This is a genomic window from Nocardioides sp. Soil777, from assembly GCF_001428425.1.
Lineage (GTDB): Bacteria > Actinomycetota > Actinomycetes > Propionibacteriales > Nocardioidaceae > Nocardioides > Nocardioides terrigena.
Genome location: NZ_LMSN01000012.1, coordinates 1 through 224,139, shown reverse-complemented (window position 1 = coordinate 224,139; position 224,139 = coordinate 1). Strand labels below are relative to the sequence as shown.

The 224,139-nt window shown below is 71.7% G+C and carries 220 protein-coding genes, 4 tRNA genes and 1 pseudogene (1 of these 225 only partly in view); 104 read left to right on the top strand and 121 right to left on the bottom strand.

The genetic code is table 11. From position 1 onward, the window contains the following. Nucleotides 1–187, bottom strand: the start of a protein-coding gene (locus ASG88_RS08545; protein WP_235534777.1) for a dihydrofolate reductase family protein. 506 nt of this gene lie to the left of the window's left edge; the window shows 187 of its 693 coding nt (coding positions 1–187); its start codon is at nt 185–187; its stop codon lies beyond the left edge, outside the window. A 31-nt stretch (nt 188–218) separates the two neighbouring features. Between ASG88_RS08545 and ASG88_RS08540 the strand changes: the two genes are divergently transcribed. Continuing rightward, on the top strand, nt 219–1,121 hold the full coding sequence (locus tag ASG88_RS08540; RefSeq protein ID WP_056886995.1) for a dihydropteroate synthase: 903 nt from the start codon (nt 219–221) through the stop codon (nt 1,119–1,121). A 6-nt stretch (nt 1,122–1,127) separates the two neighbouring features. Here ASG88_RS08540 and ASG88_RS08535 read toward each other — a convergent pair whose 3' ends face one another. From ASG88_RS08535 to galE, 4 genes are all read right to left on the bottom strand, one after another. Then, nucleotides 1,128–2,057, bottom strand: a complete 930-nt coding sequence (locus ASG88_RS08535; RefSeq protein WP_056886994.1) for an alpha/beta hydrolase — start codon at nt 2,055–2,057, stop codon at nt 1,128–1,130. A gap of 67 nt (nt 2,058–2,124) precedes the next feature. Continuing rightward, on the bottom strand, nt 2,125–2,985 hold the full coding sequence (locus ASG88_RS08530) for a hypothetical protein (RefSeq protein WP_056886993.1): 861 nt from the start codon (nt 2,983–2,985) through the stop codon (nt 2,125–2,127). A 170-nt stretch (nt 2,986–3,155) separates the two neighbouring features. Continuing rightward, nucleotides 3,156–3,872, bottom strand: a complete 717-nt coding sequence (locus ASG88_RS08525) for an N-acetylmuramoyl-L-alanine amidase family protein (RefSeq protein WP_082600143.1) — start codon at nt 3,870–3,872, stop codon at nt 3,156–3,158. After that, nucleotides 3,872–4,885: a UDP-glucose 4-epimerase GalE gene (gene galE, locus ASG88_RS08520; protein WP_056886992.1), complete on the bottom strand. Its 1,014-nt coding sequence runs from the start codon at nt 4,883–4,885 to the stop codon at nt 3,872–3,874. Before galE ends, ASG88_RS08525 begins: the two co-directional genes overlap by 1 nt. 62 nt (nt 4,886–4,947) lie before the next feature. Between galE and gmd the strand changes: the two genes are divergently transcribed. From gmd to ASG88_RS08505, 3 genes are all read left to right on the top strand, one after another. Further along, entirely contained in the window at nt 4,948–5,928 is a 981-nt protein-coding gene (gene gmd, locus ASG88_RS08515) for a GDP-mannose 4,6-dehydratase (RefSeq protein ID WP_056886991.1), read from the top strand. Further along, the gene (locus ASG88_RS08510; RefSeq protein WP_056886990.1) at nt 5,925–6,875 is read left to right on the top strand and encodes a GDP-mannose 4,6-dehydratase; all 951 of its coding nucleotides are present in this window, start codon (nt 5,925–5,927) and stop codon (nt 6,873–6,875) included. Before gmd ends, ASG88_RS08510 begins: the two co-directional genes overlap by 4 nt. A 232-nt stretch (nt 6,876–7,107) precedes the next feature. Next, the gene (locus tag ASG88_RS08505) at nt 7,108–8,631 is read left to right on the top strand and encodes a sugar transferase (RefSeq protein WP_162259832.1); all 1,524 of its coding nucleotides are present in this window, start codon (nt 7,108–7,110) and stop codon (nt 8,629–8,631) included. Here the strand turns inward: ASG88_RS08505 and rfbA are convergent. After that, complete coding sequence (gene rfbA, locus ASG88_RS08500) at nt 8,625–9,503, bottom strand: glucose-1-phosphate thymidylyltransferase RfbA (protein ID WP_056886988.1); 879 nt, start codon at nt 9,501–9,503, stop codon at nt 8,625–8,627. The genes ASG88_RS08505 and rfbA overlap by 7 nt on opposite strands. A 77-nt stretch (nt 9,504–9,580) precedes the next feature. Between rfbA and ASG88_RS08495 the strand changes: the two genes are divergently transcribed. From ASG88_RS08495 to ASG88_RS08485, 3 genes are read left to right on the top strand one after another with little or no spacing between them, the layout of a single operon-like run. Continuing rightward, entirely contained in the window at nt 9,581–11,446 is a 1,866-nt protein-coding gene (locus ASG88_RS08495) for a DUF4012 domain-containing protein (protein WP_056886987.1), read from the top strand. 16 nt (nt 11,447–11,462) lie between these two features. Then, nucleotides 11,463–12,461: a dTDP-glucose 4,6-dehydratase gene (rfbB, locus tag ASG88_RS08490; RefSeq protein WP_056886986.1), complete on the top strand. Its 999-nt coding sequence runs from the start codon at nt 11,463–11,465 to the stop codon at nt 12,459–12,461. Continuing rightward, on the top strand, nt 12,458–13,864 hold the full coding sequence (locus ASG88_RS08485; protein ID WP_082600140.1) for a sugar nucleotide-binding protein: 1,407 nt from the start codon (nt 12,458–12,460) through the stop codon (nt 13,862–13,864). Before rfbB ends, ASG88_RS08485 begins: the two co-directional genes overlap by 4 nt. On the opposite strand, the gene ASG88_RS08480 is transcribed toward ASG88_RS08485, so the two are convergent. Further along, the gene (locus ASG88_RS08480) at nt 13,837–14,196 is read right to left on the bottom strand and encodes a phosphomannose isomerase type II C-terminal cupin domain (RefSeq protein ID WP_056886984.1); all 360 of its coding nucleotides are present in this window, start codon (nt 14,194–14,196) and stop codon (nt 13,837–13,839) included. The genes ASG88_RS08485 and ASG88_RS08480 overlap by 28 nt on opposite strands. 137 nt (nt 14,197–14,333) lie before the next feature. Between ASG88_RS08480 and ASG88_RS08475 the strand changes: the two genes are divergently transcribed. Together ASG88_RS08475 and ASG88_RS08470 are read left to right on the top strand one after the other, a co-directional pair. After that, entirely contained in the window at nt 14,334–15,794 is a 1,461-nt protein-coding gene (locus tag ASG88_RS08475) for a polysaccharide biosynthesis tyrosine autokinase (RefSeq protein ID WP_082600138.1), read from the top strand. Nucleotides 15,795–15,808: 14 nt separating this feature from the next. After that, a complete protein-coding gene (locus tag ASG88_RS08470; protein WP_056886982.1) occupies nt 15,809–16,102 on the top strand; it encodes a DUF2516 family protein in 294 nt (97 codons plus the stop codon). Nucleotides 16,103–16,221: 119 nt separating this feature from the next. Here ASG88_RS08470 and ASG88_RS08465 read toward each other — a convergent pair whose 3' ends face one another. The 3 genes from ASG88_RS08465 to ASG88_RS08455 all read right to left on the bottom strand — a co-directional run bounded on the left by ASG88_RS08465 (nt 16,222) and on the right by ASG88_RS08455 (nt 18,463). Continuing rightward, nucleotides 16,222–16,962: a hypothetical protein gene (locus ASG88_RS08465; RefSeq protein ID WP_056886981.1), complete on the bottom strand. Its 741-nt coding sequence runs from the start codon at nt 16,960–16,962 to the stop codon at nt 16,222–16,224. 64 nt (nt 16,963–17,026) lie between these two features. Continuing rightward, nucleotides 17,027–17,410 carry a helix-turn-helix domain-containing protein gene (locus ASG88_RS08460; RefSeq protein WP_056886980.1) on the bottom strand — a complete coding sequence of 128 codons (384 nt, stop codon included), beginning with the start codon at nt 17,408–17,410 and terminating at the stop codon, nt 17,027–17,029. Nucleotides 17,411–17,503: 93 nt separating this feature from the next. Next, complete coding sequence (locus tag ASG88_RS08455) at nt 17,504–18,463, bottom strand: asparaginase (RefSeq protein WP_056886979.1); 960 nt, start codon at nt 18,461–18,463, stop codon at nt 17,504–17,506. 39 nt (nt 18,464–18,502) lie between these two features. Between ASG88_RS08455 and cysC the strand changes: the two genes are divergently transcribed. The 3 genes from cysC (at nt 18,503) to ASG88_RS08440 (ending at nt 22,429) form a co-directional block, all read left to right on the top strand. Further along, on the top strand, nt 18,503–20,329 hold the full coding sequence (gene cysC / locus ASG88_RS08450) for an adenylyl-sulfate kinase (protein WP_056886978.1): 1,827 nt from the start codon (nt 18,503–18,505) through the stop codon (nt 20,327–20,329). Next, complete coding sequence (locus ASG88_RS08445) at nt 20,329–21,339, top strand: sulfite exporter TauE/SafE family protein (protein ID WP_056886977.1); 1,011 nt, start codon at nt 20,329–20,331, stop codon at nt 21,337–21,339. The genes cysC and ASG88_RS08445 overlap by 1 nt, the downstream gene beginning before the upstream one ends. Before the next feature lie 67 nt (nt 21,340–21,406). Then, complete coding sequence (locus ASG88_RS08440) at nt 21,407–22,429, top strand: hypothetical protein (protein WP_157559642.1); 1,023 nt, start codon at nt 21,407–21,409, stop codon at nt 22,427–22,429. Nucleotides 22,430–22,444: 15 nt separating this feature from the next. Here ASG88_RS08440 and ASG88_RS08435 read toward each other — a convergent pair whose 3' ends face one another. After that, nucleotides 22,445–23,266: a 3-keto-5-aminohexanoate cleavage protein gene (locus ASG88_RS08435; RefSeq protein ID WP_056886975.1), complete on the bottom strand. Its 822-nt coding sequence runs from the start codon at nt 23,264–23,266 to the stop codon at nt 22,445–22,447. Nucleotides 23,267–23,288: 22 nt separating this feature from the next. Between ASG88_RS08435 and dtd the strand changes: the two genes are divergently transcribed. From dtd to ASG88_RS23015, 4 genes are all read left to right on the top strand, one after another. Then, on the top strand, nt 23,289–23,720 hold the full coding sequence (dtd, locus tag ASG88_RS08430) for a D-aminoacyl-tRNA deacylase (protein WP_056886974.1): 432 nt from the start codon (nt 23,289–23,291) through the stop codon (nt 23,718–23,720). Nucleotides 23,721–23,887: 167 nt separating this feature from the next. Next, nucleotides 23,888–24,802, top strand: a complete 915-nt coding sequence (gene cysD / locus ASG88_RS08425; RefSeq protein ID WP_056886973.1) for a sulfate adenylyltransferase subunit CysD — start codon at nt 23,888–23,890, stop codon at nt 24,800–24,802. Further along, nucleotides 24,802–26,103, top strand: a complete 1,302-nt coding sequence (locus tag ASG88_RS08420) for a sulfate adenylyltransferase subunit 1 (RefSeq protein ID WP_056886972.1) — start codon at nt 24,802–24,804, stop codon at nt 26,101–26,103. Before cysD ends, ASG88_RS08420 begins: the two co-directional genes overlap by 1 nt. Nucleotides 26,104–26,506: 403 nt before the next feature. Next, a complete protein-coding gene (locus tag ASG88_RS23015; protein WP_157559641.1) occupies nt 26,507–27,391 on the top strand; it encodes a hypothetical protein in 885 nt (294 codons plus the stop codon). Nucleotides 27,392–28,762: 1,371 nt separating this feature from the next. Here ASG88_RS23015 and ASG88_RS23745 read toward each other — a convergent pair. The 7 genes and pseudogenes from ASG88_RS23745 to ASG88_RS22555 all read right to left on the bottom strand — a co-directional run. Next, nucleotides 28,763–29,074 (bottom strand): annotated as a pseudogene (locus ASG88_RS23745) (IS3 family transposase); the annotation flags it as partial. A gap of 192 nt (nt 29,075–29,266) precedes the next feature. Beyond that, nucleotides 29,267–29,398, bottom strand: coding sequence for a hypothetical protein (locus tag ASG88_RS24025; RefSeq protein WP_268790766.1), 132 nt, complete (start codon nt 29,396–29,398; stop codon nt 29,267–29,269). A 223-nt stretch (nt 29,399–29,621) separates the two neighbouring features. Then, nucleotides 29,622–30,167: a glycosyltransferase gene (locus ASG88_RS24200; RefSeq protein ID WP_414858633.1), complete on the bottom strand. Its 546-nt coding sequence runs from the start codon at nt 30,165–30,167 to the stop codon at nt 29,622–29,624. A 667-nt stretch (nt 30,168–30,834) separates the two neighbouring features. Next, entirely contained in the window at nt 30,835–32,076 is a 1,242-nt protein-coding gene (locus tag ASG88_RS22570; protein ID WP_082600135.1) for an O-antigen ligase family protein, read from the bottom strand. Then, nucleotides 32,073–33,005, bottom strand: coding sequence for a glycosyltransferase (locus ASG88_RS22565; RefSeq protein WP_235534799.1), 933 nt, complete (start codon nt 33,003–33,005; stop codon nt 32,073–32,075). The genes ASG88_RS22570 and ASG88_RS22565 overlap by 4 nt, the downstream gene beginning before the upstream one ends. A 17-nt stretch (nt 33,006–33,022) precedes the next feature. Further along, nucleotides 33,023–33,613, bottom strand: coding sequence for an acyltransferase (locus ASG88_RS24195; protein ID WP_414858632.1), 591 nt, complete (start codon nt 33,611–33,613; stop codon nt 33,023–33,025). A 104-nt stretch (nt 33,614–33,717) separates the two neighbouring features. Continuing rightward, entirely contained in the window at nt 33,718–34,689 is a 972-nt protein-coding gene (locus ASG88_RS22555; RefSeq protein ID WP_162259829.1) for a glycosyltransferase family 4 protein, read from the bottom strand. A 280-nt stretch (nt 34,690–34,969) separates the two neighbouring features. Between ASG88_RS22555 and ASG88_RS08410 the strand changes: the two genes are divergently transcribed. The 3 genes from ASG88_RS08410 to ASG88_RS08400 all read left to right on the top strand — a co-directional run bounded on the left by ASG88_RS08410 (nt 34,970) and on the right by ASG88_RS08400 (nt 38,640). Next, entirely contained in the window at nt 34,970–36,079 is a 1,110-nt protein-coding gene (locus ASG88_RS08410) for a DUF1972 domain-containing protein (protein ID WP_056886970.1), read from the top strand. Between the two features lie 354 nt (nt 36,080–36,433). After that, nucleotides 36,434–37,213 carry a hypothetical protein gene (locus tag ASG88_RS08405; protein ID WP_157559639.1) on the top strand — a complete coding sequence of 260 codons (780 nt, stop codon included), beginning with the start codon at nt 36,434–36,436 and terminating at the stop codon, nt 37,211–37,213. Between the two features lie 71 nt (nt 37,214–37,284). Continuing rightward, nucleotides 37,285–38,640: a nucleotidyltransferase family protein gene (locus tag ASG88_RS08400; protein WP_162259828.1), complete on the top strand. Its 1,356-nt coding sequence runs from the start codon at nt 37,285–37,287 to the stop codon at nt 38,638–38,640. An 84-nt stretch (nt 38,641–38,724) separates the two neighbouring features. Here the strand turns inward: ASG88_RS08400 and ASG88_RS08395 are convergent, their stop codons facing one another. Continuing rightward, on the bottom strand, nt 38,725–39,069 hold the full coding sequence (locus tag ASG88_RS08395; RefSeq protein WP_056886967.1) for a hypothetical protein: 345 nt from the start codon (nt 39,067–39,069) through the stop codon (nt 38,725–38,727). A 245-nt stretch (nt 39,070–39,314) separates the two neighbouring features. Between ASG88_RS08395 and ASG88_RS08390 the strand changes: the two genes are divergently transcribed. Next, entirely contained in the window at nt 39,315–40,721 is a 1,407-nt protein-coding gene (locus tag ASG88_RS08390; protein WP_056886966.1) for a polysaccharide biosynthesis tyrosine autokinase, read from the top strand. Here the strand turns inward: ASG88_RS08390 and ASG88_RS08385 are convergent, their stop codons facing one another. From ASG88_RS08385 to ASG88_RS08335, 11 genes are all read right to left on the bottom strand, one after another. After that, nucleotides 40,722–41,159, bottom strand: a complete 438-nt coding sequence (locus tag ASG88_RS08385; RefSeq protein WP_056886965.1) for a VanZ family protein — start codon at nt 41,157–41,159, stop codon at nt 40,722–40,724. After that, nucleotides 41,156–42,640 (bottom strand): sensor histidine kinase, encoded by a 1,485-nt coding sequence (locus tag ASG88_RS08380; protein ID WP_157559638.1) that lies wholly within the window; start codon nt 42,638–42,640, stop codon nt 41,156–41,158. The genes ASG88_RS08385 and ASG88_RS08380 overlap by 4 nt, the downstream gene beginning before the upstream one ends. 71 nt (nt 42,641–42,711) lie before the next feature. Further along, nucleotides 42,712–43,944, bottom strand: coding sequence for an iron-containing redox enzyme family protein (locus tag ASG88_RS08375; protein ID WP_056886963.1), 1,233 nt, complete (start codon nt 43,942–43,944; stop codon nt 42,712–42,714). Beyond that, nucleotides 43,941–45,122: a zinc-dependent alcohol dehydrogenase gene (locus ASG88_RS08370; RefSeq protein WP_056886962.1), complete on the bottom strand. Its 1,182-nt coding sequence runs from the start codon at nt 45,120–45,122 to the stop codon at nt 43,941–43,943. Before ASG88_RS08370 ends, ASG88_RS08375 begins: the two co-directional genes overlap by 4 nt. 87 nt (nt 45,123–45,209) lie before the next feature. Further along, a complete protein-coding gene (locus ASG88_RS08365; protein WP_056886961.1) occupies nt 45,210–45,443 on the bottom strand; it encodes a hypothetical protein in 234 nt (77 codons plus the stop codon). 234 nt (nt 45,444–45,677) lie between these two features. After that, on the bottom strand, nt 45,678–46,343 hold the full coding sequence (locus tag ASG88_RS08360; protein WP_157559637.1) for a hypothetical protein: 666 nt from the start codon (nt 46,341–46,343) through the stop codon (nt 45,678–45,680). A 75-nt stretch (nt 46,344–46,418) separates the two neighbouring features. Beyond that, nucleotides 46,419–46,715, bottom strand: a complete 297-nt coding sequence (locus tag ASG88_RS08355; protein ID WP_056886959.1) for a DUF1416 domain-containing protein — start codon at nt 46,713–46,715, stop codon at nt 46,419–46,421. Then, nucleotides 46,715–47,569, bottom strand: a complete 855-nt coding sequence (locus tag ASG88_RS08350; protein ID WP_056886958.1) for a sulfurtransferase — start codon at nt 47,567–47,569, stop codon at nt 46,715–46,717. The genes ASG88_RS08355 and ASG88_RS08350 overlap by 1 nt, the downstream gene beginning before the upstream one ends. Before the next feature lie 65 nt (nt 47,570–47,634). Next, nucleotides 47,635–48,165 carry a DUF4395 domain-containing protein gene (locus ASG88_RS08345; protein WP_082600121.1) on the bottom strand — a complete coding sequence of 177 codons (531 nt, stop codon included), beginning with the start codon at nt 48,163–48,165 and terminating at the stop codon, nt 47,635–47,637. A gap of 263 nt (nt 48,166–48,428) precedes the next feature. Next, nucleotides 48,429–48,902 (bottom strand): thioredoxin family protein, encoded by a 474-nt coding sequence (locus tag ASG88_RS08340; RefSeq protein WP_056886957.1) that lies wholly within the window; start codon nt 48,900–48,902, stop codon nt 48,429–48,431. Nucleotides 48,903–48,957: 55 nt separating this feature from the next. Beyond that, nucleotides 48,958–49,248 carry a MerR family transcriptional regulator gene (locus ASG88_RS08335; RefSeq protein WP_056886956.1) on the bottom strand — a complete coding sequence of 97 codons (291 nt, stop codon included), beginning with the start codon at nt 49,246–49,248 and terminating at the stop codon, nt 48,958–48,960. A gap of 109 nt (nt 49,249–49,357) precedes the next feature. On the opposite strand from ASG88_RS08335, the gene ASG88_RS08330 reads away from it, so the two are divergent. Next, complete coding sequence (locus ASG88_RS08330) at nt 49,358–49,786, top strand: Hsp20/alpha crystallin family protein (RefSeq protein WP_056886955.1); 429 nt, start codon at nt 49,358–49,360, stop codon at nt 49,784–49,786. A 129-nt stretch (nt 49,787–49,915) separates the two neighbouring features. On the opposite strand, the gene ASG88_RS08325 is transcribed toward ASG88_RS08330, so the two are convergent. Further along, a complete protein-coding gene (locus tag ASG88_RS08325; RefSeq protein ID WP_056886954.1) occupies nt 49,916–52,063 on the bottom strand; it encodes a carboxypeptidase-like regulatory domain-containing protein in 2,148 nt (715 codons plus the stop codon). A gap of 126 nt (nt 52,064–52,189) precedes the next feature. Further along, on the bottom strand, nt 52,190–52,489 hold the full coding sequence (locus ASG88_RS08320) for a MoaD/ThiS family protein (RefSeq protein ID WP_056886953.1): 300 nt from the start codon (nt 52,487–52,489) through the stop codon (nt 52,190–52,192). Between the two features lie 44 nt (nt 52,490–52,533). Here ASG88_RS08320 and ASG88_RS08315 point away from each other — a divergent pair, with 44 nt between their 5' ends. Next, on the top strand, nt 52,534–53,262 hold the full coding sequence (locus ASG88_RS08315) for a winged-helix domain-containing protein (RefSeq protein ID WP_056886952.1): 729 nt from the start codon (nt 52,534–52,536) through the stop codon (nt 53,260–53,262). Between the two features lie 68 nt (nt 53,263–53,330). After that, nucleotides 53,331–54,341 carry a hypothetical protein gene (locus ASG88_RS23005; RefSeq protein WP_157559636.1) on the top strand — a complete coding sequence of 337 codons (1,011 nt, stop codon included), beginning with the start codon at nt 53,331–53,333 and terminating at the stop codon, nt 54,339–54,341. Nucleotides 54,342–54,401: 60 nt separating this feature from the next. Here ASG88_RS23005 and mshD read toward each other — a convergent pair whose 3' ends face one another. From mshD to ASG88_RS08290, 4 genes are read right to left on the bottom strand one after another with little or no spacing between them, the layout of a single operon-like run. Beyond that, nucleotides 54,402–55,214 (bottom strand): mycothiol synthase, encoded by an 813-nt coding sequence (mshD, locus tag ASG88_RS08305; protein ID WP_082600116.1) that lies wholly within the window; start codon nt 55,212–55,214, stop codon nt 54,402–54,404. Continuing rightward, complete coding sequence (locus ASG88_RS08300; protein WP_056886950.1) at nt 55,211–56,155, bottom strand: YgfZ/GcvT domain-containing protein; 945 nt, start codon at nt 56,153–56,155, stop codon at nt 55,211–55,213. The genes mshD and ASG88_RS08300 overlap by 4 nt, the downstream gene beginning before the upstream one ends. Further along, entirely contained in the window at nt 56,152–56,583 is a 432-nt protein-coding gene (locus tag ASG88_RS08295; protein ID WP_157559635.1) for a Fur family transcriptional regulator, read from the bottom strand. Before ASG88_RS08295 ends, ASG88_RS08300 begins: the two co-directional genes overlap by 4 nt. A gap of 6 nt (nt 56,584–56,589) precedes the next feature. Next, complete coding sequence (locus ASG88_RS08290; RefSeq protein WP_056886948.1) at nt 56,590–57,084, bottom strand: FABP family protein; 495 nt, start codon at nt 57,082–57,084, stop codon at nt 56,590–56,592. A 22-nt stretch (nt 57,085–57,106) separates the two neighbouring features. Between ASG88_RS08290 and ASG88_RS08285 the strand changes: the two genes are divergently transcribed. The 4 genes from ASG88_RS08285 (at nt 57,107) to ASG88_RS08270 (ending at nt 61,387) form a co-directional block, all read left to right on the top strand. Next, nucleotides 57,107–57,469, top strand: coding sequence for a DsrE family protein (locus tag ASG88_RS08285; protein WP_056886947.1), 363 nt, complete (start codon nt 57,107–57,109; stop codon nt 57,467–57,469). 47 nt (nt 57,470–57,516) lie between these two features. After that, the gene (locus ASG88_RS08280; RefSeq protein WP_082600114.1) at nt 57,517–59,694 is read left to right on the top strand and encodes an RNA degradosome polyphosphate kinase; all 2,178 of its coding nucleotides are present in this window, start codon (nt 57,517–57,519) and stop codon (nt 59,692–59,694) included. A 73-nt stretch (nt 59,695–59,767) separates the two neighbouring features. Continuing rightward, complete coding sequence (locus ASG88_RS08275) at nt 59,768–60,385, top strand: DUF47 domain-containing protein (RefSeq protein ID WP_056886946.1); 618 nt, start codon at nt 59,768–59,770, stop codon at nt 60,383–60,385. A gap of 6 nt (nt 60,386–60,391) precedes the next feature. Then, nucleotides 60,392–61,387, top strand: coding sequence for an inorganic phosphate transporter (locus ASG88_RS08270; RefSeq protein ID WP_056886945.1), 996 nt, complete (start codon nt 60,392–60,394; stop codon nt 61,385–61,387). A 153-nt stretch (nt 61,388–61,540) separates the two neighbouring features. On the opposite strand, the gene ASG88_RS08265 is transcribed toward ASG88_RS08270, so the two are convergent. The 6 genes from ASG88_RS08265 to ASG88_RS08240 form a co-directional block, all read right to left on the bottom strand. Beyond that, a complete protein-coding gene (locus ASG88_RS08265) occupies nt 61,541–62,641 on the bottom strand; it encodes a hypothetical protein (protein WP_157559634.1) in 1,101 nt (366 codons plus the stop codon). 198 nt (nt 62,642–62,839) lie between these two features. After that, nucleotides 62,840–63,610: a phosphate ABC transporter ATP-binding protein PstB gene (pstB, locus tag ASG88_RS08260; RefSeq protein ID WP_199907581.1), complete on the bottom strand. Its 771-nt coding sequence runs from the start codon at nt 63,608–63,610 to the stop codon at nt 62,840–62,842. 134 nt (nt 63,611–63,744) lie between these two features. Next, complete coding sequence (gene pstA / locus ASG88_RS08255) at nt 63,745–64,656, bottom strand: phosphate ABC transporter permease PstA (RefSeq protein ID WP_056886942.1); 912 nt, start codon at nt 64,654–64,656, stop codon at nt 63,745–63,747. After that, on the bottom strand, nt 64,656–65,588 hold the full coding sequence (gene pstC, locus ASG88_RS08250; protein ID WP_082600112.1) for a phosphate ABC transporter permease subunit PstC: 933 nt from the start codon (nt 65,586–65,588) through the stop codon (nt 64,656–64,658). Before pstC ends, pstA begins: the two co-directional genes overlap by 1 nt. A 30-nt stretch (nt 65,589–65,618) precedes the next feature. Then, entirely contained in the window at nt 65,619–66,584 is a 966-nt protein-coding gene (locus ASG88_RS08245; RefSeq protein ID WP_056886941.1) for a PstS family phosphate ABC transporter substrate-binding protein, read from the bottom strand. A 213-nt stretch (nt 66,585–66,797) separates the two neighbouring features. Further along, nucleotides 66,798–67,658 (bottom strand): NUDIX hydrolase, encoded by an 861-nt coding sequence (locus ASG88_RS08240; protein WP_056886940.1) that lies wholly within the window; start codon nt 67,656–67,658, stop codon nt 66,798–66,800. 46 nt (nt 67,659–67,704) lie between these two features. On the opposite strand from ASG88_RS08240, the gene ASG88_RS08235 reads away from it, so the two are divergent. Beyond that, nucleotides 67,705–68,754 carry a hypothetical protein gene (locus tag ASG88_RS08235; RefSeq protein ID WP_056886939.1) on the top strand — a complete coding sequence of 350 codons (1,050 nt, stop codon included), beginning with the start codon at nt 67,705–67,707 and terminating at the stop codon, nt 68,752–68,754. Between the two features lie 15 nt (nt 68,755–68,769). Here ASG88_RS08235 and ASG88_RS08230 read toward each other — a convergent pair whose 3' ends face one another. From ASG88_RS08230 to ASG88_RS08215, 4 genes are all read right to left on the bottom strand, one after another. Continuing rightward, a complete protein-coding gene (locus ASG88_RS08230) occupies nt 68,770–68,979 on the bottom strand; it encodes a hypothetical protein (RefSeq protein ID WP_157559633.1) in 210 nt (69 codons plus the stop codon). A 168-nt stretch (nt 68,980–69,147) separates the two neighbouring features. Beyond that, complete coding sequence (locus ASG88_RS08225; protein ID WP_056886937.1) at nt 69,148–69,351, bottom strand: cold-shock protein; 204 nt, start codon at nt 69,349–69,351, stop codon at nt 69,148–69,150. A 297-nt stretch (nt 69,352–69,648) separates the two neighbouring features. Next, a tRNA-Lys gene (locus ASG88_RS08220) sits at nt 69,649–69,721 on the bottom strand. A 79-nt stretch (nt 69,722–69,800) separates the two neighbouring features. Continuing rightward, nucleotides 69,801–71,282 (bottom strand): NAD(P)/FAD-dependent oxidoreductase, encoded by a 1,482-nt coding sequence (locus ASG88_RS08215; RefSeq protein ID WP_056886936.1) that lies wholly within the window; start codon nt 71,280–71,282, stop codon nt 69,801–69,803. Nucleotides 71,283–71,536: 254 nt separating this feature from the next. Between ASG88_RS08215 and ASG88_RS08210 the strand changes: the two genes are divergently transcribed. From ASG88_RS08210 to ASG88_RS08200, 3 genes are read left to right on the top strand one after another with little or no spacing between them, the layout of a single operon-like run. Continuing rightward, nucleotides 71,537–72,472, top strand: coding sequence for an ATP-binding protein (locus ASG88_RS08210; RefSeq protein ID WP_056886935.1), 936 nt, complete (start codon nt 71,537–71,539; stop codon nt 72,470–72,472). Beyond that, on the top strand, nt 72,469–72,864 hold the full coding sequence (locus tag ASG88_RS08205) for a fluoride efflux transporter FluC (protein WP_056886934.1): 396 nt from the start codon (nt 72,469–72,471) through the stop codon (nt 72,862–72,864). The genes ASG88_RS08210 and ASG88_RS08205 overlap by 4 nt, the downstream gene beginning before the upstream one ends. Beyond that, nucleotides 72,861–73,184 carry a fluoride efflux transporter FluC gene (locus ASG88_RS08200; RefSeq protein ID WP_056886933.1) on the top strand — a complete coding sequence of 108 codons (324 nt, stop codon included), beginning with the start codon at nt 72,861–72,863 and terminating at the stop codon, nt 73,182–73,184. The genes ASG88_RS08205 and ASG88_RS08200 overlap by 4 nt, the downstream gene beginning before the upstream one ends. Nucleotides 73,185–73,195: 11 nt before the next feature. On the opposite strand, the gene ASG88_RS08195 is transcribed toward ASG88_RS08200, so the two are convergent. The 3 genes from ASG88_RS08195 to ASG88_RS08185 all read right to left on the bottom strand — a co-directional run bounded on the left by ASG88_RS08195 (nt 73,196) and on the right by ASG88_RS08185 (nt 73,897). Beyond that, a complete protein-coding gene (locus ASG88_RS08195; RefSeq protein WP_056886932.1) occupies nt 73,196–73,549 on the bottom strand; it encodes a metallopeptidase family protein in 354 nt (117 codons plus the stop codon). A gap of 77 nt (nt 73,550–73,626) precedes the next feature. Then, nucleotides 73,627–73,703: transfer RNA gene (locus ASG88_RS08190), tRNA-Asp, on the bottom strand. A gap of 121 nt (nt 73,704–73,824) precedes the next feature. Then, nucleotides 73,825–73,897, bottom strand: a tRNA-Glu gene (locus tag ASG88_RS08185). A gap of 170 nt (nt 73,898–74,067) precedes the next feature. Here ASG88_RS08185 and ASG88_RS08180 point away from each other — a divergent pair. The 4 genes from ASG88_RS08180 (at nt 74,068) to ASG88_RS08165 (ending at nt 77,296) form a co-directional block, all read left to right on the top strand. Then, nucleotides 74,068–74,460 (top strand): response regulator, encoded by a 393-nt coding sequence (locus tag ASG88_RS08180; protein ID WP_056886931.1) that lies wholly within the window; start codon nt 74,068–74,070, stop codon nt 74,458–74,460. Nucleotides 74,461–74,839: 379 nt separating this feature from the next. Further along, entirely contained in the window at nt 74,840–75,838 is a 999-nt protein-coding gene (locus tag ASG88_RS08175; protein ID WP_056886930.1) for a cytochrome P450, read from the top strand. 155 nt (nt 75,839–75,993) lie between these two features. After that, on the top strand, nt 75,994–77,163 hold the full coding sequence (locus ASG88_RS08170; RefSeq protein ID WP_157559632.1) for a sensor histidine kinase: 1,170 nt from the start codon (nt 75,994–75,996) through the stop codon (nt 77,161–77,163). Between the two features lie 59 nt (nt 77,164–77,222). Further along, nucleotides 77,223–77,296: transfer RNA gene (locus ASG88_RS08165), tRNA-Phe, on the top strand. A 224-nt stretch (nt 77,297–77,520) separates the two neighbouring features. On the opposite strand, the gene ASG88_RS08160 is transcribed toward ASG88_RS08165, so the two are convergent. Beyond that, on the bottom strand, nt 77,521–78,375 hold the full coding sequence (locus ASG88_RS08160; protein ID WP_056886928.1) for a helix-turn-helix domain-containing GNAT family N-acetyltransferase: 855 nt from the start codon (nt 78,373–78,375) through the stop codon (nt 77,521–77,523). Nucleotides 78,376–78,465: 90 nt separating this feature from the next. Here ASG88_RS08160 and ASG88_RS08155 point away from each other — a divergent pair, with 90 nt between their 5' ends. Next, nucleotides 78,466–79,827, top strand: coding sequence for an FAD-dependent oxidoreductase (locus ASG88_RS08155; protein ID WP_056886927.1), 1,362 nt, complete (start codon nt 78,466–78,468; stop codon nt 79,825–79,827). A gap of 10 nt (nt 79,828–79,837) precedes the next feature. Then, the gene (locus ASG88_RS08150; RefSeq protein WP_056886926.1) at nt 79,838–81,082 is read left to right on the top strand and encodes an MFS transporter; all 1,245 of its coding nucleotides are present in this window, start codon (nt 79,838–79,840) and stop codon (nt 81,080–81,082) included. A gap of 9 nt (nt 81,083–81,091) precedes the next feature. Here the strand turns inward: ASG88_RS08150 and ASG88_RS08145 are convergent, their stop codons facing one another. Beyond that, on the bottom strand, nt 81,092–82,180 hold the full coding sequence (locus ASG88_RS08145) for an ArsO family NAD(P)H-dependent flavin-containing monooxygenase (protein ID WP_056886925.1): 1,089 nt from the start codon (nt 82,178–82,180) through the stop codon (nt 81,092–81,094). A 67-nt stretch (nt 82,181–82,247) separates the two neighbouring features. On the opposite strand from ASG88_RS08145, the gene ASG88_RS08140 reads away from it, so the two are divergent. The 6 genes from ASG88_RS08140 (at nt 82,248) to ASG88_RS08115 (ending at nt 88,101) form a co-directional block, all read left to right on the top strand. Further along, entirely contained in the window at nt 82,248–82,631 is a 384-nt protein-coding gene (locus tag ASG88_RS08140; RefSeq protein WP_056886924.1) for an ArsR/SmtB family transcription factor, read from the top strand. Next, a complete protein-coding gene (gene arsB / locus ASG88_RS08135; RefSeq protein WP_056886923.1) occupies nt 82,628–83,743 on the top strand; it encodes an ACR3 family arsenite efflux transporter in 1,116 nt (371 codons plus the stop codon). The genes ASG88_RS08140 and arsB overlap by 4 nt, the downstream gene beginning before the upstream one ends. After that, on the top strand, nt 83,740–84,180 hold the full coding sequence (locus tag ASG88_RS08130) for a low molecular weight phosphatase family protein (RefSeq protein ID WP_056886922.1): 441 nt from the start codon (nt 83,740–83,742) through the stop codon (nt 84,178–84,180). Before arsB ends, ASG88_RS08130 begins: the two co-directional genes overlap by 4 nt. 112 nt (nt 84,181–84,292) lie before the next feature. Then, nucleotides 84,293–85,519, top strand: coding sequence for a hypothetical protein (locus ASG88_RS08125; protein ID WP_056886921.1), 1,227 nt, complete (start codon nt 84,293–84,295; stop codon nt 85,517–85,519). A gap of 59 nt (nt 85,520–85,578) precedes the next feature. After that, nucleotides 85,579–86,922 carry a hypothetical protein gene (locus ASG88_RS08120; protein ID WP_056886920.1) on the top strand — a complete coding sequence of 448 codons (1,344 nt, stop codon included), beginning with the start codon at nt 85,579–85,581 and terminating at the stop codon, nt 86,920–86,922. 93 nt (nt 86,923–87,015) lie between these two features. After that, a complete protein-coding gene (locus ASG88_RS08115; RefSeq protein WP_056886919.1) occupies nt 87,016–88,101 on the top strand; it encodes a Glu/Leu/Phe/Val family dehydrogenase in 1,086 nt (361 codons plus the stop codon). A gap of 218 nt (nt 88,102–88,319) precedes the next feature. Here ASG88_RS08115 and ASG88_RS23000 read toward each other — a convergent pair whose 3' ends face one another. Beyond that, nucleotides 88,320–88,505 (bottom strand): DUF3073 domain-containing protein, encoded by a 186-nt coding sequence (locus tag ASG88_RS23000; RefSeq protein WP_056886918.1) that lies wholly within the window; start codon nt 88,503–88,505, stop codon nt 88,320–88,322. A 186-nt stretch (nt 88,506–88,691) separates the two neighbouring features. On the opposite strand from ASG88_RS23000, the gene ASG88_RS08105 reads away from it, so the two are divergent. Continuing rightward, entirely contained in the window at nt 88,692–89,702 is a 1,011-nt protein-coding gene (locus ASG88_RS08105; RefSeq protein WP_162259827.1) for an alginate O-acetyltransferase AlgX-related protein, read from the top strand. 36 nt (nt 89,703–89,738) lie between these two features. Here the strand turns inward: ASG88_RS08105 and purM are convergent, their stop codons facing one another. The 11 genes from purM to ASG88_RS08050 all read right to left on the bottom strand — a co-directional run bounded on the left by purM (nt 89,739) and on the right by ASG88_RS08050 (nt 102,752). Next, entirely contained in the window at nt 89,739–90,818 is a 1,080-nt protein-coding gene (gene purM / locus ASG88_RS08100; RefSeq protein WP_056886916.1) for a phosphoribosylformylglycinamidine cyclo-ligase, read from the bottom strand. Nucleotides 90,819–90,850: 32 nt separating this feature from the next. Continuing rightward, nucleotides 90,851–92,380 carry an amidophosphoribosyltransferase gene (gene purF, locus ASG88_RS08095; RefSeq protein WP_056886915.1) on the bottom strand — a complete coding sequence of 510 codons (1,530 nt, stop codon included), beginning with the start codon at nt 92,378–92,380 and terminating at the stop codon, nt 90,851–90,853. Between the two features lie 24 nt (nt 92,381–92,404). Further along, nucleotides 92,405–92,899, bottom strand: coding sequence for a (2Fe-2S)-binding protein (locus tag ASG88_RS08090; RefSeq protein WP_056886914.1), 495 nt, complete (start codon nt 92,897–92,899; stop codon nt 92,405–92,407). 11 nt (nt 92,900–92,910) lie between these two features. Further along, nucleotides 92,911–95,271: a molybdopterin cofactor-binding domain-containing protein gene (locus ASG88_RS08085; protein ID WP_082600106.1), complete on the bottom strand. Its 2,361-nt coding sequence runs from the start codon at nt 95,269–95,271 to the stop codon at nt 92,911–92,913. Nucleotides 95,272–95,383: 112 nt separating this feature from the next. Further along, complete coding sequence (locus tag ASG88_RS08080; protein ID WP_056886913.1) at nt 95,384–96,721, bottom strand: dipeptidase; 1,338 nt, start codon at nt 96,719–96,721, stop codon at nt 95,384–95,386. Between the two features lie 37 nt (nt 96,722–96,758). Then, nucleotides 96,759–97,559 carry a GNAT family N-acetyltransferase gene (locus ASG88_RS08075; protein ID WP_056886912.1) on the bottom strand — a complete coding sequence of 267 codons (801 nt, stop codon included), beginning with the start codon at nt 97,557–97,559 and terminating at the stop codon, nt 96,759–96,761. Next, on the bottom strand, nt 97,560–97,964 hold the full coding sequence (locus ASG88_RS08070; protein ID WP_056886911.1) for a sterol carrier family protein: 405 nt from the start codon (nt 97,962–97,964) through the stop codon (nt 97,560–97,562). Between the two features lie 103 nt (nt 97,965–98,067). After that, a complete protein-coding gene (locus tag ASG88_RS08065) occupies nt 98,068–98,913 on the bottom strand; it encodes an alpha/beta hydrolase (protein ID WP_056886910.1) in 846 nt (281 codons plus the stop codon). A gap of 41 nt (nt 98,914–98,954) precedes the next feature. Further along, nucleotides 98,955–101,246: a phosphoribosylformylglycinamidine synthase subunit PurL gene (gene purL, locus ASG88_RS08060; protein ID WP_056886909.1), complete on the bottom strand. Its 2,292-nt coding sequence runs from the start codon at nt 101,244–101,246 to the stop codon at nt 98,955–98,957. Nucleotides 101,247–101,289: 43 nt separating this feature from the next. After that, on the bottom strand, nt 101,290–102,402 hold the full coding sequence (locus tag ASG88_RS08055; RefSeq protein WP_056886908.1) for a hypothetical protein: 1,113 nt from the start codon (nt 102,400–102,402) through the stop codon (nt 101,290–101,292). Continuing rightward, nucleotides 102,402–102,752, bottom strand: a complete 351-nt coding sequence (locus ASG88_RS08050; RefSeq protein ID WP_056886907.1) for a hypothetical protein — start codon at nt 102,750–102,752, stop codon at nt 102,402–102,404. Before ASG88_RS08050 ends, ASG88_RS08055 begins: the two co-directional genes overlap by 1 nt. A gap of 220 nt (nt 102,753–102,972) precedes the next feature. Between ASG88_RS08050 and ASG88_RS08045 the strand changes: the two genes are divergently transcribed. Next, entirely contained in the window at nt 102,973–104,373 is a 1,401-nt protein-coding gene (locus ASG88_RS08045) for a glycoside hydrolase domain-containing protein (protein WP_157559630.1), read from the top strand. 130 nt (nt 104,374–104,503) lie between these two features. Here ASG88_RS08045 and ASG88_RS08040 read toward each other — a convergent pair whose 3' ends face one another. From ASG88_RS08040 to ASG88_RS08020, 5 genes are all read right to left on the bottom strand, one after another. Beyond that, complete coding sequence (locus tag ASG88_RS08040; RefSeq protein WP_056886905.1) at nt 104,504–104,953, bottom strand: DUF3817 domain-containing protein; 450 nt, start codon at nt 104,951–104,953, stop codon at nt 104,504–104,506. After that, on the bottom strand, nt 104,950–105,618 hold the full coding sequence (gene purQ / locus ASG88_RS08035; protein ID WP_056886904.1) for a phosphoribosylformylglycinamidine synthase subunit PurQ: 669 nt from the start codon (nt 105,616–105,618) through the stop codon (nt 104,950–104,952). Before purQ ends, ASG88_RS08040 begins: the two co-directional genes overlap by 4 nt. Before the next feature lie 49 nt (nt 105,619–105,667). Continuing rightward, nucleotides 105,668–105,943 (bottom strand): phosphoribosylformylglycinamidine synthase subunit PurS, encoded by a 276-nt coding sequence (gene purS / locus ASG88_RS08030; protein ID WP_056886903.1) that lies wholly within the window; start codon nt 105,941–105,943, stop codon nt 105,668–105,670. An 81-nt stretch (nt 105,944–106,024) separates the two neighbouring features. Continuing rightward, a complete protein-coding gene (locus ASG88_RS08025; protein ID WP_056886902.1) occupies nt 106,025–106,210 on the bottom strand; it encodes a hypothetical protein in 186 nt (61 codons plus the stop codon). Next, nucleotides 106,207–107,763 carry a long-chain-fatty-acid--CoA ligase gene (locus ASG88_RS08020; protein WP_056886901.1) on the bottom strand — a complete coding sequence of 519 codons (1,557 nt, stop codon included), beginning with the start codon at nt 107,761–107,763 and terminating at the stop codon, nt 106,207–106,209. Before ASG88_RS08020 ends, ASG88_RS08025 begins: the two co-directional genes overlap by 4 nt. Nucleotides 107,764–107,832: 69 nt before the next feature. Here ASG88_RS08020 and ASG88_RS08015 point away from each other — a divergent pair, with 69 nt between their 5' ends. After that, complete coding sequence (locus ASG88_RS08015) at nt 107,833–108,183, top strand: hypothetical protein (RefSeq protein ID WP_056886900.1); 351 nt, start codon at nt 107,833–107,835, stop codon at nt 108,181–108,183. Nucleotides 108,184–108,187: 4 nt separating this feature from the next. Here the strand turns inward: ASG88_RS08015 and ASG88_RS23305 are convergent, their stop codons facing one another. The 3 genes from ASG88_RS23305 to ASG88_RS08000 are packed head-to-tail and all read right to left on the bottom strand — an operon-like array spanning nt 108,188 to nt 110,118. Continuing rightward, a complete protein-coding gene (locus tag ASG88_RS23305; RefSeq protein ID WP_268790857.1) occupies nt 108,188–108,619 on the bottom strand; it encodes an SRPBCC family protein in 432 nt (143 codons plus the stop codon). Then, a complete protein-coding gene (locus ASG88_RS08005; protein ID WP_056886898.1) occupies nt 108,616–109,512 on the bottom strand; it encodes a phosphoribosylaminoimidazolesuccinocarboxamide synthase in 897 nt (298 codons plus the stop codon). The genes ASG88_RS23305 and ASG88_RS08005 overlap by 4 nt, the downstream gene beginning before the upstream one ends. Nucleotides 109,513–109,545: 33 nt before the next feature. Continuing rightward, on the bottom strand, nt 109,546–110,118 hold the full coding sequence (locus ASG88_RS08000; RefSeq protein ID WP_082600102.1) for an antibiotic biosynthesis monooxygenase: 573 nt from the start codon (nt 110,116–110,118) through the stop codon (nt 109,546–109,548). A 145-nt stretch (nt 110,119–110,263) separates the two neighbouring features. On the opposite strand from ASG88_RS08000, the gene ASG88_RS07995 reads away from it, so the two are divergent. After that, nucleotides 110,264–111,706, top strand: coding sequence for an MFS transporter (locus ASG88_RS07995; protein WP_056886896.1), 1,443 nt, complete (start codon nt 110,264–110,266; stop codon nt 111,704–111,706). A gap of 96 nt (nt 111,707–111,802) precedes the next feature. On the opposite strand, the gene ASG88_RS07990 is transcribed toward ASG88_RS07995, so the two are convergent. Continuing rightward, on the bottom strand, nt 111,803–112,075 hold the full coding sequence (locus ASG88_RS07990) for an acylphosphatase (RefSeq protein WP_056886895.1): 273 nt from the start codon (nt 112,073–112,075) through the stop codon (nt 111,803–111,805). Nucleotides 112,076–112,103: 28 nt separating this feature from the next. Here ASG88_RS07990 and ASG88_RS07985 point away from each other — a divergent pair, with 28 nt between their 5' ends. Beyond that, a complete protein-coding gene (locus ASG88_RS07985; RefSeq protein WP_056886894.1) occupies nt 112,104–112,475 on the top strand; it encodes a DUF5655 domain-containing protein in 372 nt (123 codons plus the stop codon). Between the two features lie 6 nt (nt 112,476–112,481). Here ASG88_RS07985 and purB read toward each other — a convergent pair whose 3' ends face one another. Genes purB through purD form a run of 3 tightly spaced genes read right to left on the bottom strand, consistent with a single transcriptional unit; the run spans nt 112,482 to nt 115,969 of the window. After that, a complete protein-coding gene (gene purB / locus ASG88_RS07980; RefSeq protein WP_056886893.1) occupies nt 112,482–113,900 on the bottom strand; it encodes an adenylosuccinate lyase in 1,419 nt (472 codons plus the stop codon). Between the two features lies 1 nt (nt 113,901). After that, nucleotides 113,902–114,693 (bottom strand): DUF402 domain-containing protein, encoded by a 792-nt coding sequence (locus ASG88_RS07975; RefSeq protein WP_056886892.1) that lies wholly within the window; start codon nt 114,691–114,693, stop codon nt 113,902–113,904. 1 nt (nt 114,694) lies between these two features. Further along, nucleotides 114,695–115,969 carry a phosphoribosylamine--glycine ligase gene (gene purD / locus ASG88_RS07970; RefSeq protein ID WP_056886891.1) on the bottom strand — a complete coding sequence of 425 codons (1,275 nt, stop codon included), beginning with the start codon at nt 115,967–115,969 and terminating at the stop codon, nt 114,695–114,697. Between the two features lie 213 nt (nt 115,970–116,182). Between purD and ASG88_RS07965 the strand changes: the two genes are divergently transcribed. Further along, entirely contained in the window at nt 116,183–117,214 is a 1,032-nt protein-coding gene (locus ASG88_RS07965) for a hypothetical protein (protein WP_056886890.1), read from the top strand. A gap of 135 nt (nt 117,215–117,349) precedes the next feature. Here the strand turns inward: ASG88_RS07965 and ASG88_RS07960 are convergent, their stop codons facing one another. Further along, nucleotides 117,350–118,633: an adenylosuccinate synthase gene (locus tag ASG88_RS07960; protein WP_056886889.1), complete on the bottom strand. Its 1,284-nt coding sequence runs from the start codon at nt 118,631–118,633 to the stop codon at nt 117,350–117,352. Nucleotides 118,634–118,852: 219 nt separating this feature from the next. Here ASG88_RS07960 and ASG88_RS07955 point away from each other — a divergent pair, with 219 nt between their 5' ends. Continuing rightward, entirely contained in the window at nt 118,853–119,758 is a 906-nt protein-coding gene (locus ASG88_RS07955; RefSeq protein ID WP_056886888.1) for a diacylglycerol/lipid kinase family protein, read from the top strand. On the opposite strand, the gene ASG88_RS07950 is transcribed toward ASG88_RS07955, so the two are convergent. Continuing rightward, entirely contained in the window at nt 119,755–120,729 is a 975-nt protein-coding gene (locus tag ASG88_RS07950) for a helix-turn-helix domain-containing protein (RefSeq protein WP_056886887.1), read from the bottom strand. The two genes, ASG88_RS07955 and ASG88_RS07950, sit on opposite strands and share 4 nt — an antisense overlap. Nucleotides 120,730–121,026: 297 nt before the next feature. On the opposite strand from ASG88_RS07950, the gene lysS reads away from it, so the two are divergent. Then, complete coding sequence (gene lysS, locus ASG88_RS07945; protein WP_056886886.1) at nt 121,027–122,736, top strand: lysine--tRNA ligase; 1,710 nt, start codon at nt 121,027–121,029, stop codon at nt 122,734–122,736. Between the two features lie 19 nt (nt 122,737–122,755). Here lysS and ASG88_RS07940 read toward each other — a convergent pair whose 3' ends face one another. After that, nucleotides 122,756–123,553, bottom strand: a complete 798-nt coding sequence (locus ASG88_RS07940; RefSeq protein WP_056886885.1) for a nitrilase-related carbon-nitrogen hydrolase — start codon at nt 123,551–123,553, stop codon at nt 122,756–122,758. 31 nt (nt 123,554–123,584) lie between these two features. On the opposite strand from ASG88_RS07940, the gene ASG88_RS07935 reads away from it, so the two are divergent. The 6 genes from ASG88_RS07935 (at nt 123,585) to ASG88_RS07910 (ending at nt 127,754) form a co-directional block, all read left to right on the top strand. Continuing rightward, nucleotides 123,585–124,268 (top strand): GntR family transcriptional regulator, encoded by a 684-nt coding sequence (locus ASG88_RS07935; RefSeq protein WP_200956397.1) that lies wholly within the window; start codon nt 123,585–123,587, stop codon nt 124,266–124,268. Between the two features lie 4 nt (nt 124,269–124,272). Continuing rightward, nucleotides 124,273–124,698: a DUF3151 domain-containing protein gene (locus tag ASG88_RS07930; RefSeq protein WP_056886884.1), complete on the top strand. Its 426-nt coding sequence runs from the start codon at nt 124,273–124,275 to the stop codon at nt 124,696–124,698. A 42-nt stretch (nt 124,699–124,740) separates the two neighbouring features. Beyond that, nucleotides 124,741–125,073, top strand: a complete 333-nt coding sequence (locus tag ASG88_RS07925) for a hypothetical protein (protein WP_056886883.1) — start codon at nt 124,741–124,743, stop codon at nt 125,071–125,073. A 53-nt stretch (nt 125,074–125,126) separates the two neighbouring features. Then, a complete protein-coding gene (locus ASG88_RS07920) occupies nt 125,127–125,498 on the top strand; it encodes a DUF3311 domain-containing protein (protein WP_235534775.1) in 372 nt (123 codons plus the stop codon). Next, nucleotides 125,495–127,210: a monocarboxylate uptake permease MctP gene (gene mctP, locus ASG88_RS07915; RefSeq protein ID WP_056886881.1), complete on the top strand. Its 1,716-nt coding sequence runs from the start codon at nt 125,495–125,497 to the stop codon at nt 127,208–127,210. Before ASG88_RS07920 ends, mctP begins: the two co-directional genes overlap by 4 nt. An 85-nt stretch (nt 127,211–127,295) precedes the next feature. After that, a complete protein-coding gene (locus tag ASG88_RS07910) occupies nt 127,296–127,754 on the top strand; it encodes a GNAT family N-acetyltransferase (RefSeq protein WP_056886880.1) in 459 nt (152 codons plus the stop codon). Nucleotides 127,755–127,809: 55 nt separating this feature from the next. Here the strand turns inward: ASG88_RS07910 and fbaA are convergent, their stop codons facing one another. After that, the gene (gene fbaA / locus ASG88_RS07905) at nt 127,810–128,844 is read right to left on the bottom strand and encodes a class II fructose-bisphosphate aldolase (RefSeq protein WP_056886879.1); all 1,035 of its coding nucleotides are present in this window, start codon (nt 128,842–128,844) and stop codon (nt 127,810–127,812) included. 149 nt (nt 128,845–128,993) lie between these two features. Here fbaA and ASG88_RS07900 point away from each other — a divergent pair, with 149 nt between their 5' ends. The 5 genes from ASG88_RS07900 (at nt 128,994) to ASG88_RS07880 (ending at nt 132,283) form a co-directional block, all read left to right on the top strand. After that, entirely contained in the window at nt 128,994–129,341 is a 348-nt protein-coding gene (locus ASG88_RS07900; protein ID WP_056886878.1) for a hypothetical protein, read from the top strand. A 114-nt stretch (nt 129,342–129,455) separates the two neighbouring features. Further along, nucleotides 129,456–130,028: a sigma factor-like helix-turn-helix DNA-binding protein gene (locus tag ASG88_RS07895; protein ID WP_056886877.1), complete on the top strand. Its 573-nt coding sequence runs from the start codon at nt 129,456–129,458 to the stop codon at nt 130,026–130,028. A 65-nt stretch (nt 130,029–130,093) separates the two neighbouring features. Then, complete coding sequence (locus tag ASG88_RS07890) at nt 130,094–130,969, top strand: hypothetical protein (protein ID WP_056886876.1); 876 nt, start codon at nt 130,094–130,096, stop codon at nt 130,967–130,969. Next, nucleotides 130,966–131,463 (top strand): SigE family RNA polymerase sigma factor, encoded by a 498-nt coding sequence (locus ASG88_RS07885; protein ID WP_056886875.1) that lies wholly within the window; start codon nt 130,966–130,968, stop codon nt 131,461–131,463. The genes ASG88_RS07890 and ASG88_RS07885 overlap by 4 nt, the downstream gene beginning before the upstream one ends. A 73-nt stretch (nt 131,464–131,536) precedes the next feature. Further along, nucleotides 131,537–132,283, top strand: a complete 747-nt coding sequence (locus tag ASG88_RS07880) for a septum formation family protein (protein ID WP_056886874.1) — start codon at nt 131,537–131,539, stop codon at nt 132,281–132,283. 18 nt (nt 132,284–132,301) lie between these two features. Here the strand turns inward: ASG88_RS07880 and ASG88_RS07875 are convergent, their stop codons facing one another. Continuing rightward, nucleotides 132,302–132,988 carry a TrmH family RNA methyltransferase gene (locus ASG88_RS07875; RefSeq protein WP_235534774.1) on the bottom strand — a complete coding sequence of 229 codons (687 nt, stop codon included), beginning with the start codon at nt 132,986–132,988 and terminating at the stop codon, nt 132,302–132,304. Between the two features lie 36 nt (nt 132,989–133,024). Here ASG88_RS07875 and ASG88_RS07870 point away from each other — a divergent pair, with 36 nt between their 5' ends. Continuing rightward, entirely contained in the window at nt 133,025–133,777 is a 753-nt protein-coding gene (locus tag ASG88_RS07870; protein WP_235534773.1) for a DedA family protein, read from the top strand. Here ASG88_RS07870 and ASG88_RS07865 read toward each other — a convergent pair. The 3 genes from ASG88_RS07865 to ASG88_RS07855 are packed head-to-tail and all read right to left on the bottom strand — an operon-like array spanning nt 133,774 to nt 136,183. After that, complete coding sequence (locus ASG88_RS07865) at nt 133,774–134,907, bottom strand: alanine racemase (protein ID WP_200956396.1); 1,134 nt, start codon at nt 134,905–134,907, stop codon at nt 133,774–133,776. The genes ASG88_RS07870 and ASG88_RS07865 overlap by 4 nt on opposite strands. Before the next feature lie 17 nt (nt 134,908–134,924). After that, nucleotides 134,925–135,464, bottom strand: coding sequence for an orotate phosphoribosyltransferase (gene pyrE, locus ASG88_RS07860; RefSeq protein WP_056886873.1), 540 nt, complete (start codon nt 135,462–135,464; stop codon nt 134,925–134,927). 14 nt (nt 135,465–135,478) lie between these two features. Further along, a complete protein-coding gene (locus ASG88_RS07855; RefSeq protein WP_162259826.1) occupies nt 135,479–136,183 on the bottom strand; it encodes a class E sortase in 705 nt (234 codons plus the stop codon). 31 nt (nt 136,184–136,214) lie between these two features. Here ASG88_RS07855 and ASG88_RS07850 point away from each other — a divergent pair, with 31 nt between their 5' ends. The 3 genes from ASG88_RS07850 to ASG88_RS07840 are packed head-to-tail and all read left to right on the top strand — an operon-like array spanning nt 136,215 to nt 138,284. Beyond that, nucleotides 136,215–137,381 (top strand): pyridoxal phosphate-dependent aminotransferase, encoded by a 1,167-nt coding sequence (locus ASG88_RS07850; protein ID WP_056886872.1) that lies wholly within the window; start codon nt 136,215–136,217, stop codon nt 137,379–137,381. 1 nt (nt 137,382) lies between these two features. Continuing rightward, nucleotides 137,383–137,862, top strand: coding sequence for an NUDIX hydrolase (locus ASG88_RS07845; protein ID WP_056886871.1), 480 nt, complete (start codon nt 137,383–137,385; stop codon nt 137,860–137,862). A gap of 44 nt (nt 137,863–137,906) precedes the next feature. After that, the gene (locus tag ASG88_RS07840; protein WP_056886870.1) at nt 137,907–138,284 is read left to right on the top strand and encodes a VOC family protein; all 378 of its coding nucleotides are present in this window, start codon (nt 137,907–137,909) and stop codon (nt 138,282–138,284) included. 161 nt (nt 138,285–138,445) lie between these two features. On the opposite strand, the gene ASG88_RS07835 is transcribed toward ASG88_RS07840, so the two are convergent. The 4 genes from ASG88_RS07835 to kdgD are packed head-to-tail and all read right to left on the bottom strand — an operon-like array spanning nt 138,446 to nt 143,474. Further along, on the bottom strand, nt 138,446–139,600 hold the full coding sequence (locus tag ASG88_RS07835; protein WP_056886869.1) for a hypothetical protein: 1,155 nt from the start codon (nt 139,598–139,600) through the stop codon (nt 138,446–138,448). Nucleotides 139,601–139,658: 58 nt separating this feature from the next. Continuing rightward, the gene (locus ASG88_RS07830; RefSeq protein WP_056886868.1) at nt 139,659–140,984 is read right to left on the bottom strand and encodes an enolase C-terminal domain-like protein; all 1,326 of its coding nucleotides are present in this window, start codon (nt 140,982–140,984) and stop codon (nt 139,659–139,661) included. Next, nucleotides 140,981–142,507 carry an aldehyde dehydrogenase (NADP(+)) gene (locus tag ASG88_RS07825; RefSeq protein WP_056886867.1) on the bottom strand — a complete coding sequence of 509 codons (1,527 nt, stop codon included), beginning with the start codon at nt 142,505–142,507 and terminating at the stop codon, nt 140,981–140,983. The genes ASG88_RS07830 and ASG88_RS07825 overlap by 4 nt, the downstream gene beginning before the upstream one ends. Nucleotides 142,508–142,559: 52 nt before the next feature. Next, nucleotides 142,560–143,474 (bottom strand): 5-dehydro-4-deoxyglucarate dehydratase, encoded by a 915-nt coding sequence (kdgD, locus tag ASG88_RS07820; protein ID WP_056886866.1) that lies wholly within the window; start codon nt 143,472–143,474, stop codon nt 142,560–142,562. Between the two features lie 272 nt (nt 143,475–143,746). Between kdgD and ASG88_RS07815 the strand changes: the two genes are divergently transcribed. After that, a complete protein-coding gene (locus ASG88_RS07815; protein WP_056886865.1) occupies nt 143,747–145,402 on the top strand; it encodes an FAD-dependent oxidoreductase in 1,656 nt (551 codons plus the stop codon). Further along, the gene (locus tag ASG88_RS07810) at nt 145,402–146,787 is read left to right on the top strand and encodes a sensor histidine kinase (RefSeq protein WP_056886864.1); all 1,386 of its coding nucleotides are present in this window, start codon (nt 145,402–145,404) and stop codon (nt 146,785–146,787) included. The genes ASG88_RS07815 and ASG88_RS07810 overlap by 1 nt, the downstream gene beginning before the upstream one ends. On the opposite strand, the gene ASG88_RS07805 is transcribed toward ASG88_RS07810, so the two are convergent. Beyond that, the gene (locus ASG88_RS07805; RefSeq protein WP_056886863.1) at nt 146,770–147,735 is read right to left on the bottom strand and encodes a sensor histidine kinase; all 966 of its coding nucleotides are present in this window, start codon (nt 147,733–147,735) and stop codon (nt 146,770–146,772) included. The genes ASG88_RS07810 and ASG88_RS07805 overlap by 18 nt on opposite strands. Before the next feature lie 182 nt (nt 147,736–147,917). Between ASG88_RS07805 and ASG88_RS07800 the strand changes: the two genes are divergently transcribed. Next, on the top strand, nt 147,918–149,336 hold the full coding sequence (locus tag ASG88_RS07800) for an amidase family protein (RefSeq protein WP_056886862.1): 1,419 nt from the start codon (nt 147,918–147,920) through the stop codon (nt 149,334–149,336). A 77-nt stretch (nt 149,337–149,413) separates the two neighbouring features. Here the strand turns inward: ASG88_RS07800 and ASG88_RS07795 are convergent, their stop codons facing one another. Beyond that, on the bottom strand, nt 149,414–149,617 hold the full coding sequence (locus ASG88_RS07795) for a cold-shock protein (RefSeq protein ID WP_056886861.1): 204 nt from the start codon (nt 149,615–149,617) through the stop codon (nt 149,414–149,416). A 241-nt stretch (nt 149,618–149,858) separates the two neighbouring features. Here ASG88_RS07795 and ASG88_RS07790 point away from each other — a divergent pair, with 241 nt between their 5' ends. Together ASG88_RS07790 and ASG88_RS07785 are read left to right on the top strand one after the other, a co-directional pair. Then, complete coding sequence (locus tag ASG88_RS07790; protein ID WP_056886860.1) at nt 149,859–151,502, top strand: ABC-F family ATP-binding cassette domain-containing protein; 1,644 nt, start codon at nt 149,859–149,861, stop codon at nt 151,500–151,502. Nucleotides 151,503–151,695: 193 nt separating this feature from the next. Further along, nucleotides 151,696–153,324 carry an MBL fold metallo-hydrolase gene (locus ASG88_RS07785; protein WP_082600098.1) on the top strand — a complete coding sequence of 543 codons (1,629 nt, stop codon included), beginning with the start codon at nt 151,696–151,698 and terminating at the stop codon, nt 153,322–153,324. A 110-nt stretch (nt 153,325–153,434) separates the two neighbouring features. Here the strand turns inward: ASG88_RS07785 and ASG88_RS07780 are convergent, their stop codons facing one another. Further along, the gene (locus ASG88_RS07780; protein ID WP_056887389.1) at nt 153,435–154,835 is read right to left on the bottom strand and encodes an NAD(P)-binding protein; all 1,401 of its coding nucleotides are present in this window, start codon (nt 154,833–154,835) and stop codon (nt 153,435–153,437) included. Nucleotides 154,836–154,908: 73 nt separating this feature from the next. Between ASG88_RS07780 and ASG88_RS07775 the strand changes: the two genes are divergently transcribed. After that, a complete protein-coding gene (locus ASG88_RS07775) occupies nt 154,909–155,730 on the top strand; it encodes an NAD-dependent epimerase/dehydratase family protein (protein ID WP_200956395.1) in 822 nt (273 codons plus the stop codon). Nucleotides 155,731–155,857: 127 nt separating this feature from the next. Here the strand turns inward: ASG88_RS07775 and ASG88_RS07770 are convergent, their stop codons facing one another. Both ASG88_RS07770 and ASG88_RS07765 read right to left on the bottom strand, forming a co-directional pair. Next, on the bottom strand, nt 155,858–156,154 hold the full coding sequence (locus tag ASG88_RS07770; protein WP_157559628.1) for a DUF1905 domain-containing protein: 297 nt from the start codon (nt 156,152–156,154) through the stop codon (nt 155,858–155,860). Between the two features lie 5 nt (nt 156,155–156,159). Beyond that, complete coding sequence (locus tag ASG88_RS07765; RefSeq protein ID WP_056886858.1) at nt 156,160–157,962, bottom strand: sensor histidine kinase; 1,803 nt, start codon at nt 157,960–157,962, stop codon at nt 156,160–156,162. Nucleotides 157,963–158,162: 200 nt separating this feature from the next. On the opposite strand from ASG88_RS07765, the gene ASG88_RS07760 reads away from it, so the two are divergent. Next, on the top strand, nt 158,163–159,302 hold the full coding sequence (locus tag ASG88_RS07760; RefSeq protein ID WP_056886857.1) for a CDP-glycerol glycerophosphotransferase family protein: 1,140 nt from the start codon (nt 158,163–158,165) through the stop codon (nt 159,300–159,302). Nucleotides 159,303–159,393: 91 nt separating this feature from the next. Beyond that, a complete protein-coding gene (locus ASG88_RS07755) occupies nt 159,394–159,861 on the top strand; it encodes a hypothetical protein (protein ID WP_157559627.1) in 468 nt (155 codons plus the stop codon). Between the two features lie 13 nt (nt 159,862–159,874). Here the strand turns inward: ASG88_RS07755 and ASG88_RS07750 are convergent, their stop codons facing one another. Then, the gene (locus ASG88_RS07750; protein WP_056886855.1) at nt 159,875–160,786 is read right to left on the bottom strand and encodes a LysR family transcriptional regulator; all 912 of its coding nucleotides are present in this window, start codon (nt 160,784–160,786) and stop codon (nt 159,875–159,877) included. A 118-nt stretch (nt 160,787–160,904) separates the two neighbouring features. Between ASG88_RS07750 and ASG88_RS07745 the strand changes: the two genes are divergently transcribed. From ASG88_RS07745 to ASG88_RS07725, 5 genes are read left to right on the top strand one after another with little or no spacing between them, the layout of a single operon-like run. Next, nucleotides 160,905–161,903, top strand: coding sequence for a Bug family tripartite tricarboxylate transporter substrate binding protein (locus tag ASG88_RS07745; protein ID WP_056886854.1), 999 nt, complete (start codon nt 160,905–160,907; stop codon nt 161,901–161,903). Nucleotides 161,904–161,949: 46 nt separating this feature from the next. Further along, the gene (locus tag ASG88_RS07740; RefSeq protein WP_235534772.1) at nt 161,950–162,489 is read left to right on the top strand and encodes a tripartite tricarboxylate transporter TctB family protein; all 540 of its coding nucleotides are present in this window, start codon (nt 161,950–161,952) and stop codon (nt 162,487–162,489) included. Between the two features lie 19 nt (nt 162,490–162,508). Next, nucleotides 162,509–164,059 carry a tripartite tricarboxylate transporter permease gene (locus ASG88_RS07735; RefSeq protein ID WP_056886853.1) on the top strand — a complete coding sequence of 517 codons (1,551 nt, stop codon included), beginning with the start codon at nt 162,509–162,511 and terminating at the stop codon, nt 164,057–164,059. After that, complete coding sequence (locus ASG88_RS07730) at nt 164,056–164,451, top strand: universal stress protein (protein WP_056886852.1); 396 nt, start codon at nt 164,056–164,058, stop codon at nt 164,449–164,451. The genes ASG88_RS07735 and ASG88_RS07730 overlap by 4 nt, the downstream gene beginning before the upstream one ends. Then, the gene (locus ASG88_RS07725; protein ID WP_056886851.1) at nt 164,448–165,713 is read left to right on the top strand and encodes a glucarate dehydratase family protein; all 1,266 of its coding nucleotides are present in this window, start codon (nt 164,448–164,450) and stop codon (nt 165,711–165,713) included. Before ASG88_RS07730 ends, ASG88_RS07725 begins: the two co-directional genes overlap by 4 nt. 203 nt (nt 165,714–165,916) lie before the next feature. Here ASG88_RS07725 and ASG88_RS07720 read toward each other — a convergent pair whose 3' ends face one another. Further along, complete coding sequence (locus ASG88_RS07720; protein ID WP_056886850.1) at nt 165,917–166,591, bottom strand: FadR/GntR family transcriptional regulator; 675 nt, start codon at nt 166,589–166,591, stop codon at nt 165,917–165,919. Between the two features lie 38 nt (nt 166,592–166,629). Beyond that, on the bottom strand, nt 166,630–167,748 hold the full coding sequence (locus tag ASG88_RS07715) for an L-talarate/galactarate dehydratase (protein ID WP_056886849.1): 1,119 nt from the start codon (nt 167,746–167,748) through the stop codon (nt 166,630–166,632). 74 nt (nt 167,749–167,822) lie between these two features. Between ASG88_RS07715 and ASG88_RS07710 the strand changes: the two genes are divergently transcribed. Then, nucleotides 167,823–169,076, top strand: coding sequence for an alpha-hydroxy acid oxidase (locus tag ASG88_RS07710; protein ID WP_056886848.1), 1,254 nt, complete (start codon nt 167,823–167,825; stop codon nt 169,074–169,076). A 2-nt stretch (nt 169,077–169,078) separates the two neighbouring features. Here the strand turns inward: ASG88_RS07710 and ASG88_RS07705 are convergent, their stop codons facing one another. Then, nucleotides 169,079–169,999 (bottom strand): 2-hydroxyacid dehydrogenase, encoded by a 921-nt coding sequence (locus ASG88_RS07705; RefSeq protein WP_235534771.1) that lies wholly within the window; start codon nt 169,997–169,999, stop codon nt 169,079–169,081. 269 nt (nt 170,000–170,268) lie between these two features. Here ASG88_RS07705 and ASG88_RS07700 point away from each other — a divergent pair, with 269 nt between their 5' ends. From ASG88_RS07700 to ASG88_RS07690, 3 genes are all read left to right on the top strand, one after another. Next, nucleotides 170,269–171,180 carry an AEC family transporter gene (locus ASG88_RS07700; RefSeq protein ID WP_056886847.1) on the top strand — a complete coding sequence of 304 codons (912 nt, stop codon included), beginning with the start codon at nt 170,269–170,271 and terminating at the stop codon, nt 171,178–171,180. Between the two features lie 24 nt (nt 171,181–171,204). Beyond that, on the top strand, nt 171,205–172,650 hold the full coding sequence (locus tag ASG88_RS07695) for an FAD-binding oxidoreductase (RefSeq protein WP_056886846.1): 1,446 nt from the start codon (nt 171,205–171,207) through the stop codon (nt 172,648–172,650). 85 nt (nt 172,651–172,735) lie between these two features. Beyond that, nucleotides 172,736–173,131, top strand: a complete 396-nt coding sequence (locus tag ASG88_RS07690; protein WP_056886845.1) for a hypothetical protein — start codon at nt 172,736–172,738, stop codon at nt 173,129–173,131. On the opposite strand, the gene ASG88_RS07685 is transcribed toward ASG88_RS07690, so the two are convergent. Both ASG88_RS07685 and clpB read right to left on the bottom strand, forming a co-directional pair. Further along, nucleotides 173,128–173,964 (bottom strand): CPBP family intramembrane glutamic endopeptidase, encoded by an 837-nt coding sequence (locus tag ASG88_RS07685; protein WP_235534770.1) that lies wholly within the window; start codon nt 173,962–173,964, stop codon nt 173,128–173,130. The genes ASG88_RS07690 and ASG88_RS07685 overlap by 4 nt on opposite strands. A 175-nt stretch (nt 173,965–174,139) precedes the next feature. After that, entirely contained in the window at nt 174,140–176,722 is a 2,583-nt protein-coding gene (gene clpB / locus ASG88_RS07680; protein WP_056886843.1) for an ATP-dependent chaperone ClpB, read from the bottom strand. A gap of 179 nt (nt 176,723–176,901) precedes the next feature. Here clpB and ASG88_RS07675 point away from each other — a divergent pair, with 179 nt between their 5' ends. Further along, nucleotides 176,902–177,510: a hypothetical protein gene (locus ASG88_RS07675; protein ID WP_056886842.1), complete on the top strand. Its 609-nt coding sequence runs from the start codon at nt 176,902–176,904 to the stop codon at nt 177,508–177,510. 27 nt (nt 177,511–177,537) lie between these two features. On the opposite strand, the gene ASG88_RS07670 is transcribed toward ASG88_RS07675, so the two are convergent. Continuing rightward, nucleotides 177,538–177,945, bottom strand: a complete 408-nt coding sequence (locus ASG88_RS07670) for an NUDIX hydrolase (RefSeq protein ID WP_056886841.1) — start codon at nt 177,943–177,945, stop codon at nt 177,538–177,540. 94 nt (nt 177,946–178,039) lie between these two features. Here ASG88_RS07670 and ASG88_RS07665 point away from each other — a divergent pair, with 94 nt between their 5' ends. The 4 genes from ASG88_RS07665 to ASG88_RS07650 all read left to right on the top strand — a co-directional run bounded on the left by ASG88_RS07665 (nt 178,040) and on the right by ASG88_RS07650 (nt 181,605). Then, on the top strand, nt 178,040–179,110 hold the full coding sequence (locus ASG88_RS07665) for a hypothetical protein (RefSeq protein ID WP_200956392.1): 1,071 nt from the start codon (nt 178,040–178,042) through the stop codon (nt 179,108–179,110). Nucleotides 179,111–179,315: 205 nt separating this feature from the next. Beyond that, nucleotides 179,316–180,104: a pentapeptide repeat-containing protein gene (locus ASG88_RS07660; RefSeq protein ID WP_056886839.1), complete on the top strand. Its 789-nt coding sequence runs from the start codon at nt 179,316–179,318 to the stop codon at nt 180,102–180,104. Nucleotides 180,105–180,109: 5 nt separating this feature from the next. Further along, nucleotides 180,110–180,661, top strand: a complete 552-nt coding sequence (locus tag ASG88_RS07655) for a cysteine hydrolase family protein (protein ID WP_056886838.1) — start codon at nt 180,110–180,112, stop codon at nt 180,659–180,661. After that, nucleotides 180,658–181,605 carry a PfkB family carbohydrate kinase gene (locus ASG88_RS07650; RefSeq protein ID WP_056886837.1) on the top strand — a complete coding sequence of 316 codons (948 nt, stop codon included), beginning with the start codon at nt 180,658–180,660 and terminating at the stop codon, nt 181,603–181,605. Before ASG88_RS07655 ends, ASG88_RS07650 begins: the two co-directional genes overlap by 4 nt. Before the next feature lie 6 nt (nt 181,606–181,611). Here the strand turns inward: ASG88_RS07650 and ASG88_RS07645 are convergent, their stop codons facing one another. The 4 genes from ASG88_RS07645 to dnaK form a co-directional block, all read right to left on the bottom strand. Continuing rightward, the gene (locus tag ASG88_RS07645; protein WP_056887384.1) at nt 181,612–182,037 is read right to left on the bottom strand and encodes a heat shock protein transcriptional repressor HspR; all 426 of its coding nucleotides are present in this window, start codon (nt 182,035–182,037) and stop codon (nt 181,612–181,614) included. Nucleotides 182,038–182,050: 13 nt separating this feature from the next. Beyond that, nucleotides 182,051–183,241, bottom strand: coding sequence for a molecular chaperone DnaJ (gene dnaJ / locus ASG88_RS07640; RefSeq protein WP_056886836.1), 1,191 nt, complete (start codon nt 183,239–183,241; stop codon nt 182,051–182,053). An 81-nt stretch (nt 183,242–183,322) separates the two neighbouring features. Further along, complete coding sequence (grpE, locus tag ASG88_RS07635) at nt 183,323–184,027, bottom strand: nucleotide exchange factor GrpE (RefSeq protein ID WP_235534769.1); 705 nt, start codon at nt 184,025–184,027, stop codon at nt 183,323–183,325. Next, the gene (gene dnaK, locus ASG88_RS07630) at nt 184,024–185,889 is read right to left on the bottom strand and encodes a molecular chaperone DnaK (protein WP_056886835.1); all 1,866 of its coding nucleotides are present in this window, start codon (nt 185,887–185,889) and stop codon (nt 184,024–184,026) included. The genes grpE and dnaK overlap by 4 nt, the downstream gene beginning before the upstream one ends. Nucleotides 185,890–186,104: 215 nt before the next feature. Between dnaK and ASG88_RS07625 the strand changes: the two genes are divergently transcribed. Continuing rightward, nucleotides 186,105–186,803 (top strand): SGNH/GDSL hydrolase family protein, encoded by a 699-nt coding sequence (locus ASG88_RS07625; protein ID WP_056886834.1) that lies wholly within the window; start codon nt 186,105–186,107, stop codon nt 186,801–186,803. A gap of 173 nt (nt 186,804–186,976) precedes the next feature. Here the strand turns inward: ASG88_RS07625 and ASG88_RS07620 are convergent, their stop codons facing one another. Together ASG88_RS07620 and ASG88_RS07615 are read right to left on the bottom strand one after the other, a co-directional pair. Then, nucleotides 186,977–187,756, bottom strand: a complete 780-nt coding sequence (locus ASG88_RS07620) for a GNAT family N-acetyltransferase (protein WP_056886833.1) — start codon at nt 187,754–187,756, stop codon at nt 186,977–186,979. 10 nt (nt 187,757–187,766) lie between these two features. Next, the gene (locus ASG88_RS07615; protein ID WP_056886832.1) at nt 187,767–188,567 is read right to left on the bottom strand and encodes a nucleotidyltransferase domain-containing protein; all 801 of its coding nucleotides are present in this window, start codon (nt 188,565–188,567) and stop codon (nt 187,767–187,769) included. Nucleotides 188,568–188,629: 62 nt separating this feature from the next. On the opposite strand from ASG88_RS07615, the gene ASG88_RS07610 reads away from it, so the two are divergent. Then, nucleotides 188,630–189,475 (top strand): aldo/keto reductase, encoded by an 846-nt coding sequence (locus tag ASG88_RS07610; RefSeq protein WP_056886831.1) that lies wholly within the window; start codon nt 188,630–188,632, stop codon nt 189,473–189,475. A 91-nt stretch (nt 189,476–189,566) separates the two neighbouring features. Here the strand turns inward: ASG88_RS07610 and ASG88_RS07605 are convergent, their stop codons facing one another. Further along, on the bottom strand, nt 189,567–190,079 hold the full coding sequence (locus ASG88_RS07605) for a MarR family winged helix-turn-helix transcriptional regulator (RefSeq protein ID WP_235534768.1): 513 nt from the start codon (nt 190,077–190,079) through the stop codon (nt 189,567–189,569). Nucleotides 190,080–190,119: 40 nt separating this feature from the next. Between ASG88_RS07605 and ASG88_RS07600 the strand changes: the two genes are divergently transcribed. Continuing rightward, a complete protein-coding gene (locus ASG88_RS07600) occupies nt 190,120–191,124 on the top strand; it encodes a DMT family transporter (protein WP_157559626.1) in 1,005 nt (334 codons plus the stop codon). Further along, nucleotides 191,121–192,317 (top strand): MFS transporter, encoded by a 1,197-nt coding sequence (locus tag ASG88_RS07595; RefSeq protein WP_056886829.1) that lies wholly within the window; start codon nt 191,121–191,123, stop codon nt 192,315–192,317. Before ASG88_RS07600 ends, ASG88_RS07595 begins: the two co-directional genes overlap by 4 nt. Here the strand turns inward: ASG88_RS07595 and ASG88_RS07590 are convergent. The 6 genes from ASG88_RS07590 to ASG88_RS24020 form a co-directional block, all read right to left on the bottom strand. Continuing rightward, entirely contained in the window at nt 192,304–192,849 is a 546-nt protein-coding gene (locus ASG88_RS07590) for a hypothetical protein (protein WP_056886828.1), read from the bottom strand. The genes ASG88_RS07595 and ASG88_RS07590 overlap by 14 nt on opposite strands. A 339-nt stretch (nt 192,850–193,188) precedes the next feature. Next, nucleotides 193,189–194,484, bottom strand: coding sequence for an MFS transporter (locus ASG88_RS07585; protein WP_235534767.1), 1,296 nt, complete (start codon nt 194,482–194,484; stop codon nt 193,189–193,191). A 60-nt stretch (nt 194,485–194,544) separates the two neighbouring features. Continuing rightward, nucleotides 194,545–195,948 (bottom strand): cytochrome P450, encoded by a 1,404-nt coding sequence (locus tag ASG88_RS07580; RefSeq protein WP_157559625.1) that lies wholly within the window; start codon nt 195,946–195,948, stop codon nt 194,545–194,547. A 19-nt stretch (nt 195,949–195,967) separates the two neighbouring features. Beyond that, on the bottom strand, nt 195,968–196,747 hold the full coding sequence (locus ASG88_RS22535) for a sucrase ferredoxin (protein ID WP_056886827.1): 780 nt from the start codon (nt 196,745–196,747) through the stop codon (nt 195,968–195,970). Nucleotides 196,748–196,797: 50 nt separating this feature from the next. Further along, nucleotides 196,798–199,755: a helix-turn-helix transcriptional regulator gene (locus ASG88_RS07570; RefSeq protein ID WP_162259825.1), complete on the bottom strand. Its 2,958-nt coding sequence runs from the start codon at nt 199,753–199,755 to the stop codon at nt 196,798–196,800. 56 nt (nt 199,756–199,811) lie between these two features. Beyond that, complete coding sequence (locus ASG88_RS24020; RefSeq protein ID WP_268790693.1) at nt 199,812–199,937, bottom strand: hypothetical protein; 126 nt, start codon at nt 199,935–199,937, stop codon at nt 199,812–199,814. A 232-nt stretch (nt 199,938–200,169) separates the two neighbouring features. Between ASG88_RS24020 and ASG88_RS07565 the strand changes: the two genes are divergently transcribed. Both ASG88_RS07565 and ASG88_RS07560 read left to right on the top strand, forming a co-directional pair. Then, nucleotides 200,170–200,805, top strand: a complete 636-nt coding sequence (locus tag ASG88_RS07565) for an RNA polymerase sigma factor (RefSeq protein WP_056886825.1) — start codon at nt 200,170–200,172, stop codon at nt 200,803–200,805. Beyond that, entirely contained in the window at nt 200,802–201,248 is a 447-nt protein-coding gene (locus ASG88_RS07560; RefSeq protein ID WP_056886824.1) for a carboxypeptidase regulatory-like domain-containing protein, read from the top strand. Before ASG88_RS07565 ends, ASG88_RS07560 begins: the two co-directional genes overlap by 4 nt. A gap of 53 nt (nt 201,249–201,301) precedes the next feature. Here the strand turns inward: ASG88_RS07560 and ASG88_RS07555 are convergent, their stop codons facing one another. Next, nucleotides 201,302–202,591, bottom strand: a complete 1,290-nt coding sequence (locus ASG88_RS07555; protein ID WP_056886823.1) for a S8 family peptidase — start codon at nt 202,589–202,591, stop codon at nt 201,302–201,304. 105 nt (nt 202,592–202,696) lie between these two features. Here ASG88_RS07555 and ASG88_RS07550 point away from each other — a divergent pair, with 105 nt between their 5' ends. Further along, a complete protein-coding gene (locus tag ASG88_RS07550) occupies nt 202,697–205,255 on the top strand; it encodes a CHAT domain-containing protein (protein WP_056886822.1) in 2,559 nt (852 codons plus the stop codon). A gap of 221 nt (nt 205,256–205,476) precedes the next feature. On the opposite strand, the gene hutI is transcribed toward ASG88_RS07550, so the two are convergent. The 4 genes from hutI to ASG88_RS07530 form a co-directional block, all read right to left on the bottom strand. Continuing rightward, a complete protein-coding gene (gene hutI / locus ASG88_RS07545) occupies nt 205,477–206,643 on the bottom strand; it encodes an imidazolonepropionase (protein ID WP_056886821.1) in 1,167 nt (388 codons plus the stop codon). Continuing rightward, nucleotides 206,640–207,977 carry a formimidoylglutamate deiminase gene (locus tag ASG88_RS07540; RefSeq protein ID WP_056886820.1) on the bottom strand — a complete coding sequence of 446 codons (1,338 nt, stop codon included), beginning with the start codon at nt 207,975–207,977 and terminating at the stop codon, nt 206,640–206,642. The genes hutI and ASG88_RS07540 overlap by 4 nt, the downstream gene beginning before the upstream one ends. Further along, nucleotides 207,974–209,299, bottom strand: coding sequence for an allantoate amidohydrolase (locus ASG88_RS07535; RefSeq protein ID WP_200956391.1), 1,326 nt, complete (start codon nt 209,297–209,299; stop codon nt 207,974–207,976). Before ASG88_RS07535 ends, ASG88_RS07540 begins: the two co-directional genes overlap by 4 nt. Before the next feature lie 105 nt (nt 209,300–209,404). Continuing rightward, a complete protein-coding gene (locus ASG88_RS07530; protein WP_056887380.1) occupies nt 209,405–210,514 on the bottom strand; it encodes a PLP-dependent cysteine synthase family protein in 1,110 nt (369 codons plus the stop codon). A gap of 25 nt (nt 210,515–210,539) precedes the next feature. On the opposite strand from ASG88_RS07530, the gene ASG88_RS07525 reads away from it, so the two are divergent. The 3 genes from ASG88_RS07525 to ASG88_RS07515 all read left to right on the top strand — a co-directional run bounded on the left by ASG88_RS07525 (nt 210,540) and on the right by ASG88_RS07515 (nt 213,347). Next, nucleotides 210,540–211,136 carry a nitroreductase family protein gene (locus ASG88_RS07525; RefSeq protein ID WP_056886819.1) on the top strand — a complete coding sequence of 199 codons (597 nt, stop codon included), beginning with the start codon at nt 210,540–210,542 and terminating at the stop codon, nt 211,134–211,136. A gap of 115 nt (nt 211,137–211,251) precedes the next feature. Beyond that, nucleotides 211,252–212,325 carry an alkene reductase gene (locus ASG88_RS07520; protein WP_200956390.1) on the top strand — a complete coding sequence of 358 codons (1,074 nt, stop codon included), beginning with the start codon at nt 211,252–211,254 and terminating at the stop codon, nt 212,323–212,325. Next, nucleotides 212,325–213,347, top strand: coding sequence for an NADPH:quinone reductase (locus tag ASG88_RS07515; RefSeq protein ID WP_056886818.1), 1,023 nt, complete (start codon nt 212,325–212,327; stop codon nt 213,345–213,347). Before ASG88_RS07520 ends, ASG88_RS07515 begins: the two co-directional genes overlap by 1 nt. 5 nt (nt 213,348–213,352) lie before the next feature. On the opposite strand, the gene ASG88_RS07510 is transcribed toward ASG88_RS07515, so the two are convergent. The 3 genes from ASG88_RS07510 to ASG88_RS22995 all read right to left on the bottom strand — a co-directional run bounded on the left by ASG88_RS07510 (nt 213,353) and on the right by ASG88_RS22995 (nt 216,256). Beyond that, on the bottom strand, nt 213,353–214,249 hold the full coding sequence (locus ASG88_RS07510) for a protein kinase domain-containing protein (protein ID WP_056886817.1): 897 nt from the start codon (nt 214,247–214,249) through the stop codon (nt 213,353–213,355). After that, a complete protein-coding gene (locus tag ASG88_RS07505) occupies nt 214,246–216,012 on the bottom strand; it encodes an ABC transporter ATP-binding protein (RefSeq protein ID WP_056886816.1) in 1,767 nt (588 codons plus the stop codon). Before ASG88_RS07505 ends, ASG88_RS07510 begins: the two co-directional genes overlap by 4 nt. A 94-nt stretch (nt 216,013–216,106) precedes the next feature. Beyond that, nucleotides 216,107–216,256, bottom strand: coding sequence for a hypothetical protein (locus tag ASG88_RS22995; protein ID WP_157559624.1), 150 nt, complete (start codon nt 216,254–216,256; stop codon nt 216,107–216,109). Between the two features lie 224 nt (nt 216,257–216,480). On the opposite strand from ASG88_RS22995, the gene ASG88_RS07500 reads away from it, so the two are divergent. Both ASG88_RS07500 and ASG88_RS07495 read left to right on the top strand, forming a co-directional pair. Beyond that, a complete protein-coding gene (locus tag ASG88_RS07500; RefSeq protein WP_056886815.1) occupies nt 216,481–217,839 on the top strand; it encodes a M20/M25/M40 family metallo-hydrolase in 1,359 nt (452 codons plus the stop codon). Next, nucleotides 217,836–219,284: an MFS transporter gene (locus tag ASG88_RS07495; protein ID WP_056886814.1), complete on the top strand. Its 1,449-nt coding sequence runs from the start codon at nt 217,836–217,838 to the stop codon at nt 219,282–219,284. The genes ASG88_RS07500 and ASG88_RS07495 overlap by 4 nt, the downstream gene beginning before the upstream one ends. Here ASG88_RS07495 and ASG88_RS07490 read toward each other — a convergent pair. Beyond that, complete coding sequence (locus tag ASG88_RS07490) at nt 219,271–219,906, bottom strand: maleylpyruvate isomerase family mycothiol-dependent enzyme (RefSeq protein ID WP_056886813.1); 636 nt, start codon at nt 219,904–219,906, stop codon at nt 219,271–219,273. The genes ASG88_RS07495 and ASG88_RS07490 overlap by 14 nt on opposite strands. Nucleotides 219,907–219,988: 82 nt before the next feature. On the opposite strand from ASG88_RS07490, the gene ASG88_RS07485 reads away from it, so the two are divergent. The 4 genes from ASG88_RS07485 to ASG88_RS07470 all read left to right on the top strand — a co-directional run bounded on the left by ASG88_RS07485 (nt 219,989) and on the right by ASG88_RS07470 (nt 224,123). Then, a complete protein-coding gene (locus tag ASG88_RS07485; RefSeq protein ID WP_056886812.1) occupies nt 219,989–220,765 on the top strand; it encodes an isocitrate lyase/PEP mutase family protein in 777 nt (258 codons plus the stop codon). 159 nt (nt 220,766–220,924) lie between these two features. Next, nucleotides 220,925–221,944: an ABC transporter ATP-binding protein gene (locus tag ASG88_RS07480; RefSeq protein WP_056886811.1), complete on the top strand. Its 1,020-nt coding sequence runs from the start codon at nt 220,925–220,927 to the stop codon at nt 221,942–221,944. Next, nucleotides 221,941–222,750: an ABC transporter permease gene (locus ASG88_RS07475; RefSeq protein WP_082600087.1), complete on the top strand. Its 810-nt coding sequence runs from the start codon at nt 221,941–221,943 to the stop codon at nt 222,748–222,750. Before ASG88_RS07480 ends, ASG88_RS07475 begins: the two co-directional genes overlap by 4 nt. A 338-nt stretch (nt 222,751–223,088) precedes the next feature. Next, nucleotides 223,089–224,123, top strand: coding sequence for an IS30 family transposase (locus ASG88_RS07470; protein WP_414858631.1), 1,035 nt, complete (start codon nt 223,089–223,091; stop codon nt 224,121–224,123). The last annotated feature ends 16 nt before the right edge of the window (nt 224,124–224,139 follow it).

Here is a 224,139-nt window from a genome sequence, read left to right as displayed (position 1 = left end):
CGTCGAAGACCCGCTTGTCGACGGCGTTGTTGATGCTCGTGCTGAGGCCGTCGCCGCCCTGGGCGGCGCCGTCGACGGTGCTGACGAAGTTGACCCGCAGCCACGGCTCGGCCAGCGGCGCATAGGCCTGCGTCAGCTCGTCGTCGCTCAGGTCGGACAGGTGCGGCAGGGCCAGAGGAGAGGTCACGCGTTCCATCCTGCCGCCTACAGTCTGAGGCGTGATCACCCTTGCGGACCTCGCCGCCCTCTCCGCGCAGTACGGCGACGCCTGGTCCGCGCCCGTCGAGCCCGTCGTCCTCGACAGCCCGGCCGGTGAGGTGGTCATCGGCGACGGCCCGGTGACCCTGATGGGCTGCGTCAACCTGTCCCGCGACTCGACCTACCGCGAGAGCGTGGCGACGAGCCCCGACGACGCCGTCCGGATGGGCCGCATCCAGGCCGCCCAGGGCGCCGCGATCATCGACCTCGGCGCCGAGTCGAGCAACGCGCAGGCGGCCCGCGTCTCCCCCGAGGACCAGGTCAAGGCGCTCGTCCCGGTCGTCGAGCAGCTCGCCACCGAGGCCGTCGTCTCCGTCGAGACCTACGAGCCCACCGTGGTCGCCGCCTGCCTCGACGCCGGCGCGCGCATCCTCAACATGACCGGCCGCGAGCACGAGGACGCCATGCTCACCCTCGCCGCGGAGTACGACGCCGCGGTGGTGATGTGCTTCGGCGAGACCGCCAACGTGCGCGAGGCCTCCGACGTGCCGCCGGACGCCGACCCGATGCCGGTGCTGATGGAGCACTTCGGCGCGCGCATCGAGCGAGCCCGCGAGCTGGGCGCCACCAAGGTGGTCGTCGACCCCGGGATGGGCTTCCACTACGGCAACCTGGTCGACCCGCTGACCCGCTCGCGGCACCAGACCCGGGTGCTGTCCCAGACCTTCCGGCTGCGACCGCTGGGCGTGCCGGTGTGCAACGTGCTGCCGCACACCTACGACATCTTCGGCGACGAGTTCCGCAAGGCCGAGGGCTTCTACGCCGTCTTCGCGGCCCTCGGCGGCACCCACCTGCTGCGGGTGCACGAGGTGCCACACCTCCGGGTCGTGCTCAGCGCGCTGCGCTCCCTCGAGGTGCGCTGAGGCACCTCAGCGGCGCAGCAGCGCCCCGAAGCGCGCGTTCATGTCGGTCACCGCGTCGGCGGCCGCCGCGGAGAACGGGCCCATGTCGACGAAGCCGTGGATCATCCCGTCGTAGCGGACCTGCTCGACGGTGACGCCGGCGGCGCGCAACGCCTCGGCGTACGCCTCGCCCTCGTCGCGGAGCGGGTCGAACTCGGCGGTGACGACGAGCGCCGGGGCCACCTCGGCGTGGTCGCCGTGCAGCGGCGCGATCCGGTGCAGCTCGGCGGCGAGGTCGGTGTCGGCCGGGACGTAGTGGTCGCTGAACCACTGCATCATCTTCGCGGTGAGGAAGAGGCCCTCGCCGTTCTCCGCCTTGGAGGGGTAGTCGCCGACGCCGTCGGTGGCGGGGTAGATCAGCATCTGGGCGGCGAGCACGTCGCCGAGGTGCTGGGCGACGACGGCCGAGAGGTTGCCGCCGGCGCTGTCTCCGCCGACGGCCAGCTGCTCGCCGCCGCCGAGGTCGGCGAGGTGGGCCGCGGCCCACTCGGTGGCCGTCAGTGCGTCCTCGAGGCCGGCCGGGAACGGGTCCTCGGGCGCCAGCCGGTAGTCGACGCTCAGCACCGCGAGGTCGGCGTCGCGACAGAGGCGGCGACACGTCTGGTCGTGGGTGTCGAGGTCGCCGACGACGAAGCCGCCGCCGTGGAGGTAGACCAGCGTCGGCCACGGCCCGTCGCCCTCCGGCTTGTAGAGCCGCGCGTCGCGCTCGCCCGCCCCGCCGGGCACCGTGAGGTCCTCGACCGAGCCGACCGGCACGACGTCCTCGGGCTTGACCATGTCGACCGACATGGCCCGCATGCCCAGGCGCGCCATGGCCGGGGTCCCCTCCTCCATCGGCGGGTAGCCCGCCGACTCGATGAAGGCGAGCATGTCCTTGAGCTGCGGGTCGAGAGGCATGGCGCCAACCTAGTGCGCACCGGCGAGGCAGTTGGTGAAGTACGTCGCGCGCGCCACGCTCAGCGCGTCACGACGACCGGGGAACTGCCTCGGCTGTGCGCAGGTGTACGACGTCGACCAGGACGTCGTGCACGTAGCCCGGCTCGGACATCGCGTGCTCCCAGGCGAAGCGCAGGACGACCCAACCCCGGCGTCCGCCCTCGGTGTAGCGACGGATGTCCTTGCGCAACGCCGCCCGGTCGCTGTGGAACTCGTAGGAGTCGCACTCGACCAGGATCCTGAGTCGCCGGTCCGCCAGATCCACCCGGCCGACGCCCTCGACCCGCACCTGGGGTTGCACGTCGAGCCCGTCGACGCCGTGGCAGATCGCGCGTACGCACGACTCAAACGGGTTGGCCGCTCGTCCGTCGGCCCGGGAGGCGACCTCGACCGCCCTCGACCGCCCCGTGCGCGGTGAGCGAGCGGCGGCAGCCAACAACTGCTCGCGGGTCACGCTGCCCGAGCGCAGGGCGGAGTCCGCGACGCACAGCGCCTCGTCGTACGCATAGGTGCGCGCGCAGTCGATGACGGTGCGGACCGGCGTGGCGAAGCCCTCCCGTCGCTCGTGAAGGGGCACGGTCCCCCAGTGCAGATCGGCATCGACGTCGGGTCGCTGCCGGTTGCGCGCGATGGTGACGCAGGGCCGGTCCGGCACCTGCTTGACCTTCCACCCGTGGTGACCGGCCGCGCTGAGGTGAGTGGCGACACCCCCGGCCGCGACAGCCGCCGCGCGCGCTCCCTCGGACGACAGGCCGTAGGTGCCCCGCCTCAGCCGCACGATCTCCCCGGCCGCGAGAGCCGCATCGATCTCGCGCCGGCTGGCCAGCCCGCGCAGCGCGGCGTACTCGAGGACGCCACCGAACATGCGGACGGCCTCGGCAGGGTTCATGGCTCGACCCTGCCCGGCGCCGATGCCTCCCGCACCTCGTCATCCACAGGCCTCGGACGTCGATCGGCGCGTGCACGGACGAGGCAGTTCGCAGCGCCTGGGTCCGAGCCCCGCCGAAGCCACGCCCCGTCGGCAGCGAGCCGGGCCGAACTGCCTCGACAGTGCTCGGCTCAGCGCAGGAAGCGGCGGATCCCTGTCAGCAACGCCGAGGCGTACGCCGCGCGTCCGCGCGCCGACGTCATCCGGCGGGCGTCGTCGGGGTGGCGCATGTTGCCGAGCTCGACCATCACGGTCGGCACGTCGGAGAGGTTGAGCGTGCCGAGGTCGGAGCGGACGTCGAGACCGTCTCCCCCGGCGATGTAGTTGGCCACCGGCACCCCCGAGCGCGCCAGCCCGCGGCGCACCGACCGGGCCAGGGCCATGGAGGGGCGGGCGATGTCGCCGGTCCAGCCCGCCCGCGCGGCGGGCGCGATGACGTGGAAGCCACGGGCCCCGGCGGCGTACGACCCGTCGCCGTGGATGCTCACCTTGAGGTCCGCGTCGATCCTGTTGCCCACCCGCCCGCGGACGTCGACGCACGGCCCCCACCGGTCGGCACGGTTGCTGGTCCGGGTCATCACCACGGAGGCCCCGAGGTCGACCAGTCGTGCGCGCAGCTGCCGGGAGACCTGCCAGTTGAGCGTGGCCTCGGGATAGCCGCCGTCGGTCGCGGTCCCGGTCGAGTTGCAGGGCTTGGTGAAGCCACCCGCGGGCACCGGCCGGCTGATCTCCGCCGGGAAGTTGGCGTTGCCGAGCTGGTGGCCGGGGTCGAGGACCACCGTCGTGCCGGCCAGCGGCCCGGACGCGACCAGCGCAGTGGCGACGGACAGCCCGAGGGTGGCCAGCATCAGCTGGTGTAGCCCTCGGGGTTCTGCGACTGCCAGCGCCAGGTGTCGGCGCACATCTCCTCGACCGACCGGGTGGTGCGCCAGCCGAGCTCGACGTTGGCCTTGGACGGGTCGGCGTACGACGACGCGACGTCGCCGGGGCGACGGGGCACGACCTCGTAGGGCAGCTCGCGCCCGACGGCCTTCTCGAAGGCTCTCAGCAGCTCGAGGACGCTGGTGCCGTGGCCGGAGCCGAGGTTCCAGACGCTGACCGGCTCGCCGGTGGTGGTGAGCTTCTCCAGCGCGGCGATGTGGCCGGCGGCGAGGTCCTCGACGTGGATGTAGTCGCGGACGCCGGTGCCGTCGGGGGTGTCGTAGTCGTCGCCGAAGATGCTCAGCTTGTCGCGACGCCCGACCGCCACCTGCGCGATGTAGGGCATCAGGTTGTTGGGCGTGTCGGACGGGTCCTCGCCGATGGTGCCGGAGACGTGCGCGCCGACCGGGTTGAAGTAGCGCAGCAGCGCGATGCGCATGTGCGGCGCCGCGAGGGCCACGTCGGTGAGGATCTGCTCCTGCATGACCTTGGTCCAGCCGTAGGGGTTCGTCGCGAACGTGCGACGGTCCTCGGTCGCGCCGGCCTGGTCGGTGCCGTAGACGGTCGCACTGGAGGAGAAGACGAGCTTGTCGACGTCGTAGCGCTTCATGGCCCGGACCAGGGAGAACGTCGAGCCGAGGTTGTTCTCGTAGTAGTCGAGCGGCTTCTCCACGCTCTCGCCGACCGCCTTGAAGCCGGCGAAGTGGATGACGGCGTCGAAGCCCTCGGCGGCGAAGAGGTGCTCGGTCTTGTCGTAGTCGCGCAGGTCGAAGGAGTGCATCGGCAGGCTGGTGCCGGTCAGCGCCTCGAGGCGGCCCAGCACGGTGGGCTGGGAGTTGCTGAAGTTGTCGACGATCACCACGTCGTGGCCGGCCTGGACGAGCTGGATGGCGGTGTGCGAGCCGATGTAGCCGGTGCCGCCGCTGACGAGGATCTTCATGCCGCGCACCCTACCGACGCCCGCGGGTCATTCCATTGCGTAGGGCTGGCACAATCGCGGCCATGCCTACCGCACTCATCACCGGGATCACCGGTCAGGACGGCCTCTACCTGTCGGAGCTCCTGCTGTCGAAGGGGTACGAGGTCCACGGCATCATCCGCGGCCAGAACAACCCCCGCCGACGGCTCGTGGAGACCCTGGTCCCGGGCGTCCAGCTCCACAACGGCGACCTCACGGACCTGTCCAGCCTGATGCGGGGGCTGCGGGACTCGCAGCCGGACGAGGTCTACAACCTCGGAGCGGTCAGCTTCGTGGCCTACTCGTGGGAGAACGCGTTCGTCACCAGCGACGTGACCGGGATGGGCGTCCTCAACATGCTCGAGGCGGTGCGCCTGCACGCCGGCGACGACCCGTCGTCTGTGCGGTTCTACCAGGCGTCGAGCTCGGAGATGTTCGGCAAGGTCCAGCAGGTGCCGCAGTCCGAGGAGACCCTGCTGTGGCCGCGCTCGCCGTACGGCGTGAGCAAGGTCTACGGCCACTACATGACCATCAACTACCGCGAGTCCTACGGCATGCACGCCAGCTCCGGCATCCTCTTCAACCACGAGTCGCCGCGTCGCGGCGAGGAGTTCGTGACCCGCAAGGTGAGCAAAGCCGTGGCCGCCATCACGCTGGGTCTCCAGGACGAGATCGTGATGGGCAACCTCGACGCCCGCCGCGACTGGGGCTTCGCCGGCGACTACGTCAACGCGATGTGGCTGATGCTCCAGCAGGAGGAGGCCGACGACTACGTCATCTCCACGGGCGAGACGCACTCCATCGAGGAGCTGCTCACGGTGGCCTTCGGCCACGTGGGTATCGACGACTGGAAGCAGTACGTCCGGCAGGACCCACGCTTCATGCGCCCGGCCGAGGTCGACCTCCTCATCGGAGATGCGACCAAGGCCCGCACCAGGTTGGGCTGGCAGCCCGAAGTCGGCTTCGAGGAGCTCGTCCGGATGATGGTCGACTCCGACCTCGCGGCACTCAAGGCTGGCTGGTGACGCGAGCCCTGGTCACCGGCGTCGGCGGCCAGGACGGCACCTACCTCGCCGAGCGCCTGCTGACCGACGGGGTCGAGGTGCACGCGCTGGTGCTGGAGTCCGACGCCCGCCCGGTCCACTGTCCCGACGACGTGGTGCTGCACGTGGGGGACGTGGGGGACATACAGGCCACCCGACGGCTGGTGCTCGACCTGGCCCCCGATGAGGTCTACAACCTGGCTGCGATCAGCTCGGTCGCGCAGTCGTGGGAGCACCCTGACCTGGTGAGCCGGGTCAACGGGATGGCACCGGTGGCGCTGCTGGAGAGCGCCCGCCTGCTGCAGGAGCGCGGCCACGACGTCCGCGTCGTCCAGGCCTCCAGCGCGGAGATCTTCGGTGAGCCCGACCGTTCCCCGCAGGACGAGGACACCTGGGTGCGACCCCTCAACCCGTACGGCGCGGCGAAGGCCTACGCGCACCTCGCGGTCGGCGTGAGCCGGCAGCGAGGGCTGCACGCGTCGAGCCTGGTGCTCTACAACCACGAGTCGCCGCGGCGCCCGGCGCAGTTCGTCACCCGCAAGATCTCCTCGACCGTGGCCGCCATCGCGCAGGGTCGCGCGGACCAGCTGGTGCTCGGCAACCTCGACGCTCGCCGCGACTGGGGCTGGGCCCCGGACTACGTCGACGCGATGGTCCGTGCCGCTCGCGCCGACACACCGCGCGACTACGTCATCGCCACCGGCGAGAGCCATACGGTCGGCGACTTCGTGGCCGCAGCCTTTGCCGCTGCCGGGGTCGATGACTGGCAAGCCCTGGTGCACACGGACCCGGCCTTCGTCCGCCCTGCCGACCCCACCGAGCTCGTCGGGGACTCGTCGCTGGCCCGGGAGACTCTCGGCTGGTCCCCCACTGTCAGGTTCGTCGACGTGGTCGCGCGGATGGTCGCGGCCGACCTCGAGCGGCCCTGAACACCCGGTTTCGGGTCTCACCACTTGTGAAAATCACCCCCCTGGGGGTGGTCGACGAGCGTTCTTGAGCCGCACGGAGGCCCAATAAAGTCCACAGTCAGGGAGATCTTGACCACACCTTGGTAAACATTTGAACCAAGCGGGTGATCCTGTCCCGATCCGATGGCAGGCTTGGCGCCCGATGGGGCCGAGATCGGCCCACTCTGCTTCGGGGGCCTGTGGGGGGCAACGCATGTCGATCATCAGCGACCGGACTAGCTCCGCCGTCGCAGTGACCCCGGGTGGGGGCGCCAGCGCCGACCTCGTCACCGCGGCCGCGCCGGCTGCCGCTCGCAAGGCCTCGCGACGGGCTCTGGCCCGAATCCCCGTCGCGGCACTGGTAGTCGACCTCGCTGCAATGATCGTCGCGGTCGCCACTGGGGGTCTCATGCGTGGTCTTCTGCCGATCTTCCCGCCCAACACCTCGTCGTCCATCCCGGTGGGCCCAGAAACCATCGCAGGCCTCGTCGCCCTGTGGTTGGTCGTCATCTTCGGGCTCGGCGGCTACCGGTCCCGCCTCTTCGGTGCCGGGACCGACGAATACAAGCTCGTCATCAACGCGACCCTCATCACCGCCGGCCTCGTCGGCATCTTCTGCTACCTGATCCAGTACCAGTTCTCCCGTGGGCTGTACCTGTTCTCCTTCCTCAGCGGAGTGACCCTCCTGGCGCTGGGGCGGTTCACGATGCGCACCCTCCTTAAGAGCGCCCGCCGCCGTGGTGCACTGCTGCAGCGCGTGGTCCTGGCCGGCCTCCCATCGCATGTCGACGAGATCGCCGCGGTCTTGCGCCGCGAGTCGTGGCTCGGCTATCAGGTCGTCGGAGCTCTCACCCCGCCCACCGACTTCCGTGAGGTCACGGCGTCCGGCATCCGGGTCTGGGGCAACACCGACGAGGTCGCCTGGGCTGCCGACACACTCAAGGCCGACACCGTCTTCGTCGTGGGCGGCGCCTTCACCTCTTCCGCCCAGACCCGCCAAGCGGTCTGGGACCTTGAGGAGCGCGACGTGGCGGTGGTCGTCGCGCCGAGCGTCACCGACGTCTCCAGCGAGCGCGTACAGATCCGCCCCGTGGGCGGTCTTCCCCTGATCCACCTCGACCCGCCTCGCTCTGCGGCGGCGGTCCGCTGGGGCAAGCGGACCTTCGACGTGGTCGTGGCGTCCTGCCTCGTGGTGGCCTTCTCCCCAGTCCTAGCCTTTGCGGCGTTCCGGGTCTGGGCGTTCGACCACGGACCGATCCTCTTCCGGCAAACCCGGGCGGGGCGGGACGGTCGGGACTTCTCCTGCCTCAAGCTGCGCACGATGGTCACCAACGCCGAGGAGCTGCTGCAGGACCTTCACGCCGAGATTGGCCACACCGAAGGCCTCTTCAAGATGGTCGACGACCCCCGCATCACGACGCCCGGTCGCTGGCTGCGTCGCTTCTCGCTCGACGAGCTGCCCCAGCTTTTCAACGTCCTGCGCGGCGACATGAGCCTCATCGGCCCGCGCCCGCCGCTACCCAGCGAAGTCGAGGCGTACGCCGACCACATGCACCGCCGCCTGCGGGTGCGACCCGGCATGACCGGCCTGTGGCAGGTCTCAGGGCGATCCAACCTGTCCTTCGACGAGGCGATCCGCCTGGACCTCTACTACGTGGACAACTGGTCGATGCTGCAAGACTTGTCGATCCTGGCCCGTACCTTCGGCGCAGTCTTCCGCAGCCGCGGGGCCTACTGAGCCTCGCGCTGCTCCTCGAGCAGGTCGAGGAGGTAGGCGCCGTAGCCGCTCTTGACCAGTGGCTCGGCGCGCTGGCGCAGCTCGTCGTCGGACAGGAAGCCCATCCGCCACGCGACCTCCTCGGGGGCGCCGATCTTGAAGCCCTGACGTCCTTCGATGGTGCGGACGAAGTTGCTCGCGTCGTTGAGCGATTCGAACGTGCCGGTGTCGAGCCACGCCGTGCCGCGCGGGAGCACCTCGACCTGGAGCCTGCCCTGCTCGAGGTAGATCCGGTTGAGGTCGGTGATCTCGAGCTCGCCCCGGGCCGAGGGCTTGAGGTCCGCGGCGTGGCCGATGACGTCGTTGTCGTAGAAGTAGAGGCCGGGAACGGCGAAGTGGCTTCGCGGGTGCTCCGGCTTCTCCTCGAGCGACAACGCTCGACCCTCGGCGTCGAACTCGACCACGCCGTAGGCCTTCGGGTCGGCCACGTGGTAGCCGAAGACGGCCGCGCCGTCGAGGTCCTCGAAGCGGCGCAGCCGGGTGCCGAGGCCGGTGCCGTAGAAGATGTTGTCGCCCAGCACGAGCCCGGCGGTGTCGTCGCCGACGTGATCGGCGCCGATGATGAAGGCCTGCGCCAGGCCGTCGGGACTCGGCTGCACCGCGAAGGTGATGTTGACGCCTAACTGCGAGCCGTCGCCCAGCAGCCGGTGGAAGCCCTCGGCCTCGTGCGGGGTCGTGATGATGAGGACATCGCGGATCCCCGCGAGCATGAGCGTGGAGAGCGGGTAGTAGATCATCGGCTTGTCGTAGACCGGCACGAGCTGCTTGCTGATGCCCTGGGTGATCGGGTGCAGTCGCGACCCCGTGCCCCCGGCCAGAATGATTCCGCGCATGGTCGCAACCCTAGGGCAGTCGCGTCCGGTTACGACGTCCCCCCGCGGCGTCACCGGGCCCCTGAGAGGATGCTCCGGTGCCCGCCCTGTCATCCTTCCGCAAGCCCGTCGTGCTCGCGGCCGCCGCCGTCGGGTTCGCCGGGCTGGGCGTGTCGCTGGCGCAGGTCCCCGACGCGGCCGACTCGGCACGCGCCGAGCTCGAGTCGGCGAAGGTGGCGCTGGAGGACGGCGACACCGACGCAGCGACCGATGCCGTGCACCGGGCCCGTGAGCACACCGACATCGTCCAGGTCGGCGTCCAGGGCCCGGCGGGCCTGATCGGCCAGTGGCTGCCCCTGGTGGGCACCAGCGTCCGCGACGCGCGACACCTCGGCGACGCCCTCGACGCCGTCGTATCTGTGGCCGAGCTCGGCGCCGAGGCCTACCCGGAGATCACGGGCGACGAGGCCACCTTCTTCGAGGGCGGTCGCGTCGACATCCCGACCCTCGAGCGACTGGTCGCCACCGCGGGCGACGCCGAGGACGAGCTCTCTCGGGCGCGCACCAGCCTGACGGCCATCGAGGCCACCGGTCCGGTGGGGGCACGGCTCGGCGACGCTCGCGACCAGGCACTCGCGCAGGTCGACCCCTTGCATGACGCCTTGAGCGACCTGATGCCCCTGATGCGCGAGTTACCGGACATCCTCGGCGCCGACGGCGAGCGCAAGTACCTCTTGGCCATCCTCAACCCCGCCGAGCTGCTCTACTCCGGTGGCACGGCCCTCTCGTACGCCCCCGTCACCGTCTCCGACGGCCGGGTGACCATCGGCGAGACCGTCGATACCGATGCCAACACCGCGATGTTCCAGCCGCGCTACTGGCGCAAGGTGCAGGGCAACCCCTTCCACCGCGGGCCCATCCGGGTGGCCCTCGGCGGCATGGCCCCGTCGTGGCCGATCGCGGGCGAGGAGACCCTCAACGCGTGGCGGAGCCTGCGCGGTCGCAACATGTCCGGCCTCGTCGCCGTCGACGTCATCGCCCTGGCTCGCCTGTCCGAGATCACCGGGCCGATGGAGGTCCCCGGCTACGGACGGGTCGACAGCACCAACCTGGTCGAGACCCTGATTGGCAGCTACGACGACTACGCCTTGGCCGATATCGCGGAGCGCAAGCAGGCCAACCGTGCCTTGGTGCCGCTCTTCGTCGAGCGCCTGCTGGACGCCGGCCAGCTCCCCGACAAGGTGCGGGTCCTGGCCGACGCCGCTGCCGGACGGCACTTCGCCGTCTACTTCCGCGACGACGAGGTGCAGGGCACTCTCGACGACCTCGCGATCAGCGGCGACCTCTCCGAAACGAAGCACGACTACCTCGGCGTCTTCACGCAGAACGCGGTGCCCAGCAAGACCGACTACTGGCAGTCGCGCGCGGTCCGGTGCGACGTCCGCCTGCGCCCGGACGGCAGCGCGCGCGTGACGCTCGAGGTGGAGGTCCACAACGACAGCGCGCCGTACGCCGGTCCCGGGACCGATCCGCAGCAGGGCTACTTCACCCGCTGGTCCAACCTCTCGGTCGGCTCGTTCCTGGCCCGCGGCGCCGACGTCGAGGTGGCCCGCGTCGACGGCGTGCCGATCGACTTCACCATCGGCGACTACTTCGGTCGTCCGTTCGTGCGGCACACGATCGAATTGCCGCCGCAGGCCCGACGCACCGTGCGTCTGGAGTACAACGTCCCGGCTGCCGCGGTCCGCGACGGCGACTCCCTGACCTACCGGCTCGACCTCGACCCCCAAGGCATGGTGCGGCCGCAGTCGGTGAGCGTGCGCGTGCACCTGCCGAACGGCTTCACCGCCGACGACCTCCCCGAGGGGTGGAACGCGAATGGTCGGGGCACGGTGACGTGGACCGACGAGACCCTCGACGAATCCTCCCGACTCGCACTGGTGGCACGGCACGCGGAGCGCTGACCTTAGACTCCCCGGCATGGATCGACTTCTCGTGACCGGCGGGGCCGGATTCATCGGCTCCAACTTCGTGCACCACCTCATGGAGCACACCGACGTGCGGGTGACCGTGGTCGACAAGATGACGTACGCCGCGAGCCGCGAGGCCCTCGCCGACCTCCCCGAGGACCGGGTGCGGCTGGTCGTCGGCGACATCGCCGAGCCCGACGTCGTCGACCCGCTGGTCGCCGAGCACGACGCGGTCGTGCACTACGCCGCTGAGTCGCACAACGACAACTCGCTGCACGACCCGAGCCCTTTCATCCGGACCAACATCCTGGGCACGTTCACGATCCTCGAGGCGGTCCGCAAGCACGACAAGCGCCTGCACCACGTCTCCACCGACGAGGTCTACGGCGACCTCGAGCTCGACGACCCCAAGCGCTTCACCGAGGACACGCCCTACAACCCGTCCTCGCCCTACTCCGCGTCCAAGGCCGGCTCCGACCACCTGGTGCGCGCGTGGGTCCGCAGCTTCGGCGTCCAGGCGACCGTCTCCAACTGCTCCAACAACTACGGCCCCTGGCAGCACATCGAGAAGTTCATCCCCCGCCAGATCACCAACGTCATCGACGGCGTCCGCCCCAAGCTCTACGGCTCGGGAGAGAACGTCCGCGACTGGATCCACGCCGACGACCACTCCTCGGCCGTCTGGACGATCCTCAACAAGGGCGAGATCGGCGAGACCTACCTCATCGGCGCCGACGGGGAGAAGAACAACCTCGAGGTCGTCCGGCTGATCCTGACCCTGATGGGCCAGCCCGCCGACGCGTTCGACCACGTCACCGATCGCGCCGGCCACGACCTGCGCTACGCCATCGAGTCCGGCAAGCTGCGCCAGGAGCTCGGGTGGCAGCCGCAGTTCCAGGACTTCGAGTCCGGCCTGGCCAACACCATCGAGTGGTACCGGACCCACGAGGACTGGTGGCGGCCAGCCAAGGAGGCCGTCGAGGCGACGTACGCGGAGAAGGGCCAGTGAGCCTTCCCTCGCTCGAGACGACCCCCATCCCCGGCCTGGTCGTGGTCCGCCTCGACCGTCGCGACGACGCCCGCGGGTTCTTCAAGGAGAACTGGCAGCGCGAGAAGATGCTGGCCATCGGCCTGCCCGACTTCGGCCCGGTGCAGAACAACGTCTCCTTTAACGCCGACCGCGGTGTCACCCGCGGCATCCACACCGAGCCGTGGGACAAGTTCGTCTCGCTGGCCACCGGCCGGATCTTCGGCGCCTGGGTCGACATGCGCGAGGGCGACTCCTTCGGCGCGACCTTCTCCCTCGAGATGGACACCTCGGTCGCGGTCTTCGTCCCGCGCGGCGTCGGCAACAGCTACCAGACGCTCGAGGACGCGACGGCCTACACCTACCTCGTCAACGAGCACTGGCGCCCGGGCATCGCCTACCCCGCGCTCGCGCTGGAAGACCCGACGGTGGCCATCCCGTGGCCGATCCCGCTGACCGAGGCGATCATCTCCGACAAGGACCAGCACAACCCGGAGCTCGACCCCACGACCGCGATCGCGCCGAAGCGGACGCTGGTCCTGGGCGCGGGCGGCCAGCTGGGCAAGGCCCTCGTCGCTTCCCTCCCCGGCGCGCAGGGCGTCACCCGCGCAGAGCTCGACGTCACCGACGCCGAGGCCGTGGCCGCCTGGCCGTGGCACCAGTACGCCGTGGTCCTCAACGCCGCGGCCTACACCGCGGTCGACACCGCCGAGACGCCGGACGGTCGCCGTGACGCCTGGGCCGCCAACGCCACCGCGCCGGCCACCCTGGCCCGGCTGTCCTCCCGCCACGGCTTCACGCTGGTGCACTACTCGTCGGAGTACGTCTTCGACGGGACCGCCGAGGAGCACACCGAGGACGAGCCGCTGAGCCCTCTCGGCGTCTACGCCCAGTCCAAGGCCGCCGGCGACATCGCCGTCGCGACCGCCCCGCGGCACTACCTGCTGCGCACCTCGTGGGTCATCGGCGAGGGCAACAACTTCGTGCGCACCATGCAGCGGCTCGCGAGCAACGGCGTCTCCCCGAGCGTCGTCTCCGACCAGGTCGGGCGGCTCACGTTCACCGACGAGCTGGTCCGCGCCACGCGGCACCTGCTCGAGTCCGGCGCCGCCCACGGCACCTACCACGTCTCGAACGGCGGGCCTGCGATGTCGTGGGCCGAGGTCGCGCAGGCGGTCTTCGAGCGCTCCGATCGGTCCGCCGACGACGTCGCACCGATCACGACCGAGGAGTACGCCGCCGGCGCGCTCGCCCAGGACAAGCCCTTCGCGCCGCGCCCGCTGCGATCCGCCATGGCCCTCGACAAGATCCGGGCCGCCGGCTTCGAGCCCGAGGACGCGCTGGCCGGGCTGGAGCGCTACCTCGTGGCGTCGGAGCGGCCGTAGTCGTCCTCGAGGCGGCAGATGTCGTCCTCGCCGGTGTAGGCGCCGCGCTGGACCTCGATGATCACCAGCTCATCGTCGTGGGCGTTGGTGATCCGGTGCGCGGCACCGAGCGCCACGTCGATGGAGTGTCCGGCCTCTGCCACGAGGGTCTCGCCCTCGACGACACAGGTTGCGGTGCCGGCGATGACCACCCAGTGCTCCGAACGGTGCTCGTGCGTCTGGTAGGACAGCCGCTGGCCCGCTGCCACGTGGATGCGCTTGACCTTGTAGCCGTCACCCTGGTCGATGACGTGCCACGAGCCCCACGGGCGCTCTTCCCAGTCCAGCGACATGCTTGGTTTCCCCCCATGTAGGTGTCAGACGATCCCGGAGAGACTACCTGTGGCCGTCGGTCGCGGCGATGTCCGACTCAACCCCCGCGACGCTTAGGGTGTCCGCGTCAGACCCTCGTCTCGGGAAACGGATCAGCGTGGAACTCAAGGATTACTGGCTCACTGTGCGGCGGCGTTGGCGGGTCGTCGTCGCGTCCCTTGTCACCACGCTGGCCCTCGCGGCGTTGCTCACCATCCAGGCGACTCCGCAGTACGCGTCCTCCGCTGGCCTCTTCGTGTCGACCGGCGAGTCGGACTCCAACTCGGCCTACACCGGCAACCTCTTCGCCACCCAGCGGGTGACGTCGTACGCCGACCTGGTGAGCAGCCGGACGCTGGCCGATCGCGTGGGTGACTCGCTGGACGACGACCCCGACACGGGCTCGCTGACCGCGGCGGTGTCCGCGACGGTCGTCCCGGAGACCGTCATCCTCCAGATCACCGCCACGGATCCCGACCCCGAGCGCGCTCGCGACATCGCCCAGGCCTACGCCGAGGAGCTCGGCGACCTGGTCACCGAGCTCGAGACCCCCGACGGCAAGAATCGCGCCCCGATCAAGGCCACCATCGTCGACGACGCCGTCGTCCCGACCGCCGCCGTGTCACCTCAGCCGGCGCGCAACCTGGCCCTCGGCGCTGTGCTCGGACTCCTGTTGGGGCTTGGCCTGGCGGTGGCCCGTGAGCTGCTCGACACCTCGCTGAGCAGCAACGACGACATCGCCGATGTCACCAACGCCCCCATCCTCGGCAACATCGCCACCGACGACGCCGCCAACCTGGCACCGCTCGAGGTGCTCAGCTCCGCCACACCGTGGGCCGAGGCCTTCCGGGTGCTGCGCACCAACATGCAGTACGTCGAGGTCGACGAGGAGCAGAAGGTCATCGTGATGACCAGCTCGTTGCCCGGTGAGGGCAAGTCGACGACCGCGATCAACCTCGCGCTGACCACAGCGATGGCTGGCCAGCGCGTGGTGCTGGTCGAGGCCGACCTGCGACGACCGCTCATCGCGGAGCGACTGCAGCTCGACGGGGCCGTGGGCACGACCAACGTGCTCATCGGCAAGGTCAAGCTGTCCGACGCGCTCCAGGAGTACAAGGACTCCGGTCTCAAGGTGCTCGCCTGCGGACCGATCCCGCCCAACCCCTCCGAGCTCCTGCAGTCGCACGCCATGGAGGCCCTTCTCGCTGACCTCCGACGTGACTTCGACGTGGTGCTGCTCGACGCCCCGCCGTTGCTGCCCGTCACGGACGCCGCGCTGCTCTCCACCCAGGCCGACGGGGCAGTGATCGTCGTGCGGCACGGCCGGACCACCAAGGACCAGCTCCAGCACTCCATCGAGCGCCTCGAGGCGGTCGACGCCAAGGCGCTCGGCGTCGTGATCAACCAGGCTCCGAGCCGCAAGAACCGCACCGGTTACGGCTACGGCTACGGCTATGGCTATGGGTTCGAGTCCGAGACGGAGACCAGCAGCAAGCGTTCACGCCGCGAGGCCAAGGCGCGTGTCAAGGCGGAGACCAAGGCGGCCAAGTCCGGCAAGAGCGGCCGTCGCCGGGCCTGAACTACTCTGGGCCCGTGAGCTTCTTCCAGATCGAGGGCTACGTCTACCTCATCGTCATGCTGGCCCTGCTGGCCGTGAAGTCCTATGCATTCATCAGCTCCCTGCTCTTTCCCGCTGAGGCCTACACGGCCACGGGCAAGCTCACCAAGCCCGCATGGAGCATCATCCTCGGGCTCGGCCTGCTCGCCCAGGTGCTGCTGATCAGCTCCTCCCCGATCAACCTGATCCACCTGGCCTTCACGATCGCGGCCCTCGTCTACCTCGCCGATGTGCGCCCCGCCCTCGCCGAGGTCACCAGCGGCAGGTAGGCAGCCGGACGCGCAGAGACCCCCAGCCCGTCGGGCTGGGGGTCTCTGTGGGTCTCAGACCGCTGAGCTCAGAAAAGAGCCAGCTGGTCGTCGTCGGTGCCGCTGAGGGCACCAGTCCTTCAGTCGCCGACCTTCTCGGCGGCCTCGGTGACGGCCTGGGTCGCGTTGGACGCGGTCTTCTTGGCCGCGGTCACGGTGGCCTTGGCGCTGCTCTGGGCCGTGACGGTCTTCTTGGCCGGAGCCTTGCGGACCGGGGCCTTCTTGGCCGCGGTCTTGGTGGCCGCGGTCTTGCTGGTGCTCGTCTTGGCAGCCTTCTTCGCCGCGGTCTTGGTGGCGGTGACCGTCTTCTTGGTGGCGGTGGTCTCCGCGTCGACGGCCTTCTTGGCCTGGGTCGCGGTGGTCTTGGCCTTGGCCTTGGTGGTCTTGGCCGAGGAGACGGTCCGCTTGGTGGACTCCTGGCGACGGACGCGGCCCACGAGGGACTCGCCGCGCTTGACCAGGTCGTCGTAGGTGTCGGTCGCGGTGGCGACGTTGTCGTCGACCAGCTTCTGGACCTTGCCCGGGTAGGCCTTGGCCTCGGCCTGGAGCTCGGCGACGCGGGCCTCGATGGCCTCGCGGCGAGCCTTGGCGTCCTTGGCGAGGGCGTCGACGCGAGCGTTGACGACGGTGGTGGCGCGGTCGGCGAGGGCCTTGGGGTCGCCGGCGGTCTTCTGCGCGTCGGCGACGCGGGCGGTGACGTCCTTCTGGACGCCCGCGATGCGGGTCTGGGTCTCGGTGACGAGGTCGCGGACGATCTCGACGGCGAGGTCGGTCACGCCGACGTAGGCGAGAACGGGCTTCGGGAGGGTGGCCTTGGCCATGATGGAGCTCCTTCGTGTTGACGTGTGGACCGACCCGATCACGATGATCGCGGTCGGGGTCGGATCAGCTCTTGTCGCCTGCCTGGCCCCCGTTGAGGGCGAGGAAGGAGGCGTAGACGTCCAGCAGCGACTGCTTCTGGCGCTCGGTCAGTCCGGTGTCGGCCAGGACGGCCAGCTCGACCGACCCCCCGACGCCCGGCTCGGGGCTCACGATCCCCGCCCGCACGTTGAGCTGCTCGGCGGAGATCCGCAGTGCCTTGGCGATCTGCTGGAGCACTTCGGCGGAGGGACGGCGCAGACCACGCTCGATCTGGCTCAGGTAGGGATTGCTGACGCCGACCTGCTCGGCGAGCTGCCGCAGGGACAGCCGCGACGCGAGTCGCTGCTCCCTGAGGAAGTCTCCGAGGGAGCCGACGACGGTCTTCCCGTCCTTGCTGTCCTTGGCCATGTCTCCATAGTGCTAACACCTGTTAGCAAATGCAAACTGGCGGACCGTGAGTGCCCTCACATTCCCAAGCAGGACTGGGAGATCGGCGCTAGCTCAGTACGCCGCGCGGATCTCACCGACCGGCTGGCCGCCGCCCAGCAGCACGTGCTGACCGGTCCGGCGTACGGCGTCCGCGTCGACCCCCTCGAGCTCGAGGACGCCCGAGCGCCGCAGCGCCTCGGCCATCAGCACGGGGCGCACCCGGGGCGCGCCGTCGTCGGTCTTGAGGGCGAAGGCGCGTCCGTCGGGCAGCGCAACGGCATAGACCGACTCGGCGCCGGCCTTGCCGATCGCGCCGGGGATGGCGGTGAGCAGCGCGAGCTCGTCGCGCTGGGTGCCGGAGACGTACGCCGGGTGCTCGCGGATCGCCTCGGCGATCCGGCGCTCGGGGCCCTCGGTGGCCACCGCCAGCGCCCGGAAGGCGCGGGCGAGCCCGACCAGCGAGGTGGAGAGCAGCGGGGCTCCGCAGCCGTCGATGGCCACCGTGGTGACCGGCTCGCCGGTGAGGTCGGCGAAGGTGCCGGCGATGACCTGCTGGAGCGGGTGGTCGGGTGCCAGGTAGGTCTCGACCGGCCAGCCGTTGATCACGCAGGTGGCCAGCATCGCCGCGTGCTTGCCCGAGCAGTTCATCAGGATCGACGTCTTCGTGCCGCCCGCACGGATGACGTCCTCGCGAGCAGCGTCGTCGACCGGCCAGTCGGGCGGCGTCTGCAGCGCGTCCTCGGTCAGCCCCGCGGACGCGAGGATGCGGCGGGCCCCCTCGACGTGGAAGGGCTCTCCGGAGTGCGAGGCGCAGGCGAGCGCCAGCAGGTCCGGCGGCAGGTCGAGCCCGGCCCGGACCATGCCGAGGGCCTGGATCGGCTTGTTGCAGGAGCGCGGCAGCACGGGCTCGTCCACCACCCCGACCGACCAGTCGACTCCCCCGCCGGCGTCGAGCGCCACGACGGATCCGTAGTGGCGCCCCTCCACGAACCCCGAACGGACGATCTCGGCCACCACCACTGGTCTCGACATGGCTGCAGGCTACCGACGCCGGACTGGCAGGATTGACCCGTGTCGACACCCCAGCACCACCCCAGCCCGCGCGAGCTCGACGACCTCGAGCTCCTCACCACCGGGGCCGTCCACCCGCTGACCGCGTTCAACGCCCCGGGCAGCGTGCTCACCCTCGACCTGCCGGAAGATCTGGCCGTCGCCGACGAGGTCGAGCTGGTCGACCCCGAGGGCCTTCCCCTCGCCGTCGTCGTTCCGGCAACCGGCGAGGTGACCGCGCTGACCCACGCGCAGTACGGCCCCTTCCGCCGGCTCTACCTCTCCGCCAAGCAGGTGCGGGAGCAGCACGCCGGCCGCACCGTGGTGCCCGTCACCGACGCCCTCACCGCCACCCAGCTGGAGGGGGTGCGCGGCCTCGGCCCGAGCCTGCTGCTCGTCTTCGCCGGCCACGGCACGTCCGCCCTCTCCCCCGTTGCCCTCATCCGCGCCACGCTGGCCGCCGCCGACCTCCTCGACGACGCCGTGGTCGTGGTCGTGCCAGTGGCCGACCACGGTGACGCGGACGCCGACCACCAGCTGGGCGTACGGGTCGCGCAGACCTACGCCGGCACCGACCCCGTCCACGCGCTCTCGGACTCCTCGGTGGTCGATGCGGGCGGCGGCCCTTCGGTGGTTGAGGTGCGAGCGGAGCGAGCCTCGAAATCTCCCTACCCGCCGACCATCCAGGCCATCGTCGACCGCGACCTCCCCGAGCCCGGCAAGCAGGGCCTGGTCCTCTTCTTCACCGGCCTGTCCGGCAGCGGCAAGTCCACCCTCGCCCGCGCCATCATGGACCGGGTCCTCGAGCAGGGCGAGCGCACCGTCACCAGCCTCGACGGCGACGTCGTCCGTCGACACTTGTCCGCGGGCCTCGGCTTCTCCCGCGAGGACCGGGAGACCAACATCACCCGCATCGGCTGGGTCGCCGCCGAGATCGCCCGCCACGGCGGGGTCGCGATCTGCAGCCCCATCGCCCCCTTCGCCTCCACCCGCGCCACGGTGCGCGACATGGTCGAGGAGGCCGGCGGCGAGTTCTTCCTCGTGCACGTGGCCACCCCCCTCGAGGAGTGCGAGCGGCGCGACCGCAAGGGCCTCTACGCCAAGGCCCGCCGGGGCGAGATCCCCGACTTCACCGGCATCTCCTCGCCCTACGAGGAGCCCGACGACGCCGCGGTCCGCGTCGACACCACCGGCCGCACCATCGAGGACGCCCTCGACGACGTTCTCGAGGCCCTGGCCGAGACCGGCCACCTCTCGCTGCGCGAGCGGGGTCACGACCAGGGCGCGGCAGCATCCCCGTCGGTGGTTGAGGTGCGAGCGGAGCGAGCCTCGAAACCCCCCATCCGGGTCCTCTTCGTCTGCACCGCCAACATCTGCCGCTCCGCCTGGCTCGAGCAGGCCGCCCGGGCGATGGGCGCGCACGGCATCGAGTTCAGCAGCGCCGGCACCCACGGCTTCGACGCGCACCCCATGGACGCCGTGATGTCGAGCACGCTCGACGCGGCCGACGAGGGCTTTCGGAGCCGTCGCCTGACCCGCGAGATCGTCGAGCAGGTCGACCTCGTCCTCACCGCAGAGAGCAGCCACCGGGCCTTCGTGCTCGAGGAGCACCCGCAGGCCCTGCGCAAGGTCTTCACGCTGGGGCAGTTCGCCCGGGCCGCCCAGGCCGCCCCCGATCTTCGCGGTCGCGAGCTGCTCGCGGCGGCCGGCGAGCGGCGTACGGCGCCCGTCCCCGACGACGACATCGACGACCCCTACCGGCGCGGGAATGCGGCCGCCGAGGCCGCAGCAGGCAAGATGTCGACAATGTTGAGCGTGATTGTGGAAGCGCTCGCCGAGGAGGACTGATGGCCGAGCTGATCACCCTGACCGCCCTGTCGATCGTGGTGGCGGGGTTCGTCGTCGGCATCGTCGTTGGCCTGACCGGCATGGGTGGCGGCGCGCTGATGACGCCGGCGCTGATCTTCCTGGGCGTCGGCGAGGCCGCCGTCGTCGTCACGGCCGACCTGACCGCCGCTGCGGTCTACAAGACCGGCGGCGCGATCGTGCACAAGCGCGAGGGCTCTCCCCACATGCAGCTCGCCAAGTGGCTCATCATCGGGTCTGTGCCGATGGCCCTGCTCGGGCCCTACCTGGTCAAGACCTTCGCCGACCCGGATGACCTCGACAGCACGCTCAAGCTCTGCATCGGGTTCGCCCTGCTCTTCGCCGCTGCGACCTACGCCCTGCGGCTCTACATCAACCTCAAACGGGTGCGCAACGGCACCCACGTGGTCGATGACAACCCCGCGGTCCGCATCCTCCCGACGCTGCTCGTCGGCGCCCTGGGTGGCCTGCTGGTGGGCATCACCAGCGTCGGCTCGGGCTCGGTCATCATGATCGCGCTGCTCATGCTCTACCCCGGGCTCAGCGCGGTGAAGCTGGTCGGCACCGACCTCGTCCAGGCGGTGCCGCTCGTAATGGCCGCCGCGATCTCCAACATCGCGATCCACGGCCTCGACTGGGGCGTGCTGATCCCCCTGCTCATCGGATCCGTCCCGGGCACGCTCATCGGCGCCAAGATCGCCCCCAAGGTCCCGCAGTCGATCATCCGCCGCGGCATCGTCGTCGTGCTCACCATGAGCGGCGTCGCACTGCTCGACAAGGCCGGCTGGCCGCCCCTCGGTGCCGGTGAGGACGACACCCACCCGATGCTCATCGCCGGCGTCGGCCTCTTCGTGCTGGTCGTCCTGCCGATCGTGTGGGGCTTCCTCCGCAAGAGCGAGGGCCTGCCGATGTTCGGCAAGCCCACCATCGCCGAGCTCGAGGATCCGAGCTTCCAGCCCGGTCTCATCGGGATGAAGCGCACCGACAACTGATCGCCCGGTCCAGACCGGTCGGCTCAGTCCGTGGCACAGACCGACGCCACGGAGGATTGTCGGTGGCATGGCGATCGTCCGCGCCGTCGTGGTGGCAGCACTGGCTGCCTCACTGGTGGCCTGTGCCGACGACGGCGGCGACACCGCACCGACGGATCCCCCACCTACTGCAACCGCGGAGCCCAGCCCGGAGGTCACCTATCTCCCGGCGGGTGACCTGCCCGACCCGTTGTCCTTGCGAGACGTGGACGGCCGCACGATCACGGCCAAGCCGTTCGCCGACTTCGCCGTGGCGAGCGGCTCCGGCGTCTGGGTGTCGGGGGTCGCGCCCGGCGCGGTGCGCTATGACGACACCTCGGGCGCGGTCACCGCGCGCACCCCCGTCCGCGGGTCCGTGACGCAGGCGCTCGAGGAGTCGGATGCCGAGGTCTACGTGCCTACCGGCGCGCCCAGCGCACTCCTGCGGCTCGACGCCACCACTGGTGAGGTCCTGGCGCGCGTGCCACTGCCGGCCAGCCCCGTGGCGGAGGGTGTGGTCGGTGCAGCCGACGGCACGGTCTACGTCCTCATGGACCCCCTCGAGCCGACCATCGCAGTGGTCAGCGACAACGAGGTGACCGAGACTCTGGTCGCCCCCGACGCAGCGACGGGTGTCCGAGCAGCGTTCGGCGCGCTCTGGGTGCCCACGAGCCTCAACACCGTGGAGCGTCTGGACCTCGAGTCCCGCGAGTGGACGAGCATCCCGGTGGGCCCCCGGCCCCGGTTCATGGACGTCGGGTTCGGAGCCGTGTGGGTGATGAACCAGGGTGACGGCTCGATCACGCGTGTCGACGGACGCTCGTCGAAGGCCGAGACCTTCGCCGTGACCGGCAACGCGATCGGAGGAGGTGACCTGACCACCGGTGCCGGGGCGGTGTGGCTGCGCACCGACACCGCCGTGGCTCGTGTCGATCCCGCCTCCCGAGCGGTGACGCACTGGATCGACCTGCCGCCCGGCAGCGGCAGTGTGGCCGCGACCGACCGGGCGCTGTGGATCACCAACCACGACCACCTGGCCGTGCACCAGGTGCCGCTGCCGCTACCCGGCTGAGGCCCGCTGCGGGGATCAGATCCCGAGCAGCTCGCGGCACTGCGCAGGCGTCATCGGCTCACGCTGGGCCAGGCGACCGAGCTCGACCGCACGCTCGACGAGCTGGCGGTTGCTCTCGACGGGCACGCCCCGCGCGATGGTGAGCACGTCCTCCATGCCGACCCGCAGGTGTCCTCCCTTGGACAACGAGGCCAGCGCCACCGACAAGGTCGTGCGGCCGATGCCGGTGGCCGACCACGACGTCACCTCGGGCGGCAGCATCGCCACGCCGGCCACCAGTGCGTCGGCGCTGCCAGGCATGCCGCCGGGCACACCCATGACGAAGTCGCAGTGCACCTTGCCGCCGTGCGGCAGGCCGTAGGTCTTGAGCAACCGCCCGAGGGCGTGCACCTGGCCGAGGTCGAACAGCTCGAACTCCGGCACGATCCGACGCTCCTGCGCGAGCTGGTAGAGCTCGCACACGAAGGGCCACGGGTTGCTGAAGACGTCGTCGCCGAAGTTGGTGGTCCCCATCGTCAGGCTGCACGAGTCGGGCTCGGCGTCGAGCACCTCGAGCCGCTTGTCGAGCGGGTCGTGGACCGAGCCGCCGCTGGAGAGCTGGACCACGAGGTTGCTCGACTCGCGGACCGCCGCGACCCACTCGCGCAGCAGCGACTGGTCGAGGGTCGGCGCGTGTTCGCCGTCACGCACGTGGAGGTGGATCATCGCCGCGCCGGCCGCCTCGCACTCCGCGGCTGTGGCCGCGATCTCCTCCGGAGTGGTGGGCAGCTGCGGGCAGTCCGCCTTGCTCGTCTCGGCGCCCGTGGGCGCCACGGTGATCAACAGTCCCTCAGCCATGGGAGCACCTTAGGGTCGCCACATGCGTGCCGTGCTCCAGAGGGTCCTCTCCGCCTCCGTCACGGTCGATGGCGAGGTGGTCGGCAGCATCGACGGCGGGCTGCTCGTCCTCCTCGGAGTGACGCACACCGATACCGAGGTCGAGGCCGCGTGGATGGCGCGGAAGATCCGCGACGTCCGCATCCTGCGGGACGAGCAGTCGGTCGGCGACGTAGGAGCGCCGGTCCTTCTCGTCAGCCAGTTCACGCTGTACGGCGACGCGCGCAAGGGACGCCGTCCCACCTGGTCGGCCGCGGCTCCCGGTCCCGTGAGCGAGCCGCTCTACGAGGCCGTGTGTGGCGAGCTGGCGCGCCTCGGCACCCACGTCGAGCGGGGCGTCTTCGGTGCCAACATGCGAATTGCCTCGATCAACGACGGGCCCGTCACTCTCCTGCTCGACTCCCCCTCTAACTGAGACCCACGATCGGTGCTCGCAGAACACCGACCGCGTACCTCCCTTGGTGTAGACGAGATGGTGACGGTCTATTCCGCCACGCGTCTTACCGCGGGCTCCGGTGCGTCAATCGGCCGGGCCATGGCTACGATGTGGGCTGCTGTCCCTAGAGAGGCCCTTCGTCTGTCATGACCCAAACGCACCCCGACTACCAGCTGAGCCAGCTGGACCAGCTCGAGGCTGAGTCGATCCACATCTTCCGTGAGGTCGCTGCCGAGTTCGAGAAGCCGGTCCTGATGTTCTCCGGTGGCAAGGACTCCATCGTCATGCTCCGCCTCGCGGAGAAGGCCTTCTACCCCTCCAAGCTGCCCTTCCCGCTGCTCCAGGTCGACACCGGCCTCGACTTCGACGAGGTCCTCGAGACCCGCGACAACTGGGTCAACCGCCTCGGCGCGCGCATCCACATCGCGAGCGTCGAGGACATGATCGCTGACGGCACCATCGTCGACGACGGCAAGACCTCGCGGAACCGCCAGCAGATCGGTGCGCTGCTGCACGCGATCGAGGAGAACGCCTTCACCGCCGCGTTCGGTGGCGGTCGCCGGGACGAGGAAAAGGCCCGGGCCAAGGAGCGCGTCTACTCCCACCGCGACGAGTTCGGCCAGTGGGACCCGAAGATGCAGCGTCCAGAGCTGTGGAGCCTCTACAACGGGCGCATCCACCCGGGCGAGCACATGCGCATCTTCCCGCTGTCGAACTGGACCGAGCTCGACATCTGGCACTACATCGACCGGGAGAAGATCGAGATCCCCTCGATCTACTTCGCCCACGAGCGTGAGGTCATCCTCCGCGACGGCATGTGGCTTTCGCTCTCCGACGCCGTGCAGCCCAAGGGCTCCGAGACCGTCGAGACCAAGATGGTCCGCTTCCGCACGGTCGGCGACAAGTCGCAGACCGGGTGCGTGGAGTCGACCGCTGCGACCACTGCCGAGATCATCGACGAGATCGCCATCGCCCGGGTCACCGAGCGCGGTGCGACCCGTGGTGACGACCGGTTCTCCGAGGCGGCCATGGAAGACCGCAAGAAGGAAGGCTACTTCTGATGAGCCCCGAGATCTCTCCCGTCGCGGAGGCCCATGAGGGCCGCGCCCCGATGGACCTGCTTCGTTTCGCGACCGCCGGCTCGGTCGACGACGGCAAGTCGACCCTCATCGGTCGCCTGCTGCTCGACTCCAAGTCGATCTTCGAGGACCAGCTCGAGGCCGTCGAGGCCTCCTCGGTGTCCAAGGGCTACGACTACACCGACCTCGCGCTGCTGACCGACGGTCTGCGCTCCGAGCGCGAGCAGGGCATCACCATCGACGTGGCCTACCGCTACTTCGCGACGCCCAGCCGCAAGTTCATCATCGCCGACACCCCGGGCCACATCCAGTACACCCGCAACATGGTCACCGGCGCTTCCACCGCCGACCTCGGCCTGGTGCTGGTCGACGCTCGTCAGGGCCTGACCGAGCAGAGCCGGCGGCACGCCGTCCTGCTGTCGCTGCTCCGAGTCCCCCACCTGGTGCTGGCAGTCAACAAGATGGACCTCGTCGACTGGGACGAGGCGGTCTACGAGAAGATCCACAACGAGTTCACGGCGTTCGCCACCAAGCTCAACATCCCCGACCTCGAGGTCATCCCGATCTCGGCGCTCCAGGGTGACAACGTGGTCAACCGGTCCGAGAACACCCCGTGGTACCACGGGCCCACGCTCATGCACCACCTCGAGCACGTCCACGTCGCCTCCGACCGCGACCTGCAGGACGTCAGATTCCCGGTCCAGTACGTCGTACGTCCCAAGTCCGACGAGTTCCACGACTACCGCGGCTACGCGGGCATGGTCGCTGGCGGCGTGCTGAAGCCCGGCGACGAGGTCGTGGTGCTGCCGAGCGGCATGACGTCCACGATCCAAGGTATCGACCTCTTCAACGAGGAGATCTCCGAGGCGTTCCCGCCGATGTCGGTCACCGTGCGCCTCGAGGACGACGTCGACGTCTCGCGGGGCGACATGATCGCCCGCGTCAACAACGCCCCGAAGCCCAGCCAGGACATCGACGCGATGATCTGCTGGATGACCAACGAGCCGCTGCGACCGCGCCAGAAGCTTGCCATCAAGCACACAACCCGCACTGCTCGGGCGATGGTCAAGGACATCCAGTACCGCCTTGACGTCAACAGCCTGCACCGCGACCAGGACACCAAGGAACTCGGTCTCAACGAGATCGGTCGCGTCCAGCTGCGCACGACCGTGCCGTTGCTCTGCGACCCATACTCGAAGAACCGCACCACGGGGTCGTTCATCCTGATCGACGAGGCGACCGGAGTCACCGTTGGCGCCGGGATGATCAATTCGGGAAGCTAGCATCCACGAGCCAAGACGGCTCACGGGGTCGACGACTCCCGAGAGGCGTGAGTGCCGGCCGTGAACTTTCTGTGGATGACCTCATCAGGACAACTTCGACTCGCACGGTGCCCAGGAGCACTTCCTTCCTGCGCCTCGTCCTACAACTCCCGTCGAATTCCGAGCACAGGGCTAGGTGGAGATGACCAGCAGATCGTCTGAGAGTGCCATCCTTAGCGATTATCCATCAGAGCTAGAATGGTCACCAGAAACAACGCTATATGTCTACTACCCTCGTGGACTAGAAACAGGTGGCCCCGAGGCGCTCCACCAACTAGTCGACAGCGTTCGTCGAACTGGACGTCAAGCATTTCTGGTCCCGATCCCGGGGACCGAATCGAATTCTGATGTTGTGGCTTACTCAATGTACGACGCCCCCGTTCGAACCAACGTCCCCGATACAGAAAACAGCCTGGTGCTGACGCCAGAGAATCAGATTGGGCTTCTCAAACGCTTCTCGTTTGCCACGACGTTGATTTGGTGGTTGAGCGTCGACTATTCCTCTCGATACTTTCTCGAGCGATTGAGGCAGCGCACTGGCGCCCTCTCCAGATCCCATCTCGGTCACGCCACAATCGGAACAATTCGAGGAAAGTATTTCGCTTTCCCCCAACGATATGATTCGATCATCTCGCGATCAATAAATCTAACGCAATCGAAATACGCGTGGTCATTCCTTTTCCTTCGGAAGGGGATCGTGGCCAGCATGCTAACCGACTACACCTCGGAGGCAATCCTCTCGCTCGTTTCCTCGACCCCCGAGCGCGAACGCGCACATCGAGTGGCATATGCGCCCCGCAAGGGCGGCAGACTAGTATCCGAGCTTATTAGAATGCGCCCCGACGTAGAATGGGTGCCTATCGAAAATATGTCGAAGGCTCAGGTCATCGAGACGCTGACAGCCTCAGCTGTCTATATCGATCTGGGGCACCACCCTGGGAAGGATAGAATTCCGCGCGAGGCAGCACTCTGCGGCGCCGTAGTTATCGTCGCACGACGCGGATCGGCGGCCTTCTCGGAAGATGTTCCTCTGCCTTGGGCCCATAAAGTGCCGTTCGGCGGCGACTTTGTAGCTAGCGCCAATGGCACGCTAGAGGGAGTATTGACCGACGTAGCGTCTGCGCGACTCGACCAGCAGCCATTTGTCCGGTGGATCGAGGGCGAGAAGCTCCGATTTGACCGCGAGGTGCAGCAGATCTTCGCCCATGGCCACCTTGGCTTCGACAATACGGGTTTCGATACGGTGTGAAATCGTCAACAGCCGTGTCGCGAGATGTGTCCCTGAGGCGCCAGATCTCGAACTTCGCGATGCTCCCATTTTTAGGAATGGCGGCGTCACTCATAATTCTTCCGATTCTGGCACGAACCGCCGGAACGGACGGATGGGTTGCACTTGCGATAGGACAGTCGGCTGGCGGCCTTTGCGCTCTAATTGTCAGTTATGGTTGGAACGTCGCCGGTCCAGCACGAATTGCACGTTTAACAGACTGCGAACGCCGGGAGGCGTTCTCCCGAAGCCTTCTAGTCCGCGGCAGCGTCTTCGTTGCTGTAATGCCCGTACTGATAGCCGTCGTCACTAACGTCTCTCCGTCCGAGACGACACTACTGGCCCTCACGATGGCAATCGCAGCCGCACTCGGCGGCCTTTCACCCAATTGGTACGCGATCGGCGTTGGTCGCGCCTCATACGTCGCTATGTATGACCTCGTGCCCCGACTTGCAGCTACCGCAGTCGCATTTCCCATCATCGCCTTCACTCGGAATCCGGTGTGGTATCCGGCACTACTCTCCCTCGCGATCGCCCTTAGTTACATACTGTTCTCTCTGGTTGTCGTTCGCCCAACGTCGATATCTGGGGGTTGGCGAGACGGCCTAATTGAGGGCCTGCGAGATGACCTTATGGCGGCGTGCACCGTGGTAACTGGCGGAGCCTACTCAACGGGGACGCTTCTAATCGTGGGAGCGGCTGCTAGCGTCAAAGAGTCAGCAAGCGCAACCTCCGCGGACCGAGTCTTCCGAGTCTGCCTTCAGGCTGTCGCGGCCCTAAGCAACGCACTCGTCGCGTGGGTGATCAAGGTTCCCGCATTGCGAAATCGAAGAATGATCATTTCACTCGGCCTTCACTCTCTGGTGGGCGTTTTCGGCCTAGCGTTTCTTTCAATAGCGGGACCAGCCGTCACAACCCTTCTCTTCGGCGAAACACTGTCAGCCAGCCGACCCGTTACCACTCTCTATGGGATCGCATTCCTCGCAATCTCCGTAAACACCTCATTGGGAATGCATATTTTGGTGCCAACCGGACATATCCGGGTCGTGTTAGGAAGCACGCTGGCTGGCGCGGTGATTGGGGTACCGCTCATATTCTGGGGCGCGCTCTCGCTTGGTGCTTTCGGCGCCGCGATCGGAATTGCTTTCAGCGAGGTGGCGGTGACCGCAATTCAGGCTGTGGCTGCCGCTCGAGCCTTCGGGCGATACCGCATCAGGAGGGGCCCAGTTCGGAAATGGGTTCAGTCGGGGGGGAGCAGCGATGATGGCACGAGTTCCCGCGCTCGGGTGTGGCATCGCGAGCCAAGACGGTCTGATTGACCCTGCTCGACGTGAGTCGAGCACCACTTTCGAAGGATCGGCGAGCGACAGCGGTGCTCAGCGCCGCGACCGCCAGTAACGACTTCGTCCGTGAAGTCGATGGAGTATCCGACGATCCGGTTGCAGTAGTCGTCCTGGATCGGACGTAAAGCTTGCCTTCGCTGGTTCAGTGCTCGGTGATGTCGCTGAGCCAGCTCTCGTTCGGGCTGTCGGCCTTAAACCATTGCCGGGTCATACAGTACTGGTGGGTCACGGCGCACAGGTCGTCGTGGACCGGTGGCCCTGGCTCCTTGCCGTTCCTGCCGCGCTTCTTGCCGTCGGTGGACCACCGACCCATTTTCGAGCAGCGAAGCCGTCCCAGTTCTCTGTAGCTCCTGCCGCGCAGCGGGTTTGCTCGAACTCCACGGGAGATGTCATCACAAGGGTGCTGCAGGCGTCGCTTGTCGTACCAGCCGACCCGGCCGGCGGTGGCGTACTCGACGTCGCCGATGCTGCGGGATCGCCCGGCGTGGAAGACCGTGGTGCGGGTGCATTCGGTCTAGAGCCCGACGACGAGTTGCATCGGCGCATTGCCATAGGCGTAGGGACCGAGCCGGGTCAAGGGTTGCTGTCTTCTCGTCGACTTGACGCAACCGGCCACCTGGACCGCGTCCTTGGCGTCGGTGTTCACGCCGTCACCCGACGGATTCTGCCGCTTCGAGGGGTGCCGCGATCCCTCGCGGCAGATCCTGGCCGGCCCGGCCGGCCTCGCACAACAGTTGGATAGAGGCAGCGCAGCCTACTGGGCAACCCACAACCATTCGTGAGTGAAATCACGGCTCGCGACCCTCAGGAGCGCTGACCAGTCACTCCGTACCGAGCCCGGGCGCACAGATTTTGTCACTCCACTGAACTTACGAGCCCCTTGAAGCCCTGACCCAGATGTCATCAATCAGATCCTCCAGTCGGCGCTCCGTCCAAGCCCCTGCGACCCCTCGAGGCAGTCCAGAAGCCTCCTTCAATGCGTTGGCAAAATCCCTGACTGCATCCCTTCCAGACTTCACAGCCATGCCCGGACTGCCACCCGCACTCATCACGCTCGCCGCTCCGGTTCCTTCGAAGCAGACAATTGGCAACCCAACTTCAGCAGCTTCTCCCACAACACCGCTTGCACCTTCCCGGCCAGAAGGATGAGCCAGCACCGCAGCACTACGCATGGCCGCCAAGACTTCATCTCGGCCAAGCTTTCCTCGCCATACAACTCGTTCGTCCACACCCAACTTGCGAGCCAGTCGTTTAACCCGCTCGTCAGAACCCGAAATCCCTTCCCCCACGATGTGTACCACTCTCTCGGAGCACACTGGCTCGGCCAAGGCGCGTAGTACAACCTCTACGCGCTTACGCGGAATGATATGGCCGACGCAAAGGATATCCACCTTCTGATCCTCCACTCGGACCATCTGCGTGCTGCTCGGAACAACGACGTTTGGGAATACGATGGCGGGAGTTGGCGCAGAGTCGACGAGGCGGCAAGTCGCTGCATTCTGAGCGATCACCAAGTCTGATCGGCGTGCCATCCATCTGGCGGGGAGACCCGCAGTGCAGTCGCGCATCAACTGTTTCAGATACTCAAGATAACTTGTTCGATCTCTTGGTTCACACAGGAACACTTCACGCACACCGCCCGCTCCAACGGGACCCCAAACTCGAAACCCAGCACTGTAGACGATCGGTGATGGCAGTAGTTCAGTAGCGAAGGTTACGTGGTGCGCCACCACCACCCGTGTCTTCCGCTCCAACCCTCGGACCACACTTCGGCTCGCTACGAACCAGAGGAGATGCTCGAGTCGGGTGAAGCGGGGCTCGTGCCATCTGAAAGAGCGCGGTCTTATGTAGGGAGTTACTTCAATGACTTCCACCACATCGCGAATTGTCGCCCACAGCGGGGATGCACGGACCGCTTCTCCCGACCGAGGCATCGTTAAGAGGACGATCCGAAATCCCTGCACTCTGGCAACTTGAACCGCGGCTAGAAGAAACCGCCAACCAACGCCCGGCTCGCTCGGCATCGAGGGATGCACTGCGAAAGCGGTCATTAAGTAGACGGGCCGCCCATTAACCACTTCATCACTGTCCACGATATTCGCCATGGCTCTCCAAAGTCGAGCTCGAATCTTGCCGCGCCGCATGCAACCCGGCCACAATGGCCACAAGACCCCATGCGTAACCGAAAATCACCATGCTTGTAAACATGCCGGGGATTGCCCATGCCGCGAAGAGCGCCCAGGCGGCAAGACTAGGAGCCTTCCCCGAGGGAAACATCAGGAACAGCACCGCAGCGATGAATGCACTCAAACCAGCCAGACCGGAGTCATACAGCAACGAAATCCACACCGAACTGAGATATTCCGCCCCCACACCCGTCGAATCCATGGTGTACACCTGCGAGTAGGAGTTTGCCCCAGTTCCTATAAGCATAGATGCGAGTGGTCGATCTAGAATATCTCCCATCGCCGTCCCCCAGATCTCGGCACGGTACGCGCCCGTTCCGCCCTCGCCGTCGAGAATATTCTGGAGTCGCCATTGCCAGCTCTCAAACGCCCAGCTCCCTATCGCGATCCAATTAGCGCCAATAACCGCGGCCATTGATGCCAACACTCCCACAAAAGCCGCAGACACCGATGCTCGAGACTTAATAGCGAAGAATACCGGGATGATCACAGCTAACGCCAGCCAGGCTGCCCTGGTCGTAGAGAACGCCACCGCAGCCAGAGAGAGCCAAACTGCACACACCTCATAACCACGAAACTGGACGCCGCGTGATTTCGCGTAGACACAAACACCCAACCATAACGCAGCAGTTCCGCCCATAACATTTGGCTCGAAAGCCAATCCTAAGAGTCGGGTTCGCTCTGATGCCAGGTCGATAGCAAATGACAGACCAAAGAAGGCAACCACCGCCGCATTGGCGGTACTGAATTTTTCACGCGCAGCAATCGGCCAGCATGCAACCACCAAAGACGCCGCGACCCCGCCCACCAATTGTACCCAGAATCGAACGCTCGCCGAGGGCACCGGCGCCATGAAGAGACTAGAAACAAGAAGTATGGCTAGCCACAGCACAAGCGCATTCGAAGTTCGACCTGATGGCACTCGAAGATTCTTTGAAAATGCGAGTGCGATGAGCGCGCTCAAGGTCGCGAGTTGTTCGAGGCGGATAGTCGCACCCGGCATGGCGACTCCGGTGGACAACAGTGCCAGCACATAGAGGAAGAACAGAATCCTCGCACGCCGCCACATGGGGAGGGCCAGAACCCCGATGGCGAACAACACGAGCGTGAAGCCCAGCGCCAAATCTTCTGAGATCATCGAGGGACCCGCTCAGAGGCCAAACGACCGTCCTTGCCAGCACGCAGAACTGCGCCTGCGTAGGCGAGATAACGCTCGGCACTGCTATTCTTCACTCCGCTATCGCCGGAGTATTGGGTATGGCCCAGGCTGGCAATCGCGCTACGCCCAAAAAAGCCCGCTGCAACAACCGCCCTCCAGACCAAGGAATGCAAAGCCGAAGGGGCCATATATGTTGCGTACAGGTCGTAGAGGTTTTCGACCCACACCGTGTTGACGCGATCCCGCTCGCCACTGGCACCAAGCTGATGGGTACACGGAACGTTGACCATCCTATTGCGCAGACCAATCGCCTTCAGTCGACGACAGAAGTCAATATCCTCCGCATACATGAACCAGCGCTCATTCATGCCGCCAACACGAAAAAACTCGTCCGTGCGCACCGCCAAGCATGCTCCTGTAACCCAATCGACGTCAGTCTTGTCGGCCCCCAATTGAGACGGAGTCAAGTAGTGTCCCGAGAAGTAGCCGCCCAAGTGGGACAATCCTGTTAGGTGACACAGCATCCGCCAGATCGTAGGCAGCCGTCCCCCTGAGGCCACGCGACTGACTCCTGCTGGCATGGTGATGTATGGACCGACGGCCCCGATCGATGCGTTCGCTGCCACGTCCGCCAGGGCTTGGACGTCCTCTGCCTCAATTGACGCGTCAGGATTCAATAGCACCAGCACGTCGGACCATTCCGATGCGCGCCTCGCGAGATCGTTGACAGCCACAGCGAAACCGGCATTGCCTTCGGACAGTATGAGGTTTTCTGGTTCAACGAGCTCGCAAAGGATCTTCGCGGAGTCGTCCGACGAATTGTTGTCCTGCGCCCACACCCTGATGCTTGGGCACCCCAGAAGGCTTCCTAGTGAGGCGCGAAGGTATTTCTCGCTATTATAGGACACCAGAAGTATCGCAATATTCAACTGGACGCTCCTCGGTACTTGATCACCCGAGCGGGATTTCCCACCACCACGGCGCGCGACGGCACGTCAGAAGTAACCACAGAGCCTCCGCCAATGACTGCTCCATCGCCGACGGTTACCCCGGCGGCGATCAAGACGTTGGCCCCGACCCAACAGTCGTTTCCAATGACAACCGGAGACCGTCGATGTCCCTGCGATCTTATCGCCACGACAGGGTCGTCAAATCGGTGGTTCTCGCTCACCACTACTACGTTGGGTCCAAACAAGCAGTCTTGACCGATCGTCACCCCCCCCTGGCCCCAGATCGTGTTGTTTGCACCGATGGCGGAGCGTGCACCGACTCGTATACCTTCGCCAGGCTCGCCGAATACTCCGCTCACGGAGATCAGGGAGTGTCGGCCGATGGTCACGCCGTCCTCGATCAGGATGCCAGTCCCGCCAAATCCGTCCAACACAGCGGACTGATCAAGCGTGACGGCCTTGCCCACCTGCACAGACTTGGGAAATCGCACTGTTACGCGTCTTCCCCGGAAATGGGGGAAGCCGCTGCTCCCATACCGCAAAGACCCGGCTTGGCCACGAACCATCATGAAGGTTCTCGACCTAGCGAAGGCTGAGATATCCCGCAAGGTCGCCTCTTCCGGCAATCGTCGTCCCCGGAGCTCAAGATATATCCGGTCAGCGAGACGCCTCATGCCTTCCCACCGGACTGCGAGAGTTCGCCACGAATGATGTGGACAACCTCGGCCCATGTTGGCGCCAAGGCCATTGCCTCCGGTCGCAGCGCATCGAGTGCTGGCGCTATAGATCGAGAGATGGCGCCTGTGTCTGTCGGATCGACGTACATTGCGTGCCCGCCGAGTGTTTCACGAAACACCGGAATATCGCTTGCCAAGACTGACACACCCAGACTCAGAGCTTCAAGTGGAGGAAGTCCATAGCCCTCGTCGAGAGTTAGACACACAAACAAGCGGGCCCCTACGTACAGGTCCTTGAGTTCGGCGTCGCTCACATAGCCTGTGAAGACCACCTCCCCGCGACTCATTGCCTCCTGAACTATGCCTGGGTAGTCACCCTCGACCCCATCTCGCTTTCCTACCACCAAGACCTTCATGTCCGGGCCGATCATGCCGCTCAGAAGCAGGCCTTCTAGGGTGCGACGAAGGTTCTTTCGCACATTCAGCCTGCCCACGACTAGGACGTAGTCGCGCTCGGTCTCACTCGCGTTCTGGGCGTCTACGAAGAGGCCCGGAAGTCCTAGACCCGTTACGACAGCGCTCTTGGTGGCATAGGTCCTAATCCGTGCGGCCTCGACCATCGTCTCAGTGAATACGACACTTGCATAGCGAAGCAAAGGAATCAGGGTCGACAGATACACCTTTTCTCGTCCCGAGAACCATTCCGGGTGCGATTTGAAGATGAGGTCGTAGACATATGTCCCCGAGTTCCTGAACGGAGCCGTGAAGTTGTGACTCAGGACGGCATCGACCCTGCTTCGGCGAGCAATCGCCGGTAGTTCTAGCGCATTAATGACCGGGTGTAGCCGTAGTCTTGTCGTCACAAAAGATGCCCCCTCGATGGCGAGTGCCGAGTGCCTCCCATGCCGCGGGATGGCGACGATTGCTTCATCCTCGGGAAATTCGGTTGTCCAGGCCTTGACCATCTCGCGCGCTACCATTGACCCAGATGGGGGGCCATCGGCGAGCCAATAGCCATCAAAAAGGATTCGCAATTCGTTACCTCACGGATGGATGCGGAACCAGAATTGTCTCACATCCGGTCCAAGGCCGAGGCGCCGGCGGGGTGTGTGGGGATGAAGCAAACACGGTCCCGGAATGGTTCCTGGCGCCTCGTCCTACGTGGACGTGGCGTCCCGACGATCTCGCTCGGAGCAGCATCGCGTAGGATTGAGCGTTGGAAAGCAGAAGACTTTGGAGGTCTGGATGTCGCAACGCCTTCGCTTTGCGATGGTCGGTACGCGCGGCGTCCCCGCCCTCTACGGGGGCTTCGAGACGGCCATCGAGGAGATTGGGTCGCGACTCGTCGAGCGCGGGCACGCGGTGGACGTCTACTGCCGCAATCCCGGGCAGGACCTGCGGAGCCACAAGGGGATGCGGCTCATCAACCTCCCGGCCGTGCGCAAACGGTCGCTGGAGACACTGAGCCACAGCGGCCTCTCGGTGATGCATGCCGTGGCCAGTCGTCCGGACGCCGTGATCGTGTTCAACGCGGCCAACGCCCCGTACCTGCCGCTGCTGAAGGCGGCCCGCATCCCCACCGCCGTCCACGTGGACGGCCTCGAGTGGAAGCGCGAGAAGTGGAAGGGCGCCGGCGCCCGCTACTACAAGCGCGCCGAGGAGAAGGCGGCCGCGTCGGGCCTGCCGCTGATCGCGGACGCGCAGGGGATCGCCGACTACCTCCTGGAGACGTACGGGCTCGAGAGCCACTTCCTCGCCTACGGCGCCCCGATCCTGGAGCCGGGGTACGACAGGCTCTCCGAGCTCGGGCTCGAAGCACGCGCCTACCACCTCGTCGTCGCCCGCATGGAGCCGGAGAACCACGTCGCCCAGATCGTCGAGGGCTACGTATCCTCCCACCACGACCACCCGCTGGTCGTCGTGGGCTCGGCGCCCTACGGGGACGACTACATGGCGCGCATCCGCGCACTCGCCGACCGGGGCGACGTACGGCTCCTGGGCGCGGTGTGGGACCAGGACGTGCTCAACCAGCTGTACGCCAACAGCCTGAGCTACGTGCACGGGCACTCGGTGGGAGGCACCAATCCCTCGCTCCTCCGTGCCCTCGGCTGCGGGGCTCCCGTGACGGCGTACGACGTGAACTTCAACCGCGAGGTCACCGCCGGGCACGCGTCGTTCTTTAGCGACCCCCAGTCCGTGGGTGAGGCGATGACCGCAGACGAGAAGGACCCGGAGTCGGCCGTCGAGCGGGGAAGCTTGGGCAAGACGCACGCTTCGCGTGCCTACCGGTGGGACGACGTCACCGATGGCTACGAGCGGCTGCTGCTGGAACTGGCGAATTCCAAGCGCCGATGATTGCGCGGGGATACCTCATCGTGAGGATTTCTCACCGTTGACTCCCGCTGAGGAAGACGCGATGGTGCCCAATGTGATCATGCACATTCCGCGACCTCGCCTCCATGGCGAGCAACAGCCCGTTGTCTGCCCCGAGTGCGGGCACAACGAGGAGTCCGGTCACCCCGTCCGGCACGTGGGTCGCGTGCTGGTGCGCCACCGGTGCTCGGCCGTCATCGACATGACGAGCATCGCCGGCGACGAGCACTGCGGGTGCCCCGCCGCGTGCCACCACTGACGGGTTGTCCCTGACTGGTCGCCGCTCAGCGCTGGGATTCCCGGGATAGCCGTGAGTCATACCCGTAGCCTGCTGCCATGACGGCTGTGGTTGCGGGCGAACGTCTCTGCGTGCGTGGCCTCGGCGTCGACGTCGTCATCGAGTCCGATGACGCGACCATCGCCGCGAGGGTGCGAGATGCGTGGCGCGATGCCGTCTGCGCGCCGTCCGGGGCAGTTCACAGGACAGTCACGGTCAGCTTCGACCAGGGCGCCGACGTCCACTCCGCCGAGATGAACGAGATTCTGCATCACCTTTCGCCAGCCGTGACACGCGAGGCGATCGACGCCCGTGCGGGCGAGCTCGTCATGCTCCACGCCGCGGCCCTCGCGGACCCCATCACCGGCGCCACCGCCGTCCTGGTCGCACCGTCGGGAACCGGCAAGACCACCGCCGCGATCACGCTGGGTCGGAACTTCGCCTACCTCACGGACGAGACCGCGGGAATCACCGAGGACGGAGTCGTTCTCGCCTACCGCAAGCCGCTCTCGGTCATCGAGTCCGGCCAGTACAAGACCCAGCTGGCGCCCTCACGGCTCGGCCTGAACACCTCGGCACACTCCGGACGACTGGCCGCGCTCTACCTCCTCGAACGCGATCCGGCACACAACGGCCCACCCCGAATGGTCCCCTTGGACATGATCGACGCCCTGGCCGAGTTGGCCCCCCAGGTGTCGTTCCTCGGCAGGCTCGAGCACCCCCTGCAGCGACTGGCTGACGTCCTCCGCCGCGCCGGAGGCGCACAGCGCGTCACCTATCGCGAAGCAGCCGATCTGGAGGCAGTGCTGGCCAGAGCCCTTGACGGTACCCCGCGATGAGGGTCCGTCGCGGCAACGTTCGGGACGCCGTGACCGACGGTGGACGGTCAGCGGTCTACGTCGACGGCCAGGTGATCGTCCTGTCCGAAATGGCGACCTTCATCCTGGACACGGTCCCGGATGGAGTCGCCGTGCATATCGACGGCATCGAGTCCAGTGTCGTGGCCGAGTTCGGCCCACCCCCACCTCCTGGCGACGCCAAGATGCTGACCCGTGGGCAGGTGATCGACCTCCTCGCCCACGGCGTGCTGATCGACGACGCCCCGACCGTGGCGACGGCGCCTACAGTGCGCAGCACTGAGTCACTCTATGCAGCCCTGGCCCACCTCAGGTCGACGCATCAGTCGCGGTGGCACCTGCCCAATGACGTCAGCCCAGCCGAGTTCCTCGCGAGCGCCCGCCAGCACCATGTGCTGCCGTTCCTCGCCCACCACTCACACCGCCTCGACCTGCCGACTGACCTGGACGCAGCGATGACGGCGGCAAGCACCCGGGTCAACGCCTCGGTCAGGGTCCTCGTGGGTGAACTCGCCCATGCGCTCGAGGCACTGACCCGCGCAGACGTCCGGGCCTTGGTGTTCAAGGGGCTCGCCCTCGCCACCCAGGCCTATGGGCACGCTTCAGTCCGAGGCGCCGGCGACCTGGACCTGCTGGTGTCGCCCCAGGACCTCGTCGCAGCCCACGAGGCCCTCGTCCGTGCGGGCTGGCGCCACGACCCGACGTACCCGCGACCAGCGCCGTCGTGGGCCTGGAGACACATGGTGAGGACAGGCTACGAGCTGACGCTCGAGTCCGACGTCAGCATCCTTGACCTGCACTGGCACCTGTCCCCCATGAAGAGCACGTCACCGAGCTTCGACGACCTCTGGCGGCGACGCGAGGTGCTCGACATCGGCGGACGTCAGGTGCCCACGCTCTCGCGCTACGACGCCTTGGCGCACTCGGCTGCCCACTCCGCCAAGGACCAATGGCGTTGGTTGCGCAGCCTGCTCGACGTCCATCTTCTAGCGTCGGACGCCCGGACATGGCAACCCAACCGTCGGCTGAGGCACGACGAACTGGTCACGCTCGGCCTCGCCGTCCTGGCCCTCGGCCGCCCCGAGACCGCGCCGACCGTCGTGGATCAAGCCGCACTCGCCGCCCTGCCCCACCGGGAGCGCGTCATCGCCCTGCACGTCGGCACGGAGCAGAGTCACGTCCCGCCGGAGACCCCCGGAACGACACTGGCTCGTAGTCTGCGGGCGATCTGGCGCAGCAGGTCATCCGTCACCGAGGTGCCGCGAGTCGTCTCGAGCTCGTTGTTGCCGACATGGCTGACGGTGGACGAGCAAGCGGCGTCGGCCGCTGCCGCGGTCCCCCGCCTGCTGTCGCGGCGGGCGCGGCTGATGACTCGTAGAGTGATGCGTAGGGACGCATCCACCCGGTGACCCTAGCGGCCGGGTAGATGCGTCGACAGGGGTTCGGACGCAGACGGTCGGGGCGACCCGTGGGTCGCCCAGCCGCGAGGACGGTCAGCCGATGAAGGTGACCGATGATGTGACGGTGCCCTGGGCCGTCGTCACGATGACGCTCTGGGTCGAGCCGATCTGGCCGACGCCGGTCAACTTGGCGTGCCACGCGATGCCGTCGAAGACAGCAGGGGTGTCGCCGATCTGGACCGCGGTGACCGACATGTTGCAGCCGACGGTGGCGTAGAAGTTGGCACCGTTACGGGTGCCGGCGGTGGTGCAGGACGGCTCGTTGGACATGGCGGCGAACGCCGGAGCGGCCACGGCGATGGAGACGGCCGGAGCGGTCCACGCTGCGGTGCGCAGGACGGTGCGGCGGGTGGGCTGGAGGCGGGGCTTCGTGCTCATCAGAGGTTCCCTCGTGGGTCGTGTGGCGACGTGGCAGGTGGTCCCGAGGGCTGGAGTCAATCGCCCAAATGAGGGAGGAAAGCGGCGTGTGCACGGGCCGTACACACGCCGTTCCGACCTGTGCACGCGGCGTGGAAAACCGGTCTGGTCCAGTAACGGAGTGGCCGAAGCGCCACGTGGGGAGAGGCCTCGCGCCTAGACTCGCGGCGGGCAATCGCCCCGCCTCCGACCACAGGGACGACTCGATGGAACTGGCCGACTACCTGCGCATCCTGCGCAACCACTGGCTCGCGGTGACGGCGATGGTGATCGTGGCCGCTGCCGTCGCCTTCGGCTGGAGCAGCCTGCAGCCCAAGGTCTATGCCGCCAGCTCGTCCGGCTTCGTGACCTCCGGCTCCGGCGGAGACCCCGGCCTCGACAACCTCAACGACGTGCTCTCCAAGTCGCGGGCGGCGTCGTACGTCGTGCTCGCCAAGGACCGTGAGACCGCCAGCATCGTCATCGACGACCTCGGGCTCGACACCGCGCCGGAGAGCCTGGTCGGCAGCATCGACGCCGCCCAGACCCCCGAGACCGTGGTCATCCAGATCACCGCGCGCGCCGGCACACCGGAGGACGCCCAGGAGCTGGCCGACGCCTGGGTGGGCGCTCTGGCAGAGCGGGTCTCCGACATCGAGGCGGCCAAGGACGGCGAGGGGATGCGGATCGAGGTCTCCGAGTCGGCCCAGCTGCCGACCAGTCCGGTATCTCCCAACGTCGAGCGCAACGTGCTGCTCGGCGCGGTCCTGGGCGCCCTGCTCGGCGCCGGCTATGCCGTGGCCCGCACCCTCCTCGACCGCCGACTGCGCTCGACCGAGGACGTCGAGCGCGCCTCCCAGCTCTCCGTCGTTGGCTCCGTGCCCGACCTCGGCAAGCAGGACGGCCTCTTCGTCACCGCGAGCGGCCTCGGCACGTCCGCGCAGGCCGCCGAGGCGATCCGCCGGCTGCGGACCAACTTGTCCTACATGGACGTCGACAACCCGCCGCGTGCCATCGTCGTCACCAGCCCCAAGCAGGGCGACGGCAAGTCCACCGTCGCGGCCAACCTCGCCGCGGCCATCGCGCTGTCGGGCCAGCCCGTCACCCTCGTCGACTGCGACCTCCGCCGGCCCAACGTCTCGCGCACCCTCGGGCTCGACGACACCGTCGGGCTCACCGACGTGCTCGCCGGCCGGGTGCAGCTCGTGGACGCCGTGCAGGAGCACCCCGAGATCAGCGGCCTGAGCGTGCTGACCTCCGGCAGCCGGCCGCCCAACCCCAGCGAGATCCTCGGCTCGCAGGCCATGCGGGGCGTCGTCGCCGATCTCTCCCGCGTCGGCATGGTCGTGATGGACGCCCCCCCGCTGCTGCCCGTCACCGACGCCGCGGTCGTCGCGCACAACGCCGACGGCGCGCTCATCACGGTGAGCGCGGGCCGCACCCTCGACACCGAGCTCACCTCGGCCATCGACCACCTGCACGCGGTGCACGCCCGGCCCCTCGGCGTCATCCTCAACCGGGTGTCGCGCCGCAACGTGGGGTCGGGCAACTACGCCCACTACGGCTACGCGCCCGACGACTACGTCGACACGACCGCGTCCGAGCAGAAGAGCAAGGGCTCCGCCCGGTCCTGATCAGGCCGGGGCGCTCTCCGCCGGCCGCGCCTGCCGGCGGCGTACGACGTCGACGGCGATCGCCCCGATCAGGCACCCGGCCGTGTTGGCGGCGATGTCGGAGAACGAGCCGTGCCGCTCGGGCAGCAGCACCGCCTGGGCGGCCTCGACCGACCCGAAGACCACGAACGCCCAGGCCGTCCAGTCACGCCAGGTGGGCTGCGGCCACAGCAGTGAGGCGAGGACCGTCAGCGGGACCGCCATCGCGATGTTGAGCCCGAACTCGACCACCTCGCCGGTCGGGTAGCGCGGCACGCCCGCCCGGACCAGGAGCTCGACCACCTCGGCCATCACCCGGTTGGGACCCGGCACGCTCGGCGCGAGGACGAGGGCGAGGAGCGCGACGACATACAGACCGAGTGCGAGACCCCACCACCTGCGCCGGGGGTCGGTCGTCACTCGTCTCCCGGGACGACCAGCGGGATCCACGCTGTGAAGGTGCTCCCCCGGCCGACCTCGCTGTCGACCCGGACCTCTCCGCCGCACGCCTCCACGATCGAGCGCACGATGTTGAGCCCCAGGCCGGTGCCGGCCGTGAGCTTCACCCGCTCCGTGTCCGCCCGGTAGAAGCGAGCGAACAGGCGGGCCACGTCCTCGGGGGCGATGCCGATGCCGGTGTCGGAGACCTGCAGCTCCATCCGGTCGTCGACCGCGCGGAGCCGCACGTGCACCTCGCCACCGGCGTCGGTGTACTTCAGGCCGTTGGACACCAGGTTGTCGACCACCTGGCGCAGCCGCTGCGGGTCGCACATGGCGAGCAGCGAGTCCGGCAGGTCGGCGGACAGGGCCACGCCGGTGCCGGCTGCCATCGGACGCGCCGCCTCGAACGCGTCGTGCACCACCGCGGCCACGTCGGCCGGGATGCGCCGGACCTGGAGGGTCGCATCGGCCTCCTGCGCGACGTACAACAGGTCGGAGACGAGCATCTCGAGCCGTGCGGCGTTGCGGTCGACCACGGCCAGCTGGTGGCGCACGTCGTGGGGCAGGTCGCGGCGCTGCTCGAGGATCTCGAGGTGCCCCAGCACGGAGGTCAGCGGGGTGCGCAGCTCGTGGGAGACCGACGCGACGAACTCGTCCTTGACCGCCAGCGCCCGCATGAAGTCGGTGACGTCCTTGTAGGCCAGCGCCGCCCCCGCGAGGCTGCCGTCGGCGTGCCGGGTGGAGCGCGCGGAGACCGACAGCGCCCGCCGGGTGGCCGGGTCGCTGCCCACCCACAGGCGTACGTCGTCGAACTCGTCGCCCGCGGTCGCCCGGTGCGACGGCAGGTCCTGGCGCGCCATCGGCGTCACACCGTCGGCCTCGAAGACCTCACCGGTCTGCCCGGCCATCCCGTGATGACCCTCGGGGTAGGCCAGCCTCATGAAGTCGCTGTGCCGCCTGTTGACCTGCTCGTAGCGACCCGACCGGTCGATCAGCACCAGTCCCACGTCGACGGCGTCGTAGATCGCCGCCACGGTCCGCGCGTGCTTCTCGATGGTGGCGTTGGCCTCGGCGATCCGCTCGGCCGCGATCCGCTGCTCGGTGACGTCGAGGATCTGGGAGATGAAGTGCAGCGGCGACCCGTCATCGTCGCGCAGCAGCGCCACCGATAGGTCGCCCCACAGCACCTCGCCGTCCTTGCGGACGTAGCGCTTGTTGAGCCGGTACGACGCCCGCTCGCCCGCGAGGGTCGCGGCGACGAGGTCGATGTCGGTCGCCAGGTCCTCGGGGTGGGTGATGTCCTGCCAGCTCGCACCGACGAGCTCGTCGTGCTCGTAGCCGAGCATCGCGCAGGCGGCCTCGTTGACCGCCAGCATCTCCCCCGCCGGCGAGGTGACCATCATGCCCACCGGCGAGTGGCGCATCGCGAGGCGCAGCAGGGCTTCACCCAGGTCCTGCATCGACACACCCCCTCCGCCGGGCGGCACTCTAGTGCGCCCGGCGTCGGAGAGGGAATGGTCCGGAATGACCGTCAGGTCCGGACCTTGTGGGTGCCGTCGCACCAGGGCTGCCGGGCCGAGCCGCCGCACCGGCAGACCGCCGTCACCGGGCGGGTCAGCGCGTGCACCTCGCCGTCCCGGTCGACCCACTCCTCGGCGCCGCGCACCAGCAGCGGCCCGTCCTCGCAGACCTGGAGCCGGGGGGCTCCCCCGCGTGCCCGGCCGGGCGGCGTGGGCAGCAGCACGCTCTCCTCGTCGTGCCAGGCGTCCAGGACCAGGTCGGCCATCTGGTCGTCGAGCCACGCGCCGCCGATCGCCCCGAGCAGCACCTGCCCGGCCCGGCCGGCGTCGCCGCCGACGTAGGGCGCGCACATGGAGCGCACCGCGATCTGGTCGTGGATCGCGTCGGCCGTGACGTGCTCGTCGAAGTAGTCCGTGACGTCCTCGCCCAGGCCCAGCCGCCGGGCCGCGGCGGCGTACATGCCGTGCGGGAGCGAGCTGGTCGCCTCGTACATCGCGAGGTGCCCCAGCGTCGCGCCGAGCAATCGGCGCTGCATCCCGCACACGGCCATGAAGTTGTTGACGGCCAGCACCGCGGCCGGCACCCGGTCGACGTGCGCGCCGTACGTCGCGTCGACGCCGCTGGCCGCCATGGCCCGGGCGAAGAGCTCGGCGTGGTTTCGGGTCGGGTCGCCGGAGCCGTACTCGTCGTACTGGATCTCGGTGAGCGCCACCTTGACGGCGCCGTGCGCGCGCGGGATGGCCCACGAGTGCGCGTCGCCCTCCTTGAGCTGGTAGACGGACTTGAGCACCAGCAGCTCGCGCCACTGCTCCAGGCTCGCCTTGCGGCGCACGTGCCGTGCCAGCGACGAGCGGCTGCCGTCGCCGACGACGGCGAAGAACGTCGTGGCTGGGTCGGCGACCATGCCGGGGACGTGCTCGGTGATGGCGTCCGCCACCTCGGCGTGCACGACCTCCTCGAGCCGGCGGCCCAGGACGGTGCGCAGCCGGGTCAGGTCGGGCTGCCACTCCCACTCGTCGTCGACGCCCTCGAAGCCGCGGTGGTGCAGCTCGAGCAGCATCCACAGCGCGAGCTGCGCGTCGCCGTCGTGGACGTAGCCGGCGGCCTCGTCGAGCGCGGCCAGCGCGCCCTCCACGTCGGGCGCCAGGTGGGTGCGGCCGGGCGGACGGCCCAGTGTCGTCGCGACCGCCCCCGAGAGCGGACCGCGTGGTTGCGGCAGCGGGGCGCGTACGTCGGGGCTCACGGCTTGAGGACCACCTTGAGGCAGTCGTCGGCCTTGTCGCGGAACATCTGGTACGCCGCCGGCGCCTCGGCGAGCGGCAGCCGGTGCGTCGCGAGCGTCTCGAGCCCCAGCGGGTCGCCGTCCTCCATCACCACCGGGACGATCTCGTCGACCCAGCGCTTCACGTGGCACTGGCCCATCCGCAGGCTGATGCCCTTGTCGAACATCTCCATCATCGGGAACGGGTCGCTCATGCCGCCGTAGACGCCCGAGATCGAGACGGTGCCGCCGCGGCGTACGGACGAGATGGCCGCACGCAGGGCGCCGAGCCGGTCGATGCCGACCGTCTTCATCAACGGCTTGGCGACCGCGTCGGGCAGGTAGCCGACCGACTTGATCGCGCCCTCGGCGATCGGGGTGCCGTGCGCCTCCATCCCGACCGCGTCGAGGGTGCCGTCGGCGCCGCGGCCGTCGGTGAGATCACGGACCGCGGCGGCGATCTGGGCGGGCTTGATCGCGTCAATGATCTCGACGCCGCGCTGGCGGGCGACCCCGGCGCGGTAGGCGTCGGGCTCGACGGCCAGGACCCGGATGCCCCAGTGCTGGGCGATGCGGGTGGCGAGCTGGCCGACCGGGCCCAGGCCCATGACGAGCAGCGTGTCGCCCTCGGACACCGCGGCGTAGGCCACGCCCTGCCACGCGGTGGGCAGGATGTCGGAGAGGTAGAGGAAGCGCTCGTCGGCGACGCCCTCGGGGACCTTGATCGGACCGAAGTGGGCCTGCGGCACGCGGAGGTACTCCGCCTGGCCGCCGGGCACCGAGCCGTAGAGCTCGGTGTAGCCGAAGAGCGCGGCGCCCTTGTCCTGCTCGCGGACCTGGGTGGTCTCGCAGGCGGCCATCAGGCCGCGCTCGCACATCCAGCAGCGGCCGCAGGAGATGTTGAACGGGACGACCACGCGGTCGCCCGGGGCGATGTGGGTGACCTCGGGGCCGACCTCCTCGACGATGCCCATCGTCTCGTGGCCGAGCACGTCGCCGGCGGAGAGGAACGGGCCGAGCGGGTCGTAGAGGTGGAGGTCGGATCCGCAGATGGCCGTCGACGTCACCTTGATGATCGCGTCGGTGGGCTCCTCGATCCGCGGGTCCGGGACGTCGATGACGCGGACGTCGCGCTTGCCTTGCCAGGTGAGTGCCTTCATCGATCCACCGTCACAGGGTCGTGGGCGGGCTGTCAGACCCGGAGGGGTGGCGGGTTGTTCGTCACACCGCCCTCCGGGGTGACGTGGTCAGCCGCGGTCGGCGGCGAGCGCTGCGACGTCCACCTCGTGGCCGTCGGAGATGTGCTGGGTCACGGCCTCGCGCTGGGCGTCGGTGAGGTCGATGCCGACCTCGGCGAGGGCGGAGTCGAGCTCCTCGCGGATCGTCCCGTCGGTGGCGCTCTCCTGCCACGACGTCACCCGGCCGACCACGTTGCGCAGGGCCTCGGTCTTGGCCTCGGTGGTGGCGTCCTGCTCGATCATCTGCGGCTCCTTCGTCGGGGGTGCCCGCCGGGAGCGGCGGGTCTCCCCATCGTGCGGGGCAGGCTGGTGCCGGACAAGGAATGCCCACCCCTACGGGGCGGTTGGCCGCCAACCTCCGTCAGGTCGGTCCGAGCGACCGGACGAGCCGGTCGAGCAGCCGCTCCAGCTGGGACGCGTCCACGTCGCTCCGCGTGCTGAGGAGGGCGCGGTCGCGGTCCTCCATCAACGCGTCCGTCACGCCGTCGACTCCCCCGAGCCTCTCCTCGAGCGAGGCGTACGCCGCCCACCGAGCCGTGAGTCGATGTCCTCGGGGAAGGACACCTGCCAGCGGTCGGGGCCGAGGGCCGTGACCTCGACGAGGGCGTCCTCCGCCACGCCCTCTCCGACGTGCGGCGCCGGCGCGGCCACCCCGTCCGGCAGCTGGGCCAGGTTGTGCTCCACGACGCTCCGCAGGCGACCGGGGTCACCCCCCGACTGGGCGAGGCGCAGCGCGCCCATCACCTGTCGCCAGGGCGGCGCGATGCCGGGCAGGTCCACCACCGGCTTGAGGTGGTAGGCGCTCGTGGGGTCCTCGTCGAGGACCCACGGGAGCGGCCGGCCCGCTCGGTCGGCGTGGATCTCCGCCACCCAGGCCATCAGCCCCTCCGTCAGAGCGCTGCCGTACGCCGACCAGCCGGCCGCCGCGAGCGACGCGTCGTACCACTCGGGGACGGGCTCCACCGGCCGGTCCTCCCCGATCCGCCCGACCACTCTGACGACCAGGCCGTCAAGCGCCTCCACCGAGGGCGCCCCGGCGTCGACCTCGTCGACGAACCACACCAGCCGGTCACGCAGCATCCCCGGCCACCCGGCGCAGAAGTCCCGCGCCTGCTCGGGCGACACCGGGCTCCCCGTCAGCATGGCGACATCATGGCAGCGGACGACGAAGGCCGCCCCGTGGATCACCACGGGGCGGCCTGTGTCGTTGCTGGGTGGTCAGATCGCGACCGCGACCTCCGCGACCGAGCCCGTCGCCGCCACCACGCGGGTGTCGACCGGGTCGGCCTTGGGGGCCAGCGTGCGCAAGGTCCACTCGCCATCGTTGGCGAAGAAGCGGAAGTGCCCGGTGGCGCTGGTCGGGACCTCGGCGGTGAACTCGCCGGTGCGGTCGAGCAGCCGGACGTAGGCGTTGGGGACGGGGTCCTCGCCGCGGAGCACCTGGCCCTGGATCACGGCCTCCTTGGCGACGTCGACACCGTCGAGCGACAGGCCGCCCTCAGTCGCGCCGCACATCAGGCGTCCGCCTTGCCGGGCTCGTCGCCGAGAGCGACGGGGACGCCGACGAGGGAGCCGTACTCGGTCCACGAGCCGTCGTAGTTCTTGACGTTCTTGCGGCCGAGGAGCTCGGTCAGGACGAACCAGGTCAGCGAGGAGCGCTCACCGATGCGGCACAGCGCGATGGTGTCCTTGTCGGTGTCGAAGCCGACCTCGTCGTACAGGGCCGTGAGGTCCGCATCGGACTTGAAGGTGCCGTCGTCGTTGGCGTTCTTGCTCCACGGCACGTTGACCGAGGTGGGCACGTGGCCGGCGCGCTGGGCCTGCTCCTGCGGGAGGTGGGCCGGGGCGAGCAGCCGACCGGCGTACTCGTCGGGGCTGCGCACGTCGACGAGGTTCTGGGCACCGATCGCGGCCACGACCTCGTCGCGGAAGGCGCGGATCGAGTGGTCCTGCTCCTGGGCCGTGTACGACGTCTTCTCGCGGGTCGGCTTCTCGTCGGTCAGCTCGCGGGAGTCGAGCTCCCACTTCTTGCGGCCGCCGTCGAGGAGCTTGACGTCCTGGTGGCCGTACAGCTTGAAGTACCAGTAGGCGTAGGCGGCGAACCAGTTGTTGTTGCCGCCGTAGAGGATCACGGTGTCGTCGTTGCTGACGCCCCGCTCGGACAGCAGGGCCTCGAACTGCGACTTGCTGACGAAGTCGCGGCGGACCTGGTCCTGGAGGTCGGTGGTCCAGTCGAGCTTGATGGCGCCACGGATGTGGCCCTTGTCGTAGGACGTGGTGTCCTCGTCGACCTCGATGAGGACGATGCCGTCGGTGTCGAGGTTGTCCTCGACCCACTGGGCGGTGACGAGCGAAGACTCGCGGCTCATGTGATTGCTCCTTGGTGTGTGAACTCGGGTGTGAACGGGTGTGTCGGTGTCTGTGGGTCAGGCGGTCAGGCGCGGGCTGACTCGGTGGTCGAGGTGCGACGAGCGCCAGCGAGGAGCCTCGAGACCAGGAGGTAGACCTCGCAGCCCAGGCAGAACGCGAAGACCGCGTTGAGCAGGGCGGCGGCCAGGGCGAACCCGACCGCGACCTGCCCCAGGACCGTCGCGCCGGCCAGGAGGGCGACCAGGCCGACCAGCGCGAAGGCGAGGCCGACCGCCTGGGCGAACCGCGGCGGGGCCGGGTCCTCCAGCTCGGTCGGCGGGGCCAGGCGGGGCCGCACCAGGGTGCGGAACAGCCACGCGTGGGGGGTGCGCTGCACCCCGGCCACCGCACCGATCGCGAAGAGCACGGTCTGTACGCCGAGCAGCGCGATGCCGGCCGGGTGCGGGGCGAGCAGCAGGACGGCAGCGAGCACCACGGCGGTCAGCGCCGCCGCGAGCTGGGGACCGCGCGGGTCGATGCCGGCCGGAGCGCCGGTCGTGGCTGCGCTCGGGGCGGTGCCGGCGCGCTCGGTGGCGCGCTCGTGGATCGTGGACATGTCTCTCCTGCGGGAAGGCCGGGATGGGCTTGTCTCGAGTCCGGATCCCTGCCAGCATAGTCCACTTAAACGGTAGACTTAGGGGAGGTTGATCGACGGACCCGTCAGCGCATTCGACACAGCGCCGAGCGCACGCGGCAGTGGTCCACTGCGCGTCGCTTGGTCAGGAAGGTCGAGGACATGATGTGAACCCTAGGGATCTGCGAGCCGGGTTCATTCCCGCGTCTCGGAATGTGGATGGTCGTTCCACATGTTGGACGCGTTCAGTCGGTGGTCGCGAGGGCCGCGAGCACCTGCTCCTTGCGCGGCGCCCCGGCGGCCCGGGTCACCTCGGTGCCGTCGGCCGCGAGGACGATCGTGGTGGGAGTACGCAGCACGCCGAGGCGGCGGACGGCCTCGAGGTGGTGCTCGGCGTCGACCTCCACGTGGGCCACTCCCGGCACGACCTCGGCCACGTCGGCCAGGATCCGCCGGGTCGCCCGGCAGGGGGCGCAGAAGGCACTGGAGAACTGGAGCAGCGTGGCCCGCTCCCCCAGGGTCTCGCCGACCTCGGCGACCAGCGCGGCGCCGGGCGGGGTCTCGACGGGGGTCTCGGGCCCGGCCGCTCCTCCGGATCCGTCGTCAGCGCCGCGGACCTGGTGGGTGCCGCGGAACCGGCCGTCCGTGGCAGCCCGCCACAGTCCGACGGCGAGCGCCAGTACGACGGCTGCGACGAGGATCCAGGCACCGGTGGTCATGGTGGGCCCAACGCCGCGGACCGCCGCCGTGTTCCGGGCCGTCCGCGGACCTACATCACGCCCGCGCGGCCGCCCGCAGGCGGCGTACGTCTCCGCGCAGGCGGGCGTTGTCCGCCTCCAGCTCCAGCACCAGGGCGATGCCGGCGAGGTTGAGCCCGAGGTCGAGCAGGTCCCGGATGCGGCCGAGGCGGTCGACGTCGTCGCGGCTGTAGAGCCGGGTGCCGCCGGCCGTCCGGTCGGGGGCGACAAGGCCCCTGCGCTCGTAGACGCGGAGGTTCTGCACGTTGGTCCCGGCCATCTCGGCGGCCACCGAGATCGCGTAGACCCCGACGCGTGGTCCGGTCATCGCGCTTCCTCCTCTGGGGGACTTGAACCGCGCCGTTCCGAGCGCTATATAAAACCTGTAACCAACGATACAGGTCGCCGAGCGGCGACCGCGTCCCCGGGAGGAGATCATGTTGATCCGCACCACTGACCCGTTCCGTGACTTCGACCGCCTCGCCCAGCAGCTGTTGGGCACGACCAACCGCCCGGCCGTGATGCCGATGGACGCCTGGCGCGAGGGCGACACGTTCACCATCGAGTTCGACCTGCCCGGTGTCGCCCCGGACTCGATCGACCTCGACGTCGAGCGCAACGTCCTCACCGTCCGCGCCGAGCGCGTCTCCCGCAACGGCGACTGGGAGATGCTCGCCTCCGAGCGGCCGCGCGGGATCTTCAGCCGGCAGCTCGTGCTCGGCGACAACCTCGACCTCGACCGCATCGAGGCGGCGTACGACGGCGGCGTCCTGCGCCTGCGCGTCCCCGTCGCCGAGAAGGCCAAGCCCCGCAAGATCGAGGTCACCAGCAGCAGCGACTCCGGTCGCACCGCGATCGAGGCCTGACCCGGACGAGGCCGTCGCGCCCCTCACGCAGCGTGGCGCGACGGCACCATCGGGGGGTCGTCCGGACGGCCCCGGACGCGACGGTGCCCCGGCGGATCGCTCCGCCGGGGCACCGCGCGTGGGATCGGGTCAGCGCTTGGTCTTGACCTTCTTCTTCACCTCGGTGGAGCCCACCTTGCCCTTGCCCTGGAAGAAGAACACGAGCTTGTGCTTGCCCTTCGTCAGCTTGGACAGCGAGACGGTGCCCTTGCCCTTGGCGATCTTGGTCTTGCCGATCTTCTTGTACTTGATCGTGCCGTTGTCCTTGACCTTGACGATCTCCTTGACGACGACCTTGCCCTTGACCTTCTTCGTCTTGACCGGCTTGGCCTTGACCGTGATGGTCGCCTTGGCGCCCGCGACCTTGACCTTGAGCTTCGGCTTGTAGCCGATCCTGCTGGTCTTGGCCGAGGTGGCCGTGCCGGCGAGGCGGCCGTTCTCCGCGAGGACGCGGACGGTGAGCCGGTCACCGATCTGCGCCTTGGTCGGGGTGTACGACGCGCCGGTGCCGACGACGGACGAGCCGACCAGCCACTCGTAGGAGAACGTCGTCCCGGTCTCGTAGTTCCACTCGCCCTTGTCGACGGAGATGGACTTGCCGACCCACGGGTAGCCCTTGGCCTCGGGACGCTCGGTGGCCGCGAGGGATGCAACCAGAGCGGCGTTGAGGCCACTGACCATCTGGCCGGGCTTGACGGTGATCTCGGTCGACTTGGCGAAGGTCGAGTTCTTCCACCACTCCGGGACGTGGTTGCCCGAGGAGTCGGAGAACCGCACCTTGTAGGTGCCCGGGTAGATGTAGCGCATCTCGAAGGTGTTGTCCGCCTTGGTGGACGTCGATCCGCCGTTGACGCCGTCGACCGACAGCAGCTGGACAGCGCCGTCGAGCGGGAGGCCCGTCGCGCCGGTCAGCGTGCCCTCGACACCACCGGCTCGCATGAGGGTGATGTCGCCCGGGACGGTGGTGCCGGGTGCGACGGTCACGGGGGCGGCCCGGTCGTAGCTGGTCCGTCCACCGAGCCAGGAGTCGAACAGCGCGAACCCGTTGTCGTCACCCGTGCCGGCGTGCTCGGCCAGCACCTTGAACTGGTTCTCCCCCGCGACCTGGTCGAGGTCGTCGAACGCGTAGGCACCTGAGCGGTTGGAGCGGGCGTACTCGACGACCTGCTCCTTCGCGGGCGCGTTGGGGGTGTTCCACGCCGAGAGGTAGGCGCCGACCACCGGGGCACCCGAGTCGTCCCTGACCGTGCCGAGGATCTCGTGGGTGCCGCCCGGCTGCGCCGGGGCGAGGGTGAGGTTGGCGTTGATGCCGCCCACGGCCTGGTCCTTGCCGACCACGACGGGGGTGGCCGCGGCCTCGGTCGCCGCGTTGTTGTAGTACTCGCCCACGTACTCGTCGAGGTCGTCGTCGAACTCGACCGTGTAGCTGCCGGCGTCCAGGCCCTCGATCAGGTAGGCGCCGTTCTTGTCGGTGAGGTCGGAGGAGGAGCCCGCGTCGACGCGGACGTACTCGAGCGGCGTACCGGCATCGCTCAGCACCTGGCCGGAGATCGACCCACCGGCACTGAGCGCGATGGCGATCGGGTTGCCCGCGGCCGTGCCCGCGACGCCGTCCGCGGTCGCGAAGTCGGCCTTGTCGTTGTACCACTCGGACGCGAGGCGACCGTTGCCCTCCGCGAACACCTTGACCAGGGCGGACCCGACCGGCAGTACGAACGCGCCCTTCTCGTCGGTGTAGTCCGTCACCTCGCGGTCACCCGAGGCCGCGTCGAACGCCGCCACGGCCGTGTTCTGCACCGGCCGCCCGGACGGGTCGGTCACGGTGCCGACCACGTAGGGCCGGTCGATGGTCCACGGCTGCAGCGCCGTGGCACCGCCGCCGACGGTGACCGCGTCCGCCGACGCGAGGTCGGCCTTGTCGCGGTAGAACTCGGCGTAGGGAGCGCCGTACGTCGTGGCCCCGAACTTGTAGGCGCCGTCCGTGTAGGTGCCCGAGAAGTACCCGTTGTCGGCGTACATCGTGCCGACGTCGACGAAGGTGCCGTCCGTCTGCTGGCGGTAGACGTCGACGAAGCCCTCCACCGCGTTGCCCTGGGTGTCGGTCAGCGTGCCGCTGACGACCGAGTCCGCGGCGTGCGCCGGTGCTGCCCCCATGCCCAGCCCGGCAGCCACGAGCGCGGTGCCCGCGACGGTCGCGACGGTACGACGCCAGGGCCGCCGTGTGGTTGATCCGATCATGCTTGTCCCCGTTTCGAAGGTGGATGAAGACACCGCACGAGGACACGACGGGTCACCCCGTCGACTCACTGGCCCCCGCGCGTGAGTCAAGCGGATCCTGACGCCCCCGGCGCCGGATTGCAACCATCACCCGCCGGCGAAGGGCGGCAACAGCTCCACGACGTCGCCGGGCTGCACCAGCACGGCGCCCGGATCCCGCGATCCGACGGGCTGCTCGCCGACCAGCACCGAGCACACCCCGACCACCCGCTCGACGTCCGAGCCGGGGTGCGCGGCGACCACGCGTCGTACGAGATCGGCGAGGGAGACGGGCCCGTCGACGGGGAAGTCCTCGCTCGCGACGCCCGCCGCGGCCCGCGCCGCCGCCCAGTAGTGCACGGTGACAGCCGTCTCACCCCCGTGCGTTCGTCCCGTGGTTGCTTCCATGTCTCGTTATCCTTCCCTATCCGCCCCACCCGGAGGAGACGGACATGAGCACCCTGCTCCTGCTGACCAGCGCCCTGCAGCCCTCGGCCGAGGTGCTGCCCGCCCTGGCCCTGCTCGGCCACTCGGTCCGGATCCTCCCCTCCGAGGGCAGCGCGCTGCTCGAGGCACCCGACTCGGACCTGCTCCTCGTCGACGGCCGCCAGGAGCTCGCCCACGCGCGGGACCTGTGCCGCCTGATCCGCACCACCGGCACCGACGTGCCCGTGCTGCTCGTCGTCACCGAGGGCGGCCTCGCCGTCGTCGCGCACGACTGGGCGATGGACGACGTCGTGCTGCACACCTGCGGCCCCGCCGAGCTCGAGGCCCGCATCCGCCTCGCGATCGGTCGCCTCGCCGCCCAGCGCGAGGCCGACGACCCGGCCGCGCACGTCATCCGCACCGGTGAGGTCGTGGTCGACGACGCGACGTACACCGCCAAGGTCAGCGGGCGCGCGCTCGACCTGACCTACAAGGAGTTCGAGCTCCTCAAGTTCCTCGCCCAGCACCCGGGCCGGGTCTTCACCCGCCAGCAGCTGCTCCAGGAGGTGTGGGGCTACGACTACTTCGGCGGCACCCGCACCGTCGACGTCCACGTGCGCCGCCTGAGGGCCAAGCTCGGCCCCGAGAACGAGCACTTCATCGGCACCGTCCGCAACGTCGGCTACCGCTTCGTGCTGCCGTCCAAGGACAAGGCCGCCGAGCACACGCCGGCCGAGGAGACCTCGGACGCCTGAGTGGGGAACATCGTCCCGCTCCTCGCGGGAGGATCTTCCCCGATCGTGTTGTCCACAGGCTGCGACGCGTGGGTGTCACCGCCCACGCCACCGGGGATGCATCAGGCGTGTCCCTCGATGCCGTCGCCGACCTGCTGGTCGTGCAGGACGGCGTCGTCTCCCGCGCCCAGCTCCTCGGGGCAGGGCTCACGAAGTCGCGCGTCGACACCCTCATCCGCCGCCGCGAGCTGGTCGCCGTCCTCCCCGGGGCCTACGTCAACCACACCGGCACCCCGACCTGGTCACAACGCGCGTGGGCTGCGGTGCTGTACGCCGGGCCTGCTGCGGCCCTGCACCTCGGGTCCGCACTCCACCTCGCGGCCGACCACCGGGGCGTGGCCAGACCCGACCCCGTCGGACCCGTGCACGTGGCGGTGGACTGGACCCGCAGGGTCCAGACACGACCGGGGCTGCGGATCCACCGGGTCCGCGGACTCGCGGGGATGGTCCGCTGGAACGCCTCCCCTCCGCGGCTGCGCGTCGAGCTCGCCGCACTGGAGGTCGCGCACCGCGCGCGCGACGACCTGGCGGCCATCTCCGCCCTGGCCGACGTGGTCGGCGCGCGACGCACCACCGCGGAGAAGCTCCGCACCGCGGCGGCGGCACGCACCCGACTGCGCCGGAGGTCCCTGCTGCTCGCGCTGGTGGAGGACCTGGACGCCGGCACCCAGAGCGTGCTCGAGCACGGCTTCCTCACCCGCGTCGTACGTCCGCACGGGCTGCTGGAGCCGAGCGTCCGCCAGGCTCCACGGACCGGAGCCCGGGGCCGCGAGTACCGCGACGTCGAGTACGACGACCTCGGGCTCGCCGTCGAGCTCGACGGCGTCACCCACGACACGGCCACGGCCCGCGCCGACGACGCCGACCGGGACCTCGACGACCTGGCCTCAGGGCGGGTGGTGGGTCGACTCCGCTACCGGCAGGTCTTCGGGACCCCCTGCCGGACTGCCGCCCAGCTGGCCGCCGTCTTCCGCGGGCGCGGCTGGGAGGGCACGGCTTCGGCCTGCGGCCCCGCCTGCGATCTCGCCGACCCGACGTGATCATCGGGGAAGTTCCTCCCGACCCACGCGGGACGATGTTCCCCGATCGCCCGGCCGACCTCAGCCCCGCGCGTACATCACATGGGTGTCGACGTCGGCGTGGGTGAAGCCGAGCCGCCCGTACGTCGCGAGGGCCGGCGGGTTGTCGGACTCCACGTAGAGCAGCACCTCCTCGACCCCGAGGGCCTGCAGGTGGTGCAGCCCGGCCAGGGTCAGCGCGCGACCCAGCCCCTGCCCCTGGGCGGCGGGGTCGATGCCGACCACGTAGACCTCCCCGAGCCGGGCGTCGTGCTGCTTGGTCCAGTGGAAGCCGAGCATCCGGTCGCCGTCCATGGCGACGAACAGCCCGGCGGGGTCCCACCAGGGCTCCGCCATCCGGGCCGCGAGGCCGGCCTCGTCGAGGGCCCCCTGCTCGGGGTGGTGCGCGAAGGCCGCCGCGTTGACGCGCAGCAGCTCGGCGGCGTCAGCGGCGGTGAAGGTCCGGATCCGGGGGTCGTCGAGCGCGGGGAGCGGCTCGCTCGTCGGGCGCCGCATCACCCAGAGGTCGCGGACGCGCTCGAAGCCGTGCCGGGTGGCCAGCCGCGCCGCCGCCGGGTGGTTGCCGTGCGACCAGGCGTGGGCGGGCCCCTCCACGGTGGCCAGCGACGCGTGGCCGAGCCCCTGGCCGCGGTGGTCGGGATGGACCACGAGGTGCAGCTCCTCGCCCCGGCGCAGCAGGAAGCCCGTGGGCCGGACCACGTCTCCGACGCCGTCGCGGCGCTCGGGCCAGGCACCGGACCGGAGCCACAGCCAGGTGGCTTCGTCGAGCGGTGCCACCCCGTCGGCGGCCTCGGCCGCGGCGGCGACCTGCTCGACGCGCCCGAGCAGGCTCACAGCTGGGGGCGGACGTGCAGCCCGACCTCCGGGTCGACCACGACCTCCTGGGAGACCGGCATCCCGTCGACCTCGAGCACCGCGTCGACCGGGATGTTGCGCTTGAGCAGGCCCAGCGCGATCGGCCCGAGCTCGTGGTGGCGGGCGCTGGAGCCGACGAAGCCGACCTGCTTCTCGGAGCCGGGGAGGGTGACCGGGCTGCCCGGCGAGGGCAGCCGGTTCTCCGAGCCGTCGAGGTGCAGCAGGGTGAGGCGGCGCGGCGGACGGCCGAGGGTGTGCACCCGGGCGACCGTCTCCTGACCGCGGTAGCAGCCCTTCTCCAGGTGCACCGCGGGCCCGATCCAGCCCACCTCGTTGGGGATGGTGCGGTGGTCGGTGTCCACGCCGAAGCGCGGCTCGCCGCGCTCGATGCGCAGCGCCTCGTAGGCCCACAGGCCGGCCGCGGGCCCCGCCGCGGCGGCGTACTCCTCCAGGCGGGTGCGGGGCACCAGGTCGTACGTCGCACCGTCACCGGTGACGCGCCAGGCCACCGCCACGTCGTCGGTCACCACGCTGACCTCGACCCGCATCATGAAGCGCATCCGGTCGAGGAAGTCGGCCAGCCCCTGACCGGCGCCCGGCTCGGTGTGGGCGACGAAGGCGATGCCGTCGTCGACGCCGGTGAGCTCGTGCTCGACGTGCCCCTGCGGGCTGAGCACCAGCGCCTGGACCCAGGTGCCGGGCGCGAGGCCCTCGAAGTACTGCGTGGTCAGCGAGTGCAGCCACGTGAGCCGGTCCGGTCCCTCGATCCGCACCACGTCGCGGTGGGAGAGGTCGACGAAGCCCCCGCCCGTCACCAGCGCGCGCTGCTCACCGTTGAAGGACCCGTAGTGGGCCGCGACCGGGGCGTCGATGCCGTCGCCGGCGACGGCGCCGGGGAGGCCGAGGAGCGGGGAGGTCATGCGGTGTCTCCAGACGGTGGGGGGCAGTCGGTGCAGCGACCGAAGATCGCCAGGTGGCCGAGGTCGACCTCGAACTGGTGCTCGCGGCGCAGGGCCTCGAGCAGTGCGGACGCCACGTCAGGGTCAACGGACTGGACGCGGTCGCAATTCCGGCAGACCAGGTGGAAGTGCTCCGGGCCCCGGGTGGAGTGGTAGGTCGGCGCCCGGTCGCTGAGGTGCGCGTGCCGGACCAGGCCGAGCTCCTCGAGAACCTCCAGGGTGCGGTAGACCGTCGAGGCGTTGACCGCGCTGGCCTGCTCCCGGACCGCGGCGAGGACCTCGTCGGGGGTCGCGTGGCCCAGCTGCTCGACCGCGCCGAGGATCAGCTGCCGCTGGGGGGTCAGGCGGTAGCCGCTCCCACGGAGCCGGTCGGCGAGGTCGTCGGCCATCAGGGGTCAGGCCCTCTTGAGCCGTGCCCAGAGGTGGGGCTGGAGCTCCTGGCCGACCGCGGCCATGTCGTAGGCGTAGAGCAGGTCGCCCTCGACGTTGCCGTAGATCCGCGAGCCCGCGGTCACCTCCTTGGCCGTCTCGGTGAAGCCGATGCCGGCGGAGTGCATCTCGAGCTTGCCGTCACCGGCGGCGCCGTACCAGATCTCGGAGTAGCCGATGTTGTGCGAGAGCACCATCTCGACCTTGCCCGGCTCGGGGCAGCGCAGGAAGCCGGACTCCATGGCGGCGTCGCGGACGAACTCGCCCTCCTCGTCGACGACCCACGCGCGCGCCATGTAGTGGAAGAACGGGCGGCCGTCGTGGGTGAAGATCAGCTCCTGGCCGAACTGGAACTTGTCGATCGTGGGGTAGTCACCGTGGCCGTTGCCGCGCCAGGTGCCCAGCAGCCAGGCGACCGGGCCGCAGTTCGGGTGCAGGTTGTCGGGGAGCTCGAAGGGCATGGGACGAGTCTAGGGTGATTCCATGCCACGCCCACTCGTCGTCAAGGTCACCTGCGGTGCCGAGGATCCCGAGCGCGCCAACCAGGCGTTCACGGTCGCCGCGGCCGCCGTCGCGTCCGGCGCCGAGGTCTCGCTGTGGCTCACCGGTGAGGCCGCCTGGTTCGGCGTACCGGGTCGGGCCGAGGCCTTCGACCTGCCCCTCGCGACGCCCCTCGCGGGCCTCCGCGACGCGGTGCTCGCCGGCGGGCGGCTGACCGTCTGCTCGCAGTGCGCGGCGCGGCGCGACCTCGCCGAGACCGACCTCGTCGAGGGTGCCACGATCGCCGGGGCGGCCGTCTTCACCGAGGAGATCCTCGGTGACGGGGTGCAGGCCCTCGTCTACTGACTGAATCGGCCACCCACCGTTCACGATCCGGTGACACACTTCACGACATGTCCGACACCACTGCCCTTCCCACGACTGTCGGCGCCTCCGTCGAGGACGGCCCCACGGCTGAGCCGTTCGGACATCCCACCGACACCTTCGACGTCGAGCCCCCCTACGTCCCCGACGCCGCCGAGATCGCCGCGGTCGAGAAGTTCGAGGACCGCTTCGTCGACCGCGAGCTGTCCTGGCTGCGCTTCAACCAGCGGGTGCTCGAGCTGGCCGAGGATCCCTCGCTGCCGCTGCTCGAGCGCTCCCGCTTCCTGGCGATCTTCGCCAGCAACCTCGACGAGTTCTTCATGGTCCGCGTGGCCGGCCTCAAGCGGCGCATCGCCGCCGGCGTCGCCGTGCGGGCTGCCAGCGGGCTCCTCCCCCGCGACCAGCTCGAGCAGGTCTGGCAGGGCAGCCGCGAGCTGATGCAGCGCCACGCGCGGGTCTTCAACGAGGAGATCATCCCCGAGCTGCGCGACCAGGGCATCGAGATCGTCCGCTGGTCCGAGCTGGACCGCGAGGAGCAGCGGATCTGCAAGAAGCTCTTCAAGGAGCGGATCTTCCCGGTCCTGACCCCGCTCGCCGTCGACCCCGCGCACCCCTTCCCCTACATCTCCGGCCTCTCGCTCAACCTGGCCGTGGTCGTGCGCAACCCCAAGTCCGGCACCGAGCACTTCGCTCGGGTCAAGGTGCCGCCGATCTTCAGCCGCTTCGTGCCGGTCGGCAACCAGCGCTTCGTCCCCCTCGAGGACGTCATCGGCGAGCACCTCAAGAAGCTCTTCCCGGGCATGGAAGTGCTCCAGGCCCACACCTTCCGGGTCACCCGCAACGAGGACCTCGAGGTCGAGGAGGACGACGCGGAGAACCTCCTCAAGGCCCTCGAGAAGGAGCTGCTGCGCCGCCGCTTCGGCCCGCCCGTCCGCCTCGAGGTCGAGGAGTCGATCGACGCGACCGTGCTCGACCTGCTCATCTCCGAGCTCGGCGTCACCCGCGACGAGGTCACCCGGCTCCAGGGCCCGCTGGACCTGCGCGGCCTCCACTCGATCGCCGACCTGCCGCGCGAGGACCTCAAGTACCCCGCCTTCCTCCCGATCACCCACCCTCAGCTCGCGGAGGTGGAGACCGCCAAGCCCGTCGACGTGTTCGAGGCCGTACGACGCCAGGACGTGCTGCTGCATCACCCCTACGACTCCTTCGCCACGTCGGTGCAGCGCTTCCTCGAGCAGGCCGCGGCCGACCCGCACGTGCTCGCGATCAAGCAGACGCTCTACCGCACCTCCGGCGACAGCCCGATCATCGACGCCCTGGTCGACGCGGCCGAGGCCGGCAAGCAGGTGCTCGTGATCGTCGAGATCAAGGCGCGCTTCGACGAGTCCAACAACATCCGCTGGGCCCGCAAGCTCGAGCACGCCGGCTGCCACGTCGTCTACGGCCTCGTCGGCCTCAAGACCCACTGCAAGCTGTCGATGGTGGTGCGCGACGAGCCGGACGGGATCCGCCGCTACACCCACATCGGCACCGGCAACTACAACCCCAAGACCGCGCGGCTCTACGAGGACCTCGGGCTGCTCACCGCCGACACCGCCGTCGGCGAGGACGTCGCCCACCTCTTCAACAACCTGTCCGGCATCAGCCGCAACACGACGTACGACGGGCTGCTGGTCGCCCCCGACAGCGTGCGCGACGGCCTCATCACCCAGATCCACGCCGAGGTCGCCAACCACCAGGCGGGCCGCACGTCCGGGATCCGCTTCAAGGCCAACTCGATCGTCGACGAGGCGATCATCGACGCGCTTTACCTCGCCTCCCAGGCCGGCGTGCCCGTCGAGCTGCTCATCCGCGGCATCTGCGCCCTGCGCCCCGGCGTACCCGGCCTCTCCGAGACCATCAAGGTCCGCTCGGTGCTCGGTCGGTTCCTCGAGCACAGCCGGGTGTTCTGGTTCGCCAACGACGGCGACCCGCTCGCGTGGATCGGCTCGGCCGACATGATGCACCGCAACCTCGACCGCCGCGTCGAGGTGCTCGTGCGGCTGCCCGGGGTGCGCAAGGTGGCCGAGGTGGGGGCGCTGCTCGACCTCGCGTTCGACGCCGACACCTCCGCGTGGGAGCTCGACGCGACCGGGGAATGGACCCTCAACGAGGGGTCGAGGCACCTGCAGGAGGACCTGATCACGCGGCAGCGCCGCCGCCGCTGACGCGCGATTGCCCCCGGGCGACGCTCACCCCCTAGCATGGCGTCGTTTGGTCCCCCCTCACCCGGAGTTCTCCGTGCGTTTGAATTTCCGCCCCGTCGACGGTTCCTTCTACGAGCTGTTCAGCGAAGCCGCCTCCCACCTCGTCGTGGGCGCGGGCCTGCTGGCCGAGATGCTCAGCGAAGGCAACGACCGCGAGGCCGTCGCCCAGCAGATGCGCGACGCCGAGCACGCTGCCGACGAGACCACCCACGCGATCGTCCGGCGTGCCAACAGCACCTTCGTGACGCCGTTCGACCGTGAGGACATCTATGCCCTCGCCAGCGCGCTCGACGACGTCATGGACATGATGGACGAGGCGGTCGACCTGGTCCTGCTGTACGACGTCACGACGCTGCCGCCGGAGACCTCCGAGCAGGTCGAGGTCCTCCAGCGCTGCGCCGAGCTGACGGCCAACGCGATGCCGGGCCTGCGGACGATGAGCTCGCTCGACGAGTATTGGATCGAGATCAACCGGCTGGAGAACGCCGGCGACCGCAGCTACCGCCGCATCCTGGCCGGCCTCTTCAACGGGGACCGCAAGGCGCTGGAGGTCATCAAGCTCAAGGACGTGGTGGAGTCCCTCGAGGGCGCCATCGACGCGTTCGAGAAGGTGGCCAACATCGTGGAGCAGATCGCCGTCAAGGAGTCCTGACCCCAGATGGAAATCGCGATCATCGTCGCGGTCGTCGTCGTTGCGCTCGTCTTCGACTACACCAACGGCTTCCACGACGCCGCCAACGCCATCGCCACCTCCGTCTCGACCGGCGCGCTGACCCCGCGCGTCGCGCTCGCGATGGCCGCGGTGATGAACTTCGTCGGCGCCTTCCTCGGCCAGAAGGTCGCCCAGACGGTGTCCGAGACGATCGACCCCGGGACCGGCACGCACGGACTGGTGATCGTGATGTGCGGCCTGCTGGGCGCCATCACCTGGAACCTCATCACCTGGTACTTCGGCCTCCCTTCCTCCTCGTCGCACGCGCTCATCGGCGGCCTCGTCGGTGCCGCGGTCGCCGCGGGCGCCACCGCCAACTGGGACGTCGTGATCTCCAAGGTCGTCATCCCGATGTTCGTCTCCCCCGTGGTCGCCTTCAGCCTCGGCTTCGCCGCGATGGTCGGGATCATGTGGGCCTTCCGCAACGCCAACCCGTCCAAGGCCAACCGGGGCTTCAAGGTCGCCCAGTCGGTCTCCGCCGCCGCGATGGCGCTGGGCCACGGCCTGCAGGACGCCCAGAAGACGATGGGCGTGATCTTCCTGGCGTTGCTCACCGGCGGGTACGTCGCCGCGGGCGACCCCCTCCCCCTCTGGGTGATCTTCGCCGCCGCCACCGCGATCTCCCTCGGCACCTGGTCGGGCGGCTGGCGCATCATGCGCACCCTGGGTCGCCGGATCATCCACCTCGACCCGGCGCGCGGCTTCGCCGCCGAGTCGGTGGCCGCGTCGGTGCTCTACACCACGGCGTACGCCTTCGAGGCCCCGATCTCGACCACCCACACCATCACCTCGGCCGTGATGGGCGTCGGCGCCACCAAGCGCCTCTCCGCCGTCCGCTGGGGTGTCGCGAAGTCGATCCTGACCGCCTGGGTGCTCACCTTCCCGGCCGCCGCCCTCGTCGCCGCCGTCTGCTACTGGATCGCGCACCTCTTCCTCCCCTGATTCCTCCCTCCCGCCCGCCTTCTCGCCGGCTTTCTCGGGTAGTACCGGACCTTCGGGTGGCTCATCTCGGCGTGTCGCCACCCCAACGTCCTGTACTACCCCGGCCGTCCCGGCAGTGACCCCCGGCGGCCGGGCGGGCGTGCAACGAGACCCTCAGGCCGCCTGGCGTCGCAGTCGTAGGTAGCGCCTGCGTTGCTCGAGGGTGAGGGCTCGACGGCGGGCCACCGTGTCGGTTCTCGTCCACCAACGAGGCGGCTCGATCGTCCATCGCCGATCCGAGAGCGGCTTCGCCCGGGCACGTCGGTACGCCGCGTGGAGACGCCGCACCACCTCTGTCGGGTCGTGCCGATCACCGGCGAGCATCGTGACCGGCTCCAGTCCCACCGACCGAAAGTCGGCCTCGCGGGCAACATCGCGGGATCGCTGCGCCCCCTCAAGGTGCAGGGCTCCGTCATAGTCGCCGGCCACCCCGTGCACAGGGTCCAGGAGGTCCGGAGTGCCGACCAGCTGGCCGTTGAGGTCGAAGACGGGACGGTTGCACACGGGCCTCGGCAACCCGGCGACGAGCTGCCAGACCATCCGGAAGTCCACCTCGGTCGGCGACCAGGCGTTCTCGTCGGCGTAGACCATCGCCTCGCGCACCAGCTCGACCCCGGTCCTGGTCCCCTGGTGCTCCTCGGCGAAGGCCACGACCTCCGGGATCGACACCAGGTCGTTGTATGCCGCCATGTCGAAGATCCGGACTGCGCCCCCCAGGTCCCGGGCGCGCCGCATCGCCAGTGTCACGCTCCATAGTCGCGTCGTGAGCCGGAGCCCGTCCCGCCGGGTCAGGTGCTTCGGCGAGACGAACTCCCACACCATCTCGAACACATCGTCCTGGGTCCGGCGAGCGTGACCGTCGCCCGCTGCCAGCGGCACCGGGAGCGGCGTACGACCATCGGCGGCCAGGCCCTCGAACCACGCCCCGCCCCACCATCGAAGGGCCGCCCATCCGGTCACGACGGCACAGCTGGGCTCGACGGCGGCCGCCTCGACGATGCGCTGCTCCACGAGGTCGGGATCGACCGTCGCGGGGACGTAGAGACCGCGGCTCGTTGCGCGCCACTCCGGTCCGCGCGCCTGCCAAGGCGTCGGCCCGTCCACGCCGGCCTTGTCACGTCGCACCGGCCACACAAGTCCGGGTCGGACCTGCTCGCGGGGCCCCTCACCGCGCGCGGGCCAGGCGCCGGGCTGGGAGCTGTGCGCTGGGTCCACTGCGCCATGGTGGGCCGCCGCGAGCTTCCGTGCGATCCGCTCTCCACAGGCAGCACCGTCGCCGGGGTAGTACCGGACCTTCAGGTGGCGACACGCCGAGAACTGCCACCCAAACGTCCGGTACTACCCCGGCAACCGCAACGCACGCCGGGCAGACACGACCATGAGCCGCTGGAACAAAAGGGAGGAGCAGGGGGGTCAGCCGAAGCGACCGGAGATGTAGTCCTCGGTCCGCTTGTCGCTCGGGTTGGAGAAGATGTTGGAGGTGAGGTCGTACTCCACGAGCAGCCCGGTCCGGTTGCCGGTGGTCTCGTCGGGGCGGGCGGTGAAGAACGCCGTGCGGTCCGAGACGCGCGCCGCCTGCTGCATGTTGTGGGTGACCACGATGATCGTGTAGTCGTTGCGCAGCTGGAGCATCAGGTCCTCGACGCGAGCCGTCGCGATCGGGTCGAGCGCGGAGCACGGCTCGTCCATCAGGATCAGGTCGGGCTTGGTCGCGATCGTCCGCGCGATGCAGAGCCGCTGCTGCTGGCCGCCCGAGAGGCCGTACGCCGACTGCTTGAGCTTGTCCTTCACCTCGTCCCAGAGGGCGGCACCGCGCAGCGCCTCCTCGACCAGGTCGTCCATGTTGTCGACCTTCATGCCGGTGACCCGGGGGCCGTAGGCGATGTTGTCGTAGATGGACTTGGGGAACGGGTTGGGCTTCTGGAACACCATGCCGATGTGCGTGCGGACCGCGATCGGGTCGACGTTCTTCGCGTAGATGTCCTGCTCGTGGTACATCACCTGGCCCTCGACGCGTGCACCGGCGACGAGGTCGTTCATCCGGTTGAGGCACCGCAGGACGGTCGACTTGCCGCAGCCCGAGGGTCCGATCATCGCGGTGATCTCGTTGCGACCGTAGGCGAGGTTGACGTCGTGGACGGCGTGGAAGTCGCCGTAGAAGACGTTGAGGTCCTTGGCCTCCATCACCGGCTGGGCGGGGTGCGCGGGCAGCTCCCGGTCGGAGTCCGAGTGCACGCCGGCCAGGGAGCCGATCTGGCCCTGGTCGGTGCGGCTCGTGGAGGAGGTTGCGGGGGTGGTTGACATGGAGGTTCTCTTCCTCACCAGGATCGCTGGAACTTGTTGCGGATGAAGATCGCGAGTGCGTTGAGCCCGAGGATCATGACCAGCAGGACGATGATGGCAGCCGAGGCCGCCTGACGCAGTGCCTCCTGGGACTGGGACGTCAGCGAGTAGATCTGCATGGGCAGGGCGGTGGCGTTGCTCATGAGGCCCTCCGGGTCGAACCGGATCGAGCCGGCCAGGCCCACGATGACGAGGGGCGCCGCCTCTCCGATCGCCCGGGAGAGGCCCAGGATGGTGCCGGTCGCGATGCCGGGGATCGCGGACGGCAGCGTCTGCTTCCACGTGGTCTGCCACACCGTGGCCCCGAGCGCCAGCGAGCCGTCGCGGATCTCGCGTGGCACCGCTCGTACGGCCTCGCGCGTGGTGATGATGATGACGGGCAGGATCAGCAGCGCCAGTGCCACGGACCCGCCCAGCACGGTGCCCGAGTCGCTGAAGCCCATCAGGGCCATCACCGCGACCGCGAGCAGGCCGTAGACGATCGACGGCACGGCCGCGAGGTTCTGCAGGTTGACCTCGATCAACCGGTTCCACCACTTCTCGGAGTCGGCGAACTCCTCGAGGTAGAGAGCCGCGGCGATCCCCAGGGGGACCGCGAACAGCGCCGTGAAGAGCATCAGCCACAGGCTGCCGAGGATGCCGGCGCGGAAGCCGGCCGTCTCGGGATTCACCAAGGACGTGTAGTTGGTGAGGAGCTCCATGTCGAAGCGGGCGGCGCCCTTGGTCGCCGTGCTGATGATCAGCGCGAGGAGCACGACCACGCCGAAGAACAGGGAGAACCAGAGCGCGACGAGGAAGACCAGCGACGCGGTGGAGCGGTCCTTGCTCTTGCCCGTGGCGAGGGTGCCCTTGACGGTGCGGGCCGCCGTGGTGGTGGCAACGCTCATCAGTAGACCTGCCTGAATCGTCGGACGAAGCTGATGCTGACCATGTTGAGCACCAGCGTGATGAGGAAGAGGAGCATGCCCACTGCGAAGAGGTTGTTGTAGTCGATCGAGCCGACGGGGTTCTCACCGCCGGCGGTCTGCGCCATGAACCCGGTCATGGTCTGCATGCCCTCGCGCGGGTCCAGGCTGAAGTTCTTGAGGGCGCCGGCGGCCAGCGCGACGATCATCGTCTCTCCGACGGCGCGGGACATGCCGAGGACGACGGCCGCGGCCACGCCCGAGAGGGCGGCCGGCAGGACCACGCGGACGCTGGTCTGCATCCGGTTGGCGCCCATCGCGAACGAGCCCTGCCGCAGCGCCTGGGGCACCGCGGAGAACGCGTCCTCGGCGAGAGAGGCGATCGTGGGGATGATCATCACCCCGAGGACGAGCCCGGCGGCCAGGGCGTTGGTGAAGCCGACCCCGACGTTGAGGATGTCCTGCAGCAGGGTGGGCGTCACGAACGTCAGCGCGAAGAAGCCGTACACGACGGACGGCACTCCGGCCAGCAGCTCGACCGTCGGCTTGAGGATCTTGCGTGACCGACGCGACGCGTACTCCGAGAGGTAGAGCGCCGCGCCGAGGCCCAGGGGCACGGCGACGAGCAGCGCGATGACGGTCACCATCAGCGTCGCGGTGACCAGCGGCAGCACGGCGAAGTCGCCCTCGAACGCGAAGAAGTCACCGAACGGCACCTCGCGGAAGAAGGCGATGACCGGCTCGATGAGGGCCAGGATGATGCCGAAGGTGATGGCCACCGAGATCAGCGCGGACGCGACCAGCACGACCCTGATGACGCGCTCGAGAGGCCGCGACTTGGCACTCAGGTCGACAGCGGGCGGCAGGCCCGTCCCGAAGGACGAGCCTGCCCCGCTGCTGGAGTTGCTACTCATGTGAAGAAGTGTTCCCTAGTCTCCCTGACTTCAGGAGCCGAGGGCCTCGAGGTTGGACTGCGTCTCCGAGTAGAGGTCGTCGCTCAGCGGGATGAACTGACCGATCTCGGCGATGTCGGCGAGGTTCTCGATGTAGAAGTCGACATACGCCTTGACGGCCTCGTTGTCGGCGTACGACGCGTTGCTGACGTAGATGAACAGCGGGCGGGCGAGCGGGGTGTACTCCCCAGCCTGCGCGGTCTCGGCGGACGGGGCGACGCAGCCCTCGCCGTTGTCGATCTCGAGCGCCTTGAGGGTGTCGGCGTTCTGCTCGTAGTACGTGTAGCCGAAGTAGCCGGTGGCGCCCTCGGTGCCGGAGACACCCTGGACCAGCACGTTGTCGTCCTCGGACGCCTCGTAGTCCTTGCGGGTGGCCTCGGACTCGTCACCGATCACGTCGGCGGCCATGTAGTCGTAGGTGCCCGAGTCGGTCCCGGGGCCGAAGAGCGAGATCTCCTGGTCCGGGAAGGACGGGTCGATCTCGTTCCAGTTGGTGGCGGTGGCGTTGGGGCCCCACAGGTCGACGATCTGGTCGACGGTCAGGCAGTCGACCGCGAGGTCGGGGTGCACGACCATGGTGAGGGCGTCGGTGGCGACCTGGAGCTCGGTGTACTCGATGCCGTTCTCCTCGCACGCCGCGATCTCGTCCTCCTCGATCGGACGGGAGGCGTCGGAGATGTCGGTGTCGCCGGCGCAGAAGGCCTCGAAGCCGCCGCCGGTGCCGGACTCGCCGACGGTCACCTGCACGTCGGGGTTCTCCTCGCTGAGGAGCTCCTGGGCGGCGACGCTCATCGGGTAGACGGTGGACGAGCCGTCGACGGCGACGCTGCCGCTCGCGGAGGACTCGCCGCCGGAGCCGGACGTCTCGCCGGCGTCCCCGCCGCCACAGGCGGCGAGGGTGAGAGCGAGGGCGACCGCGCCCGACGCAAGGGCCAAGCGGTGGGAAGTGCGCTTCACTTCGGAACTCCTGAAAAGTCTGGTGACGTGCTGACGAACGGGACGCTAGGGAGCGCAGGTGACCGAGCACGGCGCCGTCGGTGAACGAGCGGTGAACTCGACCGGGCCGACTGGCGTCGGCCAGCCGGGAAGGAGACGGCCGTCACATGAACTCCGCCGGGACCCCTTGACTGGGGTACGTCGTCGGGTCTAGCCACGCGGTCCGGAGGCGGGCTAGGGCAGGTGCCGCTCGAGGGCCACGATCCGGCCCTTGCGGTGGTGCACGACGAGCATCTCCCCCGGCTCGAGCCGCACGTCCCCCGGGACGCCGACGGCGTCCAGCACGGTGGGCAGCACGGGACGGTGCGTGCACAGCACCGACCCGTCCGGCTCGTCGAGCAGGTCGTCCACGAGGTCGACGACCTCCTCGAGGGTCGCGTCCTCCTCCGAGAGGCAGTCGTGGGTGACCAGCGGCCAGCCGGTGGTGTGGGCGTACGGCGCGACGGTGTCGAGGCACCGGGTGCTCGAGGAGGTGTGGACGGCCGTCACGTCGAAGGCGGCGAGCAGCGGGATCAGCTTCTCGGCCTGGACCCCGCCCGGCTTGAGCAGCGGGCGCCGGCGGTCGTCGTCGCGCCATGCCTTGCGGGAGCGCGCGTGCCCGTGCCGCAGCACCACCAGCGCGCGGGTCTTGCGCCGCAGCGGACGGGCGTCGTCGAGGGTCTCCCGGTCGCGGTCGTAGGTCAGCACCTCGCGAGCCTTGTCCCACGCCACCCAGACGACCTCGTCGATCTCGGAGTTGACGGCGTACCGGCTCACGTCGTCGTCACCGATCACCCGCGCCGTCCAGTAGGACACGGCCTTGGTGCGCCCGCTGGTGAGCCCGTAGCGCTGGCCCGGCAGCGGCGGGCCGAGGCGCACGTCGAGGCCCGTCTCCTCGGCGACCTCGCGGATGGCGGCGGTGACCACGTGCTCGCCGGGGTCGACCTTGCCCTTGGGGAAGGACCAGTCGTCGTACCGTGGGCGGTGGACGAGCAGCACGTCCCCGCCCTTGCGGGTCACCACGGCGCCTGCAGCGCGCACATCCCGGGGCGGCATGGACGCTAGTCTCACACCACTTTCCCACCTGGCAAGGAGTCTGCCCATGCGTCGCCCTCTCGCGCTGGGCCTCGCGGCGCTGCTGGCCCTGGGCGTGGCGGCCGGTCTCGTGGTCTGGCTGGGCGGCGACGAGACCCGGCTCCAGCGGGCGGTCGCGCTGGCGCCCGCGGGCACCGAGCGGCTGTCGTGGACCGACTGGACCGCCGTACGCCGCCTGGTCGACGCCGACCTCGGCGCGTCACCCGACGGGGAGCAGGTGGTCGCCTTCCTCGACGAGGCGTACGCAGACGACGTCACGTCGACGTCGGCCCTCGTCGGGTCGAGCCTCACCATGCAGGACGCGTTCGGCATCTCGCCCGGCACGCTGGACTGGGAGCTCTTCACCCAGTCGCCCGACGGGGCGGTCGACGTCCTCGGCCTGGGCGACCCCGACGAGGTGCCGGAGCTCGCCGACCGCCTCCGCGACCTCGGCTTCACCGAGCCCGACGAGGACGACGGCGTCTGGGCCGGTGGTCCAGACCTGTTGGCCCGGATCGGCCCCGACCTCACCCCCGAGCTGCAGTACGTCGCCCTGCTCGCCGACGAGGGCATCGTCCTGACCTCGGACCAGGTCGCCCCCCTCGAGGCGGCCGTCGAGGTGGCCCGCGGCGACGCGGATGCCCTCGAGTCCGTCGACGAGGTGGTGGAGGCGAGCGGCTCCCCCGTGGCGGCCAGCGTGTTCACCGGCGCCCACGCCTGCGAGCAGCTCGCGATGGCGTCGGCCGACGCCGACGACCAGGCCGAGGCGGACGCCCTGCTCGAGCAGGCCGGCGAGGTGCACCCGATGACGGGCTTCGCGATGGCGCTGCGGACCGACGGCGACATCCGGGTGGCGATGTCCTTCGAGGACGACGACACGGCACGCACCGATGCCGACACCCGCGCCACCCTGGCGAGCGGGCCCGCCCCCGGGCAGGGCGGGGACTTCGCGGACCGCTTCACGCTGGAGGAGGCGGCGGCCGCGGACGGCGTGGTGACGCTGGACCTGGCACCGGTGCCGGGGCAGTACGTGCTCTCCGACCTCACCAGCGGGCCGGTGCTCTTCGCGACCTGCTGAGCGGTCGCGAGCGACTCAGTCCTGGGAGCCGCGCTGCTCGGGCGGGCGCGGCGTCACGCCCAGGAGGCGGTCGATCTCCTCCTGGGAGAGGTGCTCGTCCGCCTCGCTGGCGGCGATGATGAGCGTCGTGGTCAGCTCCACCTCGCCGAGGAGGTCGTCGTCCTCGAGGCTCACGTCGAACTGGTCGGGCACCACTACCTCCAGCTCACTCGCAGGGACGGACATCGAAGGACGACCGTGCCCCCGCGGCCGGACGTTCAAACTGATCCAATCGTAAAAAGTATGCCGGGCCAACACAATGGCCCGAACGGACAGCGAGGCCCTACCCGAACGGGTAGGGCCTCGCTGCTCAGAAGTCCGGAACAGGTGCTGTGCCGGGGCTTCGAGGTGTCGTCAGACGGCGCGAACGTTCTCCGCCTGCGGGCCCTTGGGGCCCTGGGTGACGTCGAACTCGACCTTCTGGTTCTCGTCGAGGGACTTGTAGCCCTGCGACTGGATCGCCGAGTAGTGCACGAAGACGTCGTCGCCGCCGTCCTCCTGCGCGATGAAGCCGAAACCCTTCTCGGCGTTGAACCACTTCACGGTGCCTTGAGCCATTGCTGTGTTACTCCTGTTATCGGGCGAAAGACCGTCACTTCGACGATCCCGCAATAGATGCGGTGACACGTCGCTCCGACTAGCGGGACTGGCATGGCCCGAAGCTGAAACGCCGTTGGATCACAAACTCCGCGGGCGTCTACCTGCTGGAACTTGCACCTGTTGCGGTGCAAACACTACCAAGGAAGCGCGCGAAGGAAACCTCCGAGCCCACGGTGAATCTGCGCACGCACGTGAACTCTGCGCACCCGATGCGCTACGACGAGGTGACGACAACCCCGGCGGGGTCGGTCGCGGTAGGCCATGTCGGGCTCGAACCGACGACCCACGGATTAAAAGTCCGGTGCTCTACCAACTGAGCTAATGGCCCACGCGCAGCCTAGCGAGGGTCACGGACGACACAGGCCCCGGCGTCACCGCCGGGGCCTGTGGGAGTCGTACGACGCGCGTCAGCGCTGCTCTGCGGGCACCCCGCGGGCGCCGGAGTCGGTGAGCCGGGCCTCCTCGGCCGCCATCGCCTCGAGCTCCTCGCGCCGGGTGGTCTCCATCATCTGGCGCGCGGCGTCGTACGCCCCGGGCTCGGAGACCAGGTCGGTGGCACCACGGCGCAACCGGGCCAACGCCGTGCGGGCGAAGATCTGCTGCTCGGTGGTGGTGCGCTCGGAGCGGCCGCGTCCGAGGAACGAGATGGCCCAGTGCAGCAGCGCCGTCACCCGGCTCTTGAAGCCGGTGATGTAGACGAGGTGCACGGCCAGCCACATCAGCCAGGCGATCACCCCGGTGAGGCGGAGCTTGCCGACCATGGCCACTGCGCGGAAGCGGCTGATGATCGCCATCGAGCCCTTGTCGAAGTACTTGAACGGCCCCTGGGGCGCCTTCCCGGTGAGCCGGCCGTCGATCTCCTTGGCGGCGTACTTGGCGCCTTGGATCGCGACCTGGGCGACACCCGGCAGGTTGTCGAGCGCGATCATGTCGCCCACGACGAAGACCTCGGGGTGGCCCGGGAGCGTGAGGTCGGGGTTGACCCCGATGCGTCCGGCACGGTCGAGGGGGGCGCCCGTCTGCTCCGAGAGGGTCTTGCCCAGCGGGCTGGCCGCCACTCCGGCGGCCCAGATCTTGGTGACGGTCTTGATGCGCTCGACGCGGCCGTCCTTGAACTTCATCTCGATGCCGCGCTCGTCGACGTCGGTCACCATCGCCCCGAGGATCACCTCGACGCCGAGCTTCTCGAGCTCGGCCTTGGCCTTCTCGCCGAGCTTCTGGCCGAAGGGCGGCAGCACCTGGGGTGCGGCGTCGAGCAGGATCACGCGCGCCTCGCGGGTGTTGATCGCCCGGAAGTCGCGCTTGAGCGTGCGGTGCGCGAGCTCGGCGATCTGGCCGGCCATCTCCACGCCGGTCGGGCCGGCACCCACGACCACGAAGGTCAGCAGGTGGTCGATGTCGTCGCCGCGGTTGGCGCCGAGCTCGGCCATCTCGAAGGCGCCGAAGATCCGGCCGCGCAGCTCGAGGGCGTCGTCGATGCTCTTCATGCCCGGGGCGTACTCGGAGAAGTGGTCGTTGCCGAAGTAGGACTGCGCCGCACCGGCGGCGACGATGAGGGAGTCGTACTCCGACACGGTCTCGCGGCCGAGGACGTGGCTGGTGATCGTGCGGGCCTCGAGGTCGACACCGGTGACCTCGCCGAGCAGGACCTGCGCGTTCTTCTGGCCGCTGAGGACCTCGCGGGTCGGGGGCGCGATCTCGCCCTCGGAGAGGATGCCGGTCGCCACCTGGTAGAGCAGCGGCTGGAAGAGGTGGTGGGTGGTCTTGGCGACCATGGTGACGTCCACGGGGGCCTTGCGCAGCGCCTTGGTGCCGAAGAGACCACCGAAACCGGAGCCGATCACGACCACCTTGTGGGGTGCCTGCTGCTGGGCCTGGGGACTCGACATGTCTTTCCTCCTGGAGCAGTGCGCGCGCGTGTGAAAACGTCGCCGTCGTGACCATTGTCCCGCCTCGTGCGACCGGTGCCCAAATGTCGGTCCGGTTCCGTGCGTCACATCCCGCGATCTCGTGCGTCCCACGAGAAACTCAGCCAGTCGCCGCCAGCTCGCGGACAAATCTCGGACTGCCGTGTTTGACCGACGGCTGCGCTGGGTACGTACGCCCCGCTGGACTACCCACATCCTCCCCCGGTGAGTGACTAGTGCCCCTGACGAAGCAAGCCCTCCCCCTCTCGGCGTCGCCGCGCGCCGTGGCGGATGCGCGTCGCTGGGTGCGCGACATCTGCGTGGAGCTGGGCCGCGAGGACCTCGTCGAGTGCGCCGAGCTGGGGGTCTCCGAGCTCACGACCAACGCCGTCCTGCACGGCGCCGAGCCGATCGCCGTACGCGTGCGGGGGACGACGAGCCACCCGCGCATCGAGGTCATCGACGGCTCGTCCCAGCCGCCCACCCCTCCCACCCCGTCCGCGGACCCGGAGGAGTTCCTGACGACCTTCGGTCGCGGGCTGTCGATCGTGGCCATGAGCTCGGTCGCGTGGGGGGCCTCCATCGAGCCCGACGGCAAGGTCGTGTGGTTCGAGCCGGCGCCCGAGGTCCGCGAGGACGGGGGCGCGCAGGCCGTCATCGACAGCACCGTCGACGACGAACCCCGCGCGGTCAGCGACGCCGCCAAGGAGGTCCGCTTCCTCGGCGTCGACCTGCGGCTCTACTCCTCGCTCACCCGGCAGTACTACGAGCTGCGGCGCGAGCTGCGCCTGCTCGCCGTCGCCCACCAGGACCACTACCCGCTGGCCGCCGACCTCTCGGCCATGTTCGCCAGCTACGAGCGCCAGGTCCCCGACGAGATCCACCGGGCCGTGCGCAGCGCCGGCAATGCCGGGGCCCGCACCGTCGACGTGTCGGTGCGGATGGAGCCCGAGGCGTCCTCGATCGTCTCCACGATGATGGAGATGTTCGACCTGGCCGACGCCTTCTGCAAGGCCGAGCGACTGCTCTCCCTGCAGCGCACGCCCGACCAGCGCGAGTTCCACCTGTGGTACCTCGGCGAGATGGTGCGCCAGCTCTCCGGCGAGCGGCCGCGGTCGTGGCACGCCGACGGCGGCGACACCGGCCGCGTCGACACCCAGCACGTCTCGTGACCCGGGCTCCCCTCCCGGCGCGCGACCTCCTCGCCGTCGCGCTCGGTGGCGCGATCGGCGCGGTGCTGCGCTGGACGATCACCGAGGCCACGGCCGGCGGCTCCGTCCCGTGGGCCACGCTGGCGATCAACGTAGTCGGCTGCCTGGTGCTGGGTGCGCTGCCCGTGCTGGGCGTCGTACGCCGCTCCCCCACGCTCGCCCGCTTCCTCGGCCCCGGGGTGCTCGGCGGCTTCACGACGGTCTCCGCGATGGCCGTCGAGACCGTCGACCTCGCGGACACCGGCGAGGTCCTGGTGGCGTTCGCGTACGCCGCGGGCACGCTGCTGCTGTGCCTACTCGCGGCCGCGGCCGGCCGGGCCCTCGTGCACCGGCGCACGGAGGCCGCCGCGTGACCGCGCTGCTGGTGGCCCTCGGCGCCGCCGTCGGGGCACCGCTGCGGTACGCCGTCGCGCACGCCCTCGACGGGCGCTGGCCGGCGGGCACGCTGGTGGTCAACGTGGTCGGCTCGGGGCTGGCCGGCGTCTTCGCCGGGCTCGCCGTCTCCGGGGACGCGTGGGCGCTGCTCGTCACCGGCTTCTGCGGCGGGTTCACGACCTACTCCTCGGCCGCGGTCCACTCCGTCGACCTCGGCCGGCGGGGCCTGGCGTACGCCGCCCTGACCGTCGTGCTGTCAGTCGCCGCGGCCGCGCTGGGCTTCGTCCTCGCGCGCTGACCGGTCTCGGATCAGCCGAGGCCGAGGGCGTGCAGCCGCTCCTCGCCGATCCCGAAGTGGTGGGCGATCTCGTGGACGACGGTGATGCGGACCTCGTCGCGCAGCTCGTCGAGCGAGTCGCACATCTCGACGAGGTTCCGGCGGAACACCAAGATCCGGTCGGGCAGCATGCCGCTGTGGTTGGCGGCCCGGTCGGTCAGCGCGACGCCGTCGTAGATGCCGAGCAGGTCCGGGTCGGCGGCGGGTGCGTCCGCCTCGACCTGCACCACGACGTTGCTCACCAGCGCCGCGATCTCGTCGGGGAGCTCGTCCAGCGCGGACTCCACGAGGCGGTCGAAGTCGTCGGGCTCGATCTCCACGGGCATGCCGCCAGCGTAGGCGGGCGGTCCGCACCCACCCATGCAGAAGGCCGGCCCGGAGCGTGTGCTCCGGGCCGGCCTGGTGGCGACCCCGACGGGACTCGAACCCGCGGCCTCCGCCGTGACAGGGCGGCGCGCTAACCAACTGCGCTACGGGGCCAGGTGAACTGCTGGTGTGACGGTGTTTCTGCTCCGCGAGGCGAAGCGGTGGAACTCTAACCCATCGTCTTCCCGGGCTCCCAATCGAGGGTGGCCCGCTCCGTCGACCGGTGTGACAGCCGTACCCCCAACCGGATTCGAACCGGCGCTACCGCCGTGAAAGGGCGGGGTCCTGGGCCGCTAGACGATGGGGGCCCGCCCCCGGTGAGCACGGTCGGAACCGCGCGGCCGAAGGCGTCGTACAGCATAGGGCGCCCCCGAACGGCCTCCCAATCCCCCACGCGCGTGCGGGATCGGCGAGATCGAGTGGTGGACATCGTCGAAGTCGCGAGAAACCCGACCGCCTTCACCGCTAGCCTCAGTGTGTGAGCACCCAGGCGGCCCCACTGCGATTCCTCGTGGTGGACGACACCGAGGACATCCGTGACCTGATGTCCCGGATGGTCGTGCGTCTCGGGCACCTCGCCGACCAGGCCGCCGACGGCGTGGAGGCGGTCGAGGCGCTCGCCCAGAACTCCTACGACATCATGCTGCTCGACCTCACCATGCCGCGGATGAGCGGCGAGGACGTCGTGCGCTGGCTGCGTGAGCACCCCGACCGCGGCGAGGGCCTCGACGTGGTCGTGGTGAGTGCCTGGGCCGGCGAGCAGCGGGCCGTCCTGCAGGAGCTCGGAGTGACCAGCGTGCTGCCGAAGCCACTGCGCGGACAGCAGCTGCGGGACCTCATCGAGGGGAAGTCCACCGGAACTGCCCCGTAAGGCCTTTACCATCGATACGCTGGGCTCACGGAGCCCCGCCGGGAGGTCGGGTTTCCCGACGACGTCACACCCCCTGGGGCGTCGTACACCTGAGAAGAGGGAGCACCCCGATGATGACGAAGCTGATCCAGCGTCGCGCCGCCAAGAAGACCGCCGACCAGATGTTCTCGCTGTACTCCTGGCGTCCGAGCGGCCCCGGTCGCTGAGCCACCACCCCGTGGACGGGTCCTCGTGTCCCGTCACCAAGATCGATAGCGCCGAGGCGGCCCCTGGCCGCCTCGGCGCTGTCCTTGCCGCACCACGGGCGGCCGGGCTCACCCCCCTGGGACCCCACGGACCTTGGCTCGCGACGACGCCGGAGCAGTCCCGGCGGGTGCTGATGGACGCCGCGACCTTCGACTTCCCCACCAGCGTCAGCCGCAGCACCGACCTGTCGGCCAGTGCCGGTGACAGCCGCACCGGCCATCACGTCTTCACACCTCTCACCCCGGTCGAGGTGGAGCGCGGGCGCGCGGTCTTCGCCACCGAGTGGCACCTCGCCGTGGCCGCCGCCGACTCCCCGCAGCCGTCCCCGCACCCGGACGCCCGGGAGCTCGAGGCGATGGAGCTGCTGCGGCGGCCCGTCGCCCGGGCGACCTGCGCGGCCGTGCTCACCGACCTCGACACCCCGACGCGCGACGAGGTCGCCGACCTCGTCCTCGCCTGGATCGACGCCCTCGCACCGGTGATCTCCAGCCCCCGGGCGCCCCGGCGGTGGAGCCGCGTCCGTCGCGCCGAGCACCGCTCCCGGATCGCGCTGGAGGCTGCGCTGGGGGAGGTCCTCGACGACTGCGGCATCACCGACTCCCCCGCGATCGTGGCCACCATGCTGGCGGCGGGCATCCAGGTGCCGATCGCCGCCGGGTCCTGGCTGCTCGTCCACCTGGCCGCCCGGCCGGACGGCCCCGTGGACCCCGACCACGCGGTCTGGGAAGCGCTGCGGGTCAGCCCGCCCACGTGGCTGACCGCCCGGGTGACCACGGCGCCGGTCGAGGTCGCCGGCCAGCAGCTCGCCGCCGGCGCAGTGGTGCTCGTCAGCCCGCTGCTCCTCGGTCGCCGCGCCGACCTGGCGCCGGACACCCCGGCCGCGCTGGCCGACTTCTGTCCCGAGCGCTGGGCCCGCAAGGACGTCCGCCCGGGCGCATGGCTGCCCTTCGGCGCCGGGGCGCACGCGTGCCCGGGCCGCACCCTGGGCCTCGCCCTGCTGCGCGAGGTCGCCCACTGGGCGAGCCGACACCACCTTGCATTGACGTCGTCCGTCACAATCGACCAGAGCCGGGGGATCCTCCCGACTCCTGCCCGCATCACCGCCATGCCCCGGGAGGAGGTCGAGCGTTGACGGACTCCGCCGCGATCCAGCACGTGCCGCTCGACTCTCCGGTCTCGGCGGCAGCTTCCACGATCGCTGCGATCGTCCTGGACACGGGCACACCACTTGCGCAGGCCTTCTCCGCGGTGGCCGGACATCTCCTGAACTCGGGACGAGTGGAGGTCGTGACCATCTCCCTCACGACCTTCGCGCCCGAGGACGAGACCGGCTGGGTCCACCTGGGCCAGCGCGCCTGGGTGACGGAGTGGCTGAAGCCCGGCACCCGGTGCTCCATCCTTCCCGCCCCGGACGCGGGCCCCGAGGCTGCCCTGTCGATGCCCTGGGTGTCCCCACGCGCTCGACAGGCCGCTCTCGTGGTGACGGACACCGACTTACTGCCCCCCGAGGCGGACCAGGACCGCGGGGAGCTGTCAGCCAACGGGATCAGGAGCCTCGTGGTCCACGCCCAGGTGGCGGACGGCGTCATGTACGGCAGCTTCGCCGTAGGCAGCTCCGACGTGGGCCCCTGGCCCGCCGAGGTCGTCGCAGACTTCCGGTTGCTGCATGCGGCCCTCACCTCGCGGATCTCCCTCGAACAGGCCCGCCGCTCCCTCGCCGACGCCGTGGCGGCCGGCGCCCAGACACGTGAGGCCCAGCAGCACTTCTTCGCCTCCGTGGGCCACGAGCTCCGCACCCCGCTCACCGCCATCGTCGGTTACACCGAGATGCTGGTCGACGAGGCCGGCCAGCAGGAGTCCGACCCCTTCGCCGAGGCCGTGGGTCGCGACGGCGCCGTCATCCTGCGCGCGTGCGAGCAGCTGATGGCCGTCGTGGAGGACCTCCTCAGCGCCGGCCGGACGATGGGGGCCGAGGAGATCCGACAGAGCGTCGACGTGGCCGCCGCCGTGGAGGACGTCCTGCACTGGCACCGGGCCACGGCACGCTCCGCCGAGGTCGAGCTGGACTGCGCGGTGCCCCACGGCCCGACCGTGTGGGCGCACGCCGCCGGCTTCCGGCAGGTGCTGTCCAACCTCATCGGCAACGCGGTGGTGCACAACCCGGGCGGGACGGTGACCGTGCAGACCCAGGCCCTCCGCGGCGAGTCCGGCGACCCCCGGCTCCGGATCATCGTCCGCGACACCGGCGACGGGCTCACCGACGAGCAGCTGCGCGACGTCTTCGACCCGTTCGTGCGTTACGCCCGTCCCGGCGTGAAGGGGACCGGGCTCGGACTCAGCCTCTCCCGCTCGCTCGCCGAGCGGGACGGCGGCACCGTCGACGCCACCTCGACGCCCGGACGGGGCTCCGCGTTCTGGGTCGAGCTCCCGGTCCGCGAGGCGGACACGCCCGCCTGACCGCCGGCCACGGCCGATTCCGCAGTGCCCGCGACGCTCATGTAGCATTCCACGCGCTTGGCCAGGTAGCTCAGTTGGTACGAGCGACCGACTGAAAATCGGTAGGTCGGCGGTTCGACCCCGCCCCTGGCCACACGCACGCGAAGCGCCCGGTCACGTCCCGACCGGGCGCTTCGCTGTTGGTGAGCACGAGAAGGCGCGCCGAGATGCACTCCCGCGCACCTGCGTGGAAGTTCGGCTTGGCGAGCCGCTGCCGGCCTGCATTTCCACGCACCTGCGTCGGACTGCATCCACCCAGGCTGGTTCCTCGACCGACCGAGCCGCCACCCGGCGGGCCGGCGGGCCGGCGGCCCGCGGTCAGCAGACCTCGCTGCGCCGCTCTAGCAGGACCGTGTCGCGCCACTCCCCGTCGAGCCGGGCGATGCGCGTGCGCACGGCCAGCGTGCGGTAGCCGGCCGAGTGGTGCAGCGCCAGGCTGGCGCGGTTCTCCGGGAAGATCGAGGTCTGCAGCGTCCACATCCCGGCGTCGTCGGCGCCGTTGACCTGCGCGTGGAGCAGCGCCTTGCCGACACCGCGCCCGCGCGCCGTCGCGGCGACGTACACCGAGCTCTCCCCCACGCCGGAGTAGCAGTCGCGCGAGGACACCGGGCTGACCGCGGTCCAGCCGACGACCTCCCCCTCGACCTCGGCGACCCACGCGAGCCCGGGCAGCCACCTCGCCGCCATCTGGCGGGCGGTGGGCACCGTCGTCTCGAAGGTGGCGTTGCGGGTGGCCAGCCCCTCGGCGTAGATCGCGAGCACCGCCTCCATGTCACGGTCGGCCACGGGACGGGTGGTGACGTCGGCGGGCAGGTCCTCGGGGCAGCAGGGGGGCGACGACAGCGTGCCCATCACCACGTCGGCCGCGTGCGGGAGGCCCGTGCAGCAGGCGGCGTTGACCGACACCATGCTCGAGGTCCCGACCTTGTCGACCACCACGAAGCCGACCTTGCGCAGCAGCTGACAGTGGTGCGAGCAGGTGCTCTGGCTGATGCCGAGGGTCTCGGCGAGGTCTCCGATGCGCATCGCGCCCGCGGGCGAGGTGGACAACGTGTGCAGGAGACGCACCCGCGTGGGGTCGGCGAGGACGGAGAACCACTCGGCGTAGCTCTCGGCGTCCGCCTTGTCAAGGCCCGGTGCCGTACGCCGCTCGTCGATGGGAGCCGAAGTCATGTCGGCAGGATACCTTGTCTTCATCGATCTCGATCGATACAGTCACTTCATCGACGCCTGTCGATGAAGCAGACGATCTGGAGGACTCCCATGCAGCACCCCGTGGTCATCATCGGCGCCGGCCCCGTCGGGCTCGCGGCCGCAGCGCACGCCGTCGAGCGCGGCATGGACGTCGTCGTCCTCGAGGCCGGTCCCGGCGCCGGGGCGGCCGTCGGTCAGTGGGCGCACGTGCGCCTCTTCTCCTCCTGGGCCGAGCTGGTCGACCCCGCCGCCCGGCGGCTCCTCGACGCCGCCGGCACCTGGTTCGCGCCGGACGACGGCGCCTACCCCACGGGCGGCGAGTGGCGCGAGCACTACCTCCGTCCCCTGGCCGAGCTGCTCGACGCCCACGCCCTAGGGAGCGTGGAGTACGACGCCCGCGTCACCGGCGTCGGGCGCGCGGGCCGGGACCTGCTCGTCGACTCCGGTCGTGAGACCGACGCGTTCGCCGTGCACGTGCAGGACCGCTCCGGCCACCGGCGCCTGCTGGCGCGAGCCGTGGTGGACGCCTCCGGGACGTGGACGAGCCCCAACCCGCTCGGCGCCGACGGCTACCCCGCCCTCGGCGAGCGCGAGCACGCCGTACGCATCACCTACGGCATCCCCGACCTCGCCGATCCCGCCGTGGCCGCGCGGTACGCCGGCAAGCACGTCGCCGTCGCCGGCCGGGGTGCCTCCGCACAGGGAGTGCTCATCGGCCTGGCCGCGCTGGCCCGGCGCGACGCGGACACCCGGGTCTCGTGGCTGCTTCGCCGACCGAGCGTCGGAGACGCGTTCGGCGGCGGCGACAACGACCAGCTCGAGCAGCGGGGTCGGCTCGGGCAGGAGGCCCGGGCGGCGGCCGGCGGCGGGGCGATCACGCACGTCACCCGCTTCCGCACCGAGGCGGTCGTGGGACAGCCGGACGGGCGCCTCACGCTGCGGTCCGTGGACGGCACCGAGGTGACGGACGTCGACGAGGTCATCGTCGTCACCGGCTTCCGACCGGACTTCTCGTTCCTCTCCGAGGTCCGCCTCGACCTCGATCCGGCCCTCGGCTCAGCGCGCGCCCTCGCCGACCAGATCCACCCCGACCACCACTCCTGCGGTGACGTGGCCCCGCACGGCTACCGCGAGCTCACCCAGCCGGAGCCGGGCCTGTTCCTCGTCGGCATGAAGTCCTACGGCCGCGCCCCGTCCTTCCTCGCGATGACCGGCTTCGAGCAGGTGCGGTCGGTCGTCGCCGCCCTGGACGGCGACCTCGAGGCGGCCGGACGCGTCGAGCTGGTCCTGCCGGAGACCGGCGTGTGCAACGGGGCCGGCGCCTTCGACGCGCCCGACGCCCTCGCGGACACCGCGTCGGGTGGCGGGTGCTGCGGCGCCCCCACGTCCGGCCCGGAGCTCGTCACCATCGGTCGCCCCTCGGGACAGTGACCGCGGGGCGATGACCCTCCCCGACACCGCCGCCCCGCAGTCCGACGCCCTCGACGACGTCGGACTGCGGCGCGTCGTCACCGTGCTCAGCACCGTGCAGATCGTGTCGTGGGGCTGCCTCTACTACGCCTTCGCCGCTCTCCAGTCCTCCATCACCGCCGACACGGGGTGGTCCGCGATGGCAGTCACCGGGGCCTTCTCCGTCTCCCAGCTGGTCGCCGGCGGCGTCGGCCTGTGGGTGGGTCGCCACCTCGACGCGGTCGGTCCGCGCCGGGTGATGACCGGCGCGTCGCTGGTCGCCGTGCCCGGACTCTCGATGGTCGCGCTGGCCCCCGACCTCACCGTCTTCTACACCGGCTGGATCGTCACCGGTGCGGCCATGGCCGGCACCCTCTACCCGCCGGCGTTCGCCGCCCTGACCCACTGGGGCGGCGTACGACGGGTGCGTGCGCTCACCACGCTCACCCTGGTCGCCGGCCTCGCCAGCACGGTCTTCGCACCCCTCGCCTCGGCGCTCGACGACGCGCTGGGGTGGCGGCAGGCCTACCTCGTCCTGCTCGCCGCCCTGGTCGTGATCACGGTGCCGCTGCACTGGTGGGGGCTCGACCACCCCTGGCGGACCACCGGTCGCGCCGCAGCTCGCACCGCCGTCACCGGCCGCCCCGCGTCCGCCGTGCCGACCACCGTCCGCAGCAGACCGTTCGTCCTGCTGGCGCTCGCCAACGCGCTGGTGGCCCTGGCGGTCTTCGCGGTCGTCATCAACCTCGTCCCGATGCTCGTGGAGCAGGGGATGAGCCGCAACGCCGCCGCCCTGGCCCTCGGTCTCGGCGGGGTCGGGCAGGTGGCGGGCCGGCTGGCCTACGCCCGCTTCGCCGCCAGCACCTCCGTCACCTCGCGCGCCGTCCTCGTCGTGGCAGCGGTCGCCGTCGCCACGGCCGTGCTGGCACTGGCGCCGGCGTCCGCCGGACTGCTCGTGGGCATCGGGATGATCCTCGGCCTTGCTCGCGGGGTCTACACGCTCGTCCAGGCCACCGCCGTCACCGACCGCTGGGGGCCGAGCGCCTACGGCACCCTCAACGGGATCGTGACCGCGCCGGCCCTGCTGGCCTCCGCCCTGGCGCCCTTCGCGGGGGCCGCGCTGGCCGCCGGGCTCGGGTCGTACGCCGACGCGTTCCTCGTGCTCGCCCTCGTCGCCGCGGGCGCCGCCCTGCTCATGCTGGGCGCCACGCCGCGGGACGCGGCCGCCGCCGACTGAGTGCGCCGATCAGGGCTGCAGGCGCCCGACGACCTCCTCGGCAGTGGCCCGGGCGGACCGCCCGACGCCGATCAGGGTCGCCGAGGCCACCCCCGTCCAGTCGCCGTAGCCGACCAGGTGGAGCCGCGGCTCGGCGACGGCCCGGGTCCCGCTCGGGCCATCGACCCGGATCCGGCCGCCCGCCTCGCGCGGGACCAGCCCCCGGAGGTGACCCAGGGCGGGGCGGAAGCCGGTGCACCAGATGATCGCGTCGGCATCGTGGGTCGCACCGTCGGGTGAGACCACGCCGGTGGCAGTGAGGCGGGAGAACATCGGCCGGGCCACGAGGACGCCCCGGTCGCGGGCGCCGCGCACGCTCTCGACCATCACCACGTCACCCAGCCCGCCGACCCCCGGGTGCTCGCGACCCTGGCGCAGCGCCTCGATCCGCTCGGTCGCCGCCGCGAAGAGCGCCCGCCCGTCCACGTCGTCGGGCAGGAAGCGGGGCGGCCGGGTGGTGAACCATGTCGCGTCGGCCACGGTGGACACCTCGGCGAGCACCTGCGCACCCGAGTTGCCTCCGCCGACCACCAGGACCCGCCGACCCTCGAAGTCCTGCGGGCGCCGGTAGTGCGCCGCGTGCAGCTGGCGCCCCCGGAAGTCGCGGGCGCCGGGATACGCCGGCCAGAACGGCTGGGTCCACGTGCCGGTGGCGGACACCACGACTCGGGCCGCGACGTCGAGCCCGTCGGCCCGGACGAGCAGGCGCTCACCCCCGGCGTCCCGCACCACCGAGCGGACCCGGTGCGGGCGTCGTACCTCGAGGTCGTAACGCTGCTCGTAGCGCGTCAGGTAGTCGACGACGTGGTCCCGCGGGGGAAAGCCCCGGGTGGCATCGTCCCAGGGCGGCATCATCCAGCCGGGCAGCGAGGAGTAGGCCGCGGGCGAGAAGAGCCGGAGCCCCTCCCACATGTGCCGCCAGGCGCCGCCCGGCCCCTCGTCGGCGTCCAGGACGAGGACGTCGCGGCCGGGGCTCAGGCCCGCCCGACGGAGGTGGTAGGCGGTGGCCAGGCCGGCCTGACCGGCGCCGACGACGACGACGTCGACCTCCACCACCATGGGGCCACCGTAGCCATGCACCGGACCCTTGGCGCGGCCACACATCGATGTGTGTCAACATCGACGCATGTCGAACTCCTGCGCCGACGGGCTCATCCCCCCGGGTGCCGATCCGCTGACCTGCTGCGTGCCCCTGTCCCGCGAGCCGATCTCGGCGGAGCAGGCCGCGAGCGTCGTCCCGATGCTCAAGGCGATCGCCGATCCGGCCCGCCTGCGGCTGCTCTCGCTGGTGCTGTCGCACGAGGGCGGCGAGGCGTGCGTGTGCGACCTCCTCCCCCACTTCGACCTCTCGCAGCCGACGATCAGCCACCACCTCAAGGTGCTTCACGAGGCGGGGCTCGTGGACCGGGAGAAGCGCGGCACGTGGGTCTACTACATCGCGCGTCCCGAGGCGATGGCCGCGCTGGCGGGCCTGTTCGCCGCCGACGCGCGCACGACGGTGGACGCATGAGCGACGCCGTCCGCGAGGAGCCCACGCCCGGCTCCGACGACGCCGTCCTCCAACGCCTGTCGACCCTGGACCGGTTCCTGCCGGTCTGGATCGGCCTGGCCATGGTGCTCGGCCTCCTGCTCGGGCGCGGCGCGCCCGGCCTCGACGACGCCCTGGCCGCCGTCGAGATCGGCTCGGTCAGCCTGCCGATCGCCGTGGGGCTGCTGATCATGATGTATCCGGTCCTGGCCAAGGTGCGGTACGACGAGCTGGGCCACGTCACGCACGACCGGCGGATGCTCGCGACGTCGATCCTGCTCAACTGGGTGGTCGGGCCGCTGCTGATGTTCACGCTCGCCTGGTTGCTCCTGCCCGACCTCCCGGAGTACCGCACCGGCCTGATCATCGTGGGCCTCGCCCGGTGCATCGCCATGGTGCTCATCTGGAACGACCTGGCCTGCGGCGACCGCGAGGCGGCGGCGATCCTGGTCGCCATCAACGCGATCTTCCAGATCCTGGCCTTCGCGCTGCTCGGCTACTTCTACCTCGAGGTCCTGCCCGGCTGGCTCGGCCTCGCCCAGTCCGACCTCGACGTCTCCATGTGGGAGATCGCCCGGTCGGTGCTGGTCTTCCTCGGCATCCCGCTGCTGGCCGGCTACCTCACCCGCACGTTCGGCGAGCGGGCGCGGGGCCGGGAGTGGTACGAGGGGACCTTCCTCCCGCGCATCGCCCCCGCGGCGCTGTACGGCCTGCTCTTCACCATCGTGCTGCTCTTCGCCCTCCAGGGCGACACCATCACCAGCCAGCCGCTGGACGTGGTGCGCATCGCGCTCCCGCTGCTCGCGTACTTCGTGCTGATGTGGGGCGGCTCGATGGTGCTGACCCGCGCCCTCGGCTTCGACTACGGCCGCGCCACCGCCGTCTCCTTCACCGCCGCCGGCAACAACTTCGAGCTCGCCATCGCGGTGGCGATCGGGGTCTTCGGCGTCGCCTCGGGGCAGGCGCTGGCCGGGGTCGTCGGGCCCCTCATCGAGGTCCCCGTGCTGGTGGGCCTCGTCTACGTGAGCCTCTGGGCCAGGCGCTTCTTCCGCAGCACCACCCCCCACCCCGACACCGCAGGAGATGCCCGATGACCGACACCTCGACCCCGCAGGTCGTCTTCGCCTGCGTGCGAAACGGCGGGCGCTCGGTGATCAGCCGCGTGCTGACCGAGCACTACGCCGGCGGCCGGGTCACCGCCCTGTCGGCCGGCACGCAGCCCGGCGAGCACATCCACCCCGAGGTGGCCCGGGCGCTCGCGTCGCTCGGGCTCGACACCTCGCGGGAGGAGCCCACCCTGCTGACCCGGGACACCATCGCCGCCAGCACCATGGCGATCACCCTCGGCTGCGGCGAGGAGTGCCCCTTCGTCCCCGGTGTGACCTACCGCGACTGGCCGGTGGCCGACCCGGGCGGCCAGGACGACGAGACGGTCCGCACGATCGTCGCCGACCTCGACGCGCGGGTGCGGGACCTGCTGGTCGAGATCGTGCCGGGCATCGAGCTGCCCGCGTCCGTGCTCGAGGGCTGATCGTCGTCGCAGCAATCTTCACCTGACGGTCGTTGACAGGTGTGACGGGCGCCACAAGACTCCGATCGCCGGTGTGGGGCCGGCACCGTCCACCCACACCGTCAGGAGAACGATGAACTTCTCGCGTCCTCGCGCGCTCGTGCTGAGCGTGCTCGCCCTGCTCACCTCCGGCCTCGCCGTCACCACCACCGCCGCCCCGGCGCTGGCCGACGGCCCCGGCCAGGGCACCCCGTGGGTCGTCACCCTCGGTGACTCCTACATCAGCGGGGAGGCCGGGCGCTGGGCCGGCTCCTCCAACACCTCCACGGCGAGCGCCGACGCGCTCGGCGGGACGGCGTACTTCGACAACGCCACCAACACGGGCGAGCAGATCAACCGCTGCCACCGCAGCAAGTCCGCGCAGGCCCACATCGGGGCGGGGACGCTGGGCATGAACCTCGCCTGCTCGGGCTCGCGCACGACGACCTTCACCGACTCCGACGGCAACTTCAAGCCGGGCCTCGACTTCTACAACAGCAACGGCAGGCAGGGCCAGGCGCTGGCGCTCCAGGGCTTCGCGGCGACCCACAACGTCAAGCTCGTCTCCGTCTCCATCGGCGGCAACGACTTCAACTTCGCCTCCATCGTGCAGACCTGCGTGACCAACTGGCTGACCTCCCCCACCTGGGCCAAGAACTACTGCAACGACGACTCGTCGGTCGCCAGCAACTTCACCGCCTCGGCCGTGGCAGCCAAGCGGGCGGCCATCGCGACCGCCCTGCAGAACGTGCGTACGGCGATGCGCAACGCCGGGTACGCCGACAACGCGTGGACGCTGCTCGTCCAGAACTACCCCTCGCCGCTGCCGAGCTCGTCGGGCTTCCGCTACTCCGAGTCCGGCTACACCCGGATGAGCAAGGGTGGCTGCGGCTTCTGGAACCGCGACGCCGACTGGGCGAATGCCACCGCACTGCCCAAGATCAACGGCGCCGTCCTCGGCGGGGCGACCGACTCGGGCCTGACCAACGTGCGCACCCTCGACCTGTCCTCGGCCTTCAACGGCCGCCGGCTCTGCGAGAACACCGTGGGCCTCTACGAGGAGAAGGGCCTGTCCTCCTGGACCCAGGCCGGCGCGGTCGACCAGACCGAGTGGATCAACCAGATCCGCACCGTCTCCACCTGCTGCGGCTCGGGCAGCCCGTACTACATCCAGGAGTCGCTGCACCCGAACTACTGGGCGCAGATGGCCACCCGGTCGTGCGTGCGGCAGGCGTGGAACGGCGGCACCGTGCGCAGCGGGAAGTGCACCATCGCCGGCGCCGGGCTCGTCGGCGGCGAGCCGCGGATGACGCTGGGCTGATCCGCCTCCCTGCACCGACCCTCCCGGGGCGGGGCGGCACCGGCTGCGACAATCGCCCGGTGCTGCCCCGCCTCGAGATCGTGCGCCGCCTGCGCCCGATCCAGCTGGTGTCCCGGGCCCGCGTCACCACCGACGAGGGCGGGCTGCACGCCCTGCCCGCGCTCGCGCCGTACGTCGCCGCGACGACGACCCTCGCCTCCCCCACCACACCGACGGTGCTCGCGCTGGACCTCCCCGGGGTGCGGCTGGGCCTGTCGTACGACGGCGCCTCCCTGGTGCTGTCCGTCTCGGTCGACGGCACCACGAGCGAGCACCGGAGCCGACGGATGGGTCGGACCGAGGCGCCGACCGAGCTCGGGCTGACCCTCACCGGCACCCACCTCACCGCCTGGTCGCGAGAGGAGGGCGCGTGGGTCGCAAGGGCCCGTCGGGACCTGCGCGACGACGTCGACGTCGCCATGCTCCACGACGAGGCCGCCCTTTCCGACCTGCGCGTCGAGCTGCCCGCCGGGCCGTCGGTGGCGGGCGGCTTCGGCCAGCTGGGGCTGCGCGACCTCCGGCTCGTCAGCCACGCGGACGGCACCCCGCTGCGCGACGAGGGCGACCTCTGGCTGAGCGCGACCTCGGCCGGTCCGGGCTTCTTCGACAGCGGCCACACGAGCCTGTGGCGGCTCTCCCCCGACACCCTGGAGCTGCGGCACACCGGCGACGTGTTCTTCCGGCGGCCGGACCGGCCCGGGGTGTACGGCGACCACGCCACCCACGTGGTCCGCGACGGTGACCGGTGGCTGGTCGCGACCAGCACGTGGGGCGACTTCGAGCAGCCCACCCGGGCCTCGCGCAGCGAGCCGTCCACCCTGCGGGTGACGCTCGCCTCCGTCGACGCCTCGGTCGACCTGCTCCACGGCGAGCACGTGCTCGACACCACCGAGCTGCCGCTGCCGACCGACGGGTTCACGTCGGTGGCCGTGTGGGACCCGCACCTGGTGCGGGACGGCGACCGGTGGCTGGTCGGCTACGTCAGCGCGAGCCGGTTCTTCCGGTTCCACCCCGCGCTCGCGGCCGGCGCGTCCCTCGACGAGCTCACCCTCGTGGCAGCCGCCCCGGATCGTCGGGCCACCGAGGGGACCACCCTGCTGCGGGTCGACGGCGAGCTGCTCGTGCTGGCCAGCGACGGGCGGGACGGGCGCCGGGACGAGCGGGCGCGCTTCCCGGTGTTCGGGACCGACCTGGTCGAGCGCGGCGCGCTGGACGCGCCGTACCCGACGAACATCCCGTGGCCCACCCTCGCCCGCGTGGACGACCAATGGGTGATGGTCTCCTTCAACGGCGTCCGGTCGGGCGGCCGGCTGCTCGGCTACGGCACGCACGGTGACGTCGTGATCATGCGCGAGTCGGACTAACCTTCGAGGTGACGGCGGTCACCACCCACGCGACCGTCACGACAAGGGTCGCACCACCCCGCGACCGCCACGACGCACCGAAGGACAGCACCCATGTCTGGAAACCCCTCTGTCGACGTCTTCGACCTCGGCAGCGAGCACGAGCAGGTCGTCTTCTGCAACGACCGCGCCACCGGCCTCAAGGCCATCGTCGCCATCCACTCCACCGCGCTCGGTCCCGCCCTCGGCGGCACCCGCTTCTACCCCTACGCGAGCACCGACGACGCCATCGAGGACGTCCTCAACCTCTCGCGCGGCATGTCCTACAAGGCGGCGCTGGCCGGCCTGGACCTCGGCGGCGGCAAGGCGGTCATCATTGGGGACCCGGCGACGCTCAAGACCGAGGCGCTGCTGCGCGCCTACGGCCGCTTCGTGCAGTCCCTCGGCGGGCGCTACTACACCGCCTGCGACGTGGGCACCTTCTCCGTCGACATGGACCACATCGCGCGGGAGTGCTCCTTCGTCACCGGCCGCACCACCGCCCACGGCGGGGCGGGCGACAGCTCGGTGCTCACGGCGTACGGCGTGTTCCAGGGCATGCGCGCGGCCGCCGAGGTCGTCTGGGGCGCCCCGACGCTCCACGGTCGCACCGTCGGTGTCGCCGGCGTGGGCAAGGTCGGTCGCCACCTGGTGCGCCACCTCGTCGAGGACGGCGCCTCGGTGGTCATCACCGACGTGCACCAGCCCTCGGTCGACGCGCTGGTCGCCGAGCACGAGGCCGTGACCGCAGTCGCGTCGACCGACGAGCTCGTCGCCCGCCCGCTCGACGTCTATGCCCCGTGCGCGCTCGGCGGAGCCCTCACCGACGAGGTCGTCGAGGTGCTCTCGGCCAAGGTCGTCTGCGGAGCCGCCAACAACCAGCTCGCGCACCCGGGCGTCGAGAAGCAGCTCGAGGAGCGCGGGATCCTCTACGCGCCCGACTACTGCGTCAACGCCGGCGGGCTGATCCAGGTCGCCGACGAGCTCGAGGGGTTCTCCTTCGAGCGCGCGAAGTCCCGGGCGACCGGGATCTACGACACGACCAAGGCCGTCTTCGAGCTCGCCACCGCCGACGGGGTCGCGCCGGCCATCGCGGCCGACCGGCTCGCCGAGCGTCGTATGCGCGACGTCGGCCGGCTGCGCTCCGTCTGGCTCCCCTGACGCCGACCGGGCACTTCCTGCAGGCTGAGCACCGCCGACCGGGCACTTCCTGGCTGATGCCGGAAGTGCCCGGTCGTCGTTGACGCACGGAAGTGCCCGCTCACAGCGCTGCACGCGCACACACGTGCCCGGTCAGCGCCGTGCAGGCGCACGGAAGTGCCCGGTCGTGACGTCGTACGACGCCGGAACCGCCCGGTCAGCGTGACCGGGTGTGCGAGTCAGTCGCGCGAGGTCTCGATGACGTCGGACCACTTCTCGAGGACCTCAGGGTCCACCTGCTCGTCCTTCTTGCCGCTGTCGCCGTGAAGCTCACTGGCGAGTGCCCCGAAGTCCGTCTCGTGAGTGCGGTACTTCAGGTCGCGGGCGACCTTCGTCTGCTTGGCTTTCGCTCGGCCGCGCCCCATAGGGTCAGCCCCCTCGCAAATCGGCCGGGGCACCAAGGCTCCCGGGCTGTCTCAAGAATTTCTCGTGAGGACAACGCTACCTGTTACCTGGCTGTTCCCGCACGCCGGGGCGCCGTGAATTCGCCACGCGATCGAGAAATCGGGTGGGCCGGACCCCTGTCCCCGCCGGGTTGGCAGACTGTGCGGGTGCTCCGACACTCCTGCCTGGTCCTGCTCGCGCTGTCCACGACGACTCTCGCCGGCTGCGGCGGCGCGGCGTCGGACACCGACCGCACGGAGCGCACCCGGCCGGCTGCGGTTCCCTCCCCCACGCTGCACACCGCGTCCGCGCCGGCACCCACCGTCGTCGAGGGCCGCGACGGCTTCCTCTTCTTCGGGGCCGACTTCGACCTGTCCTGCGGCAGCGGGCAGACCTTCGACCGGGACCTGGAGCAGCTCGGGGAGGTCGCGAGCACCATCGCCGCTTCCGGGCGGGAGGTGGTCTGGACGGTCGCCCCCGACAAGTCGACGGCCCTGGTCGACCGCCTCCCGGAGACCACGCCCCACGACGCCTGCTTCCGCGACAACCAGCGATGGCAGGAGCACCTCCTCGGTGAGGTCACCGAGGAGCACTACGTCGACTCGCTCGCCCTGCTGCGCTCGGCCGACGAGGCCGGGGAGCAGGTCTTCTGGCGCGGCGACTCCCACTGGACGTCGTACGGGGCGAGCCTGTGGCTCCGGGAGCTGGTGGAACGGCTCGACCCCACGCTGGCCGAGCAGCTCGTGGTGACCGAAGGAACCGCCGAGCGCACCGGCGACCTCTACGTGGAGGCGGGGAGCAACGACGTCGAGGAGGCACGGTCGGCCGCCTTCGCCACCGGAGCCACGGTCGAGGCGGTGCCGGACGGGCCCGTGTTCGACCCCGGTCGGGACGAGTGGGGCCCCCTGCAGTGGCGGAGCCGACCCGCGGAGGGGTTGCACCCCGGACGCACTCTGGTCATCGGCGACTCGTTCTCCTACGCCGCGATCGACCTCACGATGCCGCTCTTCGCGCGGGGGGACTTCGCGTGGTTCCAGTACTTCGACGACGAGGAGCTCGCCGCACAGGTGGCGGCCGCCGACACCGTGGTGCTGGAGGTGTCCCAGCGGACGCTCACCCACGCCCAGGTCGCGCAGGAGCCCTTCGCCGACGCCGTCGAGAAGGCACTGTCGGACTGACGCCCGGGCGGGCGCACGGCCCGCCGGACGCTGCCGTCAGCGGTGGTCCCCGGTGAGCGTCACGCGCCCCTCGCCGCCGCTGGCGACCTCGCCGGCGACCCAGGCGGGGATGCCGTGGCCGTCGAGGACCGCGATGGCCCGGTCGGCGGAGTCGGCCGGCAGGAGCGCGACCATGCCGACGCCGCAGTTGAGCGTCGACTCGAGGTCCTCCCGCGACACGCCGCCGGCCTCGGCGACCAGCGAGAACACGGGCGGGAGCGACCAGGTGAACCGGTCGAGGGTCGCCGAGACCTCGAGAGGCATCACCCGCTCGAGGTTGGTCGCGAGGCCGCCACCGGTGACGTGGGACATCGCGTGGACCTCGGTCTGGGCGGCGAGGTCGAGACAGGCCTTGGTGTAGATCCGGGTGGGCTCGAGGAGCTCCTCGCCCAGGGTCCGGCCCAGGACGTCCACGTCCCGGTCGAGGGACCAGCCCGGGCCGCCGGCACCGAGGAGCACGTGGCGGACCAGCGAGTAGCCGTTGGAGTGCAGGCCGCTGCTGCCCATCGCGAGCACCACGTCGCCGGGGCGCACGCGTCCGGGGCCGAGCAGCCGGTCGGCCTCGACCACGCCGGTGGCCGCGCCCGCGACGTCGTACTCGTCGGGCTCGAGCAGCCCCGGGTGCTCCGCGGTCTCGCCGCCGATGAGCGCGCAGCCGGCCACGACGCAGGCGTCGGCGATGCCCTTGACGATGGCGGAGATCCGCTCGGGGACGACCCGGCCGGTGGCGATGTAGTCGGTCATGAAGAGCGGCTCGGCGCCGCACACGACCAGGTCGTCGACGACCATGCCGACGAGGTCGAAGCCGATCGTGTCGTGGACGTCCATCGCCTGGGCGATCGCGACCTTGGTGCCCACGCCGTCGGTCGAGGTGGCCAGGAGGGGCCGCTCGTACCTCGTGAGGGCCGAGGCGTCGAACAGCCCGGCGAAGCCACCCAGGCCACCGATCACCTCGGGGCGCGTCGCCTTGGCGACCGACCCCTTCATCAGCTCGATGGCCAGGTCGGCGGCCTCGATCGAGACGCCGGCGGCGGCGTAGGCGCCCTGCTGGTCGGTGGGCGGCACGGGGTGGGTCACGTCGCTCCTGCGGGGTGGGGTACGGCGAGTGGTCAGGGGTTGTTGAGCACGGGCAGCGCGACCCGGTCGGCCGAGGGCTCGAGGATGCCCTTGCCGAGGCGCTCGGGCTCCGGCAGCGGGATCGGGTAGACCCCGTCGAAGCAGGCGCGGCACAGGTCGTCGTTGGGCACCGAGGTGGCCTCGACGAGGTCCTCGAGGCTGATGTAGCCCAGCGAGTCGGCGTCGATCGAGCGGCAGATCTCGTCGGAGGTGAGGCCGTTGGCGATCAGCTCGGCCCGGGTGGCGAAGTCGATGCCGTAGAAGCAGGGCCACTTGACCGGCGGCGAGCTGATCCGGACGTGCACCTCGCGGGCGCCGGCCTCGCGCAGCATCCGGACGAGCGCGCGCTGGGTGTTGCCGCGGACGATCGAGTCGTCGACGACCACGAGCCGCTTGCCCTCGATGACGTCGCGCAGCGGGTTGAGCTTGAGCCGGATGCCGAGCTGGCGGATCGTCTGGCTGGGCTGGATGAAGGTGCGACCGACGTAGGAGTTCTTGACCAGGCCCATCCCGTAGGGGATGCCGGACGCCTCGGCGTAGCCGATCGCGGACGGGGTGCCGGACTCGGGCACCGGGATCACCAGGTCGGCGTCGGCGGGGAACGCCTTGGCCAGCTTGCGGCCGATCTCGACGCGGACGCTGTGCACGCGCTGGCCGGTGATGAGGGTGTCCGGGCGGGCGAGGTAGACGAACTCGAAGAGGCAGTGCTTGGGCGCGGGCTCCGCGAACTGCTGGGTGCGCAGCCCGTCCTCGTCGACGGCGACCATCTCGCCGGGCTCGATCTCGCGGATGAACGACGCACCCACGATGTCCAGGGCGGCGGTCTCGGACGCGATCACCCAACCCCGCTCGAGCCGGCCGAGGACCAGGGGCCGGATGCCCTGCGGGTCGCGGGCGGCGTACAGCGTGTGCTCGTCCATCCAGACGAAGGAGTAGGCGCCCTGGATCTGCGGGAGGAGCTCGGCGGCCCGCTCCTCGACCGTCTGGCCGGGGTGGTGTGCGAGCAGCTGGGTGACCACCGAGGTGTCGTTGGTGGACGCGGGCGGCATCCGCATCTGCAGGTCGAGGTGCTCTCCGCCCTCCGCGCTGACGACCATCTGGGCCAGCTCGGGGGTGTTGATGAGGTTGCCGTTGTGGGCCAGCGCGATCGAGCCCGTGGCGGTGGGGTGGAACGTCGGCTGGGCGTTGTGCCACGTGCTGGCGCCGGTGGTGGAGTAGCGCGAGTGACCGACCGCGACGTGGCCCTTGAGCGACTCGAGCGTCGACTCGTCGAACACCTGCGAGACCAGGCCCATGTCCTTGTAGACGAGGATCTGGCGGCCGTTGCTCACCGCGATGCCCGCGGACTCCTGGCCCCGGTGCTGGAGTGCGTAGAGCCCGAAGTAGGTGAGCTTGGCGACGTCCTCCCCCGGCGCCCAGACCCCGAAGACACCACAGGCGTCCTGGGGGCCCTGGTCGTGGGGGTCGATGGCAGCCGTCAGACGGCCGTCACCGCCCTTGCGCTTGCTCGTCGGCGTGGGCACGCATGGATTCTACGGGCCCGGCACCTACATCCGTGCGGCCCCGTCCACGATGGCCTCCCGGATGCGCGTGTAGGTGCCGCAGCGGCAGATGTTGCGGATGGTGTCGAGGTCGGACTCGGTGACCTCGCGACCCTCCTCGCGCACCTTCCTGGCGAGCGCCACGGCGGCCATGATCTGGCCCGGCTGGCAGTAGCCGCACTGCGCGACGTCGCGGTCCAGCCACGCCTCCTGCATCGGGTGCAGGCCGTTCGGGCCGCGCTGGGGAGCCTCCACCTGCTCGGGCAGCCCCTCGATGGTGGTGATCTCGTCGTCGGGCCCGACGCGGCCGACGGGGACGGCGCAGGGGTTGAACGCCTTGCCGTTGATGTGCGACGTACAGGCCTTGCAGACGTTGATGCCGCAGCCGTACTTCGGCCCGGTGACGCCGAGGCGGTCGCGGAGCACCCACAGCAGCCGGACGTCGTCGGCGACGTCCACGGTGACGGTCTTGCCGTTGAGGACAAAGGTCTGGAGAGGCATGCGGGGGCTCCTCAGGAGGTCAGGTCGAGGCCGTTGGTCGGCGACTCGGGGATCGGCGGGACGAAGGGCTTGGGCTCGAAGGAGAGCTGCTTGTGGTTGATCGGGAAGTACGTCGGGACGGTCCCGGTCGCCCGGGCGTAGGCACAGGCCACCGCGGCGAAGGTCGCCGCGACGCCGGCCTCCCCGGCACCGCCGGGCTGCTTCTCCGTCGACGGCATCACGATCACCTCGACCTCGGGCGGGGTGTTCCACTGGCGCGTGTAGAAGTAGTTGTCCCAGCTCGCCTCGAGGAAGTGGCCGTCGCGCAGGTGCAGGCTCGAGGTGAGGGCCAGCGCGATGCCGTCGTTGATGCCGCCCTGCATCTGGGCCTCCAGGCCCCGCGGGTTGATCGCGAGGCCGACGTCGACGGCGTACGTCACCTTGGTGACCCGCGGCCCGGTGACCGCCTCGCGGATCTGCCGTCCGGTCGTCTGCGGGCGGCAGTCGATCTCGACGAGGCACGCCGAGACGCCCTTGTACTCCTTGTGGATCGCGATGCCCTGCGCCGTGCCGGCCGGCATCCGCCTGCCCCACTCACCGACCTCCGCGACCTTGTCCAGGACGGCGAGAAGGCGCTCGTTGCGCTGGAACTTCCGCCTGAACTCGTAGGGGTCGAGCCCCATCCGCGCCGCGATCTGGTCGATGACCAGCTCGCCGGCGACCCGGACGTCGGGTGAGTAGATGTTGCGCATCGACCCGGTGTTGAAGCGGTCGTCGGTCTCGATGATCGTCTGGGTGACGGCGCCGAAGTCGTAGGGCACCTCCTGGGTCAGCGCGAAGATCGTCTGCGCGAACCCCTGGTTGCCGAGCCCGCCGGGCAGGTCGGCGGCCTTGGCGGTGATGATCTCGCCGAGCCCGTGGCGGAAGTCGGTCTCCACGCAGGTCAGCGACTGGTTGAACGCGAGCACCTCCTGGCCGAGCACCACGGCCTGCACCCGGCAGGTGCCCATCGGGTGCCCCCGACCGACGCGCGCGTCGTCGGCGCGGTGCCACATCAGCTTGACCGGCTGGCGCATCGCCTGCGAGATCTCCGCGGCCTCGAGCGCCGCGTCGAAGAACAGTCGGCGCCCGAAGGAGCCGCCGGCGGTGACGACGTTGACGGTCACCTGGTCCGGCCGCATGCCGAGCTTCTCGGCGATCCGCTGCTGCGCCACGACCGGGGACTTGAGTCCCGCCCAGACGGTGGCGCCGTCGTCGCGCACGTCGGCGATGGCGGAGTTGGTGTCCATCGCTGAGTTGCTGCGGAAGTAGAACGTGAAGTCCCCGCCGACGGTCCGGGCCAGCGGGTTGGGCGGCAGCTCCGGCATCGGCAGCTGCGCCGACCGGAGCCTGCGCAGGATGGTCGCGTCGCTCTCCCCGGCGACCGGCCCGTCGGCCCACTCCACGTCGAGCGCGCGGACGGCGTCTATGCACTGCCCGAACGTCTCGGCCCGGACGGCGACCCCGGTGCTGACCGTGGCCACGTGCGTCACGCCGGGCAGCTTCTCGACCGTGCCCTGGTTGCGGACCCGGACGGGGGTGCCGTTGAGCGTGGGGGCCCGGCAGACCATGGTCGGGAGGGCGCCCTCGACCTGCAGGTCGGTCGTGTAGTCCTTCTGCCCGGTCACGGCGGCGAGGGCGTCGACGCGGTTGGTCGGCGTGCCCACGACGGCGAAGTCGGCCTCGTCCTTCAGCTCGACCTCGACCTCGACGGTCGTGGGGCTGGCCGCGCGCGCGGCCAACTCGCCGTACGTCACGGAGGAGCCGTCGGGGGCGGTGATGACACCGCCCTTGGCCACGAGGCCGGCGACCGTGTCGCCGAGGACGATGGCGGCGGCGTCGAGCAGCGCGGCGCGGGCGACGGCGGCGGCCACCCGGATCGGGGTGTACGTCGAGATGGTGGTGTTGGAGCCACCGGTGAGCTGGTTGAACAACAGCTCCTGGCGCGCCGGGGCGAGCGTGACCTCGACCTTGTCGAGCGGCAGGTCGAGCTCCTCGGCGATGAGCATCGCCGTGGAGGTGGTGATGCCCTGGCCGACCTCCATCCGCGGCAGCGCGAAGGTCGCGGTGCCGTCCTCGCGGACGACCACGGTGATGAGGTTGGCCGTCGGCCGCGCCGCGTCCGTGAGCATGTCGTTGAGGTCGTACAGCTCGGGGATCTGCGGGGGCGTCGGGATCTCGGCGGCGGCCGGTGGTGCCGCTCCCCCGAGGTCGGCGGCGGCCACGAGGGTCGACCCGGCGAGGACGTAGCCGAGGAAGCGTCGGCGGTCGAGCGGCAGGGTCGTGGGGACGGCGGCGCCGCCGGCAGGGTTGCTCGTGGTGGTGGGCGTGTGGGCGGGGTGCGGTGCGTTCATCGCGGGATCACCCGATCCGGTGCAGCCCCGGCAGCCTCCCGGGGCGGAGGTCCCTCCCAGGACCGCCGCCCACTATGACAGTAGAACTGTCAACTTCCAAGGGTGTGTCTCGTCAGGCGCCGAGGTTGCGGAGCAGGAACGCCTCGGCGAGCACGACCTTCTCGAACTCGGCGAGGTGGAGCCCCTCGTTGGCGCCGTGGGCGCGGGTGTCGGGGTCCTCGACGCCGGTCACGAGCACGCTGGCCTGCGGGAACGCCTCGAGGAACTCGGCGATGAAGGGGATCGAGCCGCCGACGCCCATGTCGACCGGTGCAGTGCCGTCCCAGGCCTCGGCGAAGGCGTTGCGCGCGGCGTCGTACGCGGGGCCGGTGGCGTCGATCCGGGTGGCCTCGCCGGTGTCGACGACGGTGGTGTCGAGGGTGGCGCCCCAGGGGACGTGCTTCTCGAGGTGGCGCTGCAGGCACTCGACGGCGTTCTGCGTGGTGTCGCCGGGGGCGATCCGCATGCTGATGCGGCAGCGGGCGGCCGGCACCAGGGTGTTGGAGGCGCCCTCGACCTTGGGGGCGTCGAGACCGGTGATGCTGATGGACGGCTTGGTCCACAGGCGCTCGACGACGCTGCCCTCGCCGATCCACTCGATGCCGGGGGCCGCACCGGACTCGGCACGGAGCCGGGCCTCGGGGTACTCCACGTCGGCGGCCGGGCCGGAGAAGAGGCCCTCGACGGCGACGTTGCCGGCATCGTCGTTGAGGCTGGCGATGAGCCGGCTCAGGGCCATGATCGAGTCGGGCACCAGGCCGCCCCACATGCCGGAGTGCACGGCGTGGGTGAGGGTGCGGACCTCGACGTCCATGCGGACCAGGCCGCGCAGGCTGGTGGTCAGGGCGGGCTCGCCGATGTCCCAGTTGCCGGAGTCGGCGATGACGATGACGTCGGCCTCGAGCCGGGCCTTGTAGGTGTTGAGCAGCTCGACGAGGGTGTCGGAGCCGACCTCCTCCTCGCCCTCGATGAACATCACCAGGTTGACCGGGAGCTCGTCGCCGAAGATGCGGACCGCGCCCAGGTGGGCGGCGATGCCGGCCTTGTCGTCGGCGGCACCGCGGCCGTAGAGCCGGTCGCCGCGCTCGGTGGGCTCCCACGGCGGGGAGTCCCAGTCGGCGTGGTCGTTCTCCGGCTGCACGTCGTGGTGGGCGTAGAGCAGCACCGTGGGGGCACCCGCGGGCCCGGCCTTCTTGGCGATGACGGCGGGCGGGGCGCCGTCGTACGCCCGGACGATCTCGGTCTCGAAGCCCTCGGCGGCGAAGAGGTCGCGCGTGGCCTCGGCGCTGCGCTCGACCTCACCGGCGCGGGCCGGGTCGGCGCTGACGGACTGGATGCGGACCAGGTCCTCGAGGTCCTGGCGGATGCCGGGGAGCACCTCGGCGAGGCGGGCGCGGATGTCGATCGTCATGGCCCGCACCCTAGTAGGACGCACCGACCCCCGGGGATCAGGCCCAGCCCTCCTCGCGGCGCTCCAGGGTGTTGTGCCGCTCGACGTCGGTGAAGCCGAGGCTGCGGTAGATCCGGATCGCGTCGCCGTCGGTGTCGGCGGCGATCACCAGCACCTCGATGCCGTACGTCGCGAGCGCGTGCGCGCCGGCCGCGTGCACCACGGCAGCGGCCAGGCCCTGACGGCGGTGGTCGGGATGGGTCTCGACGGTCTGGTAGCGGGCGATGCCGGCGTGGGTGACGAAGGCGGCGGCGGTGCTGACGAGCTCGTCGTCCACGAACGCGCCGTACCGCCGACCGAGGCCGCGCGCGACGAGACCCCGCTCCTGGTCGTTCTTGCGACGGGCGTAGGTCATGAAGGTCGCCTCGTCGGTCTTCGACCACAGGTGGTGGCTGAGCCGCGCCCGGCCCTCCCAGTCGTCGTCGCTCTCGAGGGGACGCACCACGACGCCCTCGGCCACCGGGCGGGGCTCGGCCAGGGTGTCGGTGGTCAGGACCGTCCCGACGTCGACCTCCATGCCCGCCGCGGCGAAGGGCTGCAGCGCCTCGGTGAGGTCCTCCGTGCCGTCGACACCGATCGACACGTGCCCGGCCAGCGGGAACTCGGTGTGGAAGGCGCCGATGACCTCGCGCTCGCCACCGGGGACGGGCAGCTCACGCAGCAGCAGGAAATTGCCCCAGAAATAGGTCGGATTCTCCGGCGTGCGGATGACCAGGTGGGTGCCGCGGTCCTCGATCTCGCTGCCGGTCATCTCCAGCAGGCGCAGGTCGGTGCGGAAGCCGAGGGAGCGGATGTCCATTCAGTCCTCGTTCGGGGTGCGGGTCGTGGGGTGCGTCGGGCTCGGTGGGCTCGGTGGGCTCGTGGTGAGGGGGAGGTACGCCGTGAGGTCGGTGCGCTCACCGCTGGCCAGCACGCGGCCGCTGGCGACCGCCTCGTGCCAGGTGAGCTCTCCGCTGGAGACGCCGATCCAGGTGTCCGGGTCGGTCTCGACGACGGCCGGGGGCGTCCCGCGGGTGTGCCGGACCCCGGGGATCACCTGGACCGCCGCGACGGGAGGGACCCGGACCTCGACGGAGTTGCCGGGGGCGCGCTCGGCCAGGACGGCGAGGAAGTGCTTGACCAGCAGCTTGTCGTCGGCCGGGGAGCGGGCGGCGAGGGCCGCCGCGACGGCGGCGGGGTCGGCGACACGGAGACGGGCGGGCACATCGGGGAGGTTATCCCGCACGGCTCGGGCAGCTCGCGGCGCAGGGACGGGCGTCAGGCGTGGGCTGTGCGCTCGACGTCGCGAACTGCCCGCGGCGTGCAGGTCAGGCGATGGTGTCGAGGACGGCGACGATGTCCGTCCAGGCCGGGGACCCGACCTCGATCACGCCGAAGTGGCCACCCTCGACCTCGACCAGCTCGACCTCGGCACCGGCCGCGCGGGCCGCGACCACGTAGTCCTGCGACTGGCTGATCGGGACCACCGGGTCGTCGGCGGCGTGCACCATCCACGCCGGCACGTCCAGCGGGATGTGGCGCACCGGGTCGGCGAGCTCGTAGTCGGGGCTGTCGGGCGCGCTGCCCATCAGCGCCTCCACCGCGCCGCCGCCGAGGTCCTGGTCGTACGCCGTGGTCAGGTCGACGACGCCGGCCTGGGAGACGACGTGGGTCACCGGCACCGCGGTCGGCCACTCCTCGAAGCGCCCTCGCGCGGCGGCCCAGGTCGCCAGGTGCCCCCCGGCCGAGTGGCCGAGGGTGACGACCGTGGTGGTGTCGACGTCGGTGCCGGCGAGCGCCTCGATCGCGGCGTGCACGTCGTCGAAGGTCGCCGGGAAGCCGCCGCCGTTGCCGACCCGGCGGTACTCCACGTTGAGGGTCGTCCATCCCTGCGCGGTGAGGTCGGCCGCGAGCGGCTCGCCCAGCGACGCGTCGTACTCGGCCTTCCAGAAGCCGCCGTGGATGATCACGACGACGCCGCGGCTGGCACCCCGGGGACGGCGCAGGTCGGCCCACTGGGACTCGTCGTCGCCGTAGGTGAGGCGGTCGGTCATCGGCTGCTCCTCGTCGTCGGTGGTCGCGGGGTCGCTGTTGGCGTCGGCGCCGCAGGCGGCCAGGACCGGCACCAGCCCGGCCGCGGCCAGGAGGGTGCGACGGTCGATCCGCGTCGGCACGCCTCAGGCCTCGTGCGGGGCGACTCGGGGTCCGGGCATCCTCAGGAGAGGGCAGCCGGGAGCGTGGCGCTCCACGCGTCGCGCAGCTCGGCGACGGGGACCTCGAACTGTCCCTCGACCGAGACCGCGTCTCCCCCGGTCTGCCCGATCGGCGTGAGGGGTACGCCGTGGCGCTCGGCCAGGGCGACGAGGCGGTCGGCGTTGTCGGTGGTCACCGTCACGATGGCCCGTGCAGCGGACTCGGAGAAGAGGGCTACGAAGGCGTCCCCGCCGGCCACGTCGGCCACCGACACCGAGACCCCGACCCCGTTGCGGAAGGAGGCCTCCGCCAGGGCCTGGGCCAGTCCACCGTCGGACAGGTCGTGGGCGCTGGTGACAACTGCATCGCTCGACGCGTCGACCAGCAGGGCGCCCAGCGCCTTCTCGGCCGCCAGATCGACCCGGGGCGGGAGGCCGCCCAGGTGCCCGTGCACGACGTGCGCCCACTCCGAGCCGGAGAGCTCCTCGCGGGTCTCGCCTAGCAGGAAGACGCGCTCGCCGGCCGCGGCGAAGTGCGACGGCGTGCGCTTGGTGACGTCGTCGATGACGCCGAGCACGGCCACGACGGGCGTGGGCAGGATCGCGGTCTCGCCCGTCTGGTTGTAGAGGCTGACGTTGCCGCCGGTCACCGGGATGCCGAGCTCGAGGCAGCCGTCCTTGAGGCCGCGGCAGGCCTCGGCGAACTGCCACATCACGTCGGGGTCCTCCGGGGAGCCGAAGTTGAGGCAGTCGGAGATCGCGAGCGGCCGCGCGCCGCCGGTGGCGACGTTGCGGTAGGACTCGGCCAGCGCGAGCTGGGCACCGGTGTAGGGGTCAAGCTTGGCGAAGCGGCCGTTGCAGTCGGTGGCGACCGAGACGCCGAGGTTGGTCTCGTCGTCGACGCGCACCATGCCGCTGTCGGCGGGCTGGGCGAGCACGGTGTTGCCGCGCACGTAGCGGTCGTACTGGTCGGTGATCCACGACTTGTCGCACAGGTTGGGCGAGGCGACCAGGCGCAGCATCGTCGCGCGCAGGTCGTCGCCCGAGCCCGGACGGTCCAGCGCCTCGGCGCGGTCGTCCTGGAGGGCGTCCTGCCACGACGGCCGGGCGTAGGGCCGCTGGTAGGTCGGGCCGTCGTGGGCGACCGAGCGCGGGGGCACGTCGACGACGCGCTCGCCGTGCCAGTCGATCTGGAGTCGGCCGGTGTCGGTCACCTCGCCGACGACGACGGCCTCGACGTCCCACTTCTCGCAGATCGCCATGAAGGCGTCGACGTCGCCGGGCTCGACGACGGCCATCATCCGCTCCTGCGACTCGCTCATGAGGATCTCCTCGGGAGCGAGCGTGGAGTCGCGCAGCGGCACCCGGTCGAGCTCGACCTGCATGCCCCCGTCGCCGGCGCTCGCCAGCTCGGAGGTCGCACACGAGAGCCCGGCGCCGCCGAGGTCCTGGATGCCGGCGACGAGGCCGGCGGCGAAGATCTCGAGGGTGCACTCGATGAGCAGCTTCTCCATGAAGGGGTCGCCGACCTGCACGCTGGGGCGCTTGGCGGGTCCGTCGGCGTCGAAGGTCTCGGAGGCGAGCACGGAGACGCCACCGATGCCGTCTCCGCCGGTGCGGGCGCCGTACAGGATGACCTGGTTGCCGACACCGGACGCCTTGGCGAGGTGGAGGTCCTCGTGGCGCAGCACGCCGATGCAGAGGGCGTTGACCAGGGGGTTGCCGAGGTAGCTGCTGTCGAAGACGGCCTCGCCGCCGATGTTGGGCAGGCCGAGGCAGTTGCCGTAGCCGCCGACGCCGGCCACGATCCCGGGCAGCACGCGGTGCGTGTCGGGGGCGTCGAGGGGGCCGAACCGGAGCGGGTCCATCACCGCGACCGGGCGGGCACCCATGGCGAGGATGTCGCGCACGATGCCGCCGACGCCGGTCGCCGCGCCCTGGTAGGGCTCGACGTACGACGGGTGGTTGTGGGACTCGACCTTGAAGGTCACGGCGTAGCCCTGGCCGATGTCGAGGACGCCGGCGTTCTCGCCGATGCCGGCGAGCATCTTGCCGACCGGCGTCTCCTGCGGGATCTCGGAGAACTGCTTGAGGTGCACCTTGGACGACTTGTAGGAGCAGTGCTCGCTCCACATCACCGAGTACATCGCGAGCTCGCTGCTCGTCGGGCGGCGGCCGAGGATCTCGCGGATCCGGTCGTACTCGTCGGACTTCAGCCCGAGGTCAGCCCACGGCTGGTCGCGCCCGGGGTCGCCGGACGCGACGGCGACGGTGTCGAGGGTGCTGGAGCGGGGAGCCTGCTGGGTCTCGGGCACGGGCGCCAATCTACCGGCCGCCGACGCGGCGCCGAGCGGTCGGTCAGACCGTGGCTTCCCCGGACCCGTCCGACCGCTCGCCCTCGGCGCGCCGCGCGGCCCGCCCCGCCCGGCGCTCCTGCGCAACGAGCCTGGTGGTGGCCTTGGCGTCGGCCCTGCCGTCGGACTTCTCCCTGGCCCGTCGGGCGGTCCGCTCGGTGTCGGTCTCCGTGTCGGTCCGGGTGGGCTCGGTCGCGCGTGCCCCGGCCGCACCCGGGCGCAGCGGCCCGGTGCGGACGCTGCCCTGCCCGCTCGCTTGCCGGCTCCCCTGTCGACTCCCTTGGCCACCCCGCCCGGTCGTCATCCCCGGGGACATGGCGGGGCTCGTCTGTTCGACCTGGCGGCCCCGGCGCCCGCGCAGGCCGAGGCCCGCGAGCGCCCCACCGGCGAGGGTGCCGTCGATGCCGGACGACGTCGTCGACAGGGACGGCGCCGCGACCGAGCTGGTGCCGAGCGGTCCTGCGTACGCCGCCCCGGCGTCGAGCCCGCCGAGGACGTTGCTCGAGGAGCCCCCGCGCGAGGAGACCGCCAGGTCCTCGGCCAGCGAGGCGCTGATCCGCTCCGCGATGCCGGCGATCCCGCCGACGGCCCGGCTGCCGGTGGAGCCGGCGACGGCGGTGTCGGCTGCCCTCCGGAGCTCGACGTGCGCAGCCCGCAACCGACCCGACAACCCCTCCATGGTGTTGTCGAGCTCGGTGCGGATCGACTGGGCGGTGCGCGTGGCCCGCTGCACCTGCCCCCGCTGGTCGTCGGAGTCCTCCTGGAAGACCAGCACCCCCTGGGCGCCCAGCGTGGTGTGCGGGACGGCGGCCACGACCGACCACTCGCGGTCGAGCCGCCGCTGGGTCGTCGACAGCGTCCCGGCGATGTCGTCGAGGACCCGGCTGATCTCGCGGGCTGCGACGGCGACCGTGTCGAGCCCACCGACGACCTGCTTGCGGTGCCCGTCGTACACCTCGGCGGAGCCGGACTCCCAGCCGTGGTCGCGCACCCGGCGCGAGGCCCGGACCAGGTCGTCGGCCGCGGCCGTCATGCCCTCGGCCAGCTCGAGCCAGAGCGTGGCCGCCGCGGTCAGCGGGGTGGTGTCGCAGCGCAGCTGCCACGGGTGCGCGGGCATCAGGACCTGCCTCGGCCGTGGTCTCCGCGTCCCCCGGGCGGGCCCTGCTCGCCGGGGACGCGCAGCAGCTCGGCCGACGTCTCGTCGGCGGCGGTCACGTCGTCGGCCGCATCGACGAGGGCGCGGGCGCCGAGCTCGAGCGCCGCGACCAGCGCCGAGAGCGCGGAGCCGGCCGCGAGCGCCGCCTCGTCGTACGTCGCGGACACGTGGGCGGCGGACGGGTGGTCGCCCCACGCCTCGCGGGGGACCTCGCGACCCGGCGCGGCGCCCGCCCAGCGCTGTCGCAGGCCGGCGGCGGTCTCCTCGGACCGGCGGGCGAGGCCGACCAGCTCGGCGGGATCAACCTTCATGCGACGTTCCCTCGGCTGCGACGACGGTGACCCGGGTGGCCTACCCCGCCGCGCCCTGGGCTCAAACCCTCCCGGCGACGAGTCCTCGCGGGCGCACGGGTCCCCCGCCGAACTACTCCGCTGTAGTTCGGCCGAACCCCTGTGACGGGTGTGACTGAAGTGATTATGGTGGCGTGCCGTCGCTCCCGGGACGGCACGTCACCGAGTCGTGGGAGTCACCGTGCGTCGCCGTTCCAGCATCCTCGTCACCCTTGCCGTCGCCCTCGCCGGCACGATGCTCGCGACCCCGTCGCCGGCCGTGTCCGACCCGTCTGCCCCGGCCGCTCCGTCCGCTCGGGCCGCCGCCCGGATCGCCGCCTCCACGCCCGGCGACTTCACCGGGCACGGCTTCGACCAGTGCGTCGCGCCGACCCAGGCCGCCATGGACGCGTGGATCAAGCACTCCCCCTTCCGGGCCGTGGGGATCTACATCTCCGGGGACTCGCGGGCCTGCCGCACCCAGCCCAACCTCTCGCCCACCTGGGTCTCGACGCAGGTGTCGCGCGGCTGGCGGCTCCTCCCGATCGCCCTGGGACCGCAGGCGTCCTGCCTCGACCGGTTCCCCCGCTACTCGGACGACTTCAAGATCGACCCCAGGTCCGCCGGCGGGTACGCCGCCGCTCGCGCGCAGGGCGTCGTCGAGGCCGACAAGAATGCCGCGGACGCCGCGGCACTGGGCATCGGTGCCGGGGCCACCCTCTGGTACGACCTCGAGGCCTTCGACCTCGGCAACACCAGCTGCCGCGAGTCCGCCCTCGCCTTCACCAGCGCGTGGGTGACCCGGATCAAGCAGCTCGGCTACGTCGCCGGCTTCTACTCCAGCGCGAGCTCGGGCATCAAGATGCTCGACGACGCCCGCCGCTTGCGCCCCGGCCAGTTCGCCCTGCCGGACCGCATCTGGATCGCCCGCTGGGACGGCGTCGCCAACACGTCCACGAGCTACATCCCCGAGGACGGCTGGCGACCGGGCGGACGGATGAAGCAGTACCGCGGTGGCCACAACGAGACCTGGGGCGGCGTCACCATCAACATCGACAGCAACTACCTCGAGCTCAGCGGGACCCCGGCCGCGCCGCCCGCCCCCGTGCCGGCACCCGCTCCGGCACCGGTCGCGGCCCCCGAGAGCCACTGCGGCGGCACGCGCGTGGACTTCCCGGCGTACTACACGCTCAAGCCGCGGGCGGCCAGCCGGGCGCGCACCCTCGCGCTGCAGTGCCTGCTCAAGGAGAAGAAGCGGTACGTCGGCAAGCTCGACGGCGACTACGACCGCGCCACCCGGCGCGCCGCCGGCGCGTGGATGAGGTCGCGAGGCTTCAAGCCCACGGCCACCTGGCGACGCAAGCACTGGGTCACGCTGCTCGCCGGCCAGGAGCGTCCGGTGCTGGCCGTCGGCGCCACCGGTCCGGCCGTCTCGCGGCTCCAGCGAGCGCTCACCGCGGCCCGGCAGCGGACCGCCGTGACGGGGAGCTTCGACGAGGCCACCCGGACCGCGCTGCTGGCCTACCAGGCGAAGGTCAAGACATCCCCCACCGGCACCACCGACGCGGCGACGTGGAAGAAGCTGGCCAAGGGCCGCTTCTGAGGCAGCCCCGGACGGCCGGGCCCCTGGCCGCCCTCGGGGGTAGTTAGGGACGAACCGGTAGGTGATCCGTCCGATCGAGCAACCAGACCGTCCCCAACTACTCAGGGTCGGGCGGGCGGCTACCCGGAGGTCAGGCGGGCGGGCCGACGACCAGTGCGAGCCCGGTGAGGGCGAGCACCGCGACGACACCGATGCCGAGCGCCCGGCGCTGGTGCTCGAGCAGCCAGCACACCGCCCGCTGGGCCGCGGTGGGGCTGTCGGGACGGGACAGCCAGGCGTCGCCCAGCAGCCCCCGCCGGTCGGCGTACCGCTCGAAGGGCAGCGTCGCGAAGGGCGGCACCGCGGCGGCGAGGCCCAGCGCGAGCCGTCCGAGCGACCAGCGCTGGTCGACGGCCACCAGGATCGTGACGAGGCCGTAGGCGATGAAGACGACGCCGTGGACCATCCCGAACACCTGGACCCCGAGCTCGGTGGTCTCGGTGACGTACTTGAGGAACATGCCGGTCAGCAGCAGCGCCCAGGTGATCGCCTCGGCGGTCGCGAGCGCACGGAACAGCCGTCGCGGGGTGAGGTTGTTCATGCGAACGTCGCGGCGGCGAGCGAGGTGAAGAACCCCAGCCCGTCGGTGCCGGGACCGGTGAGGTCCTCGACGGCGTGCTCGGGGTGGGGCATCAGGCCGACGACGTTGCCGCGCTCGTTGGTGATGCCGGCGATGTCGCGGGCGGAGCCGTTGGGGTTGTCGTCGAGGTAGCGCGCCACCACGCGGCCCTCGTCCTCGAGCCGGTCGAGGGTGGGCTCGTCGGCGATGAAGCCGCCCTCGCCGTTCTTGAGCACGATCGTGACCTCGGCGCCCTCGGCGTACGCCGACGTCCACGGCGTGCGGGTGTTCTCGATGCGCAGGCGCTGGTCACGGCAGACGAACTTGCGGTGGTCGTTGCGGATCAGCGCGCCGGGCAGCAGGTGGGACTCGCAGAGGATCTGGAAGCCGTTGCAGATGCCGAGCACCGGCATCCCCTTGCCCGCGGCCCCGATGACCTCGGTCATCACCGGCGCGAAGCGCGAGATGGCGCCGCAGCGCAGGTAGTCGCCGTACGAGAAGCCGCCGGGGAGGACCACGGCGTCGACGCCGCGCAGGTCGTGGTCGCCGTGCCACAGCGCGACCGCCTCGTGGCCGCCGAAGCGGACCGCGCGCTGCGCGTCGACGTCGTCGAGCGAGCCCGGGAAGGTGACGACGCCGACCCTCATGCGGGGTCCCCGCGGAAGTGCGAGCGCAGCGAGCAGTTTCGTGGGGTGTTCATGCCTTGTGCTTCCCGCCGAGCGCGTCGTCGCCCTCGATGCTCACGACGAAGTCCTCGATGACCGGGTTGGAGAGCAGCGTCTCGGCCATCTGGGTCACCTCGGCGAGCAGCTCGTCGGAGGCGTCGCCGTCGAGCTCGAGCTCGAAGCGCTTGCCCTGGCGGACGTCGGTGACGCCGGCGAAGCCCAGCCGCGGCAGGGCGCCGAGGACGGCCTTGCCCTGCGGGTCGAGGATCTCGGGCTTGGGCATGACATCGACCACGTATCGGGCCACGGGACGCTCCTGGGACGGCGGCGGGGTGCGGGTCGATCCTATCGGCGCCGCCGGCCCGCGGCACACCGCGTCCGGGACGGCTCAGGTACGCCGCGCGGAGACGATCAGCAGCGCGACGCCGAGCCCGGCGATGACGGGTCCGGCGATCGCCCAGAAGGACGAGCCCGTCATCGCCGACCCGCCGACGTACCCGAGCCCCTGCAGGGTGAAGAGGGTCCCGAAGACGACCATCACCACCCCGAGGGGGATGCCGACGACGCGCCTCACTTGAGCTCGCGCTTGAGGATCTTGCCGGTCGCGGTCATCGGCAGGGCGTCCACGAGCTCGACGATGCGGGGGTACTTGTAGCCCGCCATCTGCTCCTTGCTCCACTCGACGAGCTCCGCGGGGGTGACGTCGACGTCCTTCTCGGGGATGACGACGGCCTTGATCTCCTCGCCGTGGCTCTCGTGCGGGACACCGATCACGGCGGCGAGGCTGACCGCGGGGTGCGTCATCAGCACCTCCTCGATCTCGCGCGGGTACACGTTGTAGCCGCCGCGGATGATCATGTCCTTGGACCGGTCGACGATGTAGTAGTAGCCGTCCTCGTCCTTGCGGGCCAGGTCGCCCGAGCGGAACCAGTCGTCGTGGATCGCCTCGGCGGTGGCGTCGGGGCGGTCGTAGTAGCCCTTCATGATGTTGGGGCCCTTGATGGCGATCTCGCCGACGTCGCCCTCGGCGTCGTCCCAGCTGCCGGGCTCGGGGTTGATGAGCTTCATCTCGACACCGGGGATAGGGACGCCGATCGAGCCGACGCGGACCTCCTGGCCGTACGGCGAGAAGCTGGCGACGGGCGACGTCTCGGACAGGCCGTAGCCCTCGAGGATGGTGACGCCGAACTTCTTCTCGAAGTCCTTGTGCACCTCGACCGGCAGCGCCGAGCCGCCCGCCGCGGCGATGCGCAGGTTGGCGGCGAGCGCCTGGACGTCGACCCCGGAGTCGGGGAGGGCGCCGAGGAGGCCCCAGTACATCGTCGGGACGCCGGCGAAGAAGGTCACGCCCTCCTTGGCCATCGTCTTGAGCGCGGCGTCGGCCTCGAAGCGGGGCAGCATCACCACGGTGCCGCCGTAGGCGAAGCCGGCGTTCTGGATGACGGTCTGACCGAAGGAGTGGAAGAGCGGCAGCACGCACAGGTAGGTGTCCGGCCGGGACGCGTCGGCACCGAAGAGGTCCTTGCCGGCGATCGCGTTGGAGTGCATGTTGCGGTGCCGCAGCTCGGCACCCTTGGGCTGGCCGGTGGTGCCGGAGGTGTAGAGGATGACCGCGGTGTCGTCGTCGTCCACGGCGACGGTGTCGAACGTCGGCGGCTGGCCGGCCATCGCCTGGCCCAGCGTCTCGGTGCCCTCGATGGGCGAGGCGGCCGTCGGGTCGACGGTGATCATGAAGAAGTGCTCGCAGCCCTCGGTGGCCTCGAAGCCCTCGTGGCCGGCCTGGCCGATCGGGAGCTCCTCGGTGCCCTGGAAGCAGAAGTAGGCCTTCGCGTCCGAGTCGGCGAGGTGGTAGGCCACCTCCCGGCCCTTGAGCAGCACGTTGAGCGGCACCACGGTCGCCCCGGCCTTGAGGATCCCGTAGTAGACGATCGGGAAGTAGGGCAGGTTGGGGCAGCTCAGCGCCACCTTGTCGCCGGGCTTGATGCCGCGCGCGACGAGCAGGCTGGCCACCTGGTTGGCGGCGCCGTTGACCTGGGCGTAGGTCAGCCGGGTGTCGCCGAGGACGACGGCCTCCCGGTCGGCGTACTGGCTGGCGGAGTCTTCGAGCAGCGAGGAGAGGTTCGGCATGGCGCCAAACCTACTCAGCGGTCGTGACGCGCGTCACCCGCCGTCTCGCCGCGGGCTAGCATCCGCGCCATGGACTTCCTGGCCAGCGGCGCCATCGTCCTCGTCGGGATGTTCGTGCTGATCGCCTTCGCGGCCGTCGGGCTCTTCGGGGCGCTGGCGACCTCCCCGGGATGGCGCTGGGGTGTCGTGCTGGTCGGGCTGGGGCTGCTCGTCCTGGTGTGGGTGCTGGCGTCGGGTCGGGGCGACGGGCAGCCCGCCGTGGTCTTCGGCGGCCGCCGCGGCGGCAGCGACGAGCTCGCGGACACCGACACCTCGATCGGCGGCCTGTGGTTGCGCTCGATGCTGTGGCACGCGGGCCTCGGCATCGTCATCGGCTGGCTCCTGGTGACGCTGATCAACCTGCGCAAGCGGGCGCGCTGACCGGTCAGGCGGTACGCCGCGCGAGGATCTTGCCGGCCTTGCGGACGTCGGCGGCGACCGCGATCCCCGCGAGCCGGCCCGCCACCGTCGCCGGCACGGCCCAGACCCCGCGCCCGTCGACGTCGCCGCTGATGTCGACGCGGCAGCCACGCGGCGTACGGGCGAAGCCGAGGGTCAGTGTCGCGGAGACCCCGCGCCACCAGCCGCGCTCGGCCCACACCAGTGGCGGGTCCATCTCGGTGATCTCCATCTGCGGGCGCACCCCCACCGACGTGGTCTCCTGCCAGCGCTGGCCGAGGCGCGGCTCCTCGTCGGCCGGCACGGTGACCGAGCGCAGCGACGACTGCCACTCCGGCCGGTTGCGCGGGTCGGAGAGGTAGGCGTAGGCCACCTCGACCGGGACGGGCAGGTCGACGGAGGCGCGAAACCCGGTCAGAACGTCTCCCCCGTCAACCGCTCGTAGGCCTCGACGTACCTCGACCGGGTGCGCTCGACGACCTCGGGCGGCAGCGGCGGCGGGGCCTCGCCGGAGGTGCGGTCCCAGCCGGACTCCGGGGAGGTGAGCCAGTCGCGGACGATCTGCTTGTCGTACGACGGCTGGGCGCGGCCGGGCTGCCACTGGTCGGCAGGCCAGAAGCGCGACGAGTCGGGCGTGAGCACCTCGTCGGCGAGCACGGTGGTGCCGTCGGGCCGCGCGCCGAACTCGACCTTCGTGTCGGCCAGGATGATGCCGCGGGTCTTGGCGAGCTCGTGGGCGCGGCCGTAGACCTCCATGGTGAGCATCCGCAGCTCGGCGGCCTCGTCGTCCCCGACGGCCTCGACGACCGCCTCGTAGTCGACGTTCTCGTCGTGGTCGCCGATCGCGGCCTTGGTGGCGGGCGTGAAGATCGGCTCGGGGAGCCGGGAGCCGTCCTGCAGGCCGGCCGGCAGCCGGATGCCGCAGACCTCGCCGTGGAGGCGGTAGTCGAGCAGCCCGGAGCCGGTGATGTAGCCGCGGGCCACGCACTCGACGGGATACATCTCCAACGCCTCGCAGATCACCGCGCGACCGCGCACGGCCTCGGGGACGTCGGTCGACACCACGTGGTGCGCGACCAGCCCCTTGAGCTGGTCGAACCACCACAGCGACATCCGGGTGAGGATCTCGCCCTTGTCGGGGATCGTCGTGTCGAGCACGAAGTCGTACGCCGAGATCCGGTCGCTCGCCACCATCAGCAGGCGACCGGCGTGCTCGCCGGACTCGATGCGGTAGAGGTCGCGGACCTTGCCGGAGTGGAGGTGCGTCGCGCCCTCGAGCGCCGGGGCGTCAGGGATGTTGTGGTCGGCCACGTGCCGACCCTAGCGGCGTGGGCCGCCGGCGGGTCAGCGTCGCCAGGGAGCGGGCTTGCCCTGCAGCCACCAGGACATCTGGCGGGTGATCCACGGGAGCAGCACGTAGGTCATCAGCGGCGTCATCACGAGCACGGTGAGGAGCACCCGCAGCGGGAGCGGCCAGTCGGCGACGGGCGTGTGCCCGAGCACCCAGTTGGCGACCAGGCTGAGCGGGAAGAAGACCATGAAGATGGTGGTCGCCTGCTTCCACCGGGGCGGCGCGACGGGCGCCGGGCTGAGGGACTCGACCGCGGACGGCTCGTCGAACCAGCCCTCGATGCCCGTACGCCGCTCGGTGCGGGTCGACTCGATCCGCCCCTGCGCCGCCTCGAGCCACCACGCGCGCTGCGGGCTCGCCTCCCAGCGGGCCAGCGACTCGGCGTCGGCGAAGCGGTAGAGCATGTGCCACTCGGGCGAGTCCTGGGAGGGCCGCACCCACCCGGAGCCGAGGAAGCCGTCGAAGTTCTCCGCCAGCGACGTGCCGGCCTGCACCCACGCGCGCATCTCCGTCTCCTGGGACGGGTCGATGTGCCGGGTGACCGAGACGGTGACGGGAGCGGACATGTCGCCCATTGTCGGTCGTCCGCGCGCGTCGTACCGAACTGACGGGGACGGGATCTGCGACACACCCGCGACCACGCTGCTGACCGGGTTGCCGATCCGGTTGCCGATCAGGGGGCCGCTTCGGGGCGGTGAGAAGGTGGCGGGCGTGACGCAGCACGAGGAGGCCGACGCCGTCGCGGCCGAGCAGCAGGAGCACGTCCCCGACCCCCGCCGGTGGCGGATCCTGGCGGTGTCCCTGCTCGTCGGCTTCATGTCGCTGCTGGACGTCACCATCGTCAACGTCGCGGTGCCGTCGATCCGCGCCGGGCTGGAGACGTCGGCCGGTGCGGTGCAGTGGGTGGTCTCGGGCTACGCGCTCGCCTTCGGCATGACGCTGGTCGCGGGCGGTCGGCTCGGCGACGCGCACGGACGCCGTCGGATGATGGTGATCGGCCTCATCGGCTTCATCGTCTCGAGCGCGGCTGCGGGCCTCGCCCCCAACGCCGCCGCGATCGTCGTCGCCCGGTTGGCGCAGGGCGCCAGCGCCGGTCTGCTGACGCCGCAGAACTCCGGGCTGATCCAGCAGCTCTTCCGGGGCGACGAGCGGGGCCGCGCGTTCGGGATGTTCGGCTTCACGGTGGCGGTCGCCTCCGCCGCCGGGCCGCTCATCGGTGGGCTGCTGATCGCGGCGCTCGGGGAGGAGAACGGCTGGCGGGCGCTGTTCCTGGTCAACGTCCCCATCGGCCTGGTCGCCCTGGTCGCCGTCTGGCGCCTCGTCCCGGACAACCCCGGCGGGCGCGAGGCGGTCAAGGACACCCGGATCGACGTCCCGGGGGCGCTGCTGCTGGGGCTGGCGGTCGTCTCGGTGCTCTACCCGCTGATCAGCCTCGAGGGCGGCGCGCGGTGGCCGCTGGTCATCGTGCTGGCCTTCCCGCCGCTGGTGTGGGCGTTCCTCCGGTGGGAGCAGCACACGGTCGCGACGGGCCACCCGCCGCTGCTGGACGTGTCGCTGCTGCGCGGGCTGCCGGGCTACGCCAACGGGCTGCTCGTCGGCACCCTCTACTTCACCGGCTTCACGGGCATCTTCCTGGTGCTGTCGGTCCACCTGCAGGAGGGCGTCGGCTTCTCGCCGCTTCAGGCCGCACTGCTGATGACGCCCTTCGCGGTCGGTGCCGCCACGACGTCGCCGCTCGCGGGTCGCCTGGTCGGCCGGATCGGGCGGCGGGTCACCCTGATCGCGCTGTCGGTGATGATGACCGGTACGGCGCTCGCGGCCTGGCTGGTCACCTCGCCGTCCGACACGCTGTGGTGGACGCTCGCCCCGGCGATGTTCCTCGCCGGCATCGGCGGGGGCGGCGTCATCTCCCCCAACTTCACGCTCACCCTGGCCGAGGTGCCGCCGCAGATGGGTGGCGCCGCCGGTGGAGCCCTGCAGACCGGCCAGCGGATCGGCTCGGCGCTCGGCGCCGCACTGCTGATGACCGTCTACCAGGCCTCGCAGTCCTTCACGTCCGTGGAGGTCGCCGCCCGGTGGGCGCTCGTCGCGGCGCTCGCCGTGCTGTCGGTGGCGCTCGCGGCCGCCGTACGGTCCTGGCGCCTCGGGGACTGAGCGCCTGCCTCCGGCGCGTAGTTTGGGACGATCGCGTAGGCATACCGGCCGGAATCCCTACCACTTCGTCCCCAACTACCCAGCGGGGGCGGCAGCTCAGTAGCGGATCTCGAACCCGCGGTGGCCCGCCACCGCGGACGGGCGCACCGCCACGTCGCGGACCTTTGACCCCGACGGTCCGCGCCGGCACCAGGCGACCAGCGCGTCCACCGCGTCGGGCTCCCCCTCGACGTGTGCGGCGACCGAGCCGTCGGGCTCGTTGCGCACCCAGCCGGTCACGCCGAGGCGCTCGGCCTCCTGCTGGGTGCACGCGCGGTAGGCCACGCCCTGCACGCGGCCGGTGACATGGAGGTCGGCTGCCGTGGTCACGCGCCCATCATGGCGCGAGACTGGCCGGATGAGCCACGAGGCCACGACGGCCGCGGACCTGTTCGACGGCTTCCCGGCCGGGCTGGCGATCCACGACCGGGTGGCCTCGGTCGTCGACTCCCTCGGCGAGGTGGAGTCGCGGGTGTCGCGCAGCCAGGTGGCCTTCCGGCACGGCCGCGGCTTCGCGTACGTGTGGCGGCCGGGGCAGTACGTCCGCTCCGACGTCCCCGCCGTGCTGTCGATCGCGCTGCCCCGCGAGGTGGCGGCGCGGCGCTTCAAGGAGGTCGTCCACCCCTCGCCGCAGGTGTGGATGCACCACCTCGAGCTCCACGACGTCAGCGAGGTCGACGACGAGGTACGCGCCTGGCTCCGGGAGGCGTGGGAGCACGCCTCCCGGTGAGCGGGATCAGAGGATGGCGCCCGGGGTGTACGCCGCGGCGGCGGGGTGGGCGGCCGCCAGTACCTCCACGCGCGCGACCACGGCCCGGGTCTGGGCCACGGCCGCGCCGGTGAACTCGATCGGCTCGGCCACCAGGCCGTCGATCTCCTCGCGGGTCATCCCGAGGCGCTCGTCGGCGGCCAGCCGGTCGAAGACGTCGTTCTCCGCCTGCCCCTGGCGCATGTCGAGGGCGACCCCGACGGCCGCCTCCTTGATCGCCTCGTGGCCGACCTCGCGACCTACGCCCTTGCGGACCGCAGCCATCAGCACCTTGGTGGTGGCGAGGAACGGCAGGTAGCGGTCGAGCTCGCGCTGGATCACGGCGGGGAACGCGCCGAACTCGTCGAGCACGGTCAGGAAGGTCTGGAAGAGCCCGTCGACGGCGAAGAACGCGTCGGGCAGCGCCACGCGGCGTACGACGGAGCAGGAGACGTCGCCCTCGTTCCACTGGTCCCCGGCGAGCTCGCCGACCATCGACAGGTAGCCGCGGGTGATGACGGCGAGGCCGTTGACGCGCTCGCAGGAGCGGGTGTTCATCTTGTGCGGCATCGCCGACGAGCCCACCTGGCCCTCCTTGAAGCCCTCGGTCACCAGCTCGATGCCGGCCATCAGCCGGATCGTGGTGGCCAGGTTGGACGGGCCGGCGGTCAGCTGGACCAGCGCCGAGAGCACGTCGAAGTCGAGGGAGCGCGGGTAGACCTGGCCGACGCTGGTGAGCACGTGGTCGAAGCCGAGGTGCGCGGCGACCCGCGTCTCGAGCTCGTCGAGGAGCGACGCGTCACCCCCGAGCAGGTCGAGCATGTCCTGCGAGGTGCCCATCGGGCCCTTGATGCCGCGCAGCGGGTAGCGCGCGAGCAGCTCCTCGACGCGCTGCACGGAAATCAGCATCTCGTCGGCGACGGTGGCGAAGCGCTTGCCGAGGGTGGTCGCCTGCGCGGCCACGTTGTGGGAGCGGCCGGCCATCACGGTGGTCTCGTGCTCGGCGGCGAGGCGGGCCAGTCGCACCAGGGTCGCGACGGCGCGGTCGCGCACCAGCGCCAGCGACTGGCGGACCTGGAGCTGCTCAACGTTCTCCGTCAGGTCGCGGCTGGTCATGCCCTTGTGGATGTGCTCGTGCCCGGCCAGCGCGGCGAACTCCTCGATGCGCGCCTTCACGTCGTGGCGGGTGACCCGCTCGCGGGCGGCGATGGAGGCCAGGTCGACCTGGTCGACGACCTTCTCGTAGGCCTCGATGACCCCGTCGGGGACGTCGACACCGAGGTCGCGCTGGGCGGTCAGCACGGCGATCCACAGCTGTCGCTCGAGCACGATCTTGTGCTCGGGGCTCCAGATCGCGGCCAGGTCGGCGCCGGCGTAGCGGGTGGCGAGGACGTTCGGAACGGTCATGTCATGACTCCAGGTGGTCGGGCAGCGTCAGGGGTCGGTCGATCTCGGGCTGGGGGCGCCAGGACTCCCAGTCCTCGCTGAGGGGCCAGGCGCGGGGCTCGACGAGCTCGGTGCGGACGCGGTCGGCGAGCGCGCGGATCGCCTCGGCCTGTGCGGGAGCGAAGCGGCCGGCCGCGGTGAACGCCGCCAGCTCGTCGTCGTCCTTGAGCCACAGCTGGCCGTCGTCGTCGAGCCACAGGTCGAGGGTGAGGTCGCGGGTGAGGACCCGCGCGTCGCCCGAGGCCGGACGCTCGTGCACCAGCTCGAGGTTGACGTAGTGGCCGGCGAAGGACCCGTCGTCCTCCCAGAAGTACCAGAGCGACCACGGCACGCCGGTCGGCGCGACGCGCAGGATCCCCGGGCCGTCCCACGTGCGCCGGAGGTGGTCGTAGTCGCGGCTGGCGCTGAGGGCGGCCCGCTCCTCCAGGCTGCGCTCGCGCAGCCCCTTGCCGTCACGGGGCACGGCCGCGAGGCGTTCGGACCCGGCCGGGAGCCAGGCCACCAGCCCGCGCTCGTCGTCGCGCACCACGCGCAGCACGTCGACGCCCAGCGCGTAGTGCCACGTCATGACGGCGCCGCGCTCGAAGTGCGGTGCCGCACCGGCGGCGCGCACCGGCCCGTCGTACGACGACCACCGCAGGTCCTCGAGCAGGGCGAGGTCGGGCTCCACCCCGGCGGCCACGGGACCGGCGAGCCGGGTCATCGTGCCGCCCGAGTCGGTGACCACCTGCTCGGCGTCGGACGTCCCCGTCACGTCAGGCACCCTCGGTCAGCGACGCGCCCTCGACGACACCCAGCGGCTCGGCGGCGATGTCCCGGCGCCACTGCGCGCCCGGGAACGAGATGGTGTTGATGCCCTCGTAGGCCTTGGCCCGCGCGTCGGCGACGTCCGTGCCGGTGGCCCGGACGGCGAGCACCCGCCCCCCGGCGGTCACGAGCGGGCCGCCCGCGGCACGGGCGGTGCCGGCGTGGATCACGTCGACGTCGGTCTCCACCCCGAGGGTCTCGGTGCCGACGATCACGTCGCCGCTCGAGGACGACTCCGGGTAGCCGGCGCTGGCCATCACCACGGTCACCGAGGCGCCGTCGGCGAAGGTCGGGACGGGTACGGCGCCCAGGTCGCCGTCGGCGGCCGCCTTGAGGAGGTCACCGAGCGAGGAGGTCAGCAGCGCGAGGACCGGCTGGACGTCCGGGTCACCGAAGCGGCAGTTGAACTCGATCACCCGCGGGCCGGCAGCGGTGAGCGCGAGTCCGACGTACAGCGTGCCGACGAAGGGGGCGCCGCGGCGGACCATCTCGTCGAGGGTGGGCTGGACGACGGTCGCGAGGACCTGGTCGGCGAGGTCGGCGGGCGCCCACGGCAGCGGCGAGTAGGCACCCATGCCGCCGGTGTTGGGACCCCGGCCGCCGTCGAAGATGCGCTTGAAGTCCTGCGCCGGCTGCAGCGCCCGCGCGGTCGTCCCGTCGCAGACGGCGAAGAGCGACACCTCGGGGCCGTCGAGGAACTCCTCGACCACCACGCGCTCGCACCCGGCGGCGTGGGCCAGCGCCTCGGCCCGGTCGGTGGTCACCACGACGCCCTTGCCGGCGGCCAGGCCGTCGTCCTTCACGACGTACGGCGCGCCCAGCGCGTCCAGCGCGGCCGCGGCCTCGTCGGGGGTGGCGCACACGAAGGAGCGGGCCGTCGGCACGCCGGCGGCGGCCATCACGTCCTTGCTGAACGCCTTGGAGCCCTCGAGCCGGGCCGCCTCCCGTGACGGACCGTAGACCGCGATGCCGGCGGCACGGACCGCGTCGGCCACGCCCGCGACCAGCGGTGCCTCGGGCCCGACGACGACCAGATCGACGCCCAGGCTCGTCGCCAGCGCGGCCACCGCGGCCCCGTCCATCGGGTCGACGTCGTGCAGGGTCGCGACCTCGCCGATGCCCGGGTTGCCCGGCGCGGCGTGCACCTCGGCGTCGGGATCGAGGGCCAGGGAGCGGGCCAGCGCGTGCTCGCGGCCGCCGGTGCCGATGACGAGGGACTTCACGGGCGTCGATCCTATCGGCGTACGGGCCCTGCCCATGTACGCCGCGGGTCCCGCGGACGGCGTACCACGCGCGGAGGCCCTCGACGAGTGTGCGTGGAAGCACGTGTGGCTCGAGGCGGACGGTGCTTCCACGCACACTCGTCGCGGCGGTCGGTCATCCACAGGCGAAGACTCGGTGGCATCCCCGACCCCGGGGCCGGGAAGGGGTCCCTCATGTCCGACGAGTTCACCCCGACGTGCCGGCTCCCCTCCGGCCTGGTCCTGCCGACGGCCCTCGACCCCGACGGTCGCGCCGGGCCCACCCGCGGCCGGGCCCGGGGTGGGCGGTGGGTGTCGGTCGGCAGCGGGCACCACCGCCCGGCGGACGCCCCGGACGTGGTCGAGCAGCGGATCCTCGACGTCGCCGTGCGCCTCGGCCCGGCGGGTGCCGTGACCGGGTGGGCCGCGCTCAGGCTCCTGGGTGCGGCCTTCTTCGACGGGGTCGGTCGCACCGGGGCCGTACTCGGTGTCCCGCTCCGCTCCCCCGACCGCCAGCTCCGGGCCGGACCGGAGCTGGTCGCGATCCGCGGGCGAGCCGGGAGCGAGCGCGCGGTGGTGGCCGGCGTCCGGGTCGTGTCGCCCGAGCTGGCACTCCTCGACCATGCCCGCGCCGAGCCCGACGACCGCGAGCTCGTGGTCGCGATCGACATGGCCTGCGCGGCGAGCCTCACCTCGTTGCGGCGGATCACCGCCTTCCTGGCCACCCGGCCGCGCGCCCCCGGCGTACGACGCCTGCGCTGGGCGTTGCGGTGGGCCCACGAGAAGAGCCTGTCCCCGGGAGAGCCCCGGCTCCGCCTGATCTGGGTGCTCGACGCCCAACGCCCTCTCCCCCTGTGCAACAAGCCCGTCTTCGACCTCCACGGACAGGTGCTGGCCGTCCCGGACCTGCTCGACCCCGACGCGGGCGTGACCGGCGAGTACAACGGCAGCATCCACCGGCGGGCGTCCGCCGCCCGCCGGGACGCCGAGCGCGACGCCGCCCTGCGGCGACACGGCCTCGAGACGATGGCGGCGGTGGGTGCCGACGTGCACGACCGGGATCTCGTGGTCGAGCGGATCGACGGGGCGTACGCCCGGGCCCTGCGCCTCCCGCCCGGGGAGCGGACCTGGACGCTGACCCCACCGCCCGGGTGGACCGACGAGGTCAGTCTCGACGAGGCCCTCGACCACCGGGACCGGCTGCGCGAGCAGGAGTGGGACGACTGACCCGACGAGTGTGCGTGGATGCACCATCCGCGGGCGCTCCACGGTGCATCCACGCACGCTCGTGGTCGCAGTCGCCTGCGGAAACTGCCGGATCTCGTACGCCGCGCAGCACGCGAGCGCGGCGCAGCGCCAGGGTCAGTCGTGGACGGTGAGGGTCTGCTCGCGCCCCGGACCGACGCCGACGCCCCAGATGCGGGCGCCGGAGATGTCCTCGAGGGCCTGCACGTAGGTCTGCGCCTGCTTGGGGAGCTCGGCGAAGGTGCGGCAGCCGGAGATGTCGGAGTTCCAGCCCTCGAAGGTCTCGTAGATCGGCTTGGCGTGGTGGAACTCGGTCTGGGTCATCGGCATCTCGTCGACGCGCGTGCCGTCGATCTCGTAGCCGACGCACACCGGGATCTCGTCCCAGGCGCCCAGGATGTCCAGCTTGGTCAGGAAGAACTCGGTGAGGCCGTTGACGCGGGCGGCGTAGCGCGCGACCACGGCGTCGTACCAGCCACAGCGCCGGGTGCGGCCGGTGGAGACACCGATCTCACCGCCGAGCTTCTGGAGGTTGAGGCCGTCGTCGTCGAAGAGCTCGGTGGGGAACGGGCCCGAGCCGACGCGCGTCGAGTAGGCCTTGATCACGCCGATGACGCGGTCGATGCGGGTGGGGCCGATGCCGGCGCCGGTGCAGACACCACCGGCGATCGCGTTGGACGACGTCACGAACGGGTAGGTGCCGTGGTCGACGTCGAGCATGGTGGCCTGAGCGCCCTCGAAGAGCACCGTCCGGCCCTCGTCGAGCGCGTTGTTGAGCAGCAGCGACGTGTCGGCGACCATCGGGCGCAGCCGGTCGGCGTACGACAGCAGCTCCTCGACGACGGCGTCGGCGTCGACCGCGCGACGGTTGTAGACCTTGGTCAGCAGGTGGTTGCGCACGTCGAGGGCGGCCTCGACCTTCTGCTGGAGGATGCCCTCGTCGAAGAGGTCCGCGACCCGGATGCCGACGCGGTTGATCTTGTCGGCGTACGCCGGGCCGATGCCACGACCGGTGGTGCCGATCTGGTTCTTGCCGAGGAACCGCTCGGTGACCTTGTCGATCGTCGAGTGGTACGACGCGATGACGTGCGCGTTGGCGCTGACGACCAGGCCACCCATCTCGACGCCGCGCTCGAGCAGGCCGTCGAGCTCGCGGAAGAGCGCCTCGGGCGAGACGACGACGCCGTTGGCGATCACGCTGGTCGCACCGGGCGTGAGGATGCCGCTGGGGAGCAGGTGGGTGGCGTACTTCTCGCCGTTGATGACGATCGTGTGGCCGGCGTTGTGGCCGCCACTCGTGCGGACGACGAAGTCGATGGTCTCGCTGGTGGCGAGCAGGTCGGTGGCCTTGCCCTTGCCCTCGTCACCCCACTGGGCACCGAGTACGACGATCGCGGGCATCGCAGCCCTCCTCAGGAATCCGGCTCTGGGCCAAAAGAAACAGCCCCGGCACAAGTGCACCGGAGCTCTTGCGGCGTCACGCTACCGCACCTCGCGGGGGCCCGCCGGATCGTGCCCACCCCGGCCCGGCGCGTGACGGACTGCACGGAGCGGGCGTCCCGGCGCCGCGCGGCCGCCGACGGCGGGGCCCGGTCGACTACTGTCCAGCGCGTGGACCCCATGCTCGTGATCACCAACGCCGGCGCCGGCACCTCCGACCAGGAGACGCTCGACCGTGCCCTGGCGATCCTCCGCGAGGAGTCGTCGGTCGAGGTGGCCGCCACCTCCAACCCGGGCGAGCTCGACGGGGTCCTGCACCGCGCCGGATCGCGCCGGATCGTGGTCGCCGGCGGTGACGGCAGCCTCCACGCGGTGGTCGCCGCGCTGCACAAGCGCCACGAGCTCGAGGGCCGCACGCTGGCCCTGCTGCCCCTCGGCACCGGCAACGACTTCGCCCGCGGCACCGACATCCCGCTCGACATCGACGAGGCGGCGCGGCTCGTGCTCGAGGGAGAGCCCCGCCCCGTCGACCTCATCGTCGACGAGACCGGCTCGATCGTGGTCAACAACGTGCACCTGGGCACCGGCGCCCAGGCCAGCCGCAAGGCGCACAAGTGGAAGCACCGCCTCGGCTCCATCGGTGTCGGCAAGGTCAACATCGGCAAGCTCGGCTACCCCATCGGCGCCCTGCTGGCGGCCTTCCATCCCCCGAGCCGTCGCCTGCGCGTCGAGGTGGACGGGGTGGTGGTCAACGACGTCGACCAGCCGCTGCTCATGGTCGCGATCGGCAACGGCGCCAACGTCGGTGGCGGCACCGAGATCACGCCCGACGCCGACCCCGAGAACGGCTGGCTCGACGTGATGATCAGCCGGGCGATCAGCCCCGGCGCCAAGATCGGGTACGTCGCGAAGCTCCGCAAGGGCGAGCACCAGGAGCGCGACGACGTGGTCAACCTCCGGGGCTCGACCGTCTCGGTGAGCGGCGAGGAGTTCTGGGTCTCCGCGGACGGCGAGATCTACGGCCCCGAGCGCAGCCGCACGTGGCGCATCGAGCGGGCGGCGTACAAGATGGTGCTGCCCCGCTAGAGCCAGCCCCGCCGCGCGGCCTCGACACCGGCCTGGAAGCGGGTGTCCACGCCCAGGTCGTCCATCAGGGCCGCGATCCGGCGCCGCACCGTCCGCAGGCTGAGCCCGAGGTTGCGCGCGATCTGCTCGTCCTTGGCGCCGTCGGCCAGCTGGGCGAGCAGCAGCCGGCGCAGGTCGGGACGGGCCTCGCCCCGGTCGAGGGTGGGCACGGCCGTGGCGCGGTCCCACAACAGGTCGAAGTAGGACGTCACCACCTGCACGATGGACGGCTGGCGGATCGCGACGCGACGGTCGTTGCCCACGCCGAGCGGGTCCGGCAGCAGGGCGCGTGAAGTGCCGATGACGAGCAACCGGGTGGTGACCTCGGGCAGGACCCGGATCTGCTCCCCGATCGCCGCGCGGCCGATCAGGATGGCGGGCGCCTCCTGGAGGGCACGGGCGGGGTAGATCGCCCGCACCCGGCGGCCCTGCTGGACCGCACGGTTGACGGCCAGCGCCATCTCGGACTCGCTCGGCAGCCGCCACTGGTCCGGACGCAGGAAGCACAGGTCGCCCGGGGAGTCGTTGATCCACCGCACGATCGCGCCCGCGATGTCGCCGCCGGTCGTCACCTCCCCGTCGATCGCGGTGGAGTCGAGCAGCGGCGCGTCGGCCCCCATGTCGGCCAGCATCGGGATGGCCTCGGCGAGCCGGGCCAGGTCCGCGCCGGCCTCGCTCATCGTGACGGCCTGCGCCGCGACGTACCGCGAGACCGCCTCGACCGGCGACGCGACCGTCACCCGGTCCCCCTCGAGGCGCACGATGTCGAGCTCGAGGAGCGGCCCGACCCGGCTCCGGAGCTCGTCGGGGGTCACGAAGAGGGAGCGGGCCAGCACCTCGAAGGAGCCGCCGGAGCCCGAGAGGACCTGGCGGTAGAGCTCCTCCACGGGGCCGGGCAGGCCGAAGGCGGACGACAGCGGACGACGGGGCACGGTTGGCAGGTTAGTGCCAGCGGCCATTTCGGGCCACGCTTCACCCGGGAACGTCAGTGAGAATCTGACGAGCGCGTGTCGGTGACCGGCGGACCGCGGGGGTGTTCCGCCGGGCAGAGTCCTGGTGGACCCGGCCGCGTAGGGCGTCGAAGTCGCCGCAGGGGACGGCTTCGACGCCCTTGTCATGTCCGGACCCGGCTTCGCACCAGGGGGCGTTTGCTCAGGTCTGGGCCGTGGGCCGGTCCCGCGCCCCGCACCGATCACCGCTCCCCGGCGGTCGGCCGATAATCTGCGCGCATGGCACGCGGTGGACGGCAGGGCGGACAGCAGGGAGACCCCATCGACTGGGTGACCCGTGCCGCCGACGACGCGATCCGGCACGCGGGTGAAGGCAACAAGGTCACCGTGGCCTCCGGGGCCAGCCCGTCGGGGCCGATCCACCTCGGCAACCTGCGCGAGTTCCTCACACCGCACTTCGTCGCCGAGGAGCTGCGCCGCCGCGGCATCGAGACGCGCCACCTGCACAGCTGGGACGACTACGACCGCTTCCGCAAGGTCCCCGCGGGCGTGCCCGCCGAGTGGGCCGAGCACATCGGCCGCCCGCTGTCCGCCGTCCCCGACCCGTGGGGCTGCCACGAGTCCTGGGCCGAGCACTTCAAGGCACCGCTCCAGGCCGCGCTGGCCGAGCTGGGCGTCGAGATGGACGAGGTCAGCCAGACCGAGATGTACCGCGCCGGCACCTACCGCGAGCAGATCCTGCACGCCATCCGGCACCGCGACCGGATCGAGGAGGTGCTCGGGCGCTACCGCACCAAGGCCGCGCCCGCCGCCGAGACCGAGGAGGAGGCCGCCGAGCTCGCCGAGTCGGTCGCCAACGACGAGGAGTCCGAGGACTCCGGGGCGGGGGCGTTCGCACGCTTCCCCTACAAGCCGTGGTGCGCCGAGTGCGGACGCGACACGACCGACGTGACGTCGTACGACGACGAGACCACCGACCTCGCCTACACCTGCCGCGAGTGCGGTCACTCCGGCGTCACCAACGTCGCCACCGAGGACGCCGGCAAGCTGGTGTGGAAGGTCGACTGGCCGATGCGCTGGGCCTGGGAGAAGGTCGACTTCGAGCCCGCCGGCCTCGACCACATGACGCCCGGGTCGTCGTACACCGTCGGCCAGGAGCTGGTCTCCTCGATCTTCGACTGGCAGGCGCCCGCCCGGGTGACCTACGCCTTCGTCGGCATCGCCGGCGTGCAGAAGATGTCGTCGTCCAGCGGCGGCGTGCCCACCCCGGCCGACGCCCTGCAGATCCTCGAGGCGCCGATGGTGCGCTGGCTCTACACCCGCCGCGCCCCCAAGCAGGCCTTCACCATCGACTTCGGTCCCGAGGTCGTGCGCCTGTACGACGAGTGGGACGCCCTGGGCCGCAAGGCCGCGGACCCCGCCAAGCGGGACGCCCAGGTGCTGGCCTTCGAGCGGGCCTCCGCGACCCACGCGGGCGGGCCGCTGCCGGTCCCGGCGGTCGCCGTCCCGTTCAGGACCCTGTCGTCGGTCGCCGACGTCACCGCAGGCTCGGCCGACATGATCAGCCGCGTGGTCGAGCACGTGGGCTTCCCGCACGACAGCGTGGCCGACCTCGAGCCGCGCCTGGGTCGCGCGATGGCCTGGACCGCGTCCCTGCCAGAGTCCGAGCGGACCATCGTGCGCGAGACGCCCGACGCCGACCGGCTCGCCTCGCTGAGCGAGGACGAGGAGCTGTGGCTGCGGATCTTCCTGGACCGGCTGCCCGAGCGGCTCGAGCTCGACGAGGTCACCGCCGTCGTCTACGGCGTGCCCAAGGTGGCCCGCGGCCTCGGCTTCGAGGACGCACCGACCGACCAGGTCAAGGCCGACCAGAAGAACTTCTTCCGACTGCTCTACAACCTGCTCGTCTCGGCCGACCGCGGCCCGCGGCTGCCCACGCTGGTCGTGGCCCTCGGGCAGGACAAGGTCCGGTCCCTGCTCGGGGCCTGATCCCTCAGGGCCCGACCTCTCAGGGCAGGACCGGGATCCGCTTCCGCACCTCGCCGACGACGTCCAGGTCGACCTCGCCGACGAGCAGGTCGGGCTCGGCCCCGAGCCGTCCGTGCACGGCGCCGAGGGGGTCGACGAGCGCGCTCCGGCCGATGCCGAGCGGCGCTCCCCGGACCGGCTCCTGCCACGCCTGGGCGCTGGCGAGCAGCCAGGCCTGCGCGTCCAGGGCGCGCGCGCTCACGAGCACGTCCCACTGGTCGGCCTTGCCCGGTCCGTCGCCCCACGACGCGGGGAGCACGACGAGCTCGGCGCCCCGGGCCCCGAGCGCGGTGAACTGGTCGGCGAAGCGCACGTCGTAGCAGGTGGCCAGCCCGACCCGCACGATCCCGGCGTCGCCACCATCGACGTCCGTGACCACGTAGTCCTCCCCCGCCGCCACCGTGTCGGACTCGCGGGAGTCGAAGGCGTCGAAGAGGTGGACCTTGCGGTACGACGCCTCGCCGGCCGGACCGGTCACGAGCAGCGTGTTGTGCACCCGCCCGTCGGCGGCGGGCTCGAAGAGGCCGACCACCACCGTCACCCCGGCGGCCGCCGCGGCCTCCCGGATGCCGGTGCCGAAGGGGCCGTCCAGCGGCTCCGCGGACCGCGCCGGGTTGCGGGCGAAGCTGGCGCTGGTGGCCTCGGGCAGGACCACGAGCCGGGCGCCCGCGTCGGCCGCGCGGCGTATTGCCTCGACGGCCTGCGCGAGGTTGGCGACGGGGTCGGTGCCGCTGCGCAGCTGGGCGGCGGCGACGGTGAGTGTGCGCGAACCGGTCATGCGGGCTCCTCCGGGGGGCTATAACACGAACATGCCATCCCCGCGATCGGGGCGCGAACGTGCCTACGAGTATCTCCGGACGTCGGTGCTCACCGACCCGGGGCTCGTCGGCACGTTCATCAACGAGCAGGACATCGCCGCCGCCGTGGGCGTCTCCCGCACCCCGGTCCGCGAGGCGCTGCTGCGCCTGGCGGCCGAGGACCTGGTGCAGCTCCAGCCCAACCGCGGCGCCTTCATCGCCCCGGTCAGCATCGAGCAGACGCGCCAGATCCTGCAGGCGCGGGGTGTCATCGAGACGTGGGCGGCCCGCCACTGCATCGCGGCCGGCACGGTGCCGCTCGCCGAGATGGGCGCCCGGCTGCGCGAGCAGGAGGAGCTGCTCCTGGACGGCCCCGACGACGAGTTCGCGCGGGTCGACAGCGAGTTCCACGTCCTGCTGGTGCGCGCCGCGGGCAACCCGCTGCTCGACCGGATGTACGACGCGCTGCACGCCCGGCACGTGCTGCTCGGCCTCATCGCCGCCCGGCGCCACGGTCTCCAGCACGCCTCCGTGGTCCACGAGCACCACACGGTCGTGGCCGCACTGCGCAGCGGCGACGCCGACGCTGCGGAGCAGGCGATCTGGGCCCACCTGGCGCAGACCGAGCGGGTGCTCACCGGGGCGAGCAGTCCGGCGGCCGGCGTCGGCCGGCCACCCGCCGGCGTGGGAGGGTAGCCGCATGAGCACTGGCCCCTTCCTGGGCGGCGACCTGATGGCCGGCCCCCCTCCCACCCACCTGCCCGTCGACCCCGCCGACGCCGAGCTGGCCGGTGGCGACGCCCCTGCCGCCGTCGTACGCCGCCGCCCGGCGTCGCCCGCCGCGTGGGCCGCGCTGGCCCTCCAGGCCCAGGAGGCCGGGGCCGACGACGTGACCGTCTACGCCTACGCCCGGGTCGGCTACCACCGGTCCCTCGACATGCTGCGCCGCAACGGCTGGAAGGGCCACGGCCCGGTGCCGTGGGAGCACGAGCCCAACCGTGGGTTCCTGCGCGCGCTGGCGCTCCTCGCGGTCAGCGCCCGCGCCATCGGCGAGACCGAGGAGTGGGAGCGCTGCTCCACCTTCCTGCGCGACTCGAGCCCCGCGGCGGCCGACGCGCTGCTGTGAGGCGGGCCGGCGGTCGCGCCGGCACCTGACAGACTGCGCGGCATGGCGCGCGAGCACACCGACCCGCAGCAGCTCCCGGGCGACGCCGACGGCCGCGACCTCGCGGCGTACGTCGGCGAGGACGTCGGCCGGGTGGTCATGCTGCGCGTCGCCGCGCTGGCGGCGGTCGTGACCCTGGTCGCGGGCTTCCTGTCGGAGTCGGCGACCGAGGCGCTCACGACGGCCTGCCTGGCGGCAGGTGCAGCCGGGATCGTGCTCCTGCTGCTCGCCCAGCTGCTCCGCTGGCGGCGCACCCGCCAGTGGGTCGTCATCCTCGGCGTGACGGTGCTGTGCACCGGCCTGCTGACGGGTGTCGTCGCCGGGTCTCGCGCCTGAGACTCGACCCGGGCCTTGCCGTGACCTGAGTCACGAGGGGTAACCTCCCGCGCATGACTCTCGGGCACACCCCTCCTCCGCCGCGCCCTGAGCGCGGCCACACCCCTCAGGTCCCACCCACCGACCGCGGCAAGATGATCACCGCAGGCGTGCTGCTGATGATCCCGATCGTCGCCCTCATGTGGGTGCCGTCCTACGCCAGGATCGAGCCGGAGCTCCTCGGGTTCCCGTTCTTCTTCTGGTACCAGTTCCTCTGGGTCTTCCTCTGCTCCGGGCTGACCTACACGGCCTACCGGCTGACGCTGGCCGCGCGCCCGCGTCGTACGCCGGGCGAGTCCATCGCGGGCCACGGCCCGGACGGCTCGGACAGCACGGACGGTTGGGGAACCACGGACGGCTCGCGCACCACCGGCGGTGACCGATGAGCGCGCAGGTGGCCGTGATGGCGGCCGACACGGGCATCAACGGCGTCGCGCTGGCCGTCCTGATCGTGCTCTTCGCGATCGTGACGGTGGCAGGCTTCATGGCGTCGCGCTTCAAGCGGGCCGACTCGCTGGAGTCCCTCGACGAGTGGGGTCTCGGCGGCCGCAAGTTCGGCACCTGGATCACGTGGTTCCTGCTCGGCGGCGACCTCTACACGGCGTACACCTTCGTCGCCGTCCCCGCCGCGATGTTCGCGACCGGTGCGGTGGCGGGCTTCTTCGCGGTGCCCTACACGATCGTGCTCTACCCGATCATCTTCATCTTCATGGCGCGGCTGTGGTCGGTGAGCCACCGCCACGGCTACGTCACCACGGCCGACTTCGTGCGCGGGCGCTACAACTCCCGCGCGCTGTCGCTCGCGGTCGCGGTCACCGGCTTCGTGGCGACAATGCCCTACATCGCGCTCCAGCTCGTCGGCATCCAGGCGGTGCTCGAGGTGGCCGGCCTCGGCGGCGGCGACAACATCATCGCCAAGGACGCGCCGCTGTTCATCGCGTTCGCGCTGCTCGCGGCCTACACCTACTCGAGCGGCCTGCGGGCACCGGCGGTCATCGCGTTCGTCAAGGACATCCTCATCTACCTCGTCATCATCGTCGCGGTGATCTACCTGCCCGGGCAGGTGGGTGGCTGGACCGAGATCTTCGGGGCGGCCCAGGAGAAGATGGCGACCACCAACGAGGCCACCGGCAAGCCCACGGGCACCTTCATCTCGGTGGACGGCACCCACTGGGCCTACGCCACCCTGGCGCTCGGCTCGGCGCTCGCGCTGTTCATGTACCCGCACTCGGTGACCGCGTCGCTGTCGTCCAACAGCCGCAACACGATCCGGCGCAACGCCGCGATCCTGCCGGCCTACTCCTTCGTGCTCGGCCTGCTGGCCCTGCTCGGCTGGGTGGCCATCGCCGCCGGCACGACCCCGATCGGCCTCGACGGCGAGCCCAACGCGCAGCTGGTGATCCCGCAGCTGTTCGAGGACATGTTCCCGGCGTGGTTCGCGGGCGTGGCCTTCGCCGCGATCGCGATCGGCGCGCTCGTGCCGGCCGCGATCATGTCGATCGCCGCGGCAAACACGTTCAGCCGCAACATCTACAAGGAGTGGCTCAACCCCGCGGCCACCCCGGCGCAGGAGGCCAAGGTCTCCAAGCTGATGTCGCTGGTCGTCAAGGGCTTCGCGCTGATCTTCGTGCTGACCCTGGACAAGCAGAACGCGATCAACTTCCAGCTGCTGGGCGGGATCTGGATCCTGCAGACCTTCCCCGTCGTGGTGTTCAGCCTCTACACCCGCTGGTTCCACCGCTACGCCCTGCTCGCCGGCTGGGCGGTCGCGATGGTCTACGGCACCGTCGAGGCCTACCAGGTGGTCAACCCGGTCACCGGCAAGAACTTCGGTGGCTCACTCGGGATGATCCCGGGCCTGGAGCAGATGGGCTACATCGCCATGACGGCGTTCGTGCTCAACCTGGTGATCACGGTCGTGCTCAGCGCGATCCTCAACGCGGCCAAGGTGTCCAACGGCGAGGACGAGACCATCCCGTTCGACTACATCGCCGACGCGGACGACCCGCGCGTCCAGAAGGACCTCGCGCAGCACCAGTCGCACGAGGACCTGTACGGCGACCCCGACGACGTCCCGGGCAACGCCGGCGCCCGCTGAGCGTCGTACGCCCAAATCAGGGCCCGCTCCCGACCACCGGGGGCGGGCCCTGCCGCTCTCCCGGGTTTCGTCCTACGCTCGGAGCATGGTCGACGTGCGCGTGATCACCGCCGAGGAGGCGCCGCTCGCCGCGCGGCTGCTGGACGACTTCAACCGGGAGTACGACGAGCCGTCGCCCGGGCCCGAGTGGCTGGCCGGGCACCTCGCCACCCTCCTCGAGGGCGACGACACGGTGGTGCTCGTCGCCGGGGAGGCCGACGGGGTGGGCGTGCTGCGGCTGCGCCGCTCGCTGTGGGGTCCGGCTCTCGAGGCCTACCTCGCCGAGCTGTACGTCGTACCGTCCCTGCGCGGGCAGGGCATCGGCCGGACGCTCCTCGAGGCCTGCATGGCGACCGCCCGGGAGCGCGGTGCCGACTACATGGACCTCGGCACGTCGGAGGACGACGTGGCCGCGCGCAAGCTCTACGAGTCGGCCGGCTTCGACCGGACCGAGGGCCGCCCCGACGGGGCGCTGTCGTTCTTCTACGAGCGCACGCTGGACTGACTCCGGTCCCCGCGCCGCCGGGTTGGTTCCCCGGCGGCGCGGAGGGTGCGGAAGGTCAACCGCCCAGCGCGGTGCCCGCCGAGCGGAGGTTCTCGCAGGCCTCGACGATGCGCGCGGCCATGCCGGCCTCGCCCGCCTTGCCCCAGGCGCGCGGGTCGTACTGCTTCTTGTTGCCCACCTCGCCGTCGACCTTGAGCACGCCGTCGTAGTTGGCGAACATGTGGGCGGCGACCGGTCGGGTGAAGGCGTACTGGGTGTCGGTGTCGACGTTCATCTTCACGACGCCATAGTCGACGGCCGCGCCGATCTCCTCGGCAGTCGAGCCGGACCCGCCGTGGAAGACGAGGTCGAACGGCCGGGCGCCGGACTCCAGCCCGAGCTCGGCCACGACGGCCTCCTGGGCGTGCTTGAGGATCTCCGGGCGCAGCTTGACGTTGCCGGGCTTATAGACGCCGTGCACGTTGCCGAAGGTCAGGGCCGTCATGTAGCGGCCCTTCTCACCGGCACCGAGCGCGCGCACGGTCGCGAGCGCGTCCTCGGGGGTGGAGTAGAGCTTGTCGTCGATCGCGCCGACGACACCGTCCTCCTCGCCACCGACCACGCCGATCTCGACCTCGAGGATGATGTGCGCGGCCGCGCACTTCTCGAGGAGCTCCTGCGCGATCTGGAGGTTCTCCTCCAGCGGCACGGCCGAGCCGTCCCACATGTGCGACTGGAAGAGGGGCGCCTCGCCCCGGGCCACGCGCTCGGCGGAGATGTCGATCAGCGGCCGGACGAAGCCGTCGAGCTTGTCCTTGGGGCAGTGGTCGGTGTGCAGCGCGATGTTGACGGGGTAGTTCTTGGCGACCTCGGCGGCGTACGCCGCGAAGGCGACGGAGCCGGTCACCATGTTCTTGACGCTCGGACCGGAGAGGTACTCCGCACCACCGGTCGAGATCTGGATGATGCCGTCGGACCCCGCGTCCGCGAAGCCCTTGAGGGCGGCGTTGAGGGTCTGGGACGAGGACACGTTGATGGCCGGGTAGGCGAAGGACTTGTCCTTCGCGGCGTCCAGCATCTGCGCGTAGACCTCGGGGGTGGCGATGGGCATGTCGGATCCTTTGGGAGGACGTCTCGGGACGCCTCCGACACTAGTGGCTACCAGCCGGTCTGCGAACGGCGGACGAGCGACGCCGAGACGGCTAGCCTTCACCCCCACGGGGGTCGCGGTCACGCGGCCATGAACGACGGGGAACCACCATGACCGAGCAGTACGACGCGCGCATCACGCAGGACAGCACCGACCAGGCCGCCCGCACGCGGGCCTTCGTGGGACTGGGCCTCGCGCTCGTGGGCCTGATGGGCGGGGGGATGCTCGGCAGCGCCGTGTTCTACCTCTTCCTCGGGACCACCGCCGACACCGGGGCGTTCAGCATGGTCGCGCAGGGACTGCCGGGTCTCCTGCTGGGACTGGCCGGGGCCGGCCTCGGGTGGTCGGCGTCGACGACCGCGGACCCGCTGGCGGCGCCCGCGGGCCGGGCCGCCCTCGTCCTCGGGGTGCTGGCAGCTCTCGCGGCGGTCGCCGTGATCGTCACCGGACAGGTCTGATCCACCTGGCGGATCTGCCCACCGACGCAACCGAACGACCATTCGCTGCGTCTTGAAGCGTGACGCCCGTCGGGGCGCCGCTCGGGCCCGCAGCACAGGCGAGGGGGAACCGCCATGACCACCAGCATCGACTGGGTGCACGAGATCGACGCGTCGTTCAACGGGTACGCATCGGCCGACGTCTACGTCGCACGCCGGCACGTGGCCGGCTGGCGCGCGCGCCGCGACGTCCGCGTCGCCGACGGCTTCGCCGACTACCTCGTGGCCCGCCAGCAGCACGTGCGCCGGGTGGCCCACGCGATCTGCTGCGACTGGCTGCGGGCCGAGGACGCCGTACGACGCACGCTCGCCCGCCTCGAGGACGCCTGGCCGCACCTGTCCGACGCCGCCGAGGCGGACGCCTTCGTCCACCGCGCGCTGGCCCGGCTGGACGTGCAGGACTCGCCGAGCCCGCGCAGCTGCGGGGAGAACCGCGCCGACGACTTCCCCGTCGAGGACCAGTCGCTGATCTTCGACGGCCTCCAGTCGCTGCCCGCGGTCCAGCGCAAGGTGCTGGTGCTGCACGACTGGCTCGACCTGCCGGCCGACGAGGTGGCGGGCGCGCTGGGGATCGACGTGACGACCGTGCACCGGCACGCGTCCCGCGGCCGCGCGACGCTCGCGATGCTGATGCCCGACGAGGTCTGACAACCGATCGGACCCCGCGCTCCGTACTCCCGGTGACGGCAACGGACGGGGAGAGGACAGCAGCCATGGACACGAAGTGGGCCCAGGAGATCGAGCGGTCGTTCGGCGACGGACCCACGCCCCCGGCCCCCGCGACGTACGTCGAGGCGGGTCGCGCCGCCGTACGACGCCGCCGGCTCACGGCGGGTGCCGCCTCGGTCGCCGCAGCGCTGGTCATCGGGGGCGTCGGTTGGGCCGCCCTCCCCGGTGACCCCCGCGCCGACGCCGGGCAGGTCGCCACCGACCCGTCGCCGACGACGGAAGCCCCCAGCCCCAGCCCCTCGGAGACGGCGGCCGCGGGTGTCCCGATCCGCCGGGTGCCCGCGCCGGGCAATCCCGACGCGCCGCTCGCGGTGCAGTGGGTGGAGATCGACGGCGAGGGCCTCACGGTCCTCCAGGGGGTCGAGGTGAAGGAGGTCGTCGCCAACCCGCTCGACTTCGAGGCGCCGCAGCAGTCCTTCGGCGTCGCGCTGGTGCGTGACGCCGAGGAGCGGTGGATGGTGCTGACCGGCGAGAACGGCCGCTCGTCCTCGGCGACCTGGGACGACGCCCGCAAGCGGCACGCCACGTTCGCGGACTGGCTGGTCGACCAGGTCGAGTTCGACCGGAAGGCCCTCGAGGAGAGCCCCGTCTTCCTGGACCGCCGAGGCGTGCTGGGGGCCTACGCCAACGTCACCGTGCTGCAGGAGGTCCGGGCGCCGGCCGAGGCGGCGGCGTACGCCCCGGTGGAGGACACCGCCGCGGTGGAGTACCGCACGCCGCGGGGCGACGTCGTGTTCGCGCTGCTCATCGCCGGCGGAGACGCCACCACGGTCGACCCTGCCGTCCTGGAGACTCCGACGATGGCGGCGTTCCTGCGCCACCTGGCCGCCCAGGGTGACAGCGGCGAGGGCCTGCGATGAGGCGCGCCGAGCGCGAGGCGGCGTTCACCGACTACGTCGCCGCCCGCCAGGTGCACCTGCGCCGGATCGCCTACGCGATCTGCGGCGACTGGCACCGCGCCGACGACCTGCTCCAGATCTCGCTCACCAAGCTGTACGTCGCGTGGCCACGGGTGTGCGGCAAGGGCACCGAGGACGCCTACGTCCGCCAGATCATGGTGCGCGCCAACATCGACGAGCACCGGCGGCCGTGGCGGCGTGAGCACGTGACCGACGAGGTGCCGGAGCTGGAGGCCGGCGCCGACCACCAGCTGGAGGAGCGCTCCGCGCTCTTCGACGCGCTGCAGGAGCTGCCCGAGATGCAGCGCAAGGTGGTCGTGCTGCGGCACTGGCTGCAGCTGTCGGTCGCCGACAGCGCGAAGGAGCTCGGCATCTCCGAGGGCACCGTCAAGAGCCACTCCTCGCGGGGACTCGCCGCCCTCGAGCGGGCGCTCAGCTCGACCCCGCAGGGCTGAGGCCGGGGCGCGCCTCTGGACAGGGAGCCGGACCGACCCTAGGTTTCGGTCCACACATCGATCGGGGGATCACATGTCTCGGCTGTCACGCCTGTCGTCCGTGCTCGTCGTCGCGGTACTCGCAGGGTCCGTCCTCAGCGCGCCCGCCACGGCCGCGCCACCGTCGTACCGCTCGACCGCGCCGCTCCAGCGGCCGGCCGCGGGCGAGTGCCACGACCTCACCCGCAAGCAGCTGCTGAGGGAGACCGACCGGTCGGCGCCGGTCGACTGCGCGGGTCCGCACACCACGCAGGCGGTGGCCGTGGTCACCAAGCCACGCCGCATCGGGTGGGGCGACATCGGCGCCATCGAGCGGTTCCTCGGCCGCAGCTGCTACGACGACTACCTGGCGGCGCTCGGCGGCTCGGCCCGCGCAGTCGCGATGACGAGCCACAACGTGGCGTACTTCTACCCCTCGCGCGCCGCGCGTCGCGACGGCGCCCGGTGGATCCGCTGCGACGCGGTGATCCTGACCGCCAAGGCGCTGCGACCGCTCCCCTCCCCGCTCGCCCTCACCTCGCCGCCGTCCGACGGCGTGGCCACGTGCCTCACCCGGCGCTACCGGCTGACCGTCTGCTCCGCCGCGCACGAGTACAGCGCGGTGACGACGGTCCGGGCGCGCGGCACGCGGTTCCCGGGCACGCGCGCGCTGGTCCGGGTCGGCCTGCGCAAGTGCACCGGCAAGGTCCCGCGGGGTCCGTACGCCGTGACGACGCCGTCGCCGCTCAAGTGGGCCGCCGGGGCGAAGCTCATCGTCTGCCACGCGCAGGACAGGTCCTGATGAGCGCCTGACCCGGGCTCAACCGCGCCAGGCCGAGTCACCCGACAGGTCGGCGTACTGCCGGACCCAGGAGTGCATCGCGATCGCCGCGGCCGCGCTGGCGTTGATGGAGCGCGTCGAGCCGAACTGCGCGATCGAGAACGTGCCGTCGCAGACCTCGCGCGCCCGCCCGGAGAGGCCGGGGCCTTCCTGCCCGAAGAGGAAGCACACCCGCCGCGGCACCTCCATCGTCTCGAGGTGCTGCGAACCGGGGAGGTTGTCGATGCCGAGGAGGCGCACCGGGCCGCCCGACTCCGCCGGCAGCCCGTGGAGGTACGCCGCGAGGTCGTCGGCGCTCTCGTGGTGCCGCACGTGCTGGTAGCGGTCGGTGACCATCGCACCGCGGCGGTTCCAGCGCCGGTTGCCGACGATGTGCACCTCGCGGGCGAGGAACGCGTTGGCGGAGCGGACGATGGTGCCGATGTTGAAGTCGTGCTGCCAGTTCTCGATCGCGACGTGGAAGTCGTGGCGGCGGGTGTCGAGGTCGGCGACGATCGCGGCCATCGACCAGTAGCGGTAGCGGTCGACCACGTTGCGCCGGTCGCCCTCGGCCAGCAGCGTCGCGTCGTACTCCGGACCGGTCGGCCAGGGGCCCTCCCACGGTCCGACCCCGACCTCGGCCGGCCCGTGCGGCATGGGGTCGTACGGCGCCCGCTCTTCGTCCATGCGGGCACCCTAGGCCGCGGAAGTTAGGGTGATCCGGTGACCCTGCCGCTCGAGATCCTGCCCCTCCTCCTCGGCATGGACTGGATGGATCCCTACTGGCTGCTGGAGAACTTCGGGGACGCGCTCTTCTGGCTCAGCCTGGTGATCATCTTCGTCGAGTGCGGGCTCTTCTTCCCGTTCCTGCCGGGTGACACACTGCTGTTCGCGATGGGCCTCTTCATCGCCACCGAGCAGATCGACGTCTTCGCCGGACCACCGGTGGTCGAGCTGGCGATCGCGATGCTGCTCTTCCTGGTGGCCGCGGTCGGCGGCAACATCGCCGGCTACGAGATCGGCCGCGCGATCGGCCCGCCGCTCTACGAGCGCGACGGCCGGGTCCTCAAGCGCAAGTACTTCGACCAGACCACGGCGTTCTTCGACAAGCACGGCAACAAGGCGCTCGTGATCGGCCGCTTCGTGCCGTTCGTGCGCACCTACATCACCGTCGTGGCCGGTGTGACCCGCATGGACCGCGCCCGCTTCATCACGTGGAGCTTCGTCGGCGCGCTCGGCTGGGTGCTGTCGATCACCCTGCTCGGCTTCTTCCTCGGCGCGGCGTTCCCGTCGCTCGGCGAGAACATCGACAAGGCGATCATCCTGATCCTCGCCTTCTCCATCGCGCCGATCGCCTGGGAGTGGTGGCGCCACAAGCGCACCTCGGGCCCCGAGGCCGAGGACAACGACCACGACGGCCGCCCCGACCGCGACATCGCGGGCCAGGACGTCCCCCCGCGCGGGGACCACTCCTAGCCGATCGACGGGCGGTCGAACCTCGTCGTCCACACGTCGACCTGCCGGCCGCTGCCGTCGGTGACGACGTACGCCGCCCAGCGGTCGAAGGCCGAGCACGGGTGCGAGATCCCGAAGGTGACCACGTCGGCCACCGCGAGGCCGTCGGCCCCGGTCAGCACCAAGTGTTGGTCGTACATCGAGCGCACCCGCCCCGCCGGCACCCGCGCCCGGCCGTCGGCGTCGTGGACGGCCACGACGACCGGGGGCTCGACGTCGTACGGCAGGTCCCGCTTGCCGGCCCCGACGACGACGGTGCCCGGCTCGGGTGCCGAGACGACGGCGGCGCGCACGGTGAGCGCGGCCCGGAGCTCCGGGAACGGGGTCACCCGGGCGTAGGTCCCGTGGTCGTGCGTGACGTAGCAGCCCGACCGGAGCAGCCGCAGCGTGCCGGGCACGTCGCGCCCGTCCGGCAGGTGCTCGACGACGCGGTCGGGGAAGGCGGAGCCGCCCATGGTGAAGACCGGGCGGTCGGTCCCGAAGGCGTCGGCGAGGTCGAGGAAGACGTCCCGGACGGCGGCGCAGTGGGCGTCCACCGCGTCGAGGACGGCGGTCGTCCGGTCGTTGGGCACGACCCCCTCGTAGCCCGCGACCCCGACCAGCCGCAGCTCCGACGCCTGCCCCACCAGCCGGGCGACGTGGCGCGCCTCGTCACGCGTCCGCACGCCGGTCCGGCCACCGGGGGTGCCGACGTCGACCATCACCTCCAGGGCCGCGTCGGCTCCGGCTCCGGCGAAGGCGGCGCGGGCGGCCGCGACACCCGCCTCGGAGTCGACCAGGCACCTCACCTGGTGTTGCGGGTGCTGCTCGACGAGACGCCGCAGGCCGGCGAGGCCGTGAGCGTCGACGACCTCGTTGGCGATGAGGACGTCGTGACCCCACCCGAGCGCGATCCCGGCCTGGTCCACCGTGGCGACGGTGACCCCGACGGCCCCGGCGGCGACCTGCCGGGCCACGACCGGCTCGCTCATCGTGGTCTTGACGTGCGGCGCCAGCACCACGTCACGCTCGGCGCACCACGCCGCCATGGTGCGGATGTTGTGGTCCAGCGCGTCGACGTCCAGCCGGAGCTGGGGCAGGGACGTGATCACGCGCGGACGACCGGGGCTCAGGCCTGGGCTGCGTCCAGCTGCGCCCGGGTCAGCACCGAGCGGACCTCGAGGCCCACGTCGGCCAGCGGGTTCTCGCCCGCCGGCGAGCGGTCGATCGCGCAGACGACGACCTCGACGGTCGCGCCCGCAGCGCGCAGCTCCCGGGTGGCGTCGCGGACGGCGCCGCCGGTGGTGATGACGTCCTCGATGATCGTCACCCGGCGACCCGCGACGTCCGGGCCCTCGGCGAGCTTGCAGGTGCCGTACTCCTTGGCCTTCTTGCGCACGAAGAGCGCCGGCAGGCCGGTCTTCGCCGACACCATGGTGGCGATCGGGATGCCGCCGAGCTCGAGGCCGCCGAGGAGCTCGGTGTCCTCCGGCAGCAGGTCGAGCATCTGGGCGGCGACGCGGTCGAGCAGCGCCGGCTGCGCCTCGAAGAGGTACTTGTCGAAGTAGGTGTCGGCCACCTGCCCGGACCGGAGCGTGAACTCCCCGGTCAGTCGGCAGGTCGCGTCGATGTCACGGGCAAGGGTCTCGTCAGGGGTCGTGTCGGCCACGGCGACGAGCCTACTCAGGAGGCCGACCGGGGCTCCTTGGAGTCCAGGTGGCCGAAGGCGACCAGCCGGTCGTCGGTGTGGAAGAGCTCGGAGCAGGTGGTCAGCGTGATGAGTCGCTGCCCGGGCTCCCGGTCGGGAGGTTGTACGCCGCCCGGCTCGGGGTTGCGCGGCAGGTCCGCGAGCACCCAGGCGCCGGTGAACGGCACGGTGAGGCCGTCGCCCGGGGTGTCGAGCACGTAGGTGTAGACCCAGCGTCCGGTCTCGATGATGACCTCGTCGCCGGAATCGAGGGACGGCATGTCGCGCAGCGGCTCCCCATGGGTGACCCGGTGCGCGGCGAGGACGTAGTTGCCCCGCTCCCCCGGTCCGGCGGTGTCCTCGAGGTGGCCGAAGCCTGCGGCCAGCACCTCGTCGGACGACCCCTCCAGGACGGGCACCGCGTAGTCGTCACCGAGCGCGGGGATCCGGACGATCGCGCTCAGGTCGCCGTGGTCGGTAGGCACCGCGTCCCTCTCGTCGATCTGTCCCGCCCGGTCGTCGTCGGCGACCTGCCACGCCTGCTCCGCCTCCTCGACCAGGGAGGCATGGGTGCGCTGGGAGGCGACGTTCGTGCCGAACAGCTGCCACGCGACGTACCCCGCCAGCACCAGGCCGGCCACGACGAGCAGCACCCCGACCCGTCCCGTCCAGGTGGCGGTGCGCGACGAGCGGGGGGACATGCGACGAGTGTCCCCGATTACGCTCGCGAGCATGCGGACCACGTCAGCACGCGTCGCCTCGATCCCGCCCACGATCTTCTCCGAGATGTCGGCGCTCGCGGTGCGCACCGGTGCGGTCAACCTCGGGCAGGGCTTCCCGGACGTCGACGGACCGCCGTCGGTCATCGCCGAGGCAGTGCGCGCGCTGGAGGGCGGCGCCAACCAGTACGCCCCCGGCATCGGCGTACCGGCCCTGCGCCACGCGATCGCCCGCCACCAGCAGCGCCACTACGGACTCGAGGTCGACCCGGACACCCAGGTCGTGGTCACGACCGGGTGCACCGAGGGCATCGCCGCTGCGCTGCTCGGGCTCGTCGACCCGGGCGACGAGGTGGTCGTGCTGGAGCCCTGGTACGACTCCTACCTCGCGATGATCGACTTCGCCGGAGGGGTACGCCGCCCGGTCACGCTGCGCGCCCCCGACTACCGGCTCGACGTGGACGCCCTGCGCGCCGCGATCACGCCGCGGACCCGGTTGATCCTGATCAACACCCCGCACAACCCGACCGGCACGGTGCTCACGCGCGACGAGCTGCAGGCGGTCGCGGACGTGGCGCTCGAGCACGACCTGGTCGTGGTGACCGACGAGGTCTACGAGCACCTCGTCTTCGACCGCCACACGCACGTGCCGCTGGCCACGCTGCCCGGGATGTGGGAGCGCACGCTGACGCTGTCGAGCGCGGGCAAGAGCTACTCCTTCACCGGGTGGAAGGTGGGCTGGGCGACCGGACCCCGCTCGCTGGTGGGAGCGGTGCTGGCCGCCAAGCAGTGGCTGACCTTCACGTCCGGCTCGCCGCTGCAGCCGGCCGTCGCGCACGCGCTCGACCACGAGCCGGACTTCCCGTCGCAGCTCGCGGCCTCGCTGCAGACGCGGCGCGACCTGCTCGTGGCGGGCCTGGCCGACGCCGGCCTGACGGCACGGGTCCCGGAGGGCACCTACTTCGCGACCACGGACATCAGCCACCTCGGCTGGGCAGACGGCCGGGAGTTCTGCCTCGCGCTGCCGGACGTGGCCGGGGTGGTCGCGATCCCCAACGTCGCCTTCTACGACAACCGCGAGGAGGGGCGGCACCTGGTGCGCTGGGCCTTCTGCAAGGAGGCCGACGTGATCGACGAGGGCGTACGACGCCTCGCGGCCGCCGACCTGCACCGGCGCTGACGTGGCGCCGCCCCGACTCCGCCAGGCCGTGCGGGCCCTGCTGCTCGACGAGGACGACCACGTGCTGCTCGTGCACTTCGACGCCGACGGGCGCTACGTCCCCGGCGGCTTCTGGGCCTGCCCCGGCGGGGGGATCGACCCCGGGGAGGCGCCCGAGGCCGCGCTGCGGCGCGAGCTGTCCGAGGAGCTCGGCCTGGACGTCGCGGACGTCCGGGGACCTGTCTGGCGGCTCACCCGACTCTTCCCGATGGAGCACTGGGACGGGCAGACCGACGTCACCCACCTCGTGCGCGCTGCTCGCTTCGAACCCCGACCCCGGGTGGACCTGCTCGCCGAAGGTGTCCACGACATCCGCTGGTTCTCCCCGGACGAGCTCGCGGCCGGCAAGGTCACCTTCAGCCCGCGGGACCTGCACGCCCAGCTGGCGATCGTGCTCGCCGAGGGAGTCCCCCCGAGCGTGCACGACATCGACGCGCTGTGACATCGGTGGCATGTGAGGCGGCCGGCAGCGCCTAGGGTCGAAACATGCCCGTCACCCGCATCACGCTCGGTGCCGTCAACATGGAGGCTGCGGACCCCGCGTCTCTCGCCGCCTTCTGGGCAGCCGTCACCGGGAGCACTCCCGCGGGCGCCGAGGGAGCGTTCTACCTCCCTCCGGCCGAGCCCGACGGGTTCGCGATGTTCTTCCAGCCGATGACCGAGGAACGTCCCGAGCGCGCGACGATGCACCTGGACCTGACCGTCCCCTGGGGCGAGCGGGTCGGCGAGGTCGAGCGCCTCGAGGAGCTGGGTGCGACCCGACGCTGGGACGTGCTCGACGAGCACCCCCACGTCCAGTGGACGACGATGGCCGATCCCGAGGGCAACCTCTTCTGCGTCGCGGAGCACCCGCCCAGCGCCTGAGCCCAGCTCGGAGGATCCGACGCCTCACGGCCGTCGGACGTTCCACCGTGCCCGGTCCGCGCCATCCGGCGGGGCGTACGCAGCCCACCCGGGGATGGCGGCCCATCAGGTCCGCCCGGCGGACCGCAGGGGCCGCCATGTCCTCACGAGGAGGGGAAGGGTCAGCGCGGGGCGCCCGCGAGCCAGGCGCGCACGTCGGGGCGGCGCAGGACGGCGACGGTGATGATCGAGGCGAAGGCCGGGAGCGCGAGCAACAGCGAGGCGAAGGTGCCGACCACGCACAGCACGGCGCTGAGCGCAGCCGAGGCCATGAGCAGCTGGGCCGCGACGCGGCGCCGGCCGAGGGTCAGGAAGGCGAGCACGATCGCGGCCGCGGCCCATGCGATGACGACGCCGCCCATGACGAAGGTGGTGGTCTGGAGCATCGCCTGGGTGATGCCCTGGTCGGCGAGCTCGGGCTGCTGGCGGAGCACCTCCTCCAGCATCAGGTCGGGCGAGACGGCCATGACCAGCACGCTGATGCTGACGAGCACCAGCACGAGGCCGGCCGAGACGAGGGTCAGCACGAAGGCCAGCACCACGCCCTCGGGCCGACGGTCCGGGGAGGGGGCGGACGGCAGCGACGGCCAAGTGCCGTGCTGGGTCGGGGGCTCGCCGAAGGGATGGGCGTACGGCCCCGGCTGGCCGGGCGCGGCCGGGCCGTCGCCCCCCGACGACGAGACCGGCGGCACCGGCGCGGCAGACCCGGCCGGCGAGGACGGCGCCGACCCCGAGGACGGCGCGGACCCCGAGGGCGGGGACGAGGTGGACGACGAGGACGACGCGTCGTACGGCGGCAACGGCGGCGGCCACACGGCGCCGGCCGCCTTGTCGGCCGCGGCCCGGTCGGGGGCGACCTCGCCCTTGAACCACTCGCGCGAGGGCGAGAGCCACAGCAGCGCGATGGCCACCGCGACGATCGACGACATGAAGCCACCGGCGGCGATCCCGGTGACGAAGAGCGGCACAGCCAGGACCGACAGACCGATCCGGGCCGGGCGGTGGCCACGCAGGGCGTAGACGCCGAGGACCGCGGCGACGGCCGCGCACACACCCGCGACGGTGGAGACGCCGCGTAGGAGCTGCAGCGTCCCCTCGACGGTCAGCCCGGTCTCGCTGCCGGGCGACTCGGCGAGGAAGTCCTCGACCGCGTCGCGCGACTCGATGCCCCGCAGGCCGGTCATGGACTCCCAGACGGTCAGGAGGAGGAAGACCGAGCCGACGATGATCATCCCGCCGGCGAAGGTCGTCTGGCGCGGTCTGGTCGGGGTGCTCACGGGGTCATTCCACCATCGACGTGGTGAGCGGCCCCCATCGCGCGAGTCGGCGCACGAGTCAGCGCACCAGGCAGGGACGCTTGGGGTCGAAGCTCCAGTCCGGCACGAGGTACTGCATCGCCATGGCGTCGTCGCGCGCGCCCAGCCCGTGCTCGAGGTAGAGCGCGTGCGCCTCGGCGAGGCGGTCGCGGTCCAGCACGACCCCGAGGCCGGGGGCCTCCGGCACGGCGATGTGCCCGTCGACGATCTCGGGCGGCGACTGGGTCAGACCCTGTCCGTCCTGCCAGATCCAGTGCGTGTCCAGCGCGGTGATCCCCCCCGGCGCCGCGGCGCCGACCTGGGTGAACATCGCGAGCGAGACGTCGAAGTGGTTGTTGGAGTGCGAGCCCCAGGTCAGGCCGAAGTCGTGGCACAGCTGCGCCACCCGGACCGAGCCGGCCATCGTCCAGAAGTGCGGGTCGGCGAGCGGGATGTCGACGGCGTTGGTCCGCACGGCGTCGGCCATCTGCCGCCAGTCGGTAGCGACCATGTTGGTGGCCGTGCGCAGGCCGGTACGCCGCTTGAACTCGGCCATCACCTCCCGTCCGGAGAAGCCGCCCTCGGCGCCGCACGGGTCCTCGGCGTACGCGAGCACGTCGTCCTTGCCCTGCAGCAGGCGGACGGCCTCGTCGAGCAGCCACCCGCCGTTGGGGTCGAGGGTGATCCGCGCGTCGGGGAAGCGCTGGTGCAGCGCGGTGACCGCGGCGACCTCCTCCTCGCCGGGTAGCACGCCGCCCTTGAGCTTGAAGTCGCTGAAGCCGTACCGCGCCTGGGCGGCCTCGGCCAGGCGTACGACGCCCTCGGGCGTCATCGCCTCCTCGCGGCGTACGCGCGTCCAGGCGTCCGCACCGTCGGGCTCGCGGAGGTAGGGCAGGTCGGTCCGGTCGGGGTCACCGACGTAGAAGAGGTAGCCCAGCATCGGCACCCGCGTGCGCTGCTGGCCGTCGCCGAGCAGCTCGGCCACCGGGACGCCCAGCGCCTGGCCGGACAGGTCGAGCAGCGCCGACTCGAGCGCGGTGACCGCGTGGATCGTGGTGCGCAGGTCGAACGTCTGGAGGCCACGACCGCCGGCGTCGCGGTCGGCGTACCGGGTCGCGACCTGGCGCAGCAGGGTGCGGAAGCGCGCCACCGGCTCGCCGAGGAGCATGGCGGCGGCGTCGGCGATGGTGCTGCGGATCGCCTCTCCGCCCGGCACCTCACCGAGGCCCTCGCGGCCCTCGGAGTCGGTGACGACCACGATGTTGCGGGTGAAGAACGGGCCGTGGGCGCCGCTCAGGTTGAGCAGCATCGAGTCGTGCCCGGCGACCGGGACGACGTCGACCTTGGCGATGGTGGCAGCACTCATGCTTCCAGCGTCCCGTCGATGCGGCGGGTCAGTCCCCACGGGTTGTCGTCGCGCAGTGCGTCGGGGAGGAGGTCGGCGGGGACGTCCTGGTAGGCGACCGGGCGCTGGAAGCGCTCGATCGCGAGGCTGCCGACGCTGGTGGTGCGGCTGTCGGACGTCGCGGGGAACGGGCCGCCGTGGACCATCGCGTGTCCCACCTCGACGCCGGTCGGCCAGCCGTTGAAGAGGATGCGGCCGGCCTTGAGCTCTAGCACGGGCAGCAGCTTCGCGGCGTCGGCGCTGTCGGCGGCGGTCGCGTGGACCGTGGCGGTGAGCTGGCCCTCGAGGTCGGCGAGCCGCGGGAGCAGGCCGTCGACGTCGTCGTAGCGGACCACGACGCCGGAGGCACCGAAGACCTCGTGCGCGACGGCACTGTCGGCCTGGGTCAGCAGCTCCACCGGCGCCTCGGACACGACCGGGGCGGGGGCGTGCTCGCCGCCGTCGGTGCCCCGGCCGACGCGGCGTACGCCGTCGGTGTCCTCGAGCGCCTGGGTGCCGGAGGTGTACGCCGCGGCGATGCCGGGGGTGAGCATCCGCTGGCCGGTGGCCTCCGCGACGGCGGCGGCGGCGGCCGCCAGGAAGGCGTCACCGGCCTCGCCAGCGGGCAGGAAGAGCAGGCCGGGGTTGGTGCAGAACTGGCCGGCGCCGAGGGTGAGCGAGCCGACGTAGGCCCGGGCGAACGCCGTCGTGTCGGCCTCGGCGAGCGCGCCGGGGAGGACGACGACCGGGTTGATCGACGACATCTCGGCGTAGACGGGGATGGGCACGGCGCGCTTCGAGGCGGTCTCGACGAGGGCGAGGCCGCCGGCCCGGGAGCCGGTGAAGCTGACCGCGGTGATCCGCGGGTCCTGCACGAGCGCCTGGCCGAGCTCGATCCCGCTCCGACCGTCGGCGGCGAGCAGGAAGGAGAAGGTGCCGGCGTGCAGCCCCTGCGACTCGACGGCTCGTGCGATCGCGCTGGCGACGAGCACACCGGCGCGCGGGTGGGCCGGGTGTCCCTTGACCACGACCGGGCAGCCGGCGGCCAGCGCGGAGGCGGTGTCGCCACCTGCGGTGGAGAAGGCGAGCGGGAAGTTGCTGGCGCCGAAGACGGCGACCGGGCCGAGCGGGACCATCCGCTGGCGGATGTCGGAGCGCGGCAGCGGCGCCCGGTCGGGCATCGCGGGGTCGATCCGGACGCCGAGGTGGTCGCCCTGGCGGACGACACCGGCGAACATCCGCAGCTGGCCGGTGGTGCGGCCGACCTCGCCGGTGATGCGGGCGAGCGGCAGGCTGCTCTCCGCCACGGCCGCCTCGATGATCGCGTCCTTGTCGGCCTCGATCTCGGCGGCGACCGCCTCGAGGAAGTCCGCGCGCTGGGCGGGACTGGTGGCGCGGTACGACGCGAACGCCTCGACGGCGGCGGTGGTCGCGGCCTCGACGTCGGCGGTGTCCGCCGGCGTGCCGGCGATGATCGAGCGGGCCTGCTCAGCAGTGCTGGTCATGCGTTCCTCTCAAGCGGGGGCGTGCGGCGTACGTCGTCTCGACCGTACGTCGTCAGGAGATGCGGTCGATCAGGTCCTTGAGCTCGGCGACCTCGTCCTCACGCAGGTCGGTGAGCGGCGGCCGGACCGGGCCGGCCGGGCGACCGATGGCGGCCAGGCCGCCCTTGACGATGGACACGGCGTAGCCCTGGGTGCGGTCGCGGATGTCGAGGTAGGGCAGCACGAACTCGTTGAGCCGGCGGTAGACCTCGTCGCGGTCCTGGGCGACGACGGCGTCGTAGAACTCGATGGCCCACTGCGGCACGAAGTTGAAGAGCGCGCTGGAGTAGGTGCTGACCCCGAGCTGCAGCAGCGGCAGTGCGAAGGTCTCCGCGGTCGGCAGCCCGCCGACGTACATGAGGCGGTCGCCGACGCGGGCGTAGGTGCGGGTCATCTGCTCGATGGAGCCGACGCCGTCCTTGAAGCCGATCATCGTGGGGTTGCGGTCGGCAAGGACCGCGACGGCCTCGTCGCGCAGGACGGCGTTGGCACGGCTGTAGACGACGACGCCGAGGTCGGTCGCCTCGCAGACCCGGCTGACGTGCTCGACGAGCCCGGCCTGGCTGGCCTCGGTGAGGTAGGGCGGCATGAGCAGCAGGCCGTCGGCGCCGGCGGCCCGGGCGGCCTTCGCCTGGGCGACGGCGTTGGCGGTGCTGCCCGTGGCGGGGGCGAGGACGGGGACGGCGCCCGCGACCTCGTGCACGGCGGTGCGGACGACCTGGTCGGTCTCCTCCAGCGTCAGCGAGAAGCCCTCGCCCGTGCCGCCCGCGGCGAAGAGCCCGGCGACGGGGTACTGCGCGAGCCACGCGAGGTGCTTGCGGTAGCCCGCCTCGTCGAAGGACAGGTCGTCGGCGAAGTGGGTCACCGGGAACGACAGCAGGCCGCTCTTCAGCTGGGCGGCCAGGTCTGTCGGGCTGTACTCGGTCACGGCGGGTCCTTCTCGTCGTCGCGGGGCTACCGGAAGTGGCTAGCGGGAACGCCGGCTCCTCGCCGGTCCCATCACGCTAGGGCGCTGCGACGATGCCTGTCCAAGCCCGAATTTGTATCCGGCGATGCGTCCACAGCATCCACCGCGACCCCGGGCGGCCGTCTCCCGAGAACTGGGGAAAGGACCACCCGCCGGCCCGCATCGGGCGGGGCGTGACGACAGGGTGAGCCTCGGAGGAGTGCGGCACGTCCTGCCGGCCGGGGAGGAGATCGATGGCCAAGCCAGCCATCCTCGCGGTCGACGACGACCCGGCCGTCGTCGCGGCCGTGGTGCGGGACCTGCGGACCCGCTACGGCGAGGACCACCGGGTGCTCCGGGCGACGTCCGGCGCGGAGGCGCTCGAGATCCTGGCCGACCTCGTCCTCAAGGACCGCCCCGTCGCTGCGGTCGTCACCGACCAGCGGATGCCCGGGATGACGGGCATCGAGGTGCTGCGGGAGGTGCGGCAGCAGGCGCCCGACGCCAAGCTGGTGCTGCTGACGGCGTACGCCGACACGGACGTCGCCATCCGCGCGATCAACGACATCGCCCTCGACTACTACCTGATGAAGCCGTGGGACCCGCCCGAGGACCGGCTCTACCCGGTGCTCGACGAGCTGCTGCGCGACTGGGCGCACGCCCACCCCGACCGCGACTCCGAGGTGCGGGTCGTGGGCCACCGCTGGTCGGAGCGCACCCACGACGTCAAGTCCTTCCTTGCCCACAACCACGTCCCCTACCGCTGGCTGGAGGTGGACCAGAGCGAGGAGGCGACCCGCCTCCTCGACGTGGCGGAGGCGGGCGTCGACGACCTGCCGGTGGTGGCGCTCCCCGACGGTGTCGCGCTCCGGTCCCCGACCACGGTCGAGCTGGCCGACGCCCTCGGCCTGCGCACCCGGGCCGAGCGGCCGCTCTACGACCTCTGCATCGTCGGCGCCGGCCCCGCCGGCCTCGCCGCCGCCGTGTACGCCGCGTCCGAGGGGCTCCAGACGGTCGTCGTCGAGCGTGACGCCCCGGGCGGCCAGGCCGGGCAGAGCGCGTCCATCGAGAACTACCTCGGCTTCCCCAAGGGGCTGTCCGGCGCAGACCTCACGCACCGGGCGGTGGCGCAGGCCGCACGGTTCGGCGCCGAGATGGTGCTGGCCCGCGACGTGGTCGGCTTCGAGACCCGCGGTCCGGTGCGGGCCGTGCTCCTCGACGGCTCCACCGACATCGAGGCCCGGGCGGTGCTCGTGGCCAGCGGCGTCTCCTACCGCCGCCTCGAGGCCCCGGGCGTCGACGACGTCGTCGGGCGCGGCATCTACTACGGCGCGAGCGCCGGCGAGGCGAGCCAGACCCGCGGCGAGGACGTGTACGTCGTCGGGGCGGCCAACTCCGCCGGCCAGGCGGCGCTCAACTTCGCCCGCTACGCGAAGCGGGTGGTCCTCGTCGTCCGCGGCGCCTCCCTCGAGGCGTCGATGTCGCAGTACCTCGTCAGCCGCATCCTCACCACCCCCACCATCGAGGTCCGGCTGCGGACCGAGGTCGTCGGCGCCCGGGGCGACGGCCACCTCGAGGCGGTCACGCTGGCCGACCGGGGCTCCGGCACCGAGGAGGAGGTCGAGACCGGCTGGTTGTTCGTCTTCATCGGCGCGGCCCCGCGCACGGACTGGCTCGGCGACGCCGTGGCCCGCGACGGTCGCGGCTTCGTGCTCACCGGTCCCGAGCTGCCCCCGGGCCCGCAGGTCGGCTGGGCGCTGGAGCGCGCGCCGTACGCCCTGGAGACGAGCGTGCCCGGCGTCTTCGCGGCCGGCGACGTCCGCCTCGACAGCATGAAGCGCGTCGCCTCCGCAGTCGGCGAGGGCGCGATGTCGGTCTACCTGGTCCACCGCTACCTGGCGACGACCTGATGCTGTACGACGAGCTCCGCGCCCTCTCGCTGCTCGACGGGTTCACCGACGAGCAGGTCGCCGAGCTGGCCGGGTCGGGCGCCGAGGTCACCGTCGCGGCGGGCGAGCACCTCTTCGACGAGGGACGCCCCGCCGACGACTGGTGGGTGCTGCTCGAGGGCCACATCGACCTGGTCCGCCGCATCGGCCACGAGGAGGCTGTGATGGCGTCGATGACCGTGCCGGGCCAGTGGGCCGGCGGCTTCCGCGCCTGGGACGAGCACGGGGTCTACATGGGCAGCGGCCGGGCCATCGCACCGAGCCGGGTCTTCCGACTGACCGCCGAGGCGCTGGGCTCGCTCGGCGAGGCGTGGTTCCCCTTCGCCGTCCACCTGCTGCGTGGCCTGATCGGGACGGCGCGGCGCATCGAGCACAACGCCCGCCAGCGGGAGGCCCTGGTCGCGCTCGGCACCCTGGCGGCCGGTCTCGCGCACGAGATCAACAACCCCGCGTCCGCCGCGGTGCGGTCGGTCGGGGCGCTCGGGGACAGCAGCGACCACCTCCTCGAGTCGCTGCACCGGCTGGCGGCGGAGCAGATCACCGCCTCGCAGTTCGTGGCGCTCGACCAGCTGCGGCGGGCGATCGAGCAGGCCCCGGAGCCGACCGGCGTCGCGCTGGCCGACCGCGAGGACGAGCTCTCGACCTGGCTGGTCGACCACGACCTCGACCGGGACTGGGTGATCGCCCCCGCCCTCGCCGGCGCCGGCGCCGACCTCGCCTGGTGCGAGCAGGCGGCCGCGTCGCTGGAGGGGGCCGCCCTCCAGGCCGGACTGGAGTGGGTGGCCAGCGCGGTGACCATGGCCTCGCTGATCAGCGAGGCGCAGGACGCGACCCGGCGCATCTCCGACCTGGTCTCCGCGGTGAAGTCCTACTCGCAGCTCGACCGCGCGACGGTCCAGGAGGTCAAGGTCACCGACGGCCTCGAGAGCACCCTGATCATGCTGGGCCACAAGCTCCGCGAGGGCGTCACCGTGCGTCGCGAGTACGCCGACGACCTGCCCGTCGTCGTCGCCTCCCCCGGTGAGCTCAACCAGGTGTGGACCAACCTCGTCGACAACGCCGTCGACGCGATGGCGGGCGGCGGCACCCTGACGGTCCGGACGTACGCCGACGAGCACGCCGTCGTCGTCGAGATCGCGGACACCGGGCCGGGCATGACCCCGGACGTGGCCGCGCACGCCTTCGAGCCGTTCTTCACCACCAAGGAGGTCGGCCGGGGCACCGGCCTGGGGCTCGACATCTCGCGGCGGATCGTCGTCGAGCGGCACGGCGGGGAGATCACCGTCGACCCGGCTCCCGGTGACACCGTGGTGCGCGTGCGCCTGCCGCTACGACCGTCGGGCTGAGGCCTGCCGGCGTCCGTTCGAGCGAGCGGCCGTGCGCGTGTGGAGCCGGACGTGGGTGCCGGACGAGTCGGTGCCGACGTCCACGGCCGCGCAGAGCTGCCGCGCCAGCCACAGTCCGTAGCCGTGGTCGGACGGCTGGGCCGGGGGCAGCAGCCCCACGAGCGGGTCGGTCAGCCCCTGCCCGCTGTCCTGCACGTGGCAGACCCACGTGGCCCCCGCCTCGTACACGTGGAGGCGCGCGGGCGGCTCACCGTGCAGGAGGGCGTTGGTGAGCACCTCCGTCACCGCCAGCGCCAGGTCGTCGACCCGGCAGGGATCGATCCCGAGCTCGGCGCCACGGGCACGCACCAGCCGGCGCGCGCTCGACACGTCTGCCGGGGACGAGCAGTCGACGGTGGCGGCCTCCGGTGGCGGCGGCACCACGGCCGCCAACCCGGCGAGCAGGTCGGACGGGTCGTCGAAGCGCGCGTCCGGTGCCAGCACGCCGTCCGCGAGCACCACGCCGTGCGTGTGCTCGGCGATGTCCAGCAGGTGCGCCGGCAGCGAGCCGGCGTCGTAGGGGCACAGCAGGTCGACGTCGTGCCCGGCGAAGACGAGGTTGATCGCCGCCTCGAGCCGGCGGTAGTCGACCAGCTCGGCGGGGGTCCGCCCGGACAGGGTCTGCTCGGCGACCACGCACGAGCGGACACCGGGCGAGGTGGCGGCAAAGTCGAGCAAGACGCGATAGACGTTCCACTGCGGCGTGTAGGCGATCGTGTCCTCGACGAAGGTCACCTCGTCGGCGTCCCCACCCAGCACCGCGCGCAGCTGGTCCACCCGGCGCGCGGGCGCCATGACCAGGCCGCGGTGACCGCGCTCGAGCCCGTCGCGGAGGAAGCCGCCGGCCTCGGTCGCGTAGTGCCGGGCGCCGTCGTAGAACAGGCTGGAGTGCGTGGCGGAGGCGGTCATGACGACGCCCCGGGCCTCGTCGGGCGGCGGTCGGCGCGGGAGAACGCGCACCCGTGCGTCCGGGGCTCGGACGAGCCCAGGATCGGAACGGTGCCGCAGGAGCCCGGGCTCACTCCCGCACTGTAGGACAGGAACCCTCCACGGGCTACAGGTTGGCCGACACCGTCGGGCAGACTCGGGCGATGACCGCGTCGACAGCCGCCAGCGCCCGTGCGGCGGTCGAGGAGCTCCTCGAGCGGATCGACGTCGTCGAGCCCGGGATCAACGCGATCTGCACGCTGCACCCGGACGCACTGGCGCAGGCGGACCGGCTCGACGCCGAGGCCGCCGACCGGGACCCCCGGAGCCCGCTCCACGGTCGGGCCGTGCTCGTCAAGGACAACATCGACACCCACGACCTGGCGACCACGGCCGGATCCCTGGCGCTGGCCGGTACGCCGCCGCCGAGCCGGGACGCGGCCCTCGTGGAGCGCCTGCGCGCCGCCGGGATGATCGTGCTGGGCAAGACGAACCTCTCCGAGTGGGCCAACATCCGCGACGAGTCCTCGACGTCGGGGTGGAGCGCCTTCGGCGGGCTCACCCGCAACCCCTACGGGCTGAACCGGTCGGCGGGGGGCTCCAGCTCCGGCAGCGGCGCCGCGGTCGCGGCCGGCCTCGCCCCCTTCGCCGTGGGCACCGAGACCGACGGCTCGATCAGCTGTCCGGCGGCGTTCAACGGTTGCGTGGGGATCAAGCCGACCGTGGGGACCGTGCCCACCGCGGGTGTCGTGCCGGTCTCCCCCTCCCAGGACTCACCCGGACCGATGGCCAGGACGGTCCGGGACGCGGCCGCCCTGCTCACGGTGCTCGCCGCGGACGGCACCGACTACGCCGGGCACGCGGTGACGGGTCGGCTGGCCGGCGCCCGCGTGGGCGTGCCGCGCGCGACGTACTGGGGCTACTCCCCGCACGCCGACGCCGCCGCCGAGCGGGCGCTGGGCCTGCTCGCCGCCGCGGGGGCGACGATCGTCGACGACACCGACCTGCCGACGTACGGCGACGAGGTCGGGGACGACGAGCTGCTGGTGCTGCTGGCGGAGTTCCGTGCGGGGGTCGCGGACTACCTCGCGACCCGCACCGGTGACGTGCCCCGCACGTTGCAGGACATCGTCGCCTTCAACCGTGAGCACGCCGCGACCGAGCTGGCCCACTTCGGCCAGGGGCTCTTCGAGCAGGCGCTGGCCGGCCCGCTCGCCGGCAGCCCCGAGCACCGCGAGGCGCGGGCGAGGGGGGTCGCAGCCACGCGGACCGGCGGGATCGACCGGGTGCTGCGCGAGCACCGCCTGGACGCGCTGGTGACGCCGTCCTACCCACCCGCGAACCCCATCGACCTCGTCAACGCCGAGCACCTCGCCGGCGGCTGCACCGGTCCGACCGCGATCGCGGGCTACCCCCTGGTCACGGTCCCCACCGAGCTCGCCGCCGGCCTGCCGGTGGCCGTGTCGTTCTGGGGCACCGCCGGCAGCGAGGGCCGGCTGATCGAGATCGCCCATGCGTACGAGGTGGCCCGGGACCGGTCCAGCGGCCCGCTCGCCGCACCCACGTTCCCCGCGTTCGTCTGAGGGACCCCGGACCTCTTCGCGGTGCCCGGACGCACGAAGGGCCCCGACCGCGTGCGGTCGGGGCCCTTCGAGTGAGATCAGGAGACGCGAACGTTCTCGGCCTGGGGACCCTTGGGGCCCTGGGCCAGGTCGAACTCGACCTTCTGGTTCTCGTCGAGCGACTTGTAGCCGCCGGACTGGATCGCGGAGAAGTGGACGAACACGTCCTCGCCGCCGCCGTCCTGGGCGATGAAGCCGAAGCCCTTTTCGGCGTTGAACCACTTGACGGTGCCTGAAGCCATGATCTGTTCCTTTGTTTCGTCGGGGGGCAGTGTGCCCCTCGAGGCGCTGAAGACATCCACCTGTGCTGATGTCCAGCGAACCGAAAACCAGGAGTACAAGATACGAGCCGCACCATCGTGGGCGGCCAGGACGGCTTGCGGCCGACCCTTCAACAAGACCCACGATAGGGCATCGGGCGCGGGATCGGGATTTCGGCGACGCCCGTCCGGTCCGCGGCGACCCGTGACTAGGCTCCACCGGGTGAACGCCACCCTCGTCGCGAAGGACCTGTCGGGCGGGCACGGTCACCGGGTCCTCTTCGAGGGACTCGACCTGACGGTCGCCCCGGGTGACGTGATCGGCGTCGTCGGGGCCAACGGTGCCGGCAAGTCGACCCTGCTGTCCCTGCTCGGTGGGGTGACCCGGCCGATGGCCGGATCGGTGGACTGTGCGCCGCGGGACGCCTTCGTCGGGTTGCTCCCCCAGGAGCACGAGCGCGTGCCGGGCGAGACGGTCGCGCACTACCTCGCGCGGCGTACGGGCGCTGCCGAGGCGACCGCGACGATGGAGGCCGCCGCCGCGGCGCTCGGCTCGGACGAGCCGGGGGTCGACGACGCGTACGCCGTCGCGTTCGACCGGTGGATGGCGAGCGGCGCCGCCGACCTCGACGACCGGGTGCCGCCGGTGCTGGCCGACCTCGGGCTCGACGTCGGCCCCGAGGCGTTGATGACCGCCCTGTCCGGCGGCCAGGCGGCCCGGGTGGCGCTGGCCGCGCTGCTGCTCAGCCGCTTCGACGTCGTCCTGCTCGACGAGCCGACCAACGACCTCGACCTCGACGGGCTCGCTCGGCTGGAGTCCTTCGTGCAGGGCCTGCGCGGCGGCGTCGTGCTCGTCTCGCACGACCGGGAGTTCCTCGCCCGCTGCGTCACCCGGATCGTCGAGCTCGACCTGGCCCAGGGCCAGGTCTCCGTCTACGACGGCGGGTACGACGCGTTCCTCGAGGAGCGCGCCGTCGCCCGTCGCCACGCCCGGGAGGCCTACGAGCAGTACGCCGGGACGCGTGCGGACCTCGTGCAGCGGGCCCGCACCCAGCGGGAGTGGAGCTCGCAGGGCGTGCGCAACGCGATGAAGAAGAGCCCCGACAACGACAAGATCCGGCGCAAGGCGGCCACCGAGTCCTCGGAGAAGCAGGCGCAGAAGGTCCGCCAGATGGAGTCGCGGATCGCCCGGCTCGACGAGGTCGAGGAGCCGCGCAAGGAGTGGGTCCTGCAGTTCGACATCGCCGCCGCGCCGCGGTCCAGCGGGGTGGTCGCCACCCTCAACGAGGCGACGCGTCAGCTCGGCGACTTCCGGCTCGGTCCCGTCTCCGTGCAGGTCGACGCCGGCGACCGGATCGGCATCACCGGTCCCAACGGAGCCGGCAAGACCACGCTGCTCCGGCTGCTGCTCGGCGAGACGGACCCCGACAGGGGCTCCGCGTCGCTGGGTGCCTCGGTCGCGGTCGGCGTCATCGACCAGGCCCGCACCGGCCTCGACGACGCCCGGCCGCTCGGGGACGCCTTCGAGGTCGCCGTGCCGGAGATGGCGCAGGCCGAGGTGCGCACCCTCCTGGCGAAGTTCGGGCTCAAGGCCGACCAGGTCACCAGCGAGGTCGGACGCCTCTCCCCGGGCGAGCGCACCCGCGCGGCCATGGCGCTGCTGCAGGCCCGGGGGGTCAACCTGCTCGTCCTCGACGAGCCCACCAACCACCTCGACGTGCCGGCCATCGAGCAGCTCGAGCAGGCGCTGGCGTCGTACGACGGGGCGCTGCTGCTGGTCTCCCACGACCGCCGCCTGCTCGAGAACGTCCGGCTGGACCAGCGCTGGGACGTGGCCGCCGGGCGCGTCGTCGTACGGCACACCTGAACCCGGACGTAGCTGCTCCCTCCCCCGGGGTCGTAGTACCAAAGTGCCATTGCCCCCCGATCGGCACGCGACGACCGTGGAGACGATCTGTCGCGACCGCTCCGTCCTCCGGGATCGCCGGCGTCGGGTGCCAGGGACTCGGGACGCTCGGTCCGTGACTCCACAGACCCGTGATCCTTGGGGAGGACGTCAGATGGGACCCAGCAGGTTGTCCAGCAGCGCGGCGCTCGGAGCGCTGGCATTGACGATGGGACTGACCGGGCTCGTGCCGGCCGGTGCGACATCAGGAGCGGCGGCCACGGCCGAGGGCTCCCAGCGTGCGGCGGGTTCGCTGCGCATGGCCGTCGACGCGGTCGGCGGCGCCTCGGCGCTCCGGGGACTCAAGACCTTCCAGTACCGCGCCGGGGCGGAACGCTCGATCCTCGACGAGGGCGCGGTGCCGGGCAGTGGCGCCTCCCCGGCCGCCACGGTCGAGGCGCGCGTGCGCTACCGCCTCAAGGGGAGCAGGCCGCCGCGGGTCCGCATCGACAACGTGCGGACGTCGCTGGGCGTCGACCGTCCGGTGCGTGAGGTCCTGTCGGGGCGACGCGGCTACATCAGCGGCGTGGACGCCAACTTCTCGCAGCCGGCCACCAAGGCGATGACCTCCGACCGGTGGGCGGCCATCCACCGGGAGCAGGAGCTGCTCAACCCGCACGTGCTGCTGAGCCGGGCCCTGGACCGCCCGTCCCTGGCCAGCAACGGCGGCCAGCGCACCATCGACGGCCGTCGCTACCGGGTGCTGGTCCTGCGCGACGCCGTCGCCCCGATCGAGCTGTTCGTCGACGTGCGCAAGGAGCGGATCGCCATGCTGCGCACCACGCAGCACGACTACCTGCGCCGCGACGTGCCCGTCGAGGTCACCTACCGCGGCTGGCGTCGCGAGGACGACGGAGTGCGCTTCCCACGCCGGGTGGCGCTCACCTCCGACGGCTTCGAGATGGTGCGCGAGCGGCGTACGGAGGTCGACGTCAACCCGCGCATCAAGAGCCGCGTCTTCCGCTTCCCGAGCGCCGTGGACCCGGTGTACGACGCGGACCTCGCGGACATCGGCACGCGGACGAGCGAGTGGCTGCTGTCCTTCGTCGCCCTCGGCTTCATCAAGGACGGCGGGCAGCGCGCGATCAACCCGATCACCATCACCGACGGGACCACCACCGCAGCAGGCGTGAAGCTCCTCGGGGGCGTGGCCAACAACTCGCTGGTCGTGCAACGTCCCGGTGGTGTCGTGGTCTTCGAGGGCGCGCTGCACGACCACCGTGCCGAGGCCGTCATCCAGTACATCGAGGACAGCCCCGACTTCACCGGACCGATCACGCACGTCGTGACGACGCACCACCACGCCGACCACGCCAGCGGGATGCGCCCGTACGTCGCGCTCGGCGCGACCGCCGTCGTGGGCGAGCAGGCCGTGCCGTTCTTCCAGCAGGTCTTCGCGGACCGCGGCTCGACGGTCCTGCCCGACCGGCTGGACGGGACGACCGTCGCCGCCAACGTCCAGGGCGTGCCCGCCGCCGGGCTCTCGCTGCCGAACGGCATCCAGGTGTTCCCGCTGCAGACTGAGCACTCGGTGGACATGGTGGTGCCCTACGTGGCCGACCAGGGGATCCTCTTCACGAGCGACACCTACTCGCCGCCCGGGCTCCCCTCTCCGTCCGACGCGAACGCGCAGGCGATCGCCGCCATGGTCAAGGCGCGGGGGCTCACCCCGAAGTGGATCGCCGGCGGGCACGGCACGTTCATCTCGTACGCCGCCTTCAAGGCCGCCCTCGGGATCCCGTGACGCGGTGACCATCTCGTTGCCGATCTGTGCATCGCCTGTGCACCACTGGTGACGATCACGAGGTAGATTCGTCCCCAGAACCGCCCACGGACCCGAGACCGTGGGCGGTTCTACTTTTCCCGGGGCCCCGAACGCGCGCCCCGGACCAGCGCGTCGAGGCGCTCCAGCGCCGGCCGCGTGTGGGTGGCCAGCCTCGCGCGGGCGTCGTCCAGGGCCGCCGACGACGGTTGGTCCGGCGTGACCCGCGTCGGGTTGAGTGCCACCCCGTCCGCCCACTGCTTGATGTCCTTCTCGGCCGAGAAGGACAGCGTGGCCCGGGTGCCACGGACGTTCATCTCGGCCCACTGCGCCATCGAGTCGCCGTAGTTGGACGGCGGGCACAGCCGGTTCTTCTCGTCGTCGTCGGCGCGGGTCGCCTCGACGTACCCGACCAGCGCAGCGCCGAAGCACGGGAAGCCGGCGCGGACGGGCTGGAGGGTGATGTCCCGCGGGCGCCAGACCGGGACGAGCGGTGGGTACTTCAGGCCGTCGGCCGCGCAGTGCACGACCAGGGCGTCATCGGCGATGCCGATCGTCGTCCCCTCGATCATCTCGAGCTTGCCGCGACCGACCGAGGTGATGTGCCCGCGGCGTACGACGTCCTCGATGGTGCGCAGCAGGTCGAGCTCCCACGTCGCCAGGGTGGGGGCCTTGGCCATCGTCGGCATCACCGAGCGGTCGACGCGGAGCATGATGTCGTGCTCCTCCAGCCGGAGGAACAGGTCCTCGAGGGACGTCGACGCGGCCGCCGACTGCATGAGGTCCGCCGCCATCCCCAGGAAGATCGTGAGGTCGGGCTGGACGAGCGCCCGGTTGAACATCCACGGGTCGCGCGGGCGCACCCAGCAGATCGCGTCCGGGTCCACGCCGCGCGCCATCAGCCAGATGCAGGCGTCCGTGGCGGTCTTGCCCGAGCCCACGACGATGTACTGGCTGGGCGTCTCCTCCAGGCGGGCGAGGTCGTTGACCGGCACCACGCGGACGCCGTCGCCGACGCCGAAGGGAGGCGGCACCTCCGCGGGGATGCTCGGCGCGAGGTAGTGCGCGTTGACGATCCGGCAGGTCTCCGGCACCCGGAACGTGGCTCCCGAGATGCGCGAGACCACGGTGCGGTCACCGTCGTGGTCGCTGTTGGGGAAGAAGTCGACGCGGCCGGTCTCCCGCATCCGGTCGAGCGCCCGGGCGTAGTACGCCGTGATCTCCGCCTGGGTGGCGCGCTCCTGCAGGCCCGCCTCGGGACCGTGCTGCTGGAGCTGGCCGCCGCCGAGCAACGTCGAGGGGACGCCGTAGAACGCGGAGGACTGGTGCAGCTGGACGAACGGGTACGCCTCCAGCCAGTGCCCGCCGACCCCGTGCCGGCGGTCCACGAGCGCCACCCGGGCGTCGGAATGGTCGATCAACGCGTCCGTGAAGGCCATCCCCATCGCCCCGGCCCCCACCACGAGGTAGTCCACATCGAGCGTGCGCGTCATGGGTCCACCGTCGCACCCGTCGTACGCCGCGTCCACGGTGCACTCGGGCTAGCGCAGGGCGTAGCGTGCCGCCGTGACCTCGGACGTGCTGCTCGTCGGCTGCGGAGACCTCGGCGCGGCGGTCGGCCTGCGGCTCGCCGACCGCGGGCACGACGTGCTGGCGCTGCGGCGCAACGCGACGCTGGTGCCGCCCCCGCTGCGCGGGCTGTCCGTCGACCTGACGCGCGAGGTCCCCGCCCTGCCGGACCTCGAAGCGCGGTACGCCGTCGTCGCCCTCACCGCCCGCCCGCGGACCGAGGAGTCCTACCGGGCGACGTACGTCGACGGCATGCGACGCGCGCTCGACGCGCTGGCCGCGACCGGTACGCCGCCGGAGCGGGCGTTGCTGGTCTCCTCGACCGCCGTGCACGGCAGCCACGACCGGCCTCCCCTCGACGACGAGACGACTCCCCCGCGACCGGCCGACGGACCGGGGCGGATGCTGCTCGCGGCCGAGGAGCTCTTCCACGAGCGGCTGCCCACGGCGACGGTGCTGCGGCTGTCGGGCCTGTACGGCGGCTCCAGCACCCGACTGCTCGACACGGTCCGCGAGGGGCGGGTCACCGACCCGCACCGCTGGACCAACCGCATCCACCGCGAGGACGCCGCCGACGCGGTCGTGCACCTGCTGACCCGTCCCGAGGCACCCGAGCGGCTCTACCTCGGGACGGACGACGAGCCCGCGCAGCTGGGTGACGTCGCGGCGTACCTCGCCGAGCAGCTCGGCGCTCCCGCCCCGCCCTCCGCCGACCCGGACCAGGGGCACGGCAAGCGGCTCTCCAACGCGCGACTGCGCGCGACCGGGTGGGTGCCCTCGCGACCGAGCTACCGCGAGGGGTACGCCGGGGTGGGCTGAGGGGGCTCGGCCGACCCGTGCGAGCTGCGTCGCTGGGTGACGCAGGTCCCAGGTCGCGGCGGGAAGGATCGGGGAAACTCGACTCGCCCCACGCGGGACGATGTTCCCCGATCGTGAGAGGTGCGGCCTACTCGACGGCGAGGTGGACGCGGCAGGTGTTGCCGGCGTGCAGCCCCTCGGCCGCGCGGACCGGCTTCTTGAGGGGCAGGACGTAGCGGCCGAGCTCGGAGTCGGGGAACACCGACGTACGCCAGGTCGTGGAGCCGATCGTCACGACCACCCGGATGCTGCCGAAGCCCTCGCGGGGGCCGGCCTCGACGGAGAGGTCGTCGGAGACGTCACCGGGCAGGGTGAGGAAGTGCCACGAGCCGGGGTCGCCCGGGGAGTGCTCCCAGACGTCAGCATCGAAGACGTGCCCGGCCACGGCGATCAGCCGGCCGGGAGGGTGACCGTCATGGTGGTGCCGGCGCCGAGCGCGGAGTCGACGTCGATCCGGCCGCCGTGGCGGCGGACGATCCGGTCCACGATGACCAGGCCGAGCCCGCTGCCCGGGCGGGACAGGGCCTCGGGGTTGCGGGAGCGGAAGAACTCGCGGAACAGGCCCGCCTGGTCGTCCTCCGAGATGCCCAGCCCGTGGTCGACGACGCTCAGGGCGACCCGCGCCCCGTCGCCGGCCCCCTCGACGGCGGCGCCATCGACGGCCAGGCCGATGGCGACGGAGCTGCCGTCCTCGGAGTACTTGAGCGCGTTGCTCACCAGGTTGGCCAGCATCCGGTGCAGCTCGTCGGGACGACCCGGCACGAGCAGGCTGCCTGCCGGGAGGGACCGGGTGAGGGTGATCGACCGGCTCGCGGCGGCGTGGGCGCACTCGTCCTCGACGTCGAGCACGACCTGGCGCAGGTCGACCGGCACCGGGTCGAAGGCCGCGTCCGGGTCGGACACGTGGGCCACGGTGAGGAGGTCGTCGATCACGCCCTCGATGCGACCGGCACCCCGGATCGCCGACTCGACCGAGCGGCGGCCGTGGTCGGTGAGGGTCTCGTCCTCGAGCAGCTCGAGGTTGCCGACCACGGAGCTGAGCGGGTTGCGCAGCTCGTGGGCCACGGTGCTGACGAGCTCGCTGCGATAGCTGTCGAGGTCACGCAGCCGGGTGACGAGCGCCCGCTCGGCGTCGCGCTGCCGGGCGTTGGCGACGGCCCGCCCGAGGTCGCGACCGATGTCGAGCGCGGCGTCGTACTCCACCTCGGTCCACGCCTGGTTGTCCGAGACCCGGGAGAGGGCGAGGAAGCCGAGGCACTCCAGGCCGGCCCCCAGCGGGACGAAGAGGATCGAGCCGATGTGGATGCTGTCGAGGAAGTCGAGCATCTGCGTCGCCTCCTCGGGCTCGAGCCCGGGGTGGTCGGCGCGGCTGGCGGAGAAGTGGGCGACGTACTGGTCGGCCCAGTAGCGGTGGGCCAGCCGGACCAGCACCTCGTCGAGCTCGTCCAGCACGGGTCGGCCGTGTCCACCCTCGGCGAACCACGTGCTCGACGTGGTGCCGTCCGACTCGAAGGCCGAGAGCCACATGCCGACCGCGTCGAAGGACGAGACGACCGCCGCCCGGCAGGCCGCGATCACCCGCTCCAGCGAGGACTCCCCCATCGCCCGGCGCACCATCTCGCGCGCCTCGGTGGCCATCCGCACGCGCTCGGAGAGCACCTCGCGCTCGAGGGCGAGGAGGACCGAGCTGCGGGCGACGTCGGCGTACCTCGCGAGCACCTCGCGCTGGTGGGGCCCCGGACGCAGGCCGTCGACGGGCGCGTCGACGGTGAGCAGCCCGCGGAGCTCGCCCGCGTCGTCGTACAACGGGGCGGCGAGCAGGTCGAGCGGGTGCCAGCCGTCGGGGCCGGCAACGGGGTCGAGGTCCGGGACGTGGCTGTACTCGAGGACCTCGTCACCGACCCGCTCGTGCGGCACGAACCGCAGGTCTCCCCAGTCGTCGGCCTTGGCGAGCTCCTTCTCCAGGACCTCCACCGGGAGCCAGGTGCCGACCAGGTCGGCCAGCTCGGGGCCGGACGTGGCGACCACCTCGAGCTGGTCCCCACGACGCACGCTGATGGCCGACTGGGCGAAGCCGGCGAGCGTGGCCGCCCCCTCCGCGAGGACCTGGAGGGAGGCCCGGGTCGGGGCGTCGGACCACGAGTCCGCGGCGTCCGTGCCGCGCGCCCGGGACTGCACCACACCGTCTCCCATCCTGTGTCGATCCCCGTCGACACCGTTGCCCGTCGACGCCACAGCGTAGTGAGGACATGGGCGCGCGGGCCCGGAACGTGTCAAGACGTCCATGACACCGTAGGGCCTCGGTCGCCCCGCCCGCCGTCCCCGGGAGTCCGGCGGGTCCGCCGGGGGTCGAAACGGCCTCCGAGGCTGGGCGTGACGCCTAGAATCTGTACGTGAACGACGTCCACGTCATCGCGTACTACGCCGACGACCCCACGCGGAGCTACCAGCTGATCCAGTGGCTGGAGGTCCTCGAGACCCTGCACGCCCACCACCCGGTGGGGATCGTGGTCCGCGACCCCGACGTCGCGACGCTGCTGCGCGAGCGCACGGGCCTCCCGATCTTCACCGCGCCGTCGTTCCCCGAGCTGACCGAGCTGTACGACGCGCTCGACGCCAAGGTCGCGCTCTACTGCAACAACTCGATGCTCAACTTCCAGTCGCTCATCGACGGGCGCATGCTGCACGCGCACATCAACCACGGGGAGAGCGACAAGCAGTCCATGGCGAGCAACAACGCCAAGGCCTACGACCGTGTCTTCGTCGCCGGCGAGGCCGCCGTGCAGCGGCACATCGAGGGGCTGCTGGAGTTCGACACGCGCCGCCTGGTGCGCGTCGGCCGGCCGCAGCTCGACCTCCGGCCCGCGTCGCTGCTCGCGCCGACCACGCGTCGTACGGTCCTCTACGCGCCCACCTGGGAGGGCGATGCCGACTACAACGACTACACGTCGCTCGACACCATCGGCACCCGCATCGTGCGCGCGATCCTCGCTGTCCCCGACGTGCGCCTCGTCTACAAGCCGCACCCCAAGGTGACGACCAGCCTCACGCCCGCCGTGCAGGAGGCGCACCTGGCGATCCTGCAGATGGTCGCGGCGGCCACCGCCCGCGAGCCCGAGGCGGGACACACGTCCGTGCTGCGCGGTGACATCCTGGCCGTGATGCCCGACTGCGACGCGATGGTGACCGACGTGTCATCGGTCGGGCTCGACTGGCTCTACCTGCGCACCGAGGCGCCGATCCTCATCACCGACCGGCACCAGGACGCCGAGCGCTTCCGCCAGGACGTCCCGGTGAGCCGGTGCGCCGACGTCGTCGACGAGTCCACGGTGGCCGGGCTGGCCGAGCTCCTGGCCTCACGGCTCGACCACGACGAGCACCACCTGGCCCGGCTGGCGATGCGGCACTTCTACTTCGACGACCTCCAGGTCGGCGACAGCACCACCCGCTTCCTCGACGCGGTCGGCGAGCTGGCCGCACTGCGCGACCAGCTGCTCAGCAGCCGCCTGCACGGGGACGCGATCACGGCCTGAGGCTCGATCTCATGCGCAGGCCTCATCCGTTGTGGGGATTCGCACCGCCGACACCACCGGCGGTGACCCCGCAGCCGCCAGCATCCGTAGCGTGACGACACCTGCCGCTCGCTTCCCCATCGACGTGTCCGTCGCGCCCGCCCTGCGGCATGCCCGGTGGCGGCACTGGTGGCGCGGCGGCTGGCCGCCGCTGATCGTCGCCCTCGTGTGCGCCGGGGCGTACGCCCTGTTCCTCGTCATGCCCTACTACGTCAACGACCTCGACAGCTTTCCGCTCGAGGAGGTGGCCATGGGCTACCACGACCCAAAGGACCTGTGGCCGTACGCGCAGGGCGGGTGGGCGTCCTTCCGCCTGGCCGGGATGGTGACCTTCCTCCTCGGTCCGGCCCTCGCCCTGGCGACGCTCGCCTGGGCCGTGGTCCGCACCCGGCAGGGCATCGCGGCGGGCGACCTGCGCCGGACCGCGCCGGCCCTGGTCGCCGCCGCGGTCGCGGTCGGCACGATGGGCTGGCTGTTCTCCCCGTTCGGGCGGGCGCTGATGTCCTGGTTCCTCGACTGAGCAGGAGCGGCTGCTAGCCCGCGACCTGCGTGACCACGTCGAGCACGCGGCGTACGACGGGGGTGACGACCTCCCGTGACCACACGGCGTAGAGCTCGACCGGCCGGTCGGGGTCGGCGTCGAGCCGGGTGTCGCCGCCACCGTGGGCGAGGTCCTTGAAGACCACACCCTCGACCTGGAGCGACGTCGCGGAGGCGGGCGCGAGCGCGAGGCCGCGGTCGGCAGCCACGAGCAGCATCGCGGTCAGCACCTGGTGCACGCGCTGCTCGATGCGCGGGTGCGCGTTGGCGAGGAAGCGCACCGAGAGCTCGTGGAAGTAGCGCGACTGCTGGGGGTGGTAGCCGATCACCGGCTGTCCGTCGAAGTCCTGCGGCGTCAGCGGACGGTCGAGCCCGGCCAAGGGGTGGTCGGTCGGCACGACGGCCATCAGCGGCTCGCGCAGGACGACCTTGGACGACAAGAGGGAGGTGTCGAAGGGCGGGCGCGCGAGCCCGATGTCGAGCTCGCCGCGCCGGATGCCGTCGACCTGGGCCTGGGTGACCCGCTCGGACAGCAGCACCTCGACGTCGGGCAGCGCGGCGGTGAGCCGACGCAGCAGCGGGCCGAGGATGGAGATGGCGGAGACCGCGGTGAAGCCGAGACGTACGACGCCGGCCGCGCCCGCGTCCACGCGCCGGGCCAGGTCACCCGCGCCCTCTACGAGGTTGAGCAGCCGGTAGGCCTCGTCGAGGAAGGCCGCCCCGGCGCCGGTGAGCTCGACCCGGCGGTTGTCGCGCTCGAGGAGCTGGGCGCCGACGGACTTCTCCAGCTTCTGGATCTGGCGCGACAGCGGGGGCTGGGTCATCTGGAGCCGCTCGGCGGCCCGGCCGAAGTGCAGCTCCTCGGCGACGGCCACGAAGGACCGCACCTGGTCGAGGGTGATCACGGGGCCGAGCCTAGTCGACGATGCGCGCCGCATATCATTCCATGCCGAATCGGGCTTGGACGCGCATCGACGCGGGTACCTAGTGTCGGCGGTCACATCACATTCCAAGGAGCACAGCATGCGCAAGCACCTCAGCCTCGGAGCGGTCGCCACCTTCGCCGTCGTGGCCCTCACCGCCTGCGGCGGCGTCCAGAACACCGCGGGTGGCGGCAGCGACTCCGGCGAGTACCCGTCGGGTGCCGTCGAGATGCCGGTCGGCGCCGACCCCGGCGGCTCCTCCGACCTGATCAGCCGCCAGATCTCGGCGGGCCTGACCGCCGAGCTCGGCGGATCCTTCCCGGTGATCAACCGTTCGGGCGCCAACGGCGCCCTGGCCGCGGCCGAGGTCGCCAAGGCCGAGCCCGACGGCTCCACGATCTCCGTGCAGAACGCGTCGCTCTTCGCCATCACCCCGCTCGCGGTCAGCGAGGACGAGGTCACCAGCATCGACGACTTCGAGGTCGTCCAGGGCGTCTCGCGCGACGACTACGTCCTCGTCGCCAGCAAGGGCAGCGGCTTCACCTCGATCGACGACTTCGCCAGCGCCGACAAGAAGATCACCTACGGCACCACCGGTGTCGGCACCGGTGCCCAGCTCGCCTGCGCGCTGACCTTCAACGTCAACGACACCCCCGCCGAGGCGATCCCCTTCGACGGCGGCGCCCCCGCCCTCACCGCTCTCCTCGGCGACCAGGTCGACACCGCCTGCCTGCAGGTCGGCGAGGCCATCGAGAACATCGAGGCCGGCAAGATCGTCCCGATCACCGTCTTCGGCCCCGAGCGCGTCGAGTTCCTCCCCGACGTGCCCACGGCGCAGGAGTCGGGCCTCGACGTCGAGGTCGCGCAGTACCGTTTCATGACCGTGCCGAAGGGCACCCCGCAGGACGTCCAGGACGCCATCGCAGAGGCCATGCAGGCGACGTTCGAGACCGAGGAGTACCAGGCCTTCAACGAGCAGAACAACCTCACCCCGATGGAGATCTCGGGTGACGAGGTCGTCACGCAGCTCGAGGAGGACACCCAGCGGTACGCCGACCTGGTCGAGGAGTACGGCATCGACCTGGGCGACGCCAGCTGACGCACGCTCCACCCGCCGCACCCGGAACCGACGAGACGAGATGACCATGAGCGAGCGCGAGACGCGGACGGCCGACGAGCCGGACATCCTGGCCGAGCTCCAGGCGGAGGTCGCCCGCGACCTGGCCGAGGAGCGACCGCCCGCCGGCGGACCGGCGTACCAGGTGATCCCGGCGCTCGTGGTCCTCGTCCTCGGTGCGGGTGCGGCGTACCTCGCCCACGGCTACGGGCTCGGGTCGCTGCGGCGGCCCGGCCCGGGGCTGTGGCCCTTCGCGGTCTCGGTCCTCATCATGGTCCTCGCGGTGGTGCTGCTGGTCGTCGGCCGCACCCTCGAGGACGCGGAGAAGTTCACCCGGTCCAGCCTGCTCGTCCTGGTCGGCGGCGCAACGTTCGTCGGCCTCGGCCTGCTCCTCCCGACCCTCGGCTTCGAGATCCCGGCGATCCTGCTCGGGATCGTGTGGCTGCGGTTCCTCGGCGGCGAGACCTGGCGCAGCACGATCGTCATCTCGGTCGCCACGACCGCAGCGTTCTACGTGCTGTTCCTCTACGGCCTCAAGATCCCGCTGCCCCACCTGATCGCCTTCTGAGCGACGAGAGGAGACCCTGATGGACTTCAACGCCTTCATCGACGGCTTCGCGGTCGTGACCCAGCCGACCAACCTGATGTACTGCCTGATCGGCGTCCTGATCGGCATGCTCATCGGCGTGCTGCCGGGCCTCGGCCCCGCCGCCACGATGGCCATCCTGCTGCCGATCGCCTACGGCGCCGCCTCCGACGGCAACCAGGTGGCGGCCATCATCATGCTCGCCGGCATCTACTACGGCGCCCAGTACGGCGGCACGATCACCTCGGTCCTGCTGCGCATCCCCGGTGAGGCCAGCTCGGTGGTCACCGTGTTCGACGGCTTCGCCCTGGCCAAGCAGGGCAAGGCCGGCACGGCCCTCGGCATCGCCGCCATCGGCTCCTTCATCGGCGCCACCGTCTCCATCATCGGCCTGACGTTGCTCGGCCCGATCGTCGCGAGCTACGCCCTCGACTTCGGCCCTCCGGAGTACGCCGCCCTCGCGCTGCTCGGCGTCCTGCTCGTGGCCACCGTCGGCAACGGCAACACCGTCAAGGCGCTGGTCGCCGCGGCGATCGGCCTGCTGCTCGCCACCGTCGGCAGCGACAGCTTCAGCTCGGCCGACCGGTTCACGTTCGACAGCCTCGAGCTCCAGAGCGGCATCGACTTCGTCGTGGTCGCCATGGGCCTCTTCGGCGTCGGCGAGATCTTCTACAACCTCGAGGAGCGCCACGGCAAGCCGCACGTGCCCGCCGCGATCGCCAACATCTGGCCCTCCCGCAAGGACCTCAAGCAGTCGTCGCCGGCGATCGCCCGCGGCTCGGTCATCGGCTTCTTCCTCGGCGTGCTGCCCGGCGGCGGCGCCGTGATGGCCTCGCTGGCGGCGTACGCCGCGGAGAAGAAGGTCGCCAAGGACCCCTCCCGCTTCGGCCGCGGCGCCATCGAGGGCGTCGCCGGCCCCGAGTCGGCCAACAACGCCGCCGCCACGTCGTCGTTCATCCCGCTGCTCACCATCGGCATCCCGGCCAACGCCTCCATGGCGATGCTGTACGCCGCGCTGCTGGTCGTCGGCGTCGCGCCCGGCCCGCAGCTGATCGACGAGCGCCCGGACCTGTTCTGGGGCGTCGTCAACTCGATGTACATCGGCAACCTGATCCTGCTCGCGCTGAGCATCCCGCTGGTCGGCATCTTCGTGAAGATCCTGCGGGTGCGGCCGGCGATCCTGGCCCCGATCACCGCGCTCATCACGATCCTGGGCGTCTACACGATCAACAACTCGGTCTTCGACATCTTCGTGATGATCGCCTTCGGCATCGTCGGCTACCTCATGAAGAAGACCGGCTTCGAGCCCGGTCCGATGGTGCTGGCCTTCGTGCTCGGGTCGCTCGTGGAGTCGAGCTTCCGCCGCTCGATGCTGCTCTTCGAGGGCGACCCGACCGGCTTCGTCACCCGGCCCATCTCCGGGGTGATCATCGTCTTCATCGTCATGGTGATCGCGCTGCCGGTCATCCAGCTGGTGCTGCGGCGCCGGCCCCCCTCGAACACCCCCTCCGACACCAGCGAGCACCACGACCAGGAAGCAGGCGTGCGATGACCGTCCTCATCGGCTACGTGCCCACCCCCGTCGGCGAGGCGGCCCTCGAGGCCGGGCTCGCCGAGGCGGCCGCCCACGGCGAGGACGCGGTGGTCCTCAACAGCCCGCGCCGCGGCAGCACCGTCGACGCCCGGCTCGTCGGACCCGAGGACGAGGCCCGCATCGTCGCGGCCGCGGCCGCGCTCGGCGTCACCGCGTCGGTCGACCACGCCGACCACGGCGCCGACATCGTCGACGCCTTCGCGACCGCCGTCGAGCGCACCGGCGCCCGGCTGGTCGTGATCGGGCTGCGCCGCCGCTCGCCCGTGGGCAAGCTGGTGATGGGCAGCGACGCACAGCGCCTGCTGCTCGAGCTCGACGCGCCGGTGCTGGCCGTCAAGCCCGCCCGATGAGCCCCTCGAGGATCTCGCGGGTCGTCGTCACCCCGGTCGCCTTCGCCGACCCGCCGCTGCTCAACGTCGTCGGCGTGCACCAGCCGTGGGCGCTGCGCGCGATCGTCGAGGTGCACACCGACTCCGGCCTGGTCGGGCTCGGCGAGACGTACGCCGACGAGGCCCACCTCGCGCGGCTGTCCGCCGTCGCCGCGTCGCTGGGCGGCATCGACCCGTTCGACCTCGCCGCCGTACGCCGCGTGGTCGTCGACGTCCTCGGCCGGGAGACCGGCGGTGCGGGCGCGAGCTTCGGCGGGATGCTCGACGTGAAGTCCGCCGTCGACACCGTGCACTCCCCCTTCGAGGTCGCCTGCATCGACCTCCAGGGCCACGAGACCGGCCGCCCGGTGAGCGAGGTGCTCGGCGGTCGGGTCCGCGACTCGGTGCCGTTCAGCGGCTACCTCTTCTACAAGTGGGCCGGCCACCCGGGCCTCCCCGACGACGAGTGGGGCGAGGCGCTGACGCCCGAGCAGCTCGTCGCGCAGGCGCACCGGATGGTCGACGGCTGGGGCTTCGGCTCCCTCAAGCTCAAGGGCGGCGTGCTGCCGCCGTCGGAGGAGTGCGACGCGATCGAGGCGCTGCGCGACGCCTTCCCCGACCTGCCGCTGCGGCTCGACCCCAACGGCGGGTGGACGGTCGACACGTCGGTCGCCGTGGCCTCGCGCCTGTCCGGGGTCGTGGAGTACCTCGAGGACCCGACCCCCGGAATCGAGGGGATGGCCGCGGTCTCGGCGCGCACCGACGTGCCCCTCGCGACCAACATGTGCGTCATCGCGATGGAGCACCTCCCGCTGGCGATCGCGGCCGACGCCGTGCAGATCGTGCTGTCCGACCACCACCTCTGGGGCGGCCTGCGCCGCTCGCAGCTGCTGGCCGGGATCACCGAGACGTGGGGCCTGGGGCTGTCGATGCACAGCAACTCGCACCTCGGCGTCTCGCTCGCCGCGATGACCCACCTCGCCGCCGCGTCGCCGACCCTGACCTACGCCTGCGACACCCATTACCCGTGGAAGACGCAGGACCTCATCAAGCCGGGCGTGCTGTCGTTCTCCGACGGAGCCCTGTCGGTGCCCACGGGTCCCGGCCTCGGCGTCGAGCTCGACCGGGACATGCTCGGGCTGCTGCACGAGCAGTACCTCGAGTGCGGCGTACGACGTCGCGAGGACACCGTCTACATGCGGACCATCCAGCCGGACTTCGAGGTCAACACCACCCGCTGGTGAGGCGCGACCGGGCACTTCCGGCACGCTGGAATGTGCCGACCGGGCAGTTCCCGACTCTCGGACGGGGGACGCTGGAGGCGGTCGGGCCCCCTGAAGTTCCACGCAGGTGCGTCGAAGTCGGGGAGCTTCACCGAGTGAGGGCAGCAGTTCCACTCAGGTGCGTGGAACTCCATGCCGGAGATCAACCTCACGCAAGTGCCCGGTCAGCGGGTGAGGCGCCGGCGGGTGTTGCCCAGGTGCAGGCGCATGGCAGCGCGGGCGGTGTCGGCGTCGCCGGCGAGGATCGCGGCGGCGACGTTGTCGTGCTCGCGCTGGACCCGCTCGACGTGCGTGGCGTCGGTCATCGTGTACTCGTCGCCGAGGCGGGTGCGCGGGAGCATGATCATCATCGGGCCGAGCGAGTCGAGCAGGTCGACGTAGAAGCGATTGTCCGTGGCGGCCGCGATCGCCCGGTGGAAGGCGAAGTCCGCCTCGACGGCCCCCTCGTGGCCGGCCGCCGTGAACGACTCGTGCGCCGCGGTGATCGACGCCGAGGAGTCCGGCGTGACCCGGGAGGCCGCCAGGCCGGCGGCCTCGGTCTCGACCCCGATCCGGAAGTCGACCATCGCCAGCACGTCGTGGTGGCTGCGGATCGCCGACGTCTCCAGGGTGAACGACGAGGGCTCGGGCACGGCGAGCACGAAGGAGCCGCGGCCCTGGAAGGTCTCGACCAGCCCCTCGGCCTGCAGCCGGGACACCGCCTCCCGCACGACGGTGCGGGAGACGGCGTACTCCTCGATGAGCTCGGCCTCGGACGGCAGCTTGGCGCCGGGGGCGAGGTCGCCGCGCAGGATCTTGTCCTTGAGCCCGGCGACGACGTGCTGCGGGCGGGTCCTCATGGGCCGCATCATGCCTGCCGTCCGGGCGCCGGGGGCCGTCAGGCCCCGAACGTCACCGTGTCCTCGGTGTGGGCGCGCATCTGCTCCGACAGCGTGAAGCCGAGGCCCGGACGCTGCGGCACGAAGATCTGCCCGTCGCGGATCTCGACGGACTCGTCGAACAGCGGGTCGAGCCACTCGAAGTGCTCGACCCACGGGTCGGTGGGGTACGCCGCGGCGAGGTGCAGGTGGATCTCCATCGCGTAGTGCGGGGCGAGCGCGAGGCCGCGGTGGGCCGCGATCGTGGCGAACTTGAGGAACGGCGTGATGCCGCCGATGCGCGGGGCGTCGGGCTGCACGATGCCGCGGTAGCCCGCGTCGAGCAGCGCCATGTGCTCGGCCACCGACGTCAGCATCTCGCCGGTCGCGATCGGGGTGTCAAACTCCTGCGACAGGTCCGCGTGGCCGACGGCGTCCCAGGCGTCGAGGGGCTCCTCGATCCAGATCAGGTCGTGCTGCTCGAGCTCGCGGCACATCCGGCGGGCGCGGGCGCGGTCCCACTGCTGGTTGGCGTCGACCATGAACGGCCCGTCGCCGAGGTGCGCGCGCATCGCGGCGACGCGCTCGAGGTCGAGGCGCCAGTCGGGCTGTCCGACCTTGATCTTGATGCCCGCGATGCCGGCCTCGAGCGACGCGGACGCCTTCTCCTTCATCTCCGACAGCGACGCCTGGAGGAAGCCGCCGGAGGTGTTGTAGACACGGCACGAGTCGCGGTGCGCCCCGAGCAGCTTGGCCAGCGGCAGGTCGGCGCGGCGGGCCTTGAGGTCCCACAGCGCGACGTCGAGCGCGGCCACGGCCTGGGTCGCGACCCCGGAGCGGCCGACGGAGGCGCCGGCCCACATCAGCGACTCGTAGATCTTGGCGATGTCGCTCGGGTCCTGCCCGATCGCGACCTCGGCGACCTCCTTGAGGTGGGCGAACTGCGCCTTGCCGCCCGCGCGCTTGGAGTAGGAGAACCCCATGCCGGTGAGGCCCTGCTCGGTGGTGACCTCGACGAAGAGCAGCACCGTCTCGGTGAGCGGCTTCTGCTTGCCGGTGAGCACCTTGGCATCGCTCACCGGGTTCGCGATCGGCAGGACGACGTGGGACAGCTTCAGGCTGCGGATGGAGTCGGACATCGGGGTTCCTTCGGGGAGGGCCAACTTGTATGATGAGTTGAGAACTTATCCGATGAGTGAGGTGCTGTCCAGAGATGACGACCGTCAGGCGGGTCCCCCGGTGGGCCGACGTGGCTCCCTTCCTCGTGACCCGGCCGTGGTCCCCGGACCCCGTCGTACGCCGCCTCGCACGCTGCGTGTGCGTCGACGACCTGGCCCGTGAGGCCCGCCGCCGGGTGCCGCGGGCGGTGCTGGACTACGTCGAGACCGGCGCCGAGACCGAGCGCTCGATGCACCGCAACCGCGCGGCGTACGACGCCCTCGAGCTGCGGCCCTCGACGTTCGAGGCCGTGGGCGAGCCGGACACCTCGACGACGATCCTGGGCCGACGGGCGAGCGCACCGATCGTGCTGGCGCCGACCGGCTACACCCGGCTCTCGCACCACTCCGGGGAGTGCGCGGTCGCCGCGTCGGCCGAGGCCGCCGGGCTGCCCTACACCCTCTCGACGTACGCCACGAGCTCGATCCCGGACGTCGCGCAGGCGGCCCCGGGCGGGCGGAACTGGTTCCAGCTCTACCTGATGAAGGACCGCGACGTGAGCCTCGAGCACGTCCGCCAGGCCCGGGAGCACGGGTACGACGCGCTGGTGCTGACCGTGGACACCGCCCTGTCCGGCGCCAAGTGGCAGGACCGGCGCAACGGCTTCTCGATCCCGCCGGCGCTGACGATGCGGACCTTCGCCGACATGGCGCGCCGGCCGCGGTGGGTGGGCGACATCCTGACCACCGAGCCGCTGCGGTTCGCGACGTTCCCCGAGGACTCGCACTACGCGCGCTGGGGGATGTCCAACACCCTGCGCGAGCAGGCGCTGCGCCCCGCCGACATCACCTGGCTCAAGGAGCGGTGGTCGGGTCCGGTCGTGGTCAAGGGGGTGCTGTCGGTCGCCGACGCCCTCGCGGCGGTGGACGCCGGCGCCGACGCGGTGGTGCTCTCCAACCACGGTGGCCGCCAGCTCGACCGCGCGCCGGTGCCGCTCGAGCTGCTCCCCCACGTCGTCGCCGCGGTCGGCGACCGGGCCGAGGTGATGGTCGACTCCGGCATCCGCACCGGCTCGGACGTCGCGGCGGCGGTCGCCCTCGGCGCCAGCGCGGTGATGGTCGGGCGCGCCTACCTCTACGGGCTCATGGTCGGCGGGCGACGCGGGGTCGACGCCGCACTGGGCTTCCTCACCGCCGAGCTCGCGCACACCATGTCGCTGCTGGGCGCCGCGACCGTCGCGGACCTCCACCCCGGGCACGTGGCCCTGGGCCAGACGCGCCCGGGACCTCGCGCGGGAACCCACACGTGAGGTCAGGCGACGGGCGTGACGAGCTCACCCTTCCCGACGAACGCGGCGACGTTGTCGAGCACCAGCCGGGCCATGGCCTCGCGGGTCTGCACGGTGGCGCTGCCGACGTGCGGCAGGAGCACGACGTCCTCGCGCTCGAGCAGCGCGGCGGGGACGTGCGGCTCGTCGGCGAAGACGTCGAGCCCGGCCCCGGCGATCCGGCCGGCCTCGAGGGCGGCGACCAGCGCGTCCTCGTCGACCACCGAGCCGCGGGCGACGTTGACGAGGTAGCCCTCCGGCCCCAGCGCGTCGAGGACCGCCGCGTCGACGAGGTGCTCGGTGCCGGCCCCTCCGGGGGTCAGCACGACCAGCACGTCGCTCGCCCCGGCCAGCGCGAGCGGGCTGTCGTGGTAGGCCCACGACACGTCCTTGGGGCTGCGCGAGTGGTAGGCGATGATCGCGCCGAAGGCCACCAGCCGCTCGGCCACCGCGTGGCCGATCCGGCCCAGGCCGAGGATGCCGACGGTCGCACCGCGCACGTCGCGGGTCAGCGGGAACCTGCCGCCCGAGGCCCACTCGCCCCGGCGCAGCCACCGCTCCGAGGCACTCACCTGGCGCATCACGTCCAGCACGAGCGCGACCGACAGGTCGGCCACGGCGTCGGTCAGCACGTCGGGGGTGTTGGAGACGACGATCCCGCGGCGGGTGGCCTCCTCGACGTCGACGTTGTCGTAGCCGACGCCGAAGTTGGTCACCGCGCGCAGGTCGGGCAGCGCGTCCATCTCCGCGGCGCCGACCAGCGTGCCGCCGCCGGCCACGGCGACCTCGAGACCCGCGGTCGCGGAGCCGACGTCGGCGAGCGACGGGGCGTCGTACTCACGGATCAGCGCCTCCTCCAGGAAGGGCATCAGGGGGCCGACACGGACGACTCGAGGCTGGGTCACCCCACCATCCTCGCCGGGGCCGTCCGCCGACGTCCATTGCCCCCTGGGCATCGCGCCATGCGTCGGCCGACGGTGTTGGATGGACGTCGTGGTGAGCCCCGAGCCGAGTCCTGCGACGAGCACCGAGACACCCCGCCGGCGGATGAACCCCGTCCTCGAGGTTGTCCTGCTGCTCTGGCTCGGGTGCGCCGTGGCGTCACTGCCCCACGAGACACCGGCCCCGCGCTGAGCCTCGCCGTCACCACGCCCGCCCGGCACCAGGAGCACTCGTGGACCTCCTGATCGGCTTCGTCACGATCCTCGTGGTGATCGCCTGCGGCGCCGCGCTCGCCCACACCGGCGTGCTCGACGCGCGCTCCCAGCGCACCCTGGGCGAGGTGGCCTTCTTCGTCGCCTCCCCCGCCCTGATGATCGTGGTGATCAGCGAGGTCGAGATCGGCGGCGCGGTCGCCAACCTCGCGGCGTCGGCGGCCTCCCTGGCCACCTGCTTCCTGCTGTACGCCGCGTGGGCGCGGTGGCGCCGCGGGCTCGGGACCGGCTCGGTGCTCATCGGCGCGCTGGCGTCGTCGTACGTCAACGCCGGCAACCTCGGCATCGCCGTCGCGGCTTTCGTCGTCGGCGACACGACCGTCGTCGTGCCCACCCTGCTGGTGCAGATGCTGGTCGTGCAGCCGGCCGCGCTCGTCGTGCTCGACCGGCTGACCGGGAGGGGCTCGGGGACGCTGGCCGTCGTCAAGCGGCTCACCACCAACCCGCTCACCGTCGCGGCACTGCTCGGCGTCGTGCTCGCCCTGACCGGGTGGGAGCTGCCGCGGATCGTGGCGTCGCCCATCGAGCTGCTGGCCGGGCTCGCGATCCCGGCGATGCTGCTGTCGTACGGCGCGGCGCTGCGGCTGAGCCCGTGGCCCGGCAAGGCCGGCCACAACCGTGAGGTGCTGGTCGCGACCGTCCTCAAGCTGGGCGTGATGCCGGTCGTCGCCTGGGCCGTGGGCTCCGCGCTCGGGCTCGACGGGCGGGTGCTGCTCGGCGTGGTGATCACCGCGGCGCTGCCGACCGCGCAGAACATCTTCCTGCACGCGACCCGCTACCGGACCGGTGAGGACGTGGCGCGGGAGACCATCCTCGTGACCACACTGGCATCGTTGCCGGTGGCCCTGCTCATCGCCGTCCTGCTCGGCTGACCCACCACACCTCCCAGGAGAGCCATGACCGACGCACCCACCCCGCTGCTCGTCGACCTGCTGACCGAGCTGCGCTCCGCCGTGGGAGACACCCACGTGCTGACCGACCCGGCCGACCTCGCGGCGTACGACACGGACTGGCGCGGTGCCTACAGCGGACGCCCGCTGGCCGTCGTACGCCCCGGCAGCACCGCCGAGGTCGCCGCCGTGCTGGCCGCCACCCACGCCGCGGGCGTGGCGGTGGTGCCGCAGGGCGGCAACACCGGGATGAGCGGCGGGGCGGTGCCCGACGACTCGGGCTCGCAGGTCATCCTGTCGCTGGGCCGGATGCGCGCCGTGCGCGAGGTCGACGCGGTGGGCGGGACGATCACCGTCGAGTCCGGCTGCGTGCTGGCCGACGTGCAGGCCGCCGCCGCGGGCGTGGACCGGTTGTTCCCGCTGACGCTCGGCTCCCAGGGCAGCTGCACCATCGGCGGCAACATCTCCACCAACGCCGGCGGCACCGCGGTCCTGCGCTACGGGATGATGCGCAGCCAGGTGCTCGGGCTCGAGGTCGTGCTGCCCGACGGGCGGGTGTGGGACGGGCTGCGGTCGCTGCGCAAGGACAACACCGGCTACGACCTCAAGCAGCTCTTCATCGGCGCCGAGGGCACCCTCGGCGTGGTGACCGCCGCGGTGCTGACGATCCAGCCGGCGACCCCGTCTCGGGCCACGGCCTGGGTCGCGCTGCGCGACGTGGCCGCCGCGGCCGAGCTCCTCGGCGTGCTGCGCGACCACGGGGGCGACCGGCTGACCACGTGGGAGCTGGTGTCGCGCCCGGCGCGCGACCTCGTCGTCGCGGCAGGGCTCACCGACCCGCTCTCGACGTCGTCGGAGTGGTACGGCCTGGTCGAGCTCGCCGGGCCCGCCGGCGCCGACGTCGCCACCCCGCTGGAGGCCGCCCTCGGCGAAGCGGTCGAGGCCGGGCTCGTCCTCGACGCCGCGATCGCGGGCTCCCCCGCCCAGCGCTCCGGACTGTGGGCATTGCGGGAGCGGGTGTCGGAGGCCCAGGAGGTCCACGGGCCGACGGTCAAGCACGACGTGTCGGTCCCGATCACCGCGCTGGCCGACTTCGTCGCCCGCACCGGCCCGGCGATCGAGGCGCACCTGCCCGGCACCCGGCTCTTCGTCTACGGCCACGTGGGTGACGGCAACCTGCACTACAACCTCTCGCGGCCCGAGCACCTGACGTCGGAGGAGTTCCTCACCCACGCCGCCGCCCTGTCCGACGTCGTCAACGCCTCGGTCGCCGAGCTCACCGGGAGCATCAGCGCCGAGCACGGCCTGGGGAAGTCCAAGGCGGCCGCCGCGGCGGCGTACAAGAGCGACGTCGAGGTCGCGCTGATGCGGGCCGTGAAGGACGCGATCGACCCCGCCGGGCTGATGAACCCGGGTGCGGTCCTGCCGCTGCCCCCGGTCCTGCTGGGGTAGTCCGTGACGATCGGACCCCTCGCACCGACTTCTCGGGGTCCGTTCGTCACGGACTACCCCGACCGGATCCCCCTAGGCTGCACGCATGAGCACTGCAAGCACGGCCGCCCGTCTCCTGCTCGGCACGGCGATGGTGGGCGCCGGCGTGCTCCACCTGACCACCCAGCGCGAGGAGTTCCGGGCACAGGTGCCCTCGTGGTTCCCGCTGGACGAGGACTTCACCGTCGTCGCCTCCGGGATGGTGGAGATCGGGCTCGGCGCCGCGTTCATCGCCCTGCCGCAGCGCCGGCGCCTGGTCGGCGGGCTGCTCGCTGCGTTCTTCGTGGCGATCTTCCCCGGCAACGTCGCGCAGTACGTCGAGGGGGTCGACGCCTTCGGGCTGGACTCCGACCGGGCCCGCTTCGTCCGGCTGTTCTTCCAGCCGGTGCTGGTGCTCTGGGCGCTGTGGGGCGGCGGCTGGCTCTCGCGGCGTCGGGACTAGAGGGTCGGCAGCCAGTCGACCCGCCCGGCCAGGGCGGCGTACCCGACGAACGCGCCGACGTCGAGCAGCGTGTGGGCGACCACGAACGGCATCACCCGTCCCCAGCGGCGGAAGAGCCAGCCGAACAGCAGGCCCATCGCGAGGTTGCCGACGAAACCGCCGAGGCCCTGGTAGAGGTGGTAGCTGCCCCGCAGCAGCGCGGCGAGGCCGATCGCCGCCGAGTCGCCGAAGCCGAGCTGGCGCAGGCGCACCTGCACGAAGCCGAGGACCACGAGCTCCTCGAGCACCGCGTTCTCGGCGGCCGCGAGCACCAGCACCGGCACCTGCCACCACTCGCCCGGCAGCGACTGGGCGACGACCGTCAGGTTGGTGCCCAGGGTGAAGGTCGCGATGTAGAACACGACGCCGACGGTGCCGACACCGAGGGCCAGCCAGGCGCCGCGACCCAGGTCGCCCCACGTCGCCCAGCGCCCGCCGCGGGCCCAGACCTCACGCACGCGGGTGCCCGAGCGGACCAGGAGGTACGCCGCCAGCGCGACCGGCACGAGGGCGAAGCCGATGCGCAGCAGCTGGTAGGTCAGGTCCAGCCACGGCCGGTCGGGGGCGAGGGAGTTGTTGAGGTTGGCCGCCTGCGAGGACAGCGGACCCGGCGCGGTCAGTGCGGACACGATGCTGACGACCGAGTAGACCGCCGAGCGCCCCAGCGACACGAGCAGCACGATCGCCAGCTCGAACCAGAGGAGGGCGCGGGCCAGCTCGGGCACGCCGCCGGGCACAGGGGTGTCCCGGAGCCGCCACCACGGACGGGCGTCTGCAGTCGACGTGTCACTCACGGGACACAGCATCGCGCAGTCGCCTGATCGCCGGCTGAGGATCGCCGGGCCCCCGCGCGGCGTCGTACGACCCTCGCGTCACTTCGTCGGCGAGTCCGTCACCCTGTGACCGTTGCAACGGTCACCCGGTGACAGAGTCCCCGCCTGAGCGGGGACTCTGCCGCAAGGGGTCGGATCAGCGCAGGACGAGCCCGTCCTCCCCGACGTCCACCGTCACCGAGCCCCCGTCGGTGACGTCGCCACCGATGAGCAGGCGGGCGAGCGGGTCGCCGATGGCCGACTGGATCAGGCGGCGCAGCGGGCGGGCGCCGTACGCCGGGTCGTAGCCGGTGTCCGCGAGCCAGGCGCGCGCCGCGTCGGTGACGTGGATGGTGATCCGGCGGACGGCGAGGCGCTTCTCCAGCAGCGTCAGCTGCAGGTCGACGATGTGCGCGAGGTCGTCCTTGGTGAGCGCGTCGAACATGACGATCTCGTCGAGCCGGTTGAGGAACTCCGGCTTGAACGACGAGCGCACGACGCCCATCACGGCGTCCTTCTTGGACTCCGGCGACAGCGACGGGTCCACGAGGTAGGACGACCCGAGGTTGCTGGTGAGGATCAGCAGCGTGTTGCGGAAGTCGACCGTGCGGCCCTGGCCGTCGGTGAGCCGGCCGTCGTCGAGCACCTGCAGCAGGATGTCGAAGACCTCCGGGTGCGCCTTCTCCACCTCGTCGAGCAGCACGACGCTGTAGGGGCGCCGGCGCACCGCCTCGGTGAGCTGCCCGCCCTCGTCGTAGCCGACGTAGCCGGGAGGGGCGCCGACGAGACGCGAGACGGAGTGCTTCTCGCCGTACTCGCTCATGTCGATGCGGACAATCGCCCGCTCGTCGTCGAAGAGGAAGTCGGCCAGCGACTTGGCCAGCTCGGTCTTGCCGGTGCCGGTCGGGCCCAGGAAGAGGAACGACCCGGTCGGACGGTGGGGGTCGGCGATGCCGGCGCGCGAGCGGCGTACGGCGTCGCTCACCGCGGTCACCGCGTCGCGCTGGCCGATCAGCCGCTCGCCGATCACCGACTCCATCTCGAGCAGCTTGGCGGTCTCGCCCTGGAGCAGCCGGCCGGTCGGGATGCCGGTCCAGGCCTCCACGACGTCGGCGATCTGCTCGGCGCCCACCTCCTCGCCGACGAGCTTCTCGCTCTGGGCGAGCTCACCGGACTCGGCGGTCGCGATCTGCTGCTCCAGCGCCGGGATCGACTCGTAGTTGATCTTGCTGGCGCCGGCGAGGTCGCCCTCGCGGAGCAGCTTGTCGGCCTCGATGCGCAGTGCGTCGAGCTGGCGACGGAGCTCGCCCTCGCCCTCGAGCGTGGACTTCTCCCGCTCCCAGCGGGCCTCGAGCCCGCGCAGCTCCTCCTCCTTGTCGGCCAGGTCGGCCTTGAGGGCGGCGAGCCGCTCGCGGGACGCGTCGTCGGTCTCCTTCTCGAGCGCGAACTCCTCCATCTTGAGCCGGTCGACCTGGCGGCGGAGCTGGTCGATCTCCTCCGGGGAGGACTCGTGCTCCATCCGCAGCCGCGACGACGCCTCGTCGATGAGGTCGATGGCCTTGTCGGGCAGCTGGCGACCGGTGATGTAGCGGTCGGAGAGGGTGGCGGCGGCGACCAGCGCGGCGTCGGTGATCCGCACGCCGTGGTGGGCCTCGTACTTCTCCTGGATGCCACGCAGGATCTGGATGGTGTCCTCGACGCTGGGCTCGCCGACGAAGACCTGCTGGAAGCGGCGCTCCAGCGCGGGGTCCTTCTCGATGCGCTCGCGGTATTCATCCAGCGTGGTCGCGCCGATCATGTGCAGCTCGCCGCGGGCCAGCATCGGCTTGAGCATGTTGCCGGCGTCCATGGCGGAGTCGCCACCGGCACCCGCGCCGACGACGGTGTGCAGCTCGTCGATGAAGGTGATGACCTGCCCGCCGGCGTCCTTGATCTCCTCGAGGACGGCCTTGAGCCGCTCCTCGAACTCGCCGCGGTACTTCGCGCCGGCCACCATCGCGGCCAGGTCGAGGCTGAGCACCCGGCGGCCCTTGAGGCTGTCCGGGACGTCGCCGTCGACGACGCGCTGGGCGAGGCCCTCGACGACGGCGGTCTTGCCGACGCCGGGCTCACCGATGAGCACGGGGTTGTTCTTGGTACGCCGGCTGAGGACCTGGATCACCCGGCGGATCTCGGAGTCCCGCCCGATGACCGGGTCGAGACGACCGTCCTCGGCCGCCTGGGTCAGGTCGACGGAGTACTTCTCGAGCGACTCGTACGACGACTCGGCCTCCGGGCTCGTCACGCGCCGGTTGCCGCGGACGGCAGTGAGCCCCTCGCGCATCCCGGACTCGGTGAGGCCGGCGTCGGTGAGGAGCTTCTTGGCGCTGCTCTCCACGGTGGCCGTCGCGATGAGCAGGTGCTCGGTGGCGACGTAGTCGTCCTTCATGCCGGCGGCGAGGTCCAGCGCGCTGGCCAGCACCCGGGTGAGCGACGCGCTCGCGGCGGGCTGCTGGACGGTCGACCCGCTGGCCCGGGGCAGGGTCTGCATCGCCTGCTCGGCCCGGGCGGTGAGGGCAGCGGCGTCGACCCCGGCCTTGCCGACGAGGTTGCGCGCGGTGCCGTCCTCCTGGCGGAGCAGGGCGACGAGCAGGTGGATGGGCTCGGTCTGGGTGTTGCCCGCCGTGGTCGCGGCGAGCTGTGCGGCCTCGATGACCTCGCGGCTGCGGGTGGTGAACTTCTCGGCGCCGAACTGGCTCAACTCCGACTCTCCTCGCTCGTGGTGTGGAACCACTGTGGTCCCACTCGTTCCAACGCGCCAGGAGTTGAGTCGATTCCCCTCAACTTTGGAAAGTTGGCCCATTCGCGCGATACCCGCCCGGCGGTCGCGGGCGTAGCGTCGAGAGGCGGCCGGGGACTCGTCGAGCAGGGAGGTACGACATGTTCGTGCAGGTGTTCCAGGGGCAGGTGAGCAGCGGCGACGCGGTCCTCGGACTGCTGGACCAGTGGGTGCGGGACCTGGCCCCCGGGGCCGACGGCTGGCTCGGCAGCACGGCCGGCGTGACCGACGACGGGACCCTCGTCGCGCTGGCACGCTTCGAGTCCGAGGAGGCGGCACAGCACAACAGCAACCGTCCCGAGCAGGGGGCGTGGTGGGCGGAGATGGAGGCGCTCTTCACCTCCGAGCCGGAGTTCCGCAACAGCACGGCGGTGGACGTCGAGACGGCGGGAGACCCCGCCGACGCCGGCTTCGTGCAGGTGATGCAGGGACGGTCCAAGGACCCGGCGCGAAGCCACGAGCTGATGGCGACCGACCCCACCGACTGGCAGGAGTTCCGCCCGGACATCCTCGGCACCCTCCTCCTCGACCACGACGACGGCGACTGGACGATGGCGATCTACTTCACGTCGGAGGCCGAGGCCCGGGCCGGCGAGCAGAAGGAGCCCCCGCCGGAGCTGCAGGAGGTGATGGCCGAGATGGACTCCCTCTCGGTCGGCGAGCAGGCGTTCTTCGACCTCAAGGACCCGAGGATGCACTCCCCGGCCTGAGCTCGGCCGGCCTGAGCCCGCCCGGCCTCAGCCCGGGAGCAGCCGCGGCACCACGTGGTCGGAGAGCAGCGGCGCCAGGTCGTCGTGCTCCCCGGCCAGCGCGGTCCAGCGGAGCTCCGCGATCTCACCGGCCGCGGCCGGCTCGACCCCTGCGCCGCTCGCCGTGAGCGGCAACGACGCGACGTACACCGTCGACTCGACGAGGTGGCCCGGCTCGTTGGCGGCGTCCGCGGTGAACTCGCCGAGCAGCGTGAGGTCGTCCACCACGAGGCCCACCTCCTCGCGGATCTCGCGCACCGCGGCGTCGTACGCACTCTCGCCTGGCTCCAGCTTGCCGCCCGGCAGCATGAAGCGGCTGGTCCCGCGCTTGCGGACGGTGAGCACGTGGCCGTCGCGCACGAAGGCGACCGCGGCCACGACGAAGGTGCCGGTCATGGCCCCAGTCTGCCGACCTTCCACCGCGCACCCGTGACCAGACCAGGGTCCCGGACCGGTGACAGCACCGGCGACACCCGCCATGCTCGTCGTCATGGAGTGGTTGTTCGTCCTCGTCGTGGGTGTGCGCTTCCTGCTGCCGCTGGCGATCCCGCGCTACCCGCTGCCGGCCATCATCGGCTGCCTCGTCGTCGACGGGGTCGACCAGTCGATCTTCCAGGCGTTCGGCTACGACCCGCCGGGTTACCAGGGCTACGACAAGGCGATGGACGTCTACTACCTCGCCATCGCCTACCTCTCGACGCTGCGCAACTGGGTCTCGCCCGGCGCCTTCCAGGTGGGGCGCTTCCTGTACTTCTACCGGCTCGTCGGCGTCGTGGCCTTCGAGCTCCTCCAGTCGCGGGTCCTGCTGCTGATCTTCCCCAACACCTTCGAGTACTTCTTCATCGCCTACGAGACCGTCCGCTCGAGGTGGAACCCCATGCGGTTCGTACGCCGCTGGTGGATCGTCGTGGCCGCCCTGATCTGGATCTTCATCAAGCTCCCGCAGGAGTACTGGATCCACGTGGCCCAGCTCGACGTGACCGACACCCTCGAGGAGTACGACTGGGCGTGGCCGCTGCTCATCACGCTGCTCGTCGTCCTCGCCGCCGTGCTGTGGTTCGTGGTGCGTCCGCGCCTGCCGGAGCCGGACTGGGCGCTGCGCATGAGCCCCGACCCGCTCCCGGAGGAGATGGACACCGCCGCCGAGCGCGCGGCCTGGCGCGCCGACGCCACCCATGTGCGCTCCGGGGTCACCGCCGAGAAGGTCGTGCTCGTGGGCCTGCTCTCGGTCGTCTTCGCCCAGACCGTGCCGGGCGTCAACGCGAGCAACCTGGAGCTCTTCCTCGGCACCGGGGCCTTCGTGGTGGTCAACGCCGCGCTGGTCCTCGCGGCGGCGCGACGGTCGTTCAGCATCGAGAGCCTGCTCGTCTCCTTCGGCGTCCGGCTGGTCGTCAACTCGTTGCTCGTGGTCGCCGCCTCGGCGCTCCTCGGCCGGGGCAACCTCGACATCAGCACCACGCTGTTCTTCGTGATGCTGCTGATCCTGATCACCACGCTGCACGACGCCTGGCAGCCGGTGCACGCGCACCGTGTCCGGACCACCCCTCCCCCGATGGGGTAAATCCACGACGGATCGCGCGACCGCCCTCGACACCGTTTCGGCCACGGTGCCACCGTCGATCGCATGAAGTGGCTCGCGGCGCACATCACGGACCAGCGATGGGTCGTCAGCACGTTCGCCGTGCTCGCCGTGGTCAACGCCCACGCGATGGCCTACGGCTTCTACCGCTGAGCCCCACGCCCACGCCGCCCGCCATGATGGCGGGGTGAACCTTCCCGTCCTGAGCGCGGACTGCGGCAGCTGCTTCGGCCTGTGCTGCGTCCTGATGCCGTTCTCCCGCGAGTCGGGCTTCGGCGTCACCAAGGCGAGCGGCACCCCGTGCCACCACCTCCAGCCCGACGACCGTTGCGGCATCCACGCCACCCTCCGCGAGGACGGCTGGCCGGGGTGCACCGTCTTCGAGTGCTTCGGCGCCGGGCAGCAGGTCTCGCAGGTGACGTACGGCGGGGTGTCCTGGCGCGACCACGACAACCTCGGCGAGATGGCCGCGGTGCTGTCGGTGATGCGCCAGCTGCACGAGATGCTCCGGCACGTCGTCGAGGCCGAGGACCGGGTCGCCGGCGTCACGGGCGACCTCCGCGACCGGATCGGCGCGCTGGTCGCGCAGACCCCGACCGAGCTGCTCGCGCTCGACGTCGACCAGCTGCGTGCCGAGGTCGGGGACGTGCTGGCCCGGACCAGCGCCCGCGTGCGGGCGCGGTGGGCGGACCGGGTCGACCTCGCCCACGAGGACCTGGCCGGCCGCGACCTCCGCGGGACCGACCTGCGGGGTGCCGCCCTGCGCGGGGCGATGCTCATCGGGGCCGACCTGCGGGGCGCCGACCTCACCGGGGCCGACCTCCTGGGCGCCGACGTGCGCGACACCGACGTGCGGGGCGCGACCCTGGACGGCGCGCTCTTCCTCACCCAGCCCCAGGTCAACGGCATGCGTGGCGACCACGACACCCGGCTGCCCGGGGGCCTCGCCCGGCCCGGCCACTGGCTGCGAGAGTGACGCCCATGCCCGAGACCTGGCTGGTCGTGATCGACCCGCAGCGCATCTTCGCCTCGCCCGACAGCCCGTGGGGGTCGCCGATGTTCCCCGCCATCCTCGACCCGGTGCACCGGCTGGCCGCGGCCCACGTCGGCCGCACCGTCCTGACCCGGTGGGTCGCGCCGGACCCGGCCCGCGGCAGCTGGGCGCCGTACCTCGACGCGTGGCCCTTCGCCCGCGTCCCGGCCGACGACCGCCTCTACGACCTCGTCGACGAGGTGCGCGACATCGAGGCGCCGGTGGTGACCGCGACCACCTTCGGCAAGTGGGTGCCCGACCTGGTGGCGATCACCGGCGAGACCCCCCACCTGGTCGTGGCCGGGGTCTCGACCGACTGCTGCGTCGTCTCGACCGCGCTGGCCGCGGCCGACGCCGGGGCGACGCTGACCGTCGTCACCGACGCGTGCGCCGGGTCCACGCCCGACAACCACCGGTCCGCCCTGGACGTGATGTCGCTCTACCCGCCGCAGATCACCCTGGCCACGACCGCGGAAGTCACGGCAGGGCTCCTCGGGTGAGGCGCGTCATCCACACCGGCCAGGCGCTCGTCGACGTGGTCGTGGAGGTGCCGTCGCTGCCGCGGCGCGGCCAGAACGTGATGGCCGGATCGAGCACCCGGTACGCCGGGGGCTCGGTCAGCGTCCTCGTCGCCGCGGCCCGCTTCGGTGCCGCCTGCGTGCACGCCGGCGCCCACGGGACCGGGCCCAACGGCGACCTGGTCCGGGCCTCGCTGGCCGCCGAGGACGTCGCGCTCTCGGCCCCGGCGATCACCGCCCGCGACACCGCCACCTGCCTGGTGCTCGTCGAGCCGTCGGCCGAGCGGACCTTCGTGACCACCCTGGGCGCCGAGCGGGAGATCAGCGTGGAGTCGCTGTCCACCGCGGCCCCCGTGGCGGGTGACCTGGTCTGCGTGACCGGCTACTCGCTGGTGCTGCCCGAGACGCGGGACCCGCTGCTCGCCTGGCTCGCGACCCTCGACGCGGGCGTGGTCGTCGTACTCGATCCCGGGGCGGCCTTTGCCCACCTCCCGGCGGAGGTCCGCGACGCGATGCTGGAGCACACCGACGTGTGGTCGGGCAACGCCGAGGAGGCCGCCGACCTGCTCGCCGCGCTGGGCCGGCCGCTGGCCGACGACGCCGACTCCATGGTGGCGCCCGCGCGGGCGCTGGCGCCGCTTCTGCGGGGCGAGGCGGTCACCATCGTGCGCGACGGCCCGGACGGGTGCGCCGTGACGGTGGGCGGCGAGACGACGCTGCTCCCGGGCTACCCGCAGAAGGCGGTCGACACCAACGGCGCGGGCGACACGCACACCGGGGCGCTCGTCGCCGACGTCGCAGCCGGGCGCGACTGGGTCGACGCCTGCCGGCGCGCCAACGCGGCCGCCGCGATCAAGGTGACGCGGCGGGGGCCGGCGACGGCGCCCACCGCCGCCGAGGTGGAGGAGTTCCTGGCCGGACGCTGACCTGGCTCAGCGCGAGCGGCGCCAGACCATCAGCGACTGGCCCGGGTCGGGGCCGCGAAGCACCGGGAGCTTGTTGGGCGACGACGACCGGGCGGCGGCGAGGGCCTGGCGCAGCGCCTCCCGGGTCGCCGCGAGCTCGCCGGCGAGCTCGTCGTTGCGAGCCCGCAGCGCCGTGACCTGGTTGTCGAGCTGGAGGATGCGGCGTACGCCCTCGATGCCGATGCCCGCGCTGGTCAGGTCGGCGATCTCGCGCAGCAGCTCGAGGTCGCGGTGGGAGTAGCGCCGGCCGCCGCCGCCGGTGCGACCGGGGGTGATGAGGCCCATCCGCTCGTAGGCCCGCAGGGTCTGCGGGTGCAGCCCGGTCAGCTCGGCGGCCACGCTGATGACGTAGACGGCCATGTCCGGGGACGGGCTGCCGAACGGGGTGCCCATCGAGGAGACCATGTCAGCTCGCCTCGAACAGCTGGGTGCGGAGCGGGGTGCCGGACGTGGCGGCCCGGTAGGCCTCGAGCGCCTCCCGCGCAGTGGTGTCGAGGGTGGCGGGGACGTGCACCTCGACGGTGGCGAGCAGGTCGCCCTTCGAGCCATCGGCCTTGGTCGCGCCCTTGCCGCGCACCCGGAAGGTGCGGCCGTTGGGCGTGCCGGGCGGCAGCTTCAGGGTCACCGGAGCGCCCCCGAGCGTGGGCACCTTGACCTCGGCGCCGAGCGCGGCCTCGTCGAAGGAGACCGGCACGTCGATGGTGAGGTTGTCGCCCTTGCGGCCGAAGACGCGGTGCGGGGAGACCTTGACCTTGACGAAGAGGTCGCCGGCCGGGCCCCCGCTCTCGCCGGGAGTGCCCTTGCCCTTGAGGCGGATCCGCTGGCCGTCCTTGACGCCGGCGGGGATGCGGGCCTGGATCGTGCGCGCCGACGTGCCGTGGCCGGTGCCGTGGCAGGTGGGGCACGCCTCGTCGTAGACCAGCTGGCGACCGCCGCAGGCCGGGCAGGTCTCGTTCATCGAGAACCCGCCACCGGCGCTGGCGACCACGAATCCGGCGCCCTCGCACTCGGGGCAGATGTGCGGTCGGGTGCCCGGCTTGCCGCCGGTGCCCTGGCAGGTCGCGCACGCCGCGTCGGAGGTCAGCCGCAGCGAGATCGTGACGCCCTCGAGGGCGTCGACGAACCCGATGGTGGCGGTGGTCTCGACGTCGGTGCCGCGACGCGGCCGGGGCTGGCGGGCGCGTGCCCCGCCGCCCTGGTGGAAGATGTCGCCGAACATGTCGCCGAAGCCGCCGGCGCCCCCGCCCGCCCGGTCGCGCAGCAGGTCGTTGATGTCGAAGCCACCGCCGCCGAAGCCGCCGCCGGGCTGACCGGCACCGCCGCCGAAGCCGCCGAACCCGCCGCTGGACTGGAGCCGGCGGAACTCGTCGTACTTGGTGCGCTTGTCGGCGTCACCGACGACGTCGTAGGCCTCGGCGACGGCCTTGAACCGGTCGTGCTTGGCGGAGTCGCCGGGGTTGGAGTCGGGGTGGTTGGCCCGCGCGAGCTTGCGGTAGGCCTTCTTGATGTCGTCGGCGGACGCGTCCTTGGCCACGCCGAGGACCTGGTAGAAGTCCTTGGTCGCCCAGTCGTTGCGGAAGCCGTCGTTGTCAGCCATGCCATCCCCTCCTCTCGTGCCTCGTGAGTGTGTCGTGCGGGTGGCCCGGCGACAGGAGTCGCCGGGCCGGTCGAGCGTGCGTCACGCGGTCGGCGTGGCCGGGTCGACCACGAGCACCTGTGCCGCGCGGACCACCCGGTCGCCGATCTTGTAGCCGGACTTGGCCACCACCTTGGCGGTGGTCACCTCCACGTCGGGATCCTCGCCGATGTGGCTCAGCGCCTCGTGGACCGTCGGGTCGAACGCATCGCCCGGCGCGCCGAACTTGGTGAGCCCGAGGCCCGCCACGATCCGCTCGAGCTGGTCGGCCACTGACTTGAAGCCGCCGTCGACCTCGCCGTGCTCACGGGCCCGGTCGATGGTGTCGAGCACCTCGATGATCGGGCTGAGGACCTTGTACGTCGCGTTCTCGGCGATGAGGTCGCGGTCCCGGTCGACGCGGCGCTTGTAGTTGAGGAACTCGGCCTGGAGCCGCTGCAGGTCCACGGTCCGCTCGGCCAGCGCCGTCTCGGCGGCGGTGAGCGGGTCGGCCGCGCCACCCTCCACGTCGGCCACGTCCTGGGGCTCGAGGGGGCCACCCTCCTCGACCCAGTTGTCGACGCCGCTGATGTCCTCGCCCGGCGCATGGCCGGGCGCGGTCCCGGAGCCGGTGCCGGTGCTGTCCGGCGTGCCGGACCCGGTGGCGCCGGCCGAGGCCGAGGCGTCGCCCTGGGGCGTCACCTCGACCTCGGTCTCGTTGGCCATCTCGCCCGCGGCGTCCCCGAAGGATCCGTCGGAAGAGGTCACTTGTTCTCACCCTCGGTGTCGGTGCCCTCGGCGGGCTCGTCGACGATCTCGGCGTCGACGACGTCGTCGTCGGACTCGCCGGTCGCCTCGGACGTGCCACCCGCAGCCGCCTGGTCGGCGTCCGCGGCGGCGTACATGGCCGCACCCATCTTCTGGCTGGACTCACCGAGCTTGGAGACGCCGGCGGTCAGCTCCTCGGCCGAGGCGTCCTCGCGGGCGAGCAGCTCCTTGAGGGACTCGACGTCGGCCTTGACCTCGGTCTTGACGTCCTCGGGGAGCTTGTCGTCGTTGTCGGTGAGGAACTTCTCGGTCGAGTAGACGAGCGAGTCGGCCTGGTTGCGGACCTCGATGGCCTCGCGACGCTTGGCGTCCTCCTCGGCGTACTGCTCGGCCTCCTTGACCATCCGGTCGATCTCGTCCTTGGACAGCGCGGAGCCGCCGGAGATCGTCATCGACTGCTCGCGGCCCGACGCCTGGTCCTTGGCGGACACGTGGACGATGCCGTTGGCGTCGATGTCGAAGGTGACCTCGATCTTCGGGATGCCGCGCGGTGCCGGCGGCAGGCCGGTGAGCTCGAAGTTGCCGAGGGGCTGGTTCTCGCCCCACATCGGGCGCTCGCCCTGGGCGACCTTGATCTCGACGGACGGCTGGTTGTCGTCGGCCGTCGTGAAGATCTCGCTGCGCTTGGTCGGGATCGTGGTGTTGCGCTCGATCAGGGAGGTCATGACGCCGCCCTTGGTCTCGATGCCCAGCGACAGCGGGGTCACGTCGAGCAGCAGCACGTCCTTGACCTCGCCCTTGAGGACACCGGCCTGGAGCGCCGCGCCGATGGCGACGACCTCGTCGGGGTTGACGCCCTTGTTGGGCTGCTTGCCGCCGAGGAGCTCGGTGACCAGCTCGCTGACGGCGGGCATCCGGGTGGAGCCACCGACGAGCACGACGTGGTCGATCTTGCTGACCTCGACGCCGCCGTCCTTGAGCACGCTCTGGAACGGCGCCTTGGTGCGGGCGAGCAGGTCGGCGGTGAGCTTCTGGAACTCGGACCGGGTCAGCTTCTCCTCGAAGTGGAGCGGCCCGCCCTCGCCGTGGGTGATGTACGGCAGGTGGATGGTCGTCTCGGAGCTGGAGGACAGCTCGATCTTGGCCTTCTCCGCGGCCTCCTGCAGGCGCTGCTTGGCGATCTTGTCGGCCGCCAGGTCCACGCCGTTGGAGTTCTTGAACTTGGTGACCATCCACTCGACGATCTTGTTGTCCCAGTCGTCGCCACCGAGGTGGTTGTCACCGGAGGTCGCCTTGACCTCGACGACGCCCTCGCCGATCTCGAGCAGGGACACGTCGAACGTGCCGCCACCGAGGTCGAAGACGAGGATCGTCTGGTCGTCGCCCTTGTCGAGGCCGTAGGCCAGCGCCGCGGCGGTGGGCTCGTTGACGATGCGGCTGACGTTGAGGCCCGCGATCTCGCCGGCCTCCTTGGTCGCCTGGCGCTGCGAGTCGGAGAAGTAGGCCGGGACGGTGATGACCGCGTCGGTCACCGGCTCGCCGAGGTAGGCCTCGGCGTCGCGCTTGAGCTTCTGCAGCACGAAGGCGCTGATCTGCTGCGGGGTGAAGGACTTGTCGTCGATCTCGACCTTCCAGTCCTCGCCCATGTGGCGCTTGACGGACCGGATGGTGCGGTCGACGTTGGTGACGGCCTGGCGCTTGGCGACCTCGCCGACCAGGACCTCACCGGACTTCGCGAACGCGACCACCGACGGGGTGGTGCGGGCGCCCTCTGCGTTGGCGATGACGGTGGGTTCGCCACCTTCGAGTACGGCGACCACGCTGTTCGTCGTACCAAGGTCGATGCCGACGGCACGTGCCATGGGGTGTTACCTCCGCTGGTTAGCTGGAATGTCTGGGTGTGGGCGTCATCCTGCCGCCCTGCGGCGAGTCTGACAAACAAGTTGAGCCGGATCAACTCAAGTTCGTTCATGGGTGACAACGCAGCCCCCGGCCGCCTTGTTCCCGGGATCACGAAGTCGTCACCAGTTGGCGTCACATTGCTGCAAATGGCTGCGCAGGAGGTGGTCCAGACCGGATGATCCTCCCTGTGACCGCCCGCCTCGACCTCCGCTACGCCGTGCCGGCGCTGCTGGCCGTGCTGGCCATGGCCGCGGTGCTCACGGTCCAGCTCGTCGAGCGCGCCGGTGCCGGGATGTCCTACTGCGCCCGGCACAACGTCCAGGCCGCGCAGCGGGCCGAGCTCGTCACCGGCTCGGGCACCCCCGTCACCGTGGTCGGCGACTCGTGGTCGGTGGGCCTCGGCCTCGACCGCCTCGCCGGCTCCTGGCCGTCGCGCCTGCCGGGCCGGGTCACCGTGGCCGGCTTCTCCGGGTCGGGCTTCAGCCGGACGGCCAGCCCGTGCGGTGACGAGTCCTTCGGCACCCGGGCGCTCGAGGCTCCGCTGGAGGGCTTGGTGGTCGTCGAGGGCGGCCTCAACGACTTCGACCGCTCGTCCACCGCGATCACCCTCGGATTCGCGCGGCTGATGCAGTCCCTCGAGGGCCACCGGGTGGTGGTCGTCGGACCGGCCGCAGCCCCCTCGCGCGCCCACGCCGTACCGCGCGTCGACCGGTTGCTCGCCCGGCTCGCGGCCGACAGCGGGGTCCCGTACGTCGCCACCAGCGACCTGCGCCTGCCCTACCTGCACGACCGGCTGCACCTGACGCCCGAGGGCCACGAGATCTTCGGCGACGCGGTCGCCGGGCGGCTCGGCGACCTCGGCCTGCTCGGCTGAGGGTTTCTGGCTCTCGATTTCCGGGTAGTCCGTGACGATCGGACCCCTGATCCGCGGTTCCCGGGGTCCGTGCGTCACGGACTGCCCCGGGAGGTTAGTTGGGGGCGATCTGGTAGGCGGACCGGCCGGTCGACCGACGACTTCGTCCCCAACTACGCGCGGAACGGCACGCCTCAGCGGGTCCAGACGTACGGCGTCGTGGTCGTCACCGGCACCAGCCCGGCGCGCTCGAGGATCGGGCGCGACATGTCGGTCGAGTCGGAGTGGAGGTAGCGCACGCCGAGGTCCACCGCCGAGCGGGCCCGGGCCGAGACCAGCGCCCGGTAGATGCCGCGGCCGCGATACTCCTGCAGCGTCGAGCCGCCCCAGATCCCGGCGAAGTCGGTGCCCGGCACGACCTCGAGCCGTCCAGCGCACACGACGGTCCCGTCGACCTCGGCCAGCCACAGCTCGGCCTCGCCCGACTCGAGGGTGGCCAGCGACGACTCGACCGACGGGCCGCGCCCCCGGCCGAAGACGGACTCCTGCATCGCGAGCATCGCCTCGACGTCGCCGCGGGCGTCTCCGGTGGCCCCGGCCCGACGGACGGTCACGCCCGGCACGTCGACGGGTACGGCGAGCGCGGACGCCTCGCCGATCATCACGGTCTCCGCCGGCTCGGCGACCAGGGCGTGCGCCGCGAGCCGCTCGCCGAGGTCTGCCGGCCAGTCGTGGCCGCGCGTCTTCCACTCGAAGCTCCCCACCTCGGTGCGGTCGCGGAAGTGCACGATCGCGCCCGAGACCAGGGTGTCGACGTCGTGGCCCTCCAGCGACGCGTAGGTCACGAACCCGCCGTGGTCGAAGGTCGCCAGCAGCAGCGGTCCCAGCTCGACCACCTCGGTGGCACGACCTACCTCGCCCTCGCGTCGCAGCTGCCGGTCGTATGCCTCCAAGAGGTCCTCAGCGCTGGTCATGGGCACATCCTCACGCACGTCCCGGGCCTGCGGGGCGGAGCAGGTCCAGCTGGTCGCCCCAGCCGTCGAGGATCTCGGTCAGCTCCCCGGCGGCCGGGTGTGCGTGCACCGCCCGCTCGACGCGGACGAAGGTCTCGCGCACCGCCTGCGGGTCGCCGTCCAGGGTCCGCTCGAGCAGGTCGAGGGTCTCCTCCGCCGGCCAGTGCGGGAGCGGGTGGGTGCGCAGCTCCCACGGGAGGTACTTCATGTAGGGCCGCACCCGGCCCTCCAGCGCGAAGACCGTGTCGAGAAGCCACGGCACCGACTCCGCCGCGTCGAGGCGCCGCTCGAGGTGCCGTCCGTCCCGGTCGTTCTTGAGGGCCCGGAAGGCGTAGTTCACGTAGCCGTCGAGCCGGTCGTGGGTGACCAGCACGTCGCGCTGCTCGTCCGGCGCCAGCGTCGCGTGGCGGCGTACGAGGTCGGGCAGCACACCGCCGGTGCGGTCCAGCAGGACCGGTGCCCAGGCGCAGGACCAGCGGTACCACCAGCCGTCGGTCCCGAAGGCCGGCAGCTCCTCGAGCTCGGCGAGGGGAGTCGGGACCTCGTCGACGTCGGGTGACTTCGTCGTACGCCGCCCTGCCGCGGCGTCGTCGGTGAGCACGACGAGGACGTCGAGGTCGGACCGCTCGGTGGCCATCCCGCGGCCGGCGGAGCCGCTCAGCACGAGGCCGAGGAACCCGTCGCCGTGGTCGGCGTCGTTGCGGTCGGCCAGCGCCTGCAGGGCTGTGGCGTGCTGCGGCGAGAGGTGGGCAGGGAGGTCCAGGTCGGGCACCCGGCCCACCCTAGGGACGGGCGCAACGGAATATCGGGCGGCCGATCCGTGTAGGGCCTCGTATGACTGTTCCCCAGATCAAGCTCCACGACGGCACGTCCATCCCGCAGCTCGGCTTCGGCGTCTTCCAGGTCCCGCCGGAGGAGACCGCGGCCACCGTGGCCCAGGCCTTCGAGGCCGGCTACCGCCACATCGACACCGCGCAGATGTACGAGAACGAGGCGGGCGTCGGCGCCGCGATCAAGGACTCCGGCCTGTCCCGCGACGACCTCTACATCACCACCAAGCTCAACAACGGCTTCCACCGCACCGACGACGCGCGCCGGGCCATCGACGAGTCCCTCGAGCGCCTCGGCCTCGAGCAGACCGACCTGTTCCTCATCCACTGGCCCCTGCCCACGAAGTACGACGGCGACTTCGTCTCCACGTGGCAGGCGCTCATCGAGGCCCAGCAGGCAGGGAAGACGCGCTCGATCGGCGTCTCCAACTTCCAACCCGCCCACCTCGACCGCATCGTCGAGGCGACCGGCGTCGTGCCGGTGGTCAACCAGGTCGAGGTGCACCCGTTCTTCGCCAACGAGGACGTGCGTGCCGCCAACCAGCGCCACGGTGTGCTCACCGAGGCGTGGTCCCCGATCGCTCAGGGCAAGGTCAACGAGGACGACACGATATGCGAGATCGCCTCGACCGTCGGCCGCTCGCCGGCCCAGGTCACCCTGCGCTGGCACGTGCAGCGCGGCGACATCATCTTCCCCAAGTCGATGAAGGCCGAGCGGATGCGCGAGAACTTCGAGATCTTCGACTTCGAGCTCTCCGCCGAGCAGGTCTCCGCCCTCGACGGGCTCGACCGGGGCGAGTCCGGCCGGATGGGACCCAACCCGGACACGTTCGACTACATCCCCGGCTGACCGGTCCCCTGCGTCAGCCGCCGTGGGCGGTGCGTGGACCACGTTCCTCAACGTTGGAACGTGGCTCCGCCACCGCTCCCGGGCGTGTCCGTCAGGCGCCGAGCGCCCGGGACCACTGGATCAGCAGGTGCGTGAGCCGGCTTCGCTCGGCGTCGGAGAAGGTCCCGAGCAGCCGTTCCTCGTTGGCGAAGTGCTGCTCCACCACGCGGTCGACGAGGGCGCGGCCCGACGGCGTCAGCGCGATCCGGCGTACGCGCCCGTCGTGCTCCGCCACCGAGCGCGTCACCCACCCCGCCTCGACCAGGCGGTCGACCCGCTTGGTCACGGCGCCCGAGGTGATCATGGTGGTGGCCGCCAGCTCGCCGGGGGTCAGCTCGAAGGGCTCCCCCGCCCGGCGCAGGGCCGCCAGCACGTCGAAGTCGCCGTCCGAGAGGCCGGCCGCGGCGAAGACCGGCCGCAGCTCCTCGTGGAGCACGGCGCCGAGGCGGTGCATCCGCCCGATGATGCCCATGGCCGAGCTGTCGAGGTCCGGCCGCTCGCGCGCCCACTGGGCCTGGATGCGCCCGACGTGGTCCGGGCCGGTGTGATGCACGTCCTCTATCACGGAGTGGAGATTACCTTCCACGGAAGATAATGTCTCTTCCGTGGAAAAGATCTTGGCTCACCGCTTCGGCCTCGTCCTGCTGACAGCGGTCGCCCCGGCCGCGTGGGGCACGACGTACATCGTCACCGAGCAGCTGCTGCCGCCGGACCGCCCGCTCTTCGGGGCGTTGGTCCGGGCGCTCCCGATCGGCTTGGTGATGCTCGCGTGGCGACGCCGGCTCCCGCGCGGCGACTGGTGGTGGAAGGCCGCGGTGATGGGGCTGTGCAACATCGGCGCGTTCTTCCCGCTGATCTTCCTCGCCGCCTACCACCTCCCCGGCGGGCTGGCGGCCACGATCCAGGCGACGGCCCCGCTCGCCGTGATGGCGCTCGCCTGGCCCCTCATCGGGGAGCGCCCCGCCCGGGTCCGCGTCGGCGCCGCCCTGATGGGGCTCGTCGGCGTCACCCTCCTGGTGCTCCGCAACCCAGACGGCGTGACGGCCCTCGGCCTGGCCGGCGCGCTCGGCTCGGTGCTCGTCAGCGCGCTCGGGTTCGTGCTCATGAAGCGCTGGACCCCGCCGGTCGACATGCTGACGCTCGTGTCCTGGCAGCTGGTCGTCGGCGGGCTCGCCCTGCTGCCGCTGGCCCTGGTGCTCGAGGGCGCCCCGCCGGCGATCGACCTCGAGGCGGCCCTCGGCTACACGTGGATCGCGGTGGTGGGCACCGGCCTGGCCTACGTCTGCTGGTTCACCGGGCTGCGCGCCATGCCCGCCGGCGCCGTCTCCCTCATCGGGCTGGTCAACCCGGTCGTCGGTACGGCGCTGGGCGTGGTCGTCGCCGCGGAGGCCTTCGGGTGGGTCCAGGCGCTCGGCATGGCGCTGGTGCTCGGCGGCGTGCTGCTCGGCCAGCGCACCACCCGGCGTCGCCGGACGTCGCCACCGCGCCACGCACCCCGGCCCCGCGCAGCACAGCGGCCCCGCGTGGCATCCCGACCGCGCGAGGCACTGCGACCGCTCGAGGCGCCCCGGCCGGCGGCCGAGCCGGTCGCTGCGAAGATGGGCGGGTGACGGCCTCGGGGGACTTCCGCTTCCGCGACATCGCCCTCCCGGCGTACGGCCCCTCGATCCTCAGCGCCATCGGGCACGGCGCGGTGATGCCGATCCTGGCCCTGCGGGCTCGCGAGCTCGGGGCGGACGTGAGCACGGCCGCGATGGTCGTCGCCCTGCTCGGCATCGGCAGCCTGATCGCCTCCCTGCCCGCCGGGGCCCTTGTCGCGCGGATCGGTGAGCGCCGAGCGCTGACCATCGTCGGGTGCCTGGACGCCGTCGCGATGGCGGCGGCCGCGCTCACCGACTCGGTGCTCGCGCTGGGGATCGCAGTGATCTTCAGCGGGATGACGTGGACGGTCTTCCTGATGGCCCGGCAGGGCTTCATGATCGACGCCGTTCCGATGGCCTACCGGGCACGCGCCATGTCGATGCTCGGCGGCAGCATGCGGGTGGGCGTGCTGGTCGGTCCACTCCTCGGTGCCGGGCTGATCCAGGTCGGCAGCCTCACCTGGGTCTTCTGGCTCGCCGCCGTGATGTCGCTCGCGTCGGCGCTGCTCGCGCTGACCATGCCCGACTTCGGCTCCGAGTCGCGCAAGCAGGTCACCGAGCACCTGTCGGTGCTGTCGGTGCTGCGCGCCCACCGCCGGGTGCTGCTCACCCTCGGCACGGCCGTGGTGATCATCGCCGCGAGCCGCTCGCTGCGCACCGTCCTGCTCCCGCTGTGGGCCGAGCACGTCGGCCTCTCCGCGAGCACGACCTCGCTCATCTTCGCCGCGGCCGCGGCGATCGACATCGCCTTCTTCTTCCCGGGCGGCTGGCTGATGGACACCCGCGGCCGCTTCGTGGTCGCCGTCCCTGTCGTGGCCTCGACCGCGGTCGCCTGCCTGCTGCTCCCCCTGGCCACCACCACCGCCACGGTGGCCGCGGTGATGGTCCTCATCGCCGCCGGCAACGGGCTGGGCTCGGGGATCGTGATGACGCTGGGCGCCGATGCCGCGCCGACGGAGGGCCGCGCGCAGTTCCTTGGCGGCTGGCGCCTCTGCGGCGACATCGGCGTCTCCGGCGGACCGGTGCTCGTCAGCGTCCTCGTCGCAGCGGCGCCCCTGGCCACGGCCTGCGTCGTGCTGGGCGGACTGGCCGCGGTCGGCACGGTGTGGGTCGGCTACTGGACCCGCCGGGTGGACCGGCAGGCGGCGCTCAGCCGACGGTGACCTCGACCTCGTTGGACGTGAGGTCCGAGTCGGTGTCCTTGACCCGGAACCTGTTGACCCCGGCCTGGCTCGTCTGCACGTAGGTCGAGAACGTCTGGTTGCTCACCGACACGGTCACCGGGAAGTCCGACCACGTGCCGCCCTCGAGGCGCTGCACCTGCAGGATCGCGCCCTCGCCCTGGGCGTAGGTGCCGGTGAGGTCGATCTGCTGCATCGGGCTCACGCTGACCTGGCTCGCCGAGAGGGAGATCTGCTCGGCCGGCGTGGTCTCCGTGCTGGAGGGCGCCTGGCCGGGCTGCGCCTCGGCGGTCGTCGTCGGCTCCGTGGTCTCGGTCGGCTCCGGCTCGGGGAGGTACATCGTCGTCTCGCTGCCGGACGTGGCCTCCGCCGACGCGTCGACTCCCCCACCGTCCAGGCCCAGCACCTTCGTGCCGAACAGCGCGGCCAGCCCGAACAGCAGGCCCACGACGGCGGCCACGGCGACCAGGGCCACCAGTCCGGTCAGGACCGGGCGGTCTTTGCTCTCGGACACGGGACACCTCTCGCTCGTACGACGATCGCGCGCGGTGGTTGCGGCGCGACTGCCCGCCATTGTGGGCGACCCGGGTGCTCCGGACCAACCCGGCCCGCCGCCGGGCGCCCCTCCGGGGGGTCCTCGGGGGTCCTCGCGGCCAGTGCGACCTGCGGTACCCACGACCGCAGGTCCCAGCCCGCGCACGAACCACCCGGCCAGTGCGACCTGCGGTACCCACGACCGCAGGTCCCAGCCCGCGCACGGACCTCCCGGCCAGTGCGACCTGCGGTACCCACGACCGCAGGTCACACCTCGCGCGAGGACCCCGAGGACCGTCCCGGCCGAGTCCCCGGCGGCTCAGGTCTCGGCGCCCCGCCGCTCCCTCTCGGCGATCGCGTGCACGTCGGTGCGGTTGTCGTAGGACCAGAAGTCCCGCAGCAGCGCCGCCGTCAGCAGGACACCGCCGACGCACGCGATACCGCCGGAGACGATCGAGCCGCGCACCGACCAGGCGTCGGCCACGAAGCCCGCGCGGACCTGGCCACCCAGCGGGCCGACGGAGTAGGACAGCATCTCGATGCCGGCCAGCCGGCCGCGCATGTGCTCGGGGATGGTCTGGTTCCACACCGTCCCGCGGAAGACGGCCGAGATCATGTCCGCCGCACCGGCCATCGCGAAGCAGGCCAGCGCCACCCCGAACGACGGCGCGAGGCCGGCGAGCGCGATGCAGGCGCCGTACGCCGCGGCGGCGATGACGATGGCCCGTCCGTGGTGGTGGACGCGCGAGGTCCAGCCGCTGAGCGCAGTCGCGACGAGGGCGCCGACGGTCTCCGCGGAGTAGAGCAGCCCCAGCAGCTCGGGGCGCTCGAAGACCTCGGCCGCCAGCGCCGGGAAGAGCACGATGGGCATCGCGAGCAGCATGGCGGCGATGTCGACGAGGTAGGTGCCGAGCAGGTCGCGCCGACCGATCGCGTAGCGCCACCCCTCAGCGATGCCGCGCAGGCTCGGGGGCGTCGTCTCGCCGCGGTGGGGGTAGGGCCGCATCGCGGCGTACAGGGCGCAGGCGACGGCCAGGGCGACGACGTCGACGACGAAGCACCAGCCGATCCCCACCCAGGCGATGAGCACGCCGCCGATGGCCGGACCGAGCAGCACGCCCACCTGCATGCCGAAGCTCGACAGCGCGTTGGCGGCGGTGATCTGGTCGTGGCGCACCGTGCGCGGCTCGAGCGCCTCGCGGGACGGACGCTGCAGCGACGAGGTGGCCGCGAGCAGGGCGGCGACGACGAAGAGCAGCGGGAGGCTCGGCTCGGCCCGGAACGCGTTGCCCGCCAGCACCGCCATCAGCACCAGCTGCGCCAGACCGCTGCCGACGAGCAGCTTGCGGCGGTCGACGTGGTCGGCGAGCGCACCGCCGTACAGGCCGAAGACGATCAACGGCACCAGCTCGACCAGGCCGATCGCACCGACCAGGAAGTTGCTGCCCGTCATGTCGTAGACCTGGAACGGGATCGCGACGTAGGACACCATCCCGCCGAGGTAGAACACCGTGCCGGCGGTGAACAGCAGCCGGAAGTCGCGCGACTCGCGCAGCGGGGTGACGTCCATCCGCACTCGGCGGAGGCGCTCGCGCAGGGACGGGGTGGTGCTCACAAGGGGCGATCGTCGCACGACGGGCGGACCCGGCGCGCGCGATTTACGACCGGTTCCGGCCTAGCGCGCGGTGACCCGGATCCGGGCCCCGTCGCGCGGCACGCTGGTGATGTTGCGGACCTTCGGGCGGTCGTCGGCGAGGGTCTCGACCGAGTACGCCGTCAGCAGCTCGCGCAGCACGACCACGCCCTCCATCAGCGAGAAGCCGGCGCCGATGCACCGGCGGACCCCGCCGCCGAAGGGGATCCAGGTGTTCGGGGGCGGGTTGGTCCCGACGAACCGCTCCGGACGGAACACGTCGGGCTCCGGGTGGTTCTCCGGTCGGGCGTGGGCGAGCAGGATCGACGGGCCCACCGTCACCCCCGCCGGCAGGTCGACCCCGCCGATGGTGGCCGGGGCCGTGAGGGTGCGCACCACCATCGGGATGACGGGGTGCAGGCGCATCGACTCCTTGAGCACGGCCTCCAGCCAGGCGTCGTCCCCGTCGTCGGCGGCCGCGGTGGTCCGGGCCAGCAGCGCGTCGTCGCGACCCAGCTCGTAGAGCGCCCACGCGAGCGCGGTCGCGGTGGTCTCGTGGCCGGCGAGCAGCAGGGTAACGAGCTGGTCGCGCAGCTCCTCGTCGGTGAGGAGGTCCCCCTCCTCGCCCCGCGCCCTGATCAGCAGGGAGAGCACGTCGGTGCGGGTGGCCAGGTCCGGGGCAGTACGCCGCTCGCGGATCTCGGCGTGGATCAGCTGGTCGAGCTCGTGGGCGTTCTGCCGGGCGGCCCGCCACGGGCCGAGCCGGCGCAGCCGCGGCACGGACCAGCCGAAGAGGACGGCCGGGCTGATGTCCACGACCCGGGTGACCCGCGGCCGGAGCAGGGCGAGCCGGCGCTCGTCGGTCACGCCGAAGACGACGCGCAGGATCACCTCGAGGGTGAGCCGGTTCATCCGGTCGAGGGCGCGCAGCTCCTCGCCGTCGTGCCAGCCGGCGAGGTCCGCACGGGCGACCTCGGTGACCAGGTCGCCGTACTCGCGCAGCGCGTGCCCGTTGAAGGCCGGCATCAGCAGCTTGCGGGCCCGCTGGTGCGCCCCGCGGTCCTGGAGCAGCAGCGAGTGCTCCCCCATCATCGGCCCGAGGATCGAGTTGGCCTTGCCGGCGAGAAAGGTCTCCGGGTCGGCGGCGAAGATCTCCCGCGCGTGCTCGGGGCGGGTGAAGAGCACCAGCGGGCGGTCGGGCAGCAGCCGGACGGTGAAGACGTCGCCGTAGCGACGGTGCGCCCACGGCACGAACTGGTGCCGGAAGCGCAGCAGGCCGATGCTCTGGAGCAGCGGCGGCCAGCCCGGGCCCGGGGGCAGCGTGGACCGGTCGATCGTCGGGGCGGGGCCGCCGAAGACGCGCATCCGCCGCATCCGCTTCTCGGTGAGCGCCGCGGTGGCGGCGTCGTGGGGCAGCTCCTCCGGCAGGTCGCGCACGGCAGTCATGCAGCCGATCGTAGGCCGGTCAGCGCGCCCGGACCTCCCAGCGCGTGGTGGGCTTCTCGACCAGGTCGGCGCAGCTGGCACGGCGGGGCTGCGAGGGCACCTCGACCACGTCGACGTCCGGGTCCCCGCCGGCGAGCACGTGCAGCTCGCGCACCTGCTCGGCCGGGGTGAGGCCGGCCCGGCCTCGGGAGGCCTCGACAGGGACCGACCCCTTCTCGAGGATCGCGCACGCCTCGACGGCGGACGCGACGTCGAGGCGGCCGAGGGTGTGCCCGGACGGGAGGGCCAGCAGGGTCCCGGCGAACCGGTGCCCGCCGAGGTGGGTGGTCTCCCACGTCGCCTCGGGCCAGCGCCCGGCCAGCGCCGCGGTGATCGGCCGGCCGATCTCCGCGCAGCAGCGGTCGCGACGGCCGTTGGTGCAGACCAGCCAGAGCGGGGCGTCGTACGCCGTCCAGTCCGGACCGCCACCGAGGTCGTCGTCGAGGTGGAGGTCCAGCAGCGACTCGGCGTCGGGCAGCACCTCCGTGCGCACGTCGAAGCCGCCGAGGGTGGCGCGGGCGTGGAAGACCCGGACCCCCGGGCCGGACTCGCCGCCGTGCCGGCGGATCAGCTGCACCCGCACGCCGGTCAGCGCACCGAGGTGGTCGCGGACGGCCTCAGGCAGCCGACTCTCGGCGACCGCCTTACGCCCCCACGAGCCCGCATGCTCGACGAGCAGGAAGGCCGTGTCGGTCGGGGCGGTGCCGGCGATCGGCTCACCGTCGTCGCGACTGGCGACGGAGCAGCGGAAGTCGGTCACGGGGCCAGTCTGCCCGCGGCCCGGGCGACCGGACCGACGGGGGCCCGGGCTCAGAGCAGGCCCGTGCGGCGCGCGATCGCCGCCGCCTCGGTCCGGGAGGTGGCGTCGAGCTTGCCGAGGATGTTGGACACGTGCACCGACACGGTCTTGGTGGCGATGAAGAGCTGCTTGCCGATCTCGCCGTTGGTGCGCCCCTCTGCCACCAGGGCGAGGATCTCGGTCTCGCGCGGCGTCAGCGACACGGCCGTCGGGGTGCTGCCACCGGCGCCCCGGGTCGACACGCCCGCGCCCGGGACACGGTGCGACCCGAGGCTGGTGAGCTCGTCGGCCAGGGGCCGCAGCCCCACGGCGTGCGCCACCTCGCGCGCCAGGTCGGCGACCTCGCGCGCACCGGCCGCGTCGCCGGTCGCACGCAGCACCTCGGCGAGCCGGGCGCGGGTGCGGGCGAGCTCGGGCACGTGGCCGAAGGCGACGAACGCCTCCTCGGCGGTCCGCCACACGGCCACCAGCTCGGCGGCGTCGGGCGGGTCGAGCTGGCTCAACCACCGCCAGCGCTGCTGCTCGGCGGAGCGGCGCGCGACCCATGCGTGATATTCCGGGCCGCGGCTGATCTCGAACTGGGCGAAGAAGTCGATGACCCGCTCGCCGTCGGAGAGCAGGCGGCGTACGACGTCGTCGGCGGCCTCGCGCTCGGCCGCGGACTGGTGGGCGGCACCGCTCGCGAGGATCCCCACGGCGACGGTCGAGAGCCGCAGCCGCGCCTGGAACCACTCGTGCCAGATGGGCCGCACGGTCTCGACCACGAGGTCGTAGACCTCGACGGCGCGGGCGGCGTCGAGGTCCTGCTCGGCGCGGGCGAGCTCGGCGGTCGCCGCGGTGATCGCGGTGAGCCCGTCGGTCGGCCAGTAGGGGCGCAGGCTCGTGAAGGCGTCCTGCTTGGTGTGGCCGCGCAGCACCTGCACGTGCATCTGGAGCGCGTAGTAGAGCCACTCATAGACGACCGGCGGGTTGAGCCCCGAGACGTCGAGCCGGTCGTAGGCCTCACGGAGCCGCCCCTGGGCGACCAGGACGCTGGCCACCATGTGGCGTGCCTCCGCCGGGAAGGGCGCCCAGGCCAGACCCTCCTCCTCCCCGCGGGAGACGACCCGGCCGTAGGCCTCCAGGGCCCCGTCGAAGTCGCCCAGGTCGTGGTGGAGCCGCCCGAGGAAGTAGAGCGCCCGCAGCTCGGCGTCCACGTGGCCGGCGGCCCGGGCCCGATCGGCGGTGTCGAGCCACGTCGTGCGGAGCCGGTCGAGGTCGAGGGTCTCGTCCAGGCTGGTCAGGGTGGTGGCGATCTCCACGGAGATGCCGGTGAGGTTGTGCCGTTGGGCGAGGTCCAGGCCCTCCATGGCCACGGACCGGGCGCGCTCCTCGTTCCACCGGCCGAGGGTCTGCGCGTGGACGCTCAGCGCCCGGGCGCGCAGCCGGGGCGAGGCGTCGGCGAGCAAGGCGACCGCCTCGGCGGCGATGGCCTCCGGGTCCTCGGTGGTGTCGGTGAGCAGCAGGGCCGCGGCGATGGAGGTGAGCACCTGTCCGCGGTCGGCCGCCGGGGCGTCGGGCGGGAGCGACGCGAGGTGGGCGCGGAGCACCTTGACCGCCTTGCCCACCCGCCCGGAGGCGACGAAGGCCTCGGCGCAGCGGCGTACGAGACCGTGCAGGTCGACGTCGTCGGGCACCTCGGGCAGCCCTTCGAGGAGGTCGAGCGCCTCGAGGAACTGCATGGCCGCCTCGTGGGGTCCGCCCACGGCGAAGGCCTGGTTGCCGGCCTCGATCCCGGCCCGCACCGCGGTCGCGCGGTCGCCGGCCCGGCGGGAGTGGAGCGCGAGCTCGGCCGCGGTGCCGGTCGCCTTGCCGGACCGGAGCGCCTCGCTGAAGGCGGTGTGGAGACGGGTGCGCTCGCCGGGGAGCAGGTCGTCGTAGACCGCCTCGCCGAGCAGGGCGTGCCGGAAGGCGTAGGACGAGCCGCCGGCCCGGGTGAGGACGTTGGACTCGACGGCGCTGCGCAGCGCGGCCTCGAGGTCGGTGGCGCCGAGGCCGGTCACCGTCGCGAGCAGCTCGTGGGAGACCTGCCGACCGGCGACGCTCGCGACCCGCACCACCTCGCGGGTGCGGTCGTCGAGCCGGTCGAGGTGGACCAGCAGGACGTCGGCAAGCTCGGCGGGCACGTGTCCCCCGGTGGCCCAGGTGGCGCCGATCAGCTCCTCGACGAAGAACGCGTTGCCCTCGGCACGGTCGACGATCTCGGCGATGCTCGCCTCGGAGATCGTCGTGTCCTTGTGGATCGTGTAGATCAGCAGGCGCACGTCGGCGTCGGTGAGGGGGTCGACCTGGATCCGCTCGACGCCACGCAGGCGCGCCCACTCGGCGACCTGCGGACGCAGCGGGTGCCGGCGGTGGAGGTCGTCGGAGCGGTAGGACACGACGAGGCGCACGGGACCGGCGAAGGGACGGGAGAAGAGGAAGCTCAGCATGTCGCGGGTCGACTGGTCGGCCCAGTGCGCGTCCTCCACGACGACGAGCAGCGGACCGTCCTGGGCCAGCGTCTCGAACAGGTCGTGGACGGCGGCGAAGATGTTGCCGCGGTCGAGGGACTGGTCCTCGTCGCGGTCGTCGGTGGCGCGTAGGCGTCGGCCCGGCTGGAGGCGGGCGAGGGTGGGGTGACGCTCGGTCACGCTCGCCGCCGCCTCCGGCCGCTCCGTGAGGATGCGCCCGAGGATCTCGGAGAAGGGGAGGTAGGGCAACGACCCGTCGGCCAGGTCGAGGCAGTGGCCGGCAAGCACCAGCCAGCCCTCGCCGAGCGCGACGTCGCGCAGCTCGGTCAGCAGTCGCGTCTTGCCGACGCCCGCGTCGCCTGCGAGGAGCACGGCGTACGGCGTGCTGCCTGCGGACGCGCGAATGCCGAGCCGGGAGACCAGGTCCTCCAGCTCGGCGTCGCGTCCGACGAGACGGGCGCTGCGGGCGGTGGGCACGTCGGCCATTGTGGCCTGACCCACCGACACCGTGGTGGCGCTTCCCGATCCCGGGGTCATCGCCCGGTCGGGGTGGTGCCGGCGGCGCGGCGGGCGCGGCGCCCGAACGTCCCCCAGTCCTTGCGGAGCCTCTCGTTGCGGTAGCTGACCTCGGCGTTGATGAAGCTGTCGGTGGCGAACATGTCCTGTCCCTCCTGTGGGGCCCGGCTCTCGGGCCATGGGAAGAGACTGCGCCGCTGAGGTAGGGCGCGACATCGGGCGGGAGACGTATCCCGGGGGCCGTGGCTACCTCAGATGGGCGGCGGCGGGTACCTCAGTGGGTGGACCGGGACGGCGTGGAGATCGACGACCGTCCACGATTGGGTGTATCAGGGACTCAGGAGACCGCTCCTACCTAGCGTGAGGGACGTCATCATGGAGAGCGAACGGCGCGCCCCGAGTGATGTTCCGTGGCTGACCGGGGGGACGGACACGGACGTCGCCACGCTCGTCGACGAGGCTCGCGGGGGGAGCCAGACGGCGTGGGACCAGCTCGTGGAGCGTTATCTCCCCTTGGTGACGTCCCTCATGCGGCGGTACCGGGTGACCGGGGCCGACGCCGACGACGTCAACCAGACCGTCTGGTTGCGACTCGTGGAGCACCTCGACCGGATCGACGATCCCCGGGCCCTGCCGGGGTGGCTGTCGACGGTCACCCGCCACGAGTGCTTCCGGATCCGCCAGACCCGTGGCCGCTCGGTCCCCACGGACCCGCAGACCACGACCACCTTCGACCGACCCGACCACGCTCCCGACCTGCTCGCGGAGCTGCTCGCCGCCGAGCGCCACACCGCCCTCGTCGACGCGTTGCTCGAGCTCCCGGCCCAGCGCCGCGACCTGTTGCTGCTGCTCACCGAGGACCCACCGCTCACCTACGCCGAGATCAGCGAACGCTCGGGCATCCCGATCGGCAGCATCGGGCCCACCCGCGCGCGAGCCCTCCAGCAGCTCCGCCGCACCCGCGCATTCCGCCGCCTGACCAGTCCTGACCCGGACGGGAGCCACCGATGACCGACCTGCCCCCCGAGGACCACGCCGTCCTCGACGACCTGACCGCCGCGCTCGCCGCGCGCCGCGACGTGGAGTCCCGGCACCGCGAGGCGGCGCGGGCGGCCTTCACCTGGCGCACGGTGGACGCCGAGCTCATGGAGCTGGCCTACGACTCCCTCGACGAGCCGAGCACCGTGCGCGGGGTCGTCTCGGCCCAGCCCCGGGCGCTGTCCTTCACGTCGCGTCGCGGCAGCCTGGAGGTGGAGATCGACGGCGATCGTGTCCGCGGGCACGTCGTCCCCGCGGCGGTCGTCACGGTGATCATGACCAACGCCGTCGGCGAGCGCGCCGAGGCCACCACGGACGAGGACGGGATGTTCGTGCTGATGGGCACGCTGCCCGGACCGGTCCGCTTCACCGTCGAGGGCGACGAGGGCGGTACGACGCCCTGGGTCACCCTCTGACGGCGGTCACTGCCCTCGCTGGTTGAGGAGCGAGCCTCGAAACCCCGACCGACTCAGTTCGCCGGGTAGAGGATCGGCCCGACTCCCCGACGACCCGCCGCGGCGGCCTCGACGAGCAGCTGGTCCGCGGCCTTGCGGGCGCTGATCCCGTGCTGACTCATGCGCGCGGCGATGAGGCCGCTCACCAGCGGCGTCGAGAACGACGTACCGCTCCACCGGGCGATCCCGGTGAAGTCACGCTGGTCACCGACGTTCGGCGGCTCGTGGCAGTAGAAGGTGCCGGTCGGGTAGGCGTTGACCAACCCCGTGCCGAGGGCGTAGACGTCCACCCAGCTGCCGAAGTTGGAGAAGTCGGCGCGCTCGCCGTCCCGGTCGATGGCCCCGACCGAGACGGCCCACGGGAAGGCCGCCGGCCAGAACGGCCTGCGGTGCCCGTCGTTGCCGGCCGCGGCCACCAGGACGGTGCCCTTCTGGTGGCGCAGGCGCTGCTCCCAGAACACCTCGAAGCTGAGCAGCGGCACCTCGCCGCGCGTGGGGCAGCCCGCGGACAGGGAGATGATGTCCGGGGAGTGCTCGAGTGCCTCGCCGAGCTGGACGACCATGTCGGACTCGTAGGCGGCGCCCCCCGTCGGCAGGAAGCCCTCCACGCGGATCCTCGCCGCAGGCGCCTGGGTGCGGACGACGCCGGCGATGAACGTCCCGTGCCCGGCGTACGGGTGGATGTGGTCGAGGTCGATCGTCTCGGGGTCGCCGTCCACGCCGGCGAGCCACGAGGTGGCGGGGTCGGTGCCGCACGGCGGCCACCAGCCGGTGTCCACGACGGAGACGAACACCTCGGTGCCGGCACCGAGGTCACTGGTGATGCCGGGGTACGGCGCGGGGTCCGCGCCGGGCTCCTCCGGCTCGACTGCAGGGCACAGCCGACCGGGACCCGTGACGAACATGATGTGGTCGGGCGTGGCCTTGCCGACACCGAGCTCGCGGTCCACCCGCGCCAGGATGTCGGGAACCGTCGTGGTGTCGTCGGTGGTGACCCGCAGCACGGTCAGTCCCCGCTGGCGCTGCGACCGCTCGTCGTCGAGGCGCTCGGCGCCGAGGAGGTCCGCCACGTCGCGCCAGTGCTCGTCGCGGGCCAGGACGTGGTCCGGGCGGTACAGGTACTCGACCCGGCGGCCGTCCTCGGACCAGACGGCGGCGGCGTACTCGGGGCCACCCATGGCCTTGATGAGGTAGGCGACCTGCTCGCGGAGGACCGCTTCCTGGAGGCGGTCCCGCTCCTCGCCCTGGGGGTCCTTGCCGGGGACGGGTGCGCCGTCCGGTCCGTCGGTGCTCGAAGTCGTCATGGTCGCTCCCCCGATGGGCTTGGATGAGACTGGGGTGCGAACCGGACCGGTGGCACCTCCGCCAGACGATAGCGATCCGAGGCGTCGGTGAGGAGGGGTGCGAGGGTGCCGGACCAGACCGGTGACGAGCTGCTGGCTCTCGCCATCGCAGACCCCGACGAGGCATGGTCGCTCGCGACCGCGGTCATCGCGAACGGCGACGCCGACGTCACCGCTCTCTCCTACGCCCACCAGGCGCTGGGCATCGTGCTGCGCGAGCGTGGCGACGTCGACCTCGCCCTCACCCACCTCCGTCTCGCGCGGAGGCTCGCGGAGCGCACGCCCGACGTGGACCGGGTCGCGGACGTGCGGGCCTCCCTGGGTGGCACGCTCGCCGTGGCGGGCCGGACCGCCGCGGGACTCCGAGAGCTGGACGCGGCGGTCGCCGGAGCGAGGGCCCGCGGCCCGGTGCGGCCCAAGGCGCAGATGCGTCGGGCCAACGTGCTGACCATGGCCGGCCACCACGACCGCGCGTTGGCCGACCTCCAGGACGCCGTGCGCGGCTTCCGCCGCTCGGGTGACCGGCTGTGGCAAGCGCGCGCGCTCAACCTGCGTGCCTTCGCGAGGATCCTGCGCGGGGAGTTCGCCGAGGCCACGCGCGACCTGCGCGAGGCGGAGTCGCTCTTCCTGCCAGGCGACCAGCAGTTCGAGGTGCTCGACGTCCGTCACAACCTCGCCCTCATCCGCTTCTTCGAGGGTGACGTCCCGGCCGCCCTGTCCGCCCTGACGGAGCTCGCCTCCGCCTACGCCGACCTGGGAGACCCCCACCTCGAGCTGACCCTCGACCGCGCCAGGATCCTCCTCGTGGCCGGGCTGGCGGTCGAGGCCGTCGACGTCATCGAGTCCGCGCCCGCCTGGGCCCAGAGCCGCCCCCGGGCCCGGGCCGAGCTGCTGGTGATGCGGGCCGCGGCACGACTGGGCGCCGGTCAGGCCGAGCAGGCGCTGGAGGACGCCCGGGCCGCTCGGCGCCTGTTCCTGCGCCAGGAACGCGCATGGTGGTGCATCCGCGCCGACCTGGTGGCCCTGCAGGCGCGCATCGAGCTCGGGCGCGGGTCTCGCCGGGCCGCGGTGGCCCTCGCCGACTCCCTGGCCGACGACCCGACCGAGGAGGCGGTGCTCGCCCACCTGCTGGCCGGCCGGGAGCTCGCTCGGAGCGACCCGGCGGCCGCGTCGCCGTACCTCTCCCGGGCCGCCGCCGGCCGCCGTCGCGGCAGCCCGCTCAGCCGCGCCACCGCCTGGCTGGCCCGGGCGCTCGAGCTCGAGGTGGAAGGGCGGCCACGCGTGCTCGACGCCGTCGGGCGCGGGCTCGACGCGCTCGCCGAGCACCGGGCCACCCTCGGTAGTCCCGAGCTCCGCGCCCTGACTGCCCTGCACGGCTCCGACCTGGCGACACTCGCCGTCCGGCACGCGCTGCCGCGGGGTCCGCGGGCGCTGGTGCGGTGGAGCGACCGGGCGCGCGCGGCCTCCCTGAGCGAGCCGGTGCCGGCGCCCCAGGACCCGACCATCGACGGCTTGCTCGCGACCATCCGTGGCCTGTCCCACCGGATCGCCGAGGAGGAGGACCCCGTGGAGCTGCAGGCGCTCGTGCGCGAGCGGGCCCACCACGAGCGGACCGTCCGGATGGCGTGGGCGGCGACGCCGGGAGCGGGTGGCCGGGACGCCTCGGCGTCGGACGCCTCGCTGGTCGAGGCCCTCGCGGACCGGGTGCTCGTGCAGCTGGTCGACGTCGACGGCACGCTGCACGCCGTGGTCGTGCGCGACGGTCGGTGGCGGACCGTGCGCGTCGGACCCGCCTCGTCCGCAGCGAAGGCCCTCGACGCCGCGCTCTACGGTCTGCGCACCGCGACCCGCGGACGCCCGGTCGACCTGGCCCGGCTGGGCGTCCGCCTCGAGTCGGCCCTGCTCGGGGACGTCGTCCGGCTGCTGCCCGCGGGGCGTGCCGTGGTGGTCTCACCACCCGCTGCGCTGCTCGCGGCGCCGTGGACCCTCCTGCCCTCGTTGCGCTCCCGACCGGTGTCCCTCACCCCGTCGGCGACCGCCTGGGTGCGCGCTCACGCGGCCCGACCGCGCTCCTCCCGGGCCGTGCTGGTGGTGGGACCGGACCTGCCGACCGGGGGCGCCGAGGTCGCGCCGATCGCCCGGATGCACGCGGGTGCCTCGTTGCTCGCCTCCGACGACGCGACCGTGGCCGCCGCCCTGGCCGCCCTCGACGGGGCGGCACTGGGGCACATCGCCGCGCACGGGTCGTTCCGCCCGGAGACGCCGATGTTCTCCAGCCTCCACCTCGCCGACGGGGCGATGACCGTCGACGACGTGCACCGGCTCGGGCACCCGCCGCACCGGATCGTGCTGCCCGCCTGCCGGTCGGGCGCGTTGGCCGAGGTCGGCGGTCACGACGTGATCGGCTTCGCGGCCGCGCTGCTCGGCCAGGGAACGGCCGGGGTCGTCGCGTCGCTCATCGACGTCGACGACGCCGCCACCGTCCAAGTGATGCTGGACCTCCACGCCGGGCTGGTCGCCGGCGAGCGCCTGGACGAGGCCCTGTGCCGCGCGCGTCTCGCGGCGGGCGAGGACCCCGTGGGGCTGGCCACCGCGGTGTCGTTCGTGGCGCTCGGCGCGGCCTGAGCCGTCGTACGGCGTCTGCTTTCCGACCGCTCATCCGTCGATAGTTGGGGATCACGGCCGTCCCGGGGCCGCTGCGACGGCCCTCGCAGGCACTGCGACCTGCGGTCGTGGGTACCGCAGCTCGCATGCGCGCGCGAGGCCCGGCAGGCAATGGGACCTGCGGTCGTGGGTACCGCAGGTCGCATGCGCGCGCGAGGCCCCTGCGAGGCCTCCGCGAGCGATCAGGTGACGGGCACGACCGGCCGCCCGCCCTGCCAGACACCGGCGACCAGGGGGACGCCGGGGCGGTAGGCGAGGTGGACGTACGACGGGGCGTCGAGGAGGACGAGGTCGGCGCGCTTGCCGACGGCCAGGACGCCGACGTCGTCGCGGTCGAGCGCGGCCGCGCCCGTGGCCGTGGCGGCGTGCACCGCCTCGGCCGGGCTCATGCCCATGTCCCGCACGGCCAGCGCGATGCAGAAGGCCATCGAGGAGGTGAAGCACGAGCCCGGGTTGCAGTCGCTGGCCAGCGCGACCCGGACGCCGGCGTCGAGGAGGCGACGGGCGTCGACGTACGGGTGCCGGGTCGAGAACTCGACCCCCGGCAGCAGCGTCGCGATGGTGCCGGAGTCCGCGAGTGCACTGACGTCGTCGTCGGACAGGTACGTGCAGTGGTCGACCGCGACCAGGCCCAGCTCGGCGGCCAGCCGGACGCCGCCGCCGTAGGTCAGCTGGTTGGCGTGCAGCCGGCCGCGCAGGCCGTTGTCGGTGCCCGCTGCCAGGATCGTGCGTGCCTGGTCGACGTCGAAGGCGCCGTCCTCGCAGAAGACGTCGATCCAGCGCGCATGGGGGGCCGCGGCCTCCAGCATCGGGCCGGTGACCAGCTCGACGTAGTCGGCGGGGGTGGTGCCGCTCGGCACGACGTGGGCACCGAGGAAGGTCGTCTCGTCCGTGAACTGGCGGGCCACGGCGAGCGACCGCGCCTCGTCGTGGACGGAGAGTCCGTATCCACTCTTGATCTCGATGGTGGTGGTGCCCTGGGCCCGCATCTCGGCGACGAGCCGGGCGACGTGAGATGTGAGCTGTTCGTCGGTGGCCGCGCGGGTGGCCGCAACGGTCGTGCGGATCCCGCCCGCGGAGTAGGGCGTCCCGGTCATCCGGGCGGCGAACTCCTGCGCGCGGTCGCCCGCGAAGACGAGGTGGCTGTGGCTGTCCACCCAGCCCGGCACGACGGCGCGCCCGCCCGCGTCGTACGCCGTGTCGGCAGCGGGCGCCTCGGCGGCCGGGCCTACCCATGCGATGGTGCTGCCCTCGACCACGACGGCGGCGTCCTCGACGAGCCCGAGCAGCCCGTCGCGGGCCGGGTCGTTGGTGGTGAGCTCGCCGATGCCGGTGAGGAGCACGCTCATCCGTGCACCGCCTTGATCACCCGGTCGAGCTCGCGCCCGATCTCCCCCACCTGGTCGCGGGTGTGCACGAGCTGCCCGTCGGCGACGACCTGGAGGACGTCGCCGGCGCTGGCGGCGAACACCACGGCGTGCTCGTCGGTGCCCGCGCCGGCGGTGCGCGGCGAGGCGAGGTCGAGGGTGACCAAGTCCGCGCGCTTGCCGACGGCGATCGATCCCGCGTCCTGCCAGCCCAGGCTGGCATGGCCGGTCGAGGTGGCGGCGGTGAGCAGCTCGGCGGCCGACCAGTGCCCGCGGCGCATCGTGGCGAGCCGCTCGTCGAGCTCGACCGCGCGCATCTCCTCGAAGAGGTCGATCACCGCGTGGCTGTCGGAGCCCAGCGTCAGGCGGGCGCCCGCGTCGGCGAGGCGACGGCTCGGGCCGACCCCGTCGCCGAGGTCGCGCTCGGTGGTCGGGCAGAAGTCGACGTAGGCGTTGGCCTCGCCGATCAGTGCGATGTCGGCCGCGGTCAGGTGGGTCGCGTGCACGAGCGTGGTGGTCGGCCGGAGCAGCCCGTGGGCGGCGAGCAACCGGGTCGGGGTGACGCCGTACGCCTCCTGGCAGGCCTCGTTCTCGGCGACCTGCTCCGACAGGTGCACGTGCAGCACGTCCTGCTGGGAGCGCGCGACGTGCTCGAGCGCGTCCCGCGGCACGGCCCGGACCGAGTGCAGGGCGGCGCCGACGCGAGCGTGCGGTCCGGCGTCGATCTCGGCGACCCGGTCCTCCCAGGCCTGCGCGCTGCCGTCGCTGTAGCGGGCCTGCACGCCCTGCGGAGGCTTGCCGAAGCCGCCGGACAGGTAGAGCGTGTCGAGCAGCGTGATCCGGATCCCGGCCTCGCTGGCCGCCTCGAGCAGGGCGTGCCCCATGGCGTTGGGATCGGCGTACAACGAGCCGTCCTGCTGGTGGTGGAGGTAGTGGAACTCCCCGACGGCGGTGATGCCCGCCGCCACCATCTCGCGGTACGTCGCCCGCGCCAGCTCGAAGTAGGAGTCCGGGTCGAGCCGCCCGGCGACGACGTACATCTGGTCGCGCCACGTCCAGAAGGTGCCGCGGCCCCGCTGGGTGCGCCCCCGCAGGGCCCGGTGGAAGGCGTGGCTGTGGCAGTTGGCCAGGCCCGGGATCGTGAGACCGAGGAGCACGTGGTCGGGCTGGAGCGGCCGGGGATCGGCGTCCGGCGACGACGACCGGTCCCGGAGGGTCACGGCGGTGATGACGCCGTCCTCGACGTCGACCACGACGCCCGGCTCCACGCGCCCGCCGACCCACGCGTGCTCGAGCAGGTAGGTCGTCGTCGTCATCGCGCCAGCTCCGTGAGGGTGTCGGCCAGCGCCTCGACCCCGGCCAGGCAGTCGGCGGTCTCGGCGAACTCGTCGGGTGAGTGCGACACCCCGGTCGGGTTGCGCACGAAGAGCATGGCACTCGGGATCCCCGCCGCGGAGAGGATTCCCGCGTCGTGCCCGGCCTGGGTCGGGATGACCGGCCACCCGCCCACCGCGGCGAGCCGTGCGGCCAGCGCCGGATCGAACGCGACCTGCCCCGACACCGACTCCGCGGTCACGGCCAGCCCGGTGCCGTCGCGGTCCGCCCGCTCCGCCCCTTGCCGCGAGATCGCGGCGACCAGGTCGGCGAGCGCCTCGTCGGACGAGCACCGCGCGTCGAGCCAGGCAGTGACGCGCGACGGCACCGCGTTGGTGCCGTTGGGGGCGACCTCGAGCCGGCCGAAGGTGGCCCGCTGTCCGGCCAGCCGGGCCTGCTTGTTGGCGGCCAGCACGGTCATCGCATAGGTCAGCATCGGGTCCCGGCGGTCCTCCATCCGGGTCGTGCCGGCGTGGTTGGCCTCACCGGTGAAGTCGAAGCGGTAGCGCCCGTGCGGCCAGATCTGGCTGGCCACGCCCACCGCGACGTCCCGGTCGACGAGGTCGCGGCCCTGCTCGACGTGCAGCTCGACGAAGCAGCCGACCTCCGTGAGGTCGACCAGCCCGCCGCCGTCCTCCAGCGCCCCGACGTCGAGCCCGGCGGCGGCCAGCGCGTCGGGCAGGGCGACCCCGTCACGGTCGCGGCGCTCGCGGGCGTCGGCCCAGGTCGTCGTACCGGTCGCCAGCCGCGACCCGAGGCAGGCCAGCCCGAAGCGCGATCCCTCCTCCTCGGTGAAGACCGAGACCCCGATGGGCCGGGACGGTACGACGCCCCGCTCCCGCATCAGGTCGACCGCCGCGAGCGCGGAGACCACGCCGAGCGGCCCGTCGTACGCCCCGCCGTCCAGGACGGAGTCGAGGTGCGAGCCGGTGAGGATGCCTTGTCGGGGTAGTCCGTGACGATCGGACCCCTCCGCGGCCGATCCCGGGGTCCGTTCGTCGGGGACTACCCCGGCAGCTACCCCGGCAGACGCCCCGGCAGCGGACTCGGCAGCGGACTCGGCAGAGGGCCCAGTGGGACGCCACCACGCCACCTGGGTGCCCATCGCGTCGGTCTCCAGCTCGAGCCCGCGGGACAGCGCGGCCTCGGTGAACCAGGCGCGCAGCTCGGACTCGGCGCTGGTCCACGGCTGGCGGAAGTAGCCCCCCGACGACGCCGACCTGCCCACCGGAGCCAGGTCGTGCCACATGCCCTCGAACGTCATGGAGCGAGTCCACCGGTCGCCGGTCCCGGGGTCAACGACACGCGCCGTGCGGGTGTCTCGGATCCCAGACCGGGACGACCCCGCCCCGGGCGGGGCCAAAAGGCCTCAGCCCGTCCACACCCCGTCGTCCCAGGCCCGGGTGAGGACCTCGAGGTACGGCGTGAGGTCCCAGCCCTGCGCCGCCACCCAGGAGTCCGAGAAGTAGGTCTCGAGGTAGCGCACGCCGTCGTCGCACAGCAGCGTGACGATCGAGCCGGCCTCCCCCGCGGCACGCATGTCGCAGGCCAGCTTGGTCGCGGCGTACAGCGCGGTGCCCGTCGACGGCCCGGCCAGCTGGCCGATACGGGCCCGCAGGAAGTGCACCGCGGCGACGGACGCCGCGTCCGGGACCTGGATCATCCGGTCGACGAGGTCGGGCAGGAACGACGGCTCGGCTCGCGGCCGGCCGATGCCCTCGATGCGCGATCCGCAGGTCGTCTCCCCGCACGTCGGGTCGCGGAAGGCGGCGAGGAAGGCCGAGTTCTCCGGGTCGACGACGCACAACCGGGTCGACAGCCCGCGGTAGCGGACGAAGCGCCCGATGGTGGCCGACGTGCCGCCGGTGCCGGCCCCCACGACCACCCAGGTCGGCTCGGGGAAGCGCTCCATCGAGAGCTGGTCGAAGATCGACTCGGCGATGTTGTTGTTGCCGCGCCAGTCGGTCGCCCGCTCGGCGTAGGTGAACTGGTCGAGGTAGTGCCCGCCGGACTCGTCGGCGAGCCCGCGCGCGACGTCGTACACCGAGGCGGGGTCGTCGACCAGCACGCACCGCCCCCCCTCGCGCTCGATCAGCGCGATCTTGGACGGCGAGGTGGTGCGCGCCATCACGGCGGTGAACGGCAGGCCCAGCAGGTGCGCGAAGAACGCCTCGCTCACCGCCGTCGAGCCCGACGACGCCTCGACGACGTGGGTGCCCTCCTGGATCAGCCCGCTGCACAGGCCGTAGAGGAACAGCGAGCGCGCCAGCCGGTGCTTGAGCGATCCGGTCGGGTGCGTCGACTCGTCCTTGAGGTAGAGGTCGACGTCGTCGAACGCCGGCATCCGCACCGCGTGCAGGTGCGTGTCGGCCGAGCGCTGCTGGTCGGCCTTGAGCCGCCGGATCGCCTCGACGACCCACGGTCGCTCGGCGTGGCCGGACTGGTCGACCTCGACGAGCGGTACGACTCCCTCTCCCATGGACGGAGCGTGCCACAGTCGGCGCATGGAGTTCCAAGACGTCGTACGACGACGCCGCATGGTGCGCCGGTACGCCGACCGCCCGGTGGCGCCCGAGGCCCTCGACCGGCTGCTCGCCAACGCCACCCGCGGGCCCAGCGCCGGCTTCAGCCAGGGCTACGCCTTCCTCGTGCTCGACACCCCCGAGGACGTCGCCCGCTTCTGGGCCGCCACCGGCGCAGACCCCGAGACCAGCAACGGGTGGCTCGACGGCATGCGCACCGCCCCGGTCGTGATCGTCCCGCTCGCCCACAAGGACGCCTACCTCGACCGCTACGCCGAGCCCGACAAGGGCTGGACCGACCGCGACGAGGCCCGCTGGCCGGTCCCCTACTGGCACGTGGACACCGGGATGGCGGCCCTGCTGATCCTCCAGACCGCGGTCGACGAGGGCCTCGGCGCCTGCTTCTTCGGCATCCCCGGGGAGCACGTGGCGGGCTTCCGCGAGGCGTTCGGGATCCCGGACGACCACATCCCGATCGGCGCGATCACCGTCGGCCACCGCACCGACTCAACGGGCCCGCGCGGCTCCGCGGCCCGGCGCGAGCGGCGTACGGACGTGGTGCACCGCGGCCGCTGGTGACCACCGGCGCGGACACCCGCAGGGAGGAGTCCCGGGTCACACGCGGGAATCATGCGGCGCCCCGACCCCTTGGACCCAGTGAACGGTCAACGAGTCCACGACGAGAGGTCCCCACGTGTCCCAGGCATTCGAACCGATCATGGTCGGCAGCTGGAAGCTGCCCCAGCGCTTCGTGATGGCGCCCCTGACGCGCAACCGCGCGAAGGGCACCGTCCCCGGTGAGCTCAACGCCGAGTACTACGGCCAGCGCGCCGGTGCCGGGCTGATCATCACCGAGGGCTCGCAGCCCAGCGCGGTCGGCCAGGGCTACCTCGACACCCCCGGCTTCCACACCCCCGAGCAGCTCGCCGGCTGGAGCAAGGTCGCCGAGGCCGTGCACGCCGGCGGCGGTCACCTCGTCGCCCAGCTGATGCACGTCGGTCGCGTCGCGCACCCGGACAACAAGGGCGGCCTCGAGTCCGTCGCGCCGAGCGCCCTGCCCGCCGACGGGAAGATGGTCACCGCCGACGGCCAGGTCGACATGCCGACCCCCCGCGCGCTGGAGACCGACGAGATCCCCTCGGTCGTCCAGGAGTTCGTCACCGCCGCCCGCAACGCGGTCGACGCCGGCCTCGACGGCGTCGAGGTGCACGCGGCCAACGGCTACCTGATCCACCAGTTCCTGGGGCAGTCCTCCAACACCCGCACCGACGGGTACGGCGGCTCCCCCGAGGCGCACGCCCGCTTCGCGATCGAGGTGACCCGGGCCGTCGCCGAGGAGATCGGCGGCGACCGCGTCGGCATCCGCATCTCCCCCGCCCACAACATCCAGGGCGTGCTCGAGGAGGACGAGGCCTTCACCCGGGCGACGTACGAGACGCTGATCGACGGCATCAAGGACCTCGACCTGGCCTACCTCAGCATCCTCGCCGACCCGCGCAGCGAGATCGTCGCCGACCTGCGCGCCCGCTTCGGTGGTCCGGTGATGCTCAACTCCGGCTTCGGGTCGGTCACCGACATCGAGGACGTCGAGTCGATCATCGACGAGGACCTCGGCGACCTGGTCGCCGTCGGCCGCGAGTTCCTGGCCAACCCCGACCTCGCCGAGCGCTGGCGCACCGGGGCGGAGCTCAACGAGCCCGACCAGGCGACGTTCTACGGTGGCGGCGCGGCGGGCTACACCGACTACCCGACGCTGGGCGCGCGCTGATGCGCGCCGTCGTCTACACCGAGAGCGGCGACTGCTCGGTCCTCGAGCTCGTCGAGCGTGAGGCCGCGGAGCCCGGCCCGGGCGAGGTCCGGGTGCGGATCGTGCGCGCCGGGGTCAACCCGACGGACTGGAAGTTCCGCGCCGGCGGCATGGGCGAGCTGGCCTTCCCCGAGATCGTCCCCGGCCAGGACGGCGCCGGCGTCATCGACGCGGTCGGCCCCGACGTCACCGACCTCGCGGTCGGCGACCGGGTCTGGACGATGCTCGCCCAGCACACCCGGCCCGGTGGCACGGCGCAGGAGCAGGTCGTGCTGCCCGTCGGCCACGTCACCGTCCTGCCCGACTCCGCGTCGTACGACGTGGGCGCGGCGCTCGGCGTCCCGGCCGTCACCGCGCACCGCGCTCTGACCACCTCCGAGGACGGTCCGGACCGGCTGGTCCCCGGCGCCCTGGGCGGGCAGACGGTGCTGGTCGCGGGCGGCGCCGGCGCGGTCGGCAACGCGGCCATCCAGCTCGCCCGGTGGGCGGGCGCGACGGTGATCAGCACCGTGAGCAGCCCCGCCAAGGCCGCCCTGGCCACGGCCGCGGGGGCGCACCACACGGTCGACTACCGCGAGGTGGACGTCGTCGAGGCGGTCCGCGCGATCGCCCCGGGTGGCGTCGACATCGTCGTCGAGGTGGCTCCGGCCCAGAACCTGCGCCTCGACGTGCAGGTCATCCGGCCCCGCGGCACGATCGCGATCTACGCCAACAACGGTGGCGACGAGGTCAGCCTGAGCGTGCGCGAGACGTTCTCCACCAACGCGCGCTTCCAGTGGGTGCTGCTCTACACGGTCGGCCACGACGCGCTGCGGGCGGCTGCCGAGGACATCACGGCCGCGCTGGTCGACGGCGCCTTCGGCGTCGGCGAGGAGCACGGGCTGCCGGTGCACCACTTCCCGCTCGAGCAGACCGCCGCGGCGCACGCCGCGGTCGAGGACGGCGCCGTCGGCAAGGTGCTCCTGGACGTCACCGCCGACTGACGCGGTCAGCCGAACGGCGGCGGGTCGTCGACCAGGCCCACCAGCACGGCACGTACGTCGACCAGGCGCGGCCGTGCTGCTGGGTCCAGGTCGACGCACGCCGCCAGCAGGTCGCGCACCTCGGGCGGTACGACGTCGAGGCCGCCGGGCACCGTCGGCATCCGGCGGTGGACCAGCGGCCACCGGCGGCCGGTGTCCCACGTCGCCTCGTCGCCGTACGGCACGTCGTCCGTGAAGGCCTCGATGAGGGTGACCCCCAGTCCCCAGACGTCGGTCGCGGCCGTGAGGTCGCGGCCGCGTGCCTGCTCGGGCGCGAGGTAGCCGCGGGTGCCGGCCCCCGCCCGGCCGGGCCCGGGCCGACCCGCGAGGCTGAGGTCGATGAGGACAGCTCTCCCGTGGTCGACGACCACGTTGGCGGGCTTGACGTCGAGGTGCAGCCAGTCGTGGTGGTGCAGGTGGCCGAGCACCGACGTGAGCTGGAGGCCGAGCTCCGCGACGTCGGCCAGGTCGAGGGTGCCGTCCTCGATGACCGCGGCGAGGGTGGCACCCCGCAGGGTCTCCAGGACCACGGCCGGCGGGTCCTCGTGGACGGCGTAGCCGCGCACGAGGTGCGGGTGCGCGAGCGTGGTGACGACCTCCCCCTCGCGGAGCAGCGCCTCGCGGACGGCCGGCTCCGCGCGCCGCTCGGCGCGCGCCACCTTGACCACGACCCGGGTCCGGCGCTCCTCGTCCCACGCGTCCCAGGTGTCGAGGCGCCGGCCGTGGGACAGCAGAGCGACGGGCCGCAGCCCGTCGGGCATGCCGGCCGCGAGCGCGGCGGTCCCGGCGGTGTGTCCGGCGAGGTGTCCGGCAGTGGGTCCGGCGCCGGGACGGACACGGCGGCGGCTCAACGACGGGCTCATGCGGTGGCTCCCCGGAGGTCGTGGGCGTGCTGGGCGGCGAGGTCATCGAGGTCGATGACGCGGTCGACGTGCTCGAGCACGACCGGGTCGTGGGTCATCACGATGACGGTGCGGTCGCGGGCGCCGCGGGTGAGGGCGCCGAGCAGGCGGCGGCTGGAGTCGGCGTCGAGGCCGGTCGTGGGCTCGTCGAGGAGCAGCACCCGGCTGTCGAGCAGCAGGGCCCGGGCCAGGGCGATCCGTTGCCGCTGGCCACCGGAGAGGCTGCGCCCGCGCTGGCCGATCCGGGTGTCGTAGCCCTGTGGCAGCCGCTCGACGAAGGCGTGCGCGTCGGCCTGCATCGCGGCCAGCCGCACCTCGCTCAGCGAGGCGTCGGGCCGCACGAAGGCGATGTTGTCGCGGACGCTGGCGTCCAGCATCAGCTGCTCCTGCAGGACGGTCGCGACGGCGAGCCGCACCGACCGGGCGGTGTGGTCCGCGACGTCGTGCGCGTCGATCTCGACGGTGCCGTGGTCGGGGTCGACCTGCCGGGCGAGCAGCCGGGCGACGGTCGACTTGCCGGAGCCGCTGGCCCCGACGATCGCGACCCGCTCCCCGGCGGCGACCTCGAGGTCGAGACCGGCCAGCGCCGGCGTGCGGGCCCCGGGATAGGTGTAGGTCACCCCGCGCAGGGCGACGGCCCCGGCGCCGACCGGGAGCGCGGTGGCGCCCGGCCGGTCGTGGGCGGCCGGTTCGTCGAGCAGCTCGACGATCCGCTCGACCCCGGCGGTCGCGGAGAACAGGCTCGGCACCAGGTCGGTGAGCTCGCGGACGGGTCCGTAGCACTGCATGAGCAGGGTGAGGAAGGCCAGCAGGCCGCCCAGGGTGAGGCGGTCGGTGGCCAGCGACCACACGCCGAGGCCGATGACGAGGAGCACGCCGATCAGCTCGGCGAGGTCGACCAGGGGCAGGAAGAACGCCCGCACCCGGCTGCCGGCGAGCTCGGCGCCGGCGATGGCGCGGTTCTGCCGGTGGTAGTCGGCGACCGCCTGCTCCTCGCGGCCGAAGGCCTGCACGAGCGCGGCGTTGGAGAGGCTCTCCTCGGTGAGGCTGCCCAGCGATCCGCCCCGTCGGCGGCGCTCGCGCGACACGTCGCGGGTGAAGTCGGCGAAGCGCCTCGACACCCACCAGAAGACGGGCACGACGACCATCGAGGCCAGCGCCAGCTCCCACTGCAGCCAGAAGAGCGCGCCGACGAAGAAGACCAGCTTGAGCGCCGCCCCCACGCCTCCGGCAAGCTGGCCGACCATGAAGGACTCGACGGCGGCGACGTCGGAGGTCAGTCGGGTCAGCACGTCACCGAGCCGACGCCGGTCGTGGGTGACGGCGGGCAGGGAGAGCACGTGCGCGAAGGAGTCGCGTCGCAGGCCGACGAGGAACTTCTGCGAGATCCAGGTGGAGAGGTAGTCGTCGGCGCCCGACACGACCCCGCTCAGCAGGTTGAGACCGACGTACGCGAGGGCGAGCCACAGCAGCGGCCCGACGTCGGCGGGGACGAGCACGTCGTCCACCAGCCGCTGGAAGAGCAGCACCTCGGCGACCGAGATCGCGGGCGCCGCGGCCAGGAGGAGCATCCCGAGGAGCAGCCAGCCCCGCAGCGGGCGCAGCCGCGGCCAGAAGCGGCGTACGACGTCCGTCACGGTCAGCGAGCCGGCGGCGGCCACGATCGGCGCCTCGTCGACGGCCGGACGCAGCGATGCGACCAGGCGCTGCCAGGTGCGACGCATGGAAGACTCCTTCCTCGGGCGAGAGCCCGGACGGGTGGGTGGCTCCTGCGATGAGCCACCCACCCGTTCCAGGTCGTGCGTGAGCTGCGTGCCGTCAGTTGGTGCGGCTGCGCGAACGGCTGCGGTTGCGGTTCCGACGACGACGCCTCCGGCGGCGGCGCCGACGACGGTCGTCACTGGTGTCGTCCATCCGACGGGCCTGCACGGCCGGTCGCAGGGACGTGAAGATGCTCGAGCGAGCCATGGCACGTTCCTCTCTCTTGGTGGTGGGTCCGTCCCCCCTTGCGGGGACGAGCACGACTCTGGAGGGCGGCGATGAAGCGTCCGTGAGGCCGCGATGAGAGGTCCCTCATCAGATGAGAACAGGTCCTTCACGCTGCGTAGTTGGGGACGAAGTGGTCGCTGGTCCGGCGGTCCGACCGACCAGATCGTCCCCAACTACCCGGCGTGCGGACTAGGTTGCGGCCCATGGCAGCCACCACGTCCGCGACCGACCTCGACCGCGTCGTCGGCAAGCTCCAGGCCCTGGTCCGGATCCCGACGGTCTCCGACCGGGACCCGGCCCGCGTCGACACCGACGCCTTCGACCGGCTGCTCGCCGAGCTCGAGGCGCAGTTCCCCCGGGTGCACGCCGGGCTGGAGCTGACCCGGGTCGGCACGCACGGGCTGCTGTTCCGCTGGCCGGGCGCCAGCGACGCGAGGCCGGTCGTGCTCATGGCCCATCTCGACGTCGTACCGATCGACGCGGACGCGCCCTGGCAGCACCCGCCCTTCGGCGCCGAGATCGCGGACTCCCCCACCGGGCCGGCGATCTGGGGCCGCGGCACCCTCGACGACAAGGGCTGCGTGGTCGGGATCTGCGAGGCCGTCGAGCTGCTCCTCGAGGCCGGCCACGTGCCCGCCCAGGACGTCTGGCTGTCCTTCGGCTGCGACGAGGAGGTGAGCGGTACGGCGGCGCGCGCGGCCGTCGACCACCTGCGGGCCGCGGGGGTCCGGCCGTGGTTCGTGGTCGACGAGGGCGGTGCGATCGCGCACGAGGCGTTCCCCGGGGTGAAGCCGCCGCTCGGCGTCATCGGGGTCACCGAGAAGGGCACCACCAGCGTCGAGCTGGTCGCCGAGGGACGGGGCGGCCACGCGTCGACCCCGGCCCGCAACGGCCCGACGGCCCGCATCGCGCGCGCCATCCTGCGGGTGGAGAAGTCGCCCTTCCCGGCCTCGGCACCGGCCCCGACGCTGGAGCTGATGCGTCGGATCGCCCCGCACGTGCCGCTCCCCCTGCGCCCGCTGCTCTCCCGCGCGGACCGGATCGCCCCCGCCGTCACCCGCGCGCTGCTCGCCGCCGGGCCGGAGGCGGCGGCGATGACCCGCACCACCGTCGCGGCCACCACGCTGTCGGGCAGCCCCGCGCTCAACGTGATCGCCTCGACTGCCAAGGCGGGGCTCAACGTGCGGGTGATGGTCGGCGACACCGTCGCCGGCGTCGTCGACCACCTGCGCGCGGCGATCAAGGACGACAGCATCCGCATCGACGTCGTCGAGTCCGGCGAGCCGAGCCCGGTGTCCCCGATGGACGACGCGTTCCGGCTGATCGAGTCGTGCATCGGCGAGGTGTTCGCCGACGCCGTGCCCACGCCGTACGTGATGATGGCCGCCACCGACTCGCGGCACTTCACCGAGATCTGCGAGCGGGCCTACCGCTTCGCACCGTTCCGGATGACCAAGGCGCAGCGCCAGGCCATCCACTCCTACGACGAGCACCTCGGGGTCTCGGCGCTCGTCGACGGGGTCCGCTGGTACCGCACGCTCATCGAGAGGCTCCCCGCATGACCACCACCTCGTCGTCGGAGGCCCCGGGCACCCGCCAGGTCGCACCGCACCTCGTCCGGATCGTCGGCTTCCTGGTCGCCGTGGAGATCGCCAGCGGGATCCTGCAGGGCTACTACACGCCGATCTTCAGCGACATCGCCGTCCACCTGGGGATCCAGGACGCCGACGTCAACTGGTTCGAGGCGGCGCAGCTGATCGTGTCGGCGCTGTGCGTGCCGTTGCTCGCCCGCCTCGGCGACCTGTGGGGCCACCGCAACGTGCTGCTCCTCTCGACCGCGATCACCGCGCTCGGCTCGTGGGTCCTGGCCTTCGCGCCGGGCTTCACGACGTTCCTCATCGGCTGGGCGATCCAGGGTGCGTACGTCGTGTGGCTGCCGCTCGAGGTCGCGATCATCCACCGCCGTACGGCGAACACCGGACGGCAGGCGCTGCTGACCCGGCGGTCGGCCGCGGTCCTCGTCGGCGCGCTCGAGCTGGCCGTGATCATCGGCGCGCTGACCTCCGGTGCGCTGGTCGAGTCGACGTCCATGACGGTGCTGCTGATGCTGCCCGCGATCGTCGTCACGATCTGCTTCGTGGTGATCTGGTTCGGCATCGAGGACGTGCCCGGCCGGGCCACCGGCGGGATCGACTGGATCGGCTTCACCCTCATCACCGGCGTCCTGGCCGTGCTGATGGCAGGCCTGATCGTGATCCGCCTCGAAGGTCCGTCCTCGTTCCTCGCCTGGTTGCTCATCGTCACCGGGCTCGTGCTGCTCGTCCCCTTCGTGAAGGCCGAGCGCCGGATCGAGGAGCCCCTGATCGACGTGGACCTGATGGCCACCCGCGCCCAGTGGCCGGTGCAGCTGACCGCGTTCCTCTTCGGCATGTCCGTGCTCGGCGCGCAGATCCCGCTGTCCACCTTCGCGCGCACCGACCCCGAGGTCGCGGGATACGGCCTCGGCGCCGACGCGGCCTTCGTGTCGACGCTGATCGGTGTGTACGTCGTGAGCCTCGCGGTCGGCGCCTTCACCCTGCCGCTCACCTCACGGTTGCTCACCGCCCGCCGGGCACTCATCGCCTCGTCGCTGCTCGTGGCGGCGGGCTACGCGCTGTGGATCCCGTTCCACGACACGACCACGCAGGCGCTCGTCAACATGGCCGTCGCCGGCATCGGGTCGGGCGCCCTCGTGGCCGCACTGCCGGCCGCCGCTGCCGCCGCCGCGCCCGCGGACCGCACCGGCTTCGCCACCGGGATGACCAACGCGACCAAGACCGTCGGCGGGGCCATCGCGTCGTCGATCTTCGCGATCGCCCTGGCCTCGACGGGCTCGATCGACGGACCCGAGACCGGGCAGGCCCCGCTCGCGGGCTACCTCACGGTCTGGGCCGTCTGCTCGGTGGCCGCGCTGCTCGCGGCGCTCGCGCTGGTCGCCGTACCGAAGTCCTCCTTCACCGACCACTGAGCCGCGCGGCGAGGATCGCGGCCCCGGGACCCGTCAGGTCGTCGAGCGCCACGGTGCGACCGGAGGCCACCAGCAGCAGCGACAACGCCGGGCCCCGGACCTCGGCGCCCTCCCCGAGACCGAGCCCCGCGTCGGTGGCGACGAGACGCAGGCCGGCGACGTGCTGCTTCGCACCACCGAGGCCCACCCAGGTGTGCGCCTGGTAGGCGAGGGCCCGCAGCACCGCCTCCTGCGGATAGCTCCTGCTCAGGCCGAGGGGGCGGCGGATGTCCTCGCCGTGCGCGACCTCCTCGACGAGCCGGCTGTCGAGCGGAGCCCCGGGACCCTTCGTCAGCGAGGCCACCTCCCGCAGCCGGTCGAGCGTCTCGGCGGGGGTCGCACCCCGGTCCTCGGCGACGGCCATGGCGTTCATCCGGTCGAAGTCGAAGCGGGCGCGCACCATCGCGACCACGATCCCGACCGGCGATGCGGACCGCGCGTTGCCGACCAGGTGGGCCGCCACGTCGTGCACGGTCCATCCCTCGCACAGGGACGGCTGCTCCCACTGCTCGTCGGTCAGCCCGGCCAGGTCCTCGATCAGCGCCGCCCGCTCGGCATGCACCAGCGTCCACACGTCCGTCATGCCGACAGTCTGGCGGAGGCCACCGACATGAGGATCGACACCGCAGGGGAACAGATTCGTCGCGGCATGGTTGAGGACTGTCATGACGACATCCGCTCGCGCCACCGACCTGCTCGCCCTCCACCAGGCCCCGGAGCTCCTCACCGTGGTCAACGTCTGGGACGCCATCACCGCCAAGACGGTCGCCGACGTGCCCGGCACGAAGGCCCTCGCGACCGCCAGCCACTCGATCGCCGCGACGCTCGGCTATCCCGACGGGGAGAAGATCCCGGTCGAGGAGATGATCGACATGTGCCGCCGCATCGTCGAGGCGACGGACCTGCCGGTCAGCGCCGACCTCGAGGGCGGGTACGGCGACGCCGCGGACACGATCCGCCGCGCGATCGGCGTCGGCGTCGTGGGCGCCAACCTCGAGGACCAGATGAAGCCGCTCGCCGAGGCCGTCGCGCAGGTGGAGGCCGTGATGGCCGCGGCCGCCGCGGAGGGCGTGCCGGACTTCGTGCTCAACGCCCGGACCGACGCCTTCCACCTCGGCCGCGACCGCGACCGCGGCGAGGTGCTGGCCGACGCGGTCGAGCGCGGCAGGGCCTACCTCGACGCCGGCGCCCCCGTCGTCTTCGTGCCCGCGATCCTCACCGAGGACGAGATCGTCACCCTGGTCGACGCGTTCGGCCCGCAGCGCCTGACCACCATCGCGATCCCCGGCACGCCGTCCCTGGCCCGCCAGCAGGAGCTCGGCGTCGCCCGCGTCTCGCACGGCCCGCTCTCGCAGAACGTCGCGCTCACCGCGCTGCAGGAGCTGACCGAGGAGGTCCAGCGCGGCGGCGGCGTCCCGAAGTCGATGCGCATCCTCAACTGAGGTCCCTGCCGTCGCCCTCCCCGGGGTAGTACCGGACGTTCGCGTGGCCGTCCTCGGCGTGTCGCCACCCGAAGGTCCGGTACTACCCCGGCAGGCAGGTCCGACAGCTCCCCCCGATAGCGGACAGGACCTGACCGCCAGGCCTCCTAGCGTGGCGGCATGACCACACACCGCACCGGTCCGGCGATCCGGACGCAGGCACTCACCAAGACGTTCACGCGTCACAAGCAGACGGTCGAGGCTGTCCGCGGGCTCGACCTCGAGGTGGCCGACGGGGAGCTGGTCGCGTTCCTCGGACCCAACGGCGCCGGCAAGTCCACGACGCTGCGCATGCTGACCACGCTCGTCGCGCCGACGTCGGGCACGGCCGAGGTCGCCGGGTACGACGTCGTGCGCGAGCAGCGCGCCGTACGCCGCTCGATCGGGTACGTCGGGCAGGGCAACGCCGCCGGGCACCAGCAGCGCGGGCGGGACGAGATCGTCAGCCAGGCCCGCTCGCACGGGCTGTCCCGAACCGTCGCACGGGAGCGCGCGGAGGAGCTGCTCGCGGCCTTCGACCTCACCGAGCACGCCGGACGCCCGGTCTCGACCCTCTCCGGCGGCCAGCGCCGCCGCCTCGACGTGGCGATCGGTCTGGTCCACCGGCCGCGGCTGATGTTCCTCGACGAGCCGTCCACCGGGCTCGACCCGCAGAACCGCGTCAACCTGCAGGAGCAGGTGCAGCGCCTCAACCGTGAGCTCGGCACCACGATCCTGCTGACCACGCACTACCTCGAGGAGGCCGACGCCATCGCCGACCGTGTGGTGGTGATCGACCACGGCGAGGTCATCGCCGACGACAGCGCGACCCGCCTCAAGGCGGGTCTGGGCGACCTCGTCTCCCTCGGCTTCGCCACCCCGGACGACGCCGCCGCTGCGGCCGCCCGGGCGGGCCGGATCGACGGCGCCTCCGTCGACGTCTCCGGCCCGGACGTCACCATCCGCGTCGCCCACGGCCGCGACCTGGCCGCGGGGCTGGTCACCGAGCTGGCGGCGCACGACACACCCGTACGCCGCATCGAGGTCGCCAGCGCGACCCTCGACGACGTCTTCCTCCACCTCACGGGGCGCAGCCTGCGCGAGAGCAACGAGACCACCGAGCAGGCCGGGCCGGCCGACACCGAAGGAGCAGCCGCATGAGCGCCACCGACGTCGCCCGCACCGAGGTGCGCGGCATGACCTACGACGACACCCAGGACCCGGGCTTCGTCGCCCACACCTGGAACGTCATGACCCGTGAGCTCAAGCCGATGCTGCGCGAGCCGGCGTCGGTGCTCTTCGCGATGGTCCAGCCGCTGGTCTTCCTGGCGCTCTTCGCCCCGCTGCTCCCGGACGTCGGGTCGGGCTCGGCGTTGCAGTGGTTCGTGCCCGGGATCATCGCCATGACGGCCCTGATGGGCGCCTCGATGACCGGCTCCAACCTGACCCTGGAGATCAACAGCGGCTCGCATGAGCGGCTGCTCGTGTCCCCGTTGAGCCGCTCGTCGTTGCTCGTCGGCCGGGCCCTCAAGGAGGTCGTGCCGATGCTGGCGCAGGCGGTGCTCATCATCGCCGTGGTCACGCCGTTCAGCTTCGAGCTGCACCTCGGCGGCACCCTGCTCGGGCTGGTGATCCTGTCGCTCTTCAGCGTCGGGGTCGGTGCACTGTCCTTCGCCCTGGCCATCGTCTCGGAGGGCCAGGACTGGCTGTTCTGGACGGTGCAGCAGACGCTGATCTTCCCGATCCTGCTGCTCGCCGGCGTGCTGCTGCCGGTCGACGAGTCGGCACCTGGCTGGCTGCGCTTCCTCTCCGACCTCAACCCGCTGGCCTACATCATCGACGCGGAGCGTGCGCTGTTCGCGGGGTCCTTCCCCGTCGACACGGTCGCGTACGGCGCGCTGGCCGCGATCGGGGTCGCCGCCGTCGGGCTCGTCGTGGGGCTGCGGACGATGCGCCGCTCCAGCTGAGCGACGTACGCGGGGGTAGTCCGTGACGATCGGACCCCGGAGATCGCGGCGGGTTCTAGGAAGTGATGCAACACCTCACTGTTTGAGGAGTTGTTGTCATGGGTCGTCCGAAGCATCCACGTGAGTTCGATCGCCGGTTCTGGGNCGGCGGGTTCTAGGAAGTGATGCAACACCTCACTGTTTGAGGAGTTGTTGTCATGGGTCGTCCGAAGCATCCACGTGAGTTCGATCGCCGGTTCTGGGACGGGATCCGTGCTGGCCTCCTGACCGAGGATGCGGCCCTGGGTGCCGGCATGTCCTCGACCTGGGGCAAGCGACGGTTCCGCAAGGCTGGCGGGGTGAATCCCTTTCGTCCCGCACCCCCGACCGGTCGGTATCTGTCCTGGTCCGAACGCGAAGAGATCGCGGCACTGGACCACGCCGGCTGCGGGGTCCGTGAGATCGCCCGCCAGGTGGGTCGCGATCCCTCGACGATCAGCCGCGAACTCGACCGCGGAGCCACCCATCGTGGGTACCGGGCGTCGGTCGGTCAGAGCAAGGCCGACCTGGCCCGGACCGCACCGCGGGCGGCGAAGCTGGCCACGAACCTGCGGTTACGCAAGGAGGTCCAGGACCGACTCGCCGGCAGGGACAGTCCCGAACAGATCGCTGGCAGACTCAAGATCGACTTCCCCGACGAGCCGGAGATGCGCGTGTCGCCCGAGACCATCTACCAATCGTTGTACGTCCAGGCCCGGGGTGGTCTGAAACGGGAGCTGACCACGTATCTGCGCACCGGACGATCGATGCGCAAGCCGCGACGACGAGGCGCAGAGCGACGCGGCCGGATCCCCAACATGGTGATGATCAGCGAGCGTCCACCCGAGGTCGAGGACCGCGCCGTGCCCGGACACTGGGAGGGCGACCTGATCCTCGGGTCCACCGAGTCGGGATCCGCGGTCGGCACCTTGGTCGAACGCACCACCGGGTTCGTGATGTTGCTGCACCTGCCCGAGAACCACGGCGCCCTCGCCGTCCAGGAAGCGCTGTTGGCCAAGATGGCGACCCTGCCCGATCAGCTGCGGTTGTCGTTGACCTRGGACCAGGGCAAAGAGATGGCCAACCACGTCCAGATTGCCGACGCCACCGGCCTGGACATCTACTTCTGCGACCCCCACTCACCCTGGCAGCGGGGGTCGAACGAGAACACCAACGGACTGCTGCGCCAGTACCTGCCCAAGGGCACCGACCTGGGCTTCTACGGACCCGGACTGCTCGACAACATCGCCGCCGAGCTCAACGCCCGACCACGCAAACGCCACGGCTTCCAGACCCCGGCCGAAGTCCTGGACCAACTACTGTCCAAAGACACACACGAAGACGGTGTTGCGTGACTGCCTAGATTCCGCC

Coding starts and splice junctions, on each gene's coding strand:
- ASG88_RS08445 (WP_056886977.1), top strand. CDS start 20,329: ATGGCCGAGCTGATCACCCTGACCGCCCTGTCGATCGTGGTGGCGGGG.
- dtd (WP_056886974.1), top strand. CDS start 23,289: ATGCGTGCCGTGCTCCAGAGGGTCCTCTCCGCCTCCGTCACGGTCGAT.
- ASG88_RS08330 (WP_056886955.1), top strand. CDS start 49,358: ATGTTGATCCGCACCACTGACCCGTTCCGTGACTTCGACCGCCTCGCC.
- ASG88_RS07885 (WP_056886875.1), top strand. CDS start 130,966: ATGAGGCGCGCCGAGCGCGAGGCGGCGTTCACCGACTACGTCGCCGCC.
- ASG88_RS07910 (WP_056886880.1), top strand. CDS start 127,296: ATGGTCGACGTGCGCGTGATCACCGCCGAGGAGGCGCCGCTCGCCGCG.
- ASG88_RS07810 (WP_056886864.1), top strand. CDS start 145,402: ATGCTGTACGACGAGCTCCGCGCCCTCTCGCTGCTCGACGGGTTCACC.
- ASG88_RS08410 (WP_056886970.1), top strand. CDS start 34,970: ATGTCGCAACGCCTTCGCTTTGCGATGGTCGGTACGCGCGGCGTCCCC.
- ASG88_RS07645 (WP_056887384.1), bottom strand. CDS start 182,037: ATGGGCACCCCGTTCGGCAGCCCGTCCCCGGACATGGCCGTCTACGTC.
- ASG88_RS08530 (WP_056886993.1), bottom strand. CDS start 2,985: ATGAACCCTGCCGAGGCCGTCCGCATGTTCGGTGGCGTCCTCGAGTAC.
- ASG88_RS24020 (WP_268790693.1), bottom strand. CDS start 199,937: ATGTTCGCCACCGACAGCTTCATCAACGCCGAGGTCAGCTACCGCAAC.
- ASG88_RS07725 (WP_056886851.1), top strand. CDS start 164,448: ATGAGCCCCTCGAGGATCTCGCGGGTCGTCGTCACCCCGGTCGCCTTC.
- ASG88_RS08280 (WP_082600114.1), top strand. CDS start 57,517: ATGTCCGACACCACTGCCCTTCCCACGACTGTCGGCGCCTCCGTCGAG.
- ASG88_RS07500 (WP_056886815.1), top strand. CDS start 216,481: ATGGCAGCCACCACGTCCGCGACCGACCTCGACCGCGTCGTCGGCAAG.
- ASG88_RS07510 (WP_056886817.1), bottom strand. CDS start 214,249: ATGAGCCCGTCGTTGAGCCGCCGCCGTGTCCGTCCCGGCGCCGGACCC.
- ASG88_RS08175 (WP_056886930.1), top strand. CDS start 74,840: ATGGACGCCGCGACCTTCGACTTCCCCACCAGCGTCAGCCGCAGCACC.
- ASG88_RS07525 (WP_056886819.1), top strand. CDS start 210,540: ATGGAGTTCCAAGACGTCGTACGACGACGCCGCATGGTGCGCCGGTAC.
- ASG88_RS08320 (WP_056886953.1), bottom strand. CDS start 52,489: ATGGAAGCAACCACGGGACGAACGCACGGGGGTGAGACGGCTGTCACC.
- ASG88_RS08290 (WP_056886948.1), bottom strand. CDS start 57,084: ATGCCCTTCGAGCTCCCCGACAACCTGCACCCGAACTGCGGCCCGGTC.
- ASG88_RS08040 (WP_056886905.1), bottom strand. CDS start 104,953: ATGAACAACCTCACCCCGCGACGGCTGTTCCGTGCGCTCGCGACCGCC.
- fbaA (WP_056886879.1), bottom strand. CDS start 128,844: ATGCCCATCGCCACCCCCGAGGTCTACGCGCAGATGCTGGACGCCGCG.
- ASG88_RS08390 (WP_056886966.1), top strand. CDS start 39,315: ATGGAACTGGCCGACTACCTGCGCATCCTGCGCAACCACTGGCTCGCG.
- ASG88_RS08315 (WP_056886952.1), top strand. CDS start 52,534: ATGAGCACCCTGCTCCTGCTGACCAGCGCCCTGCAGCCCTCGGCCGAG.
- ASG88_RS08215 (WP_056886936.1), bottom strand. CDS start 71,282: ATGTCGAGTCCCCAGGCCCAGCAGCAGGCACCCCACAAGGTGGTCGTG.
- ASG88_RS08000 (WP_082600102.1), bottom strand. CDS start 110,118: ATGTCCGCTCCCGTCACCGTCTCGGTCACCCGGCACATCGACCCGTCC.
- ASG88_RS07985 (WP_056886894.1), top strand. CDS start 112,104: ATGAGCCACGAGGCCACGACGGCCGCGGACCTGTTCGACGGCTTCCCG.
- ASG88_RS07930 (WP_056886884.1), top strand. CDS start 124,273: ATGAGCACTGGCCCCTTCCTGGGCGGCGACCTGATGGCCGGCCCCCCT.
- ASG88_RS07815 (WP_056886865.1), top strand. CDS start 143,747: ATGGCCAAGCCAGCCATCCTCGCGGTCGACGACGACCCGGCCGTCGTC.
- ASG88_RS08270 (WP_056886945.1), top strand. CDS start 60,392: ATGGAAATCGCGATCATCGTCGCGGTCGTCGTCGTTGCGCTCGTCTTC.
- ASG88_RS08150 (WP_056886926.1), top strand. CDS start 79,838: ATGACCCTCCCCGACACCGCCGCCCCGCAGTCCGACGCCCTCGACGAC.
- ASG88_RS07785 (WP_082600098.1), top strand. CDS start 151,696: ATGGGACCCAGCAGGTTGTCCAGCAGCGCGGCGCTCGGAGCGCTGGCA.
- pstA (WP_056886942.1), bottom strand. CDS start 64,656: ATGAGCGTTGCCACCACCACGGCGGCCCGCACCGTCAAGGGCACCCTC.
- pstC (WP_082600112.1), bottom strand. CDS start 65,588: ATGAGTAGCAACTCCAGCAGCGGGGCAGGCTCGTCCTTCGGGACGGGC.
- ASG88_RS07720 (WP_056886850.1), bottom strand. CDS start 166,591: ATGAGGACCCGCCCGCAGCACGTCGTCGCCGGGCTCAAGGACAAGATC.
- ASG88_RS08535 (WP_056886994.1), bottom strand. CDS start 2,057: ATGCCTCTCGACCCGCAGCTCAAGGACATGCTCGCCTTCATCGAGTCG.
- ASG88_RS07825 (WP_056886867.1), bottom strand. CDS start 142,507: ATGACCAGCACTGCTGAGCAGGCCCGCTCGATCATCGCCGGCACGCCG.
- ASG88_RS07965 (WP_056886890.1), top strand. CDS start 116,183: ATGTCCGACGAGTTCACCCCGACGTGCCGGCTCCCCTCCGGCCTGGTC.
- ASG88_RS08335 (WP_056886956.1), bottom strand. CDS start 49,248: ATGACCGGACCACGCGTCGGGGTCTACGCGATCTCGGTGGCCGCCGAG.
- ASG88_RS08050 (WP_056886907.1), bottom strand. CDS start 102,752: ATGAAGGTTGATCCCGCCGAGCTGGTCGGCCTCGCCCGCCGGTCCGAG.
- ASG88_RS22570 (WP_082600135.1), bottom strand. CDS start 32,076: ATGATCTCAGAAGATTTGGCGCTGGGCTTCACGCTCGTGTTGTTCGCC.
- ASG88_RS08325 (WP_056886954.1), bottom strand. CDS start 52,063: ATGATCGGATCAACCACACGGCGGCCCTGGCGTCGTACCGTCGCGACC.
- ASG88_RS07555 (WP_056886823.1), bottom strand. CDS start 202,591: ATGACGACTTCGAGCACCGACGGACCGGACGGCGCACCCGTCCCCGGC.
- ASG88_RS07880 (WP_056886874.1), top strand. CDS start 131,537: ATGTCTCGGCTGTCACGCCTGTCGTCCGTGCTCGTCGTCGCGGTACTC.
- ASG88_RS07610 (WP_056886831.1), top strand. CDS start 188,630: ATGACTGTTCCCCAGATCAAGCTCCACGACGGCACGTCCATCCCGCAG.
- ASG88_RS08080 (WP_056886913.1), bottom strand. CDS start 96,721: ATGACGATCGACATCCGCGCCCGCCTCGCCGAGGTGCTCCCCGGCATC.
- ASG88_RS08440 (WP_157559642.1), top strand. CDS start 21,407: ATGGCGATCGTCCGCGCCGTCGTGGTGGCAGCACTGGCTGCCTCACTG.
- ASG88_RS07795 (WP_056886861.1), bottom strand. CDS start 149,617: ATGGCTTCAGGCACCGTCAAGTGGTTCAACGCCGAAAAGGGCTTCGGC.
- ASG88_RS24200 (WP_414858633.1), bottom strand. CDS start 30,167: ATGGTCCGAGTGGAGGATCAGAAGGTGGATATCCTTTGCGTCGGCCAT.
- cysD (WP_056886973.1), top strand. CDS start 23,888: ATGACCCAAACGCACCCCGACTACCAGCTGAGCCAGCTGGACCAGCTC.
- ASG88_RS07830 (WP_056886868.1), bottom strand. CDS start 140,984: ATGAGTGCTGCCACCATCGCCAAGGTCGACGTCGTCCCGGTCGCCGGG.
- ASG88_RS07840 (WP_056886870.1), top strand. CDS start 137,907: ATGCCCGTCACCCGCATCACGCTCGGTGCCGTCAACATGGAGGCTGCG.
- ASG88_RS07765 (WP_056886858.1), bottom strand. CDS start 157,962: ATGGGAGACGGTGTGGTGCAGTCCCGGGCGCGCGGCACGGACGCCGCG.
- ASG88_RS07935 (WP_200956397.1), top strand. CDS start 123,585: ATGCCATCCCCGCGATCGGGGCGCGAACGTGCCTACGAGTATCTCCGG.
- ASG88_RS08350 (WP_056886958.1), bottom strand. CDS start 47,569: ATGAGCCGCGAGTCTTCGCTCGTCACCGCCCAGTGGGTCGAGGACAAC.
- ASG88_RS22995 (WP_157559624.1), bottom strand. CDS start 216,256: ATGGCTCGCTCGAGCATCTTCACGTCCCTGCGACCGGCCGTGCAGGCC.
- rfbA (WP_056886988.1), bottom strand. CDS start 9,503: ATGCGCGGAATCATTCTGGCCGGGGGCACGGGGTCGCGACTGCACCCG.
- ASG88_RS08055 (WP_056886908.1), bottom strand. CDS start 102,402: ATGCCCGCGCACCCGTGGCAGCTGCGCTGCGACACCACCCCGCTGACC.
- ASG88_RS24195 (WP_414858632.1), bottom strand. CDS start 33,613: ATGGTTCGTGGCCAAGCCGGGTCTTTGCGGTATGGGAGCAGCGGCTTC.
- ASG88_RS08505 (WP_162259832.1), top strand. CDS start 7,108: ATGTCGATCATCAGCGACCGGACTAGCTCCGCCGTCGCAGTGACCCCG.
- ASG88_RS08230 (WP_157559633.1), bottom strand. CDS start 68,979: ATGTCCGTCCCTGCGAGTGAGCTGGAGGTAGTGGTGCCCGACCAGTTC.
- ASG88_RS07580 (WP_157559625.1), bottom strand. CDS start 195,948: ATGACTGCCGTGCGCGACCTGCCGGAGGAGCTGCCCCACGACGCCGCC.
- ASG88_RS08370 (WP_056886962.1), bottom strand. CDS start 45,122: ATGAAGGCACTCACCTGGCAAGGCAAGCGCGACGTCCGCGTCATCGAC.
- ASG88_RS07960 (WP_056886889.1), bottom strand. CDS start 118,633: ATGCCCGCGATCGTCGTACTCGGTGCCCAGTGGGGTGACGAGGGCAAG.
- ASG88_RS07890 (WP_056886876.1), top strand. CDS start 130,094: ATGGACACGAAGTGGGCCCAGGAGATCGAGCGGTCGTTCGGCGACGGA.
- ASG88_RS07855 (WP_162259826.1), bottom strand. CDS start 136,183: ATGTCCCCCCGCTCGTCGCGCACCGCCACCTGGACGGGACGGGTCGGG.
- ASG88_RS08480 (WP_056886984.1), bottom strand. CDS start 14,196: ATGTCGCTGGACTGGGAAGAGCGCCCGTGGGGCTCGTGGCACGTCATC.
- ASG88_RS07655 (WP_056886838.1), top strand. CDS start 180,110: ATGCCCGAGACCTGGCTGGTCGTGATCGACCCGCAGCGCATCTTCGCC.
- ASG88_RS08295 (WP_157559635.1), bottom strand. CDS start 56,583: ATGGCCGACGACCTCGCCGACCGGCTCCGTGGGAGCGGCTACCGCCTG.
- ASG88_RS07490 (WP_056886813.1), bottom strand. CDS start 219,906: ATGACGGACGTGTGGACGCTGGTGCATGCCGAGCGGGCGGCGCTGATC.
- ASG88_RS08225 (WP_056886937.1), bottom strand. CDS start 69,351: ATGGCTCAAGGCACCGTGAAGTGGTTCAACGCCGAGAAGGGTTTCGGC.
- ASG88_RS07665 (WP_200956392.1), top strand. CDS start 178,040: ATGGAGTGGTTGTTCGTCCTCGTCGTGGGTGTGCGCTTCCTGCTGCCG.
- ASG88_RS07850 (WP_056886872.1), top strand. CDS start 136,215: ATGCGGACCACGTCAGCACGCGTCGCCTCGATCCCGCCCACGATCTTC.
- ASG88_RS07690 (WP_056886845.1), top strand. CDS start 172,736: ATGAGCACTGCAAGCACGGCCGCCCGTCTCCTGCTCGGCACGGCGATG.
- ASG88_RS08460 (WP_056886980.1), bottom strand. CDS start 17,410: ATGGCCAAGGACAGCAAGGACGGGAAGACCGTCGTCGGCTCCCTCGGA.
- mctP (WP_056886881.1), top strand. CDS start 125,495: ATGAGCGCGCAGGTGGCCGTGATGGCGGCCGACACGGGCATCAACGGC.
- ASG88_RS23000 (WP_056886918.1), bottom strand. CDS start 88,505: ATGGGGCGCGGCCGAGCGAAAGCCAAGCAGACGAAGGTCGCCCGCGAC.
- ASG88_RS08235 (WP_056886939.1), top strand. CDS start 67,705: ATGCGTCGCCCTCTCGCGCTGGGCCTCGCGGCGCTGCTGGCCCTGGGC.
- ASG88_RS23015 (WP_157559641.1), top strand. CDS start 26,507: ATGTACGACGCCCCCGTTCGAACCAACGTCCCCGATACAGAAAACAGC.
- ASG88_RS08300 (WP_056886950.1), bottom strand. CDS start 56,155: ATGACCTCCCCGCTCCTCGGCCTCCCCGGCGCCGTCGCCGGCGACGGC.
- ASG88_RS08395 (WP_056886967.1), bottom strand. CDS start 39,069: ATGAGCACGAAGCCCCGCCTCCAGCCCACCCGCCGCACCGTCCTGCGC.
- ASG88_RS07710 (WP_056886848.1), top strand. CDS start 167,823: ATGACGACCGTCAGGCGGGTCCCCCGGTGGGCCGACGTGGCTCCCTTC.
- ASG88_RS07560 (WP_056886824.1), top strand. CDS start 200,802: ATGACCGACCTGCCCCCCGAGGACCACGCCGTCCTCGACGACCTGACC.
- ASG88_RS08115 (WP_056886919.1), top strand. CDS start 87,016: ATGTCTGGAAACCCCTCTGTCGACGTCTTCGACCTCGGCAGCGAGCAC.
- ASG88_RS07955 (WP_056886888.1), top strand. CDS start 118,853: ATGCTCGTGATCACCAACGCCGGCGCCGGCACCTCCGACCAGGAGACG.
- ASG88_RS07695 (WP_056886846.1), top strand. CDS start 171,205: ATGACCGACGCACCCACCCCGCTGCTCGTCGACCTGCTGACCGAGCTG.
- ASG88_RS08240 (WP_056886940.1), bottom strand. CDS start 67,658: ATGCCGCCCCGGGATGTGCGCGCTGCAGGCGCCGTGGTGACCCGCAAG.
- ASG88_RS07745 (WP_056886854.1), top strand. CDS start 160,905: ATGCGCAAGCACCTCAGCCTCGGAGCGGTCGCCACCTTCGCCGTCGTG.
- ASG88_RS08360 (WP_157559637.1), bottom strand. CDS start 46,343: ATGCTGACGGGGAGCCCGGTGTCGCCCGAGCAGGCGCGGGACTTCTGC.
- ASG88_RS07485 (WP_056886812.1), top strand. CDS start 219,989: ATGACGACATCCGCTCGCGCCACCGACCTGCTCGCCCTCCACCAGGCC.
- ASG88_RS08085 (WP_082600106.1), bottom strand. CDS start 95,271: ATGAACGCACCGCACCCCGCCCACACGCCCACCACCACGAGCAACCCT.
- gmd (WP_056886991.1), top strand. CDS start 4,948: ATGCCTACCGCACTCATCACCGGGATCACCGGTCAGGACGGCCTCTAC.
- ASG88_RS08525 (WP_082600143.1), bottom strand. CDS start 3,872: ATGCTGGCCACCCTCGGGCTGTCCGTCGCCACTGCGCTGGTCGCGTCC.
- ASG88_RS08090 (WP_056886914.1), bottom strand. CDS start 92,899: ATGCCTCTCCAGACCTTTGTCCTCAACGGCAAGACCGTCACCGTGGAC.
- ASG88_RS08195 (WP_056886932.1), bottom strand. CDS start 73,549: ATGCCCGTGGAGATCGAGCCCGACGACTTCGACCGCCTCGTGGAGTCC.
- galE (WP_056886992.1), bottom strand. CDS start 4,885: ATGAAGATCCTCGTCAGCGGCGGCACCGGCTACATCGGCTCGCACACC.
- ASG88_RS07540 (WP_056886820.1), bottom strand. CDS start 207,977: ATGACGACGACGACCTACCTGCTCGAGCACGCGTGGGTCGGCGGGCGC.
- ASG88_RS07515 (WP_056886818.1), top strand. CDS start 212,325: ATGCGCGCCGTCGTCTACACCGAGAGCGGCGACTGCTCGGTCCTCGAG.
- ASG88_RS07475 (WP_082600087.1), top strand. CDS start 221,941: ATGAGCGCCACCGACGTCGCCCGCACCGAGGTGCGCGGCATGACCTAC.
- ASG88_RS08345 (WP_082600121.1), bottom strand. CDS start 48,165: ATGTCCACGATCCACGAGCGCGCCACCGAGCGCGCCGGCACCGCCCCG.
- ASG88_RS07730 (WP_056886852.1), top strand. CDS start 164,056: ATGACCGTCCTCATCGGCTACGTGCCCACCCCCGTCGGCGAGGCGGCC.
- ASG88_RS08140 (WP_056886924.1), top strand. CDS start 82,248: ATGTCGAACTCCTGCGCCGACGGGCTCATCCCCCCGGGTGCCGATCCG.
- ASG88_RS08160 (WP_056886928.1), bottom strand. CDS start 78,375: ATGACTTCGGCTCCCATCGACGAGCGGCGTACGGCACCGGGCCTTGAC.
- ASG88_RS07780 (WP_056887389.1), bottom strand. CDS start 154,835: ATGACGCGCACGCTCGATGTGGACTACCTCGTGGTGGGGGCCGGGGCG.
- ASG88_RS07920 (WP_235534775.1), top strand. CDS start 125,127: ATGACTCTCGGGCACACCCCTCCTCCGCCGCGCCCTGAGCGCGGCCAC.
- pstB (WP_199907581.1), bottom strand. CDS start 63,610: ATGGAGGCCAAGGACCTCAACGTCTTCTACGGCGACTTCCACGCCGTC.
- ASG88_RS08435 (WP_056886975.1), bottom strand. CDS start 23,266: ATGGCTGAGGGACTGTTGATCACCGTGGCGCCCACGGGCGCCGAGACG.
- hutI (WP_056886821.1), bottom strand. CDS start 206,643: ATGAGCGTGCTCCTCACCGGCATCGGCGAGCTCACCACCAACGACCCG.
- ASG88_RS08355 (WP_056886959.1), bottom strand. CDS start 46,715: ATGTGCGGCGCGACTGAGGGCGGCCTGTCGCTCGACGGTGTCGACGTC.
- ASG88_RS08145 (WP_056886925.1), bottom strand. CDS start 82,180: ATGGTGGTGGAGGTCGACGTCGTCGTCGTCGGCGCCGGTCAGGCCGGC.
- ASG88_RS07620 (WP_056886833.1), bottom strand. CDS start 187,756: ATGACCAGCGCTGAGGACCTCTTGGAGGCATACGACCGGCAGCTGCGA.
- ASG88_RS08455 (WP_056886979.1), bottom strand. CDS start 18,463: ATGTCGAGACCAGTGGTGGTGGCCGAGATCGTCCGTTCGGGGTTCGTG.
- ASG88_RS08405 (WP_157559639.1), top strand. CDS start 36,434: ATGACGGCTGTGGTTGCGGGCGAACGTCTCTGCGTGCGTGGCCTCGGC.
- purQ (WP_056886904.1), bottom strand. CDS start 105,618: ATGAGGGTCGGCGTCGTCACCTTCCCGGGCTCGCTCGACGACGTCGAC.
- ASG88_RS07480 (WP_056886811.1), top strand. CDS start 220,925: ATGACCACACACCGCACCGGTCCGGCGATCCGGACGCAGGCACTCACC.
- ASG88_RS07625 (WP_056886834.1), top strand. CDS start 186,105: ATGATCCTCCCTGTGACCGCCCGCCTCGACCTCCGCTACGCCGTGCCG.
- arsB (WP_056886923.1), top strand. CDS start 82,628: ATGAGCGACGCCGTCCGCGAGGAGCCCACGCCCGGCTCCGACGACGCC.
- ASG88_RS08380 (WP_157559638.1), bottom strand. CDS start 42,640: ATGCAGGACCTGGGTGAAGCCCTGCTGCGCCTCGCGATGCGCCACTCG.
- ASG88_RS07505 (WP_056886816.1), bottom strand. CDS start 216,012: ATGCGTCGCACCTGGCAGCGCCTGGTCGCATCGCTGCGTCCGGCCGTC.
- ASG88_RS22555 (WP_162259829.1), bottom strand. CDS start 34,689: ATGGTCAAGGCCTGGACAACCGAATTTCCCGAGGATGAAGCAATCGTC.
- ASG88_RS08155 (WP_056886927.1), top strand. CDS start 78,466: ATGCAGCACCCCGTGGTCATCATCGGCGCCGGCCCCGTCGGGCTCGCG.
- ASG88_RS08015 (WP_056886900.1), top strand. CDS start 107,833: ATGGACTTCCTGGCCAGCGGCGCCATCGTCCTCGTCGGGATGTTCGTG.
- rfbB (WP_056886986.1), top strand. CDS start 11,463: ATGGATCGACTTCTCGTGACCGGCGGGGCCGGATTCATCGGCTCCAAC.
- ASG88_RS07895 (WP_056886877.1), top strand. CDS start 129,456: ATGACCACCAGCATCGACTGGGTGCACGAGATCGACGCGTCGTTCAAC.
- purB (WP_056886893.1), bottom strand. CDS start 113,900: ATGACCGTTCCGAACGTCCTCGCCACCCGCTACGCCGGCGCCGACCTG.
- ASG88_RS07940 (WP_056886885.1), bottom strand. CDS start 123,553: ATGACCGGTTCGCGCACACTCACCGTCGCCGCCGCCCAGCTGCGCAGC.
- ASG88_RS08125 (WP_056886921.1), top strand. CDS start 84,293: ATGAACTTCTCGCGTCCTCGCGCGCTCGTGCTGAGCGTGCTCGCCCTG.
- ASG88_RS07740 (WP_235534772.1), top strand. CDS start 161,950: ATGAGCGAGCGCGAGACGCGGACGGCCGACGAGCCGGACATCCTGGCC.
- ASG88_RS07805 (WP_056886863.1), bottom strand. CDS start 147,735: ATGACCGCCTCCGCCACGCACTCCAGCCTGTTCTACGACGGCGCCCGG.
- ASG88_RS07495 (WP_056886814.1), top strand. CDS start 217,836: ATGACCACCACCTCGTCGTCGGAGGCCCCGGGCACCCGCCAGGTCGCA.
- ASG88_RS08075 (WP_056886912.1), bottom strand. CDS start 97,559: ATGGACATCCGCTCCCTCGGCTTCCGCACCGACCTGCGCCTGCTGGAG.
- ASG88_RS08130 (WP_056886922.1), top strand. CDS start 83,740: ATGACCGACACCTCGACCCCGCAGGTCGTCTTCGCCTGCGTGCGAAAC.
- ASG88_RS07715 (WP_056886849.1), bottom strand. CDS start 167,748: ATGTCCGACTCCATCCGCAGCCTGAAGCTGTCCCACGTCGTCCTGCCG.
- lysS (WP_056886886.1), top strand. CDS start 121,027: ATGGCACGCGGTGGACGGCAGGGCGGACAGCAGGGAGACCCCATCGAC.
- ASG88_RS07875 (WP_235534774.1), bottom strand. CDS start 132,988: ATGGACGAAGAGCGGGCGCCGTACGACCCCATGCCGCACGGGCCGGCC.
- dnaK (WP_056886835.1), bottom strand. CDS start 185,889: ATGGCACGTGCCGTCGGCATCGACCTTGGTACGACGAACAGCGTGGTC.
- ASG88_RS07535 (WP_200956391.1), bottom strand. CDS start 209,299: ATGACGTTCGAGGGCATGTGGCACGACCTGGCTCCGGTGGGCAGGTCG.
- ASG88_RS08420 (WP_056886972.1), top strand. CDS start 24,802: ATGAGCCCCGAGATCTCTCCCGTCGCGGAGGCCCATGAGGGCCGCGCC.
- ASG88_RS07925 (WP_056886883.1), top strand. CDS start 124,741: ATGGCGCGCGAGCACACCGACCCGCAGCAGCTCCCGGGCGACGCCGAC.
- ASG88_RS07900 (WP_056886878.1), top strand. CDS start 128,994: ATGACCGAGCAGTACGACGCGCGCATCACGCAGGACAGCACCGACCAG.
- dnaJ (WP_056886836.1), bottom strand. CDS start 183,241: ATGGCTGACAACGACGGCTTCCGCAACGACTGGGCGACCAAGGACTTC.
- ASG88_RS07530 (WP_056887380.1), bottom strand. CDS start 210,514: ATGGGAGAGGGAGTCGTACCGCTCGTCGAGGTCGACCAGTCCGGCCAC.
- ASG88_RS07800 (WP_056886862.1), top strand. CDS start 147,918: ATGACCGCGTCGACAGCCGCCAGCGCCCGTGCGGCGGTCGAGGAGCTC.
- ASG88_RS08365 (WP_056886961.1), bottom strand. CDS start 45,443: ATGATCGAGCAGGACGCCACCACCGAGGCCAAGACCGAGGCCCTGCGC.
- ASG88_RS08340 (WP_056886957.1), bottom strand. CDS start 48,902: ATGACCACCGGTGCCTGGATCCTCGTCGCAGCCGTCGTACTGGCGCTC.
- ASG88_RS08465 (WP_056886981.1), bottom strand. CDS start 16,962: ATGGCCAAGGCCACCCTCCCGAAGCCCGTTCTCGCCTACGTCGGCGTG.
- ASG88_RS08285 (WP_056886947.1), top strand. CDS start 57,107: ATGCCACGCCCACTCGTCGTCAAGGTCACCTGCGGTGCCGAGGATCCC.
- ASG88_RS07675 (WP_056886842.1), top strand. CDS start 176,902: ATGTTCGTGCAGGTGTTCCAGGGGCAGGTGAGCAGCGGCGACGCGGTC.
- ASG88_RS07670 (WP_056886841.1), bottom strand. CDS start 177,945: ATGACCGGCACCTTCGTCGTGGCCGCGGTCGCCTTCGTGCGCGACGGC.
- ASG88_RS07565 (WP_056886825.1), top strand. CDS start 200,170: ATGGAGAGCGAACGGCGCGCCCCGAGTGATGTTCCGTGGCTGACCGGG.
- ASG88_RS07735 (WP_056886853.1), top strand. CDS start 162,509: ATGGACTTCAACGCCTTCATCGACGGCTTCGCGGTCGTGACCCAGCCG.
- ASG88_RS08020 (WP_056886901.1), bottom strand. CDS start 107,763: ATGCCGAACCTCTCCTCGCTGCTCGAAGACTCCGCCAGCCAGTACGCC.